Origin of the sequence: Agrobacterium leguminum, from assembly GCF_015704895.1 — a bacterium.
Lineage (GTDB): Bacteria > Pseudomonadota > Alphaproteobacteria > Rhizobiales > Rhizobiaceae > Agrobacterium > Agrobacterium leguminum.
The window spans coordinates 57,672-288,357 of record NZ_JADQWB010000003.1; the positions used below are offsets into that span (position 1 = coordinate 57,672).

Annotated in this window: 209 protein-coding genes and 2 riboswitches (2 of these 211 only partly in view); of the genes, 82 read left to right on the top strand and 127 right to left on the bottom strand. The window is 59.8% G+C overall.

Features of this window, described 5'->3' with window-relative positions; genetic code table 11:
- Together I3J13_RS06000 and I3J13_RS06005 are read right to left on the bottom strand one after the other, a co-directional pair.
- A protein-coding gene (locus tag I3J13_RS06000) for an SDR family oxidoreductase (protein ID WP_196378272.1) crosses the window boundary here: on the bottom strand, positions 1–591 show its 5' portion. The gene continues 192 nt to the left of window position 1, outside the view; 591 of the gene's 783 nt are visible here — the first part of the coding sequence; its start codon is at positions 589–591; the stop codon falls past the left edge of the window.
- Between the two features lie 82 nt (positions 592–673).
- On the bottom strand, positions 674–1,537 hold the full coding sequence (locus I3J13_RS06005) for a MurR/RpiR family transcriptional regulator (protein WP_065656977.1): 864 nt from the start codon (positions 1,535–1,537) through the stop codon (positions 674–676).
- Between the two features lie 244 nt (positions 1,538–1,781).
- Between I3J13_RS06005 and I3J13_RS06010 the strand changes: the two genes are divergently transcribed.
- On the top strand, positions 1,782–2,267 hold the full coding sequence (locus tag I3J13_RS06010) for a hypothetical protein (RefSeq protein WP_003521277.1): 486 nt from the start codon (positions 1,782–1,784) through the stop codon (positions 2,265–2,267).
- Between the two features lie 149 nt (positions 2,268–2,416).
- Here the strand turns inward: I3J13_RS06010 and I3J13_RS06015 are convergent, their stop codons facing one another.
- The 6 genes from I3J13_RS06015 to I3J13_RS06040 form a co-directional block, all read right to left on the bottom strand.
- The gene (locus I3J13_RS06015; RefSeq protein ID WP_078052401.1) at positions 2,417–3,529 is read right to left on the bottom strand and encodes an ABC transporter ATP-binding protein; all 1,113 of its coding nucleotides are present in this window, start codon (positions 3,527–3,529) and stop codon (positions 2,417–2,419) included.
- A gap of 188 nt (positions 3,530–3,717) precedes the next feature.
- The gene (locus I3J13_RS06020; protein ID WP_196378273.1) at positions 3,718–4,950 is read right to left on the bottom strand and encodes an ABC transporter substrate-binding protein; all 1,233 of its coding nucleotides are present in this window, start codon (positions 4,948–4,950) and stop codon (positions 3,718–3,720) included.
- Between the two features lie 38 nt (positions 4,951–4,988).
- Positions 4,989–5,846, bottom strand: coding sequence for a carbohydrate ABC transporter permease (locus I3J13_RS06025; protein ID WP_078052399.1), 858 nt, complete (start codon positions 5,844–5,846; stop codon positions 4,989–4,991).
- Positions 5,843–6,727, bottom strand: coding sequence for a carbohydrate ABC transporter permease (locus I3J13_RS06030; RefSeq protein WP_078052398.1), 885 nt, complete (start codon positions 6,725–6,727; stop codon positions 5,843–5,845). Before I3J13_RS06030 ends, I3J13_RS06025 begins: the two co-directional genes overlap by 4 nt.
- A gap of 12 nt (positions 6,728–6,739) precedes the next feature.
- Positions 6,740–7,921, bottom strand: coding sequence for a Gfo/Idh/MocA family protein (locus tag I3J13_RS06035; protein WP_196378274.1), 1,182 nt, complete (start codon positions 7,919–7,921; stop codon positions 6,740–6,742).
- Between the two features lie 115 nt (positions 7,922–8,036).
- Positions 8,037–8,219: a hypothetical protein gene (locus I3J13_RS06040; protein ID WP_059759935.1), complete on the bottom strand. Its 183-nt coding sequence runs from the start codon at positions 8,217–8,219 to the stop codon at positions 8,037–8,039.
- A gap of 153 nt (positions 8,220–8,372) precedes the next feature.
- Between I3J13_RS06040 and I3J13_RS06045 the strand changes: the two genes are divergently transcribed.
- Genes I3J13_RS06045 through I3J13_RS06060 form a run of 4 tightly spaced genes read left to right on the top strand, consistent with a single transcriptional unit; the run spans position 8,373 to position 12,275 of the window.
- Positions 8,373–9,125 carry a GntR family transcriptional regulator gene (locus I3J13_RS06045; protein ID WP_003521268.1) on the top strand — a complete coding sequence of 251 codons (753 nt, stop codon included), beginning with the start codon at positions 8,373–8,375 and terminating at the stop codon, positions 9,123–9,125.
- 28 nt (positions 9,126–9,153) lie between these two features.
- Positions 9,154–10,176: an SIS domain-containing protein gene (locus tag I3J13_RS06050; RefSeq protein WP_196378275.1), complete on the top strand. Its 1,023-nt coding sequence runs from the start codon at positions 9,154–9,156 to the stop codon at positions 10,174–10,176.
- Complete coding sequence (gene nagA, locus I3J13_RS06055) at positions 10,173–11,345, top strand: N-acetylglucosamine-6-phosphate deacetylase (protein WP_196378276.1); 1,173 nt, start codon at positions 10,173–10,175, stop codon at positions 11,343–11,345. The genes I3J13_RS06050 and nagA overlap by 4 nt, the downstream gene beginning before the upstream one ends.
- A gap of 3 nt (positions 11,346–11,348) precedes the next feature.
- Positions 11,349–12,275 carry an ROK family protein gene (locus I3J13_RS06060; RefSeq protein WP_020809497.1) on the top strand — a complete coding sequence of 309 codons (927 nt, stop codon included), beginning with the start codon at positions 11,349–11,351 and terminating at the stop codon, positions 12,273–12,275.
- Positions 12,276–12,281: 6 nt separating this feature from the next.
- Here the strand turns inward: I3J13_RS06060 and I3J13_RS06065 are convergent, their stop codons facing one another.
- Entirely contained in the window at positions 12,282–13,535 is a 1,254-nt protein-coding gene (locus I3J13_RS06065) for an FAD-dependent oxidoreductase (RefSeq protein WP_196378277.1), read from the bottom strand.
- 31 nt (positions 13,536–13,566) lie between these two features.
- Positions 13,567–14,268: a phosphatase PAP2 family protein gene (locus I3J13_RS06070; RefSeq protein WP_020809495.1), complete on the bottom strand. Its 702-nt coding sequence runs from the start codon at positions 14,266–14,268 to the stop codon at positions 13,567–13,569.
- A gap of 188 nt (positions 14,269–14,456) precedes the next feature.
- On the opposite strand from I3J13_RS06070, the gene dxr reads away from it, so the two are divergent.
- Positions 14,457–15,650, top strand: coding sequence for a 1-deoxy-D-xylulose-5-phosphate reductoisomerase (dxr, locus tag I3J13_RS06075; RefSeq protein WP_196378278.1), 1,194 nt, complete (start codon positions 14,457–14,459; stop codon positions 15,648–15,650).
- Between the two features lie 35 nt (positions 15,651–15,685).
- Here the strand turns inward: dxr and hemA are convergent, their stop codons facing one another.
- The gene (hemA, locus tag I3J13_RS06080) at positions 15,686–16,903 is read right to left on the bottom strand and encodes a 5-aminolevulinate synthase (protein ID WP_003521261.1); all 1,218 of its coding nucleotides are present in this window, start codon (positions 16,901–16,903) and stop codon (positions 15,686–15,688) included.
- A gap of 370 nt (positions 16,904–17,273) precedes the next feature.
- On the opposite strand from hemA, the gene I3J13_RS06085 reads away from it, so the two are divergent.
- From I3J13_RS06085 to I3J13_RS06105, 5 genes are all read left to right on the top strand, one after another.
- Entirely contained in the window at positions 17,274–17,525 is a 252-nt protein-coding gene (locus tag I3J13_RS06085; protein ID WP_003504940.1) for a YMGG-like glycine zipper-containing protein, read from the top strand.
- Positions 17,526–17,700: 175 nt separating this feature from the next.
- The gene (locus tag I3J13_RS06090) at positions 17,701–19,626 is read left to right on the top strand and encodes an autotransporter assembly complex protein TamA (RefSeq protein ID WP_196378279.1); all 1,926 of its coding nucleotides are present in this window, start codon (positions 17,701–17,703) and stop codon (positions 19,624–19,626) included.
- Between the two features lie 45 nt (positions 19,627–19,671).
- The gene (locus I3J13_RS06095) at positions 19,672–23,832 is read left to right on the top strand and encodes a translocation/assembly module TamB domain-containing protein (protein WP_196378280.1); all 4,161 of its coding nucleotides are present in this window, start codon (positions 19,672–19,674) and stop codon (positions 23,830–23,832) included.
- Positions 23,833–24,098: 266 nt separating this feature from the next.
- A complete protein-coding gene (locus tag I3J13_RS06100; RefSeq protein ID WP_003504949.1) occupies positions 24,099–24,575 on the top strand; it encodes a chemotaxis protein CheW in 477 nt (158 codons plus the stop codon).
- 330 nt (positions 24,576–24,905) lie between these two features.
- Entirely contained in the window at positions 24,906–26,681 is a 1,776-nt protein-coding gene (locus I3J13_RS06105; protein ID WP_420867939.1) for a methyl-accepting chemotaxis protein, read from the top strand.
- Between the two features lie 45 nt (positions 26,682–26,726).
- On the opposite strand, the gene fdhD is transcribed toward I3J13_RS06105, so the two are convergent.
- The 8 genes from fdhD to I3J13_RS06145 form a co-directional block, all read right to left on the bottom strand.
- Positions 26,727–27,533: a formate dehydrogenase accessory sulfurtransferase FdhD gene (fdhD, locus tag I3J13_RS06110; protein WP_196378282.1), complete on the bottom strand. Its 807-nt coding sequence runs from the start codon at positions 27,531–27,533 to the stop codon at positions 26,727–26,729.
- 354 nt (positions 27,534–27,887) lie between these two features.
- Positions 27,888–28,298 carry a F0F1 ATP synthase subunit epsilon gene (locus I3J13_RS06115; protein WP_003492358.1) on the bottom strand — a complete coding sequence of 137 codons (411 nt, stop codon included), beginning with the start codon at positions 28,296–28,298 and terminating at the stop codon, positions 27,888–27,890.
- A gap of 130 nt (positions 28,299–28,428) precedes the next feature.
- Positions 28,429–29,883, bottom strand: coding sequence for a F0F1 ATP synthase subunit beta (atpD, locus tag I3J13_RS06120; protein ID WP_003523533.1), 1,455 nt, complete (start codon positions 29,881–29,883; stop codon positions 28,429–28,431).
- A gap of 23 nt (positions 29,884–29,906) precedes the next feature.
- Positions 29,907–30,785: a F0F1 ATP synthase subunit gamma gene (locus tag I3J13_RS06125; protein WP_035263533.1), complete on the bottom strand. Its 879-nt coding sequence runs from the start codon at positions 30,783–30,785 to the stop codon at positions 29,907–29,909.
- 30 nt (positions 30,786–30,815) lie between these two features.
- Positions 30,816–32,345 carry a F0F1 ATP synthase subunit alpha gene (atpA, locus tag I3J13_RS06130; protein WP_196378283.1) on the bottom strand — a complete coding sequence of 510 codons (1,530 nt, stop codon included), beginning with the start codon at positions 32,343–32,345 and terminating at the stop codon, positions 30,816–30,818.
- Entirely contained in the window at positions 32,345–32,911 is a 567-nt protein-coding gene (locus I3J13_RS06135) for a F0F1 ATP synthase subunit delta (protein WP_170988551.1), read from the bottom strand. The genes atpA and I3J13_RS06135 overlap by 1 nt, the downstream gene beginning before the upstream one ends.
- 261 nt (positions 32,912–33,172) lie before the next feature.
- Positions 33,173–33,559, bottom strand: coding sequence for an AGROH133_08824 family phage infection protein (locus I3J13_RS06140; protein ID WP_059759919.1), 387 nt, complete (start codon positions 33,557–33,559; stop codon positions 33,173–33,175).
- Between the two features lie 79 nt (positions 33,560–33,638).
- Entirely contained in the window at positions 33,639–35,855 is a 2,217-nt protein-coding gene (locus I3J13_RS06145) for a primosomal protein N' (protein WP_196378284.1), read from the bottom strand.
- Between the two features lie 121 nt (positions 35,856–35,976).
- Between I3J13_RS06145 and I3J13_RS06150 the strand changes: the two genes are divergently transcribed.
- Positions 35,977–36,924 carry a tyrosine recombinase XerC gene (locus I3J13_RS06150; protein ID WP_196378285.1) on the top strand — a complete coding sequence of 316 codons (948 nt, stop codon included), beginning with the start codon at positions 35,977–35,979 and terminating at the stop codon, positions 36,922–36,924.
- Between the two features lie 80 nt (positions 36,925–37,004).
- Positions 37,005–38,102, top strand: coding sequence for a TraB/GumN family protein (locus I3J13_RS06155; RefSeq protein WP_059759918.1), 1,098 nt, complete (start codon positions 37,005–37,007; stop codon positions 38,100–38,102).
- Here the strand turns inward: I3J13_RS06155 and I3J13_RS06160 are convergent.
- The 17 genes from I3J13_RS06160 to sdhC form a co-directional block, all read right to left on the bottom strand.
- A complete protein-coding gene (locus I3J13_RS06160) occupies positions 38,086–38,574 on the bottom strand; it encodes a DUF2867 domain-containing protein (RefSeq protein WP_196378286.1) in 489 nt (162 codons plus the stop codon). The two genes, I3J13_RS06155 and I3J13_RS06160, sit on opposite strands and share 17 nt — an antisense overlap.
- A 79-nt stretch (positions 38,575–38,653) precedes the next feature.
- A complete protein-coding gene (locus I3J13_RS06165; protein ID WP_196378287.1) occupies positions 38,654–39,154 on the bottom strand; it encodes a cytochrome b in 501 nt (166 codons plus the stop codon).
- Between the two features lie 127 nt (positions 39,155–39,281).
- Complete coding sequence (lpdA, locus tag I3J13_RS06170) at positions 39,282–40,688, bottom strand: dihydrolipoyl dehydrogenase (protein WP_196378288.1); 1,407 nt, start codon at positions 40,686–40,688, stop codon at positions 39,282–39,284.
- Between the two features lie 67 nt (positions 40,689–40,755).
- Positions 40,756–41,397: a LysE family translocator gene (locus I3J13_RS06175; protein ID WP_196378289.1), complete on the bottom strand. Its 642-nt coding sequence runs from the start codon at positions 41,395–41,397 to the stop codon at positions 40,756–40,758.
- 10 nt (positions 41,398–41,407) lie between these two features.
- On the bottom strand, positions 41,408–41,818 hold the full coding sequence (locus I3J13_RS06180; RefSeq protein ID WP_196378290.1) for an MAPEG family protein: 411 nt from the start codon (positions 41,816–41,818) through the stop codon (positions 41,408–41,410).
- 23 nt (positions 41,819–41,841) lie between these two features.
- Complete coding sequence (odhB, locus tag I3J13_RS06185) at positions 41,842–43,074, bottom strand: 2-oxoglutarate dehydrogenase complex dihydrolipoyllysine-residue succinyltransferase (protein WP_196378291.1); 1,233 nt, start codon at positions 43,072–43,074, stop codon at positions 41,842–41,844.
- Positions 43,075–43,127: 53 nt separating this feature from the next.
- On the bottom strand, positions 43,128–46,124 hold the full coding sequence (locus tag I3J13_RS06190; protein WP_035263524.1) for a 2-oxoglutarate dehydrogenase E1 component: 2,997 nt from the start codon (positions 46,122–46,124) through the stop codon (positions 43,128–43,130).
- A 178-nt stretch (positions 46,125–46,302) separates the two neighbouring features.
- Positions 46,303–47,205 (bottom strand): succinate--CoA ligase subunit alpha, encoded by a 903-nt coding sequence (gene sucD, locus I3J13_RS06195; protein ID WP_003492390.1) that lies wholly within the window; start codon positions 47,203–47,205, stop codon positions 46,303–46,305.
- Between the two features lie 17 nt (positions 47,206–47,222).
- Positions 47,223–48,416 (bottom strand): ADP-forming succinate--CoA ligase subunit beta, encoded by a 1,194-nt coding sequence (gene sucC / locus I3J13_RS06200; protein WP_035263523.1) that lies wholly within the window; start codon positions 48,414–48,416, stop codon positions 47,223–47,225.
- Positions 48,417–48,447: 31 nt separating this feature from the next.
- Positions 48,448–49,410, bottom strand: a complete 963-nt coding sequence (mdh, locus tag I3J13_RS06205; RefSeq protein WP_003523512.1) for a malate dehydrogenase — start codon at positions 49,408–49,410, stop codon at positions 48,448–48,450.
- A 178-nt stretch (positions 49,411–49,588) separates the two neighbouring features.
- Positions 49,589–50,752 carry a cell division protein ZapE gene (gene zapE, locus I3J13_RS06210; RefSeq protein ID WP_196378292.1) on the bottom strand — a complete coding sequence of 388 codons (1,164 nt, stop codon included), beginning with the start codon at positions 50,750–50,752 and terminating at the stop codon, positions 49,589–49,591.
- Between the two features lie 92 nt (positions 50,753–50,844).
- Positions 50,845–51,387, bottom strand: coding sequence for a protease inhibitor Inh/omp19 family protein (locus tag I3J13_RS06215; protein ID WP_196378293.1), 543 nt, complete (start codon positions 51,385–51,387; stop codon positions 50,845–50,847).
- A 205-nt stretch (positions 51,388–51,592) separates the two neighbouring features.
- Positions 51,593–52,372 carry a succinate dehydrogenase iron-sulfur subunit gene (locus I3J13_RS06220; RefSeq protein ID WP_196378294.1) on the bottom strand — a complete coding sequence of 260 codons (780 nt, stop codon included), beginning with the start codon at positions 52,370–52,372 and terminating at the stop codon, positions 51,593–51,595.
- Between the two features lie 9 nt (positions 52,373–52,381).
- The gene (locus tag I3J13_RS06225; RefSeq protein WP_080853028.1) at positions 52,382–52,717 is read right to left on the bottom strand and encodes a succinate dehydrogenase; all 336 of its coding nucleotides are present in this window, start codon (positions 52,715–52,717) and stop codon (positions 52,382–52,384) included.
- A gap of 2 nt (positions 52,718–52,719) precedes the next feature.
- Positions 52,720–54,561 (bottom strand): succinate dehydrogenase flavoprotein subunit, encoded by a 1,842-nt coding sequence (sdhA, locus tag I3J13_RS06230; protein WP_003523508.1) that lies wholly within the window; start codon positions 54,559–54,561, stop codon positions 52,720–52,722.
- Between the two features lie 7 nt (positions 54,562–54,568).
- Complete coding sequence (gene sdhD, locus I3J13_RS06235) at positions 54,569–54,949, bottom strand: succinate dehydrogenase, hydrophobic membrane anchor protein (protein ID WP_020811956.1); 381 nt, start codon at positions 54,947–54,949, stop codon at positions 54,569–54,571.
- Between the two features lie 11 nt (positions 54,950–54,960).
- Entirely contained in the window at positions 54,961–55,353 is a 393-nt protein-coding gene (gene sdhC, locus I3J13_RS06240) for a succinate dehydrogenase, cytochrome b556 subunit (RefSeq protein WP_003523506.1), read from the bottom strand.
- Positions 55,354–55,659: 306 nt separating this feature from the next.
- Here sdhC and I3J13_RS06245 point away from each other — a divergent pair, with 306 nt between their 5' ends.
- Positions 55,660–56,040 carry a hypothetical protein gene (locus I3J13_RS06245; protein ID WP_196378295.1) on the top strand — a complete coding sequence of 127 codons (381 nt, stop codon included), beginning with the start codon at positions 55,660–55,662 and terminating at the stop codon, positions 56,038–56,040.
- A gap of 48 nt (positions 56,041–56,088) precedes the next feature.
- Here I3J13_RS06245 and I3J13_RS06250 read toward each other — a convergent pair whose 3' ends face one another.
- From I3J13_RS06250 to tsaD, 5 genes are all read right to left on the bottom strand, one after another.
- Entirely contained in the window at positions 56,089–56,733 is a 645-nt protein-coding gene (locus I3J13_RS06250) for a 50S ribosomal protein L11 methyltransferase (protein ID WP_196378296.1), read from the bottom strand.
- Positions 56,734–56,740: 7 nt separating this feature from the next.
- The gene (locus I3J13_RS06255; RefSeq protein ID WP_003523502.1) at positions 56,741–57,184 is read right to left on the bottom strand and encodes an EVE domain-containing protein; all 444 of its coding nucleotides are present in this window, start codon (positions 57,182–57,184) and stop codon (positions 56,741–56,743) included.
- 6 nt (positions 57,185–57,190) lie between these two features.
- A complete protein-coding gene (locus I3J13_RS06260; protein WP_196378297.1) occupies positions 57,191–57,484 on the bottom strand; it encodes a YciI-like protein in 294 nt (97 codons plus the stop codon).
- Between the two features lie 63 nt (positions 57,485–57,547).
- Entirely contained in the window at positions 57,548–58,531 is a 984-nt protein-coding gene (locus I3J13_RS06265; protein ID WP_196378298.1) for an NAD(P)H-dependent glycerol-3-phosphate dehydrogenase, read from the bottom strand.
- Entirely contained in the window at positions 58,531–59,628 is a 1,098-nt protein-coding gene (tsaD, locus tag I3J13_RS06270) for a tRNA (adenosine(37)-N6)-threonylcarbamoyltransferase complex transferase subunit TsaD (RefSeq protein WP_196378299.1), read from the bottom strand. Before tsaD ends, I3J13_RS06265 begins: the two co-directional genes overlap by 1 nt.
- A 73-nt stretch (positions 59,629–59,701) precedes the next feature.
- Between tsaD and hemC the strand changes: the two genes are divergently transcribed.
- The 6 genes from hemC (at position 59,702) to I3J13_RS06300 (ending at position 65,761) form a co-directional block, all read left to right on the top strand.
- Positions 59,702–60,631 (top strand): hydroxymethylbilane synthase, encoded by a 930-nt coding sequence (hemC, locus tag I3J13_RS06275; RefSeq protein WP_142844371.1) that lies wholly within the window; start codon positions 59,702–59,704, stop codon positions 60,629–60,631.
- Positions 60,632–60,635: 4 nt separating this feature from the next.
- Positions 60,636–61,376, top strand: a complete 741-nt coding sequence (locus I3J13_RS06280; protein WP_125145319.1) for a uroporphyrinogen-III synthase — start codon at positions 60,636–60,638, stop codon at positions 61,374–61,376.
- Positions 61,377–61,449: 73 nt separating this feature from the next.
- A complete protein-coding gene (locus I3J13_RS06285; protein ID WP_196378300.1) occupies positions 61,450–62,916 on the top strand; it encodes a COG4223 family protein in 1,467 nt (488 codons plus the stop codon).
- Positions 62,917–62,920: 4 nt separating this feature from the next.
- Positions 62,921–64,537, top strand: coding sequence for a heme biosynthesis protein HemY (locus tag I3J13_RS06290; RefSeq protein WP_196378301.1), 1,617 nt, complete (start codon positions 62,921–62,923; stop codon positions 64,535–64,537).
- A gap of 14 nt (positions 64,538–64,551) precedes the next feature.
- Positions 64,552–65,040, top strand: coding sequence for a tellurite resistance TerB family protein (locus I3J13_RS06295; protein ID WP_020813557.1), 489 nt, complete (start codon positions 64,552–64,554; stop codon positions 65,038–65,040).
- Positions 65,030–65,761 carry a glutamine amidotransferase gene (locus I3J13_RS06300; RefSeq protein ID WP_003523491.1) on the top strand — a complete coding sequence of 244 codons (732 nt, stop codon included), beginning with the start codon at positions 65,030–65,032 and terminating at the stop codon, positions 65,759–65,761. Before I3J13_RS06295 ends, I3J13_RS06300 begins: the two co-directional genes overlap by 11 nt.
- Before the next feature lie 12 nt (positions 65,762–65,773).
- Here I3J13_RS06300 and I3J13_RS06305 read toward each other — a convergent pair whose 3' ends face one another.
- Positions 65,774–67,006, bottom strand: a complete 1,233-nt coding sequence (locus I3J13_RS06305; RefSeq protein ID WP_196378302.1) for an MFS transporter — start codon at positions 67,004–67,006, stop codon at positions 65,774–65,776.
- A gap of 246 nt (positions 67,007–67,252) precedes the next feature.
- Between I3J13_RS06305 and I3J13_RS06310 the strand changes: the two genes are divergently transcribed.
- Together I3J13_RS06310 and I3J13_RS06315 are read left to right on the top strand one after the other, a co-directional pair.
- Positions 67,253–67,543: a YggT family protein gene (locus I3J13_RS06310; RefSeq protein ID WP_003523487.1), complete on the top strand. Its 291-nt coding sequence runs from the start codon at positions 67,253–67,255 to the stop codon at positions 67,541–67,543.
- Positions 67,540–67,851, top strand: coding sequence for a DUF167 domain-containing protein (locus I3J13_RS06315; RefSeq protein WP_003523486.1), 312 nt, complete (start codon positions 67,540–67,542; stop codon positions 67,849–67,851). Before I3J13_RS06310 ends, I3J13_RS06315 begins: the two co-directional genes overlap by 4 nt.
- A 105-nt stretch (positions 67,852–67,956) precedes the next feature.
- Here I3J13_RS06315 and ppa read toward each other — a convergent pair whose 3' ends face one another.
- The 4 genes from ppa to I3J13_RS06335 form a co-directional block, all read right to left on the bottom strand.
- Positions 67,957–68,490: an inorganic diphosphatase gene (gene ppa, locus I3J13_RS06320; protein WP_003523485.1), complete on the bottom strand. Its 534-nt coding sequence runs from the start codon at positions 68,488–68,490 to the stop codon at positions 67,957–67,959.
- A 168-nt stretch (positions 68,491–68,658) separates the two neighbouring features.
- Entirely contained in the window at positions 68,659–69,165 is a 507-nt protein-coding gene (locus I3J13_RS06325; RefSeq protein ID WP_080815633.1) for a GNAT family N-acetyltransferase, read from the bottom strand.
- A gap of 216 nt (positions 69,166–69,381) precedes the next feature.
- Positions 69,382–71,202 carry a translational GTPase TypA gene (typA, locus tag I3J13_RS06330; protein WP_003523483.1) on the bottom strand — a complete coding sequence of 607 codons (1,821 nt, stop codon included), beginning with the start codon at positions 71,200–71,202 and terminating at the stop codon, positions 69,382–69,384.
- A gap of 164 nt (positions 71,203–71,366) precedes the next feature.
- Positions 71,367–73,427 (bottom strand): M3 family metallopeptidase, encoded by a 2,061-nt coding sequence (locus I3J13_RS06335; RefSeq protein WP_196378303.1) that lies wholly within the window; start codon positions 73,425–73,427, stop codon positions 71,367–71,369.
- 191 nt (positions 73,428–73,618) lie between these two features.
- Between I3J13_RS06335 and I3J13_RS06340 the strand changes: the two genes are divergently transcribed.
- The 3 genes from I3J13_RS06340 to I3J13_RS06350 are packed head-to-tail and all read left to right on the top strand — an operon-like array spanning position 73,619 to position 75,464.
- On the top strand, positions 73,619–73,846 hold the full coding sequence (locus I3J13_RS06340) for a hypothetical protein (protein ID WP_196378304.1): 228 nt from the start codon (positions 73,619–73,621) through the stop codon (positions 73,844–73,846).
- Complete coding sequence (locus I3J13_RS06345) at positions 73,804–74,262, top strand: MarR family winged helix-turn-helix transcriptional regulator (RefSeq protein WP_020813564.1); 459 nt, start codon at positions 73,804–73,806, stop codon at positions 74,260–74,262. Before I3J13_RS06340 ends, I3J13_RS06345 begins: the two co-directional genes overlap by 43 nt.
- Before the next feature lie 5 nt (positions 74,263–74,267).
- Positions 74,268–75,464, top strand: a complete 1,197-nt coding sequence (locus tag I3J13_RS06350) for a multidrug effflux MFS transporter (protein ID WP_174057467.1) — start codon at positions 74,268–74,270, stop codon at positions 75,462–75,464.
- 54 nt (positions 75,465–75,518) lie between these two features.
- Here I3J13_RS06350 and I3J13_RS06355 read toward each other — a convergent pair whose 3' ends face one another.
- Positions 75,519–76,742: an argininosuccinate synthase gene (locus I3J13_RS06355; protein ID WP_003523477.1), complete on the bottom strand. Its 1,224-nt coding sequence runs from the start codon at positions 76,740–76,742 to the stop codon at positions 75,519–75,521.
- A gap of 314 nt (positions 76,743–77,056) precedes the next feature.
- Here I3J13_RS06355 and I3J13_RS06360 point away from each other — a divergent pair, with 314 nt between their 5' ends.
- Together I3J13_RS06360 and I3J13_RS06365 are read left to right on the top strand one after the other, a co-directional pair.
- On the top strand, positions 77,057–77,911 hold the full coding sequence (locus I3J13_RS06360) for an SDR family NAD(P)-dependent oxidoreductase (protein ID WP_031234585.1): 855 nt from the start codon (positions 77,057–77,059) through the stop codon (positions 77,909–77,911).
- A gap of 128 nt (positions 77,912–78,039) precedes the next feature.
- Positions 78,040–78,687: a LysE family translocator gene (locus I3J13_RS06365; protein WP_003523192.1), complete on the top strand. Its 648-nt coding sequence runs from the start codon at positions 78,040–78,042 to the stop codon at positions 78,685–78,687.
- A 39-nt stretch (positions 78,688–78,726) separates the two neighbouring features.
- Here I3J13_RS06365 and I3J13_RS06370 read toward each other — a convergent pair whose 3' ends face one another.
- The 7 genes from I3J13_RS06370 to I3J13_RS06400 form a co-directional block, all read right to left on the bottom strand.
- Positions 78,727–79,521, bottom strand: a complete 795-nt coding sequence (locus tag I3J13_RS06370) for an ABC transporter ATP-binding protein (RefSeq protein WP_065656934.1) — start codon at positions 79,519–79,521, stop codon at positions 78,727–78,729.
- On the bottom strand, positions 79,518–80,399 hold the full coding sequence (locus tag I3J13_RS06375) for an ABC transporter permease subunit (RefSeq protein WP_196378305.1): 882 nt from the start codon (positions 80,397–80,399) through the stop codon (positions 79,518–79,520). Before I3J13_RS06375 ends, I3J13_RS06370 begins: the two co-directional genes overlap by 4 nt.
- 107 nt (positions 80,400–80,506) lie before the next feature.
- Positions 80,507–81,460, bottom strand: coding sequence for an ABC transporter substrate-binding protein (locus I3J13_RS06380; RefSeq protein WP_196378306.1), 954 nt, complete (start codon positions 81,458–81,460; stop codon positions 80,507–80,509).
- Positions 81,461–81,568: 108 nt separating this feature from the next.
- Positions 81,569–82,741, bottom strand: a complete 1,173-nt coding sequence (rlmN, locus tag I3J13_RS06385; protein WP_078052458.1) for a dual-specificity RNA methyltransferase RlmN — start codon at positions 82,739–82,741, stop codon at positions 81,569–81,571.
- Between the two features lie 266 nt (positions 82,742–83,007).
- Positions 83,008–83,511 carry an invasion associated locus B family protein gene (locus I3J13_RS06390; RefSeq protein WP_003523183.1) on the bottom strand — a complete coding sequence of 168 codons (504 nt, stop codon included), beginning with the start codon at positions 83,509–83,511 and terminating at the stop codon, positions 83,008–83,010.
- A 296-nt stretch (positions 83,512–83,807) separates the two neighbouring features.
- Positions 83,808–84,188, bottom strand: a complete 381-nt coding sequence (locus I3J13_RS06395; protein ID WP_003523181.1) for a YkvA family protein — start codon at positions 84,186–84,188, stop codon at positions 83,808–83,810.
- Positions 84,189–84,239: 51 nt separating this feature from the next.
- The gene (locus I3J13_RS06400) at positions 84,240–84,545 is read right to left on the bottom strand and encodes a 4a-hydroxytetrahydrobiopterin dehydratase (RefSeq protein ID WP_196378307.1); all 306 of its coding nucleotides are present in this window, start codon (positions 84,543–84,545) and stop codon (positions 84,240–84,242) included.
- A 58-nt stretch (positions 84,546–84,603) separates the two neighbouring features.
- Between I3J13_RS06400 and I3J13_RS06405 the strand changes: the two genes are divergently transcribed.
- Positions 84,604–85,083, top strand: coding sequence for a low molecular weight protein-tyrosine-phosphatase (locus tag I3J13_RS06405; protein ID WP_196378308.1), 480 nt, complete (start codon positions 84,604–84,606; stop codon positions 85,081–85,083).
- Here I3J13_RS06405 and thpR read toward each other — a convergent pair.
- Positions 85,017–85,610 (bottom strand): RNA 2',3'-cyclic phosphodiesterase, encoded by a 594-nt coding sequence (thpR, locus tag I3J13_RS06410; protein ID WP_003523177.1) that lies wholly within the window; start codon positions 85,608–85,610, stop codon positions 85,017–85,019. The two genes, I3J13_RS06405 and thpR, sit on opposite strands and share 67 nt — an antisense overlap.
- A 68-nt stretch (positions 85,611–85,678) precedes the next feature.
- The gene (locus I3J13_RS06415; RefSeq protein WP_196378309.1) at positions 85,679–86,329 is read right to left on the bottom strand and encodes an arylesterase; all 651 of its coding nucleotides are present in this window, start codon (positions 86,327–86,329) and stop codon (positions 85,679–85,681) included.
- A gap of 91 nt (positions 86,330–86,420) precedes the next feature.
- Between I3J13_RS06415 and I3J13_RS06420 the strand changes: the two genes are divergently transcribed.
- The 3 genes from I3J13_RS06420 to I3J13_RS06430 all read left to right on the top strand — a co-directional run bounded on the left by I3J13_RS06420 (position 86,421) and on the right by I3J13_RS06430 (position 90,690).
- Positions 86,421–87,131, top strand: a complete 711-nt coding sequence (locus I3J13_RS06420; protein ID WP_035263238.1) for an ABC transporter ATP-binding protein — start codon at positions 86,421–86,423, stop codon at positions 87,129–87,131.
- Complete coding sequence (locus I3J13_RS06425) at positions 87,128–89,689, top strand: ABC transporter permease (RefSeq protein WP_196378310.1); 2,562 nt, start codon at positions 87,128–87,130, stop codon at positions 89,687–89,689. The genes I3J13_RS06420 and I3J13_RS06425 overlap by 4 nt, the downstream gene beginning before the upstream one ends.
- A gap of 218 nt (positions 89,690–89,907) precedes the next feature.
- On the top strand, positions 89,908–90,690 hold the full coding sequence (locus I3J13_RS06430) for a Bax inhibitor-1/YccA family protein (protein ID WP_059759874.1): 783 nt from the start codon (positions 89,908–89,910) through the stop codon (positions 90,688–90,690).
- 113 nt (positions 90,691–90,803) lie between these two features.
- On the opposite strand, the gene I3J13_RS06435 is transcribed toward I3J13_RS06430, so the two are convergent.
- From I3J13_RS06435 to acnA, 3 genes are all read right to left on the bottom strand, one after another.
- Positions 90,804–91,196, bottom strand: coding sequence for a DUF2794 domain-containing protein (locus I3J13_RS06435; RefSeq protein ID WP_196378311.1), 393 nt, complete (start codon positions 91,194–91,196; stop codon positions 90,804–90,806).
- Positions 91,197–91,596: 400 nt separating this feature from the next.
- Entirely contained in the window at positions 91,597–92,337 is a 741-nt protein-coding gene (locus I3J13_RS06440) for a DUF1223 domain-containing protein (protein WP_003523168.1), read from the bottom strand.
- 190 nt (positions 92,338–92,527) lie between these two features.
- Complete coding sequence (gene acnA, locus I3J13_RS06445) at positions 92,528–95,221, bottom strand: aconitate hydratase AcnA (protein ID WP_196378312.1); 2,694 nt, start codon at positions 95,219–95,221, stop codon at positions 92,528–92,530.
- Positions 95,222–95,492: 271 nt separating this feature from the next.
- Here acnA and ccmA point away from each other — a divergent pair, with 271 nt between their 5' ends.
- From ccmA to I3J13_RS06470, 5 genes are all read left to right on the top strand, one after another.
- Positions 95,493–96,134, top strand: a complete 642-nt coding sequence (gene ccmA, locus I3J13_RS06450; RefSeq protein ID WP_196378313.1) for a heme ABC exporter ATP-binding protein CcmA — start codon at positions 95,493–95,495, stop codon at positions 96,132–96,134.
- Positions 96,135–96,336: 202 nt separating this feature from the next.
- Positions 96,337–96,996: a heme exporter protein CcmB gene (ccmB, locus tag I3J13_RS06455; RefSeq protein ID WP_196378314.1), complete on the top strand. Its 660-nt coding sequence runs from the start codon at positions 96,337–96,339 to the stop codon at positions 96,994–96,996.
- Between the two features lie 74 nt (positions 96,997–97,070).
- A complete protein-coding gene (locus tag I3J13_RS06460) occupies positions 97,071–97,832 on the top strand; it encodes a heme ABC transporter permease (protein ID WP_059759868.1) in 762 nt (253 codons plus the stop codon).
- 4 nt (positions 97,833–97,836) lie between these two features.
- Entirely contained in the window at positions 97,837–98,010 is a 174-nt protein-coding gene (gene ccmD, locus I3J13_RS06465) for a heme exporter protein CcmD (protein WP_196378315.1), read from the top strand.
- A complete protein-coding gene (locus tag I3J13_RS06470; protein WP_121490288.1) occupies positions 98,007–98,606 on the top strand; it encodes a DsbE family thiol:disulfide interchange protein in 600 nt (199 codons plus the stop codon). Before ccmD ends, I3J13_RS06470 begins: the two co-directional genes overlap by 4 nt.
- 15 nt (positions 98,607–98,621) lie before the next feature.
- On the opposite strand, the gene I3J13_RS06475 is transcribed toward I3J13_RS06470, so the two are convergent.
- From I3J13_RS06475 to I3J13_RS06505, 7 genes are all read right to left on the bottom strand, one after another.
- A complete protein-coding gene (locus I3J13_RS06475; RefSeq protein ID WP_196378316.1) occupies positions 98,622–99,803 on the bottom strand; it encodes a GGDEF domain-containing protein in 1,182 nt (393 codons plus the stop codon).
- Positions 99,804–99,921: 118 nt separating this feature from the next.
- Positions 99,922–100,518 (bottom strand): DUF2585 domain-containing protein, encoded by a 597-nt coding sequence (locus tag I3J13_RS06480; protein WP_035261531.1) that lies wholly within the window; start codon positions 100,516–100,518, stop codon positions 99,922–99,924.
- Positions 100,515–101,165 (bottom strand): septation protein A, encoded by a 651-nt coding sequence (locus I3J13_RS06485; RefSeq protein ID WP_003520517.1) that lies wholly within the window; start codon positions 101,163–101,165, stop codon positions 100,515–100,517. The genes I3J13_RS06480 and I3J13_RS06485 overlap by 4 nt, the downstream gene beginning before the upstream one ends.
- A gap of 2 nt (positions 101,166–101,167) precedes the next feature.
- A complete protein-coding gene (ftsY, locus tag I3J13_RS06490; RefSeq protein ID WP_196378317.1) occupies positions 101,168–102,604 on the bottom strand; it encodes a signal recognition particle-docking protein FtsY in 1,437 nt (478 codons plus the stop codon).
- Between the two features lie 32 nt (positions 102,605–102,636).
- The gene (gene mtaB, locus I3J13_RS06495) at positions 102,637–103,911 is read right to left on the bottom strand and encodes a tRNA (N(6)-L-threonylcarbamoyladenosine(37)-C(2))-methylthiotransferase MtaB (protein ID WP_196378318.1); all 1,275 of its coding nucleotides are present in this window, start codon (positions 103,909–103,911) and stop codon (positions 102,637–102,639) included.
- The gene (dapF, locus tag I3J13_RS06500) at positions 103,908–104,807 is read right to left on the bottom strand and encodes a diaminopimelate epimerase (RefSeq protein WP_196378319.1); all 900 of its coding nucleotides are present in this window, start codon (positions 104,805–104,807) and stop codon (positions 103,908–103,910) included. The genes mtaB and dapF overlap by 4 nt, the downstream gene beginning before the upstream one ends.
- 121 nt (positions 104,808–104,928) lie before the next feature.
- The gene (locus I3J13_RS06505; RefSeq protein ID WP_236000821.1) at positions 104,929–105,999 is read right to left on the bottom strand and encodes an MBL fold metallo-hydrolase; all 1,071 of its coding nucleotides are present in this window, start codon (positions 105,997–105,999) and stop codon (positions 104,929–104,931) included.
- Positions 106,000–106,325: 326 nt separating this feature from the next.
- Here I3J13_RS06505 and ffh point away from each other — a divergent pair, with 326 nt between their 5' ends.
- The 5 genes from ffh to trmD all read left to right on the top strand — a co-directional run bounded on the left by ffh (position 106,326) and on the right by trmD (position 110,023).
- Entirely contained in the window at positions 106,326–107,894 is a 1,569-nt protein-coding gene (gene ffh / locus I3J13_RS06510) for a signal recognition particle protein (protein WP_196378321.1), read from the top strand.
- Between the two features lie 11 nt (positions 107,895–107,905).
- Positions 107,906–108,223: a chorismate mutase gene (locus I3J13_RS06515; RefSeq protein ID WP_174039728.1), complete on the top strand. Its 318-nt coding sequence runs from the start codon at positions 107,906–107,908 to the stop codon at positions 108,221–108,223.
- A gap of 33 nt (positions 108,224–108,256) precedes the next feature.
- Positions 108,257–108,634, top strand: coding sequence for a 30S ribosomal protein S16 (gene rpsP, locus I3J13_RS06520; RefSeq protein ID WP_035221728.1), 378 nt, complete (start codon positions 108,257–108,259; stop codon positions 108,632–108,634).
- A gap of 120 nt (positions 108,635–108,754) precedes the next feature.
- Positions 108,755–109,321, top strand: a complete 567-nt coding sequence (gene rimM / locus I3J13_RS06525; RefSeq protein ID WP_065114320.1) for a ribosome maturation factor RimM — start codon at positions 108,755–108,757, stop codon at positions 109,319–109,321.
- 3 nt (positions 109,322–109,324) lie between these two features.
- Complete coding sequence (trmD, locus tag I3J13_RS06530; protein WP_196378322.1) at positions 109,325–110,023, top strand: tRNA (guanosine(37)-N1)-methyltransferase TrmD; 699 nt, start codon at positions 109,325–109,327, stop codon at positions 110,021–110,023.
- Here the strand turns inward: trmD and I3J13_RS06535 are convergent.
- Complete coding sequence (locus tag I3J13_RS06535) at positions 110,005–110,751, bottom strand: sulfite exporter TauE/SafE family protein (RefSeq protein ID WP_196378323.1); 747 nt, start codon at positions 110,749–110,751, stop codon at positions 110,005–110,007. The two genes, trmD and I3J13_RS06535, sit on opposite strands and share 19 nt — an antisense overlap.
- A 265-nt stretch (positions 110,752–111,016) precedes the next feature.
- Here I3J13_RS06535 and rplS point away from each other — a divergent pair, with 265 nt between their 5' ends.
- The 4 genes from rplS (at position 111,017) to I3J13_RS06555 (ending at position 116,000) form a co-directional block, all read left to right on the top strand.
- Positions 111,017–111,556 carry a 50S ribosomal protein L19 gene (gene rplS, locus I3J13_RS06540; protein ID WP_059759847.1) on the top strand — a complete coding sequence of 180 codons (540 nt, stop codon included), beginning with the start codon at positions 111,017–111,019 and terminating at the stop codon, positions 111,554–111,556.
- Positions 111,557–111,846: 290 nt separating this feature from the next.
- Positions 111,847–113,580 (top strand): type I secretion system permease/ATPase, encoded by a 1,734-nt coding sequence (locus I3J13_RS06545; protein WP_196378324.1) that lies wholly within the window; start codon positions 111,847–111,849, stop codon positions 113,578–113,580.
- On the top strand, positions 113,573–114,886 hold the full coding sequence (locus I3J13_RS06550; RefSeq protein WP_196378325.1) for an HlyD family type I secretion periplasmic adaptor subunit: 1,314 nt from the start codon (positions 113,573–113,575) through the stop codon (positions 114,884–114,886). Before I3J13_RS06545 ends, I3J13_RS06550 begins: the two co-directional genes overlap by 8 nt.
- A 181-nt stretch (positions 114,887–115,067) precedes the next feature.
- A complete protein-coding gene (locus I3J13_RS06555) occupies positions 115,068–116,000 on the top strand; it encodes a rhizobiocin (protein WP_196378326.1) in 933 nt (310 codons plus the stop codon).
- A 120-nt stretch (positions 116,001–116,120) separates the two neighbouring features.
- Here the strand turns inward: I3J13_RS06555 and I3J13_RS06560 are convergent, their stop codons facing one another.
- Positions 116,121–117,398 carry an MFS transporter gene (locus I3J13_RS06560; protein ID WP_196378327.1) on the bottom strand — a complete coding sequence of 426 codons (1,278 nt, stop codon included), beginning with the start codon at positions 117,396–117,398 and terminating at the stop codon, positions 116,121–116,123.
- 425 nt (positions 117,399–117,823) lie between these two features.
- Here I3J13_RS06560 and leuC point away from each other — a divergent pair, with 425 nt between their 5' ends.
- On the top strand, positions 117,824–119,233 hold the full coding sequence (gene leuC, locus I3J13_RS06565) for a 3-isopropylmalate dehydratase large subunit (RefSeq protein WP_003520336.1): 1,410 nt from the start codon (positions 117,824–117,826) through the stop codon (positions 119,231–119,233).
- 61 nt (positions 119,234–119,294) lie between these two features.
- Here the strand turns inward: leuC and I3J13_RS06570 are convergent, their stop codons facing one another.
- Complete coding sequence (locus I3J13_RS06570; RefSeq protein ID WP_196378328.1) at positions 119,295–119,801, bottom strand: DinB family protein; 507 nt, start codon at positions 119,799–119,801, stop codon at positions 119,295–119,297.
- A gap of 97 nt (positions 119,802–119,898) precedes the next feature.
- Here I3J13_RS06570 and I3J13_RS06575 point away from each other — a divergent pair, with 97 nt between their 5' ends.
- On the top strand, positions 119,899–120,495 hold the full coding sequence (locus I3J13_RS06575; protein WP_196378427.1) for a TetR/AcrR family transcriptional regulator: 597 nt from the start codon (positions 119,899–119,901) through the stop codon (positions 120,493–120,495).
- Positions 120,496–120,507: 12 nt separating this feature from the next.
- On the opposite strand, the gene I3J13_RS06580 is transcribed toward I3J13_RS06575, so the two are convergent.
- The 7 genes from I3J13_RS06580 to I3J13_RS06610 all read right to left on the bottom strand — a co-directional run bounded on the left by I3J13_RS06580 (position 120,508) and on the right by I3J13_RS06610 (position 128,818).
- Positions 120,508–122,022, bottom strand: coding sequence for a M48 family metalloprotease (locus I3J13_RS06580; RefSeq protein ID WP_196248055.1), 1,515 nt, complete (start codon positions 122,020–122,022; stop codon positions 120,508–120,510).
- A gap of 253 nt (positions 122,023–122,275) precedes the next feature.
- Positions 122,276–122,992, bottom strand: coding sequence for a thiamine ABC transporter ATP-binding protein (locus I3J13_RS06585; RefSeq protein WP_196378329.1), 717 nt, complete (start codon positions 122,990–122,992; stop codon positions 122,276–122,278).
- On the bottom strand, positions 122,989–124,614 hold the full coding sequence (gene thiP / locus I3J13_RS06590; protein ID WP_196378330.1) for a thiamine/thiamine pyrophosphate ABC transporter permease ThiP: 1,626 nt from the start codon (positions 124,612–124,614) through the stop codon (positions 122,989–122,991). The genes I3J13_RS06585 and thiP overlap by 4 nt, the downstream gene beginning before the upstream one ends.
- Before the next feature lie 19 nt (positions 124,615–124,633).
- Positions 124,634–125,647 carry a thiamine ABC transporter substrate binding subunit gene (gene thiB / locus I3J13_RS06595; RefSeq protein WP_196378331.1) on the bottom strand — a complete coding sequence of 338 codons (1,014 nt, stop codon included), beginning with the start codon at positions 125,645–125,647 and terminating at the stop codon, positions 124,634–124,636.
- A 39-nt stretch (positions 125,648–125,686) separates the two neighbouring features.
- Positions 125,687–125,797: riboswitch (TPP riboswitch) on the bottom strand.
- Between the two features lie 45 nt (positions 125,798–125,842).
- A complete protein-coding gene (locus tag I3J13_RS06600; RefSeq protein WP_003520331.1) occupies positions 125,843–126,235 on the bottom strand; it encodes a VOC family protein in 393 nt (130 codons plus the stop codon).
- Positions 126,236–126,333: 98 nt separating this feature from the next.
- On the bottom strand, positions 126,334–128,160 hold the full coding sequence (locus I3J13_RS06605) for an ABC-F family ATP-binding cassette domain-containing protein (RefSeq protein ID WP_196378332.1): 1,827 nt from the start codon (positions 128,158–128,160) through the stop codon (positions 126,334–126,336).
- A 4-nt stretch (positions 128,161–128,164) separates the two neighbouring features.
- Complete coding sequence (locus I3J13_RS06610) at positions 128,165–128,818, bottom strand: thiamine diphosphokinase (protein ID WP_003520329.1); 654 nt, start codon at positions 128,816–128,818, stop codon at positions 128,165–128,167.
- An 89-nt stretch (positions 128,819–128,907) separates the two neighbouring features.
- Positions 128,908–128,984, top strand: a riboswitch (SAM riboswitch).
- 83 nt (positions 128,985–129,067) lie between these two features.
- Here I3J13_RS06610 and metA point away from each other — a divergent pair.
- Both metA and I3J13_RS06620 read left to right on the top strand, forming a co-directional pair.
- Positions 129,068–129,994, top strand: coding sequence for a homoserine O-acetyltransferase MetA (gene metA / locus I3J13_RS06615; protein ID WP_003520328.1), 927 nt, complete (start codon positions 129,068–129,070; stop codon positions 129,992–129,994).
- A gap of 75 nt (positions 129,995–130,069) precedes the next feature.
- Entirely contained in the window at positions 130,070–131,089 is a 1,020-nt protein-coding gene (locus I3J13_RS06620; RefSeq protein ID WP_035262185.1) for an aldose epimerase family protein, read from the top strand.
- 15 nt (positions 131,090–131,104) lie between these two features.
- Here the strand turns inward: I3J13_RS06620 and mtgA are convergent, their stop codons facing one another.
- On the bottom strand, positions 131,105–131,752 hold the full coding sequence (gene mtgA, locus I3J13_RS06625; protein ID WP_211393980.1) for a monofunctional biosynthetic peptidoglycan transglycosylase: 648 nt from the start codon (positions 131,750–131,752) through the stop codon (positions 131,105–131,107).
- Between the two features lie 236 nt (positions 131,753–131,988).
- On the opposite strand from mtgA, the gene I3J13_RS06630 reads away from it, so the two are divergent.
- Positions 131,989–132,903, top strand: a complete 915-nt coding sequence (locus I3J13_RS06630; RefSeq protein WP_196378333.1) for a polyprenyl synthetase family protein — start codon at positions 131,989–131,991, stop codon at positions 132,901–132,903.
- Positions 132,904–132,933: 30 nt separating this feature from the next.
- Here I3J13_RS06630 and I3J13_RS06635 read toward each other — a convergent pair whose 3' ends face one another.
- The 6 genes from I3J13_RS06635 to I3J13_RS06660 all read right to left on the bottom strand — a co-directional run bounded on the left by I3J13_RS06635 (position 132,934) and on the right by I3J13_RS06660 (position 141,469).
- The gene (locus I3J13_RS06635; RefSeq protein WP_003520323.1) at positions 132,934–133,596 is read right to left on the bottom strand and encodes a YiaD family glycine zipper/OmpA-like lipoprotein; all 663 of its coding nucleotides are present in this window, start codon (positions 133,594–133,596) and stop codon (positions 132,934–132,936) included.
- Between the two features lie 66 nt (positions 133,597–133,662).
- On the bottom strand, positions 133,663–134,913 hold the full coding sequence (gene ispG / locus I3J13_RS06640) for a flavodoxin-dependent (E)-4-hydroxy-3-methylbut-2-enyl-diphosphate synthase (RefSeq protein WP_020010805.1): 1,251 nt from the start codon (positions 134,911–134,913) through the stop codon (positions 133,663–133,665).
- A gap of 120 nt (positions 134,914–135,033) precedes the next feature.
- Positions 135,034–136,224 carry an MFS transporter gene (locus I3J13_RS06645; protein WP_020810992.1) on the bottom strand — a complete coding sequence of 397 codons (1,191 nt, stop codon included), beginning with the start codon at positions 136,222–136,224 and terminating at the stop codon, positions 135,034–135,036.
- Between the two features lie 12 nt (positions 136,225–136,236).
- Positions 136,237–137,037 carry a DeoR/GlpR family DNA-binding transcription regulator gene (locus tag I3J13_RS06650; protein ID WP_196378334.1) on the bottom strand — a complete coding sequence of 267 codons (801 nt, stop codon included), beginning with the start codon at positions 137,035–137,037 and terminating at the stop codon, positions 136,237–136,239.
- 126 nt (positions 137,038–137,163) lie between these two features.
- Positions 137,164–140,625 (bottom strand): pyruvate carboxylase, encoded by a 3,462-nt coding sequence (pyc, locus tag I3J13_RS06655; RefSeq protein ID WP_196378335.1) that lies wholly within the window; start codon positions 140,623–140,625, stop codon positions 137,164–137,166.
- A gap of 106 nt (positions 140,626–140,731) precedes the next feature.
- Positions 140,732–141,469: a helix-turn-helix transcriptional regulator gene (locus tag I3J13_RS06660; RefSeq protein WP_080815561.1), complete on the bottom strand. Its 738-nt coding sequence runs from the start codon at positions 141,467–141,469 to the stop codon at positions 140,732–140,734.
- Positions 141,470–141,808: 339 nt separating this feature from the next.
- On the opposite strand from I3J13_RS06660, the gene I3J13_RS06665 reads away from it, so the two are divergent.
- Positions 141,809–143,575: a glucan ABC transporter ATP-binding protein/ permease gene (locus I3J13_RS06665; RefSeq protein ID WP_003520317.1), complete on the top strand. Its 1,767-nt coding sequence runs from the start codon at positions 141,809–141,811 to the stop codon at positions 143,573–143,575.
- Between the two features lie 95 nt (positions 143,576–143,670).
- On the opposite strand, the gene I3J13_RS06670 is transcribed toward I3J13_RS06665, so the two are convergent.
- The gene (locus tag I3J13_RS06670) at positions 143,671–143,916 is read right to left on the bottom strand and encodes a hypothetical protein (RefSeq protein ID WP_196378336.1); all 246 of its coding nucleotides are present in this window, start codon (positions 143,914–143,916) and stop codon (positions 143,671–143,673) included.
- A 285-nt stretch (positions 143,917–144,201) separates the two neighbouring features.
- Complete coding sequence (locus tag I3J13_RS06675; protein ID WP_196378337.1) at positions 144,202–152,697, bottom strand: glycoside hydrolase family 94 protein; 8,496 nt, start codon at positions 152,695–152,697, stop codon at positions 144,202–144,204.
- A gap of 575 nt (positions 152,698–153,272) precedes the next feature.
- On the opposite strand from I3J13_RS06675, the gene I3J13_RS06680 reads away from it, so the two are divergent.
- Positions 153,273–154,451 (top strand): M20 aminoacylase family protein, encoded by a 1,179-nt coding sequence (locus tag I3J13_RS06680; protein WP_174014369.1) that lies wholly within the window; start codon positions 153,273–153,275, stop codon positions 154,449–154,451.
- Positions 154,452–154,527: 76 nt separating this feature from the next.
- Here the strand turns inward: I3J13_RS06680 and I3J13_RS06685 are convergent, their stop codons facing one another.
- Positions 154,528–154,671, bottom strand: a complete 144-nt coding sequence (locus I3J13_RS06685) for a hypothetical protein (protein ID WP_003505150.1) — start codon at positions 154,669–154,671, stop codon at positions 154,528–154,530.
- A gap of 229 nt (positions 154,672–154,900) precedes the next feature.
- Between I3J13_RS06685 and I3J13_RS06690 the strand changes: the two genes are divergently transcribed.
- Positions 154,901–156,004 carry an NAD(P)/FAD-dependent oxidoreductase gene (locus tag I3J13_RS06690; RefSeq protein ID WP_196378338.1) on the top strand — a complete coding sequence of 368 codons (1,104 nt, stop codon included), beginning with the start codon at positions 154,901–154,903 and terminating at the stop codon, positions 156,002–156,004.
- A gap of 2 nt (positions 156,005–156,006) precedes the next feature.
- Here the strand turns inward: I3J13_RS06690 and I3J13_RS06695 are convergent, their stop codons facing one another.
- The 4 genes from I3J13_RS06695 to denD form a co-directional block, all read right to left on the bottom strand.
- Positions 156,007–156,981 (bottom strand): threonine ammonia-lyase, encoded by a 975-nt coding sequence (locus I3J13_RS06695; protein WP_059759808.1) that lies wholly within the window; start codon positions 156,979–156,981, stop codon positions 156,007–156,009.
- A 112-nt stretch (positions 156,982–157,093) separates the two neighbouring features.
- On the bottom strand, positions 157,094–158,878 hold the full coding sequence (locus I3J13_RS06700) for an IlvD/Edd family dehydratase (RefSeq protein WP_196378339.1): 1,785 nt from the start codon (positions 158,876–158,878) through the stop codon (positions 157,094–157,096).
- Positions 158,879–158,887: 9 nt separating this feature from the next.
- The gene (locus I3J13_RS06705) at positions 158,888–159,790 is read right to left on the bottom strand and encodes an NAD(P)-dependent oxidoreductase (RefSeq protein ID WP_196378340.1); all 903 of its coding nucleotides are present in this window, start codon (positions 159,788–159,790) and stop codon (positions 158,888–158,890) included.
- The gene (gene denD / locus I3J13_RS06710; protein ID WP_196378341.1) at positions 159,787–160,773 is read right to left on the bottom strand and encodes a D-erythronate dehydrogenase; all 987 of its coding nucleotides are present in this window, start codon (positions 160,771–160,773) and stop codon (positions 159,787–159,789) included. Before denD ends, I3J13_RS06705 begins: the two co-directional genes overlap by 4 nt.
- Before the next feature lie 198 nt (positions 160,774–160,971).
- On the opposite strand from denD, the gene I3J13_RS06715 reads away from it, so the two are divergent.
- From I3J13_RS06715 to I3J13_RS06740, 6 genes are all read left to right on the top strand, one after another.
- Positions 160,972–162,417: an FAD-binding oxidoreductase gene (locus I3J13_RS06715; RefSeq protein WP_196378342.1), complete on the top strand. Its 1,446-nt coding sequence runs from the start codon at positions 160,972–160,974 to the stop codon at positions 162,415–162,417.
- Between the two features lie 117 nt (positions 162,418–162,534).
- Positions 162,535–163,251, top strand: coding sequence for a FadR/GntR family transcriptional regulator (locus tag I3J13_RS06720; RefSeq protein ID WP_003520305.1), 717 nt, complete (start codon positions 162,535–162,537; stop codon positions 163,249–163,251).
- Positions 163,252–163,452: 201 nt separating this feature from the next.
- The gene (locus I3J13_RS06725; RefSeq protein WP_196378343.1) at positions 163,453–164,613 is read left to right on the top strand and encodes a fumarylacetoacetate hydrolase family protein; all 1,161 of its coding nucleotides are present in this window, start codon (positions 163,453–163,455) and stop codon (positions 164,611–164,613) included.
- 21 nt (positions 164,614–164,634) lie between these two features.
- Entirely contained in the window at positions 164,635–165,165 is a 531-nt protein-coding gene (locus I3J13_RS06730; RefSeq protein WP_196378344.1) for a TRAP transporter small permease, read from the top strand.
- A 4-nt stretch (positions 165,166–165,169) separates the two neighbouring features.
- Positions 165,170–166,447, top strand: coding sequence for a TRAP transporter large permease (locus tag I3J13_RS06735; protein ID WP_035265222.1), 1,278 nt, complete (start codon positions 165,170–165,172; stop codon positions 166,445–166,447).
- A gap of 39 nt (positions 166,448–166,486) precedes the next feature.
- The gene (locus tag I3J13_RS06740) at positions 166,487–167,494 is read left to right on the top strand and encodes a TRAP transporter substrate-binding protein (RefSeq protein WP_059759801.1); all 1,008 of its coding nucleotides are present in this window, start codon (positions 166,487–166,489) and stop codon (positions 167,492–167,494) included.
- 107 nt (positions 167,495–167,601) lie between these two features.
- On the opposite strand, the gene acs is transcribed toward I3J13_RS06740, so the two are convergent.
- Positions 167,602–169,554: an acetate--CoA ligase gene (gene acs / locus I3J13_RS06745; RefSeq protein ID WP_080852976.1), complete on the bottom strand. Its 1,953-nt coding sequence runs from the start codon at positions 169,552–169,554 to the stop codon at positions 167,602–167,604.
- Between the two features lie 231 nt (positions 169,555–169,785).
- On the opposite strand from acs, the gene I3J13_RS06750 reads away from it, so the two are divergent.
- Positions 169,786–170,487 (top strand): DUF1013 domain-containing protein, encoded by a 702-nt coding sequence (locus tag I3J13_RS06750; protein ID WP_196378345.1) that lies wholly within the window; start codon positions 169,786–169,788, stop codon positions 170,485–170,487.
- A 59-nt stretch (positions 170,488–170,546) separates the two neighbouring features.
- Here the strand turns inward: I3J13_RS06750 and I3J13_RS06755 are convergent, their stop codons facing one another.
- Complete coding sequence (locus tag I3J13_RS06755; protein ID WP_196378346.1) at positions 170,547–171,206, bottom strand: YggS family pyridoxal phosphate-dependent enzyme; 660 nt, start codon at positions 171,204–171,206, stop codon at positions 170,547–170,549.
- A gap of 193 nt (positions 171,207–171,399) precedes the next feature.
- Between I3J13_RS06755 and leuS the strand changes: the two genes are divergently transcribed.
- The 3 genes from leuS to holA are packed head-to-tail and all read left to right on the top strand — an operon-like array spanning position 171,400 to position 175,617.
- On the top strand, positions 171,400–174,030 hold the full coding sequence (gene leuS / locus I3J13_RS06760; RefSeq protein ID WP_196378347.1) for a leucine--tRNA ligase: 2,631 nt from the start codon (positions 171,400–171,402) through the stop codon (positions 174,028–174,030).
- Positions 174,023–174,568: an LPS assembly lipoprotein LptE gene (locus I3J13_RS06765; protein ID WP_059759796.1), complete on the top strand. Its 546-nt coding sequence runs from the start codon at positions 174,023–174,025 to the stop codon at positions 174,566–174,568. Before leuS ends, I3J13_RS06765 begins: the two co-directional genes overlap by 8 nt.
- An 11-nt stretch (positions 174,569–174,579) precedes the next feature.
- Positions 174,580–175,617, top strand: coding sequence for a DNA polymerase III subunit delta (gene holA / locus I3J13_RS06770; RefSeq protein WP_003520295.1), 1,038 nt, complete (start codon positions 174,580–174,582; stop codon positions 175,615–175,617).
- A gap of 75 nt (positions 175,618–175,692) precedes the next feature.
- Here holA and fdxA read toward each other — a convergent pair whose 3' ends face one another.
- From fdxA to I3J13_RS06790, 4 genes are all read right to left on the bottom strand, one after another.
- On the bottom strand, positions 175,693–176,031 hold the full coding sequence (gene fdxA / locus I3J13_RS06775; protein WP_003520294.1) for a ferredoxin FdxA: 339 nt from the start codon (positions 176,029–176,031) through the stop codon (positions 175,693–175,695).
- Positions 176,032–176,189: 158 nt separating this feature from the next.
- Positions 176,190–176,606: an RNA-binding S4 domain-containing protein gene (locus I3J13_RS06780; RefSeq protein ID WP_196378348.1), complete on the bottom strand. Its 417-nt coding sequence runs from the start codon at positions 176,604–176,606 to the stop codon at positions 176,190–176,192.
- Between the two features lie 4 nt (positions 176,607–176,610).
- Entirely contained in the window at positions 176,611–179,691 is a 3,081-nt protein-coding gene (locus tag I3J13_RS06785) for a helicase-related protein (RefSeq protein WP_196378428.1), read from the bottom strand.
- A gap of 456 nt (positions 179,692–180,147) precedes the next feature.
- Positions 180,148–181,473: a ubiquinone biosynthesis hydroxylase gene (locus tag I3J13_RS06790; protein ID WP_420867940.1), complete on the bottom strand. Its 1,326-nt coding sequence runs from the start codon at positions 181,471–181,473 to the stop codon at positions 180,148–180,150.
- Here I3J13_RS06790 and tesB point away from each other — a divergent pair.
- From tesB to I3J13_RS06820, 6 genes are all read left to right on the top strand, one after another.
- Positions 181,449–182,333, top strand: a complete 885-nt coding sequence (tesB, locus tag I3J13_RS06795; protein WP_196378349.1) for an acyl-CoA thioesterase II — start codon at positions 181,449–181,451, stop codon at positions 182,331–182,333. The two genes, I3J13_RS06790 and tesB, sit on opposite strands and share 25 nt — an antisense overlap.
- A 212-nt stretch (positions 182,334–182,545) precedes the next feature.
- Positions 182,546–182,896, top strand: a complete 351-nt coding sequence (locus tag I3J13_RS06800; RefSeq protein ID WP_004444057.1) for a P-II family nitrogen regulator — start codon at positions 182,546–182,548, stop codon at positions 182,894–182,896.
- Between the two features lie 29 nt (positions 182,897–182,925).
- Entirely contained in the window at positions 182,926–184,272 is a 1,347-nt protein-coding gene (locus I3J13_RS06805; protein ID WP_020810628.1) for an ammonium transporter, read from the top strand.
- A gap of 214 nt (positions 184,273–184,486) precedes the next feature.
- Positions 184,487–187,153 (top strand): DNA translocase FtsK, encoded by a 2,667-nt coding sequence (locus tag I3J13_RS06810; RefSeq protein ID WP_168208090.1) that lies wholly within the window; start codon positions 184,487–184,489, stop codon positions 187,151–187,153.
- Between the two features lie 50 nt (positions 187,154–187,203).
- The gene (locus I3J13_RS06815) at positions 187,204–187,929 is read left to right on the top strand and encodes an outer membrane lipoprotein carrier protein LolA (protein WP_196378350.1); all 726 of its coding nucleotides are present in this window, start codon (positions 187,204–187,206) and stop codon (positions 187,927–187,929) included.
- Positions 187,930–188,091: 162 nt separating this feature from the next.
- Positions 188,092–188,895: an exodeoxyribonuclease III gene (locus I3J13_RS06820; protein WP_003520284.1), complete on the top strand. Its 804-nt coding sequence runs from the start codon at positions 188,092–188,094 to the stop codon at positions 188,893–188,895.
- A 20-nt stretch (positions 188,896–188,915) separates the two neighbouring features.
- Here the strand turns inward: I3J13_RS06820 and I3J13_RS06825 are convergent, their stop codons facing one another.
- Complete coding sequence (locus tag I3J13_RS06825) at positions 188,916–189,371, bottom strand: cyclic nucleotide-binding domain-containing protein (protein ID WP_020810625.1); 456 nt, start codon at positions 189,369–189,371, stop codon at positions 188,916–188,918.
- A 147-nt stretch (positions 189,372–189,518) separates the two neighbouring features.
- Positions 189,519–190,202 carry a response regulator transcription factor gene (locus tag I3J13_RS06830; protein ID WP_003505216.1) on the bottom strand — a complete coding sequence of 228 codons (684 nt, stop codon included), beginning with the start codon at positions 190,200–190,202 and terminating at the stop codon, positions 189,519–189,521.
- Between the two features lie 286 nt (positions 190,203–190,488).
- Between I3J13_RS06830 and I3J13_RS06835 the strand changes: the two genes are divergently transcribed.
- Positions 190,489–190,992 (top strand): L,D-transpeptidase family protein, encoded by a 504-nt coding sequence (locus I3J13_RS06835; protein ID WP_196378430.1) that lies wholly within the window; start codon positions 190,489–190,491, stop codon positions 190,990–190,992.
- A gap of 72 nt (positions 190,993–191,064) precedes the next feature.
- Here I3J13_RS06835 and I3J13_RS06840 read toward each other — a convergent pair whose 3' ends face one another.
- Positions 191,065–191,634: a CarD family transcriptional regulator gene (locus I3J13_RS06840; protein ID WP_003505223.1), complete on the bottom strand. Its 570-nt coding sequence runs from the start codon at positions 191,632–191,634 to the stop codon at positions 191,065–191,067.
- A 542-nt stretch (positions 191,635–192,176) separates the two neighbouring features.
- Here I3J13_RS06840 and I3J13_RS06845 point away from each other — a divergent pair.
- Both I3J13_RS06845 and I3J13_RS06850 read left to right on the top strand, forming a co-directional pair.
- On the top strand, positions 192,177–196,937 hold the full coding sequence (locus I3J13_RS06845; RefSeq protein WP_196378351.1) for an NAD-glutamate dehydrogenase: 4,761 nt from the start codon (positions 192,177–192,179) through the stop codon (positions 196,935–196,937).
- A 105-nt stretch (positions 196,938–197,042) separates the two neighbouring features.
- Positions 197,043–198,419 (top strand): MFS transporter, encoded by a 1,377-nt coding sequence (locus tag I3J13_RS06850; protein WP_196378352.1) that lies wholly within the window; start codon positions 197,043–197,045, stop codon positions 198,417–198,419.
- Between the two features lie 56 nt (positions 198,420–198,475).
- On the opposite strand, the gene phaR is transcribed toward I3J13_RS06850, so the two are convergent.
- Positions 198,476–199,051 carry a polyhydroxyalkanoate synthesis repressor PhaR gene (gene phaR, locus I3J13_RS06855; protein WP_003520279.1) on the bottom strand — a complete coding sequence of 192 codons (576 nt, stop codon included), beginning with the start codon at positions 199,049–199,051 and terminating at the stop codon, positions 198,476–198,478.
- A gap of 243 nt (positions 199,052–199,294) precedes the next feature.
- Between phaR and I3J13_RS06860 the strand changes: the two genes are divergently transcribed.
- The 4 genes from I3J13_RS06860 (at position 199,295) to bfr (ending at position 202,402) form a co-directional block, all read left to right on the top strand.
- Positions 199,295–200,476 carry an acetyl-CoA C-acetyltransferase gene (locus I3J13_RS06860; protein ID WP_196378353.1) on the top strand — a complete coding sequence of 394 codons (1,182 nt, stop codon included), beginning with the start codon at positions 199,295–199,297 and terminating at the stop codon, positions 200,474–200,476.
- A 171-nt stretch (positions 200,477–200,647) separates the two neighbouring features.
- Positions 200,648–201,373, top strand: coding sequence for an acetoacetyl-CoA reductase (gene phbB / locus I3J13_RS06865; RefSeq protein ID WP_003520276.1), 726 nt, complete (start codon positions 200,648–200,650; stop codon positions 201,371–201,373).
- Between the two features lie 266 nt (positions 201,374–201,639).
- On the top strand, positions 201,640–201,951 hold the full coding sequence (locus I3J13_RS06870) for a (2Fe-2S)-binding protein (protein ID WP_003505234.1): 312 nt from the start codon (positions 201,640–201,642) through the stop codon (positions 201,949–201,951).
- Positions 201,917–202,402, top strand: coding sequence for a bacterioferritin (gene bfr, locus I3J13_RS06875; protein ID WP_003520274.1), 486 nt, complete (start codon positions 201,917–201,919; stop codon positions 202,400–202,402). Before I3J13_RS06870 ends, bfr begins: the two co-directional genes overlap by 35 nt.
- Positions 202,403–202,444: 42 nt before the next feature.
- Here bfr and I3J13_RS06880 read toward each other — a convergent pair whose 3' ends face one another.
- The 14 genes from I3J13_RS06880 to rplU all read right to left on the bottom strand — a co-directional run bounded on the left by I3J13_RS06880 (position 202,445) and on the right by rplU (position 214,629).
- Positions 202,445–202,957, bottom strand: coding sequence for an RNA pyrophosphohydrolase (locus tag I3J13_RS06880; protein ID WP_196378354.1), 513 nt, complete (start codon positions 202,955–202,957; stop codon positions 202,445–202,447).
- Positions 202,958–203,003: 46 nt separating this feature from the next.
- Positions 203,004–204,203, bottom strand: a complete 1,200-nt coding sequence (locus I3J13_RS06885; protein ID WP_196378355.1) for a divergent polysaccharide deacetylase family protein — start codon at positions 204,201–204,203, stop codon at positions 203,004–203,006.
- A gap of 62 nt (positions 204,204–204,265) precedes the next feature.
- The gene (locus tag I3J13_RS06890; protein WP_196378356.1) at positions 204,266–205,594 is read right to left on the bottom strand and encodes a S41 family peptidase; all 1,329 of its coding nucleotides are present in this window, start codon (positions 205,592–205,594) and stop codon (positions 204,266–204,268) included.
- A complete protein-coding gene (locus tag I3J13_RS06895; RefSeq protein ID WP_196378357.1) occupies positions 205,584–206,981 on the bottom strand; it encodes a murein hydrolase activator EnvC family protein in 1,398 nt (465 codons plus the stop codon). The genes I3J13_RS06890 and I3J13_RS06895 overlap by 11 nt, the downstream gene beginning before the upstream one ends.
- A 159-nt stretch (positions 206,982–207,140) precedes the next feature.
- Entirely contained in the window at positions 207,141–207,623 is a 483-nt protein-coding gene (gene rlmH / locus I3J13_RS06900) for a 23S rRNA (pseudouridine(1915)-N(3))-methyltransferase RlmH (RefSeq protein WP_174039746.1), read from the bottom strand.
- Positions 207,624–207,782: 159 nt separating this feature from the next.
- Positions 207,783–208,226: a ribosome silencing factor gene (gene rsfS / locus I3J13_RS06905; protein ID WP_035236703.1), complete on the bottom strand. Its 444-nt coding sequence runs from the start codon at positions 208,224–208,226 to the stop codon at positions 207,783–207,785.
- Positions 208,227–208,339: 113 nt separating this feature from the next.
- A complete protein-coding gene (locus I3J13_RS06910; RefSeq protein ID WP_051671949.1) occupies positions 208,340–208,924 on the bottom strand; it encodes a nicotinate-nucleotide adenylyltransferase in 585 nt (194 codons plus the stop codon).
- Between the two features lie 42 nt (positions 208,925–208,966).
- Positions 208,967–210,253, bottom strand: a complete 1,287-nt coding sequence (locus I3J13_RS06915; protein WP_196378358.1) for a glutamate-5-semialdehyde dehydrogenase — start codon at positions 210,251–210,253, stop codon at positions 208,967–208,969.
- Positions 210,246–211,415, bottom strand: coding sequence for a glutamate 5-kinase (gene proB / locus I3J13_RS06920; RefSeq protein WP_196378359.1), 1,170 nt, complete (start codon positions 211,413–211,415; stop codon positions 210,246–210,248). Before proB ends, I3J13_RS06915 begins: the two co-directional genes overlap by 8 nt.
- Positions 211,412–212,482: a GTPase ObgE gene (gene obgE, locus I3J13_RS06925; protein ID WP_035265258.1), complete on the bottom strand. Its 1,071-nt coding sequence runs from the start codon at positions 212,480–212,482 to the stop codon at positions 211,412–211,414. Before obgE ends, proB begins: the two co-directional genes overlap by 4 nt.
- A gap of 168 nt (positions 212,483–212,650) precedes the next feature.
- A complete protein-coding gene (locus I3J13_RS06930) occupies positions 212,651–213,244 on the bottom strand; it encodes a GNAT family N-acetyltransferase (RefSeq protein ID WP_174057523.1) in 594 nt (197 codons plus the stop codon).
- Positions 213,241–213,873 (bottom strand): GNAT family N-acetyltransferase, encoded by a 633-nt coding sequence (locus I3J13_RS06935; protein WP_003505256.1) that lies wholly within the window; start codon positions 213,871–213,873, stop codon positions 213,241–213,243. Before I3J13_RS06935 ends, I3J13_RS06930 begins: the two co-directional genes overlap by 4 nt.
- Positions 213,874–214,004: 131 nt before the next feature.
- On the bottom strand, positions 214,005–214,274 hold the full coding sequence (gene rpmA / locus I3J13_RS06940) for a 50S ribosomal protein L27 (protein WP_003492686.1): 270 nt from the start codon (positions 214,272–214,274) through the stop codon (positions 214,005–214,007).
- Positions 214,275–214,314: 40 nt separating this feature from the next.
- Complete coding sequence (gene rplU / locus I3J13_RS06945) at positions 214,315–214,629, bottom strand: 50S ribosomal protein L21 (RefSeq protein ID WP_003492690.1); 315 nt, start codon at positions 214,627–214,629, stop codon at positions 214,315–214,317.
- 330 nt (positions 214,630–214,959) lie between these two features.
- Here rplU and I3J13_RS06950 point away from each other — a divergent pair, with 330 nt between their 5' ends.
- Positions 214,960–215,400: a metallopeptidase family protein gene (locus I3J13_RS06950; protein WP_196378360.1), complete on the top strand. Its 441-nt coding sequence runs from the start codon at positions 214,960–214,962 to the stop codon at positions 215,398–215,400.
- Between the two features lie 19 nt (positions 215,401–215,419).
- Here the strand turns inward: I3J13_RS06950 and I3J13_RS06955 are convergent, their stop codons facing one another.
- Together I3J13_RS06955 and I3J13_RS06960 are read right to left on the bottom strand one after the other, a co-directional pair.
- The gene (locus tag I3J13_RS06955) at positions 215,420–215,626 is read right to left on the bottom strand and encodes a DUF1737 domain-containing protein (protein WP_003505258.1); all 207 of its coding nucleotides are present in this window, start codon (positions 215,624–215,626) and stop codon (positions 215,420–215,422) included.
- A complete protein-coding gene (locus I3J13_RS06960; RefSeq protein WP_196378361.1) occupies positions 215,623–216,534 on the bottom strand; it encodes an HpcH/HpaI aldolase/citrate lyase family protein in 912 nt (303 codons plus the stop codon). The genes I3J13_RS06955 and I3J13_RS06960 overlap by 4 nt, the downstream gene beginning before the upstream one ends.
- A gap of 110 nt (positions 216,535–216,644) precedes the next feature.
- Between I3J13_RS06960 and I3J13_RS06965 the strand changes: the two genes are divergently transcribed.
- The 3 genes from I3J13_RS06965 to leuB all read left to right on the top strand — a co-directional run bounded on the left by I3J13_RS06965 (position 216,645) and on the right by leuB (position 218,981).
- Positions 216,645–216,875 (top strand): hypothetical protein, encoded by a 231-nt coding sequence (locus tag I3J13_RS06965; protein WP_020809819.1) that lies wholly within the window; start codon positions 216,645–216,647, stop codon positions 216,873–216,875.
- Positions 216,876–217,041: 166 nt separating this feature from the next.
- Positions 217,042–217,647 (top strand): 3-isopropylmalate dehydratase small subunit, encoded by a 606-nt coding sequence (leuD, locus tag I3J13_RS06970; protein ID WP_196378362.1) that lies wholly within the window; start codon positions 217,042–217,044, stop codon positions 217,645–217,647.
- 221 nt (positions 217,648–217,868) lie between these two features.
- Positions 217,869–218,981, top strand: a complete 1,113-nt coding sequence (leuB, locus tag I3J13_RS06975; protein WP_196378363.1) for a 3-isopropylmalate dehydrogenase — start codon at positions 217,869–217,871, stop codon at positions 218,979–218,981.
- Here leuB and I3J13_RS06980 read toward each other — a convergent pair.
- The 3 genes from I3J13_RS06980 to cobA form a co-directional block, all read right to left on the bottom strand.
- On the bottom strand, positions 218,962–220,212 hold the full coding sequence (locus tag I3J13_RS06980) for a cytochrome-c peroxidase (RefSeq protein ID WP_196378364.1): 1,251 nt from the start codon (positions 220,210–220,212) through the stop codon (positions 218,962–218,964). The genes leuB and I3J13_RS06980 overlap by 20 nt on opposite strands.
- Before the next feature lie 222 nt (positions 220,213–220,434).
- Positions 220,435–221,751: a cobyrinic acid a,c-diamide synthase CobB gene (locus I3J13_RS06985; protein WP_196378365.1), complete on the bottom strand. Its 1,317-nt coding sequence runs from the start codon at positions 221,749–221,751 to the stop codon at positions 220,435–220,437.
- Positions 221,748–222,536: a uroporphyrinogen-III C-methyltransferase gene (gene cobA / locus I3J13_RS06990; protein WP_196378366.1), complete on the bottom strand. Its 789-nt coding sequence runs from the start codon at positions 222,534–222,536 to the stop codon at positions 221,748–221,750. Before cobA ends, I3J13_RS06985 begins: the two co-directional genes overlap by 4 nt.
- Positions 222,537–222,594: 58 nt before the next feature.
- Here cobA and I3J13_RS06995 point away from each other — a divergent pair, with 58 nt between their 5' ends.
- Entirely contained in the window at positions 222,595–223,725 is a 1,131-nt protein-coding gene (locus tag I3J13_RS06995; RefSeq protein ID WP_196378367.1) for a cobalt-precorrin-5B (C(1))-methyltransferase, read from the top strand.
- Here I3J13_RS06995 and cobM read toward each other — a convergent pair.
- Genes cobM through cbiE form a run of 3 tightly spaced genes read right to left on the bottom strand, consistent with a single transcriptional unit; the run spans position 223,680 to position 226,122 of the window.
- Positions 223,680–224,453: a precorrin-4 C(11)-methyltransferase gene (cobM, locus tag I3J13_RS07000; protein WP_196378368.1), complete on the bottom strand. Its 774-nt coding sequence runs from the start codon at positions 224,451–224,453 to the stop codon at positions 223,680–223,682. The two genes, I3J13_RS06995 and cobM, sit on opposite strands and share 46 nt — an antisense overlap.
- Positions 224,450–224,869 carry a cobalamin biosynthesis protein gene (locus I3J13_RS07005; RefSeq protein ID WP_196378369.1) on the bottom strand — a complete coding sequence of 140 codons (420 nt, stop codon included), beginning with the start codon at positions 224,867–224,869 and terminating at the stop codon, positions 224,450–224,452. The genes cobM and I3J13_RS07005 overlap by 4 nt, the downstream gene beginning before the upstream one ends.
- A complete protein-coding gene (gene cbiE, locus I3J13_RS07010; protein ID WP_196378370.1) occupies positions 224,863–226,122 on the bottom strand; it encodes a precorrin-6y C5,15-methyltransferase (decarboxylating) subunit CbiE in 1,260 nt (419 codons plus the stop codon). Before cbiE ends, I3J13_RS07005 begins: the two co-directional genes overlap by 7 nt.
- Between cbiE and I3J13_RS07015 the strand changes: the two genes are divergently transcribed.
- On the top strand, positions 226,121–226,903 hold the full coding sequence (locus I3J13_RS07015; RefSeq protein ID WP_196378371.1) for a cobalt-precorrin-6A reductase: 783 nt from the start codon (positions 226,121–226,123) through the stop codon (positions 226,901–226,903). The two genes, cbiE and I3J13_RS07015, sit on opposite strands and share 2 nt — an antisense overlap.
- Here the strand turns inward: I3J13_RS07015 and I3J13_RS07020 are convergent.
- The 5 genes in view from I3J13_RS07020 to cobN are tightly spaced (each overlapping or abutting the next) and all read right to left on the bottom strand, a layout consistent with a single transcriptional unit that may run on beyond the window.
- The gene (locus I3J13_RS07020; RefSeq protein WP_196378372.1) at positions 226,870–227,631 is read right to left on the bottom strand and encodes a precorrin-3B C(17)-methyltransferase; all 762 of its coding nucleotides are present in this window, start codon (positions 227,629–227,631) and stop codon (positions 226,870–226,872) included. The two genes, I3J13_RS07015 and I3J13_RS07020, sit on opposite strands and share 34 nt — an antisense overlap.
- Complete coding sequence (locus I3J13_RS07025; RefSeq protein WP_059759752.1) at positions 227,628–228,395, bottom strand: precorrin-2 C(20)-methyltransferase; 768 nt, start codon at positions 228,393–228,395, stop codon at positions 227,628–227,630. Before I3J13_RS07025 ends, I3J13_RS07020 begins: the two co-directional genes overlap by 4 nt.
- Entirely contained in the window at positions 228,392–229,024 is a 633-nt protein-coding gene (locus tag I3J13_RS07030) for a precorrin-8X methylmutase (RefSeq protein WP_196378373.1), read from the bottom strand. The genes I3J13_RS07025 and I3J13_RS07030 overlap by 4 nt, the downstream gene beginning before the upstream one ends.
- The gene (cobG, locus tag I3J13_RS07035; RefSeq protein ID WP_196378374.1) at positions 229,021–230,376 is read right to left on the bottom strand and encodes a precorrin-3B synthase; all 1,356 of its coding nucleotides are present in this window, start codon (positions 230,374–230,376) and stop codon (positions 229,021–229,023) included. Before cobG ends, I3J13_RS07030 begins: the two co-directional genes overlap by 4 nt.
- Positions 230,376–230,686 carry the end of a cobaltochelatase subunit CobN gene (gene cobN / locus I3J13_RS07040; RefSeq protein ID WP_196378375.1) on the bottom strand. Its footprint extends 3,040 nt past the window's final position, so the window shows 311 of its 3,351 coding nt (coding positions 3,041–3,351); its start codon lies beyond the right edge, outside the window; it ends in the stop codon at positions 230,376–230,378. The genes cobG and cobN overlap by 1 nt, the downstream gene beginning before the upstream one ends.

The following is a 230,686-nucleotide window of genomic DNA, read 5'->3' on the forward strand; positions in this document are numbered from 1 at the left end:
CTGAGGATTGGCGGCGGCCCGCGCCTCCCATGCCTGGGTGCGCACGGTGCCCGGCGCAACGGCATTGGAACGGATGCCGAATTTGCCGTATTCGACGGCGATCAGCTTGGTCAGATGGATCAACCCGGCCTTCGCCGCGCTGTAGGCCGGATGGCCGAACACCGCCATGCCGTTGACGGATGTGATATTGACCACCGACCCCTGGGTCCGCTTCAACGCCTCTTCGAAAGCCCTGAAGCAGAGAAACGGCGCTTCCAGATTGAGGGCATTGTCCCTGCGCCATATATCGGCGGTCGTGTCATGCAGGCTGACGGCCCTTGCGGCGCCCGCATTGTTGACAAGGGTTACAACATCGCCCAACTCCGCAACCTCGGCGGCCAGCCTCGCAAGGTCCTGCGGATCGGTGACATCGCAGGTTTTCGCAACGAAGCGGGGACCGGAAAGCAGGGATAGCGCGCTCGAAAGGGCGTCGGGGTCAATATCGACCAACACGACCTTTGCATGGCTTTCGGCCAGCGCCGTGGCAATTGCCCGGCCAATATCACCTGCCGCGCCGGTAACGACGGCGAGCTGGTCTTTCCTGTCCTTCATCTCCTACAACTCCCTTGAAGCTTTCCGACCCGCCATAAAGCGGGTCTCAGGCAAAGCAGCCTGTATTTTTCATCAGCCCGCCTCAGTCACCGAGCAATTGCTTGTCATCCGGGTCACGATGTTCCACGAGCTGCTGCTTGATGTGACGTAACGTCACCATTGATCGTTGCCGTTGATGATAGGCAGCAAGCGTCGCCAGAACATCGACGGCGGCCAGATAGGCGTAGCGCGATGAGGTGGGGCGGAAGATATTGTTTCCCTCTGGCACATTGACGGCCACCACCATGTCGGCGGCCGCGGCAACAGGCGTGTCGCTCTGGGTGAGCGCAATGGTGGTGACCCCCATTTCCCGCGCCAGCCTGAAACATTTCACCAGTTCCATGTTGCGGCCGGAAAAGGACGAACCGATGATGACATCTTCCTTGCGCGCCGCAGCCGTCATCATCAGCTGCATGCTGTGATCGGCACTGGTCGAAACACGCAGGCCCAGGCGGAACAGCCGGTTCTGGATTTCCGAAGCGATCATCGAGGAATTGCCGCCTGCGCCGAAGGCATAGATCATGCCGCTATTGGCGATCCTGATCGCCGCTTCATCGGCAAGGGCGGGATCGAGCGTCCTGTGCAACAGGAAAAGCGCTTCCTGTGCCTTGGCGAGCACCTCTTCCGCCACATCCGAGGGACCGGTGCTGGAGGGTTCGGAGGTGAGGTATCGAATACCCACATAGGCCGTCTTGGCGAGGCTGACCTTGAAATCCGAAAAGCTCTGGCACCCCAGCCGACGGCAGAACCGCGTCACGGTCGGCGGCGACACTTCGGCGCGGGCCGCCAGCTCGATGATCGAGGCATTGACGGCGAATTCGAAGTCCGAAACCAGAATATCGGCAATCCGCCGCTCCGACTGCGAGAATTGTCCCCTGTCTTCCTGTATTTTTGCGAAAATATCCATGTTCACCGGGTCTCCGTTCCGCCAAAACTTAAGGCTTGGCCCCGTTTCCGATGCACCCTAAGAAAGCGCGCCCGTCAACCGCATAGATCCATGAATCGAGGATGTTTCGTCTTGCTGACGACACCGCGCGCACCTTTGATTTGAAAATTATTTTCTCTGTTGATTGAGAGATGAGCATATGCCAACAATCAACACCAGAGAAATCTCCAAATCTTGAAAATAATTTCAATAATGGACCGAAACCATGCGTGATCCCTTCAAAAACCCCTTTCCCGAAACAGACATCGCCCGCCATTCCATCTGGGAGATGCTGGTAACGCGGGACATCGACGCTTTCCTTGCCGCCGACTGGTCGAAGGTCGCGGACGATTTCGTCGAGGACGGCTTTCTCGGCATCAACGCCAACCGGGATGCGAACCCGGACAATTGGCGCCTGTCGTTCCCTTCGCTCAGCGCCTATCGCGACGAGTGGCTGCGGCAGGCGCAGGATTTTCAAACCCAGCAATTCGCAGATAACCCGCGCGATGCGATCTTTGCGACCACCACGCTGGAAGAAATCGAAGTGGAAGGTGAGACCGCGCTGGTGCGCAAGAAGTTCGACGGTGGGCTTCGCAAGGCCGATGGCAGCTTCGACGTCATGAAATGGCAGACGCTCTATTATTGCCGGCTGCATCAGGGACGCTGGAAGATCAGCGGTTTCACCGGCTACATGCCCAACCCCATGCCGTGATCCAGCGGACATCTGGAAAAGCTTCGCACGCCGGGCCGAAAGCCCGGCGTTGTTTTTTCGTCTGGAAGGGGCGGAAAAATGCCGGAGACGGATCGCGTCAGGAACAGCCGGGCATGGAAAAACAGATAACATGGCCCGGCTCCTGCGCCTTATTGGATCAGCTTGAGGACTGAAAGATCGACGCGCCGCTCGAGCGCAATGCCGCTTTCGTCAAACAGATGGCAATCCGATGCCTTGATACCGGTGACGATGGGCTCGTCCACGACCACAGGTGCGGAGCCGGAAAGCAGCGCGCAATAATTCTCACCCGTCGGCGCGACGCCATAGGCGATGGTATTGACCCCGAGCCGCTCGATCACGCTGGGCGCGACCGTGACATTGAGGTCGGCCGTTTCGAGGCCGGTATGTTCCGGGCGGATGCCGAGCGTCAGCTGCTTGCCTTCAAGACCGGCGCGGGGCTCCACCGGCACGGTGATCGTCTGGCCCTCATATTCCACCGTCACACCCTCGGCGCTGACGGATTTGCACGTGACCTTCAGGAAATTCATTTTCGGGTTGCCGATGAAACCTGCCACGAAGAGGTTAGCCGGCTTGTGATAAAGCTCGAGCGGCGCACCGACCTGGGCGATTTCGCCGGCATTCAACACCACGATACGGTCGGCCATGGTCATGGCTTCCACCTGATCGTGGGTGACATAGATCATCGTCGCCTTCAGCGTCCGGTGAAGATTGGTGAGTTCGATGCGCATATCGGCGCGAAGTGCTGCATCGAGGTTGGAAAGCGGCTCGTCGAACAGGAATATTTTCGGCTCGCGAACGATGGCGCGGCCGATCGCCACGCGCTGGCGCTGACCGCCGGACAACATGCCCGGGCGCTGCTGCAGACGCTGATCGAGCTGGAGAATCTTGGCGACGCCCTCGACCTTCTGCTTGATCTTGTCCCCCTCCATCTTCTCGACGCGCAGCGGAAAAGCGATGTTTTCAAAAACCGTCATGTGCGGGTAGAGCGCATAGGACTGGAAAACCATGGCGATGCCGCGTTTGACCGGCGGCAAGTCATTGACCTTCACGCCGTTAATGACGACGTCGCCAGCGGAAATATCCTCAAGGCCGGCGATCATGCGCAGCAATGTGGATTTGCCGCATCCCGAGGGGCCGACAAAAACGACGAACTCGCCATCCCTGATGTCGAGCTGAACGCCCTTGATGACTTCGAAATGTCCATAGTTCTTGCGGACGTTGTTGAGATAAAGCTGACCCAAGACTTGCCTCTCCCGTCAGCGGCCGACATCTGGCCACGTTCAGAGATGTTCCGAAACAGGGGCAAAGCCACACGGAATCGGAACCGTTGAAAACAGGGGGAAAGAGCATCCCGGAAGACGCAAGGCATTCCCACGGCGAAACTTGCCGGATGCGGACGGCCAGCGCCCGCATCCGTGCTCATGAAAGATTATTTATACTGCTCGAGAGCCGAAGCCGCTTTCTTCGCGGCATCTTCCGGTGTTGCCTTGCCAGTGACGACAGACTGCACCATTTCGATCATCGTGTCCTGGAAGCCCTTGTAGTCCGTGAAGAGCGGCTCGGGACCACCATAGGCGATACCGTCGATCAGCGGCTTCCAGAAGGGATCCTTGGCGATGAATTCATCGACCTTCGGCGACGGACGCAGCGGGGTGAGGCCCGCGCCGCCCTGCAGTTCGTATTCGCCCTGCGGGCCGGGGGAGGTGATGAATTTGGCGAATTCGGTCGCCTTTTCTTCCACGCCGGTTCCCTTGAAGATCGCAAGGCTGTCGGTGATGAGCAGCGTGCCGGGGCCCTTTGCTTCCGGGCCGAGCGGCAGCGTGGCGATGCCCCAGTTGATTTTGGTTTCCTGCAGGCGCGTGGCGGCGCCCGAACCGGCCTGGATCATGCCGACCTTGCCATCGAGGAAGATGGCGCGGATTTCGTTCTGCTCATAGGCCGTCGGGCCTTCGACGGAATAGGGCGTGATGTCCTTATAGGCCTTCAGCGCTGCAACAACCTGCGGGCTGTCGACGGTGATCTTGTCGCCGTCGATCACCTTGCCGTTGTTGGTGTAAACCCAGTGCATGAACTGGTGCATGGTATTGTCGAAGGTCTTGGCCGGCAGGCCGTAACCGGCGATGCCCGTCTTTTCCTTGATCTGCTTGGCAAACGCGATCTCTTCGGCCCAGGTCTTCGGCGGCGTTTCCGGATCGAGACCCGCCTGCTTGAAAAGGTCCTTGTTCCAGTAAAGCGCCTTGGTCGAGAAGGCGACCGGCACGCCCCACTGCGTGTCCTCGAAGGTCACGGTGTCAACGATGTTGGGGTAGTAGCTCTTCTTTTCGTCTTCAGTCATCGGCACCGGAACGATGAGATCGTTCTGCGCGAACTGCTTCAGCGTGCGCGAACCGACATAGGCCATGGCGACCGGGGTGCCGGCGGCAGCGAGCGTTGTAGCCTTGTCCTGGCACTGCTCCCAGCCGACGACCTCAGGCACGACCTTGAAGCCTGCGTTCTTGCCTTCCCATTCCTTGATGTATTTTTCATGGATGGGATCCATCTTGTCGCCGCAATAGATCCAGCTGATCTCCTTGTCGGCGGCATGCGCCGTCACCGTCGCAAGGGCGGTGGAACCGGCAAATGCGAAAGCGCATAGCGCCAATCCGTAATGTTTCAGTGCCATAGGTAGTCTCCCGTTTTGGTGGTCGTTCCGGTTATTGATTATTTCACCGCGCCTGCGGTTAGCCCGCCGACGAGATATCGTTGCATCAGGAAAATCGCGATCATCGCTGGCGCGATACCGACGAAGCTCGCTGCCATAAGTTCGTTCCAGACGACTTCTTGCCGGCCGAAATAGGCAAACAGGCCCACGGGCAGCGGCATATATTCGGTCTTGGAATTGAACGTCAGCGCGTAGATGAATTGCTGCGCATAGGCCTCGATAAACGATGAGATTGCGACGACCGCTATGCCGGGCGTTGCTATGGGCAGGACAACCCGACGCAGGGTGTAAAGCCTGCTTGCACCATCGACATAAGCCGCCTCCTCCAGCTCTCGGGGTATGCGGCGCATATAGGTCACGAGGAGCAGGATGCCAGTTGGAATTATAAAAGCGACTCCGGGAATGATCATCGCGAAATAGGTATTCAATACGCCAATGGATCGCATGAGGCGAAACAATGGAATAAGCAGCACGGCTCCCGAGAACATCTTAACAGCAAGAAATATTCCCAATAGCAAACCCGCGCCTTTGAAGTTAAAGCGGGCAAACGCGTATGAAGCGGGTATCACGAGTGCAAGAACGATGAGCGTAATGCTCCCCGCGATGAAAAAGGAGTTGAAAATATAAAGCGCAAAGCCAGGCACGCTGACCCACATCGTCCGGTAGGCCTCGAAGGAGCCGTTCTCGGGCCAAAACTTATAAGGGGACGAAAACAGCAGGCTGAGCGGTTTCAGCGAAACCAGAAAGCCTTCCACAAAGGGCGCCAGCACGAAGGTTAGGAACACGGCGACGCCGCAATAAATCCCGACAACCTCATACCACCTGTAGCGGTTGATCATCGCATTTTTGTCGGTCATCGGCTGGCCTCCTGCGAGATACGGCTGGTGATGCGGAAATAAAAGAAGGTGAAGATCGACAGGAAGATGCAGATCAGCACGGCGCGCGCGGCACCTTCACCATATTTGTAAGCTCCTATCGCCGTCTTGTAGGTATCGATGATCATTGTCGTGGTTTCGCCGTTTGGACCACCACGCGTAAGAATCCAGATGATATCGAAAGAATTGAAGGTCGAAATCAGTGACAGGACCGACATGGTGATCATGGCGGGCAGCATCAGAGGCAGGGTGATACGGCGAAAGCGGTAGGCGCGGCTGGCGCCATCGGTCCACGCCGCCTCGTAGAGGTCCTGCGGAATGGACTGGATGGCGGCCAGCAAATAGAGCGTCACCATCGGCACACCAATCCAGACATCGGTGACGACCGTCGCCCAGAAGGCCGTGTTGCCATAGGCAAGGAACGCAACCGGGCCATCCACCAGGCCGAGGTTCTGGAGCACCCCGGAAATCATGCCGAACTGGCCGTTATACATCCAGCCCCACATGAAGATGCCGATAGCCATCGGCACGATCCATGGCGGCATGGTCAGGATACGGAACAGCGCCCGGCCGGGCACGGCCGAATTCAGCAAGACCGCACCGAATGTGCCGATGATCATCTTTATCGAGACGGAAAAGAACGTCCAGATAAAGGTCCGCGTGATGACATCGGCAAACGTCGCGTTGAAAATCTTCTCGTAGTTGATGAAGCCGACCCAATTCGTCACTTTTTTAAGCGATGCATCGGTGAACGACAGGATAAACGTATCCACGAGCGGGTAGGCAACGATTAGCGTGATATATAAAAGCGCCGGCAGAAGAAGAAACCAGGCGAAGACGACTGCACTACGTTTTGCATCCATTGCCCACCCCCCTCAAGCCGATTTCACAGCGGGGGATTTCGGCTGCCCGTGCAGCGCCAGATCGTATTCCTCCCACACCAGCTTGAGATCGATCACTTTACGGCCATGGCGCGCTTCGTCCATCGCAAGCGCCAGAATACCGGCCTCGATCGCATCGAGCGCGGAAACCGGAAGGGCCGCACCCTTGACGATATGGGCGATGACGTCCTCGGCCATCTGCTCGTCCGCACCGTAATGCTGCGAGAGCGCGGTCGCCGCCGAATAGGTCTTGGCCACGGTCTTTTCATTTGTCCGGGCATTGTGCACGTTCAGGAAGCCGCGCACGAAATCACCCTCGGCCATGCCCTTGGCGCCGATGACGCAGAAACGGCGGAAATCATCGGGAACGTTGAGATTGGTATGGAAGGCGAGCGATGCGCCGTTCTCATATTCGACGATCGCCGTCTGGTAATCGATGATGTCGCCGTCGCTGTCGAAGACCTTGTCGGAGCCCATCCAGCCGCTCGGCTTGCGATGGTAAACTTCCATGTCGTTGATGCCGTCATGCTGCGGCGCGTTTGCCGGCGTGAAGCTCTTGCGCCCGCCGAAGCTCGATACGAAACGCGGCCGCGCACCGACCACGCCATTATAGAGATCGAGGTCGTGGCAGCATTTTTCCAGCATGAAAGAGCCGGAATAATTCTCGTAACGCCGCCAGTCGCGCATGAAGAATGCGCCGTGATATGGCGGGATATGCTCCGAGGCCTCGATGGAAACGACATCGCCCAGCTTGCCTTCCGCCTGCGCGGCGCGCAGATCGCGGTAGAGCGGGGAATAACGCAAAACCAGACCGACGAGCAGCCGCTCGTGACCGTGCTTGTTGAGCAGCCGGGCGAGCTCAAGGCTTTCCTCGATGCTGACGACGATGGGTTTTTCCGAGAAGATGGTGCAGCCGGCCTCAAGCCCGATACGGATATGCTCCAGATGCATGTGGTTCGGTGAGCCGATCATCAAGAGATCGAATTTTTCGTTTGCGATCAGCGCCTCGGGACTATCGTAAGCCTTGCCGGCCGAAATGCCCTTTTCCTGCAGGCCCGGCAGGCCCGCCGGCGCGGGATCGACATAACCGACGATCTCGAAATCCTTGTCGATCTCATGAAAAACGTAGCCCAGATAACCGAGACGGAATCCGAGTCCGATAATTCCCACCTTCATGAACTTTGTTCCCTGTTCATTCGTAATTCATTTTCGCAGAAGCGACCATTTCTGTGCTAGTCGTCCGGTTATCTGCGATAATTTCCTGCCACGATGAAATTAATTTTCACAACGGTCAAGCTAAATTCGATTTCGCAAACGCTGCCGCGAGTCGGAAACCGATTTTTCCGGCGCGACGGATACGAAACGGATCGCCGCCGACCACCGACGCAAAAAACAATACCAAAAAAATGCCAATCGTCCAGAGCAATTCCGTTATCGAGAAAATTTTTTTGGTTAATGCGAAAATATCAAGCATGAAGCCTTATTATTCGGCAAAATACCGAAAAAACCACCGATTAATCGTACAAATCTAGCAATGGTTCTATTTTGGTATTGCCGATTGCGCGGCATGTGATATAGCCAGAGCCGGCCATATCGCCGACCACATGGATCGTGACAGAGGTTATGGATGAACGGGGCAGCGCTTAATCTGGACGACCTGCAATCAGGCGGCGGCCCGCTTTACCTGAAACTGCGCCAGACGATTGAAGACGCCATCAATGGCGGCCGCCTGAAGCACGGCGATGCCTTGCCACCGGAGCGCGATATCGCCGAAAGCGCCTGCGTCAGCCGCGTCACGGTGCGCAAGGCGGTGGACGATCTCGTCCGCGACGGCCTTCTCGTTCGCCGGCACGGTTCGGGTACTTTCGTCGTCAAGCCCATCACCCGCATGCAGCAGCCCCTTACCAAGCTCACCTCGTTTACCGAGGACATGCGCCGGCGCGGGATGACGGCGAGCACCCGCTGGCTGGACAGAGGCCTGTTCCACCCGACCGGGGACGAGATGATGGCGCTCGGCCTTTCCCAATCCGCCATGGTGGCGCGGCTCACGCGTCTGCGTCTTGCCAATGACCAGCCAATCGCACTCGAAGTCACCAGCCTGCCGGGCGATATCCTGCCTGATCCGCAACTGGTGGAAAACTCGCTTTATCTGGAGCTTGAGAAAAACGGCATTCGCCCGGTGCGCGCCATTCAGCGCATCTCCGCCCGTAACCTCACCGATGAGGAAACATTGCTGCTTGGGGTTCCGCCGGGTTCGGCAGCGCTTTCCGTTCAGCGAATGGCCTATCTGGAAAGCGGGCGCCTCATGGAAATATCCCGCGCGCTGTACCGCAGCGACGCCTATGACCTCGTCGCCGAACTGACGATGGGGCCCGAGTGACAAATCTCTTGATCAAGGACACGAAACGATGACAACCCTGATGCGCCAGGAAATCGATGAGATTCCCGATGCAGTCGCCCGCCTGCTGGACAATGCCAATGCCGACTTCCACGAAGCCGGAGGCAGGCTGAAGGCCCGTGACCCGGCCGTTATCGTCACCATTGCACGCGGCTCCTCCGACCACGCCGCGCATTTCCTGAAATATGCGATCGAATTGCAGACCGGGCTTCCGGTCGCTTCGCTCGGCCCCTCGCTCGCCTCGATCTACCAGACGAAACTGCGGCTGGACCGGGCGGCGGCCTTCGCCGTCTCGCAATCCGGCAAAAGCCCTGACATCGTCGCTCTGGCGGAAAGCGCCCGCAAGGGCGGCGCGCTCACCTTCTCGCTGGTCAACACCCTGCCCTCCCCGCTCGGCGATGCGGCCAATCACGCCATCAATATCCAGGCAGGCCCTGAAAAAGCGGTGGCCGCCACCAAATCTTTCGTCAACTCCATCGTCGCCGGCCTCGCAATCCTTGCCGAATGGACGGAAGACAGCCTGCTCGCCAAAGCCGTCAGCGCCCTGCCGCAGAATTTCGCCAAGGCCATCGCGCTCGACTGGAGCCAGATCGGCGAAGCGGTCAAGGGCGAGGAATCGCTCTATATGCTGGGCCGCGGTCCGGCGCTGGCCATTGCCGCGGAAGCCGCGCTGAAATGCAAGGAAACCTGCGAACTCCACGCAGAGGCCTATTCGTCGGCGGAAGTGATGCACGGCCCCGTTTCGCTGGTCGCACCGAAATTTCCCGTCATCGCTTTTGCCGCGCGTGATCGCGCCGAAACCTCCGTGACGGATATCGCGGCCGGTCTCGCCGGCAAGGGCGCAAGTGTTTTCGTCACCTCCGCAAAAGGCAGCCCGGCAAAGCCCCTGCCGTTTGTGGAAACCAATCACCCGCTGACCGATGCGCTGTTGCTGATCGCGCCGTTTTACGGCTTCATCGAGCAATTGTCGCGCGCCCGCGGCTTCAACCCGGATGCGCCCGTGGCATTGAAGAAGGTGACGGAAACCCAATGAGCAGCAGCAAGGCATTTGTCGGCGCCCGTATTTTCGATGGCGCCGCGTGGCACGATGGCAAAGCGCTCGTGACCGGTGATGGCCACGTTGCCGACATCGTCGACCGCGTATCCGTGCCCGCAGACGCCGAAATCATCGATGCGGAAGGACTGTTCATTGCGCCGGGCTTCATCGACCTTCAGGTCAATGGCGGCGGCGGCGTGATGTTCAACAACGAGCCGGATGTGGAAGGCATTGCCCGCATCTGCTCGGCCCATGCGCAATTCGGCACCACGGCGCTGATGGTCACACTCATCACCGACCGGCCGGATATCACAGCCAAAGCCGCCGAAGCCGGCATCGCCGCGCACAAGGCAGGGGTGCCCGGCTTTCTCGGCCTGCATTTCGAAGGGCCGCATCTTTCCGTCGCACGCAAGGGCACCCATGATCCGGCGCTGATCCGAAAGATGGAAACGGCAGATCTCGCGGTTCTGACGGGCTGCAAGACGAAGCTTCCCTTCGTGCTGACAACCATCGCCCCGGAAAACGTAACCGAAGCGCAGGTCACGGCGCTGCACAAAGCCGGCATCGTCGTCAGCCTTGGCCATACCGATGTGGGCCTCAGCGTCGCGACGGCCTATGCCGAGGCCGGCGCATCCATGGTGACACATCTCTTCAACGCCATGAGCCCGCTCGGCCATCGCGAACCGGGACTGGTGGGCGCGGCACTTTCGAACGGCAAGCTGGATTGCGGGCTGATCGCCGACGGCTTCCATGTCGATCCTGCAGCGATCGGCATTGCGCTTCGCGCCAAGAATAATCCCGGCCGCATTTTCCTCGTCACCGACGCCATGTCCACCATCGGCACGGATGATGACGGTTTCGAACTGAACGGCAGGCGCGTCTATCGCAACGGCGGCAGGCTGACGCTGGCCGACGGCACGCTGGCGGGGGCGGATATCGATATGCTCTCCTGCATCCGCTTCATGCATGAAAAGCTGGACACACCGCTTGAAGAGGCCTTGAGAATGGCGTCCGCCTATCCCGCCGAGGCGGTCGGCGCTTCCGGAAAAGGTAAGCTCCTGCCCGGCTTCGATGCGGATTTCGTCATGCTGACACCCGACCTTCAGATGCATTCGACATGGATCGGCGCAGAAAAAATCCACGATGCCACCCGTTCCGGAGCCTGAATCATGATCGTTTGTTTCGATATAGGCGGAACGACCATCAAGGGCGCGATTGCCTACGCTCCCGACGATATTCGGCCTGTGCCGCGTATCCCGACGCCCAAGACCAGTTTCGAAGACTTCGCCGCCGGGCTGAAATCCGTCATCGACAATAGCGGCGGCACACCCGCCTGCGTGTCGCTGTCGATTGCCGGCGTCATCGATCCCGACACCGGCAAGGCCACTGTCGCCAATATTCAGAGCATCCATGGCAGGGTCTTGAAGGACGAGCTGGAAAAGGCGCTGAACCTTCCCGTCATCGTATCGAACGACGCGGATTGCTTCGTGATCGCCGAATCGGAAATCGGTTCCGGACGGGGTCATCGCGTGGTCTTCGGCGTCATCCTCGGAACGGGTGTCGGCGGCGGGCTGGTGATCGACGGCAAGCTCATCAACAGCGACGGCGGTTTCGCCGGCGAATGGGGACATGGGCCGGTGGCCGCGACATTGGCCGGAAATCCACCGGTTTCGCTGCCGCGTTTCGAATGCGGTTGCGGGCTTACCGGCTGCGTCGACGCAATCGGCAGCGCGCGTGGCATGGAAAAACTGCATTCGCATCTTCACCGGCAGGCGATGACCAGCGAAGATATTATTTCGGCCTGGCAGGCGGGCGATCCGAAGGCCGCAAGAACCATCGATGTCCTTATCGATATTCTCGCCTCGCCTCTGGCAATGGTGATCAACGTTACCGGCGCAACCATCGTGCCGGTCGGCGGTGGACTTTCGAATTCGAAGGCGCTTCTCGCCGCTTTGGACGAGGTGGTAAGGAGCCGCATTCTCAGGCGCTTCGACCGCCCCCTCGTCGTACCCGCCATCTGCCGCATCGAGCCGGGGCTGATCGGATCCGCCGTTATCGGGCTGAAATATGAGAAAGAAGCCGCCGGCACTGCCTGAGCGGCATCACATCGTCTCGATCTTTTCCCGGCGAAAACCCAGTCCCACCAACCGGCCGGTCAAATGGGAAAGAAGCGGAAACCGCATGATGGCCAACACAAAGGCTGGCGGTCCTTTCGGTTTTTCCGCATCGGCCCGGCCCTTCTTGCCGCCGATACGCATCATCCGCTGCAGAAATTGCGTGGCCTTGGTCGGGAAGGATCGCCGCTTTTCAATTGCGGCGAGATCGTCATCGGCAATGGCCCGGCCGGACACGAGCACCGGCACCAATATATTGGCCGCCGCAACCGCATCCTGAATGGCCAGGTTAATGCCGACACCGCCAACGGGGGACATGGCGTGGGCCGCATCACCGATGCAGATCAGGCCGGGTTTCCACCAGCGCTTCAGCCGGTCGATACGGACGGTGAGGAGATGCACATCGTCCCAGCTCTTGAGCTCATCCAGCCTTTCGCGTGGGAAAGGGCAGATTTCCGCAACCCTGTTCCTGAAGGCTTCAATTCCCTGCAGCTTTATGTCGGCGAAAAATCCCTTTCGCACCACATAACCGCATTGCCAGTAATCGCCCCGGTTGATCATGACGAAACCCTGCCGCGAGCCGGCATGCCCCATGGTTTCCGTCGGATCGTCGGGCTGTTTCGAAAGGCGCATCCACAGCACTTCGGTCGGAATGCCGAAACGCTGCACTTCCAGCCCCGCCGCCTCGCGGACGGTGGAGTTGCGCCCATCCGCCCCCACCACCAGATCGGCCTCGATCTCGATGATGCCTTCCGGTGTGCTGACCGTGAGACCGCCGACATGGCCGCCGCGCTCGATCAGTCCGGTCACCGGCGCATTCATCAGCAATCGGAAATTTTCATATTGCCCCGCCTTGCCGACAATGAAATTGAGAAAATCCCATTGCGGCATAAAGGCGATGAAGCGATGGCGGACCGGCAGGCGGGAAAAATCCGCTATCGTGATACGCTCGCCGCCGATAACCGCATTCAGCCTTGGCGCACGCGTGTGCGGCAGGCTCAGGAACTCATCGATGAAACCAAGTTGCTCCATCAATTCAAGCGTCGAAGGGTGGATGGTGTCGCCGCGAAAATCGCGGAGAAAATCCCCGTGTTTCTCGACGACGACGACATCGATACCGCTGCGCGCAAGCAGCAGGCCAAGCATCATGCCCGCCGGCCCGCCACCGGCCACGGCGACGGACGTGCGGATGTGCTGAACGGCCCTGCCGTCATTTTCCGGCGCGATTGTCGCTTCTTCCATCACCTTCCCCCCTACATCCCGCTTTAGGTCTTTATCGTGTATCCGCCGCCGGGAGGTTTGCATTCTTCGGCTGCGGCCAGCCCTGCGCATCGAACCGGAACAGCATTTCGGACCGGGCAAAGATAAAGGCGAAGGCCATGGCCGTCCACATGCCGAGCAAAAGCCCGGCGGCGACATCGCTTGGATAATGTGCGCCGACGATGACACGCGAAACACCGATGACAAGGGCAAGCAGGAGAAACGCCCAGCGGAAGCGCGGCATCAACATGGCGAAAGCGCCGAAAAACGCCCCGGCGGCGGTCGAATGGCCTGAGGGGAAACTTTCATAGAGATTGTCGCCGGTAAATGGGGTGAGGCTATAGGCGCCCATTTCCAGCAGAAGCTCCGGCCGTGCCCGTCCTATCAGGAATTTCAGCGTATGGACGAGAATGCTCGCCGTTCCGATCGTCAGGAAGAAATAGGTAAGAAGCCGCCATGCCGTCCTCAGCCGTCCATTATAGGTCTGCGCCTTTAAAACCCGTGCGGCGACATAGGCCAATATCGCCAGAAGGCCGGTAGAATAGAGCATCCAGCGGAAGGTTCCGAAATCGGTAATGGCGCGATTGAAGGAGACCACGCCCCCTGGCAGCGCCTGCGCGCTTTCGGAAAGCCGCGGATCAAAAGGAATGAAGACAAGGACCAGCACAAGGCTTGCCGCAAAAATCCACCCGCTGGAAACCAGAAAACGTCGCATCGATATCCTCTCATTGTTTTTCTTGCATATGGCTTTGCCTTCCGCAAAAACAATAGCCCGGGCTTTGTCCTTGTTATGGCTGGTTTTCGCGGGTAGAGGCTAAGGAATGTTGCCCGAAAGTGTATAGCGTTTTCGGGAAAACGACGTGCACCGAGAGGTGCGAACTGGAAACGACCGACGGACTGAAAATGACGAATGCCAGTGAAATGCCACGCAAGCTGACAATATTGGGTTCGACCGGTTCGATCGGCACCAATACGCTGGATGTCGTCCGCCAGCTGGGTGGCCGCGACGCATTCGAGATCACGGCTTTGACCGGCGCGGGCAACATCGCGCTTCTGGCGGAACAGGCGCGGGAATTCGGCGCGCGGCTGGCGGTTACCGCCGAGGACGACAAATACGAAGCGCTGAAATCGGCCCTTGCCGGCACCGGCATCGAGGTTGCGGCGGGCAAATCGGGCCTCGAAGAAGCCGCGTCGACGGATGCCGGCTGGGTGATGGCGGCGATTGCCGGAACCCCCGGCCTTGCGCCTACTCTTACAGCCGCGCGACGTGGCGCAGACATAGCGCTCGCCAACAAGGAATGCCTGGTTTCGGCTGGCGATGTTTTTCTGCGCACGGTCAAGCAGGGCGGCGGCAGGCTGATCCCGGTCGACAGCGAACACAGCGCAATCTTCCAATGCCTGACGGGCGAACATAAGCAGGCCGTGGAACGCATCGTGCTGACCGCATCCGGCGGCCCGTTCCGCACCTGGTCGCGCGAGGAGATGGCCAATGTCACGGCGGATATCGCCCGCGCCCATCCCAACTGGTCGATGGGACTGAAGGTCTCCATCGGCAGCGCCTCCATGTTCAACAAGGGGCTGGAAATGATCGAGGCGAAATATCTCTTCGATCTGAGGCCCGATCAGGTGGAGGTGATCGTCCACCCGCAGTCGATCATCCATTCGATGGTGGGTTACACCGACGGCTCCTATATCGCCCAGCTCGGCTCTCCCGACATGCGCACCGCTATTTCTTATGCCCTCACCTATCCGCAACGCGGCAATCTGAGTGTCGAGCGGCTGGATTTCGCAAAACTGGCGCGGCTCGATTTCGAAGCGCCGGATGAAGCCCGTTTCCCGGCGATCCGTCTGGCCCGCACCGCGCTGGAGCGCGGCGGTTTGCAGGGCGCCGCCCTGAATGCCGCCGAAGAGACCGCCTTTCACGCTTTCGTTGCGGGCAATATCGGTTTTCTCGATATGGCCGAGATCGTCGAAACGGTCATGGACCGCATGCATGACGGCCGCTCCGCCGCCACGATTGAAGATGTCTTCGCAGCGGATGAGGAGGCCCGTCGTCACGCCCGCGAATTGATCGCCACCAAAGAAAAGGCCGCGTAAACGCGGCCCGGTCTTCTCTTATCTAAACTGCGGCCTCACGCCACCGCGCGCGCCAGCGCACAATGCGACCAGAGCTGGTGCAGCGCGCCGACCAGATGCTCGATATCGGCATCGCTGTGCAGCGGTGTCGGCGTAATACGCAGGCGCTCGGTCTTGCGCGGCACGGTCGGATAGTTGATCGGTTGCACATAGACACCGTGATTGTCGAGCAGGATATCCGAAATCCATTTGCACTTGGCGGCATCGCCCACCATGACAGGCACGATGTGGCTTGGGTTGTCCATGTGCGGAATACCGCGCGCGTCCAGAAGGCCGCGCAGCTTGCGCACCCGGTCCTGATGGCGCGCGCGCTCGAAGGGACTTGCCTTCAGATGCTGGATCGAAGCAATCGCGCCTGCGGCGAGCGACGGCGGCAGGGCCGTCGTGAAGATGAAGCCGGAAGCGAAGGAGCGGATGAAGTCGCAAACCGCCGTAGAACCGGTAATATAGCCGCCCATGACGCCGAAGGCCTTGCCGAGCGTTCCCTCGATGATCGTCAGGCGATCCATCAGGCCTTCGCGCTCGGCAATGCCACCGCCGCGCGGTCCATACATGCCAACGGCATGAACTTCGTCGAGATAGGTCATGGCGCCATAACGGTCGGCCAGATCGCAGATTTCCTTGATCGGCGCGATATCGCCATCCATCGAATAGACGGATTCGAAGGCGATCAGCTTCGGCGCATTCGGATCCGCCGCCTTGAGCTTGGCTTCGAGGTCTTCGAGATCGTTGTGCTTCCAGATCACCCGCTCGCAGCGGCCGTAACGGATGCCTTCGATCATCGAAGCATGGTTGAGCGCATCCGAGAAAATGATCAGGCCCGGAATTTTCTGACCGAGCGTGCCGAGGGTGGCCCAGTTGGAGACATAACCCGAGGTGAAAATCAGCGCCGATTCCTTGCCGTGGAGATCGGCAAGTTCGCGCTCGAGCAGGACGTGATAGTGGTTGGTGCCAGAAATATTCCGGGTGCCTCCCGCACCCGCGCCACAGTGATCGATGGCGGCCTTCATGGCTTCGATGACTTTCGGGTTCTGGCCCATGCCGAGATAGTCGTTGGAGCACCAGACGGTCACATCCTTGCGCTCGCCATTAGCGTTATACCGTGTCGCACGGGGGAAATTGCCCTGCTGGCGCTCGATATCCGCAAAAACGCGATAGCGTCCCTCAGAATGCAGGCTTTGCAGTTCCGTCGTGAAAAATGCCTCGAAGTCCATGCCATGCTCCAGAATTGACCAGATCGTTTTCTGCCTCGACACCGGGACCGTCAACCCTTGCGGGCCACATTAACCGCGTCTGCGTCAATTCGCCGTTGTTTTGAACCATTCCAATAAACCGTTTATAGAACCCGATGGAAAGTACAAAATTGATTCACATCAAAAAACCCGGATTTTTGGAACCTTTTTTACGCCGCGCCGTTGTTTGGGACGCAATCGATTTACGCTCGGAGGAATGCCGAAAGAGGAGGCTTCCCTAAACGACATCGAATTGTTAGTTATCTGTGGCGGTCGGAGGTAGCAGTCGCCGCAGATAAATATGGGACGCCTACCGAGCCGAAGAGCTCATTGTAACGTTGGAGAGAGTTTCATGAAAAAGGCAATCATATTTGCGCTCGTCGGCCTGTCGCTTGCAAGCTGCACGCAGACTGAAAAGGGAGCTTCCATCGGCGCCGTTTCCGGTGCTGTTATTGGTGGAGCTATCACGGGCAACGTTCGTGGCGCGGCAGTGGGTGCGGCAATCGGCGGCGTGGGCGGTGCCCTCATCGGCAATGCTTCCGAACCGGGCTATTGCTATTATCGCGACCAGTACGGTCAGCGTTACACGGCGCGTTGCCGCTAATCGCTTCGCGAAATACCGTTGCACAGAAGCCCCGGTCAACCGGGGCTTTTTGCGTTTTGGGCGGCAAAACACAAGCGCAAGGGTCCTCAAAGCCGTTTATTTATGATTAAATTGCAATGTTAACGGACAGGAAACGGGTTAGGGCGACAATAAAGGCTCAACCATAAAGCAGCTTATGCGAAGAACACGAACTAACCCGAAGACAGGTATTGCGTATCGGAAAGCTGGCACCGCGCTTGCGATTGCTGTGACGTTCGCCCTGTATCCGGCGTTTACCCGTGATGCCTTTGCCTTCAAACTGTTCGGCATGCGCCTCTGGGGTTCGGAAGAACCGGAGGTCGAGGTTATCAACCCCGTCAAATACGCCGTCACGCTCGATGCCACGGACGCCGATAGTTCCCTGAAAGACAGCCTGGAAAACAGTTCGCTGCTTCTTGCCGACAAGGACAAACCGGCCTCCGGCGATCTTGGCCTTCTGATAAAGGCAAGAGACGACCGGGACAGGCTGATCGCGGCGCTTTATGAAAACGCCCGTTATGGCGGCATCGTCAAGGTGACCGTCGCCGGCAAGGATGTGGATAGCCTGCCGCCCAATCCGGTGTTCGATCATTCCGCTCCGGTGCCCGTGGTCATCACGGTTACGCCCGGCCCGGTCTTCAAACTCGGCAATGTCAGGCTTGAAGGCGATGTCACCGGCCGCAACCTTGAGGAATATGGCCTGACGACCGGCGGCGACGCCGGTTCTCTCGCCATCATCCGCGCCGGCAACAAGCTGATCGATGATCTGAAGGCCGAAGGCCGTCCGCTTGCGAAGCTGACAAAACGCGAGGCGGTCGCCAATCACGCGACAAACACGGTGGACATTACCATGGCGGCCGAAGGCGGTCCGGTGGCGCCCCTCGGTACGGTCACCGTCACGGGCGAAAAAACCGTCGACGGCGATTTCATCCGCCGTTACTCGCGCCTCAATGGCGGCGAGCCCTATTCGCCGGAAAAACTGCGCAAGGCCGCCGACCGGCTGCGGCAGCTCGGCGTCTTTTCCAGCCTGACCATCAAGGAAGCGGGAACGCTTTCGCGCGACGGCACCATTCCGCTTACCATCGAGGTTTCGGAAGGCAAGCACCGCTATTTCGGCGTCGGCGCGCAATATTCCACCACCGAAGGCATCGGCCTTCAGGGTTATTGGGGCCACAGAAACCTGTTCGGACAGGCCGAATCGCTGCGTATCGAAGGTTCGGTTTCGCGCATCGCAGAGGCATCGAGCGTCGAAGGCATGGATTATTCGGCGGGCATCACTTTCACCAAGCCCGGCATGTTCAACCCGCGCACCACCTTCAAGACCAGCCTGATTGCCAAGACCGAACACCCCGATACATACGACGCCAAGACCGTGACGGGCACCGCCGGTTTCGCCTACGAGCTGAACGATACCGATACAGCCGCAGCCGGCCTCGAGGTGCAATGGGCCGATACGGAAGACGCATTCGGCAAGAACGAATATCTCACCACCTCCATCCCGCTGGAATTCGTTCGTGATACACGCGACGACAAGCTCAACCCGACCGAAGGCTTTCGCGCCTCTGTGGCCGCCAAGCCGAGCTATGAAGCACTGAACGGCACCTTCTTTTCCTCTTTCGAAGGCTCCATTTCGGGCTACAAGGGACTTGGCGCCGAGGACAGGCTGATCATGGCTGGAAAGCTTTCCGGTGGCGTGCTGGTCGGTGGCAGCGATCTGCAGGACATACCCACCACCAGGCGCTTTTATGCCGGCGGCGGCGGATCGGTACGCGGCTACAGCTATCAGGAAATATCGCCCTATAATGCCGCCGGCGATGCGACGGGCGGCCGCTCCTATGTCGTCGGCTCCGTTGAGGCCCGCATCAAGGTCACCGATACGATCGGCATCGTCCCCTTCATCGATGCGGGTGTGGTTTCGGAAGACGTGACACCCGATTTTTCCGATATCCGGGCTGGCGCCGGTATCGGCCTGCGTTACGCGACGCCCTTCGGGCCTCTGCGTCTCGATGTCGCCATGCCGCTCGACAAATACGATGGCGGCAACAGTTTCGGCATTTATGCTGGCATCGGTCAGTCTTTTTAAACGCCGCAGTCGAACACCCTTGCAACAGAGTGTAGATTACCCTTTATGAAAACGTTGATTCGATTGCTGAAATGGCTGGGCTACGCTGCTTTGTGCGGCGTGGTGCTGGTGTTGCTTGCGGTTCTGTTCGTCGGTTTTACCCCGATGGGCGCAAGAATCGCCGCAAAGCAGATTTCATCGCTCGTTTCCACGCCCGATCAGGTAATCGAGATTTCGCCCCCGAGCGGCCTTTTGACCGGCCGCCTGCGGCTCGACAATGTCACCCTTTCAGACCGGCAGGGACCCTATGCCCGCGTGAACCAGATCGCCGTCGACTGGTCGCCGCTCTCGCTGCTTGCCGGCACCTTCCATGCCGACCGGGTCTCGGCCGGATCGATCGATGTCGAGCGCAAACCGCTTGCCCCGGAGCAGACATCGACCAAGAGCTCCAGCAATTCCTCGCTGCCGATCGAAATCGCCGTCGACAAGTTCAGCTTTCCCGATATCAGCCTTGGCCAATCGCTTCTCGGCCGTCCCTTCGACCTGAACGCGGAAGGCAACCTGACGGCTGCCCAGGACGATATGCGGCTATCGCTCACCGCCCATCGGCTCAATGCGCCGGATGCGGAGGTTAATGCCGACATCGCCTTCCTTCCGAATGAAAATGTCCTGAAGCTGAAAGCGGAGATGAAGGAGCCCGAAGGCGGTCTTCTCGCCACGCTGCTTTCTCTTCCGGGAACACCTGCGGTGGCGATAGACCTCAACGGCGAAGGCCCGCTTTCCAACTGGACGGGCACGCTGCGCGGCAATGTCGCCGGCAACCCTGTCGTCAACGTCACCGGCCGCCACCTTCTTGCAGATGATGGCACCCGCCGTATCGAAATTGCAGGCGGCGGCCAGCCCGATCTGCTACTGCCTCCGGCCTTCCGCCAGCTTTTTGCTGGCGAGACAAAGCTCGACGCAAACGCCACGCTTTCGCCGCAGGGCCGTATCGAAATCGGCAGCAGCACGCTGGAGACCGGCACCCTGCTGTTGACGGCGTCAGGCACGGTCGATCCGAACGGTCAGAACGATCTCGCCGCCAATCTCATCGGCACCGCCGGCCCCGTGGATTTTCGCTGGCCGCTGGAGAATGGCGAGGTTCAGGCCCTCATCAATGGCCTCGATCTTTCCCTCAAGGGCGGTGCAGACGCCGCGCATCTCAACACGACGGTATCGTTGCGCAGCCTTTCCCTGCCGCAAGGCAGGCTCGATGACGTCAAGCTGACGGCCGAGAGCGCCGATCTCAACATCGCCAGCCGCAGCGGCACGATCGCGACGGTGCTGTCCGTGGCGCAATCCTCCTTCGTCAGCCCCGATATCGACCGGCTGGTGCGGGCGCCCCTCACCATCAAGGCGCCGCTCAGCCTCACTTCGTCAGCCATCGGCTTCGACGGCGCAACGCTGGAAAGCGCCAGTGTCGGTGGAACCCTGAACGGCAGTTTCGATCTTGCCGGCAATCGCCTGACCTCCAGCGTGCAGCTCTTCGCGCTGCCCGCCACCCTTCCACCGGCTCTCGCGGAAAAGTTCGACACCACCATCGCCCTCCAGAGCGATATCGACGTGACCATTGGCGGACGCACCAGCCTTGAAAACCTCGTCGTCAAGTCGGGAACCATCGAAGCGACCGGCAATGTCGGCCTCGAAAATGATGCATTGAGCGCCAGCCTGACGGGTAAATTTCCCGCTCTTGAAAAACTGACGCCACAGGCGAAGGGCGTCGCCGATTTTGCAATCGAAGCCAGCGGCGCGCTAACAGCACCGGATTTCAACGTCACCCTGAGTTCCGAAAGCGCAATCCTTGCCGGACGAACACTCGAATCGCTGAAGGTCAATGCAACGGGCAAGGCCGATCCCGCCGCGCCTCAGGCAAAGCTCACCGCCAGCGGCAGCCTCGACCGACAGAAGATCGACGCCAATGCCGATGTGGTGCAGACCGAAAACGGCACGGCCATCCCCGAGCTGCACGTGGCCGTAGGCCGGAATATCTTGAACGGCCAGCTGCAATTCTCGCAGCAATTCCTGCCATCGGGCAATCTCTCCTTCAATTTCCCCGACCTTGCCCTGCTCGCCGCCCTCGCCGCGCAGCAGGCGGATGGCGATATTGCCGGCGACATCGCCCTGAGCAACGCCAATGGCCGGATTGCCGCGACGATCAAGGCCAATGGCGGCAGCATCCGCCAGGGCACGACAACGATCTCCAAACTCGCCGCCGATATTTCCATCGACGATCTTCAGGCTCTCGCCATCAATGGCAAGGTCAGCGCCGACAGCGTCAATGCCGGCGCCGCCGCGATATCAGGCCTGAATGCCACCATCGGCCATTCCGGCACGACGACCCAGTTCGACGTCAATGGCCGTTACGACAATGCGCCGCTGGTGGTAAAGGGCAGTGCTGAGACCGGTGGATCGCCCATGACGGTGCGCGTCGACGCCTTTTCCGCCGCCCCCAAGGGCATTGCCGTTCGCCTTGAAAAACCGAGCACCATCGCCATCCAGAGCGGCACGGCCCGCATCTCCGATCTGACCATCATCACGGGTGAAGGACGCGTCGAGGTCAACGGCAGCGCCGGGTCGACGCTCGACATCAATGCCGATATCCGTTCGCTGCCCGCCAGTCTCGCAAATGCCTTCGCCACCGGGCTGGATGCGGCAGGCAGCATCTCCGGCACAGTGAGCGCCAAGGGTGCGGCATCGAACCCCGCGGTCGATTACAATCTGAACTGGACCAATGCCGAGGTCGCGCAGACACGTGCGGCAGGCCTCGCCGCACTCGGCATCAAGGCGAACGGCCGTTTTGCCGGCGGCACCTTGCAGATCGACACCAATGTATCCGGCCAGGGCGGCATGTCGCTTTCCGGCGGCGGCTCGCTCGGCGTCGCCGGCAATCGTCCGCTTTCCATGGCGTTTTCCGGCAGGCTGCCCTTCTCCGCCGTCGCAGCGCAAACCGCAGCGCAGGGCCTCGATGTGGACGGCACCGCCGCCATCGATGTGAAGATTTCCGGCAGCGCTTCCGCACCTGTCGTTACTGGCAGCATCACCACCGATGGTACGCGCCTGACCGACGTGCGCCGGAACCTGACCATCAACGATCTGGGCGCCACCATCACCTTCGACCGTGACCGCGCCGTCATTTCGCGACTGACGGGCAAGCTGGCCGGCGGCGGAACGATCTCGGGAACCGGCAGCGTCGGCATAGCCGGTGGTTCTGGTTTCCCCGCCGATATATCGATCACGCTTAATCGCGCCGGTTATAATGACGGCACGCTGGTGACGACGGTGGTAAGCGGCACGCTGACGTTGAAGGGCCCGCTGCTGAATTCCCCCGTGCTGGGCGGCAACCTGACGCTGGACAGAAGCGCCATCACCATTCCGGAAAAGCTTCCGGCCTCGCTGACGGAAATCGATGTCAAGCACAAGAACGCGCCACCGAAGGTGCGCGCGCAGGCCAAGGCGCTCGGGGCTGATCAGGGCGGCAGCGGCAGCTCGTCCACCATCAATCTCGATCTGCAGGTGAACGCACCGAGCGGCATCTTCGTACGCGGACGCGGCATCGATGCGGAACTCACGGGCAATCTGACGATCCGTGGCACGGCGGCCGTTCCCGTCATTTCCGGCGGCTTCGAAATGCGCCGTGGCCGGCTCGAAATCCTCACTCGCCGCCTCGATTTCACCACCGGCAATATCAGTTTCGGCGGCGGCCTCGTTCCGGTCCTCGATATGAAGGCGGACTCGACGGTCGGTTCGACGACCATCACCGTGGCCGTTTCCGGCAACGCCAACGATCCGACCTTTGCCTTCTCCTCGGCGCCCGCCCTGCCGCAGGATGAGGTGATGGCGCAGCTAATCTTCGGCCAGTCCATGTCGAAACTCTCGGCTCTGCAGATCGCAAGGCTGGCCGATGCCGCCGCCCAGTTGGCCGGCGGGCGTTCCACCTCGCTGTTCGACAAGCTCAGAAGCAATCTCGGCGTCGACGATCTCGATATTTCGACAGATTCCGAAGGGCAGGCCCGTGTTTCCGCCGGTAAATATCTGAACGAAAGAACCTATCTCGAGCTGCAGCAAAGCGGCGAATCCGGCGCAAAAGCCATCATCAACCTCGATGTCGGACGGGGTGTGAAGCTACGCGGGGAAGCGGGCGGCGATGGCGAAGGCGCAGCCGGCATATTTTACGAGAAAGAATATTAGCATTCCCAGTAAAAGTGCGTGGCGGTTTTTACGTCCGGACAATGCGTAAAATCAAAGAGAGTATTTTCGTGTTTCTAAGAAAAGCGAAAACACTCCAGCGCCGCTTCGCATTTAGGTTTGCGAAACCATCTGATGATACAAATCATCCATTGAAGACGGAAATATTGTTTCCGGCTGTTCAGGCACCAGGCAGAACGCCAAATCCGCATATGCAAGTGTCGGTGCACTTGCGCCGGCCTCCACAGCGAGCATTGGGAAGAATTCTGATGGCAATGATTAACTCTACCAATTTTGGCGGTGAGACGCTCGAAATCATCGCGTTCCGCCTGCATGATCAGGAATTCTGCGTGAAGACGACGACCATACGCGAAATTCGCGGCTGGGCGCCTTCTACGCCCATTCCCCACGCGCCGAAAGACGTCATCGGCGTCATGAACCTTCGCGGCTCCGTCATTCCGATCATCGATCTGGCTCACAAGCTCGGCATGAAGAGCACCGTCGCCAATGAGAGAAGCGCCATCGTGGTGGCGGAAGTGCACAACATGGTCATCGGCATGCTCGTCGACCGCGTTTCCGACATTCTGACGATCCCGGCAAACCAGGTTCAGCCGGTTCCGGAAATCTCGGCCTCCTTCGACAAGTCCTATTCGGAAGGCATCATCGCCAACGAACACGGCATGATCTGCTTCCTGAACCTTGCGAAAATGTTCAAGGGAACCGAAGCGGAAGATCTCGCGGCCTAATCAGGCCTTTTTGTCAGGCCACGCCACACGAAGACTATCGATCAATCCAGACCGCCGGAGCACTCGCCCGGCGGTTTTGTTTTTACTCTTTACCTCGCCTTATTAAATAAGAACATTTTAATATTATGGATATCTAATATTAAAAGCCGTGGAACAGTATCGCGCCGGCACGAATATCACGCTGGCCCGATACCTGACCGAGGCGGAGAGACGGAAGTGCCTGCATTGCTGCCTTCGGCGGCAAACCTGTTCGTTGTTCAACATGATACGGCGTGGACCGCATATCCTGTGCGGCTCGCCGCGCCGTGGGCCGTTTTTGGGGGACGTATAATGCTGGGGTTAGGGAAAAGCGCAGACAACAGAAATATGCTCGATGCGATATCGAGATCGCAGGCGGTCATAGAATTCGATCTCAAGGGTAATATCCTCACCGCGAATAAAAATTTCTGCACGGCGCTGGGTTATGATCTCACCGAGATCGTCGGCAAGCACCATCGCATCTTCTGCGACAGCGAGCTTGCCGCGTCGCGGGCCTATCAGGAATTCTGGGAGTCTCTCGCCCGTGGCGAGTTCCAGGCCAAGGAATATCGCCGTATCCGCAAGGACGGCTCGGTTATCTGGATCGAGGCCTCTTACAACCCGGTTTTCCGTTCCGGCAAACCCTATAAGGTCGTGAAGATCGCCACCGACATCACCGCCAAGAAAATCAGGGCCGTGGACGATGCGGGCAAGCTGGAGGCGCTCTCCCGTTCGCAGGCCACCATCGAGTTTTTCCCGGATGGCACCATCATCACCGCCAACCCGAATTTTTGCGCCACGGTGAATTACGACCTCAAGGAAATCGAGGGCAGGCATCACCGCATGTTCTGCGATCCAGCGTATGCCGCCTCGCCCGCCTATGGCAATTTCTGGCCGCGACTGGCGGCAGGGGAATTCATCTCGGATGAATTTGTCCGCTATGGAAAGAACGGCAAGGAAATATGGATCCAGGCCGCCTATAATCCGGTGCTGGACGAGGCGGGCAAGGTGGTCAAAGTGGTGAAATTCGCCACGGATGTCACGCCGCGCATGAGCGCCATCAGTGTGCTTGCCGATGCCCTGCGGGCGCTGGCCGAAGGTGATCTTGTGCAGCGCCTCGACAACAGCTTCGTGCCCAGCATGGAAAAGCTGCGCGCGGACTTCAACGAAGTCGTCGCCAAGCTGCAGGCCACCATGCAGACCATCGCCCACAATGCCTCGACAATCGCCTCGGGCTCCGGCGAAATCCGCATCGCCGCCGATCAGCTTTCGCAGCGCACCGAACAGCAGGCCGCCTCGCTGGAAGAGACCGCAGCCGCGCTGGAGGAAATCACCACCACCGTTACCGATGCCAGCCAGCGCGCCGGCGAGGCCGGCAAGCTGGTGCTGCGGACGAGAGAACATGCCGAACATTCCGGCGACATCGTCCAGCAGGCAATTTCCGCCATGGATGCGATTTCCCGTTCCTCGGGTGAAATCACCAATATCATCGGCGTCATTGACGACATCGCCTTCCAGACCAATCTTCTGGCCCTGAATGCGGGTGTCGAAGCCGCCCGGGCCGGCGAAGCGGGCAAGGGTTTCGCCGTTGTGGCGCAGGAGGTCCGCGAACTCGCACAACGGTCCGCCGTTGCGGCCAAGGAAATCAAATCCCTCATCAACACCTCCCGCGAGCAGGTCGCCAACGGTGTGGATCTGGTTGGCAGAACCGGCGGCGCGCTCCGGGATATCCAGTCGCAGATGAGCGAGATCGACACCAATGTCTCGGCGATCGTTGAAGCCTCGCGCGAACAGGCGAATGGTCTCAGCGAAATCAATCAGGCCGTCAACGTCATGGATCAGGCCACCCAGAAAAACGCCGCCATGGTGGAGGAAACCACCGCCGCCAGCCACGGCCTCGCCACGGAGGCGGAAAATCTGCACGAATTGCTGCGGCAGTTCAGAATATCCCACGAGGCATCGGCATCGCCCGCCCGCCCGGCCGACAAAAAGCCAGCCGTCGTCACCCGGCTCTCTACGCCGCAACCGCGATATGCCGCCGCGCCAAGGTCTCACGGAAACGCAGCCGCCGAATGGGCGGAATTCTAGGCCCGCTCTGAAGCCAAGGGCCGCCGGGAAACGGCGGCCTCAATGTTATAGAATGATACGATCCGCCCGGGTGAAGATTTCAAAATCGTCACCTCTCACCAGCGCCACAAGTGTGACACCCGAACTCTCGGCCGTTTCGATGGCGAGTGCAGTGGGCGCGGAGATCGCCGCCAGAATGGGGCTGCCAAGAATGGCCGTCTTCTGGACCATTTCCACCGACAGTCGGCTGGTGACCACCACAATACCCTTATCGGGCGATAGGTCCGCATTGACGACCGCACCTGCGAGCTTGTCGAGCGCATTGTGGCGGCCGACATCTTCGCGGACAGCAAGCAGCCCTTTTTGAGGATTGTAGAAACCCGCGCCGTGAACTGCCCTCGTTTCGCGATTGAGGCTTTGCGCTTCATTCAGCGCTTTCACCGCGGCAACGATGTCATCTCCGTCAACGCAGACTTCCACGTCGCTCAACTCCGGTACCACGCGGACCGCCTGTTCTATGGATTCGATGCCACAAAGACCGCAGCCGACGGGGCCTGCCATATGCCGCCGTCTTGCCCTCAGCGCATCCGCATTGGCATCCTGCAAATCCACCTGAACATCGAAGCCCTGCCCGGCCTCGATCACCGCGATGGAACGGATTTCCGCCCTTGTGGATATGATGCCTTCCGTAAGACTGAAACCAACCGCGAAATCGACAAGATCAGCGGGGCTGGCCATCATCACGGCATGGGTGCTGCCGCCATAGGAAAAGGCAACCGGCACCTCCTCCGGCACCGCCCTCTCGCCCTCCACTATGGCCCCTTCGCGCAAAGCTGTTCTTGCGACCCTTCGGTAACTTGCCTCTGCCGACACCCGATCACTCCTCCATGACGAAAATCCGCTTCGTCTCTCTCACGATCTCAAAGCAGCATTTCTTCCCGGTATCACATCTAACCGAAAGCCCTGAAAATCGGAATCGGTTTCCCGGGTGCACCCGTTGAAGGCGCTCCTTGCCTCACCCATTTTCCGCACGTCCACTACTGATGTAATCCCGCCAACGCCATTCGGAATCTCAGATCAGGCCAAGTGACGGGTTTCTATGCGAAAGCAGCCATGCTTCGTCTGATATGGTGAGGCAACAGCCCAAAACAAAAAAGCGACCGAAGCGGCCGCTTTCTGCTTTAGGTTTTTTGTGGGCAGTCATTCTTTCGAACCCGCCCGGTGCTTTCAAGCAGCGACGAGAACCTCATGCAGGTTCGTCAGTTCGTAAAGGTGCTTTTCAAGCTTGGTCAGATGTTCGTGATGATGATTGCCCTCTTCGATTTCGGCCTTGGCCGCATCGATACGCTTCTGCAGCGTGTCGGGGGACATGTCATCGGCCGAAACGGCGGATTCGGCGAGAAGCGTGCAGCCGGTCGGCAGAATATCGGCAAAACCGCCGAAGACGACATATTTATGCGTCTCGCCGGAAGCGAACTTCACCGTTACCAGACCCGGCTTGATCGTGGTCATCGTCGGCGCATGATTGGCCAGAACGGTCATCTCACCCAGCGTAGCCGGGATGACGACTTCCGTAACCGTTTCGGAAACGAGCAGACGCTCCGGGGAAACGAGATCGAATTTGAAACTGTCAGCCATGGCTATTCACTTCTTTTCAATTACGCGGGCGTCACGGACTTGTCTTTTACAACGCAGGCGAAAGCCGTTCCGGTTCGCCACCATTGTCAGCAGGGCGCGCGGCTAGAGCCACGCGCCCGCCAATTCATGATCAGGCAGCCTCGGCAGCCAGCTTCTTTGCCTTTTCGATGGCTTCTTCCATCGAACCGACCATGTAGAAAGCGGCTTCCGGCAGGTTGTCATACTCGCCGTTGACCAGGCCCTTGAAGCCCTTGATCGTGTCTTCGAGAGCGACCAGCTTGCCTGGCGAACCGGTGAAGACTTCAGCAACGAAGAACGGCTGCGACAGGAAGCGCTCGATCTTGCGGGCGCGGGCAACCGTCAGCTTGTCTTCTTCCGACAATTCGTCCATGCCGAGGATGGCGATGATGTCCTGGAGAGCCTTGTAGCGCTGCAGGGTCGACTGAACCTTACGAGCCACTTCATAGTGCTCTTCGCCGACGATCATCGGGTCAAGCATACGCGAGGTGGAGTCGAGCGGGTCAACGGCCGGGTAGATACCCTTTTCAGCGATCGAACGCGACAGAACCGTCGTTGCGTCAAGATGCGCGAACGAAGTTGCAGGAGCCGGGTCGGTCAAGTCGTCGGCGGGAACGTAAATGGCCTGAACCGAGGTGATCGAACCCTTGGTCGTGGTGGTGATGCGTTCCTGCATCTGGCCCATGTCCGTTGCGAGCGTCGGCTGGTAGCCCACGGCCGAAGGAATACGGCCGAGCAGAGCCGATACTTCCGAACCAGCCTGCGTGAAGCGGAAGATGTTGTCCACGAAGAACAGAACGTCCTGGCCTTCATCGCGGAAGTTTTCAGCGATCGTCAGACCGGTCAGAGCGACGCGAGCGCGGGCGCCCGGCGGTTCGTTCATCTGGCCGTAAACGAGTGCTGCCTTGGAACCTTCGCCGCCGCCGAGCTTGTTGACGTTCGACTCGATCATTTCGTGATAGAGGTCGTTACCTTCGCGGGTACGCTCACCAACACCGGCGAATACCGAGTAACCGCCGTGCGCCTTGGCGACGTTGTTGATGAGTTCCATGATGAGAACCGTCTTGCCAACCCCGGCGCCGCCGAACAGGCCGATCTTACCGCCCTTGGCGTAAGGAGCCAGAAGGTCGACGACCTTGATGCCCGTGACGAGGATCTGTGCTTCCGTCGACTGCTCGACGTAAGACGGCGCGTCCTGGTGGATGGCGCGCTTCTTGGCCGTGGTGATCGGACCGGCTTCGTCAACCGGCTCACCGATGACGTTCATGATGCGGCCGAGCGTTTCGGGACCGACCGGAACTTCGATCGGCGCACCCGTGTTGACGACGCCCTGACCGCGAACCAGACCTTCGGTCGAGTCCATGGCGATCGTGCGAACGACGTTTTCGCCGAGATGCTGCGCGACTTCCAGAACGAGGCGGTTGCCATTGTTCTCGGTTTCGAGCGCGTTCAGGATCGGAGGCAGTTCGCCTTCGAACGCCACGTCGACAACAGCGCCGATAACCTGGGTAACCTTGCCCGCGCCGTTCACCGCTGCGGTTTTCTTGGGGGTAGCTGCCTTAGCCATTATCCTTACCCTCTTTCCTTACCTCAGAGCGCTTCCGCGCCCGAAATGATTTCAATGAGTTCCTTGGTGATCTGAGCCTGACGCTGACGGTTGTAGGAAAGCGTCAGCTTGTTGATCATCTCACCGGCATTGCGCGTTGCATTGTCCATCGCGCTCATCTTGGCGCCCATTTCACCGGCAACGTTTTCGAGCAGAGCCCGGAAAACCTGAACCGAAATGTTGCGCGGAATAAGGTCTTCCAGAATAGAAGCCGCATCCGGCTCATATTCGTAGACGGCGTTCTGCGTCGCGGCATCCTCTTCCACAACAGGCGTTGCGGCCGGAATGAGCTGCAGGCCGGTCGGGATCTGGCTGATGACGGACTTGAATTCCGAATAGATCAGCGTGCAGACATCGAACTCACCGGCGTTGAAGAGCGAGATCACCTTCTTGGCGATCTGGTCGGCATTTTCGAAACCGACCTTCTTCACGTCGCGCAGTTCAATGCGCTCGATGATGTTGGCTGCAAATTCGCGGCGAAGGCTGTCGTAACCCTTCTTGCCAACCGTGATGATCTTGACCGTCTTGCCTTCCGAAATCAGCTTGCGGGCGTGATCGCGGGCAAAACGGGAAATCTGCGAGTTGAAACCGCCGCAAAGGCCACGTTCAGCCGTGCAGACGACGAGCAGGTGCACGTCGTCCTTGCCGGTGCCGGTCATCAGCGCCGGAGCAACGTCCGCCTCGACCGCCTTGGCGATGTTGGCGAGAACGGCGCTCATGCGCTGAGAATAAGGCCGGGCGGCCTCCGCAGCTTCCTGGGCGCGCCGAAGCTTCGCCGCGGCGACCATTTTCATCGCCTTGGTAATCTTCTGCGTCGCCTTTACGGAGGCAATGCGGTTTTTCAGATCCTTTAGTGAAGGCATCCGTTATCCGTCCGAGTAAAAGAGCCCTGATTACGAGAAAGACTTGGCGAAGCTATCAAGAGCGCCCTTGAGCTTGCCCTTGGTATCGTCGCTGATAGCCTTTTCCATGCGGATGGTGTCGAGGATCGCCTTGCCTTCCGAGCGGAGGTAGGAAAGCAGACCCTGCTCGAACTTGCCGACCTGCGCGACCGGAACCTTGTCGAGGTAACCGTTGACACCGGCGAATATCACCGCGACCTGTTCTTCCGTCTTGAGCGGAGAGAACTGCGGCTGCTTCAGAAGCTCGGTCAGGCGGGCGCCGCGGTTGAGCAGGCGCTGCGTGGAAGCGTCGAGGTCCGAACCGAACTGGGCGAAGGCAGCCATTTCGCGATACTGGGCAAGTTCACCCTTGATCGAACCGGCAACCTGCTTCATCGCCTTGATCTGAGCGGCGGAGCCAACGCGCGAAACCGACAGACCGACGTTAACGGCCGGACGAATGCCCTGATAGAACAGGTCGGTTTCAAGGAAGATCTGGCCGTCGGTGATCGAGATCACGTTGGTCGGAATAAAGGCCGAAACGTCGTTACCCTGGGTTTCGATGACCGGCAGAGCCGTCAGCGAACCAGCGCCCATTTCGTCGGAGAGCTTTGCAGCGCGCTCGAGAAGACGGGAGTGAAGGTAGAAAACGTCGCCCGGATAAGCTTCGCGGCCCGGCGGGCGGCGCAGCAGAAGCGACATCTGACGATAGGCAACGGCCTGCTTGGAAAGGTCGTCGTAGCCGATGAGAGCGTGCTTGCCGTTGTCACGGAAGTACTCGCCCATGGCGCAACCGGCAAACGGAGCAAGGTACTGCATCGGAGCCGGGTCGGAAGCGGTAGCAGCAACGATGATCGAATACTGCAGCGCGCCGCGCTCTTCCAGAACCTTCACGAACTGGGCGACGGTCGAACGCTTCTGACCGATAGCGACGTAAACGCAATAAAGCTTGTCGCCGTCAGGGCCATTATCGTGAATGGCCTTCTGGTTCAGGATCGTGTCGAGAATGATGGCGGTCTTGCCGGTCTGGCGGTCGCCGATGACGAGCTCGCGCTGGCCGCGGCCAACCGGGATGAGCGCGTCGATGGCCTTGAGGCCGGTCGACATCGGCTCATGAACCGACTTGCGCGGAATGATGCCGGGAGCCTTGACGTCAACGCGCGAACGCTTGGCGGCATTGATCGGGCCCTTGCCGTCGATCGGGTTGCCGAGCGCGTCAACGACGCGGCCGAGCAGTTCCGGGCCGACAGGAACGTCAACGATAGCGCCAGTCCGCTTTACGGTGTCGCCTTCCTTGATGTCACGGTCCGAACCGAAGATAACCACACCGACGTTGTCGGCTTCGAGGTTGAGCGCCATGCCGCGAATGCCGCCGGGAAACTCGACCATTTCGCCGGCCTGAACATTGTCGAGGCCATAGACGCGGGCGATACCGTCACCGACGGAAAGCACCTGACCGACTTCCGAGACTTCCGCCTCGTTGCCGAAATTTTTGATTTGATCTTTCAGAATTGCGGAAATTTCCGCGGCGCGGATATCCATCAGCCAACCTCTTTCAGTGCAAGCTTAAGGGTGGAAAGTTTGGTGCGAAGAGACGTATCGATCTGGCGAGAGCCGACCTTGACGATCAGGCCGCCGAGGATCGACGGATCGACGGTAACGGAAACCGCCACATCCTTGCCGGTAACGCTCTTCAGCGCCGCCTTCAGTTCAGTTTCCTGCGCCTCGTCGAGCGCATGTGCCGAGGTGACCTCGGCGGTGATTTCGCCGCGGTGGGCGGCGGCAATGGTGCGGTAGGCGCGGATCATGCCGGGAACGGCAAAGAGACGGCGATTATTCGCAACGACCTTGAGGAAATTGAGAGCGAGACCGGCAATGCCGGCCTTTTCGCAGATCGCGGTGATTGCCTTGAACTGATCCTCGGCGGAAAACACCGGGCTCGCAACCAGACGCTTCAAATCGTCGCTTTCGTCGAGAAGTGCGCCGAACTTATCCAGATCGGCCTGAACCGCTTCGACCGCACCCGCTTCCAAAGCAAGCTCGAAAAGCGACGACGCATACCTTTCCGCTACACCGGATGTTCCATGGGAGGTGTCTGCCACGGGCACTTTTTCCCTGCTAATCGTCCAAGACCATCAGCGATGGGGCTCCACCGCATCAAATTCTTGAAATCGTTTCAATTTCCCCGAAAAAGACCGGAATTCCCCCCTGCCTTTTCCCAATTTCGCGGTCCGTCTAGCATAGGACGCCGGGACTCGCAACACGCGTAATAGCGGAAAGCGCCGTTTGGGCAAGGGGGAATGCGTTTAAATTTTCCGATTTCGCCCAGGATGCGGCATCTGTGCGTCACAAAAGGCAAAAAGCCCGCTTCAGACCAGCCCGAACACGTAGCTCAACGACAGTGCAGCGAGCAGAAAGTGTACAACCAGAAGTAAGAAATTCCGCATAGTTGCGCCACCATCGGAGAGTATGGAGAGAATGCCGCCAAAGACACTGAGGCCGAAAGCCGCACCAAAGGCGAGATAGACCATGGGCTGCGCGAGAAGCAGGGCGGCGGCGCCGAGGCCGAGATAGAACCCGGCAAGCGACGAACGCACAAGCGCATAACCATCCCTGCGCTCACCCGCCGGCTGCAGACCAAAGGCACGCAGCGTCACACCCGGCGCAAACATAAAAAAGAGACCCATCACGGCCGAAACCACCGCCGCTCCGAAGGCCAGCTGCTCGCCGAACTCGGCGGGAAAATAAAACTCCATCTCGTTCCCCAAATCATTTTGACTGCCTGCTGCGTTATGACACGGTCATGACAGCGGGAAAACGCCCCGGCGGCAAAGTTCAAAGGAAACTTTGCGGGTCGATATCGAGCTGCACATGTACGCTGCCGCGCTCTTTCGGGCCATTGGCCAGAAGCGTGCGGAGAAAAGACTGCATGTCCGAATTGCGCCGCCCGTGCACCAGCAGGCGGAAACGGTGGCGGCCACGGATGAGCGCGAGCGGCGCTTCCGCCGGGCCGAGCAGCATGATGCCGGCAACCTGCGGGGCTGCTGCCCTCAAGCCCCGCGCATGGGTTTCCGCTTCCCCGCGCGTATCGGCGGAAACGATGATCGAGGCAAGCCGTCCGAAGGGCGGCAGAACGGCTTTTTCCCGCTCCACGATTTCCCTTTCGTAGAAGGCCGATGCATCGCCCGAAACGATGGCCTGCATGACGGGGTGCTGCGGCTGATAGGTCTGCAACAGGCCATGGCTCTTCAACCCCGTGCGCCCGGCGCGCCCCGTCACCTGCGACAACAGCTGAAATGTTCGCTCCGCCGCACGCGGATCGCCATTGGCAAGGCCGAGATCGGCATCGACGATGCCCACCAGCGTCATCAGCGGAAAATTATGCCCCTTGGCGACGAGCTGCGTACCGATCACGATATCGGCCTCGCCCTTGACGATCGCCTCCAGCTCCAGCCGCAAGCGTTTGACTCCCATGAGATCGGAGGAGAGCACGATGGTGCGGGCTTCCGGGAAATGTTTCTCCACCTCCTCGGCGATGCGCTCCACACCCGGCCCGCAGGCCACCAGATGATCGAAGGTGCCGCATTCCGGGCAATGATCGGGCGTCGGCTCGCTGTGGCCGCACTGGTGGCATTGCAATTGATTGCGGAACCGGTGCTCCACCAGCCAGCTGGAACATTGCGGGCATTGGAAACGGTGGCCGCAGACCCGGCAAAGCGTCAGCGGCGCATAACCGCGACGATTGAGGAACAGCAGCGCCTGCTCGCCCTTCTCGATGGTCTTGCCGATGCCTCGCAGCAGAACCGGGGAAAGAAATCCTCCCCTCTCCGGCGGGTGACGCCGCATATCGACAAGGTGCAGATCGGGCATCGCCGCATCGCCGAACCGCGTGTGCAGATGAATGGTGTTATAACGCCCCGAACTGCCGTTAACCTGGCTTTCCACCGATGGCGTGGCCGACACCAGCACGACAGGGAATTCCGCGATCCGCGCTCTCACCACCGCCATGTCGCGGGCATTATAATAGACGCGGTCCTCCTGCTTATAGGCCGGGTCGTGCTCCTCATCGACGATGATCAGACCGAGATTGTCGAAGGGCAGGAAAAGTGCGGAGCGCGCACCGGCCACCACCTTCACTTCGCCCGTCACCGCCTGCCGCCAGACCTTTTCTCGCATGCGCGGCGACAGGTCCGAATGCCATTCCGCCGGTTTCGCACCGAAACGATCCTGAAAACGTTCAAGGAAGGCCGCGGTCAGTGCAATTTCGGGCAGCAGGATGAGAACCTGCTTGCCCTGACGGAGCGTCTCCGCCACCGCCTCGAAATAGACCTCGGTTTTGCCAGAACCTGTGACGCCGTCGATCAGCGAAACATGAAAGCCACCCTTGCGCACATCCTCGAGTATCTCCGAAGCGGCCTGTTTCTGCGGGCCTTCCAGACGCGGCTCGACATAATCAGGATCGGGTTCGGCCACGACAGGCGGCGCCGGCAGAAACACCGTCTCGAATACGCCCTGCTTGACGAGACCGTCGATAACGCTGGTCGAAACGCCGGCGGCATGGGCAAGCCCGCTCTTCGTCCAGCCATGCCCTTCAGCCGCCAGTTCCATGACCCGCTCGCGGGCGGGCGTAAGGCGCTCCGGCCGACCTTCGGTCAGCCGCAGCCCCTCGATCATCGGCTCGGGATCGAAGGCCGCGGGCGCTCTGAGCGCCATGCGGGCCACGAGGCCGGGCGGAGAAAGCGTATAGGCGGCGACCCAGTCGACGAAGCGGCGCATCTCCGCCTTCAGCGGCGGGCACTCGAAACTTTTGGTGATGGGCCGCAGCTTCTTTGGATCGACGCCCTTCTCGCCCGCATCGTCCCACACCACGCCGAAGACCTGCCGGGGGCCGAGCGGCACCTGCACGACGGAACCCGTCTCCACCACCATATCCTCGGGCACCGAATAGCTGTAGGGCCCCGGCGCCGGCATGGGCACGAGAACGGGCACCGTGCGCGTGGGCGACGGCGGGTCGAACAGAGCCCCAAACAGATCGGACGAATCTTTTGCCATGATGTGGCGACCATGCCCCGACGACAGGAAAAAGGAAACCGCCCGGATGTAGTGGGCGCGCCTTGCAAAGTCCACCTCTTAACCAAATGCTGACCATAAGCGCATAGCTTCAACGCATGGAATGGAGCGCCCCGTGACCGAAATCCTGACATTTGCCCAAGCCGATCTTCTTGACGAGCGCCAGTCCTGGCTCGCCGCCCTCGCAGGCGAACGCCGGCTTTCGGACAATACCGTCGAGGCTTATGAGCGCGATACCAGGCAATTTCTGACATTCCTGACCGGATATATCGGCAAACCGGCCTCCATCACCGATATTGCCGATCTGCGCCCGGTCGATCTTCGCGCCTTTCTGGCCAACCGGCGCAAGGAAGGTGCCGGCGCACGTTCGCTGGGCCGGCATCTGGCAGGCCTGCGCTCCCTGCTTCATCACCTGCAGAAAAAAGGCCTGGTGAATGCCGCAGGCGCCACCGCCATGCGCGCGCCAAAACAGCCGAAATCGCTACCGAAACCGCTGACCGACCGGCAGGCGTTGAAAATCACCACGAGTGAAGCGCAACTGAACGACGAACCATGGATCGCCGCCCGCAATGCCGCGGTTCTTTCATTGCTTTATGGCTGCGGCCTTCGCATTTCCGAGGCGCTTGGCCTTACCCCGGCCGATTTCCCACCCGGCGCCCGCAGCCTGCGCATTACCGGCAAAGGCAACAAGACGCGGATTGTGCCCCTGCTGGCGGTGGTGACGGAAGCTGTCGATACCTACAGGAAGCTTTGCCCCTATGCCCTGTCGGCGGATGAGCCCATGTTCCTTGGCGCACGCGGCGGCAAGCTGCAGCCCGCCATCATCCAGAGGGAAATGCAGAAGCTGCGCGGCGCTTTCGGCCTGCCGGAAAACGCCACACCGCATGCGCTGCGCCACTCCTTCGCCACGCACCTTCTTGCCGGCGGCGGCGACCTGCGCACGATTCAGGAACTGCTCGGCCATGCGAGCCTCTCCACCACACAGGTCTATACCGGGGTCGACACCGCAAGACTGCTGGAAATCTACGACAACGCCCATCCTCGCGCATGAAGCAGGAAATGGTTAACCATAATCATTAACCAGACATCCAAGCCGCCGTTCTATAAGCGAACGACAACCGGATTGGACCGATGCACAGCCTGATAAAACCGCAAAACCTCACCGCCACCTTGATGGGCAAGACCGGCGACGCCCTGCTGTGGCTGCTTGCCGCCCTGCATGTCACCGCCGTCGCAATCCTGCTCATGACCTTGCTTTCGCTGGGGCAAGCGGAAGCCGCGCAGCAGCAGATCACCTGCACCGGCAGCGACATTCTCGTGGAAATGCGCAAGACCGATCCGCAGGCCTTCGCAAAGATCGAGCAGGAAGCGGCCGCGATCCCCAACGGCAAGGGCAATTTCTGGCGCATCGAAAAGGCGGGAACGCCCACGTCCTATCTTCTCGGCACCATGCATGTCACCGATCCGCGTGTTCTGGAAATGCCTGCCGCCGCCAGCCCCGCCTTCGAAAAAGCCGCGACGGTGATCGTGGAATCGGACGAAATCGTCGATGACAAGAAGGTCGCGGCCTCGCTGCTGAGCAAGCCCGAACTCACCATGTTTCTGAATGGCAAATCGATCACCGACATCCTGTCGCCGGAAAATGTCGCGCGTCTGGAAAAGGGCCTCAAGGAGCGCGGCATCCCGCTGAACGCCGTTTCGAGAATGAAGCCGTGGATGCTTTCGAGCTTCGTCGCCCTTCCTGCCTGTGAATTCGCCCGCAAGGCCACCGGCCTCTCCTTTCTGGACAAGAAGCTGGCCGAAGATGCCATCGCGGACGGAAAACACCTTGTCGGGCTGGAGACCATGGTGGAGCAGCTGACGGCCATGTCCGAGCTGCCGATGGAATTTCATCTTCAGGCGCTGATCGAAACGCTCGAACTGGGCGACCGCATGGATGACATCATGACAACCATGACCGATCTTTACGTCGCCGGCGATATCGGCATGACCATGCCCATGCTGAAAAGCCTGGACCCCAAGAAGGCGGCAGCCGAAAGCGAACAGGGCTACGCCGCCTTCGAGCAGCGCATCATCACCGACCGCAACCACGTCATGGCGGAACGGGCAGCCCCCGAGCTTGCCAGGGGCAATGTCTTCATGGCCGTCGGCGCACTGCATTTGCCGGGCGAGGAAGGCCTTGTCGAATTGCTGCGCGCGGAAGGCTTCACCCTCACGCGGGTCGATTGACCCGCTCACTCCCGATGCTGACGGACCGGACATTCGCGCAGAACGGCCGCATCGTCGCCGGCACGATGCGGCGGTGAAACGGTCCGACGACAAGAAGATAAAGCCGCCCGAACAGGTTCTTGCGCCTGACGATGGTGGTGACACTCACCAGCTGGCGGTTTTCCTTCTCTTCGAGATCAACGACGATCCGGAAATCGAGATGGCGGTCGTCGAAGCCGAGCACAGTCCGCTGTGGCGTGGAGGACAGGACGGGAAAACCGCCTGCCGACGTCCCAGCCGCCATTTCGACCGTTCTTAAACCGAAAAGCGCCACCACGCGGTTTCGAAGCGCCATAAGGCTGCGGATCCATACCGGAGGATGATCGAGAAGGAGCTTGCTCACATCGAGTGAGGACAGTTCCGGCGTCACCATCTCTCCCTGATAGCTATCCCGCCAGTCGGCGCCCGGCAATATGTCTTCGAAATCCTGCATTCCCGAACCCCGGCCGCGCCATGCGGCAAGGATGATATTCCTCTTTTTCCAGGGAGCCGGAAACGCGACAAACCGCCGCTTAGCCGTGCGTCATGCGCTTCAGGACATTGGTGCGCCAGTAGAACTGGTGAACCAGAACGGCGACGACGTGACCGGCGATCAACACCCACATCAGCGCCTTGAAGGGACCGGAATGCAACTGCCCGGCCGGCTGAGCGCCGAAGTAATAAGCGGCAATACCGGACAGGGGCAGGACGAGGAACAGGGCATAAAAGGTGAAATGCGCCACCTTCGCCGCAATCTGAAACGGCCGCGGTTCTTCGGCGGGATGCGGCGGCACGCCCTGGAAGAATCGTAGACAGAGGCGCAGCACCGCAAGCAACAGAATGGTGAAGCCGACATAGGCGTGAATATTGGCCGAAGATACCTGTTCCTGCGTCAGTGTTTCGCCCCGCCGCATCAGCCGGTAAGCATGTTCCATGCCATCGGGAAACAACAGGTTGAAGAAGATCAGAAGCGCCATCGCCCAATGAATGATGCGCTGCGGAACGGTGAAGGAAACTTGATTTGGAAACGCCATTTTATTGCCTTTTATCAAAAGGTTAGACAGGCTGTGGCGCGAGTATGGAAAACCCCGGCCTGCATGGCAAGCCGGGGTTTGGCAGATGACTGAAATTTAATGTTGGAGCGTCTGGCTCCAACACCGATCACATGTGGATCGGCTTGAAGAAGGTCGCCAGCGCCGCTTCCTTCACGGCTTCCGACATGGTCGGATGCGCATGGCAGGTGCGGCCCAGATCTTCCGAAGAACCGCCGAATTCCATCAGTACGGTAATTTCGTGGATCATTTCGCCAGCGCCGAAGCCAACGATGTGGCCGCCGAGAACCCGGTCGGTTTCCTTGTCGGCAAGGATCTTCACGAAACCATCCGTCACCTGCATGGCGCGGGCGCGGCCATTGGCGGTGAAGGGGAACTTGCCGACCTTGTAGGCGACGCCAGCGGCCTTCAACTCTTCCTCGGTCTTGCCGACAGAAGCGATTTCCGGCTGCGTATAGACCACGGCCGGAATGACGTCGTAGTTTACGTGGCCGCGCTGGCCGGCGAGGATTTCCGCGAGAGCAACGCCCTCGTCTTCCGCCTTGTGCGCCAGCATCGGACCCTTCACCACGTCGCCGATCGCATAGATGCCATCGACATTGGTCTTGTAGTGACCGTCGATTTCAACGCGGCCGCGGCTGTCCAGCACAACGCCGGCTTCCGCAAGGCCGAGACCTTCGGTGTAGGGCTTGCGGCCGGTGGAGATCAGCACGACATTCGCTTCCAGCGTTTCGGCAGCACCGCCCTTGACCGGCTCGAACACCACCTTTGCACCGGCAGCGGTCTTTTCAACGGCCGTCACCTTGGCGCCGAGCTTGAAATCGAGACCCTGCTTGGCGAGCAGACGCTGGGCCTGCTTGGAAACTTCGCCATCCATGCCGCCGAGAATATTGTCGAGATATTCAACGACAGTGACCTTCGCGCCGAGACGCGACCAGACCGAACCGAGTTCGAGGCCGATGACGCCGCCGCCGACAACGATGAGCTTTTCCGGAACCTTGGAAAGAGCGATCGCACCGGTGGAGGACACGATGACGCTTTCATCGATATCGACCTGAACGCCCGGAATGCCGGCAACATCCGAACCGGTGGCGATGACTATGTTCTTGGTTTCGATTTCTTGGCTCTCGCCCTTGTCGTTGGTGACGGAAACCTTGCCGGCGGAAACCACCTTGCCGGTGCCCTGGAAGGCATCGATCTTGTTCTTCTTGAACAGGAAGGAAACGCCGTCGACATTGGCCTTCACCACGCCGTCCTTGTGGCCCATCATCTTTTCGAGGTTCAGCTTCGGCGCGGCGACTTCGATACCGAGCGAATCGACACCATGGGCGACATGGGCGAAGGTTTCGGACGCGTGCAGCAGCGCCTTGGACGGGATGCAGCCGACATTGAGGCAGGTGCCGCCATAGGTCGCGCGCTTTTCGATGACAGCGACCTTCAGGCCGAGCTGTGCCGCCTTGACCGCGCAAACATAACCGCCGGGGCCCGTGCCGATTACAACTACATCATATGCCATGTTCGTTTTCCTGATTGATGTCGGGCAAGATGCCGGATCATTGCCCTGCTTGCGTTTGACCTGAAACTCAGGCCGCTTTTTCCGTTGCGAGTTTTATACCGAGAGCGATGAAGACCACACCGCTGGTGCGGTCGATCCATTGGCTGGCGCGCTGAAATGCGGCCCGCATGCGCGGCGTCGTCATGAACAGGCTGACACCGACGAACCACAGGATAAGGCAGCTCGCCATGACAAGACCGTATCCGAACTTGATGGCGACCGGCGTGTGAGCGTGAACCACTGTCGAAAAGATCGACAGGAAGAAAAACACCGGCTTGGGATTGAGCGCGTTCGCCGCGAAACCGAGCGTGAAAGCCTTAAGCGCCGTCTGGCTGCTTTTCGCCTGAACGCCTTCATCTTCAGCGGCGGGCAATTCGGTCTTGCCGGCGCGCAGCGCCTTGACGCCGATATAGATCAGATAGGCGACGCCCAGCCATTTGACGATGTTGAAGAGATAGATCGACTGGGAGATGATGAGGCCAAGTCCGAGGATCGTATAGGTGACGTGGAACATCAAAGACGTCCCCACCCCGAAGCTGGTGATGATGGCCTGTCTGCGACCGTGCACCATGGCCTGACGCATCACCATCGCGAGATCGGCGCCGGGCGAGACGATCGCAAAGGAGAAGATCGCCATCAGGGATGCAAGTTCGATGAGATATTGATGCATAGGCTCGACCTCAGATCAGCGCGACAAGCATGACGACCAGACCGCCAAGGGACACGACCCACGCGATCGACCGCACATAGGGCACGCCTGCCAGATAAAGCGGGATGTAGACGATGCGCGCCATGGTCCATATCCAGCCGCCCGTCAGCCCCCAGCCGGAAGCGTCACCGGCGATCGCAAGAGCAAGAGTGAGACCGACGAAAGCCGGATAGGTCTCGCGAAAATTATCCGAGGCGCGCTGCGCACGTCCGGCAAACACCCCTTTGGGGTCCTGCCGCGTATCGCGCGCGCCCGCATTCCAGGCAAGGCCGAGTTCCCGCGTCGCGGACATGGCCTGAAGGCAGATATGCAGGAGAAGAAGAATGACGCTGAGCGCCAGCAGGAACACGAAAGGTCCATTCCCGCCGGCCAGGTTTTCCATCCCTCTTCTCCCCTGTTTCAGTCTTAGAGATCGAGAACCAGACGTTCCGGATCTTCCAGGCTTTCCTTGACGCGAACGAGGAAGGTCACGGCTTCCTTGCCGTCAACGATACGGTGATCGTAGGAGAGCGCAAGATACATCATCGGACGGATGACGACCTGACCGCCGATGGCGACCGGACGCTCCTGAATCTTGTGCATGCCGAGAATGCCCGACTGCGGTGCATTGAGGATCGGCGAAGACATCAATGAACCGTAGACACCGCCATTGGTGATGGTGAAGGTGCCACCCTGCATGTCGGCCATGCCGAGCGAACCGTCACGCGCTGCCTTGGCGAGGCGGCCAAGTTCCTTTTCGACGCCGGCGATGGAGAGCTGGTCGGCATCGCGGATGACCGGAACGACGAGACCCTTGTCGGTGCCGACAGCCATGCCGACGTGACAATAGTTCTTGTAGATGATGTCCGTGCCGTCGATTTCAGCGTTGACGGCGGGCAGTTCCTTCAGCGCGTGAGTCACGGCCTTGGTGAAGAAGCCCATGAAGCCGAGCTTGACGCCATGCTTCTTCTCGAACACGTCCTTGTAACGGTTGCGCAGGTCCATGACGGCGCTCATGTCCACCTCGTTATAGGTGGTCAGCATGGCGGCGGTGTTCTGCGCGTCCTTCAGGCGGCGGGCGATCGTCTGACGCAGGCGGGTCATCTTCACGCGCTCTTCGCGAACGGCATCCTGCTCTGCGGAAACCGGGCGGGGGGCTGCAGCCGGAGCCGGCGCGGCGGCCGGTGCCGAAACGCCCTTGGCGACAGCGGCGAGAACGTCACCCTTCAGAACCTGACCGCGCTTGCCCGAACCGTCGACCTGATCGGCGGACAGGTTGTTTTCGGCAAGCAGCTTGCCGGCGGCAGGTGCGGGCGGCATGGAGCCGGTTGCCGGTGCTGCAACGGCAGCAGGTGCCGTTGCCGCAGCCGCAGCAGGCTTTGCCGGTTCTGCGGCAGGTGCAGAGGTCGCTGCACCGGCGGCACCTTCGGCGATCTGGCCGAGAAGCGCGTCGAGACCGACAGTCTCGCCGTTCTGCGCAACGATTTCGGTGAGAACGCCGGACGCAGGCGCCGGGACTTCGACGGTAACCTTGTCGGTTTCCAGTTCAACGAGCGGTTCGTCGGCCTTGACGGTATCGCCGACCTTCTTGAACCAGGTGCCGACGGTCGCTTCGCTGACGGATTCGCCGAGGGTTGGTACGCGGATTTCAGTGGCCATGATCTAGTTCCGTTATTCAGGTGTCTTTTTTGCGGGGCGATGCGGGAGAGTTTTCACTCTCCCAGCGCGTCTTCCAGGAACGCAGCAAGCTGCGCCAGGTGCTTGGACATCAGGCCGGTCGCCGGAGAGGCGGCAGCCGGACGGCCCGTGTAACGGACCTTCTGGTACTTGGCGTCGATATGCGCCAGGACCCATTCCAGGTAGGGATCGATGAACGACCACGCACCCATGTTCTTCGGCTCTTCCTGGCACCAGACCATTTCCGCATTGCGGAAGCGCGACAGCTCGTTGATGAGCGCCTTGGCCGGGAACGGGTAAAGCTGTTCGATACGCAGCAGGTAGATATCGTCGATACCGCGCTTTTCGCGTTCCTCGAGCAGGTCGTAATAGACCTTGCCCGTGCACATGACGACGCGGCGGATCTTCGAATCCTTCTGCAGCTTGATCGGGCCGTCCTTGATGACTTCAGCATCGTCCCACAGGAGACGGTGGAAGGAGGACTCGCCTGCAAGCTCGGCCAGCGAAGAGGTGGCGCGCTTGTGACGCAGCAGCGACTTCGGCGTCATCAGGATCAGCGGCTTGCGGAAGTCGCGCTTCACCTGGCGGCGCAGGATGTGGAAGTAGTTGGCCGGCGTCGTGCAGTTAGCAACCTGCATGTTGTCTTCGGCGCACATCTGCAGCCAGCGCTCCAGACGGGCGGACGAGTGTTCCGGGCCCTGACCTTCGTAACCATGCGGCAGAAGGCAGACGAGACCGGACATGCGCAGCCACTTGCGTTCACCCGAAGAGATGAACTGGTCGAACACCACCTGCGCGCCGTTGGCGAAGTCGCCGAACTGGGCTTCCCAAAGGGTCAGCGCGTTCGGACGGGCCAGCGAGTAGCCGTATTCGAAACCGAGAACGGCTTCTTCCGAGAGCATCGAGTTGATGACTTCGTAACGGGCCTGCGTCGGCGAAAGGTTGGCGAGCGGGATGTAACGTTCTTCGGTCTCCTGATCGTAGAGGACCGAGTGACGCTGCGAGAAGGTGCCGCGTTCGCAATCCTGACCGGAAAGACGAATCTTATGGCCGTCGGCAACGAGCGAACCGAACGCAAGCGCTTCCGCCATTGCCCAGTCGATGCCTTCGCCCGTCTCGACCATCTGCGAGCGATTTTCCATGAAGCGCTGGATCGTGCGGTGCGCGCTGAAGCCTTCAGGAATGGTCGACAGCTTCTTGCCGATCTCCTTGAGCTGCTTCATCGGTACGCCGGTCTTGCCGCGACGCTGCTCATCGGCATTGTCGGCAGCGCGCAGACCCGACCACTGGCCGTCCAGCCAGTCGGCCTTGTTGGGCTTGTAGGACTGGCCTGCCTCGAATTCCTGTTCCAGATGAGCGCGCCAGTCGGCCTTCATCTTCTCAAATTCGCCTTCGTTCATCAGGCCTTCCGCGATCAGGCGGTCGGCATAGATGCGCGCGACTGTCTTGTGGCCACGGATAACCTTGTACATTTTCGGCTGCGTGAACGCCGGCTCATCGCCTTCGTTATGGCCGAAGCGGCGGTAGCAGAACATGTCGATGACGACAGGCTTGTGGAACTTCATACGGTATTCGGTGGCAACCTTGGCCGCATAGGTCACCGCTTCCGGATCGTCGCCGTTGACGTGGAAGATCGGCGCTTCGATCATCTTGGCAACGTCGGACGGATAGGGCGACGAACGCGAGAAGGCCGGGTTCGTCGTGAAGCCGATCTGGTTGTTGATGATGAAGTGCATGGTGCCGGCAACGCGGTGGCCGCGCAGACCGGAAAGGCCGAGAATTTCGGCAACAACGCCCTGACCCGCAAAGGCGGCATCGCCGTGCAGCAGGAGCGGCAGCACCTTGGCGCGTTCCGACAGCGGAATGATGTCGCCGTCCCATACCTTGGCCAGCTGATCCTGCTTGGCGCGGGCCTTGCCCATGACAACGGGGTTGACGATTTCAAGGTGCGACGGGTTGGCCGTCAGCGACAGGTGAACCTTGTTGCCGTCGAATTCGCGGTCGGAGGAGGCACCGAGGTGGTACTTCACGTCGCCCGAACCCTCGACATCGTCAGGCTTGAACGAACCGCCCTTGAACTCGTGGAACACGGCGCGATGCGGCTTGCCCATCACGTTGGTCAGAACGTTCAGGCGACCGCGGTGGGCCATGCCGAGAACGACTTCTTCCAGACCTTCCTGGCCGCCGCGCTTGATGATCTGCTCCAGCGCCGGGATCAGCGATTCACCACCGTCGAGGCCGAAACGCTTGGTGCCCTTGAAGCGCACGTCAAGGAACTGCTCATAGCCTTCGGCTTCGACCAGCTTGGACAGAATGGCCTTCTTGCCTTCAGCCGTGAAGGCGACGCCCTTGTCCGGACCTTCGATGCGCTCCTGAATCCAGCCTTTTTCTTCCGGGCTGGACATGTGCATGAATTCGACGCCGATGGTGGAGCAGTAGGTACGCTCCAGAATATCGATCATCTCACGCACGGTCGCATATTCGAGGCCGAGCACGTTATCGATGAAAATCTTGCGGTCGTAATCGCTTTCCTCGAAGCCGTAGGACTTCGGCGACAGCTCGTTGTAATCCTCAACCGCGACCGCGATGCCGAGCGGATCGAGCTTGGCATGAAGGTGGCCGCGCATGCGGTAGGCGCGGATCATCATGATGGCGCGAACGCTGTCACGGGTCGCCTGCAGAACTTCCGCCTGGCTGACCGGCTTGCCGGTGTCGGCGCTCTTGGCCTCGGCTTTCGCCTGAACCTTCTTCTCGATGGCCTTTTCGACCGTGGCCCAGTTGCCGTCGAGTGCGGATACCAGTTCGCCATTCGCCGGGATAGGCCAGTTGGCGCGCTTCCAGGAGGCGCCCTTGGCCGCCTTCTTCACGTCTTCCGGATTATCGGACAACGCCTTGAAGAAGCTCTGCCACTCCGGCGACACGGAAGAGGGATCCTCTTCGTACCGGGCATAGAGCTGCTCGATATAGGCTGCATTCGCGCCGTCCAGAAACGACGTGATCTGAAACTGCTCGTTCGCTTCTTGCCTTGCCATTGTGTTCTTGCGGACTTATCCGTCCGCCTCCTCGATGCCGTTAGGGCCGTTCGCCGGCCTGCCGCTTTGATTATTGCTGTCTGCCGCCGGGGCGGTATGCCGTTTTGTCTGTCGTTCCTTGCGGCATCGGGCAGCGTGGCATTGAAGCCGCGCCGCCCGTTACCGATGTCATGTGGTCTCAGCCCTTGAGGACTTCAACCAGCGTCTTGCCGAGGCGCGCCGGAGAGGGCGATACCTTGATGCCGGCTGCTTCCATTGCTGCGATCTTCGACTCTGCATCGCCCTTGCCGCCGGAAACGACAGCGCCGGCGTGACCCATGGTGCGGCCCTTCGGAGCCGTACGGCCCGCGATGAAGCCGGCCATCGGCTTCTTGCGGCCCTTCTTGGCTTCATCGATCAGGAACTGCGCTGCATCTTCTTCAGCCGAGCCGCCGATTTCACCGATCATGATGATCGACTGTGTGGCGTCGTCGGCGAGGAACATTTCCAGCACGTCGATGAACTCGGTGCCCTTGACCGGGTCGCCGCCGATGCCGACAGCCGTGGTCTGGCCGAGGCCTTCGTTGGAGGTCTGGAACACGGCTTCATAGGTGAGCGTGCCCGAACGGGAAACGATACCGACCGAACCCTTGCGGAAGATGGAGCCCGGCATGATGCCGATCTTGCATTCTTCCGGCGTCAGGATACCCGGGCAGTTCGGGCCGAGCAGGCGCGACTTGGAGCGGTCGAGGCGAGCCTTGACGCGAACCATGTCCATGACCGGGATACCTTCGGTGATGCAGGTGATGAACGGAATTTCCGCATCGATGGCTTCGATGATGGCGTCTGCTGCACCTGCCGGCGGAACGTAGATCACGGATGCGTCTGCACCGGTCTTTTCCTTGGCTTCGGCAACCGTTGCGAAGATCGGCAGGCTTTCGCCCTTGGAACCGGTCCAGGTTTCGCCGCCCTTCTTCGGGTGAATACCGCCAACCATCTGCGTGCCGTAATAGGCAAGCGCCTGTTCGGTGTGGAAGGTGCCGGTCTTGCCGGTCAGACCCTGAACGAGGATCTTCGTGTCTTTATTAACAAGAATAGACATTATTTCCGGTCCCTCAATTAGCCGTTGATCGCCGCGACGATCTTCTTGGCTGCGTCGTCCAGATCGTCAGCAGCCGTAATCGCAAGGCCAGATTCGTTGAGAAGCTTCTTGCCAAGTTCGACGTTGGTGCCTTCGAGGCGAACGACGAGCGGAACCTGCAAACCGACTTCCTTCACCGCGGCGATTACGCCCTCGGCGATGACGTCGCACTTCATGATGCCGCCGAAGATGTTGACGAGGATGCCCTCGACCTTCGGGTCAGCCGTGATGATCTTGAAGGCTGCCGCAACCTTCTCCTTGCCGGCGCCGCCGCCGACGTCGCAGAAGTTAGCCGGCTCTTTGCCGTAAAGCTTGATGATATCCATCGTCGCCATGGCGAGACCGGCACCGTTGACCATGCAGCCGATGTTGCCGTCGAGAGCAACGTAAGCGAGGTCCCACTTGGAGGCTTCGATTTCCTTGGCGTCTTCTTCGGTCTCGTCGCGCAGCGCCTTGACGTCGTCGTGGCGGAACAGCGCATTGCCGTCGAAGGACATCTTGGCGTCGAGAACGCGCAGATGGCCATTTTCCATGACGATCAGCGGGTTAACCTCGAGGAGAGCCATGTCCTTCTCATTGAAGGCCTTGTAGAGGATCGGGAAGAGCGCCTTGGCGTCTTCGGCTGCAACGCCGTCCAGCGCGAGAGCCTTGGAGATCGCAGCAACGTCGGCGTCGCTTACACCCTTTTCCGGGTTGATGGCGATGGTGTGGATCTTCTCGGGCGTGTCGTGGGCGACAGCTTCGATGTCCATGCCGCCTTCCGTGGAAACCACGAAAGCAACCTGGCCGACGGAACGGTCAACCAGCAGCGAGCAGTAGAGCTCGCGGGCAATGTCCGCGCCGTCTTCGATGTAGAGACGGTTGACCTGCTTGCCGGCTTCACCGGTCTGCGCCGTTACCAGCGTGTTGCCGAGCATGTCCTTCGCGTGGGAAACGACTTCGTCGATGGACTTCGCCAGACGAACGCCGCCCTTGGCGTCCGGGCCGAGTTCCTTGAACTTGCCCTTGCCGCGGCCGCCAGCGTGGATCTGGCTCTTGACGACGTAGAGCGGGCCGGGAAGCTGCTTGGCGGCAGCTTCGGCTTCTTCGACCTTGAGAATGGCGACGCCTTCAGCAACCGGCGCGCCGTAGCCCTTCAGAAGAGCCTTGGCCTGATATTCGTGAATATTCATGGAATAATCCCTGTTTGGAGCCGCTAGGCTATTACTTCAGCGACGGAGCGATGTTGACGCAGGCTTCGCAAAGACCAGCGACAGCGCCGACGGATTTCTGGAAGGCGGCTTCTTCTTCCTTGTTGAGTTCGATCTCGATGATGCGCTCGATACCGCCGGCACCGATGATGGTCGGCACGCCGACATACATGTCGTCGACGCCATACTGGCCCGAGAGGTGGGCAGCGGCGGGCAGAACGCGCTTCTTGTCCTTGAGATAGGATTCAGCCATTTCGATTGCCGAAGCGGCCGGCGCGTAATAGGCCGAACCGGTCTTCAGCAGGCCGACGATTTCCGCGCCGCCGTCACGGGTGCGCTGGATGATCTGCTCGAGGCGCTCGGCCGTCAGCCAGCCCATCTTGACGAGATCGGTCAGCGGAACGCCGGCAACCGTGGAGTAGCGTGCGAGCGGCACCATGGTGTCGCCGTGGCCGCCGAGAACGAAGGCGGTGACGTCTTCAACCGAAACGTTGAATTCTTCGGCGAGGAACAGGCGGAAACGGGCGCTGTCGAGAACGCCGGCCATGCCGACGACCTTGTTCTTGGGCAGGCCGGAGAACTTCTGCAGCGCCCAGACCATCGCGTCGAGCGGGTTGGTGATGCAGATGACGAAAGCGTTCGGGGCATATTTCTTGATGCCGGCGCCGACCTGCTCCATGACCTTGAGGTTGATGCCGAGAAGATCGTCGCGGCTCATGCCCGGCTTGCGGGCAACGCCAGCGGTGACGATGCAGACGTCAGCACCTTCGATGGCGGCGTAATCGGAAGCGCCGGTGAGCTTTGCATTGAAGCCTTCAACCGGGCCGGACTGGGCAATATCCAGACCCTTGCCCTGCGGGATGCCGTCGGCAATATCGAAGAGGACGATATCGCCCAGTTCCTTCAGGCTGGCGAGATGCGCCAGCGTGCCGCCGATCATGCCAGAACCAATAAGTGCAATTTTTTTGCGAGCCATCGAATGCTTCCTCTTGAGCTTCAATTCAATTTCACCGCGCCAAACCGGCAGCCAAATTGTCGCACTCCGATTAGCCCCATTGGCTAAAATTGGCAACAGATTCTTTTCTGGTGAATATTTTCAATCGTTTAGATCATTATTTTCTTACGTAAACGTAAGAAAATACGTCACGAAAGTGTCAAACTTTCTGGCGTTTTTCGTGGTGCAGCGCCAGATAATCCGCGCTGCGCATTTCAAACAGGCGCGAGGCGGTGCGATCGAACTCGAAACCTTCGGTCCCCTTGCGCTTGCCGAGCAGGTCTTCCGGCATGGCGGCAGCAGAGGCAAAAAGCCTGACGCTGTGGTCGTAAAGCGCATCGATGAGAATGATGAAACGCTTGGTCTCGTTGCGCTTGTCCGCATTCAAGAACGGGATATGGTCGATGAAGACCGTATCGAAACGATTGGCGATGGCAAGGAAGTCAGAAGCCCCAAGCGGCTTTTCGCAGAGATCGGAAAAGGAAAACCGGGCTACCCGGCCGCTGGCGCGCGGCACCAGAATGGAGCGGCCCTTCATCGGTATCTCGGTCGGTGCAACGAGGTGACCGGCAATCATGTGCCGCCATGCCATGTCCATCGCCTGATCCGCCGAACCGTCGAGCGGCGTGACATAGACGGGCAGGCTTTCCAGCTTCTCCATCCGGTAATCGGTGGGGCTGTCCAGCGTCACCACCTCCACATGCTTTTTCAAGAGATCGACGAACGGCAGGAACAGGCCACGATTGAGACCATCCTTGTAGAGATTGTCCGGCACGACGTTGGAGGTCGTCACCAATGTACAACCATTGGCGAACAGCTCGCTGAACAGCCGCGCAAGGATCATCGCATCGGCAATATCCGTGACCGTGAATTCGTCGAAGCACAGAAGCTCCGCTTCCGCCAGGAGCTGCGCCGCGACGGGCGGAATCGGATCTGCCTGTTTGGTTTCGCCATTCTTCAGCTTCTGCCGATGCGCATGCACGCGATTATGCACATCCGCCATGAACTCATGAAAATGGCAGCGCCGTTTGGAAGAAACGGGCGCCATCTCGTAGAACATGTCCATCAGCATCGTCTTGCCGCGGCCGACGCTGCCATAGACATATAGTCCCTTGACGGCTGCCGCAGGTCCGGACTTGCGCGCAAACATCCAGCCGAGCGCGCTCTTCTTCTTGGCGGGCTTCCGCGCCTTCAGATCGGCAAGGATACGATCCAGATGCGCCGCCACGCCAAGCTGGGCGGCATCGGCCTGCAAGCTGCCAGCTGCCGTCAATGCGTTGAGCTGTTCAACGACACTATGATTGTAGTCAGGCAAGGGCTTCATGGATAAACGCCTCGGACGCGGGCGCACAAAGGCACCCGCGACGAATGGACAGGCTTAGAGCGAAAAGAGCGTTCCGGCTGCACCGGATAGACTCATCGGCTGAGGCTGAGCGGCTGGCCGCTATTGGTGGTGCCATCAAAGCGCGCATCGGCACTCTTGTAGACGCGGCCAATCGTGTCACCCGAACGGTTCTTGAAGAGAACCATCTTGCCGGACACTTCCCAGGACCCCATCGCCGTCAGCTCGCCCGCGCAACCACGCGTGCCGCCACGAGAACCGCTGCCGAGATTGGTGAGCGTCAGGAACATGTCGCAATTGGCGCCGCCATTGGAAACGCGCCAGTTGCCGACCATGGATTCCTTGGTAACGTCAAGTGCGGCTGCCGGCGGAGCGGCAGAAGCGACATTGGTTCCGCCAGGAGCGGCCGAGGCAGGTGCCGACGGGAACTGGCCGCCCGTGGCGCCACCGGGCGGCGGCAGGGCGCCGGACTGGACGGAGGGCACCGGCTGCGCCTGCAAAGGCGGCGTATAACCGGGATTGTTGCTGGCGTTGTTGTTGTAATCGTAGGAGGTACGTTGGCAACCGGCGAGAGTCATCACAACCGCAAGGCCCGTCACCACATATCTGAATTGCATATCAAGCTCCCGATTCTCTCGCTTCCGGAAAGATCATGATCAAACAAGAAGGCTGAATTATTACCAAAGCCTTATCTTGCGCAAGCGATGGCCGGGATAATTACCATTTCGGTCGATTTTTACCGAATTTTCCCACGCCGGGTTGTAAAAAGGGCCACGGTCGAGACCGCGGCCCGCTAAATTTTCTGTCGTCAGCGAATCGCCTTCAGACGCGACGCTCGACCATCATCTTCTTGATTTCCGCGATCGCCTTGGCCGGGTTCAAGCCCTTCGGGCAAGCCTGCGCGCAGTTCATGATGGTATGGCAGCGGTAAAGGCGGAACGGGTCCTCGAGATTGTCGAGACGCTCGCCGGTTGCCTCATCGCGGCTGTCGATCAACCAGCGATAGGCCTGTAGCAGAACGGCCGGACCAAGATAACGGTCGCCATTCCACCAGTAGCTGGGACAGGAGGTGGAGCAGCAGGCGCAGAGAATGCACTCATAAAGACCGTCCAGCTTCAGGCGGTCCTCATGGCTCTGCTTCCACTCCTTGGCGGGCGTCGGCGAAACCGTCTTCAGCCAGGGTTCGATGGAACGATGCTGGGCGTAGAAGTTCGACAGATCGGGAACGAGGTCCTTCACGACGGGCATATGCGGCAGCGGATAAACCTTTACCGTGCCGTTGATCTCTTCCATGCCCTTGGTGCAGGCGAGCGTGTTGGTGCCGTCGATGTTCATGGCGCAGGAGCCGCAGATGCCTTCGCGGCAGGAGCGGCGCAGCGTCAGCGTCGGGTCGATATTGTTCTTGATGTAGAGAAGCGCATCGAGAACCATCGGCCCGCAATCGTCGACATCGATATAATAGGTGTCGATGCGCGGGTTCTGGCCGTCATCCGGGTTCCAGCGATAGATGCGGTATTCGCGCACATTCGTGGCGCCGTCCGGCTTGGGCCAGACCTTGCCTTCGCTGATCTGGGAATTCTTGGGGAGAGCGAGTTCAACCATGATAAAATCCTAGTATGCCGACAGGAATTCGGACTTCACATAACCCTTGCAACCACCGAACAGCGCGTCGCTGGCTCGCACATAAGCGACCGAGCCTTCGCGCTTTATGACCTCGGCTTTTGTGCCAGGTCTGGCGACGCATTCCAAATTCTGCGCCGTAACCGGATTACCAACCGAGATACGGGCATTCATCGCTGCTTTGGCGGTTTTCCATACGCCGACGTCGTTGAAAACCGCAGCAGTATTCCCACCGGGAGCACGCAACTTGTAGCGCTCAGCAGCCACCGCAGGTGCGGCAGCCGCTAGAACACCAATCAAAAAAACAAGACCGATGCGCTTTCCCATGATCAATATACTCGCGCCTTCGGCTCGATCTTTTTGGGATCAATGCCGTCAGCGATGAGGTCGGTGTGAACAGGGCGATAGTCGAGCTTGACGTCACCTTCCGGGCTGACCCAGGCAAGTGTGTGCTTGCGCCAGTTCACGTCGTCGCGACCGGCGAACGGACCGTCGACGAAATCCTCGCGGGCGTGCGAACCGCGGCTTTCCTTGCGCGCTTCCGCACCATAGACCGTGGTGATCGCATTGGCCATGAGGTTGTGCAGCTCGAGCGTCTCGACCAGATCGGAGTTCCACACCATCGAACGGTCGGTGACCTTGACGTCAGGCAGTTCCTTCCAGATGGCGGAAAGGCGCTGGCAACCGCTTTCCAGCGATTCCTGCGTGCGGAACACGGCCGCATCGTCCTGCATGGCGCGCTGCATCTTGTCGCGCAGCACCGCCGTCGGCGTCGAGCCGTTGGCGTAACGCAGACCGTTGAAGCGCTCCATGATCTTGTCGCAGGCAGCCGTATCGAGGGCGGGAACAGCCTCGTCACGATTGATGACCTGAGCGGCGCGGATCGCGGCTGCACGACCGAAGACCACGAGGTCGATCAGCGAGTTGGAGCCGAGGCGGTTGGCACCGTGAACCGAGGCGCAGCCGGCTTCGCCAACAGCCATCAGGCCGGGCGCGATACGTTCCGGGTTGTTGGCATCGGCATTCAGCACTTCACCCCAGTAGTTGGTCGGAATGCCGCCCATATTGTAGTGAACCGTCGGCAGGACCGGGATCGGCTCGCGGGTCACATCGACACCGGCGAAAATCTTCGCGCTTTCGGAAATGCCCGGAAGACGCTCATGCAGGATCGCCGGATCGAGGTGATCGAGGTGCAGGAAGATGTGGTCCTTGTTCTTGCCGACGCCGCGGCCTTCACGGATTTCCATCGTCATGCAGCGCGAGACAACGTCGCGCGAGGCAAGGTCCTTCGCGGAAGGCGCATAACGCTCCATGAAGCGCTCGCCTTCGGAGTTGACGAGATAACCGCCTTCGCCGCGTGCACCTTCGGTGATCAGGCAGCCTGCGCCATAAATACCGGTCGGGTGGAACTGCACGAATTCCATGTCCTGAAGCGGCAGGCCGGCGCGTGCGATCATGCCGCCGCCGTCGCCGGTGCAGGTATGGGCCGAGGTCGCCGAGAAATAGGCGCGGCCGTAACCGCCGGTCGCCAGAACCACCATCTTGGCGGCAAAGCGATGGATCGTGCCGTCATCGAGGTTCCAGGCGACGACGCCGGTGCAGCGGCCGTCGGGAGACATGATGAGGTCGAGCGCGAAATATTCGATGAAGAATTCCGCATTGTTGCGCAGCGACTGGCCATAAAGCGTGTGCAGAATGGCGTGACCGGTACGGTCGGCGGCGGCGCAGGTGCGCTGCACCGGCGGACCTTCGCCGTAATTCTGCATGTGACCGCCGAACGGGCGCTGGTAGATCTTGCCTTCTTCGTTGCGCGAGAAAGGCACGCCGTAATGTTCCAGCTCATAGACCGCCTTCGGCGCTTCCATGGCGAGATATTGCATCGCATCGACGTCGCCCAGCCAGTCGGAGCCCTTTACGGTGTCGTAAAGGTGCCACTGCCAACAGTCGGGCGTCATGTTGGTGAGCGATGCGGCAATGCCGCCCTGCGCCGCAACCGTGTGGGAGCGCGTCGGGAAAACCTTGGTGATGCAGGCCGTGCGGAAACCCTGTTCCGCCATGCCGAGCGTTGCGCGCAGACCCGCGCCGCCGGCGCCCACCACGATCACATCATAGGAGTGATCGACATAGGTGTAAGCCTTGCCATTCTGGGAAGGTGAACTGATCGATGCCATGGCGGGATTATCCTGCGAATGCGATTTTCAGAATGGCGAAGATGCAAAGACCGCCAATGAGAACCGCGAAAAACATATTGAGCATCAGAAGAACGAGCTTCGAAACCTCGGCGTGAATGTAGTCTTCAATGATGACCTGCATGCCGAGCTTCATGTGGATGAGGCCGGAAACCAAAACCAGAGCCATGATGACCGCAACGAGCGGGTTCGACAGCGCCGCAACGACTTCAGGATAGGGGGCGCCGGCATATCTGATGAGGAAGACGACAAAGAAGATGAGCAACGGAACGTTGGCGACCGCAGTCACGCGCTGACGCCAGAAATGGTCGGTGCCTTCCTTGGCGGAGCCGAGGCCGCGAACCTTTCCGAGAGGTGTACGCATATCCATGAAAAATCTCCTCAGCGCACGATCAGGGCAATGACCCAGATCAGCGCGGTCAGACAGATCGACACCACCCACGAGGCCTTTGCCAGCTTGGTGGTAAAGTGCTTTTCGAAGCCGTAGCCCAGATCCCACATGAAATGGCGAAGGCCGCCAAGCATGTGATGAACCAAAGCCCAGGTGTATCCGATCAGGATGAGCCTGCCGATGATCGTACCCATCGCCCAGTTGACCCAGTCGTAATAGGCAGGACCCGAGGCGATTGCGATCAGCCACCAGGCAACCAGAAGCGTTCCGAAATAAAGCGCGCCGCCCGTGATGCGGTGCACGATGGATGCAACCATCGTCGGAATCAGCTTGTAAACTTGAAGATGCGGCGACAGAGGCCGGTTATTAGTCGCATTCGCCATCAGAACCTCGCGGCGTTTTCCCGTGCGCCCATCAGACAGGACGCCCCCAAGCAACAGCACATGACGAAAGAATGTGCATTGCACCAACCGCGACGTTTAATCACATGGGAGCATCACGACAAGCACATTTCATGGCCGATTCCAATTTAATCGATTGGTTCACGAATTTTTTTTGGAATTTTTTTGCGTCAAAATAAAAAATCGAGCGTTTCCAAGATTTACGCCCCTAAAATATTTACCTTTACGTAATTCATGAATCGTGTAATTTACCTTTGGTTAACCAAGAAAATCCGGAGAATGAGGCTCATGTTACAGCGCCGAATCGCCGCTTTGACCATGATGGTCGCAGGCGTCATTTTCACCGTGGTGCCTCCGGCGGCGGCAGAGAATTCTTATGGCCGACGTGATTATCAGCACGACTATCAACACCGTCAATCACAGGTGAGCTTCTCCACGGACGGGCTGCCATCCACCCTCTCCGGCGGTACTTACGTGGGGGCGATATCGGCGCTACGCGTTCGCGGCAACGGCAATTATTTCGCAATCGGCGGCGGGCTTTCACGTAAAAGCGCAGCGGTTGCAACGGGCACGCAGCTTGCGCCAAAGGCGAAAATCATCAATGTCCGTGCTGAAACCGCTGGCGACACCTGCGCCTATGAACATGGCGTCTGCATTATCCGGCCATAGAGTATTTCCGGCAAGAGGCTGGTTTACTGCAAATGCGTGATGCGCTGATCAGATGAAACGCCACACTGTGGTCTTCTTCACTTCGCTGTCTTCCAGCGCCCGCGTCACCGGCACCTGATAGGTCGCCTCCGCGCGGAGCCGCTCTTTGGGCAAATAAGCGCGTCCGGGATCGCCGACGAGGATGATCACGCCTTTTTCCGTCAGTTCCAGAAACCATGGAACGAGAAGATCGGCAAAGGCACGGTCGTAAAACACGTCGCCGGCCAGCAGAACATCCGCTTCAATCGCTTTCCCAACCAGATCAAGCCCGGTGAAAGCAACGTCCACGCCATTGAGAGCCGCATTCAGCCGAATGGCCGTCTCTGTCCACGGATCGATATCGGCCGCCAGAACAGTATCCGCGCCCGCCTTTGCCGCAGCGATGGCGACCAGACCGGAGCCGCTGGCGAAATCCAGCACGCGCCTGCCGGAAACGCTGTCGGGATGATCGAGAACGTAGCGGGCAAGCCCCTGCCCGCCGGCCCAGGCGAAGGCCCAGAAGGGCGGCGGCAGACCGATCGCTTCCAGCTCCTCCTCCGTCTTCAGCCACAGCTCATGGGCTTCGGTGGCGAGATGAAGACGCAACTCCGGCACATGCGGCGGATGCATGATGGCGGTATTGTCGAGAATGAAGCGTTCGGGATCGGTCCTCACCGAAGCATCAGTCCGGTGACTTCGGTGGATTGGCGAGACCGCCCATGCGGCAGACCTCGAGATATTCCTCTTCCGTCACCGGCTGCACGGAAAGCCGCATGGAAGTGACAAGCGACATCTTCGCCAGCTTCGGATTGGCTTTCACATCCTTCAGCGAAACGGGCTGCGGCATGTCGCAGACGGCGCGGATATCCACGCAATCCCATTTCAGATCGCCTTCGGCGGTCGAGTCCGGATGCGACAATGCGCAGACTTCGACGATGCCGACGACATCCAGCCCCTCATTGGAGTGGTAGAAGAAACCCTTGTCGCCGATCTTCATGGCGCGCATGTTGTTGCGCGCCTGATAATTGCGCACGCCAGTCCATTCTTCGCCCGCCTCGCCCTTGGCCTTCTGCATTTCCCAGGACCATTTGAACGGCTCGGACTTGTAAAGCCAGTAATTCGCCATGTCCGGTCATGCTCCCGGATTGTTGAAGACCCAATTATAGGGCTTCACGTCAACGCTTTCGAACAGGCCGGCCTTGGCGTAAGGATCGGCATCGGCAAGAGCCTTCGCGGCATCGATATCGGCGGCGTCAACGATCACGAGACTGCCATTCGGCTTGCCTTCGGCATCCAGAAACGGACCGGCGATCTTCAGCGTGCCCTCGGCATTCAGCTTGTTCAGGTGCTCCAGATGCGCCGGGCGCGTTTCCATGCGCACATTCAGATGGCCGGACTTGTCCTTGCAGATAAAGGCAAACAGCATTTTCGTCTCCTCGTTAAAACATCTCTTCCAAACGCGTCAGCGGTTTGGAGCGAAGGCCCGCCCTCATTCAGTGGTGATGGGCCGTGTCATCAATTGTTGCATGGCGCTCGCCACATCCAGATTGCCGTCAATGATAGCGGCCACCGCTTCGGTAACCGGCATGTCAACAGCGTGACTTTCCCCGAGCCGGGCAGCGACGGCTGCCGCGAAAGCGCCCTCCACCAGCCCGCCGGACATATCCTTGCCCTCACCCCGGCCAAGCGCGATACCGAAACGCAGGTTTCGAGACTGGTGGCTGGTGGCGGTCAGCACCAGATCGCCGAGGCCCGAGAGGCCGCGCACCGTGTCCGCCTTGCCGCCCATCGCAACGATGAGACGCGACATTTCGGCAAGACCGCGCGAAATCAACGCCGCCCGGGCGGAATCGCCAAGACCCGCGCCTTCGACGATGCCGGCGGCAATGGCAAGAACATTCTTCAGCGCCCCGCCAAGCTGCACGCCGATGCGGTCGGTCGAGGCATAAAGCCGGAAGGTCTTGCCGGAAATCGTGGTCGCAAGCCGCTCGGCTATCGCCGCATCTTCCGCCGCAATCGCCATGGCCGTCGGCAAACCACGCGCTATGTCGGCCGCAAAGCCCGGACCGGACAGAACCGCAATCGGATGATGCGGCAGTTCCGCTTCCAGAAGTTCCGTCAGCAGCCGGCCGGAGCTGCGGTCGATACCCTTGGCGCAGGTGACAATGATGGAGTCATTAGCCAGATAAGGGCCGTAATGACGGGCCGCATCGGCATGAGCCTGCGAGGGCATGGCGAAGAGGACGATGCCGGCGCCGGCCAGCACATCGGGCTCGGCGGAAAATTCAAGCGCATCCGGCAGATCGACGCCCGGCAGGGCCGCCTCGTGCACGCCGTCGCTCCTGAGGTCGGCCATCAGCGATGGATCGCGGCCGAGCAGGGTCACGTCATGCCGGTTTTCCAGCGCGATGACGACGGCGAGCGCTGTTCCGAAGGCGCCAGCGCCGATGACGACGATTTTCTCCCGCTGCATCAGGCCTTGGCTCCCCTTTTACCGAAACCGATCAATGTCTCCGCACTGCCATCCAGCGGCCAGCGCGAGCGCGGCGGGATTTCGAGCGGATCGGGGTCCCGGCCGTCCGCCATGCGCTCCAGCCCCGCCCAGGCGATCATCGCGGCATTATCGGTGCAGAGCCGGTGCGGCGGCGCGACGAAGCGGAAGCCATGGGTATCGCAAAGCGATTGCAGCGTCTGGCGGATTTCCTGATTGGCGGCGACGCCGCCGGCGACGACCAGAGCAGGCTCGGTTTCTGTATGCGGAAATTCCTGCCTGAAACGGACAAGGCCACGGCCGATCCGATCCTTGAGCGTGCGCGACACCGCCTTCTGGAACGAGGCGCAGATATCGGCGATATCCTGCTCGGAAAGCGGCGCGATGGCGGTAGCAGCCTGCCGCACCGCCGTCTTCAGGCCGGAAAAGGAAAAATCGAGCCGTGCTTCGCCGACCATAGGGCGCGGAAGCGGGAAGCGGTTCGGATCACCCTTCGCCGCCGCCTTCTCGACCGCAGGCCCGCCCGGATAGGGCAGGCCCAGAAGTTTCGCGGTCTTGTCGAAGGCCTCCCCCAGCGCGTCATCGATGGTGGTGCCCCAACGCTCATAATCGCCCACGCCACGCACCAGCACCAGTTGGGTATGGCCGCCGGAGACGAGCAGCATCAGATAAGGAAAAGACAGACCGTCGGTGAGGCGCGCCGTCAGCGCGTGGCCTTCCAGATGGTTGATGGCGTAAAGCGGCTTGCCGGCCGCCTTGGCGATGGCCTTGCCCGTCATCAAGCCCACCAGCAGGCCGCCGATGAGGCCGGGGCCGGAGGTGGCGGCGATGGCGTCGACATCGGCAAGGGTCACGCCCGCCTGCTCCAGCGCTTCTTCCACCAGCGTATCCAGCGCCTCGACATGGGCGCGCGCGGCAATTTCCGGCACCACGCCGCCATAGGCGCTGTGTTCCTCAAGCTGCGACAAAACGACGTCGGAGACGATCTCGCCATGGCCGTCCGCATGCCGAACCACAATGGATGCAGCGGTTTCGTCACAGCTTGTCTCTATGCCGAGGATACGAAGAAAGGGGGTCATCAAATCTGTTCGTTCATTGCGATCATGCGCTGAGTTGGTCTAAGACAACTCCGGTAACAATGGATAGACGCGGATGCAAACAAAACCTTTCCGAATCGGCACGCGCGGCAGCCCGCTGGCGCTCGCGCAGGCTTACGAGACGCGCAACCGGCTGATGGCGGCGCATGGCCTGCCGGAAGAAATGTTCGAAATCGTCGTGCTGTCCACCAAGGGCGACCGGATAACCGACCGTGCTTTATCGGAGATCGGCGGCAAGGGCCTGTTTACCGAGGAGCTGGAAAGCCAGCTTCTATCCGGCGAACTCGATATGGCCGTGCATTCCTCCAAGGACATGCCGACCCTTCTGCCCGAAGGGCTCTATCTGTCCGCTTTCCTGCCGCGCGAAGACATACGCGACGCCTTCATCGGCCGCACCGCACCGAAGCTGCTGGAACTGCCGCAGGGCGCCGTGGTCGGCTCCGCATCCCTGCGCCGCCAGGCGCTGATCCGCCGCCTGCGGCCGGATCTGAGCGTTATCATCTTCCGCGGTCAGGTCGATACCCGCCTGCGCAAGCTGGAGGAAGGCCAGGCGGATGCGACGCTTCTCGCCTTTGCGGGTCTGAAGAGACTTGGTAAGGACAATGTGCCGACGGAAATTCTCGACCCGAAGGAATTCCCTCCTGCTCCCGCCCAGGGCGCAATCGGCGTGGAAAGCCGCATCGGCGATGCGCGCATGGACGAACTGCTCGCACCCATAAACGACAGGCCCACTCATGATGCCGTGACCTGCGAGCGCGCCTTTCTGGCAGCACTCGATGGTTCCTGTCGCACGCCGATTGCCGGCTACGCCACCTGCGATGGCGAGGAATTGCATTTTTCCGGCCTGATCCTCACCCCCGATGGCCAAACGAGCCACGGCATCGAAGCCTCCGGCAACCGCCGCGATGCGGCAAAGCTCGGCCGGCAGGCCGGCGAAGACGTGCGCGCCAAGGCGGGCAGCAATTTCTTCGAAGGCTGGAGCTGAGCCGATGCGGATCGTCGTCACCCGGCCGCAGCGTTCGGGCGAAAGGACGGCCGCAAAGCTTGAAGCGCTTGGCCATGCGCCGGTGCTTCTTCCGCTGTTTTATCCCGCCCATCATGGGGAACGCGCCGTCTCGGTGCTATCCGCCCCGCTGGCGGCCATCGCGGTGACCAGTGCCGAGGCGCTGCGGGCGCTGGAAACATCACGGGACGGGCTGGCTCCCTATCTGTCAAAACCGCTTTTCGCCGTCGGCGGAGCAACGGCGGAAGCGGCGGGAAAAACAGGCTTCGAACGGATTTTCACCGCCTCCGGCGACGCCGTGAGTCTGACCGCGCTGGTGACTGAGCACCGGACTCTATTTTCCGAAGAAGAGCCCCTGCTTTATCTCGCCGGCAGGCCCCGTGGCGCCGTCTTCGAGGAAGGCCTTACCGCCGCCGGCATTCCGATCAGAACGGTCGATTGTTACGAGATGCTGCCCTCCGACATTTCGGAGACGATGCTAGAGACGGCGCTTGTCGAAAGCGCTGCCGATGTGGTCCTGCTCTATTCATCGGAAGCGGCGCGGGCGTTTTTTCATCATGTATCGACGGAAAAATACGTGGCGGCGCTGGCAACGACACAATTCATCTGCATCAGCCGCAACGTGTTTTCTCTCGTTCCGGAAATCTTCCGCGCAAACGCCAAGGCCGCCGAAGAACCGAGCGAGGCCGCGATGTTCGAACTTCTACGCCACAACTCTGGAACCTAATTCGAGCTCGCCTCTTTCCTTTGCCGCCGTCACTGACTAGGTTTAGATTACTGCAGGCAGAAATGAGGTTGTCATGGTATCGGGAAAGCCGCCACGCCACTCCAAGTCCAAAGCCGAACCGGTCACCATCGACCTGGACGCCAAAGACGTGAAAGCAATTTCCGCCGACGTGGACGCTGCCAAGACGGACGAAAAGCCCGGTGACAAAACACCTGAGGCCACCGCAGAGCCGGGTGTTTCAGAGACAAAGCCCGAAGCAGCCGCAACGGGAAACCCCGCCCCCATCTGGGACCAGCCCAAGAAAACCCCTATCGAGCCCGAACCCAATGTCGGCAAAGCGGAATCCGTAGCCACGGCACCGAAGGCTGAGAGCGCCGCAGACAAGCAGCCCGCAGACAGGCAGAAAGACCCCGTCTCGCCGGCCCCCGTTTCGCCTAAAGCCGATACAAAACCGTCGACGGGCACCACCGACACGAGCGCGGCTGCGGCTGCAGCAGCTGCTGCGAAGCCGGCCTTCGGCTCCACAGCGTCCTCCAGCGCATCCAGCAGCGCCACCGCTGCAAAACCAACGACGGCGACCTCCGCCTCAGGTCCGGCAAAGCCCTCCACACCGCAGCCGGCGGAGCGCAAACAGGCCGCGACCTCCGGCCTGATCGCGGCAGGTATCGTCGGCGGCCTTGTCGCGCTCGCCGCCGCCGGCAGCATGCAATATGCCGGCATCCTGCCCTCCTTCAATGCAGGCAGGGCGGGAAGCGAAGAAATCGCCGCACTGAAAACCGATCTCGGCAGCTTGCGGCAACAGCTTGCCAATGCGCCGGTCGGCGACACCTCCGCGCTGGAACAGCGCATCGCAACCCTCGAAGGCGCAAAGGGCGAGGCACCGCAGGTGGATGGACTGTCGGAAAAAATCGCCGCGCTGGAATCCACCCTCCAGTCGGAGCGATCCGCACAGGCATCGGCGACGGCGGAACTGACACGCCGCCTTGCGGATGCGGAAGCCAAGATCAACGAGCCGCGCGACGATATCGAAGTCGCCCGCGCCATCGCTTCCGCGGCGCTGAAGGCCGCGATCGATCGCGGTGGGCCGTTCCTGACGGAACTCGACACGCTGTCCAAGGTAACGCCCGACGATCCGGCCATCGCATCGCTGCAATCCTTCGCCGCAACCGGTGTGCCGTCACGTTCGGAACTGATGCAGAAATTCCCTGACGTCGCCAATGCGATGCTTTCCGCGATCAACCAGCCTGACCCCAATCAGGGCATTATGGAACGCCTGACCGAAAGCGCCTTTTCGCTGGTGAAGGTGCGCCCGGTCGGAAATATCGAGGGCGAGACCCCAGAAGCCCAGATCGCGCGCATGGAAAACAAGCTGCGCAACGGCGATCTGCAGGGCGCGGCGCTTGAATGGAACGGGCTTCCCGATGCCGCCAAGACAACATCCGCCGATTACAAGAAATCGCTGGATGCACGCATCGAGGTCGAAAATCTGGTCGGTGGCACGTTGAACCGCGCCATCACCAGCACCGGCAGGCAGGGGTAAGGGCATGACCAGAATTCTGACTTTCGCCGTTATCGTTCTGGCTCTCGGCTTCGGTTTCTCCTGGCTGGCCGACAGGCCTGGCGTCCTTTCCATCGTCTGGCAGGGCCAGCTGATCGAAATGAGCCTGATGGTCGCCGCCTCCATCATCGCGGCGCTGGTCGCCGCCGTCATGCTGGTCTGGTGGATCGTCAATGCCATCTGGACCTCACCCAATGCCGCCCGTCGTTATTTCCGCGCCCGCAAACGCGACCGGGGTTATCAGGCGCTCTCCACCGGGCTCATCGCCGCCGGGGCCGGCAATGCCATCCTCGCCCGCAAGATGACAGCCCGCACTCAAGGGCTGCTCAGCGCCGATCAGGAGCCGCTGATCCATCTGCTCGATGCGCAGGCCGATCTCATCGAAGGCAAATATGACGAGGCGCGGCGCAAATTCGAAGCCATGGCCCGCGATCCCGAGACTCGCGAACTTGGCCTTCGCGGCCTTTATATCGAGGCCCGCCGTCAGGGCGCCTATGAAGCCGCCCAGCAATATGCCGAGGATGCAGCGGAAAAGGCTCCCTATCTGCCCTGGGCCGCGCAGGCGACGCTGGAAAACCGCTGCCGCAACGGACAGTGGGACGATGCCATCCGCCTGCTCGACCAGCAGAAGGCGGCCGGCGTTATCGAACGCGGTGAGGCGGAACGTCTGAAAGCCGTGCTTCTTACCGCCAAGGCCGGCGAAAAGTTGGAAAGCGATCCGGTTGGCGCGCGCGAGGACGCCAAACACGCTCTCAAGCTTGCCAAGAGCCTGGTTCCGGCAGCGCTGATCGCGGCGAAATCCTATCTCCGGGAAGACAATCTGCGCAAGGCAGCCACGGTTCTGGAGCCCGTCTGGAAGAACGATCCGCACCCGCAGATCGCCGAACTTTATGTCCGGGCACGCAGCGGCGATACCGCCATCGACCGGCTGAAACGGGCCGAGCGGCTGGAAAGTCTGAAGCCCAACAACATCGAATCCCTGTTCGCGGTGGCGCAGGCTGCGCTCGACGCCAAGGAATTCGCCAAGGCGCGGGCCAAGGCCGAGGCCGCCGCCCGGATCGAACCGCGCGAGAGCATCTTCCTGCTGATGGCCGATATCGAGGAGGCCGAAACCGGCGATCAGGGCCGTGTGCGCTACTGGATGGCGCAGGCGCTGCGCGCGCCGCGCGACCCCGCCTGGGTGGCCGACGGCGTCGTTTCGGAAAAATGGCTGCCGGTTTCGCCGGTCACCGGCCGTCTTGATGCTTTCGAATGGAAAGCGCCTTTCGGCCAGCTCGAAGCTCCAGTCGAAGACCTGACAATCGAAAACGCGATTGCCGCAGCGCCCGCAAGGGCCGAACCGGCCGCGAAGACGATCATTGTCGAAGCCGCGCCGGAGACACGCGCCGACCCGAAACCCGCCCCGGCCGCACCGATCGAGGTCAAGCCGGCCGTATCGGTCCCGCAGGAGAAAAAGCCGGTCACAATCGAAGCGCCAGTGGAAGCCGATGCCACGGATGAAAAGGCGGAAGCCGTGCCGTTTTTCGGCGGCGCGCCGGATGATCCGGGCGTCAAGAAACCCGGTGCGGAAGCCGAACCCAAGACCCGGCTCAAACTCTTCTGACGAACAGGATATCGATGTTCCAGCAAATACAGTCGTTTATTCAGAACCTCGTCGGCCCGCATGGGGATGATTTCAGCCCGGACGATCTGAGGGTGGCGGTGGCTGCCCTCTGTTTCCAGGTCATGGAAGCGGATGGCACCGTCTCGAAAAGCGAGCGTGACCGCCTGCGCGAAATACTGCAGGATTATTACCATCTCGATGCCGGCAAGCTGGACGCGCTTCTCGCCGCCGGCCAGGAGGCGGGCAAGGAAGCCGTCGATTATTACCGCTTCACCACCGATATACGCCGCCATCTCGATGAAGATCAGCGCGTGGAGCTTATTGGCATATTATGGGATATTGTTTACGCTGACGGCGAACGAAGCGAAATGGAAGACCATGTGATCTGGCGAGTCGCCGACCTGCTTGGTGTATCCGTGCGCGACAGGGTTCTGCAACGTCAGCAGGCCGCCACGAGGTCCGGGCCCGCTGAAGAAAGCGAAAACGAAGACGATGCTGTTTGACCCTTCCAGGCAACAGAGAAAACAACCATCGCTGCTCATCGTCCTGCATCAGGAACGTTCCACGCCCGGCCGCGTCGGCCAGATGCTGGTGGAAAAAGGGTATCGTCTGGATATAAGGCGCCCTGCACTCGGCGACGACCTGCCGCAAACGCTGGAGAAACACGCGGGCGCCATCATTTTCGGCGGCCCGATGAGCGCCAACGATTCTCATGACTACGTCAAAGCCGAAATCGACTGGCTGAAGGTGCCGTTGAAGGAAAACAAACCCTTTCTCGGCATCTGTCTCGGCGCGCAGATGCTGTCCAAACATCTCGGCGGCAAGGTGGAGGCCGACAGGGAGGGCAAGGTGGAGATCGGCTGGTATCCGCTTCATGCCACCGAACACGGGCGGCTTCTGATGCCGCATTGGCCGAAGATGGTCTATCATTTCCACAAGGAAGGGTTCGAGCTGCCACGCGGAGCCGAACTTCTGGCCTCCGGCGAAACCTATCCCAATCAGGCCTATCGCTATGGAAAAAACGCTTGGGGCCTGCAGTTTCACGCCGAACTGACCCGCGCCATGATGCATAGCTGGGTGGTGCGCGGCGCGCAGCGCTTCGGCATGCCCAATGCGCAGGTGGGCAGCCAGCATCTGGAAGGCCGCATGCTGTTCGACACGCCGCTCAGGGCATGGCTCGGCAATTTTCTCGATTTGGTTTTTGAGGGCAAGGCGCAGCGCTGAGGCCCATCGCCATCAGTTCGGCGCGTCCAGATTGTCGATTCTGCGCAGCTTTGAAAAGCTGAGCGCCCAGATAACAGCCACAGCAAGCGTGCCCGCCCCGCCGATGACAACGGCCGGCACGGCCCCGACGACATGCGCCATGGTGCCGGCGCGGAATTCGCCCAGCTCGTTCGATGCGCCGACGAACACCATGTTCACGGCATTCACACGCCCGCGCACCTCATCCGGCGTCCACAGCGCGATCAGGGTCTCGCGCACATAAACCGACACCATGTCGGATGCGCCCATGACTACCAACGCGGCAATGGACAGCCACGCAGTTTGCGAAAGCCCGAAGACCACAGTGGAGATGCCGAAGAGGCCGACGCCGGTAAACATCAACAGGCCTGCATGGTGACGAATGGGCTTGAAGGCCAGAATGACCGCAACGGTAATGGCCCCGATGCCGGGCGCTGCGCGCAAAAGCCCGAGGCCCCATGGCCCGAGCGTCAGCACTTCCTTGGCAAAAATCGGCATCAGCGCAACGGCGCCGCCCAGCAACACCGCGAAAAGATCGAGCGAGATCGCACCGAGAACGATTTTTTCCTGCGCGATGAATTTGAACCCGGCGAGCATGGTTTCGAGACTGATGGCTTTTGCCGGGCCGCGTTGTTCCGGCTTGCGGATCGTCACCGCAAGCGTGGCCGATACGATGAAGAGCACGAATGCCACACTATAGGCGACGGAAGCACCGAGGCCATAAAGCAGGCCGCCGGCGACGGGACCGAGAATGGACGCCATCTGCCACGAAGAGGAATTCCAGGCGATGGCGTTCGGCAAATCCTCCACCGGCACGAGATTGGGCGCCAGCGACTGGACCGCCGGTCCCATGAAGGCGCGCTCTATGCCGAAGACGACAAGAATGGCGAAGACCGGCCAGGGGGAAAAGCTGTGCGTCAGCGTAAGACCCAGAAGAGCGGCAGCGCACAGCGCCGCAATCAGCAGGCATATGGCCATGATGCGCCGACGATTGTGCCGGTCGGCGACCGTTCCGGTAACGAGGATCAGAAGCAGCGACGGCAGAAACTGGAAAAGACCGATCAGGCCGAGATAAAAGGCGTTGCCGGTCACCTCATACATCTGCCAGCCGACCGAGACGCTGACGATCTGGATGGCGAAAGCGGAAAAAAACCGGGCGCTGAAAAAGCGGCGATAGGAACTATGCCGGAATGCACCGAAACGGTTTTCGGCGTAAGGGAGGGACATCGGCTGGGTGCTCGCGAGACAATATGAGAGCTTTGCAATAGAGCGATATCACGGGAATCGCCAGCCCTCACCAGCGGGATGACGAAAAGTGTGAGCGGTTTTCGTCTGAAATCCCTCTACAAAGCCATGAACCAGATTGTGATGATCGCCGGCCGATCAGACCAAAGATCATTACGATCCGGCGCGACACTTGCCGGTTCACGGTTCAATGTCTAAATGTCTTGCAACCAAGATACGGAGATATTGATGCTTGCCCTGTTTCAGACCATCGATCTGGCCTTGAACCTCTATACGTGGGTGCTGATCGCCAGCGCTATTTTTTCCTGGCTTTACGCCTTCAACGTCATCAATTCCCGCAACCAGTTCGTGAACGCCATCGGCAGCTTTCTGTTCAATGTCACGGAACCGGTTCTGCGCCCCATCCGCCGCATTCTACCCAATCTCGGCGGCATCGACATTTCGCCGATCATCGTGCTCTTGATCATCTTCTTCATCCGCTCCTTCATGTGGAACACGCTTTACCCGATGGTCGCTTGAGCGGCTGCTGGCAGAAGCATAGCGACCATGTCCGCCTGACCGTCCGCCTCACACCGAATGGCGGGCGGGACGCCATCGACGGCGTGGAAAAGGATGCGGAGGGAAACGCGCATCTGAAGGCCCGCGTCAGCGCCGTGCCGGAAGGCGGCAAGGCCAACAAGGCCCTGATTGTTTTGCTGGCGAAAAAACTCGGCCTGCCGAAATCCTCCATCAGCTTCGTTTCAGGCGAAACGGCGCGTAAAAAAATCCTCCGGATCGACACCGACCCGGAGGATTTCGAAGAGCTATTCAAAAAGCTCGAAAACTAAAGCGCATCGCGTCTAATCTGATTCATGCGACGCGCTTTAGATCTTTGTTTTTAAGCATGTCTTGGTCCCAAAACCGCTGCACACTTTTGGGAGACATGCTTTAGATCAGCCCTGCGCCTTGTAGCGCTCGATGGCTTCGACGATCAGCTTCTTGGCGACGTCGACATCCTGCCAGCCGCCCATCTTAACCCACTTGCCGGGCTCCAGATCCTTGTAGTGCTCGAAGAAGTGCTCGATCTGCTTCAGCGTGATTTCCGGCAGGTCGGTGTAGTTGTGGACCTTGTCGTAACGGCGCGTCAGCTTCGGGACCGGCACGGCCAGGATCTTCTCGTCCTTGCCGCCGTCATCTTCCATGATCATTACGCCGATGGGGCGGACATTGATGACGCAGCCCGGAACCAGCGGACGGGTGTTGCAGATGAGAACGTCGATCGGGTCGCCATCGTCAGACAGGGTGTGCGGCACGAAACCATAGTTACCTGGATAGGTCATCGGCGTGTAGAGGAAGCGATCGACGATCAGCGCACCGGCATCCTTGTCCATCTCGTACTTGATCGGGTGTCCACCGACCGGCACTTCAACGATGACATTCACGTCATCCGGCGGATTCTTGCCTACGGAAATTGCATCGATACGCATTCGCTTCCCTCATTCGACGGGTTGGATTTGGTTTTCGATACTGGGAAAGTCGCCGCATTGCAACATGGCTTTGGACGGATAAGGCAGAATGCGGGATTTGAGGCTATCGCAATTGCGCATGGCCGACCGCGAGAATGAACCCAAGGCCAAATCACCCGGCATTGTTTGTCAGTTCCAGACGAAACCGACCTTGCGAAGCGACTTGCCGTCGAAATCTTCCATGCCTTCGGCGATATCGCGGCCACCGTGAGAGCGGAAAAAGCGATTGGCCACATCGCTGTCTTCAAGGCACCAGACAACGATGCCGTTGCAGCCAAGCGAGGTCAGCAGTCTGCGCGCTTCCGTAAACAGCAGCGAGCCAAGCCCGATGCCCTGATATTCCGGCCGGAGATAAAGTTCGTAAATCTCGCCGTCCTGCGGCAGCCCGCGTGCCCGGCTGAGGCCCAGCGTCGCATATCCGGCGACCACACCGGCCACCTCCACCACCAGCATCGTTGCGGAGCCTTTGGTCGCCTTTTTCCACCAGATTTCCCCACGACGCTCGAGCATCTGCGTCAACGGCCTGTGCGGAATAAGCCCGGCATAGGCCTGTTGCCACGACAGACGGTGCGCCTCGGAGATGGCGCGCGCATCATGCGGTTCAGCACGGCGAACATCGATGGATAACGTTTTCATAACGCGATTCTGGCCCCGGCCACGCAAACTTACCAGTCATAAAGGTTAACGCCGGCAAGCTTACCCACAGCCTATTCATGTGGACGACCGATAAAAATTAACGCATCCTTAACCTTTGGCACAAGCACCTTTCGACTCATGCACACATAAAAACGAACGCATAAAAAAACCCGGCTCGAGGCCGGGTTCTTTCAAATTCGTAACGACAAGCCGCAATCAGACAGCGAGCTTGGCCTTTTCAAAACGCTTGCGATCGTTGGCGTCCAGGAACATCTTGCGCAGACGGATGGACTTCGGCGTCACTTCCATCAGCTCATCGTCCTGAATCCAGGAAAGAGCGCGATCGAGCGTCATGCGGATCGGCGGCGTCAGCTTCACGGCTTCATCCTTGCCGGCAGCGCGGATGTTGGTCAGCTGCTTGCCCTTCAGCACGTTCACTTCGAGATCGTTATCGCGAGAGTGAATACCGATGATCATACCGGCATAGACCTTTTCACCCGGCTCGATGATCATCGGGCCGCGATCTTCCAGGTTGAACATGGCATAAGCGACAGCTTCGCCCGAACCGTTCGACAAGAGAACGCCGTTTACGCGGCCGGCAATCTGGCCCTTGAAGGGCTGATAGTCGTGGAACAGACGGTTCATGATCGCCGTGCCGCGGGTGTCGGTCAAAAGCTCCGACTGGTAGCCGATCAGGCCACGGGTCGGCGCATAGAACTTCAGACGAACGCGATTGCCGCCGGAAGGACGAAGCTCGGCCATTTCAGCCTTGCGCTCGGACATCTTCTGCACGACGACGCCGGAATGTTCTTCATCAACGTCGATCACGACTTCTTCGATCGGCTCCAGCAGGGTGCCGTTCTCATCCTTGTGCATGACGACGCGCGGACGCGAAACGGCAAGCTCGAAGCCTTCGCGACGCATGGTTTCGATCAGAACCGCCAGCTGCAATTCGCCACGGCCGGAAACGAAGAACGAATCCTTGCCTTCGGCTTCTTCGATCTTCAGCGCAACGTTACCTTCGGCTTCCTTGAACAGACGGTCACGAATAACGCGGCTCGTGACCTTGTCGCCTTCGGTGCCAGCCAGCGGGCTGTCGTTGACGATGAACGACATAGTAACGGTCGGCGGGTCGATCGGCTGCGCGGTCATCGCCTCGGTGACGGAGGGGTCACAGAAGGTGTCGGCAACAGTACCCTTGGAGAGGCCTGCAATGGCGACGATGTCGCCGGCATGGGCTTCTTCGATAGACGTGCGCTCGATGCCGCGGAATGCGAGGATCTTGGAGATACGGCCGTTTTCAATAACCTTGCCGTCCTGGCCGAGAACCTTCACCGCCTGGTTCGGCTTGATGGAGCCGGAAGCGATGCGGCCGGTGATGATGCGGCCGAGGAAGTTGTTGGCTTCAAGGATGGTGCCGATCAGGCGGAACGGACCTTCTTCAACCTTGGGCTCCGGAACATGTTCGAGAACCAGATCGAGCAGCGGCGCAAGACCCTGATCCTTCGGACCTTCCGGGTTGACGTTCATCCAGCCATCACGGCCGGAACCGTAGAGGATCGGGAAGTCGAGCTGCTCATCGGTGGCGTCGAGGTTTGCGAAAAGGTCGAAGACTTCGTTGATGACTTCTTCGTGGCGGCCATCCGGGCGGTCGATCTTGTTGATCGCGACGATCGGGCGAAGACCGACCTTCAGCGCCTTGCTGACCACGAACTTGGTCTGCGGCATCGGGCCTTCCGAGCTATCGACCAGAACGATTGCGCCGTCCACCATCGACAGGATACGCTCGACTTCGCCGCCGAAGTCGGCGTGGCCGGGGGTGTCGACGATGTTGATGCGGACACCCTTCCACTCCACCGAGGTCGCCTTGGCGAGAATGGTGATGCCACGTTCCTTTTCGAGATCGTTGCTATCCATCACGCGCTCGGCGACACGCTGGTTGTCGCGGAACGAGCCGGACTGCTTCAGAAGCTCGTCCACGAGCGTCGTTTTTCCATGGTCAACGTGCGCGATGATCGCGATGTTGCGAAGTGCCATTGTTCAAAATCTCTGAGGTTGGGCGCTATATTGATGAGAAACGCCAATTTAGTTTGGCGCGCTCATAACCTTTTTTTTGCAAATGCGAAAGGGGGGGCCTTGTCATAAGCCCCCTGCACTCAGGTTCTAGCTCAGAAATATGACAGTCTTTTATACCGGAACCCTTATACCAGGCCACGCTTCAAAAGCATGGCGTCCGGGCTTGGCATCTTGCCACGAAAAGCAAGATATGCCTCCTCCGGATCGATGGAACCGCCGACGGAATAGATATTGTCTTTCAACTTGCGCGCCATTTCGCCATCGAAGGGGTTGCCGGTTTCCTCGAAGGCCGAAAAGGCATCGGCATCCAGCACTTCCGACCACATGTAGGAATAATAGCCGGCCGAATATCCGTCGCCCGAAAAAACGTGCTGGAAATGCGGGGTCGCATGCCGCATGACGATAGACTTCGGCATGTTCAGGGTGGAGAGCACCTCGCCCTGCACGACCATCGGATCGCTCACGTTTTCCCGCGTGTGGAACGCCATGTCGACAATCGCCGACGAGGTGAATTCCACCGTGCTGAAACCGGCATTGAAGGTCTGCGCGGCCAGAACCTTATCCAGCAGCGCCTTCGGCATCGGCGCGCCCGTGTCATAATGCAGGGCGTATTTTTCCAGAATTTCCGGCACCGTCAGCCAATGTTCGTAAAGCTGCGACGGCAATTCGACGAAATCGCGCGAGACGCCGGTTCCGGAAACGGAAGGGTAAGTGACATTCGACAACATGCCATGCAGCGCGTGGCCGAATTCGTGAAACAGCGTGCGCGCATCGTCGAGCGAAAGCAGCGCCGGTTTGCCTTCAGCCGGTTTGGCGAAATTGCAAACATTGTAGATGATCGGGATTTCTCCGACCGTGCCGTTCTTCAAGGGCAGCTTGTGCTGCGACTGGAAGGAGCTCATCCACGCGCCGGAGCGCTTGGAGGGACGGGCGAAATAATCGCCGAGAAACATGGCTTTCAGATCGCCCTTTTCATCGCGGATTTCGAAAACCCGCACATCCGGGTGATAGGCGGCGACGCCTTTGACTTCGACCGCCCGAATCCCGAACAACCGCCCGGCCACATCGAAGCAGGCCTCGATGATCTTTTCGAGCTGCAGATAGGGCTTCAACTCCGCCTCGGAGAAGCTGAATTTCCGTGCCCGCAACTTTTCGGCATAATGCCGCCAGTCCCAGGGCAGCACTTCGTGATTCCTGCCCTCCTCGGCGATGATGGCGGCCAGTTCGGCCTCTTCCTCGCCCGCACGGCGCACGGCTTTTTCCCAGACCTGCCCCAGAAGGCCGTTCACGGCATCGGGCGTCTTCGCCATCGTGTCATCAAGCTTGTAGGCGGCGAAATTCGCGTAGCCGAGAAGCTTTGCCTTCTCCTCGCGCAGTTCGAGCGTGCGGTGGACGATATCGCGATTGTCGGTCTCGCCGCCATTCTCGCCGCGCGCCACCCAGGCCCTGAAGGCCTGCTCGCGCAGATCGCGGCGTTCGGAAAAGGTCAGGAAAGGCTCGATGATGGAGCGGGAAAGGGTGACGGCAAATTTGCCGTCCTCGCCATGCTCACGGGCCGCACCCGCCATCGCGTCGCGAAGAAAACCGGGAATGCCGGCAAGTTCCTCTTCCGTGGAAAGCAGAAGCTTCCAGTTCTTTTCATCCGCCAGCACATTCTGCCCGAATCTCGCACCGAGACCGGCAAGTTCCTCATTGATCGCCGCCAGCCGTTCCTGCCGGTCCTTCGGCAGCTTGGCGCCGGAGCGCACGAAACCCTTCCAGTGCCGCTCGAGAACGCGGCTCTCCTCACCCGTCAGCCCAAGCGTTCCGCGCTTTTCCCACAATGTATCGATGCGCTTGAACAACGCTTCGTTCATGCCGATCTTCGAATAGTGCCGTGACAGTTTCGGTGCGATCTCCCGCTCCAGCGCCTGGATCACACCATTGGTATTGGCGCCCGCCCTGTTCCAGAACAGCGCCGAAATGCGCGAAAGATCGTCTCCGGCGATTTCGAGCGCGGTCACGGTGTTTTCGAAGCTCGGGCTCTCAGCATTGCCGGCAATCGCATCGATTTCCTGTTCGTGGGACAGAAGGGCGGCATCGAAGGCCGGAGCGAAATCCTCATCCCTGACCGCATCGAATTTCGGCAGACCATTGTGGCCGTTCCAGTCAACGAGTGCGGGATAAAGCGCGGTCTTGGATGGCATTTCATCTTCCTTGTACAATTCCGGTTTAAGCTCATATGGGCACGCCTCCACCGGCAATTCAATGCCGGACTTTGGTGTAAGGAAGATTGGCTGCGACCTGATTTTTGCTTTTGCCTCAACTGCCGGCACAGACGCCGGATACCGATGGCGGGTGACCTGTGTAAGGGACTTGACCGACGATATGGACCGGCATGGCAGATGAAATAAAACGCGGGATGTCCGATCTTCTTTGCTTTGGCGTAACAATCGTCGATTATGTTGCCAACCGTAACGCAATCGAACTGACACATACTTTACTCGATTTTCAACAATATGATTTATGCGCCATTGATTATCGCCGGGATTTTAGTAAGGCTGACTTACGAAAAGGCGAAGCATGGGCACTAAACGCGAAAAAGACTCGTTGGCATTTTTACTGAACAGCGGCGCACGCCTGCTGAACAGTGCGTTTGAGCGCCGAATTTCTGAAGCCGGACTGGGCCTGACGCCCGGCGAAGCGCGCGCATTGCTGACGGTTGCCGTCGTTGATGGCAGCAAACAGTCGGATATCGCCGCCCGGCTCGGCATCGAGCCCATGACGATCTGCGCCTATCTCGACAAGCTGCAATCTCTCGATCTCATCGAACGCCAGCAGGACCCGCAGGACAGGCGCTCCAAGCGCATCGTGCTGACAAAAAACTCCACCGACATGCTGGAAGCCGTGCGCCAGGAAATCGATGAACTCGTCCGTCACGCCACGCAGGGCCTGAACGAAGAAGAAGTCGCGCTTTTCCGCAGCTTCCTGCAGACGCTTCGCAACAATCTCCAGCCGGAACAGCCGGGCCAGAGCTGCTGATCGCAATGTCGCCAGAAACGATCATGTCCAGAAAGCGCACGGCCATACTCGGTGCGTTGCTGACGGCGCTGGCGCCGATTTCCATGGCGATCTACACACCGGCCATGCCGGAACTGACGCGGGTTTTCTCCACCACGGAATCCGCCGTCAAACTCAGCCTCTCGCTTTACTTCGCCGGTTTCGCCATCGCCCAACTGCTCGCAGGCCCGGCATCCGACGCCTTCGGTCGGCGAAAGGCGAGCCTCGTTTTCCTCTCCATCTTTCTGGGCGGCGGACTGCTGGCGATCTTCGCCCCAACAATTGAAGTACTGCTTTTCGCCCGGCTTGTTCAGGGCATTGGCGCCTCCGTCGGCATGACAGTGGCGCGCGCCATCGTGCGCGATCAATTCACGGGCGCCGAAGCCTCCAGCATCATGAACCTCATTGGCATCATGCTGGCCGTTGGCCCCGCCATGGGCCCGACCATCGGCGGGCTTTCGCTTGCGGCTTTCGGATGGCAATCGGTATTTTTCCTCATGGCCGGCCTCGGGGCCATCGCCATCTTCTCCGTCGTGGTCTTCCTGCGCGAGACGACGATCCCGGACAAAAACCTGATCCGCCCGCGCCGCCTCCTGTCGGCCTATGGGACATTGCTCACCGAGCCGCGTTTTCTTCTGGCCGCACTGGTGCTCGGCGGTTCCATCGGTGCGCTTTATGCGCAGGCGACCATGCTGACCTTCATCCTCATCAATAAGGTCGGCATGACGCCCACCGCCTTCGGCATCGGCATGCTGATGCAGACCGGCGCTTATTTCTTCGGCTCCATCGCCCTGCGTTATATCGCACCGAGGCTCGGTGACCGCCGTTCGGTCGTCCTCGGCCTCTGTTTTTCGGGAACAGGCGGTCTCCTTATCCTGCTGTCGGTGTTCCTGATACCGCCATCCTTTCTTTCGATCATGGGACCCGTGGCGGTCGCAACAGTCGGCATCGCCTTATTGACGCCATCCATGGTGACGGCGGCCCTAGCCCCATTCCCACATATTGCCGGCTCGGCATCGGCGATGATGGGCTTCATTCAGATGGGGTCGGGGTTTGCAGGCGGTGCCGCAGCCTCGCTTATCGGTTCGCCTTTGACCGGCTTCGGCATCATCATCCCCGTGATGGAATTCACCGCAATCGCCAGCTACATCGGCTTCCGCATCGTCTCCAGACGAGAGACATGAAAAAACCCGCTGGCGTCGCCGCCAGCGGGTTTCATTATTTCCATTCCAGCAGAATTACTTGCTGATATTGCGCTTTGCGAGCGTGCGAAGACGCAGCGCGTTGAGCTTGATGAAGCCTGCCGCATCCTTCTGGTCATAAGCGCCGTGGTCGTCCTCGAAGGTCACCAGCGCGTCGGAATAGAGCGACTTGGCGCTCTCGCGGCCGGTTACCATGACATTGCCCTTGTAGAGCTTCAGCGTCACTTCGCCTTCCACATGTTCCTGGCTCTTGTCGATCAGCGCCTGCAGCATTTCGCGCTCTGGCGAGAACCAGAAGCCGTAATAGATGAGCTCGGCGTAACGCGGCATCAGCTCGTCCTTGAGGTGAGCTGCACCCCGGTCAAGCGTGATGGATTCGATGGCGCGATGCGCGGCAAGCAGGATGGTGCCGCCGGGCGTCTCGTAAACGCCGCGCGACTTCATGCCGACGAAGCGGTTCTCGACCAGATCGAGACGGCCGATGCCGTTTTCGCGGCCATAGTTGTTCAGCGTCGCAAGAAGCGTCGCAGGCGACATTTCAACGCCGTTGATGGAGCAGGCATCGCCCTTGCGGAAACCGACCTTGATGACGGTTGCCTTGTCGGGCGCGGCTTCCGGGGAAATGGTGCGCATATGCACATATTCCGGTGCTTCCTGTGCCGGGTCTTCCAGAACCTTGCCCTCGGAAGAGGAGTGCAGCAGGTTGGCGTCGACAGAGAAAGGCGCTTCGCCCTTCTTGTCCTTGGCAACCGGAATCTGGTGCTGTTCAGCGAAGTTCAAGAGGTCGGTACGGCTCTTGAACGTCCAGTCGCGCCAGGGGGCGATGATCTTGATATCCGGGTTCAGCGCATAGGCCGAAAGCTCGAAACGGACCTGGTCGTTGCCCTTGCCGGTGGCGCCATGCGCGATGGCGTCGGCGCCGGTCTTCTTGGCGATTTCGATCAGGTGCTTGGAAATCAGCGGACGGGCAATGGAGGTGCCGAGCAGATAGACGCCTTCATAAACGGCGTTGGCGCGGAACATCGGGAATACGAAATCACGCACGAACTCTTCGCGGACGTCCTCGATGAAGATTTCCTTGATGCCCAGCATCTCGGCCTTCTTGCGCGCCGGCTCAAGTTCTTCGCCCTGGCCGAGATCGGCGGTGAAGGTCACGACCTCCGCGCCGAGTTCCGTCTGAAGCCATTTCAGGATGATCGAGGTGTCGAGACCGCCGGAATAGGCGAGAACGACTTTCTTAACGTCTTTCGGAAGTGCCATAGTGATGTCCATCTGCATGATGACGGCATTGGGACACCGCCATTTCCTTGGGATTTCGGCACTTTTACAGTGCAACCCGAAATGTGTGAAGCGCTTTTCCGTGAGATAAGCGACAAAACAATTGATGGGCGGGTACGACAGCGGGCGATGACCGGGCGCATCGATGGGAACGAAGCAATTGTCACATGCATTATGAAAATTCGCGCTTTATCATAAGCGGCGCGATCGACTTGAAGACCGTGAATGAAGCCAGTGAGGTTCAGGCAACGTTGCAAACCGCTGGAAACAGCCGAAACGACGCGAAGGAGAAACCTATGACGACCATCCACCCCGCATTCAAGGAAGATAATGTCGCTGTCATCACCGGTGCGGCATCCGGCATCGGACTTGCCGCCGCCCGCAAATTCGCCGGTTTCGGCATGAGTGTCGTGCTCGTCGATCTCGACGGCGACAGGCTTGCCGCAGCCCATGCGGATATTCTGGCCGTCGCCAAGGACGGCGAAGCGCAGATCGTCGCCATCCCGACCGACATATCCAAACTCGATGAACTGGAGGCGCTGGAGCGCGCCGTGATCCAGCGTTTCGGACGCGTCCACGTTTTGATGAACAATGCCGGCATCCAGCCCGGCAGCGCCATTTTCGGCCCGCAGGCCAATTGGGAAAAAATCATCAACGTCAATCTGATGGGCGTCGTGAACGGCAGCCGTGTTTTCGGCCAGGGCATGATCGCCCATGGCGAGCCGGCGCTCATCATCAATACCGGCTCGAAACAGGGCATCACCACGCCTCCCGGCGATCCCGCCTATAACGTCTCGAAATCCGGCGTCAAAACCTTCACGGAAGCGCTTCAGCACGAATTGCGCAATATTCCGAACGGCTCGGTTTCCGCCCATCTGCTGATCCCCGGTTACGTTTTTACTGGTCTCACCGCCCATGGCAGAACGGAAAAGCCGGAAGGCGCATGGACCGGCGAACAGACCGTCGACTTCATGGTCGAAAGCATCGGCCGGGGTGATTTCTACATTCTCTGCCCGGATGGCGAGGTGGATCGCCCGACGGATGAAAAGCGCATTCTCTGGGCGGCCTATGACATCGTCCAGAACCGCCCTCCGCTGTCGCGCTGGCACACGGAATATTCCGCCGCCTTTACCAGCTTCCTGAAAAACTGAATGTTCCGGGCCGCCGCGATGTAACCGTTGCGGCGGCTTTTCGCGCCGATGCATTGGCGCTCAAAAACATTGGCAGAAGCGCGAAATCGCGTTAAGCACGGCAACCTCCAGATTTTACGGGTGCCGCGATGGATTTCGTTCCAGGCCTGCCAACATTGATCGCCTTCACCATCGCCATTCTGCTTCTGGCGGTGACGCCGGGGCCTGACATGACGCTTTGGATCAGCCGCTCGCTGCGCGAGGGCCGGACGGCGGGTTTCATGACGCTTCTGGGAACCAATATCGGCATTACCGTGCACACGATGCTCGTCGCCTTCGGCGTCGCCGCCCTCATCGTCGCCTCGCCGACCGCTTTCATGATCCTGAAGACCGGCGGAGCCGCCTATCTCGTCTGGCTCGCCATTCAGGCGATCCGCAAGGGCTCGGATTTCGTGATGGTGAAAAGCACCGGCGAAAAAGCGCAGTCCTCCCTGAAATCGGCGCTGTTGAACGGCATCTGGGTCAACCTGCTGAACCCGAAGATCATCATCTTTTTCATGACCTTCCTGCCGCAATTCGTCAGTGCATCCGACCCGCATGTGACCGGCAAGCTGATCTTCCTCGGCATCTGGTCGATCATCGTCGCGCTGCCGATCGGCATCGGCATCGTGATCGCCGCAGATGTTCTTTCAGCCTGGCTGCAACGCAACCGGAAAATTCTGCGCGGACTGGATTATACGATCGCCGGCGTCTTTTCGCTTTTCGCCGTCAAGATTTTCTTCACGCAGGCGCGCTGACGGCAAACAAAAAAGGCGCCTCACGGCGCCTTTTTACAATCAACCGATCAGCAACTCATCATCGTCGAGCTTCTGGCCGCGTATCTTGCGGAACATGTCGATCAGGTCCTCGACCTCGAGATCCTTGCGGCTGTCGCCGGAGACGTCGAGCACGATCTCACCGGCATGCAGCATGATCGTGCGGGTGCCATAATCCAATGCCTGACGCATGGAATGGGTGACCATCAGCGTCGTCAGCTTGCGCTCCGACACGACCTTGCGGGTCAGCTCCATCACGAATTCGGCCATGCCGGGATCGAGAGCAGCCGTATGTTCATCGAGCAGCAGCACATCCGAGCCGGACAGCGTCGCCATGACGAGCGAGACCGCCTGCCTCTGCCCGCCGGACAGAAGGTCCATGCGGTCCTTCAGACGATTTTCCAGCCCGAGATTGAGCGAGGCGATGCGCTCCTTGAAAAAATCCCGACGGCCGCGCCCAAGCGCCGGCAGAAGGCCGCGACGCTCGCCGCGCGACGCCGCCAGCGCCAGATTTTCCTCGATGGTGAGCGCGCCGCAGCTGCCCGCCAGCGGGTCCTGAAACACGCGCGCAACCCGCCCAGCCCGGCTGGCGGTCGGTTTGCGGGTAACATCGGCACCGCCGATCATCACCTTGCCCGCCGTCGGCAGGACATCGCCCGCCAGAACGCCGAGCAGCGTCGATTTACCGGCGCCATTGGAACCGATGACGGTGACGAAGGAGCCATCGTCGATGGTGAGATCGATCTTGGAGAGCGCCTGCTTCTGCAGCGGCGTGCCGCGCCCGAAGACGACCTGGATATCGGAAAGAGAAATCACGATGTTGACCCCCCGCGACGCAGTCGGGGCAGGATCAATGCGATTGCCACCAATACCGCCGTTACGAAATTGAGATCGGATGCCTTGAGACCCAGCACATCGCTCGACAAAGCAAGCTGGATGGCGAGACGATAGGCGATGGAGCCGAAGACGCAGCCGATCAGCGCGATCAGAATGCCGCGCGCACCGAAAAGTGTTTCGCCGATGATGACGGCGGCAAGGCCGACGACGATAGTGCCGACACCGGAGGTCACATCCGCAAAGCCGTTGGTCTGCGCAAACAGCGCACCGCCGAGAGCGACCAGTGCATTCGAAAGCGCCATGCCGAGGTAGATCTGGTTGCCGGTCTTCACGCCCTGCGCCCGCGCCATCCGGGCATTGGCGCCCGTCGCGCGCATGGCAAGGCCCGCATCGCTTTCAAGGAAACGCCAGACGAGGATGACCGCGATCACCACCAGCGCGCCGACGAACAGCGGCCGCACCAGATATTCCGACAGGCCGAGGCCGTAAAACGGCGATATCATCGTGTCCTGATTGAGCAGCGCGACATTCGGCTTTCCCATCACGCGCAGATTGACGGAAAACAGCGCGATCATCGTCAGGATCGAGGCAAGCAGGTTGAGGATCTTGAAACGAACGTTAAGCGTCGCGGTCACGATGCCGGCGGCGGCACCGGCCACCATCGCAATCGCCGTCGCAACCCAGGCATTCAGACCGGCGATGATCAGCACGGCAGCCACGGCGGCACCGAGCGGAAACGAACCGTCCACGGTCAGGTCAGGAAAATCAAGCACCCGGAAAGCGAGATAAACGCCGATCGCCACGAAAGCGAAGACCAGTCCCAGCTCCACGGCACCCCAGAAGGCGATTTGGCTCACGGTAATGTCCTTGTTATTGCCGCCATCAGGCGGAGACGGGCACCGTCTCGTGCCACGTAAAACGGGCGGCGAATTTGCCGCCGCCCGTTATTCAGTCTGGTTTCGGTTCAGTCGATGACCTTGGTGGCGCGCTTGGTGATGCTTTCCGGGAAGGTAACGCCAGCTTTTTCGGCGACCTTCTTGTTGATCACCAGATCAGTGCCGACAGCAACGGTTGCCGGAATATCGCCCGGCTTTTCACCCTTGAGGATGCGGACAACGACGGCGCCGGTCTGCTTGCCAACGTCGAAATAGTTGAAGCCGAGGGCAGCAACCGCACCGCGGGCGACGGAATCCGTATCGGCGGCGTAAAGCGGGATCTTGGCTTCGGATGCAACACCGGCAGCCGCTTCGAAAGCGGAAACGATGGTGTTGTCGGTCGGAACGTAGATCACATCGGCCTTGCCGACCAGCGCGCGGGTTGCGCCCTGCACTTCTGCGGACTTGGTGGCGACGGATTCAACAACCTTGAGACCCGCCTTCTCGGCTTCGGCCTTCAAGAGGGCCAGCGTCGAAACGGAGTTAGCCTCGGCCGAATTGTAGATGAAGCCGATGGACTTGGCGTTCGGGGAAATTTCCTTGATGAGCGCCAGATGTTCGCCAACCGGCAGCATGTCGGAAAGGCCGGTCACGTTGCGGCCGGGCTTTTGCATGTCCTTGACGAGCTGTGCGCCGACCGGATCGGAAACCGCCGTGAAGACGACCGGAATGTCGCGCGTGGCGGCAACGACGGCCTGAGCGGACGGCGTCGAGATCGGCACGATGACGTTCGGCGCATCGCCCACGAACTGGCGCGCGATCTGCGCCGCGGTGCCGGGATTGCCCTGCGCGGACTCATAAAGGAACTTGAGGTTCTCGCCTTCCTTGTAACCGGCTTCGGCAAGTGCGGCCTTGACACCATCACGGGCGGCATCGAGCGCCGGATGTTCGACGATAGCGGTGACAGCAACGGTGACGTTTTCAGCCTTGGCCGGCAGAACGAGGGCGCTCGCGGCAGCGAGAGCCAGAATGAATGCGCGCATGGATATCCTCCTGTTGGTTCCCTGTTTTCGTCTTCTTAGGAACAAGACAGCCCGAAATCAATCGGAGACCACTGCAAAACAAGCTTTCAGGCGGCAATTGCGGCTTATTCAGTCATCCGCGCCGTGGTTGGCGATCATCATCGCCTCGAAAGCCAGCCTTTCGGTCTTGCGCATGCGCTCCGATTCCGACTTCAGCTGGCCGCAGGCGGCGAGAATATCGCGGCCGCGCGGCGTGCGGATCGGCGAGGCATAACCGGCCTGATTGATGAAATCGGCGAACTTCTCGATCTGCGCCCAATCGGAGCACTGATAGTTCGTGCCCGGCCATGGATTGAACGGAATGAGGTTGATCTTGGCCGGAACGCCCTTCAGAAGCTGCACCAGCATCTTGGCGTCTTCCAGACTGTCATTGACGTCCTTCAGCATCACATATTCAAAGGTGATGCGGCGGGCGTTGGAGAGGCCCGGATATTTGCGGCAGGCCTCGATCAGTTCCTTCAGCGGATATTTCTTGTTGATCGGCACCAGCATGTCGCGCAGCTCGTCACGCACCGCATGCAGCGAAATCGCCAGCATGACGCCGATCTCATCGCCGGTGCGGAAGATTTCCGGCACAACACCCGAGGTGGAGAGCGTGACGCGACGCTTGGAGAGCGACAGGCCATCGCCATCGGTAGCAATCAGAAGTGCGGTCTTCACATGCTCGAAATTATAGAGCGGCTCGCCCATGCCCATCATCACGATGTTGGAAACCTTGCGGCCTTCGCTCGGCACATAAGCGCCAACCGGTGTCGAACCATCGGGAAAATCACCGAGCCGATCACGGGCCAGCAGAAGCTGGGAGAGAATTTCCTCAGCCGTCAGGTTGCGCACGAGGCGCTGGGTGCCGGTGTGACAGAAGGAACAGGTCAGCGAACAGCCCACCTGGCTCGAAATGCACAGCGTGCCGCGGCCCTCTTCGGGAATATAAACCGTCTCGATTTCGACCGGACGTCCCGCACCGCGCGGCGGGAACCGCATCAGCCATTTGCGGGTGCCGTCATTGGAAATCTGCTCCTCGACGATTTCCGGGCGGGCGATGGTGAAGGCCGCCTTCAGCTTCTCACGAAGCTCCTTGGCGACATTGGTCATATTGTCGAAATCGGAGACGCCGCGCACATAAAGCCAGTTCCACAACTGGCTGACGCGCATCTTCACCTGCTTCTGCGGCACGCCGATCTCGGCCAGCGCCTCGCCCATGTCCTCACGGGTCAGGCCGATCAGCGACGGCTTGCCGGACATCAGATCGCTATTGGCGATCAGCGGGGTTTTGACTGCCAGGCCGGCAGGGGCTTGCATTACGGACATTACGCTATCCCACCATTCCATGCATCGCACGACCGGCCTGTCGGATAGGCGGAAAATCGTCTGCATGTCGAGAAAATCAAAGGCGGAGCACTTTTCGCGCATCCGCCTGTCAATGTTGCCGCGCCTTTAGCATCAAACAAGCAAAAACGCAAATGGCCGGTCAATGACCGGCCATCGTTGAATGCGATAAAGCGTCAGCGTTACTTGCAGCTCTCGATCTGCTTGAGAGCCGCCGAAATACCCGACAGCGAATAGGAATAGGAGGTCGCGGTGCCACGGCCGGAAACTGCCTTGACGGTCATCGACTTGCCGCCCTTCATGGCGGCGACGAGTGCCGGTTCTTCAGCGGCGTTTTCAACCCAGGCGGCCTTGTCCTTGGTGAACATGACGAAGTTCTTGTTGTCGATCGTCACATTGACCTTGGAGCCCTGCTTCAGCGGGTAACCCACCATGGCCTGCGGCTCATAGGAAATGTTCTGGCCCGGACGCTGCGAGACGATGAAGAAGATATCGCCGTGATCGACGCTTGCCGGTTCCTTGGCGGTCGGAATGGAAAGAACGTAGCAGACGGTGCTGTTGCCCGATTTGTACGAATAGGCACCCCATGCATTGAACTGCTGGATGCGCGTGGGCGACTGTGCAGATGCTACGCCGACGCTGGTCAGCAAAATGGCCGCTGCGGTTGCTACACTTCTTACAAACATAGAATTTCCTGCCGGGTTATTGTCTTCCATTGGCCCGAAGCATCGGCGAGCCCAGTTTCTGGATCGGCCACGTTCAGGTGCGGATCGTCTTTTCTCATTGTGGTCGGGAAGCGGTTACCAAACCGTCAACAACACGCATAAAATGCCGGAAACGTCTTGCGGTGTTACAGATTGGCGACTCCCGACGCCCTGAGGAGAAGGGCGCGAAACACCCTTCCTCCGTGTGTATGACACATAAATTCAGGCAAGAATTTGTCGCCCGTCGGGCTCACCCGAACAGGCAGATCACAGAGGCGTTACCCGGCTTCCTGCTGCCGTTTCAGCATGGCGTCGGCCGCCTCGTAGTGCTCCATCTTGATATGGGCGCGGATCATGGCGAGCGCCGCCGTGATGACGGCAATATCGTCGGTGAATCCGATAACGGCCAGCACATCCGGCACGGCATCCATCGGCATGATGAAATAGGCGAGCGCCGCCAGGATGATACCCTTGGCGCGCAGCGGCGTATCGCGGTCGATCGCGCAATAATAGGCAGCCGCCGCATCGCGTGCGAAAGGCACCTTCGACATCACGCGCTTCAGCTTGGGCCAGAATTTCGCCCTCACCACAGTCTCGCGCTCCTGCTGCCTGTCGGTTTCACCCGGCAGAAGAATTTCACCGATTTTCACATCATCCATGATCGACGGTCCTCCGGTCACGGCTATTATATGGGATTTAAGGTCCGCCGTTCAATTGCTTCGGCCCCCAGCCGCCTTCTGCATGGCCTCGGCCAGAAGAAAATCCCGCTCCGTCACACCCTGCGAATCATGGGTGGTAAGGCAGACCTTGACCCGCGAATAGACATTGGACCACTCGGGATGGTGATTGAGCCTTTCCGCGACAAGTGCGGATTCGGCCATGAAACCGAAGGCTTCCGCAAAGCTGGAGAACTTGAAGGAACGGACGATCGCCGCTCCGTCCTCGCGCAGGGACCAGCCCTCGAGTTTCGACAGGGCCTGCCGGATGGCGTTCGGCTCGAGTCTGGGATATTTCATGAACTTGCCTCCGCTTGAGACCCATTAACGCTTCAACGACCGGATCGACGCATATTCCATGAAACATACAGCTATTCTTTTTGTCTGCATGGGCAATATCTGCCGTTCACCGCTGGCCGAAGGGGTTTTGAGACACCTTGCCGACGGCGCGGCCATGTCTGATCAGCTTACCGTCGATTCCGCCGGCACTGGCGGCTGGCACGCGGGTGACGCACCCGATCCGCGATCCATCGCCATGGCGCGACGGCATGGCGTCGATATTTCCCGGCAGCGGGCGAGACAGGTTACCCCAGCGGATTTCGAGACCTTCGACCTGATACTCGCCATGGACGAAAACAATCTGGCGAACCTGCTGCAATCGAGCCCGGAAAGGCAGCGGCACAAGATCCATCTCTTCATGGACTATGCCACTGGCCGCCGCGAGAACGTCCCCGATCCCTATTACGGGGCCGAGGACGGGTTCCTCAAGGTCTACAACATGCTCTTGGCAGGATGCAGATCGTTGCTCGAAAAGATGGAGCTGGACCGCGCCTCGTGAAGCGGAAACGCCTCTTCAACGATATACGGTCCGCCGCCCACCGATTCCTTCGACGACATCAGCACGAAACGGCCGACCGTGAAGGGCGAGGTGCGGAAGTTGCCGCGTCCGGAAAGATACTGCACCACATCGTCAACACGGGAGGAGCGCAACCGCGCCAGCGTGACATGCGGCATGAACTTGCGCGGATCGGGTGGGAGACCGATCCTCTGGCAGATCCGCTCGATTTCCGCCTGAAGCGCATGCATTTCCGGCGAGGGAGAAACCCCGGCCCAGATGGAATGCGGTTTCTTGGAACCGAAGGACCCCATACCGGTGAGGCTGAGCTGGAATTCCGGCCTTTCGATCCGGTCCAGCCTGTCCACGACCTCATCGGCGGTCCGCCCGTCGATGTCACCGATAAAACGCAGGGTTATGTGATAATTCTCCACATCGATCCACCGGGCTCCCGGCAGACCACCGCGCAACAATGAGAGGCTCATAGCCGCATTGCGCGGAATTTCGAGGGCGGTAAACAGTCTCGGCATGGCGAGCTCCCCGAATCTCTTGGCAGAACAAGCATAGCGAATCACGCAATGCAGGCGGGCGCAAGTGCTTATTTTTTTTGCGCACCGATTGTCGTGATGAAGCTTTCAACAGCCGGCAAAGATTTTTCGACCATCATCGCCACACCCTTCGTATTGGGGTGCATCTTGTCGTCCAGCTTCAGCGCATCATCCGTCACCACGCCATCCAGAAAGAAGGGATAAAGCGGCAGGTTGTATTTTTCGGCGAGCTTCGGAAAGATTGGATTGAAGCGGCTGGCATAATCATCGCCCATATTCGGCGGCGCCATAATGCCGACCAGCAACACGGCTATGTTGCGCTTCTGAAAACCGGAAATGATGGTGTCGAGGTTCTTTTCGGTCTGTTCCGGGGGAATTCCGCGCAGAGCGTCATTTGCGCCGAGTTCCAGAATGACCCCGTCTGTACCATCGGGAACCGACCATTCCGCCCGCGCCAGACCGCCGGAAGAGGTATCGCCGGACACACCGGCATTGGCGATGGCGACGTTGACGCCCTTGCCCTTTAATGCAGCCTCAAGCTGTGCGGTGTAGCTGTCGGTGGGGGGAAGCTGATAGCCGGCCATCAGGCTGTCGCCGAGTCCGACCAGCTGCAATGTCCGCTCCTGAGCCATGACAACAGTTGCGGAAAAGGCGGCGGCAAAAATGACGATGAAGTGAAACAGGGCAGCTTTAAATCTCATCACGGCTTTCCTAACTTGGTTCCCATTGTCTGAAATACCGACCGCATCGACCGCCAGACCGTTTTCATCACCCTATATAGGAACGAGAATTGTGACGAAAAGCATCATAGAGCTGAAGAAAGCCGACCTCACGCTCGGCAATGCCGCCGCCTCCGTTCACGTTCTCAAGAACATCGATCTTTCAATCGGAGAGAGCGAGGCGGTTGGTATCGTCGGCCCCTCCGGATCGGGAAAATCGACGCTTCTGATGGTGCTTGCCGGTCTCGAGAGGCTCGATAGCGGTGAAATCATCATCGCAGATACGGAACTGCACAAGCTCGGCGAGGACGCGCTGGCGGATTTTCGTGGCCGCAACATTGGCATTGTTTTCCAGTCCTTCCATCTCATCGCCAATATGACGGCGCTGGAAAATGTCGCCGTTCCGCTCGAACTGGCAAACACCCCGAACCCCTTCGAGATCGCCAGACGCGAGCTCGTCGCCGTCGGTCTCGGCGAACGCCTCAACCACTATCCCGGCCAGCTCTCCGGCGGCGAACAGCAGCGTGTCGCCATCGCCCGCGCGCTTGCCCCCTCACCGGCCGTGCTGATTGCTGACGAACCGACCGGCAATCTCGATACCGATACCGGCAGGCAGATCGCCGATCTTCTCTTTGCCAAACAGGCCGAACGCGGCATGACGATGATCCTCGTCACCCACGATCCGTCGCTTGCCGCCCGGTGCTCACGCCAGATCAAGGTGCGCTCCGGCGAGATAGAGGGCGACAGCGCCACCTCCCATATGGCGCGGGCGGTGTCGGCATGACCGGATCCATTATCCCGTCTCTTGCCAATATCAGAAACGCCGCAAGGCTCGCGCGGCGCGAAATTCGCGGCGGGTTACGCGGCTTTTACATTTTCCTCGCCTGCATCGCGCTTGGAACCGGCGCCATCGCCGCCGTCAACTCCGTCTCGCGCGCGGTCACCAGCGCCATCGCCACGGAAGGTCAGTCCATATTGGCAGGCGATGTGCGTTTCGAACTGCGCAACAGGGAAGCGACACAGGAAGAGAGGGCCTATCTAGACAGCCTCGGCACCGTCGCGGTTTCCACCGGGCTGCGCTCCATGGCGCGCCTCGCCGACGGGTCCGAACAGACCCTGACGGAAGTGAAGGCTATCGATGGCGCTTACCCGCTCTATAGCACCTTCGTTGCCGAGCCGAACCGACCGCTGAGCGAGCTTCTGGCCGGAAACGGCGACACCTATGGCGCCATTGCCGCGCCGCTTCTGCTGGAACGGCTCGGCGTCAAGGTCGGTGATGAAATCCTGCTCGGCAATGTGAAGCTGAAACTGACCGGCACCGTGGTCGACGAGCCGGATGCTCTCTCCGACGGTTTCGGTTTTGCTCCACGACTGATGGTCAGCCGCGACGCCCTTTTCGCCTCGGGCCTCGTTCAGAACGGCAGTCTGGTCGAGCATGCCTACAAGATCAGGCTGAACGATCCTTCGGCACGGTCAACGATGACCGATGTGGCCAACAAGGCCTTTCCCGATGCCGGCTGGTCCATCCGCACCAGTGACCGGGCGGCCCCATCACTCACCGAAAACGTCAATCGCTTCTCGCAATTCCTGACGCTGGTAGGCCTCACCGCCCTCATCGTCGGCGGTGTCGGCGTTGCCAATGCCGTTCGCGCGTTTCTGGATTCCAAGCGCACCACCATCGCCTCGCTGAAATGCCTGGGGGCGCCGGCCTCGGTGGTCACCATGACCTATCTCTTCCAGATCGCCTTCATTGCCGCCGTCGGCATTGTCATCGGCCTCGTGGTCGGCGCCGTCGCGCCCCTCATCGCCATGCGGTTTCTGGAGGGCGTGTTGCCCGTGCCGGAAGAGCTTGCCTTCTATCCCGGCGCTCTCGGCCTCGCCGCCCTGTTCGGCCTCCTGACGACGCTCGCCTTCGCCATCGTGCCGCTCGGCCAGGCGCGCGAAGTGCCGGCAACGGCGCTTTTCCGCGAACAGGGTTTCGAGGAGGGCAGCTGGCCGTCCTGGCCCTATCTGGCCGCAACCGGCCTGCTTCTGGCGGCGCTCGCCGCCCTTGCCATCCTCTCGGCGGAAGACCGCTTCATCGCCTCGGTCTTCCTCGCGGCCATCGCTTTTGCCTTTGTGGTGCTGCGGCTCGTTGCCTCCGGCGTGAAAGCCATCGCCAAGCGCAGTCCGCGCGTTCATTCGGCTGCGCTCAGGCTGGCGATCGGCAATATTCACCGGCCGGGTGCGCTCACCCCCTCGGTCGTCCTCTCCCTCGGCCTTGGCCTGACCCTGCTCGTGACGCTCACGCTGATTGACGGCAATCTGCGCCGCGAACTGACGGACAGCCTGCCGGACCGCGCACCGAATTTCTTCTTCGTGGATATTCAGGGCAGCGAACTTCAGGGCTTCCGCAACCTTCTGAAACGGGAAGCGCCGGAAGGCGCGCTGACCGAAGTGCCGATGCTGCGCGGCCGCATCCTGGCGCTCAACGGCGAGGACGTCACGAAGATGGAGGTGCCTCCGGCCGGGCGCTGGGTGCTGCGCGGCGACCGGGGTATCACCTATTCGCAAGATATCCCCGAAAACGCGACTCTCACAGAAGGAAGCTGGTGGGGACCGGACTATAGCGGCGAGCCGCTGGTCTCCTTCGCGGCCGAGGAAGCCGGAGAACTGGGTCTCAAGATTGGCGACACGGTGACCGTCAACGTGCTCGGCCGCAGCATAACGGCAAGGATCGCCAATCTGCGCAATGTCGAATGGGAATCCCTGTCGATCAATTTCGTCATGGTGTTTTCGCCAAACACCTTCCGCGGCGCGCCGCATGCATGGCTGGCGACACTCGCCGACCCTTCGGCAACCGCCGCCGACGAAGGCCGTATCCTGCGCGCTGTCACCAACGCCTATCCGACGATCACCAGCGTGCGCGTGAAGGATGCGCTCGACGTCGTCAACCGGCTCGTCGGCCAGCTTGCCACCGCCATTCGCGCCGCTGCCGCCGTTGCCCTCATCGCCTCCGTCCTGGTTCTCGCCGGCGCTCTTGCCGCCGGAAACCGCGCCCGTACCCATGACGCGGTTATCCTGAAAACGCTGGGCGGCACACGAAACCTGCTCATCCGCGCCTTCTCCTACGAATATATGATGCTCGGCCTCGCCACCGCCGTCTTCGCACTTTTCGCCGGCGGCGTCTCCGCATGGTTCGTGATCGCCCGCATCATGAAGCTGCCCTCCAGCTTCCTGCCGGATGTGGCGATCGGCACCCTCGTCGTCGCCCTCGTCATGACGGTGGGCATCGGCCTCATCGGCACATGGCGGATTCTCGGGCAGAAAGCGGCTCCGGTTCTCCGGCAGGCAGGTGAATGATCGTCGGTTGTGCGCCGCTTAACTTTAACGATTAATTCTTTGTAATGATCGCCAAAACGTGAGCGCTTTTCGCGCATATGGTGTCTTTTCGACGGGAAAAGGCCTTGTATAGAACACGTTCTGCCATCATATTCTTGAGCAGGCTTGCTGAAGCTCCGCAGCGGCGCCCGGGAGGTATCCCGACACCGTAGCAATCACGGAGCTCAAAAGAGGAAACAATGGCTGACTTCAATAACTACCAGAACCGCATGGCGCAGAACCGTGCTCAGACTGGTGCGATGATCGATGAAGGTCTTCGCGCCTATATGCTCAAGGTTTATAACCTGATGGCGCTGGCTCTGGTCATCACCGGCGTTGCAGCGTTCGGCTTTGCCATGCTCGCGACGACAAGTGATCCCGCAGCGGCGGTTGCCACGCTGCCGAACGGCAAGATGCTGACCTCCCTCGGCGCCCTGGTTTATGCGTCACCGCTGCGCTGGGTCGTTATGCTGGCTCCGCTCGGACTGGTTTTCTTCCTTAGCTTCCGTATTCAGAACATGAGCGTTTCCGCCGCTCAGACGACCTTCTGGGTTTACGCTGCTCTGATGGGCGTTTCGCTGTCGTCGATCTTCCTGCGATATACTGAAGGAAGCATCGTGCAGACGTTCTTCGTGACCGCTGCCTCGTTCGGCGCGCTCTCGCTTTACGGTTATACGACGAAGAAGGATCTTTCCGGTTTCGGTTCGTTCCTGATCATGGGTCTGTTCGGCCTGATCATTGCCTCCATCGTCAATATCTTCCTTGGCTCCGGCGCCCTGCAGTTCGCGATTTCCGCGATCGGCGTGCTGATCTTCGCAGGCCTGACCGCCTACGACACCCAGAAGATCAAGGAAATGTATTTCGATGCTGACGATGTTGCCGTCGCTGGCCGCAAGGCCATCATGGGCGCACTGACGCTGTATCTCGACTTCATCAACCTCTTCACCTTCCTCCTGCAGTTCCTCGGAAACCGCGACGACTAAGGTTAAGAGTTGGATTGCCAGACATACGAAAGGCGGCCCTTCGGCCGCCTTTTTATTTGGGAAGATTCTTCACCCTTGTCCCCCAGAGGCGGGCAGTCCGCTTTTGCGAAAGCTCACTCGATGAGCTTCAAAACCTTGTCGAAGACCTTCAGAACCTGCAGCAACTCATGCCCTCGCTTGAGAATGCGGCCATCCGTGTTCACCACGCAGTAGGCGCCCTGTTTCGCAGCCAGCTTGGGGTTTTTCTCGATCCTGAAAAGCGGCATTTCACCTGAACGCTTGAAGACGGAAAATACCGCCTTTTCCTTGAGGTGATCGATGGCGTAGTCACGCCACTCGCCCTCTCCCACCATGCGGCCATAGATGCGCAGGATCGCATCCAGCTCGCGGCGGTGAAAGGTGACCGGCAAAGGGTCCTTGTTCTTTTTATATTCGCGGAGATCGATAACGGTGGAATTGTCACGTGAAGCGGTCTGCACCTGCTGCACATCCGGTTGATCGGTCATCCAATACCTCCGATTCCACCCAAATCATCCGTGCAGTGTGAGCCTGAGAGGGCGAAATTGCAAGTCTTTGCACCGGCATGGCGCACGGGACAGGGAATTCCGGGAAAGGTTCGACAAGCCTTCGATGCGAAGTGGAACCGGAAGACGGCAGCGCAGAATTGCGCGCGCCGATTCCCCGACGAACGCTGCCAACGGCAAAAGCAGGGGTTAAAAATGGTAACCATTTAGGCAGCCATTTTCACATGGGCTGCCGTATTTCGGTCAAACCATGGCCCGAATTGGGTGGAATAGTCCTATTGTCAATTGATGCCTAGGCACCAAGATGACCCGGTCCGGTGCATTGACCCTTTACCCCCAGCCCCCAATGCCCGGACCGGATCTTCCATCGCCCGACAGGCGATCAGGGGTTTTCGTTTCCTAGCAGGATACTTGCGCCGACGATTGCCGCGGGATCGCCGCCGGCATTGGCCGTCTGCAACAGCACGGCGCAGCCGCCCTTTTTCACCTTGGCCACCACGCTCGCCGGAAGCTTCACCGTCATCGGCGAACCATCCCACATGCCGACTGTCTGCACATCATAGACGCTGTGCCAGTAGGACATTTTTTTCCCCTGGTTTTCGCCCTTCTGCACATCCACGGTCTGTTCGCGCGTGAAATAGGCGACGACGACATCGGCCTTGCCGCTGCCGGCGCCAATATCGATCTCCACCTCGTCACCGGCAAATTTCGACGAGACCGGCACGTTCAGTCCCTTGCCCTCGCGCTTGAACGCATCCAGCCTGTCATAGATGCCGCGAACATCGGCACCCTTGACGTGGTCGCGGCCGTTCAGAATGGCCTGCGGCGTATAGACCCCGTTGCGGCCGAGCGCGCGCATATAACCATATTGCCGGTCGGTATTTTCCTTCGAGGCGAGCGAATCCGTCCAGCCGAGATAGTTCCAGTAATCGACATGGTAGGAAAGACCGACGACATCGCCCTTCTGGATCATCTTGCGCAGGGCTTCATCGGCCGGCGGGCAGGATGAGCATCCCTGCGACGTGAACAATTCGACGACGCCCTTCACGGCCTCCTGCGCCTGCGCGGAGGTGACGAGGAACGTGCCGAGAAGACATATCGACAGGGGAAATTTCAGCGGCATTACAAAAACCTTTGTCCGGAAGAGATCCAGACGAATTGATGCGATCAATCCTGCCGGGATGCAAACCGGAAAATAACGTCTATTGCCCTTCAATAGAAAGTCACGAAGGGGTGAGCGACAATCACAAAAAAAGAGACGATGAAATGCAAAGACGCCGGGATTTCTCCCGGCGTCTTCGATTGTTGAAGCTTTATGCGGCCAGATCGCGAAGAACGGTCTGCAAAATGCCGCCGTTGTTCATGTAGATCACTTCATCCAGCGTATCGATGCGGCAAAGAAGCGGAACTTCCTTCACCGAACTGTCGCTATAGGTGATCTTGGCGATCTTCTTTTCACGCGGCCTGATTTCACCTTCGAGCCCGTCGATCTCGACGATTTCATCACCCTTGAGGTCGAGGCTTGCCCAGGTCGTGCCTTCCTCGAAGACAAAGGGAACGACGCCCATGCCGACGAGGTTCGAACGGTGGATACGTTCGAAAGACTGCGCAATGACGGCCTTGACGCCGAGCAGGTTGGTGCCCTTCGCCGCCCAGTCGCGGGACGAACCGTTACCATATTCGACACCGGCGAAGATGACGAGCGGGACGCCTTCCGCCTTGTATTTCATGGCCGCGTCATAGATCGACATCTCTTCCTTGGACGGATAATGGATGGTGTAGCCACCTTCCTTGCCGTTCGGGCCGAGCATGTGGTTGCGGATGCGGATATTGGCGAAGGTGCCGCGCATCATCACTTCATGGTTGCCGCGACGCGTGCCGTACTGGTTGAAGTCGGCAACGGCAACGCCATGTTCCGTCAGATAGGCGCCGGCAGGCGAAGCAGCTTTGATCGAACCGGCCGGAGAAATATGGTCGGTGGTGATCTTGTCGCCGAAGAGACCGAGGACGCGGGCGCCCTTGATGTTCTTGAGGCCCGAGCCCTTTTTGCCCATGCCGACGAAATAGGGCGGGTTCTGAACATAGGTCGACTGGTCGTCCCAGGCATAGGTCTGGCCCGGCGGAACCTGAACGGCCTGCCAGTTCGCATCACCCTTGAACACGTCGGCATACTTTGTTTCGTAAAGCTCACGGGTGACGTATTTCAGGATGAATTCCTGGATTTCCTTGGAGGTCGGCCAGATATCCTTGAGGTAGACCGGATTGCCGTTCTGATCGTCGCCGATCGGCTCCTTCGTCAGATCCTTCTGGACCGTGCCGGCAAGGGCATAGGCCACGACGAGCGGCGGCGAGGCCAGATAGTTCGCCTGGACATCCGGCGAAATACGACCCTCGAAGTTGCGGTTGCCGGAGAGAACACCGGCAGTGATCAGGCCCTTGTCGTTGATCGTCTTGGAAATCGCCGGCGGCAGCGGACCGGAGTTACCGATGCAGGTCGTGCAGCCGAAGCCGACGAGGTTGAAGCCGATCGCGTCGAGATCCTTCTGCAGACCGGACTTGTCGAGATATTCGGCAACGACCTGCGATCCCGGTGCCAGCGACGTCTTCACCCACGGCTTGGACTTAAGCCCCTTGGCGACGGCGTTGCGGGCGAGAAGGCCGGCAGCGATGAGAACCGAGGGGTTGGAAGTGTTGGTGCAGGAGGTGATGGCGGCAATCGCCACATCGCCATGACCGAGATCGAAAGCCTCACCTTCGACCGCATAACGGCTCGAAAGCTGGCCGGGCTTCTTATAGTCGTTTTCAAGAGCAGTCGCGAAATTCGGCGCGATGGTTTCGAGCGGCAGGCGGCCTTCCGGACGCTTGGGGCCGGCCATGGAGGGCACGACGTCGCCAAGGTCGAGTTCCAGCGTGTCGGTGAAGACGAGGTCGGAACCGTCGCCGGTGCGCCACATGTCCTGCGCCTTCGAATAGGCTTCGACGAGCGCGATGCGGTCCTTGGCACGACCGGACATGGTCAGGTAATTGATGGTCTCGCTATCGACCGGGAAGAAGCCGCAGGTCGCGCCATATTCCGGACCCATATTGCCGATGGTTGCGCGGTCGGCCAGAGACATCGAATCGAGGCCGGGGCCGAAGAATTCGACGAATTTGGAGACAACGCCCTTCTTGCGCAGCATCTGAACCACGGTCAGCACGAGGTCGGTCGCGGTCACACCTTCCTTCACCTTGCCGGTCAGCTTGAAGCCGATAACCTCGGGCAGAAGCATGGAGACCGGCTGGCCGAGCATGGCCGCTTCAGCCTCGATACCGCCAACGCCCCAGCCGAGAACGCCGAGACCATTGATCATGGTCGTGTGCGAATCGGTGCCGACGCAGGTATCCGGATAAGCAATCGTCTCGCCATCCTCTTCCTTGGTCCAGACGGTCTGGCCGAGATATTCGAGGTTGACCTGGTGACAGATGCCGGTGCCGGGCGGAACCACACGGAAATTCTCGAACGCCTGCTGGCCCCACTTCAGGAAGCGGTAACGCTCGCCGTTGCGCTCATATTCCAGCTCGACGTTGCGGGCAAAGGCGCTCGGCGTGCCGAATTCGTCGACGATGACCGAGTGGTCGATGACGAGATCGACGGGAACCAGCGGGTTGATCTTTTCCGGATCGCCGCCAAGGGCCTTGATGCCGTCACGCATGGCGGCAAGGTCGACAACGGCGGGAACGCCGGTAAAGTCCTGCATCAGAACGCGGGCGGGGCGATAGGCGATTTCGGTTTCGGTCAGGCCCTTGTTGTTCAGCCATTCGGAAACCGCCAGAATGTGTTCCTTGGTGACGGACTGGCCGTCCTCGAAACGCAGCAGGTTTTCGAGCAGAACCTTCATGGAATAGGGCAGCCTGGAAACGCCCTTCAGGCCATTGGCTTCAGCCTTGGGAAGGCTGAAATAGACGTATTCCTTACCGTCAACGGTAAGGACGGAACGACATTGGAAACTGTCGAGTGATTTGGGCATGGATAAAAACCCCGCTTACTCTGATAGCCAACACGTGCGTGCGGACACCTATGCACTCATGCACATCAGGATGCGGGTACGACCATTTCCGCTGTCCGCACGTGAAAATTGCTCCTCGCAATCGTCAAGTCCGGCGCAAGATGATGTTCACGCCGGCCGCTGGCGTGTTGACACCCATATAGATAATTTCTCTAAAACGTGCCAGACCATTCAACGAACCTAATCGATTTTTTTATGATCGAGACGACGAAATCGTAATCGGAACCGCAGCATGGATTTGACGGCGGAAAATCTTGGCGTGCGACGCGGCGAAGATTTCATATTCATGAATATTTCCTTCAAGTTAAGCGACGGTGAGGCTCTTGTGCTGACCGGTCGCAACGGTTCAGGAAAATCCACCCTGCTGCGCACGGTGGCCGGCCTGCTGCGGCCCGAACAGGGACGAATAAAGATAGCCGGCAAAGAAATCGAAGCTGACATGCGCCCGTCCGAGGCCTGCCACTATCTCGGCCATCGCAATGCGATGAAAACCGAACTGACCGTTTCGGAGAATCTTCGGTTCTGGAAAGACTTCCTCGGCGATTTTTCCGGCGGTGCGGGCGTGGCGATCGATGAGGCGGCGGAGATCGTCGGCCTCGCCGGTATTACCCACCTGCCTTTCGGTTATCTCTCAGCCGGCCAGCAGCGGCGTTTTGCCATGGCGAAACTTTTGATTGCATGGCGACCGGTGTGGATTCTCGATGAGCCGACGGCGGCGCTCGACAAGGCTGCGGACGGGATGTTTACCGATCTCGTGAAAAACCACCTCGGGAAAGGCGGCATCGTTCTGGCCGCGACGCATCAGCCTTTGGGGCTGGAGAGCGCGCGGGAATTGCAGATGACGGGGTTTGTGGGTGTGGAGGCTTGGGTATGAGGGCGATGTGCGCGGGGCATACCCCCCTCTGCCCTGCCGGGCATCTCCCCCACAAGGGTGGAGATTGGCAAGACGCCCTTCCATCACTCCATTCTCAAATTTTGAGATGGACGAGACCCAGCCGCAGGTCGATCTCCCCCCCTGAGGGGGAGATGCCCGGCAGGGCAGAGGGGGGTAACGCCGCGAACTCGAGGGCACCCCAATGACCGCCCTCCTCCTCCGCGACATCAAACTCTCCATCCGCGCCGGCGGCGGTGCGCTGATCGGCGTGCTGTTCTTCATGACAGTGGTTGCCGTCATTCCCTTCGGCGTCGGCCCCGATCTCAACCTGCTCGCGCGCATCGGCCCGGCCATCGTCTGGATCGGCGCGCTGCTCTCCGCCCTTCTCGGCCTCGACCGGCTGTTTCAAGCCGAGCGGGATGACGGCTCCCTCGATTTGATCCTGATGCAGGAAACCCCGCTGGTGCTGACCGTGTTCGTGAAATGCCTGGCACACTGGGTCACGACCGGTCTACCGCTGGTGCTTGCCTCCCCTCTGCTTGGCCTCTTCATGAACATGGACGAGGTGGCTATCGGCGCCGTGATGCTTACCCTTCTCGTCGGCTCACCCGCCATCACCTTCATCGGCGCGGTAGGGGCGGCGGTTGCCGTTGCTTTGCCGCGCGGAGGGCTTCTGGTTTCCATCCTCGTCCTGCCGCTCGCCATTCCCGTGCTGATCTTCGGCGTCAGCGCCTCCTATGCGGCGGTACAGGACCCGGCGCCCTTCATGCCGCCATTTCTCATTTTGAGCGCGATCACGTTATTTTCAGCCGTGACCGGACCTTTCTTCGCCGCTTTGGCGCTGCGCAATGTTATGGATTGATGAAACCACACCAGACGATCCCCGATTGACAGGGATCAATTGCGGGGCAGCCATTCTCGGGTTACACAAACGGCATGAACGAGCAGACCTTCACCATCACCAAATTCAGTGATCTCGCCAATCCCACCCGGTTTCTGGCGCTGGCGGCACGCATTCTGCCCTGGCTCGCTGCCTTGACGGCGCTGGTGCTGGCCGTCGGTCTTTATCTGTCCTTCACCACCGAAGGCGATTATCAGCAGGGTTATACGGTGCGCATCATGTATGTGCATGTGCCCTCAGCCTGGCTCGCCATGATGTGTTATTCGGTCATGGCGGTCTCCGCTATCGGCACCCTCGTCTGGCGTCACCCGCTGGCGGATGTCAGCCACAAGGCCGCTGCCCCCATCGGCGCGGCCTTCACGCTGATTGCGCTCGTCACCGGCTCGCTCTGGGGTAAACCCATGTGGGGGACGTGGTGGGTGTGGGATGCACGGCTGACCTCCGTCTTCGTGCTTTTCCTGATGTATCTCGGGCTGATCGCGCTCAACCGCGCCATGGACGATCCGTCGAGAGCCGCCCGCGTCAGCGCCGTGCTGATCCTCGTCGGTTTCGTGAATATCCCCATCATCAAATTTTCGGTCGAGTGGTGGAACACGCTGCACCAGCCGGCAAGCGTCATCCGCATGGGCGGTTCCGCCATCGATGCGGAATTCCTCTGGCCGCTGCTGACCATGGCCGTCGGCTTCACGCTGCTGTTCTTCACCCTACACATCGCCGCGATGCGCAACGAAATCTGGCGTCGGCGCGTGGCCGCACAGCGGCGTCTCGCCGCCCGCATGGCGAACCGGGAGGGCTAAAGTGATGACGCACGCCTTTTATATCGGCATGTCCTATGCGGCGACCGGCCTTGTCGTTCTCTGTCTCATCGCCTGGGTCGTCGTGGACGGTCAGGCACGCAAACAGGAATTGAAGGAACTAGAGGCATCCGGCGTACGCCGCAGGGCGAGAGCCGGTTCCGCAGGTGACGTGCAATGACGCAGGCTGACCGCGACACCAAGGCCAAAACGACAGGCCGTGCACGCTATGCGCTTGCGCTTCTGCCGTTGCTGCTGTTCGGTGGTTTCGCCCTTGTCGCCGGCAAGATGCTTTACGATCAGGATGTGAACGGCCTGGATATCAGCGCCATTCCCTCGGCGCTGATCGGCACCAGGGCGCCGACCCTGTCGCTACCGCCGCTGGAAGGCTCCAACCTGCCGGCGCTGACCGATGCCGCCATCAAGGGTAAGCTGACTTTGGTGAACGTCTTCGCCTCCTGGTGCATTCCCTGCCGGCAGGAGCATCCGCTGCTTCAGGAATTGGCGAAAGACAGCCGCATCACCGTCGTCGGCATCAACTACAAGGACAAGCAGGATAATGCGCTGCGCTTCCTCGGCGAACTCGGCAATCCCTTTGCTGCGATAGGCGTCGATCCGAACGGCAAGGCCGCGATAGACTGGGGCGTCTATGGCATTCCCGAAAGTTATCTGGTCGGCGCGGATGGCACGATCCTTTATAAAAAGGTCGGCCCCTTCGATGCCCGCAGCGTCGAGCGCGACCTGCTGCCAGCCATCGCGGCCGCAGCCGGGAAATAACCGCTCGGTAAGGCGTCACCCCTTGGTAACGACCCTCAGCGAAGGGCCTTCAGCCGGCAGACGTATGCCTTCCAGCACCACCTGATCGCGACCGCCGCGTTTTGCGGCATAGAGACTGTCATCGGCCCGCTTGATGGCGTCATGAATGGAATGATCTCCCCTCGCGACGGCCGAGACACCGAAGCTCGCGGTGATCTGGCTGGTTACGCCCCGGTTGCGCCAATCCAGCGACGAAAGGCCTGTCCGCATGCCATTGGCAAGCTGGCCGGCTGCGGCGGCTGTCTGGCCGGGCAGGAAGACCACGAATTCCTCACCGCCAAAGCGCGCCACCAGCGCATCCTCGGGCGCATTTCGCCTGAGCAGATCGGAAAGGCCGATGAGAACGATATCTCCGGCCGCATGACCGTAAACATCGTTGATACGCTTGAAGTGGTCTATGTCGCAGGCGATGACCGCACCCTCAGGGGTATCGTTGCGAAAATCGGGAACTCGGCGGTCGAAGCCGCGCCGATTCAGCACATCCGTCAGCGGATCATGCTCTGCCGCATGCAGATGCCGGTCGACGGTGACGGAAATCTGGCTCGCGAGCACGGAGAGCGCCAGCAGGAAGCCGAAGATGCTCGCCGCAAGCTGCATGTAGAAAGCATAGTCGGATTCGAAGAATTCGCTGAGCTCGATCATCGAGCCGCCCGGCGTCATCACCAGCAGCATGCCGATGCGCACCAGCGTCTCCAGCACCACAAGACAGGCAATTCCCACCATCAGCCTGTCGGCAAGCGCCACCGGCCGCTTTCGCACGAGCCAGACCGGAATCGCGAGCAAAAGGGCACAGACGAAGTCGCCGATGACAAGCTCGCGTTTCAGATCCGGCGTGACGAAGACATGGAAAGAGACCAGCAAAACCGCGGCCACCACAATCGACAGCCTGGCCGTGATATAAAGCGGCCGCCCGAAATGCACGAGCAGAGCGTGGCCATAGAGGAAGAAGGCGGAGAAAAACAACAGGTTCGAAACAATCGCCTGTATTTCGAAAGGCAGGCCGCCGAGCACCAGAGGTGTCGCAAAACCGAAGGCCGCCGAAAGATATCCTATACCCCAATAGCGGGCGGAAGCGTGACCGATCCTTTGCAGGAACAGGAACACCACGCCGAATGTCAGCATGATGAAGGGGAGAAGATAGGCGAAGTTGTCTTGCAATGGGTTCTGCCGGAGGGAGAGACGAGCCTTTGCCTGACACTACCGCAATGCCATTAAGAAAACCTGCATATATTGTGCGGCTTCCGTCCCTTTCGGACTGCGGCCCGGGAAAACCCGTTCACATTTGCGGGAGCGCGTTCTGCCATTCCTTGATCGCGTCCACGGGCCAGAGCAGCATCACCACGTTCAGCGTCAGGTTGTCACGGATCAGCCAGCCGGTGAAGATTTCGAAGAAGATGGCGATCGCCACCGTCAGCCACACCGGCACACGGGCGGCGAACAGGAAACCCAGCACCATGAAGACGGTATCCATCGCCGAGTTCAGGATGCTGTCGCCGGTGTAACCCAGCGCCATCGTCGCGGTCCGATAACGATCGATGATGAGAGGCGAGTTTTCAAGGATTTCCCATGCTGCTTCCACCAGAACCGCAAGCGACAGCCGCATGGAAAGCGGTCTGTTGCGGAACAGCAGCCAGGCGAACCAGTAGAACAGGAAGCCATGAATGATATGCGAGGGCGTATACCAGTCGGCCAGATGCTGGGAATTGCCCGGCGTGTTCACGCCCGGCTCGAACAGCTTCACATAACCGCATTCGCAGATCGGAATGCGGCCCATGAAATAAAGGATGACGATCTGCAGGAGAAGCAGCCCGGCGGCCACGCCGAACCATTTGAGCGAGCGCGAACGGGAAGCCGACATCTCTGCAACGGTCATTTTTCGTCCTTGTTAAGCGGTTCCAGCGAATGGCGCATGACGAGCGGCATTTGCGCCATGGTGAAGATGATGGTGATCGGCATCGTACCCCACACCTTGAAGGCCACCCAGGTGTCGGTGGTGAACATGCGCCAGACGACCTCGTTCAGCACCGCAAGAAAGAGGAAGAATACGCCCCAACGCAGCGTCAGCTTGCGCCAACCTTCATCCGTCAGCCTGAAGGCGGAATTAAAGACATAACCGAGCAGCGATTGCCCGAAGAACAGGCCGCCGAGCAGAATGACACCGAACAGCGTGTTGACGATGGTCGGCTTCATCTTGATGAAGGTGTCGTTCTGCAACCAAAGCGTTAGCGCGCCGAACACGAACACCACGATGCCCGATATCAGCGGCATGATCGGCAACTTGCGCGTCAGCACCCATGAGACGGAAAGCGCCAGCGCCGTTGCGATCATGAACAGGCCGGTGGCGATGAAGATCGGTCCGCCGAATTCCGTCAGCACGGGGAAGGTGGAGGCCAGCCATTCGCCGCGGGAATTGGCGAAGAAGAAAACCATGAGCGGGCCAAGCTCGAGCACGAATTTCAGGAGCGGGCTGATTTCCGCCACCATCTTTTCGCTTTCCTTGGAATTGCTTTCAATATCCATACTCAAACTCCCGCAATGGCCTTGGCGAAATCTTCCGCCTCGAAGGGCTCCAGATCATCAACACCTTCACCCACACCGATGAAATAAACCGGCAGCTTGTGTTTGGCAGCGATGGCGACGAGGATACCGCCCCGCGCCGTGCCATCCAATTTTGTCATAATCAGGCCCGAAACGCCCGCGACATTGCGGAATATTTCCACCTGGTTCATGGCGTTCTGGCCGGTTGTCGCATCCAGCGTCTGCAGCACGGTGTGCGGTGCGTCGGGATCGAGCTTGCCGAGCACGCGCACGATCTTTTCCAGCTCCGCCATCAGTTCCGTCTTGTTCTGCAGGCGGCCGGCCGTATCGATGATGAGAACGTCGCTCTTCTGCGCCCGCGCCTGCTCATAGGCGTCATAGGCAAGCCCGGCCGCATCTGCGCCGAGCTTGGTGCCGATGAATTGCGAGCCGGTGCGGTCCGCCCAGATCTTGAGCTGCTCGATGGCCGCCGCGCGGAACGTATCGCCGGCCGCCAGCATCACCTTGAGGCCCGAACCGGAAAGCTTGGCGGCAAGCTTGCCGATGGTCGTCGTCTTGCCCGTACCGTTCACGCCGACAACGAGAATGACATGCGGCTTGTGTGAAAGATCGAGTTCAAGCGGCTTGGCGACAGGCTTCAGGACCTTGGTGATCTCGCCCGCCATGATGCGCGCCACATCCTCGCCGCTCACATCCTTGCCGTAACGCTCGGAAGACAGGGCGCCGGTGATGCGCATGGCGGTCTCGACACCGAGATCCGACTGGATGAGAAGATCCTCAAGCTCGTCGAGTGTATCCTCATCCAGCTTGCGCTTGGTGAAAAGCGCCGAAATCTGTGTGGTCAACTGCGACGACGTGCGGGCAAGCCCTGCCCGCAGGCGCTGAAACCATGTCAGTTTTACCTGCGGTGCGGCAGGGGCAGGCTCCTGCCGCTCACTGGCGGACGAAAAACCCTTTGGTAGAGCTGGCGGTATAGCGGAGGGCTCGGCGGCAGTCGCGGCTTCGGCCTCGTCAAGCAGCGCATCCATCGCATCCGCATCCAGCACGACATCCGCTGCTTCGGGGGCAGATTCGACCTGCTCTTCGGCGGCGGCTTCCGCCTGTAGCAACGACAGCGGCACTACACCCATATCGCCGGAAAGCTCGGCACCGGGCAGAAGCGGTGCGTCCTCTTCCTCGTCATCGTCGGAAAGGACCACGTCCGTCGCCTCGTCCGGGGCTGGTCCGCCGGCCGTCTCCATCTCCAGTTCGGAAACCGGGTCCTTCTCGACAGGGCCATGCGCTTCGGCGTCGCTCAGCGCCGCTTCGAAGGAAGCGTTTTCAGTACCGCGCTCAGGCGCGGCGTCCTCTTGCGGCCGGTCGTCCGTTTCGGCCTTGTCCTTGCCGAACGAAAAGACTTTTTTGATGAAGCCGAGGGCCATGGTCGTTCCCGTGTATTTTCTCTTGTGCCGCCTCAGGCCGCATCCGCCGCCAGAAGCTTCATGTTCAGATGTTTGCCGTTGTGGCCGGTAATCGCAACCTGCGCAAGAGTGCGCGGGGCAAGATGCGGTGCCTCCACCAGCGTGAAATTGTCGGTATGGGCAAAACCGTTGTTTTCAACGAGGATCGTCTGCACCGACCCCACCATATTTTGCAGATGCGCCAGCTTCAGCGCCTCGCCGCGCTCCCGAAGCCTCGCCGCCCGCTCCTTCACCAAAGCCCGGTCAAGCTGCGGCATGCGCGCCGCCGGCGTGCCCGCACGTGGGCTATAGGGAAAGACATGCAGGCTGGAAATGCCGCATTCTTCCGCAAGGGTCGCGGCGTTTTCGAACATCTCTTCCGTCTCGGTCGGAAAACCGGCGATCATATCGGCCCCGAAGGCGATGTCCGGCCGCAATGACCGCACCTCGTGACAGAAACGAACGGCATCAGCCCGCAAATGGCGGCGTTTCATGCGTTTCAGGATCATGTCATCGCCATGCTGGAGGGACAGGTGCAGATGCGGCATGAAACGCGGCTCATCGGCAATAAGATCCATCAGATGGTGGTCGGCCTCGATACTGTCGATGGAGGAAAGCCGCAGCCGCAGGATGTCCGGCACCTGCTTGAGCAACGTCTTCGCAAGGTAACCGAGGGAAGGCTCGCCCGGGAGGTCCGCGCCATAGCTCGTCGCGTCCACCCCCGTCAGAACGATCTCGCAATAGCCGCTTTCCGTCAGCCTGCGCGCCTGATCCACCACGGCACCCATCGGCACGGAGCGGGAATTGCCGCGCCCATAAGGAATGATGCAGAAGGTGCAGCGATGATCGCAGCCGTTCTGCACCTGAATGAAGGCGCGCACATGCCCGTCTATGTGCTTCACCATCTGCGGCGCGGTCGCCTTGATGCTCATGATATCGTTGACGCGCAGCTTTTCTTCCGCCGAGACGCCGAAATCAGGCAGCGCACGATAGGAGGCGCTTTTCAGCTTCTCCTCATTGCCCAGCACCGCATCCACCTCGGGCATCTCGGCAAAGGTCTGCTTCTCGGTCTGGGCGGCGCAGCCGGTAACGATGATACGCGCGTGCGGATTGTCGCGCCTTGCCCGGCGGATGGCCTGGCGCGCCTGACGTACGGCCTCGCCCGTCACGGCGCAGGTATTGACCAGCACGGCATTGTTGAGCCCGGCCTTTTCAGCCTCCGCCCGCATCACTTCCGATTCATAGGTGTTGAGACGACAGCCGAAGGTTATGACCTCGACGCCGCTCATACAGCCCCCCGCTCGACCGCATCGCGCGCCCAGACGCCGGTGACGGGATCGACGGAACCCGACCATTCCCATTCGGCAGGGCCTGTCATGATGACATGATTGTCCTCGCGCCAGTCGATGGTCAGCGGCACACGGATGGGGCTGGAGGCGACATCGATGGTGACCTTCCGGCCGGTACGGCCCGTGCGCGCCGCAGAAACCGCTGAAGCGCAGGCGGCCGAACCGCAGGCGAGCGTCAGCCCGGCGCCGCGTTCCCAGGTGCGGGTGCGCAGCGCGCTGTCGGAAATCACCTGCGCCAGCGTGATATTGGCCTTTTCCGGGAACATGGGGTGATTTTCGAGCAGCGGCCCGAAGCGTTCGAGATCGAACTCCATCGGATCGCGATCCACCCAGAAAATCGCATGCGGATTGCCCATGGACATGGCGGCCGGCGAATGCAGGATCGGTGCGTCGATCGGCCCGATCTGCAATTCGATGCGGCTGGTATCGTGGAACTCTTCCGAAAGCGGAATGTCGCTCCAGCGGAAACGCGGCAGGCCCATATCGACGGAAATCATGCCGTCTTCATGTTCGACGGCGTTGAGGATGCCCGCTACCGTCTGGAAGGTGAAGCTCGTCTTGCCGGTTTCGGAAGACAGAGCCTGCACCACACAGCGCGTGCCGTTGCCACAGGCCTGCGCCTTGGTGCCATCGCAATTGAGGATGTCGATAAAGGCATCCGTGCCACTGACACGCGGATCGTGAATGGCCATGATCTGGTCGAACTGGGTCGAAGGATCGGCGTTCAGCGCAATCGCCGCCGCCGGCGTGACCATATCCTTGCGGCCGCGCATGTCGATAACGAGGATCTTGTTGCCAAGCCCGTTCATCTTTGCAAATTCGACCGTATCCGCCATTGCCCTAAACCTGAAAACTGTCTGAAAATCGGATTGCATAGGGAATTTCCCCGCGCTTTCGCCCTATATGGCGGAAAGGCCGGCAAATTACCAGACTGTTACGGCGCAAACGGGGCAGCGATCAGGCGGAAGGAGCGTCAAAAACCTCGCCGGGGCGCATGGGCTGAAAACGGCTCTCATCCACCCCCTGCTCTTTCAGTGCCGCCTTGAGCGCCACGAGCGGGGCGTCCACCGCCTCATCGGTCAGCTGCACGGTGCCCCAATGGTGCCCGCAGACATGCGCCGCACCGCAAAGCTTCATGCCTTCCACGGCTTCCGCCGGGTTCTGATGCTGGCCCTTCATGAACCAGCGCGGCTCGTAAGCACCGAAGGGCAGGTTGGCGAGGCGGAAATCGCCGTGCTTCTTGCGCGCGGCGTGATAGTTAAGGCCTTCGTGGAAGCCGGTATCGCCGATATGGTAGATTTTACCGCCCGGCGTTTCGATGACGAAGGCAGCCCATAGCGCCATGCGCCGATCGTTCAGACCGCGGGCCGACCAGTGATGGCACGGCTCGAAATGAATTTTAACCGAACCCGTCTCCACCACATCGCCCCAGTCGCCCACCTTGATGCGGGCTGCCTCGACCCCGGTACGGATGATGGCGTCATTGCCGAGCGGTGTGATGAAGAGCGGCTTGTGCGCCACATGCAGGCGCTTCAGCGTTTCCATATCCAGATGGTCGTAGTGATTATGCGTCACCAGCACCAGATCGATGGGCGGCAGGTCCTCGAAACGGATGCCGGGCGGATTGACCCGCTTGGGACCGGCGAAGCTGAACGGGCTGGTGCGCTGCGACCACACCGGATCGATGAGAATATTCAGCCCCGCCGTCTGGATAAGGAAGGAGGCATGGCCGACGAAAGTGACGCGCATGTCCCTGCCTTCGATCCGGGCTTCCGGTTTTGCGAAGGGAAAAGGGCTCGGATAGCTTTCCGGCCATGTGGCACGCTCGCCATTGAAGCGCCATTTCATAAGGCCCATGAAATTGCCGGGCGGCGAACCGCCGGGATTGAAGAAGCGCACCCCGTCGAAATGATCGGAGATCGGGCCGCTATAATAGGCGCTGGCGCTCGAACGACGGGCATAGAGAGCGCCGCCCGCCAGAGCGAGCAGTCCAAGCGTGGAAAAGCGAAAGAAGTTTCGACGGTTCATCCTAAAGGTATAGGGAGCGGAATGGCGCCGTTCAAGCGCCGCCAATGGCCGCCTGCGGCCAATCACGCAAAGATGAAATGCGGGCCTTTTCGGCCGCAAACCCGCGGCGCCTTGACTTTTCCTGCGCTTTCCTGTTTATCCCGCCCATCAGCTGGCAGTTTCATGACTCCAAGCCGCCGACCGGGACCCGCAAAGGTATAAAGAGATCCCGGAGGTCAACACCCGACAGCGCGATGCGCCCTCGGGTGCTTTTTGGCTTTGCGTCTTGTTTTTGGCAGCGAAAGCACCGACGTTTCGGAAACCCCGGAACGAAGAAGGAAGAAACGATGTTTGAAAACCTCCAGGACCGCCTTGGTTCCATTCTGAATGGACTGACCGGCCGTGGCGCGCTGACGGAAGCCGATGTTGCCGCCGCCCTGCGCGAGGTTCGCCGTGCGCTGCTGGAAGCGGACGTGGCGTTGGAAGTCGTGCGCTCCTTCACCGATAAGGTGCGTGAAAAGGCCGTCGGTGCCGCCGTCCTGAAGTCGATCAAACCCGGCCAGATGGTCGTCAAGATCGTGCATGACGAGCTTGTCGAGATGCTCGGCACCGAAGGCGTCTCCATCGATCTCAATGCCCCCGCCCCCGTCGTCATCATGATGGTGGGTCTGCAGGGCTCGGGCAAAACCACCACCACCGGCAAGATCGCCAAGCGCCTGACCGACCGCGATAAGAAGAAGGTGCTGATGGCATCTCTCGACACGCGTCGTCCGGCCGCCCAGGAACAGCTTCGCCAGCTCGGCGTCCAGACCGGCGTCGACACGCTGCCTATCATCGCCGGCCAGTCGCCGACGGATATTGCCGCGCGCGCCGTGCAGGCCGCCAAGCTCGGCGGGCATGACGTCGTCATTCTCGATACCGCCGGCCGCACGCACATCGACGAACCCTTGATGCTGGAAATGGCCGACATCAAGAAGAAGTCCAACCCGCATGAAATCCTGCTGGTCGCGGATTCGCTGACCGGTCAGGACGCCGTCAACCTGGCGCGCAACTTCGATGAGCGCGTCGGCATCACCGGCCTCGTGCTGACCCGTATGGATGGCGACGGACGCGGCGGTGCGGCTCTCTCCATGCGCGCCGTCACCGGCAAGCCGATCAAGCTGATCGGTATCGGCGAGCGGATGAACGAACTCGACGAGTTCCATCCGCGCCGTATCGCCGACCGTATTCTCGGCATGGGCGACATCGTCTCGCTGGTCGAAAAGGCCGCCGAAAACATCGATGCGGAAAAAGCCCGCGCCATGGCCGAGAAGATGGCCAAGGGCAAGTTCGACCTCAACGATCTCTCCGACCAGCTTGCCCAGATGAAGAAGATGGGCGGCATGGGCGGCATCATGGGGCTGATGCCCGGCATGGCCGGCATGAAGGACAAGATGGCTTCGGCCGGTCTGAACGACAAGATGTTCGACCGCCAGATCGCCATCATCTCGTCCATGACCAAGGCCGAGCGCGCCAATCCGGATATTCTGAAACACAGCCGCAAGAAGCGCATCGCCGCCGGTTCCGGCACGGATGCCGCCGAAATCAACAAGCTCTTGAAGATGCATCGCGGCATGGCCGACATGATGAAGGCCATGGGCGGCAAGGGCAAAGGCGGCATCATGAAGCAGATGATGGGCGGCCTTGCCGGCAAGATGGGCCTCGGTGGCCTTGGCGGCGGCATGCCTGACCTGTCGAACATCGATCCGAAGCAGCTCGAGGCGCTCCAGAAGCAGGCGGAAGCCGCCGGTCTCGGCAAGCCGGGCGCAATGCCCGGTCTTGGCGGTCTGCCGGGCGGATTGCCGGGTCTGGGTGGCGCCAAGCTGCCGGGTCTTGGCGGCATGCCGGGCCTGCCCGGCTTTCCGAAAAAGAAGTGAGGGGGACACCCGTGAGCAATGCAGAGGTGAAAGCCCAGCTTTCCGAATACCGCCAGTCGATCGACAATATCGATGCCGCACTGGTTCACATTCTTGCCGAACGTTTCCGCTGTACCAAGGCGGTGGGCGTGCTGAAGGCAAAGTACAATTTGCCGCCGGCCGACCCGGCGCGCGAGGAATACCAGATCGAACGCCTTCGCCGCCTGGCGAAGGATGCCAATCTGGACCCGGATTTCGCCGAGAAGTTCTTGAACTTCATCATCAAGGAAGTCATCCGGCATCATGAAGCAATCGCCGCCGAACATGGCGGCACCGAAAAGACCGCCTGAACGGCGGACAAGCCATCCTAAGGAGTAAATAACATGGCACTGAAAATTCGTCTCGCACGCGGTGGTTCCAAGAAGCGCCCGTATTACCAGATCGTCGTTGCTGACGCCCGTTCGCCCCGCGACGGCCGTTTCCTCGAGAAGGTCGGTTCCTGGAACCCGATGCTCGGCAAGGACAACCCGCAGCGCGTTGAGCTGAAGGCTGATCTCATCAAGGAATGGATCGCCAAGGGCGCACAGCCGACCGACCGCGTTCTGCGCTTCCTCGCCGAAGCCGGTCTTGCCGAGCGCGCCGCTCGCAGCAACCCGGAAAAGGCAAAGCCGGGCAAGCGCGCCCTGGAGCGCGTTGCTGAAAAGAAGCAGAAGGCTGAAGATGCAGCCGCTGCTGCTGCAGAAGCCTCTGCTGCAGAATAATCTGCACGGTAACTTTTGAAAAACGGGTGGCGTGGTTTTCCATGCCGCCCGTTTTTTGTTTATTTTGGCGTCAACAAACCTTAAAGCTGACGCAACCAACACCAGAAGACGGACGGCCCGATGGCAAAGCTGGAAAACCCGGTACTCATGGCAAAGATCGGCGGCGCGCAGGGCCTGCGCGGCGAAGTCCGTGTCAGCACCTATACGGGCGATCCCCTGGCGCTCGGCGACTATGGCAATCTTGTCACTGCCGATGGCCGGGTCTTCGAAATTCTGGAATTGCGCGAAGGCAAGAATGTCGTCGTCGTCCGTTTCCGGGGCATCAATGACCGCAATGCAGCCGAGAGCCTGAACGGGCTGGAACTCTTCATCGAACGCGACAATCTGCCGGATGACGAGCTTGATGATGACGAGTTTTATTATGCCGATCTGGAAGGGCTGGAAGCCGTTGACGCCGAGGGCAAAAGCTACGGTGCCGTCAGCGCCGTCTATGATTTCGGCGCCGGCGATCTGCTGGAACTGAAAGGTGCCGGCCGTCGTCCCGCCCTCATCCCCTTTTCGGAGGCGGCCGTGCTTGAGATCGATCTGGAAGCCGGGCGCATTCTCATCGATCCGATGGCCGCCGGCCTGATCGACAATCCCGACGACAAGGACGAAACCGGCGTATCGCCGTTCGGCAAGAAATAATCCATGACCTTCAAGGCGACCGTGCTGACGCTCTACCCGGAAATGTTTCCGGGGCATCTCCAATATTCGCTGGCCGGCAAGGCGCTGGAGCGGGGGCAATGGTCGCTGGACGCCGTACAGATCCGCGAATTTGCCACCGACAGACACAGAAGCGTCGATGACACGCCGGCAGGCGGCGGCGCCGGCATGGTGCTGAAACCCGATGTTCTGGCTGCGGCCATCGACCATGTTTCGGATGGCGATACACGGCCGCGGCTGCTGATGAGCCCGCGCGGCAAGCCGCTGTCGCAAAACCGTGTGCGTGAACTGGCGGCCGGAGAAGGCGCGATTATCGTCTGCGGCCGTTTCGAAGGCGTCGACCAGCGGGTGATCGAGGCGCGCGGGCTGGAGGAAGTGTCGATCGGCGATTACATCCTCTCCGGCGGTGAGCCGGCGGCGCTGACGCTTCTTGACGCCGTCGTCCGTATCCTGCCGGGCGTTATGGGCAACGATCTTTCCGGTGTGCATGAGAGCTTCGAAGGCGGACTGCTGGAGCATCCGCACTATACCCGCCCGCAGGTCTGGGAAGGCCACGACATCCCAGCCGTTCTCACCTCTGGCAACCACGCTGTCATCGACAGGTGGCGTCATGAACAGGCGCTGAAGCTGACGCAGGAAAGACGTCCGGACCTTCTGGTAAAGGCTCAGGCCGAAACGAAATAATAGGCCGTCAGCACCAGCCCGACGGCGATCACCAGCCAGCGGATGATCCACTGCGGCACCCGCCGTGCCGTATGCACGCCCGCATAACCGCCAAGTGCTGCCGCAGGGAACATGATGAGCGCCGCCCACCAGGAAACGACACCGCCGCTGACGAAGATCGTGATTGCGATGACAGCGATCACGACTGACAAGAGGTTCTTCAGCGCATTCAGATGATGATAGCTGCCGCCCGAGGTTATTCCGAGGATGGCCAGCATCATGATGCCCATGCCGGCACCGAAAAACCCGCCATAGACGGAAGCGAGACCCTGAAAGACGAGGCTCTGCAGATTGCCGGGCGAACGTTCGGCGCTCGCTTTCGGCCGCAGCCACGGGCCGGCAGCGAAAACGGCGGTTGCAGCGAGAAGCAGCCATGGCACGAGCTGGCGGAAGGAGGGATTGTCGAGCGACAAAAGCAGAAGCGATCCGGCCAGCCCGCCGACGATTGAAACGCCCGACAGAAGGATCGCCTCGCGCCAATGGGCGCGGATTTCCGGCCCGTAGGCGATGACGGAGGTGATGTAACCCGGAAACTGCACGATAGCCGACGTGGCATTGGCGACAATGGGTGGCAGGCCAGCCAGCGTCATCGCTCCGAAGGTCAGGAAAGTGCCGCCACCGGCAATCGCATTGACGACACCCGACAGAAAGCCGGTGACAAACAGCATGAGAACGATGAATATGGACATGGCCCCTCCCAAGGTTCCCATCCCATATCCGCCAGCGCGCCGCTTCGCAACTGCCGGAACGCGGCGCGTAATTGATAAAATATTGTCATGAAAGGGATGACAAACGGCGCATCCTCGTGTATGTGCCCGCGTGGAAATGGGAAATATCCCAACCGAAAGCAAAGAATGGCGAACCCGCTCCTGCCGAAAGGCATGGTCTGAAGGCATTGACCGACAGACGAAACGTTGAGCGCTCTGGCTGTTTCAGAAGAAATCAGAGGTTAACATGACCAATATCATTCAGCAGCTGGAAGCCGAACAGGCCGCCAAGATCGAAGCAAAGCGCACCCTGCCCGAGTTTTCTCCGGGCGACACCCTGCGCGTCAACGTTCGCGTGACGGAAGGTAACCGTACCCGCGTTCAGGCTTACGAAGGCGTTTGCATCGCCCGTTCCGGCGGCGGTCTTTCCGAAAGCTTCACCGTTCGCAAGATTTCCTACGGCGAAGGCGTCGAGCGCGTATTCCCGATCTACTCCCCGCTGGTCGAAGGCGTTGAAGTCGTTCGCCGCGGTAAGGTTCGCCGCGCGAAGCTCTACTACCTGCGCGACCGTCGCGGCAAGGCTGCCCGTATCGTTGAGAACACCGGTACGCGCGCCCGCAAGCTGAACGAGTCCGAGCGTCAGGCGCTTGCCGACGAAAAGGCACGTCTGGAAGCCGAAAAGGTAGCAGCAGCACAGGCTCTCGCCGCCGAGAAGGCAGCAGCCGAAGCCGCAGAAGCCAAGGCAGCGGAAGAAGCAGCAAAGGCTGCGGAAGCCACAGCGGAATAAGATTTCCATTTCGATGGATTGATCAAAAGGCGGTCTTCGGGCCGCCTTTTTTGTTGCGCCGATATAACGTAGCAAGACACGCATGCGGCTTGAAAGCCGCGCTTGGCGAACATTGGCGGGCCTGAGAATACCGAAGCTCTTTCAGTCATTTCCTTTGCGGAAAGATGCGGCAGATTTCGACCGGCAACAAATGCCTGCCTGATTTCCTGCTCGAGTGTTTTAGCCCATCCTCGAACAGCATTGCCTAATTCCATTTATTGTGCGATTTTCTTGCTGTTTCAGGTGTTATTATGTTTTTATTTAATTCTTTTTTAACAAAAAATAAGTCCGCTTTTTTCGCCGTTGGTCTCGCCAGCGCGTTGATGAACATTCTTAATCTTTCCGGCTCGCTTTTCATGCTGGAAGTTTACGACCGCATTCTACCAAGCAAGAGCATTCCATCCCTTGTGGCACTGGTCGTTCTCCTGATCGTTCTCTACGCGTTCCTTATGGGTTTTGACGCGCTGCGAGGCCGCATATTGGCGCGCATTTCGGACAATATGGACGACGCGCTCAATCAGAAGCTTTTCAGGGCGTCGATCAGTGCACCGCTCCTTGCCTCGGGAAAGATCGATGGGCTGCAGATCGTCGGCGATCTCGATCAGATCCGTCAGTTTCTCTCAGGACCGGGACCGGCCACCTTCTTCGACATTCCCTGGCTGCCCATCTATCTGCTGATCTGTTTTGCCCTGCATCCGTGGATCGGGTTCGCTGTGCTCGGCGGAGCCGTAGTTCTCATCGTGCTGACGCTCCTTACGAACTGGCTGACCGAAAGGGCGACAAAGCAGGCTTATACTGCGCGAGGGCAAAGAAACGTCCTCGTCGGCAGCAGCCAGCGCAACATCGAATCCATCAAGACCATGGGCATGATGGGGGCGGTGACATCCATGTGGGACGAATTGCATTCCAGATACCGTGCCGTCACCCTGTCGACATCCGATACGGCCGGCATGCTCGGCGCCATGTCGCGAACCTTCCGCCTGTTGCTGCAATCCGGCGTCATGGCCATCGGCGCCGTGCTTGTCATCGACGGCAATGCATCGGCGGGCAGCATCATCGCAGGCTCGATCCTTTCGGCAAAGGCGCTCGGCCCTGTCGAACATGCGATTGCAAACTGGCGCAGCTTCATGACCGCAAGACAGGGCTGGAAACGCGTCAACGAGTTCCTGGAACTGGTGCGCGAACCCTCGCCGCCGCTCTCCCTGCCCCGCCCGCAATATACCGTCGCGGTTGACCGTGTAACCGGTGGGCCGCCAAATGGCGCGCGCGATACGGTCGCCGATATTTCCTTCACGCTGAACGCAGGCGATGGTCTCGGCATCATCGGCCCAAGCGCCTCCGGCAAATCCACGCTGGCACGCTTGATGACAGGCATCTGGCCCTATGAACGCGGTTCCGTCCGCTTTGACGGAGCCGCGCTCAACCAGTGGGATTTCGAGTTTCTCGGCAAATCCATCGGCTACATGCCCCAGCAGGTGGAACTGATGCCGGGCACCGTGGCGCAGAATATCGCACGCTTCGACCGCGATGCGACAGCGGAAGCGGTTGTCGCCGCAGCAAAGGCCGCGCAGGTGCATGAGCTGATCCTCAACCTGCCCAACGGTTACGATACCTATATTGGCGACCGTGGCGAGGCTTTATCAGGCGGGCAGAAACAGCGTATCGGCCTTGCCCGCGCACTGTTTGGCGAACCCTTCTTCGTTCTTCTCGATGAGCCGAACTCCAATCTGGACAGCGAAGGCGAAGCGGCCCTGCGCAATGCCATTGGCGACATCAGAGCGCGCGGCGGCATTGTCGTCGTCATTGCCCATCGCCCCAGCGCCATTGAAAGCGTCAATCTGGTGATGGTGATGAACAACGGCCGGATGCTGCGCTTTGGCACCAAGGAGGAGGTGCTCGCGCAAATCCTGCGGCAGAACATCCGCCAGGTGCCTGAGGAGGAAGAAACGCGCAAGATTGAAAACCGGGTGAGCGAAAATGGTTGAGGCGGAAAAACCCGGCATGACGCATGCGTCCATTCTCAGGCACTCGACCGCAGTGGTCGTTCTCGCCTTTGGCCTTCTCGTCGGATTGGGCGGCTGGGCGGCTTTTGCAAAGCTTGCCGGCGCAGTGGTGGCCACGGGCCGGGTTGTCGTTGAAGGCAACTCCAAGAAAATCCAGCATCTTTCCGGTGGCATCGTCAGTGAGATCAATGTTGCCGAAGGTGACAGGGTCGAGGCCGGTCAGATCCTGTTGCGGCTAAGCGCCACCGTCGTGCAGGCGAACCTCTCCATCGTCGAAAATACGCTTGCGCAGCTTTATTCGCGTCGGGCTCGTCTGCGTGCGGAAATTGCCGAAGCGCCGTCTTTCACCGTGCAGGAAGATCTGGCGGCACTGACGAGTTCGAAGGCGGCCAAGACCTTTATCGACAGCGAACAGAACCTTTTCAACAGCCGTCGCAACGCCTTGATCGGCATGAAAAAGCAGCTGGGAACACGCAAGGATCAGCTCGCCGACGAGGCGCGTGGCCTCGAGGTGCAGGTGGAGGCAACGGACAATGAGCTTGCCATTGTAAAGGAAGACGTTTCCAAGACGGACGAGCTCTTCAAAAAAGGGCTTGTCACGCTTCAGCGCCTCAATCTCCTCAAACGCCAGCTTTCCAATCTCGAAGGTCAGCAGGGCCAATATATCGCCGCCCGGGCACAGACGGTGGGCAAGCTGAGCGAATTGGACCTGCAATTGCTTCAGCTCGATGAAGACCGCAAATCGGAAGTCACGAAAGATCTGACATCGATCGAAGCGACCGTCGCGGAATATGAAGAGCGGCTGGCGGCAACGCGCGACCAGCTGGATCGCCTCGACATCCGCTCGCCGATTGCCGGTCGCATCTACCAGCTCTCGGTGCACAACATAAATGGGGTCATTCAACCGGGTGAAGTCCTGATGCTGGTGGTGCCAGAGCAGGATGAGCTTGCCATCGAGGCCAATATAACCCCGCGAGACATCGATCAGATTTACGTCGGGCAGCCGGTTACCATTCGTTTCACGGCATTCAATCAAAGCACGACGCCGGATTTGAGCGCGCAAGTTGCTGTCGTCGCCCCCGATCTGCAGACGGATTCCCGAACTGGCACATCTTATTACGCGCTGCGCATCAAACCCGACAAGGCCGGAATGGGTCATCTGCCCGGCGGGAAATTATATCCCGGCATGCCCGCCGAAGTATTCATACAAACCAGCGAAAGGAGTGTTCTTTCTTATTTTGTGAAGCCGTTCCAGGACAGGCTCAAAAAGACCTTCGTGCAGGAATAAACAGTTTTCACTGCATAATTTTGCGAAAGGAATTTCCGCAACACGTTAAAGACGCACTTTATTCAAAAAAACAATTTCTTATATTGTATTATCATTTTTTACGTATTAAATATCACCCGCAATATTTATTATAAATTTAATTTCAATTCATCGATTTCTCAAAAATTTATGGGAGTGTAAAATGGCGTTAAAAGTAACTTTTGGTAATGGTGGCGCCTACACGGTCGCTTCGCTTACCAATTTGGTCGATCAGGAAACATACAAACTCCTCGATGAAGCGACTACGCAGACCAAGACCGGTTCCTCGCTCAATTCCGGCATCGTTCAGGCCGCCCCGGGTGCCAAGATCGCTGTCGGATACAATGCCGACACGAACAGCTTCAATTTCGACGTGACGACGGCGTGGAATTCCGTTAAAAACGTCCTCGCCAAATCCGACACATCCGAAAACCTCTCGTTCAAGGATTTCGTTCACGTCGATGTTCACCTCGGCGGCACGGGTTCATCCAACGTTGAAGTCCTCAACGCCAAGCGCGGCAATATTTCCACGGGCTCGGGTAACGACACGGTCACCGTCTCTCTCGTTTCGAACGAGAAATTCTGGTCAAATGCCTTCAATGTCGACACAGGTGCTGGCAACGACACCATCACGTTCAAGGCAGGAAAGTCGTTCAACGACACCTCAGCCGAAGGTACGGGCGGTATTCTCGCCCAGGCTGTGAATGGTGGCGCTGGCGTAACCGACGGCAGTTTCACCGATGTCACCATCAATGCAGGCGCCGGTGACGACAAAATCGACCTGAGCGGAGTGAAGCTGGCTTCCTCGCTGGTAACCGGCGGCACGGGTGTCGATCGCATCATTGCAAGCGGTGGCGCTGATACCTTCGTTTTCAATCTTGGCGATATGGCCAAGAGCATTGTTACCGACACCATCAACGGCTTCAATGCGTCTATGGACAAGCTGAAGCTGGTCGGGACGACAATTGGCGACTGGACGCTGTCGACTTACGAATCAGACACGATCTTAAGCTATAATGTCGATGGAGCTCACAAAGGCGAGAAGATCGTTCTGTCCGACGTCCACCTCAGCGGCAGCGATTGGTTCACTGCATAATTGTCTCAAAGAGAATTTCATTTCTCATAGCCTGAAATGATTGTGGCCCGGAAGAATCCGGGCCACAATTTTTTGCTCATGAAACGGTAGGCAATCGCGTCAGCTATCGCAATCGTCCAGTCAAGCCGCCTTGACCTGATTGCCCATTCTACGCGTTGCGACGATGACCAGCACGCCAGCAAGCGCCAGGCAGAAAGCAAGGAAGAACATCGGCGCAATGGTGCTGCCGGTCTGATCCTTGATCCAGGGCACCACGTTCTGCGCCACGAAGCCACCCAGATTACCGACGGAATTGATCGCGGCGATGCCGGCGGCCGCCCCTGCTCCCTTGAGGAAGCGGCCGGGCAGGCTCCAGAACACCGGCTGGCCGGCAAAGATGCCTGCGGCGGCGATGCAGAGGAAGGCGAACTGCAAGACCGGATCGCTCAGCAATGCCGACATCAACAGGCAAAAGGCGCCGATGAAGGCGGGACCAACGATATAAGGCGTCTTGTTCTTTGCCTTGTCGGCGGCCAGGGGCACAACGAACAGGGCGATGGCCACAATCACCCAGGGGATGATGTTGATGAAGCCATTGGCGGTGTTGGAAACGCCGAAGCTCTTTACGATGGTTGGAAGCCAGTAGCTGAGACCATAGGCCGCCAGCGGAAAGCCGACATAGCAGAGCGCCATGAACAGAACGCGCGGATTGACCAGCGCCTTGAAGCCGTCCTCGGCATGCTCTTCCATGCCCTTGTTTTCTTCGGCCAGTCGATTCTTCAACCAGTTTTTCTCATCCTGAGTCAGAAACTTCGCCTTTTCCGGGGTATCGTCGAGATAAAAGAAGGTGACGATGCCGGCGATGACGGCCGGGATACCCGTGGCGAGGAATACCCATTCCCATCCGGCATAACCGAGGAAACCATCCAGATCGAGTAGCATGCCGCCGAGCGGCGCGCCGATGGCATTGGCAAGCGCGCTGAAAATCATGAACAGGCCGATCATGCGGCCGCGATAATCGCGCGGGAACCAGAGCGTCATCAGGAAGAGCACACCGGGGAAGAATCCCGCTTCGCAAAGCCCGAGCAGGAAGCGCAGGATGTAAAACATCGTGGCGTTTTGCGTATAGGCAAGCGCGATGGTGACGGCGCCCCAGGAAACCAGAATACGGGCGAACCATTTGCTGGCGCCGAAACGGTTGAGGAACAGGTTGCTCGGCACTTCGAAGATGAAGTAACCGATGAAGAACAGCGAAGCGCCAAGACCGTAGGCATATTCGCTGAGGCTCAGCGCATCGACCATCTGCAGCTTGGCATAGCTGACATTCTGGCGGTCGATATAAGCGATGAGATAGAGAAGGCCAAGAAACGGCATCAGCCGCCAGGTGATCTTCGAGATAAGGGCTTTTTCGGATACCATATGCTTTTCCCTCCCTTCGATTTCTCGTCGAAACGCAAATGATAAGGGAACCCATCTATATGTGCATCGCAAAATACGCAAGTTGCATTGCATCATAACCATTGGAGAACCCTAGCAGGACTGGCCCGTTACGGGCCTTCAGCCGTGATGCAGTGCATATAGAAAATGCCAAGCCGTCGCGTTCCGGGCTATGCGCATTCATATTGCCGTAAAACCGGCGATCTGCTATGAAGGCTGCCATGGGATCTAAATTCGGATGTCTCGCGCAGAATGTTTATGTGCTGCAGGACCACAAGCGTCTGCCGGCACGGTTCTTTGCGCGCGTTTCCGGGGCGCTCACCAGCCGACTTAGGCTCGCCTGACAGCACCGCTGTCCACGCCTTTCTGAACCCTGATTACCCTTTTCCATGACAAGGCATAGAGCCATGAGCGCACCCCGCACCTTATATGACAAGATCTGGGACGACCACGTCGTCAATCGTGACCCGGACGGAACCTGTCTTCTCTACATCGACCGTCACCTCGTCCATGAGGTGACGAGCCCGCAGGCCTTCGAAGGCCTGCGCATGGCCGGTCGCCCCGTGCATTCGCCTGCCCGCACGCTGGCCGTTGTCGATCATAACGTTCCGACCACAGCCGACCGGCTGGAAGGCATCAAGAACGAGGAAAGCCGCATTCAGGTGGAAGCGCTCGCGCAGAACGCCAAGGATTTCGGCGTCGAATATTATTCCGAGCGCGACAAGCGCCAGGGCATCGTTCACATCGTCGGCCCCGAACAGGGCTTCACCCTGCCGGGCATGACGATCGTGTGCGGTGACAGCCACACCTCGACCCACGGCGCCTTTGGCGCACTGGCGCATGGCATCGGCACCTCGGAAGTGGAGCACGTTCTGGCGACGCAGACGCTGATCCAGAAGAAAGCCAAGAACATGCTGGTGCGTGTCGACGGCAAAATTCCCGATGGCGTTACCGCCAAGGACATCATCCTCGCCATTATCGGCGAGATCGGCACGGCTGGCGGCACCGGCCACGTGATCGAATTTGCCGGCGAGGCGATCCGTTCGCTCTCCATGGAAGGCCGCATGACGGTCTGCAACATGACCATCGAGGGCGGCGCCCGTGCGGGTCTTATCGCACCTGACGAAACCACCTTCGATTACATCAAGGACAAGCCGCGCTCGCCGAAGGGCGAAACGCTGGAACAGGCCATCGCCTATTGGAAAACGCTGAAATCCGACGAAGGCGCCCATTACGACAAGGTCGTGGTGCTGGATGCGGCCAACCTGCCGCCCATCGTCTCCTGGGGTTCGTCTCCGGAAGACGTGACCTCCGTTGAAGGCATTGTTCCCAATCCCGATGATATCGAGGAAGAAAACAAGCGCGCTTCCAAGTGGCGTGCGCTTGACTACATGGGCCTGAAGCCCGGCACGCGCATCACCGATATCGCCATCGACCGTGTCTTCATCGGCTCCTGCACCAACGGCCGCATCGAGGATTTGCGCGCGGCGGCGAAGATCGTCGACGGCCGTAAAGTCGCTCCCACCGTTTCGGCCATGATCGTGCCCGGCTCCGGTCTCGTGAAGGAACAGGCGGAAAAGGAAGGTCTGGACAAGATTTTCCTCGAAGCCGGTTTCGAATGGCGCGAGCCAGGCTGCTCCATGTGCCTTGCCATGAATGACGATCGCCTGAAACCCGGCGAACGCTGCGCCTCCACCTCGAACCGCAATTTCGAGGGCCGTCAGGGCTACAAGAGCCGCACCCACCTCGTCTCCCCCGCCATGGCGGCAGCGGCGGCGATCGCCGGTCATTTCGTCGACGTGCGTGAGTGGCAATAAGCTCCTGAGGCCATCGTTGCAGGAAAGCCACCCGTCCCCCGCAGGGGGCGGGTGGTTTTTATTATAGTCCCTGCAAACGCCGCTGCGGCTGCGTGCCGTGCAGAAACACGGCAAAAGTATCCCAGGGCGGCGTGATGGAGAGCTGGCTCAAAATACGCGCGACCTCGCCCCTGTGAATGCCCGCATGCAGAACCATATGTGAGATCATCTCAGCGCGGGACATGTAACCCTTGTCCCCATCCGTGAAGGTGAAGGCGACGAATTCGCCAAGCGATGCCGGCGATGTTTTCTCGAGATAATCGAGATACCAGCCATCGAGAGCGGCGACATCCTTCGCAAGATCATCCAGCTGCGGCGTTGCCTCGGTATTATCCGAGAGAAAGCCATGTGCCGTTCCGGTGAGGTGACCCGAAAAAATCCTCGCGACGACGTAATAGTGATTGATCAGCCGGATTGCCGTGTGCCGTTGGGATGCATTTTGGACGGGATCGAGGTGTTTCAGCTTCTCGAACAAGTCCCTGTTCGCCCATTGGTGATAGCCGAGCAGGCTCCTGAGCAGATCCCTCATCGCAATATCCTTTACATCTGAAAAATGTGAGCACTATGTTTATATTTTCGCCATGGAGGATGCCTTGTCTACTCGCATTGCAAAGCGGAAGACCGAGATGCGCAAGGAGCCGCGTCAGGAGCGTTCCCGCGCCACGGTCGATGCCGTTATTCACGCGGCGGCTCGCATTTTGAGCGATCATGGCTGGGCGGGTTTTACCACGAACAGGGTCGCCGAAACGGCTGGTGTCAGCATCGGCTCGCTCTATCAATATTTCCCGGACAAGATTTCAATCGTGGAAGCGGTGCGCCATCGTCACCTCGAGGACTGTCTCTCCGTCATGAAGAGCGTCTCGCAAAAGCGGCAATCGCTTGCGAAATTCGTGGAAGAGCTCGTGACCGGCATGATCGGGGTCCACAGCATCCATCCCGGTCTTCACAAGGTCCTTCTGGACGATGCGCCCAGCCACGAAGGGACGAACGATCCCAACAGCGTTTTCGAACAGGAATATCTCGGTCTCTACGCTGCAGCGATCGCGGCACATATGACGGCCGGCACAAAGGGCGAAAGCAGAACCGCGGCGCTGATCGTATCCGATGCCATTGACGGCATCATTCATAGTGCCGCCCGCCGCGGAGAATTGCAGTCGCCCAAAGTCAGACGGGAAATGATTGCACTCGTTCACGCCTACCTGTCTCAGGCAACCGGTGAATGAGAGGCCGTCAGCTCATTCCGAAATGATCTTCACCCGCTGGCCCGGCTGAATGGTGGCCGTGGCGCTCATGGCATTGATCATGCGGAACATGTCGAGCTTCCGGTCGGTTCCCATCATCCGCGCCGCCATCGTCGCCACGGTTTCACCGGGCTTCACCGTCACCACCCGTACCCTGAGCGGCTTCAGCGAGGCGATTTCCTGTGGCGTCATCTTGCGGAAGCTGGTGCGCAATGTATTGGCGATGGAATCGAGCTGTGTATTGCCCTTCGGCACGGCGGTCAGGAAACGGAATATCTGCTGGCCGACACGAATGACGGTCACGTCGAAGTCCCATTTATCCGCACTTGCCCGGGCTGTCGCAGCCTCCAGACCATTGATCTGGGTTTCCTTGACGGTTTCCGGCAACAGGCCGGCAACCCAGCCGCTGGTCAGGTAATTGGCAAGGGTCGTCTGTTTCGGATCGGCGACGCCGTCGAAACGGATCGCCATATCGCCCGGTCCCGTCGCCAGAACGGCCTCGACCTTGTTGTCGATGACGAAACCTTCCGGCACATCGAAACGAATGCCGAGCGTTCCGTGCAGGAACGTCTGGCCGCGGACATAACCTTCCTGCGGGCTATCGCCATAAAGCAGGCCGTCTATGCCATCCAGAAACCAGTCGCGACCACGATCCCCGACCTGGCCGTCCTGGCCGAAGGCGCGGGCATGACGGCGCGCAAGCTCGATGCGCTGCGGCGTGTTGGGGTGGCTGGAAAGGAAGTCGAGGCTCTGGTCGTTTTCGGGATCGGCAGAAGAGAACCGCGCATAGGCCGCCATGGAATCCAGAAAACGCGGCGAGGCAAAGGGGTCGTAACCGGCCTCGCCCAGCATCCGCACGCCGATCACATCCGCCTGCAATTCCTGCTGGCGCGAAAAGGCCGCGAGCCGCAGCTTGCCGCGCGCAAGCGCCTGCTTGCCGGCAAGATCGCTCGACAGCACTTCGGCAACCACGCGGCTGGCAATCACCTCCGCCTCTTCGCGGCGCTGGCGTTCGATGCCGTGATTGGCGGTGACATGGCCCATCTCATGCGAAAGCACGGCGGCCACTTCCGAAGCATCGTTGGCAAGCGCCAGAAGCCCGCGCGTTACGTAAAGATATCCGCCCGGCAGAGCAAAGGCGTTGATGGCCGGCGAGTTGAGGATAGTGATGCGATAGGATTGCTGCGGGTTTTCCGAAACGGCCGTCAGAGCGCCGGCGATACGCGCGACAAGCCGCTCCGTCTTGGCGTCACGATATTCACCGCCATAACTCGCCACGATGCGCGGATGCTCGCGCGCACCCATCTGGGCACGGGGATCATTCTTCTGCACCTCTTCCACGGTCTGCGGATTATCCGACGGGCGCAGGGTGGACTGGTAGGCCGGGCTGAAGAGAGACTGGCACGACGACAGGAACACCGCAGACGCGGTCAGCACGGAACAGGCGGCAGCCATCCTGCCCGAACGGCGAAGGCCTGAACGGGAGAAGAGCCTCCACTGTGCAGTCATGCTATTTCTCATTCTCTATGCCTGCCCCTAACGTTCCTGATCATCCGTTAATTGCAGACCAGAATAACAGATTCGCCCCAACGGGCGATGAATGCCGAAATGGTAAAAACGATCCATCAAGTCCGGATTATTCCTGAAGAACGCAATAATTCCCATCTTTTCTCGGGCAACAACTTGAAACTGGCAAGTGCAAATTAGCGCCATTGAAGTCATCTAAAGCGATTGCCAGCGGCACACGTCGAAAATAAGGCGATCACCCGTTCAGAAAACTGTCCACCGCCTTCACATTTTGTGTGGCGAAGAAATCTGCGGTCGAGCCGACATAGACAACCCGGCCGCGATCAAGAAAAACCACCTGCTGCGCCAGCTTCTTTATGTCTTCGGGATGGTGGGTGACAATAATCACCGTGTTTTTTGTTTCTCCATGCAAGTCGAGAAGCAGGGAGGCCATACCCGCCCGCAATCCCGGATCGAGTGCGGCAAAGGGCTCATCGAGCAGCATGACCGGTTTTTTTCTGACCAGCGCACGCGCCAGCGCCGCTCTCTGCCTTTCTCCGCCGGAAAGCGTGCCCGGCAAACGTTTATCGAAACCCGCCAGGCCGACACGTGCAAGCGCCATCTCAATCCTTTCCCGGTCTTCCGCCCGCAATTTCAGCCCGGGGCTGACACCGAGAGCGACATTGGTGAAGATATCGAGATGCGCAAACAGATTATTATCCTGAAAGATCGATGAGACCGGTCTTTCCGAAGGATCGAGCGCTGTCATATCCTGCCCGCAGATCATCACGCGGCCGGAATCCGGCGCCTCGAAACCGGCGACGAGGTTGAGAAGCGTCGACTTGCCCGAACCGGACGCGCCGACGACGGCGGTTATCCGGCTCTGCGGGAATGTGCAATCGAGGTCGAAATCCTGTGTTCCAAGCCGCAGCCTGACCTTGTCCAGTTCAACGGCAAAATCATCGCCTGTCATATGCTCGCCCTTGCTGATTGGGATTGCCGTGCGACACCGCCTGCGGCAAGCAGCAGGCAGACGACACCGAGAAGGAAGGCATAACCGGCGGCATCATTGGTACGATAGCTGCCCATATTGCTATAAACCAGCCATGGCAGGGTGACGAAACTTTCCGATCCGAACAGGGCAACCGCGCCTAAATCGCCGAGAGACAGGGCCATGGCGAAGGAAAACGCCATGGCCAGCGGCCGCCACAGAACCGGAAGATCGGCGAACCGCAGCCGCGTCAGGCCCTGAAGCCCGAGACTGGCGGAAAGCCGGCCGGTTCGCAAAAAATGACTGGTGCAGGCCGGCTCCAGCACCCGCATGGCAAGCGGCAAAGCCATCAGCATGTTGATCAGCGCCACGAGGACGGGCGCATAGAAGCTGACATCGCCGAAAACCCGCAATAACAGGAACCACCCGCTTCCCAATACGACTGGCGGCACCAAAAGCACCAGCGAAGACCCTGCCCCCAGCATGGCGGAGAGGAAGCGCAGGGGTTGCCCTGCCTGCCGTCTGGAGCCTATCGCCTGGCGTGCGCCGATGATCGCCATGCAGCAAAGCACGACAAGGGCTGCGGAGAGTGCGGCGATTGCAAGACTGGTCGCCGCCGCGCGCAGGAAAATCGGCGCGGACAGAAGACGCGGCAGATCGGCCCTCAAACCCGAGACAGCGATGGCGATAAGCGGCAGGCCGATCAGCAGAACAGCGAACACGATTGCCGCGCCATCCCAGAGGCGGGCACCGATGCCCTTTCCATCGAAACGGCGAAGGGAACGACCAAGCGAGGGAATTTCCGCTTCGGGCGACGGCAAAAAGGCAAGAAGGCCGAGCAGGATTGCGGTGAGGGCAATCTGCAAAACCGAAAGTGCAATCGCCCGCTGCGGATCGAAATCGAACCGCAGCGCCTGATAGATCGCCACCTCCAGCGTCGTTGCCGCTGGCCCGCCACCCAACAGAAGAACAAGCGTGAAGCTGGTGGCGCACAGCATGAAGACAAGCCCGGCAATGCCGGGAACGAGACGCGCGACCGCCGGCCATTCGATAAACCGAAAAATCGAAACCGGCCCCATGCCGAGGCTCGCGGCCATGCGCCAATATTCGCCCGGAATGCGCTCCAGCCCTGCCAGCATCAGCCGCACCGAAAGCGGCAGATTGAAAAACACATGGGCAATAAGAATGCCAGACAGGCCGTAAATGCTGAAAGGTTCATCCGCCCCGGCAAAAACGAGTGCCGAATTCAAAACGCCCTGCCTGCCCCAGATGGTGATGATACCGAAGGCGCCGACGATCACCGGCAGACCCATCGGCACCGCCATCAGTCTGATGATCCAGATCCTTCCTGGAAACTCGCGCCGACGGCAAAGCGCCAGCGCCACCGGCAGGCCGAGACCAATGGAAAGAAGGGTTGAAAGCGTTGCCTGATAAAGCGTGAAACGCAGGATGCGCAACGTATAGGCATCCATGATGCCGGCGGCGGACGCGCCGGCATCGAAGGACAGGAGAGCCGCAACCGCGAGCGCCATGAACAGGAAAACGGCGGCAAAAGCCGCCGTTCCGAAAATGATCGACCGCCGGTAATCGCGACGCAGCATCATGCGCGGGTGTGCCTCTTCCTCAATTCATGCTCATGGCGGCAAGCCATTCATCGATCCATGCCTTGCGGTTCTTCGCCACCTCTTCCGGATCCATCAGGAAAGTCTTCTGCGGCACCACGAGTTTTGAAAACGCCTCCGGCAAGGGCTTCGAGGTCGCCGCAACCGGCATCATCCAGTTGTTTTCCGGAATGGCATCCTGAAAACCGGATGTCAGCGTGAAAGCGAGGAACTGCTTTGCCAGTTCCTTATGCGGCGCGTTTTTAAGGAGACCGGAAACCTCGATCTGGATGTAATGCCCCTCGGAAAAGGCGGCGGCCTGATAACGATCCGTTTTTTCAGCGACCATGTGATAGGCGGGCGAGGTGGTGTAGGAGAGCACCATCGGCACCTCACCCTTGGTGAAGAGGCCATAGGATTCCGACCAGCCCGGCGTAACGGTGAGAATGCGCTTCCTGAGCTTTTCCCAGGCCTGCGGGGCCTTGTCGCCGTAAACCGATTTCACCCATAGCAGCAGGCCAAGCCCCGGCGTGGAGGTGCGCGGATCCTGAATGACGATTTTCTGCGAGGGGTCGCCTTCCACGAGGTCTTTCAGGCTCGTCGGCGGGTTTTTCACCGTCTGCGTGTCATAAATGACAGCGAAATGGCCGTAGTCATAGGGAACGAAAACATCGTCCGTATAGCCGCCTGGCACCTTGGCCGCCGATGCATCGATGCCGCTGACATCGAACAGACCGGTCTGTTTTGCTTCCGCGACAAGATTGGTGTCGAGACCGACGACGACATCCGCCTTGGACCCCGCCCCTTCAAGCTTCAGACGATTGAGCAGCGCCACGCCATCGGCCACGCCGACGAAATTGACCGTGCAATTGCAAACCTTCTCGAAGGCCTCCTTCACCTTGGGACCGGGACCCCATTCGGAAACGAAGCTTTCATAGGTGTAGACAGTCAGTTCCTGTCTATCCTGTGCGACGGCAAGACCGGGCAGAAACAGCGAGGCGGCAACGAGGGAATTCAGGAAAAGACGACGGCGCACGGGTATCTCCTCAAAAAAACGATAGGGAAATAGCCGCCTGCGTTAAAGCCGTCTAATCCCTCCGCCGGTATGAACCGGATCAGGTTCTTCGGGTTGGCAAGCCTCTCAGCCTTTTGCACCCAAGCGCAAAAGACACCCCGTTAGATCAAGATGATGGTGTAGTCCCGCCGTCTCCGATTGGCAAGATGGCCGATGTCAGCCCTGTTCCGTCATATGCACCAGTTCCCAGACGTGCCCGTCGGGATCCTGAAAGCTGCCGGCATACATGAAGCCATGGTCCTGAACAGGCTTCCAGCCGCTGCCGCCGGAGGCAAGCGCCGTGGCGATCATCCGGTCGATTTCCTCCCTGCTTCCGGCGGAAAGACAGGTCAGAACCTCGGTGGTTCGCGTCGCGTCGGCAATGTCGCCGTTGATGAAATCGCGGAAACGTCCCTCCTGGAGAAGCATCACGAAGATATTCTCTTCCACGATCATGCATAGCGTGCGGTCATCCGAATATTCCGGGTTGAAGCTGAAACCGAGAGCAGTGAAGAAGTTTCTTGATGTCTCGATATTCTTGACCGGCAGATTGACGAAAATCATGCGCATTTTCACAACTCCTCCAAACGAACGCCGGCATAGAACGGCAATTCAGCTTTTCTGTCAAAGGCCGAAGGAGGACCGGCCAAACGGGGAACTGATTACCTTCAGCCCTCCAGTTCCTCGCGCAGCATCTCCAGTTCCAGCCATTCTTCTTCCATGGCCTCCAGCTTGTCGCGCAGCTTCGACATTTCCTGCGCCAGCGTGTTGAAGGCCGCCGGGTCCTTTGTGAAAAGTTCCGGATCGGCCATGCGCTGCTCGCGTTTTGCGATTTCGCCCTGCGCCTTTTCCATCTCCTTGGGAAGGTTTTCGAGCGCGAATTTCTGCTTGAAGGAAAGCTTGCCCTTGGCCTTTGAAGGATCCTGCGATGCAGAGGCGGAAGGTGCGGCCTTCGCCTTTTCCTGTTTCTCAGCCTTGCGCTTTTCTTCCGCCGCGCCCTTGCGCTGCGCCATCATGTCCGAATAGCCGCCGGCATATTCGATCCATCGTCCGTCCGGCTCATCCGGATTGACGGGCGCGATGGTGGAGGTGACGGTGCGGTCGAGGAAATCGCGGTCGTGGCTGACGAGGATAACGGTGCCGGAAAAGCCCGCAACGATTTCCTGCAGCAGGTCGAGCGTTTCGATATCGAGATCGTTGGTCGGCTCGTCGAGGATCAGAAGATTGGTCGGCCGCGCCAGAATGCGTGCCAGAATAAGGCGCGCGCGCTCGCCACCAGAAAGGTTGCGGATCGGCGTACGGGCCTGTTCCGGCTGGAACAGGAAATCCTTCATATAGCCCGTCACATGCTTCAATTCGCCGTTGACCAGCAGATTTTCACCGCGGCCATCGGTCAGATAATGCGCGAGCGTATCGTTGGGATTGAGATCCTCGCGTTTCTGGTCGAGCGTCGCGATTTCCAGATTGGTGCCGAGCTTCACCGTGCCGCTATCGGGCTCCAGCTGGCCGGTGAGCATCTTCAGAAGCGTGGTTTTACCGGCGCCATTCGGGCCGACGAAACCGATGCAATCGCCGCGATGGACGCGCAGCGAAAACGGCGCGACGATCACGCGCTCGCCATAAGCCTTGGTGATGGCCTCGGCCTCGATGACCAGCTTGCCGGATTCACGCCCTTCGGTAACGGTCGCCTGCACCGTGCCCTGCGGTCCCTTATGGCCGCGATATTCCGCACGCATGGCCTGAAGCTCGCCAACGCGGCGCATGTTGCGCTTGCGCCTTGCGGTCACGCCATAACGCATCCAGTGTTCTTCACGCTCGATGGCCTTGCCGAGCTTGTGTTGTTCCAGTTCTTCCTCTTCCAGCACCTTGTCGCGCCATTCCTCGAAATGGGCAAAACCGCGATTGAGACGACGGGACTGGCCACGATCCAGCCAGACGGTCGAGGTCGAGACCTTTTCGAGAAAACGCCGGTCATGCGAAATCAGCACCAGCGCGCTGCGCGTCTGCTGCAGCTCGCTTTCAAGCCATTCGATGGTGGGCAGATCGAGATGGTTGGTCGGTTCGTCCAGCATCAGGATATCGGGTTCCGGCGCCATGACGCGGGCAAGGGCCGCACGTCGCGCTTCACCGCCGGAAAGGCTCGCCGGATGTTCCTGTCCGGTGAGGCCAAGATGCTCCAGAAGATAGGTGACGCGATAGGGATCGTCACCGGGGCCGAGCCCCGCTTCGGCATAGGCCTGAACCGTGTCGTAACCGGCAAAATCCGGAGCCTGCTCGAGATAACGGATGGTGGCGGCCGGATGCTGGAAAACCTCACCTGACTGCGCCTCGACCAGACCCGCGGCGATCTTCATCAGGGTGGACTTGCCGGAACCGTTGCGCCCGACAAGGCAGATGCGGTCGCCCGGTTCCACCTGGAGATTGGCGCCGTCGAGCAGCGGGGTCACGCCGAAAGTCAGCTTGATGTCATCGAGTTTCAAAATTGGGGGTGCCAAGGCGTCAGGCTCCGGTCAGATCATAAGGGCGGGCGAGCACGATGGCTTTTCCGCTTTTCAGCGAGAAATGCACGGGGCCGCCATTCGCGACATTGGAAATAGTGCGGGACGAACCGAAAGCAAGCGCGAAATCCTTCAACGGATAACGCACATTGCCGATATCGAGCCCCTCAAGGGCGGTAAATCCGGCAACCGAAAACAGCGAGGCGGGCGGCAAATCGATATCCAGCGAACCGGCAAGCAGCGGCCGCGCCTCTTCTTCACCGGAGGTCAGCGTAACGTCGATACCACGTTCGGCGAGCGCCACCGCGTAAAGAAGGTGCTGAAGCGCATGGTCGCTTCTCGCGCCTCCAAGCGCACCGACAAGCACCAAAGAATGCGCTCCACGGGAGAGAGCTTCCGATACCGCGATCTCGCCATCCGTCACCGCCTTTGCGGCCGGGTATGGCTGCCGCGCTACATCGGGCCAGGCCTCCAGCAACTCTTTGCTGGCGGAATCGAAATCCCCGACCCACAACTCCGGCGCAAGGCCAAGCGGCCCGGCATGGCGCATGCCGCCGTCGGCCGCAATCACACGGCTATCCGCGACCGCCTCTTGCAGACGATCGGTCACCGTAACATCGCCGCCAAGCAGAATGGTGAAGCGCTCTTTATCCATGCCCTGCCTTATCGCACCTCGGCCAAAAATGGAAAGCGGAAACCCGATGAAATCGGCCTATATTGATTTTCGCCGGCTTCGGGATTATGAAACGCCTCAGTGGTGATTTGCCGACCGGCTTGCAGCCACTTTAAAGAAGTCGCTAAAGGGTCGAGGAAAAGGGCAATTTCCTGGGACCGGTCGCGATTTCGCTGCCGGTTTTTTTGTTTTCGCAACGTTCTTTACGTGATCCGGAAAAGAGAGTTCGACATGCCGATAAAGATTCCCGATACGCTTCCCGCTTTTGAGACCCTCGTTCATGAGGGCGTGCGGGTCATGACCGAAACGGCGGCCATCCGGCAGGATATCCGCCCGCTCCAGATCGGGCTTCTCAACCTCATGCCGAACAAGATCAAGACGGAAATCCAGATGGCGCGCCTCGTCGGCGCCTCGCCGCTGCAGGTGGAGCTGTCGCTGGTGCGGATCGGCGGCCATCGCGCCAAGAACACGCCGGAAGAACATCTTCTGTCCTTTTACGAGACGTGGGAGGAAGTGCGCCACCGCAAGTTTGACGGTTTCATCATTACCGGCGCGCCCGTGGAGACGCTGGCCTATGAAGACGTGACCTACTGGAACGAAATGCGACAAATTTTCGAATGGACGCAGACCAACGTCCATTCGACTCTGAATGTCTGCTGGGGCGCGATGGCCGCCATCTATCATTTCCATGGCGTACCGAAGCACGAGCTGAAGGAAAAGGCTTTCGGGGTCTACCGTCACCGCAATCTCTGCCCCTCATCGATCTATCTGAACGGCTTTTCGGATGATTTCCAGGTCCCGGTCTCGCGCTGGACGGAAGTACGCCGCGCCGATATCGAAAAACATCCGAAACTCGAAATCCTGATGGAATCCGAGGAAATGGGCGTTTGTCTGGTGCATGAGAAAGAGGGCAACAGGCTCTATATGTTCAACCATGTCGAATATGATTCGACATCGCTTTCGGACGAGTATTTCCGTGACGCGAATGCCGGCGTGCCCATCAAGCTGCCGCATGATTATTTTCCGCACAACGATCCGGAGCTTGCCCCGCTCAACCGCTGGCGCAGCCATGCCCATCTGTTTTTCGGCAACTGGATCAACGAGATATACCAGACGACACCCTATGATCTCGAAGCCATCGGGCAACTGGCGGCGTAAATTGCGGGATTGCGAATTGCCGGAAAATGACGCAACGTCCGCCCGGCAATTCGCAACACTAGGGAGAATGACGAGATGAGCGACGCGGCGGCGCGGGAGAATTTCGGTTTCACGGCGACCGGCGAAAAAGTCGAACGCGTCACCATCTCGAAAGGCGGGCTGACGGCCAAGGTCATCACCTGGGGCGCGGTCATTCAGGATCTGCGCCTCGAGGGTCACCAGCCGCCGCTCGTTCTCGGCTTCGACAGGTTCGAGGACTACAAATATTCCTCCTATTTCGGCGCCACCCCCGGCCGCAACGCCAACCGTATCGGCGACGGCCGGTTCTCGATCGACGGGCACGAATACCAGCTGGAGCTCAACGAAAAAGGCGTAACCCACCTGCATGGCGGCAGCGACGGCATGGGAAAACGCAACTGGATGCTGATGGAACATGGCGAAAGCCACGCGGTTCTGCAGATCATCGACCCCGATGGCCGCGCCGGTTATCCCGGCAATTGCACGGTCACGGCCACCTATACGATCCTCGACGGCGGCGTGCTTTCGGTGGTCTATGAAACGGTGACCGACAAGCCGACCATCGCCAATGTCTGCCAGCATTCCTATTTCAATCTCGATGGCGCAGACACCGCACTTGGGCATGAGATCAGCATCGCGGCTGATTTTTACCTGCCCACCAATGACAAGCAGATACCGACGGGCGAAATCCGCTCCGTTGAAGGCACCGTCTTCGACCTGCGCCACCCGACACCGATGCGGCGCAAGGAGAATGGCGAGCAGGTTCTCTACGACCATAATTTCTGCCTGTCGCCCGAGCGCCGCGCAAAACGCAAGGTCGCCCGCGCCTATTCGCCGGCCTCCGATATCGCCCTTGAGGTTCACACCACCGAACCCGGTGTGCAGTTTTATTCGGCCTTCAAACTGGACGTTCCCGTTCCGGGCCTCGATGGCCGTCACTACGGCCCCTTTGCCGGTTTCTGCCTGGAAACGCAGATTTGGCCGGACGCCGTCAACCACCCGGATTTCCCGCACGCCATCCTGCGGCCAGGCGAAACCCTGCGACAGGAAACCGACTATATTTTCAAGAAAGGCTGAAGCGGCGCGCCGGGGTCAATCCAGCACGCAGCCGACATAGCCGCCGGAAGCGCGGGCGCGGCGTTCTATAAGGCCGGCAAGCCGTTGCAGCCCGCGTCCCGGCTTGCTGGCGACGCGGTCGATTGGATTGGGTAATGACACAGCCAGCAGCGCCGCCTGACGGGAGCTGAGTTTTGCGGCCGGCACCTTGAAATGATGCTGGGCGGCAGCCTCGATTCCATAAATGCCGGGTCCCCATTCGGCAACGTTGAGATAAATCTCCATCATCCGTTTTTTGGACCAGACGAAATCGGCGGCAATCGCCAGCGGCAACTCCAGCCCTTTGCGCAAAAACGAACGTCCGTTCCATAAAAACAGGTTCTTGGCCGTCTGCATCGGAATGGTGCTGGCGCCACGCGTCGCGGCCCCGTCGAGCGCATTGCTGACCACGGATTGCATCTGGTTCCAGTCCACGCCGCCATGGAAACAGAATTGCCCGTCCTCGGACATCATCACGGATTGCACAAGGCGCGGCGAAATATCCTCAAGCGGCACCCAGCGCCGGTCATATCCCTGCAGGGTCACCAGATCGGCGAGCATCAGCGTCGAGACCGGCCGGATAAACGGCAGCGCATAAACCGGAATCAGCAGATAGGGCAGGATCAGCAAAGCCAGCAAGGTCATGACGATACGCTTTGCCAACGTGCGAAAATCCACCTTCGGACTGCTCCGGTCTTCCGCCAGCACGGCGTAATCTGCGTCGCTTTCAGGCGTACTGCTCAATATTCGTCAAAGCCCCGCACCAATTGAAGCCTTTCATAGTCCATTGCCGCCTTCAAGGCGAGTCCGCTCAAATAGTTGCACCTCTGGAATCACGAAAAGGTTTGCCTGCATTCGCGCGGCATGCCAAAGAGCGCGGCATGGACGCTGCGATGACAAATTTCGAAAAGAAGCTGCGCGAAAACGCGGCTAAAACCGAAGCCCTGCTTGGCCGCCTGCTTTCCGGCGAAGCCCGCGCGGATGAGATCACGCGTCCGCAAAACCTGCTCGACGCCATGCGCCATGGCGTGCTGAACGGCGGCAAACGCCTGCGGCCCTTCCTCGTCATCGAAAGTGCCGCCCTTGCAGGCGGGAATGCCGAAGCCGCCCTTTATGTCGGCGCGGCACTTGAATGCCTCCATTGTTATTCGCTTGTTCATGACGATCTGCCGGCCATGGACGATGACGACCTGCGCCGCGGCCAGCCGACCGTGCATCGCAAATTCGATGAGGCAACCGCTATTCTCGCCGGCGACAGCCTGCTGACGCTTGCCTTCGATATCATCGCATCGGACGAAAATCCGCTCGCGGCCGAGCGCAAGGCCGCGCTCGTACTCTCGCTTGCCCGCGCAGCGGGCATCGGCGGCATGGCCGGCGGCCAGGCGCTCGATCTCGCTGCGGAAAAGAAAGCACCCGATGAAGCCGGCGTCATTACATTGCAGGCTATGAAAACCGGTGCACTGCTGCGTTTTGCCTGCGAGGCGGGCGCAATCATCGCCGGCCGCGATGTTTCCGAGAGGCAAAGGCTGCGTCTCTTCGGCGAAAAGATCGGCCTCGCCTTCCAGCTTGCCGACGACCTTCTGGATTTGACGGCCGATGCCGCCACCATGGGCAAGGCAACCGGCAAGGACGCCGCGCGCGGCAAGGGAACGCTTGTGGCGCTGCGCGGCGAGGACTGGGCACGCAACCAGCTGCGGGAGCAAGTGGCGGAAGCCAGCGAACTGCTGGCCCCTTATGGAGAAAAGGCCGCGATTCTCATCGCGGCCGCCAGATTCATCGCTGAACGAAAGAGCTGAGCGGCTTCCACTCAGCTTTTCATTATCCAATCAGCCCTTGAGCGGCGAAATCAGCACTTCGACGCGACGGTTCTGGGCGCGGCCATCCGGCGTTGCATTCGAAGCGATCGGCTGCGACGGGCCGAAGCCGAGCGTCGAAATACGGCGCTGGTCGACGCCACGCGCGCCGAGATAATTGGCGACCGATGCGGCACGACGTTCCGAAAGGCCCTGATTGTAACCGGCGCTGCCGGTCGAATCGGTATGGCCGTTGATGTCGATGAGCGTGCGGTTGAACTTGTTCAGCACGATGGCGACGGAATCGAGCGTCTGATAGAATGGCGGGATGACCTGATCCTGGTCCGTCGCGAAGGTGATGTTCGACGGCATGTTGAGAACGATGCTGTCGCCTCGGCGGGTAACCGAAACGCCGGTTCCCTGAAGCTGGGCGCGAAGCTCGGCTTCCTGGCCATCCATATAATTGCCGATGGCGCCGCCGGCGAGCGCGCCGATGCCCGCACCGATAAGCGCGGCATTACGGCGACCGGTCGGCGAACCGCCGACAGCCAAACCGCCCAGAGCACCGACCACGGCGCCGATGCCGGCGCCGCCCGCCGTGTTCGACATCTTCTGTTCACCCGTATAGGGATCGGTGGTGGTGCAGGCGGAAAGATAGGTCCCGCAAAGGGCGACGATCGCGATTTTTTTGATCATGTGTTTTGATGCTCCGAGAGGTTCAGGAGGTATGACAGTGGAATTCCGGCCTTTTCACGGTACTCTTTACTCCGCCGCATCTTTCCGGCCAAAACGCTTTTCGATGTAATCGATCACAAGCGCTTCAAAATCGGCGGCGATATTGGGACCACGCAGGGTCAGCGCCTTTTCACCGTCGATAAAGACGGGCGCTGCCGGACTTTCGCCAGTTCCGGGCAGGGAAATGCCGATATCGGCATGTTTGCTTTCACCGGGACCGTTGACGATACAGCCCATGACAGCGACATTGAGCGCCTCGACACCCGGATATTTCTCACGCCAGATCGGCATGTTCTTGCGAATATCATTCTGGATGTTCTGGGCAAGTTCCTGAAAAACGGTGGACGTGGTGCGCCCGCAGCCGGGACATGCCGCAACGACCGGAATGAACTGACGGAAACCCATGACCTGCAGCAGTTCCTGCGCCACCTGCACTTCGCGGGTGCGGTCGCCATTCGGCTCCGGCGTCAGCGAAACACGGATCGTATCGCCGATGCCGTGCTGCAAGACGTAACCCATGGCGGCGGACGAGGCGACGATGCCCTTGGAGCCCATGCCCGCTTCGGTGAGACCGAGATGCAGGGCGTGATCGGAGCGTTCCGACAGCATGGAATAAACGGCGATCAGGTCCTGCACCTGGCTAACCTTGGCCGACAGGATGATGCGGTTGCGCGGCAGGCCGATCTCTTCGGCAAGCTCGGCGGAAATCAGCGCCGACTGAACAATGGCCTCACGCGTGACCTGACGGGCAGAGAGCGGGAAGCCCTGCTCCTTGTTCTTGTCCATCAGCGTCGTCAGAAGTTCCTGATCGAGCGACCCCCAGTTGACGCCGATTCGCACCGGCTTGTCGTAGCGGATCGCCATTTCGACGATCTCGCCGAACTGCTTGTCCTTCTTGTCCTTGAAACCGACATTGCCGGGATTGATGCGGTATTTCGCCAGCGCTTCGGCACAGGCCGGATGATCAGCCAGAAGCTTGTGGCCGATATAATGGAAATCGCCGACAAGCGGCACATCAAGCCCAAGCCGCAGCAGCCGCTCACGGATTTTCGGCACGGCGGCCGCGCTCTCGTCGCGGTCAACGGTGATGCGCACGATTTCCGAACCGGCCCGGAAGAGCGCCGCCACCTGCTGCACGGTGGCGTCGATATCCGCCGTATCGGTGTTGGTCATCGACTGCACGACGACGGGCGCGCCGCCACCGACGATGACACCGCCCACGTCTACGGCGACGGATGCGCGGCGGGGCTTGGGATCGTAATCGGCATGTGACGTCATGGCGGTCTCTGGAGCTTGCGGCAAGGTCTGGCAATTGAGGTGAAACAGGCAAGCCTGCTTGTCAACACCCAACGCATGAGAGCTTCTACTTTACCGCAATCATGGCAAAATTCGAGACGCCTATTCCTTGCCCGCACCATCCGCATGGCGGGCGAGCCGCGAAAGCAGCAGAACCACCACATGCAAGAGCGGCAGGGCGATGAAGACACTGGCAAGGCCGGTATGTTCGGCAATAAAGCCGATGGCCGATGGCGCCACCAGAATACCGGAATAGCCCATGGTGGTGACCACCGAGAGACCAATGCCGGGCGCCAGTCCCGGCATGTTGCCGGCGGCGGAAAAGGCAATGGGAACCATGTTGGAAATGCCGATGCCGGCAATCGCAAAGCCGATGATCGCGATAGTGGAATTTCCCGCAAGACCGGCAATCATAAGACCGATAATCGACATGGCCGAACAGAAGCGCAGGGTCGTCACGGCGCCGAAGCGGTCACGCACCAGATCGCCGGCAAAACGCATGGCCGCCATGGTCATGGAGAAGGCCGCGAAGGCGAAACCGGACTGCGACACCGAAGCGCCGAGTTCATTGCGCAGATAAAGCGCGCCCCAGTCGAGGATAGCGCCTTCAGGAATCATCGAGAACAGCGCCATCAGGCCGATGATCCACGGCAGCGGCGTCAGCGGCAGGCCGCCTTTCGGGCGTTCCTCCTCCGGATGCGGACGATCCGCAAGGACGCGCGGCCACGCGATGACCAGCAGCACGAGCGCGATGACGGTTAGCGCAATGGCATGTCCCTGCACACCGATGGCCGTGATGAGATAACCGCCAAGACCGGCGCCGATCAGGCCGCCAAGGCTCCAGAAGGCGTGGCACGACGACATGATGGCGCGGCGCATATCCCGTTCCACCGCCACGGCATTGGCGTTCATGGCGACATCCATCGCCCCCGTCAGCCCGCCGAACAGAAACACCGCAATCACCCCGGCCCACACCGTGCCCGCCCAGGAAATGAAAAGCAGAGTCGGCAAAAAGATCGCCGCAGTGACGAGACTGACCGTACGCGAGCCGAAACGGGCGATCTGCGAACCGGCAATCGGCATGAAAACCAGCGAACCGATACCGAAGACCAGAATGATCAGGCCGAGCGCGCTCTCACTGAGGGACAGGCGCGCCGCAAATTCCGGAATCTTGGGCGCCCATGACCCCATCATGAAACCGTTCATCAAGAACAGCAGGGAAACGCCCAGCCTGTGCCGCGTCAGATAGGACGAGCGTATGCCTGTCGGCGAAAATGTCGTGGGGCCATTCATCGGCAATATCCTTCAGACTTGACCATGAGAAAACTGAGCGACGTCATCATCGCCGCAATAAATCTGTACGCCCTCTGCCGACAGCGCCTCGACGAATGCGCGGTCGGCATCCTGCTCCAGCACGAGGGAAAGAGGTGGGGAGAAATCATGCACATGGAAAGCTGCCCTGTGGCCGAGCTTTTCCGTGGTGATGGCGGCGACAATCCGCTGGCTGGCGCTGCAGGCGAGCCGCTTGAACACCGCATCCTCGAAAACATCCGCCGACAGACCCGTCTCGGCCGCAACGCCGCAGACACCGAGAATGCAGAGATCGGGCCGCATCAGTTCGAGCTGCCGAAGCGCCATGGCGTCGATCGCAGCCCCTACGGCCGGATCGACCTTGCCGCCGATCAGCACCAGATCGATATCGGCCCGCCCCGTCAGTTCAGCGGCAATGGCGGGCGTATTCGTCACCACCGTCAGGTTGAGCCCGGCAGGAAGCGCCCTTGCAATGGCGAGATTGGTGGAACCGGCATCGATGAAGACGACCATGCCCGGCTCGAGAAGCGGGACAACGGCGCGCGCCAGCAGGGCCTTGCGGTCGGCATCCTCGGCAATGCGCGTCTTCAGCGGCACCGTTTTGCTGTCGGAAAGCAACGCCCCGCCATAAACCCGCAGGCATTCTCCCCGGGCTGCCATCTCACGCAGGTCGCGGCGCACGGTGTCTTCGGAAACGCCGAAATTCTGCGCGAGATCCTGCGCCAGCACCCGGCCGCTTTGCCGTAACTGCGCAAGGATGAGCGCCTGCCGCTCGCTGACAAAATGATCGCTCATCGGAACCCATGCATAAACCGGAATAAACGTGCACTAACATGCATATTCGAGTTTTTACGGCTGCGCAACAAAAAACGCCCGCCGGAGAGGCGGGCGTCTGACACTCATCAATGATCGGATACGGCTTTATTCCCCGTAAGCGATCAACAAATCCTTCGCATCGATCTGATCGCCGGGGCGCACCAGAACTTCGGCGATCTTGCCGTCGCGTTCGGCGTGAAGCGCGGTTTCCATCTTCATCGCCTCGATGGAAAGCAGCACGTCGCCAGCCTTGACCTCCTGGCCCTGATTGACGAAGACGCGGCTGATCACGCCCGGCATCGGCGCGCCGATATGGACGGCATTGCCGGGCTCGGCCTTGCGGCGCACGGCGGAGCCGGAAGCGCCATGGGCACGATCCGGCACCTTGATGCGGCGCGGCTGGCCGTTGATCTCGAAGAACACCGTCACCATGCCCTTGTCATCCGTACCGGACGAGGCCTGATTGACGATGACCAGCGTTTTGCCGCGTTCGATATCGGCAAACAGTTCCTCGCCGTCCTCCATGCCGTAGAAATAGGCATGGGTGGGCAGCACCGAAACCGGGCCATAGGTCTCGGCTGTCAGTGCGAAATCCGTGAACACCTTCGGATACATCAGATAGGACGCGAACTCGAAATCGTCGACCTTGCGCTCCAGCTTGGTCTCGATCACCTTCCGTTCGGCATCGAGATCGGCATCTTCCAGCAGCGAACCCGGACGAACCGTATAGGGTGCTTCGCCCTTCAGCGCCTTTTTCTGCAGGGCTGCCGGCCAGCCGCCGGGCGACTGTCCAAGATCGCCCTTCAGCATCGACACCACCGATTCCGGGAAAGACACTTCACGATCGGGGTTTTCAACGTCGGCCACCGTCAGATCCTGGCTGACCATCATCAGCGCCATGTCACCGACGACCTTGGAAGACGGCGTCACCTTGACGATATCGCCGAACATGCGGTTGGCGTCGGCATAGGCCTGAGCCACCTCGTGCCAGCGGCTTTCGAGACCCAGCGAACGAGCCTGTTCCTTGAGGTTGGTAAACTGGCCTCCCGGCATTTCGTGCAGATAGACTTCCGAGGCCGGTCCCTTGAGATCGCTCTCGAAGGCGGCATACTGGTTGCGCACAGCCTCCCAGTAGAAGGAAATGCGGCGGATCCATTCGGTATCGAGACCCGTATCGCGTTCCGATCCCGCCAGCGCCTCCACGATCGAGCCGAGGCATGGCTGCGACGTATTGCCGGAGAAGGCGTCCATTGCAGCATCGACAGCGTCGACACCGGCATCCACGGCCGCAAGAACGGTCGCGGCGGAAATGCCCGAGGTATCGTGGGTATGGAAGTGGATCGGCAGACCGGTCGCCTCACGCAGCGCCTTGAACAGAACCCTGGCGGCGGCCGGTTTCAACAGGCCTGCCATGTCCTTGACAGCGATGATATGAGCCCCGGCCTTTTCAAGCTCGGCGGCAAGGTTGGTATAATATTTGAGATCGTACTTCGGACGCGCCGAATTCAACAGATCGCCGGTATAGCAGATGGTCGCCTCGCAGAGCTTGTTCTCCTCGGCAATCGCATCCATCGAGACACGCATATTCTCCACCCAGTTCAGGCAGTCGAAGACGCGGAAAAGATCGACCCCGCCCCTTGCGGCCTGACGGACGAAGTATTTCACGACGTTGTCGGGATAGTTCTTGTATCCGACGCCGTTCGCGCCGCGCAGAAGCATCTGCAGCAGCAGGTTGGGCGCGCCTTCGCGGATCAGCGCAAGACGCTCCCATGGGTCTTCCGTCAGGAAGCGCATGGAAACGTCGAACGTCGCCCCGCCCCAGCATTCCAGCGAGAGAAGCTGCGGCAGCGCCTTGGCGTAAACGCTGGCGACACGGGCAATATCATGGGTGCGAACGCGGGTGGCCAGAAGCGACTGGTGCCCGTCACGCATGGTCGTATCGGTAACCAGAACGCGTTTTTCATTGCGCATCCAGTCCGCAAAGCCCTTCGGGCCAAGCTTGTCCAGCAACTGCTTGGTGCCATCGGGCGTCGGCGCATCGATATAAGGCACGACGGGCTTTGCCGCCTTTTCGGACGGCCTGGCGCGACCCTTGGTTTCCGGGTGGCCGTTGACGGTCACGTCGGCAAGATAGGTCAGGAGCTTCGTGGCGCGGTCCTGACGCTTGACCTGCGCGAACAGCTCCGGCGTCGAATCGATGAAGCGAGTCGTATAGGTATTGTTGCGGAAACTGTCGTGACCGATGATGGCTTCGAGGAAGGTGAGGTTCGTTGCCACGCCGCGAATACGGAATTCGCGCAGCGCGCGGTCCATGCGGTTGATCGCCTCATCCGGTTGCGGCGCCCAGGCCGTTACCTTGACGAGCAGCGGATCGTAATAGCGGGTGATGACAGCGCCGGTATAGGAAGTACCGCCATCCAGACGGATACCGAAGCCAGAGGCGGAACGGTAGGCGGTGATACGGCCGTAATCCGGAATGAAGTTATGTTCGGGGTCTTCCGTCGTGATACGGCACTGCAGCGCGTGGCCGTTGAGACGGATATCCTCCTGGCGAGGCACGCCGGATTCCGCGGTGCCGATGGCGGCGCCTTCGAGAATATGGATCTGCGCCTTGACGATATCGATACCGGTCACGACTTCGGTGACGGTATGCTCCACCTGGATGCGCGGATTGACCTCGATGAAGTAGAATTTGCCGGTATCGGCATCCATCAGATATTCGACCGTGCCGGCGCCGATATAGCTGGTCGCGGCGGCGATCTTCAGGGAGTAGGCAGCAAGTTCCTGACGCTGCGCTTCGGTGAGATAGGGCGCGGGCGCACGCTCGACCACCTTTTGATTGCGGCGCTGGATCGAACAATCACGCTCGAACAGATGCACGACATTGCCATGCGTATCGCCGAGAATCTGGCTTTCGACGTGACGCGCACGCTCGACCAGCTTTTCCAGATAGACCTCGTCCTTGCCGAAAGCGGCTTTCGCCTCGCGCTTGGCTTCCGTCACCTCGCGGGCGAGATCCTCTCGTCTGCGGATGGCGCGCATGCCGCGTCCGCCGCCGCCCCAGGAGGCTTTCAGCATGACCGGATAGCCGATTTCCTCGGCCATGCGCTCCACTTCCGCCATATCGTCGGGCAGCGGATCGGTAGCAGGAACAACGGGGACGTTGACCGAGATCGCCAGATTGCGCGCAGCCACCTTGTTGCCGAGCTGGCGCATCGTATCCGCCGTCGGTCCGATGAAGGTGATGCCGGCCTTGTTGCAGGCCTCCACGAATTCGGGGCTTTCAGACAGAAGACCGTAACCGGGATGGATCGCGTCCGCTCCGGAGAGTTTGGCTACGCGAATAACCTCCTCGATCGAAAGATAGCTCTCGATCGGTCCCATATCCTTGGCGAGATGCGGACCCCTGCCGACCTGATAGGATTCGTCCGCCTTGAAGCGGTGCAAAGACAGCTTGTCCTCTTCCGCCCAAATCGCAACGGTTTTAATCCCAAGCTCGTTCGCTGCCCGGAAAACGCGGATCGCAATTTCGGATCGGTTGGCAACAAGTATTTTCGATATTTTCAAGACGGTCTCCCCACACGCCAAAACAAAATTTCTGCTGCACTGCGGAATTAAGCAGCAAAACCCGGTCTTGGAAAGGGCAATTCCGGCGAGAACTGTCCTGTTTGCGCTAGCTCAGCAAACCATGACGAAAAGCAAGCGCTACGGTATGCTGCCGGTTCTTGGCGCTGAAACGGCGCTGGATTCCATTGATATACCAATCGACCGTGTGGTTGGAGATCGATAGTTGGCGTCCAATTTCGGTGGAGGTCATGCCGTCCGCCATCAGCGTCAGCACCTCCATTTCGCGCCTCGTAAGCTCGAGGGCGGAAACGTCAGGGGCATTGCTGAAGCCATGGGCTTGCCCAGAAAGATCGAGCAGGCGCCAGAACACGGCACGTGTGGCCGCATCGAGCAGTTCCACCTGCAAAGAGGGCAATTGCCGATCCTGGCCGCCAATGAAGACCGCACCGATGAAGCCCGCACGGCCATGTACGGGAAAGGCGTAACCACCCTGCAGACCGTACCGGCCGGCATCGTGGAAAAAGACGCTCGCCCTTTTGCGATGCATAGCACGCGGCAGGCCCTCCAGCGCTTCCTTCCACTGAAATGGCTTGTGCACCATGCCGATCACCTTGCGGACGGGATCGACGAGATTGTATTTCTTGGCCCTGTAGACCTCCAGCCAGCCTTCGGGAAGATGTTGCGCAAGGATGTGTCCGGTGGAGGCGAGCTCCCCGGTCATCCGCCTGCTGACTAGAAAATATTCGAAACCGTATTCGCGAATGAGCGTTGCAAATTCGGAACGAACGCGGTCGGCGCTTCCCGCCTGGTAACACGCAGAGATGAAGTGAAGAATATCATGCATAAAGACACGTGGTCCGGAGCTTGGCTTGAAGGGAATGACACGAAGGACGTGGTCCCGCGATGACGTCATGTTACTCGGGCGCCGGTCGGTTGAGATTGAACATATCGTCGTTAGCAATCCCTGAAACGAAGATGCGAAATCTTGTGACGGCAGGTCCCGGGAAACATCGGGTTCGTTTTTTTTCGGTTCGCACGCGCGGTCAATCTGTTAAGCCGCCATTCAGACAGAAAGAGCGATAATTACACAAATTTCGCCGTCTCATGCAACCTTGCTAAAATAACTTGCCTTGAGGCCGAACAAACAACCGCTCGAAAAAGACGCTCGGACTGGATTGAAAATTTGACCTTGTTTCAGGTTTACACACGCGCTCTGCGCTATCTGACCGTACATAAATGGCGGGTGACGGTGGTCGTCATCGCCAACGTCATTCTTGCAGCGATCACCATCGCCGAACCGGTGCTGTTCGGCCGGATCATCGACGCCATCTCTTCCGGCACCAACGTCACGCCGATCCTTATCCTTTGGGCGGGTTTCGGTGTCTTCAACACCGTCGCTTATGTGGCTGTCGCCCGCGAGGCAGACCGGCTGGCCCATGGCCGGCGCGCTTCGCTCCTGACGGAAGCCTTCGGGCGCATCATCTCGATGCCGCTTTCCTGGCACCATCAGCGCGGCACATCCAATGCCCTGCACACGCTGCTGCGCGCCAGCGAAACGCTGTTCGGCCTGTGGCTCGAATTCATGCGCACGCATCTGGCCACCTTCGTCGCACTGGTGCTGCTGGTGCCGACCGCCATGTCCATGGACCTGCGCCTCAGCTTCGTGCTGATCGGCCTCGGTATCGTCTATTGGTTCATCGGTAAGTGGGTGATGGGCCGCACCAAGGACGGCCAGGCTTCGGTTGAAGAACACTATCACAGCGTTTTTGCCCATGTCAGCGATTCCATCAGCAACGTCTCGGTGCTGCACAGCTACAACCGCATCGAGGCCGAAACGAAGGCGCTGAAATCTTTCACCGAAAAGCTGCTGAGCGCGCAATATCCGGTGCTCGACTGGTGGGCCTTCGCCAGTGCTCTGAACCGCACGGCCTCCACCGTTTCGATGATGATCATCCTCGTCATCGGCACCGTGCTGGTGAAGAACGGCGAGTTGCGCGTTGGCGATGTCATCGCCTTCATCGGTTTCGCCAATCTCCTGATCGGCCGCCTGGATCAGATGCGCCAATTCGTGACGCAGATTTTCGAAGCTCGCGCCAAGCTCGAGGATTTCTTCGTGCTGGAAGATTCCGTCAAGGAACGGGAAGAACCGGGCGATGCGCGCGAATTGTCGAATGTCTCCGGCACGGTGGAGTTCCGCAACATCAATTTCGGTTTCGCCAACACCAAGCAGGGCGTTCACGACGTTTCGTTCACGGCCAAGGCCGGCGAGACAGTCGCTATCGTCGGGCCGACAGGTGCCGGCAAGACCACGCTCATCAACCTTCTGCAGCGGGTCTACGATCCCGATTCCGGCCAGATTCTGATCGATGGAACCGATATTTCGACGGTGACGAAAAATTCGCTCCGCAACTCCATCGCCACCGTGTTTCAGGATGCCGGCCTGCTGAACCGCTCCATTCGCGAAAACATCCGCCTCGGCCGTGAATCGGCCACCGATGCGGAAGTGGTGGAAGCAGCGGCAGCCGCAGCGGCGACGGATTTCATCGACAGCCGCATCAACGGCTATCTAACCCAGGTGGGTGAACGCGGCAACCGCCTGTCCGGCGGCGAGCGCCAGCGCATCGCCATTGCCCGCGCCATACTGAAGAACGCCCCCATTCTGGTTCTGGACGAAGCGACCAGTGCGCTGGACGTGGAAACGGAAGCCCGCGTGAAGGCCGCTGTGGACGCGCTGAGAAAGAACCGTACGACCTTCATCATCGCCCACCGCCTTTCCACGGTCCGCGATGCCGATCTCGTCCTCTTCCTCGATCAGGGCCGGATCATCGAAAAGGGCACCTTCGATGAGCTGAGCCAGCGCGGTGGACGCTTTACCTCGCTGCTGCGCACCAGCGGCCTGCTGACGGAAGACGAAAACCAGCAGCCCCGGCCAAAGGCCATTGCCTCCTGAGGGCCTGGCTGACGGAATGAAGACAGGGTGGACAGCATGTTGTCCGCCCTTTTTCTTTGTGCGCTTCCCAACGGCTCCGCCAGATCACAGGTCGTCTATTGGAGAATTCCGGTCAGGGAACTTGCCAGCCAGAAATCGATCTGCCCGAAGGGGAGGACATTTCCCAGAAAGGCGACAATACCTGCTGCGAGATTGGCCAGGAAAATTCCAAGCAACACACCAAGCATTATTCCGACGCTCGTTTTGCGTGGGTAGCGCGCCAACCAACACGACAACGCCAGGGAAAGAATGGCGAGCAACGCCAACAGTGCAAGTTCTGTGAAAGATGCGCTGAATTGCAAGATAACTCCCTTCCGATCGACCGACTATTCGCGACTGCTGCTTTTCTCGAAAAGATTGACGAGACAGTCCGCACCGGACGATCCGGCACCACGCCATCAAAACCTTCGCCAATATGACCCTATCTCGGTGCTGCGGGAGCTTCCAGCCGACGCTGCGAAGGAGCCCGGTTCCGTGCCATGATCCGACCCATTAACTGAGTCAGAGGCCAGGGTAGCCCACAAAAATTCAGGCCCCCGCGTTACCACGGGAGCCTGAGTTTAAAGGCGAACGGAGACCTGATCGTCTCAGTCGAAGGGGATCACCCGGTCATCTGCCGACAGGGCCTTGCCATCGACGGAAACGGAGATTTCCGCCGTATCGGCCTTGCGGCTTACGACGATGTCCCTGGCCTTACCGTCGAGCGTGATCTTCACCGAGAAACCGCTCCAGTCCTCCGGCAGCGACGGCGAAATATGCAGCTTGCCGTCGGTGCGGGTGATGCCGAGAATACCCTCGACGGCGGCGCGGTAGAGCCAGCCGGCGGAACCGGTGTACCAGCTCCAGCCGCCACGGCCCGCATAAGCGCCTTCACCGTAGACATCCGCAGTCACCACATAGGGTTCGACCCGATAGGTTTCCGACGCTGCCGCATCGAGCGCATGATTGACGGGATTGAGCAGCTTGAAGCAATTCCATGCCTCCTGTGCCCTACCCTGCTTCGCAAGGGCGAGAACCACCCAGGTCGCCGCATGGGTATATTGTCCGCCGTTTTCGCGCACACCCGGCGGATATCCCTTGATGTAACCCGGATCATGCGGCGCACGCGAGAAGGGCGGCGTGAACAGCCGGATGATACCGGTCTGCTCATCGACCAGATGCTCCATGACGGCATCCATTGCCTGCCGCGACCGAGCCTCTTCGCCTTCGCCGGAGAGAACGCTCCAGCTCTGGCCGAGCGAATCGATCCGGCATTCCTCGCTTTCGGCGGAACCGAGCGGCGTACCGTCATCGAAATAACCACGCCGATAATAGCTGCCGTCCCAACCCGCCGTTTCGAGAACATTGCGCAGCTTTTCACGATGCGCCGCCCATTTGCCGACACGATCAGTATCGCCACGCTTTTCCGCAATCTCGATGAAATCGCGCAACGCTCCAGACAGGAACCAGCCGAGCCAGACGCTCGTGCCCTTGCCGCCGACACCGACACGGTTCATGCCGTCGTTCCAGTCCCCGCCGAGGATCAGCGGCAGGCCATTTTCGCCAGTGCGATGAATGGCAAGATCGAGCGCCAGGGCCGCATGCTCGTAAAGCGTGGCGGATCTGTCACTGGTCTCAGGCTGGAAGAAGGCGTCATGCTGGCCGGGCATCAACGCTGCGCCCTTCAGGAAGGGGATGCTTTCATCGAGGATGGCGGCATCACCCGTGGCCGAGACATATTGGTTGATCGCATAAGCGAGCCAGACCACATCGTCCGAAATGGTGGTGCGAACGCCAGCGCCCGTCAGCGGCAGCCACCAGTGCTGCACATCGCCTTCCGGAAACTGGCGGCCTGCCGCACGCAGGATCTGCTTGCGGGCGAGATCCGGCTGGTAGAGCAGGAAGGCCAGCGTATCCTGCAACTGGTCGCGGAAACCGAAGGCGCCGCTCGACTGGTAAAAGGCGGTACGTGCCAGAATGCGGCATGCCAGCGCCTGATAGGGCAGCCAGTTATTGACCATGTGGTTGAAGCCGGCATCCGGCGTGGAAACCTGCAACTGCCCGGTAAAGCCCGTCCAGAACGCCTTGCTTTCATCCAGCACCGTCTGGAAGTCCGCCTTGCGAACATCCTTCACCAGCGCTTCGGCCTCTTCCGCATTGTCGGCGTCGCCGAGAATGAAGGTCATATGCCGTTCTTCGCCGGGCTTCAGGTGGATTTCCTGCATCAGTGCAGCACAGGGATCGCCGTCGACCTCGGTGCTGCCGCTGAGTGCGGCGCCGGACACGATGCCCTGCGGCGCCTGCGCCGACCCGAAGCGACCGATGAATTCCCGACGGCTGGTGGTGAAGCCGCTCGCCTCGCTGTCGAGCGTCAGGAAAGCGGTGCGGGCGCTATAATCGATGCTGTAGGGGTTCGACGCAAAGATCGCATTGTTGCCGGCATCGTGCCTGCTCAGAATGAACGGCGCGGATTTCTGGCCGTTATTGCCGAGCACCCATTCCACATAGGCATAGACCTTCAGCCGGCGGCTTTTCGAACCCTTGTTGCGAACGATGACCTGCGAGAGCTTGACCGGTTTTTCGCGGTCCACGGTCTGCGTCAGCTCCACCTCAAGCGTATCGGCCACGCCCGTCAACACGGAATAACCGAGGCCATGGCGGGTTTCGAACATGGCTTCGGGATCGCGCGACAGCGCGGCGCAGGGCGTATAGAGCTTTCCTGTCTCCACATCGGCGACATAGAAGGCCTCGCCCGGCCGGTTGATGACCGGATCGTTGCTCCAGGGTGTCAGCTGATAGTCGCGCGAATTGCGGCTCCAGCTGAAACCGGCACCTTCCGCCGAAATATGGAAGCCGAAATTCTCGTTCGAGATGACGTTGATCCACGGATGTGGCGTGGACTGCCCGCCATTGAGGCGCACGACATATTCCTGACCGCTTCTGGCAAAACCGCCGAAACCGTTCCAGAAATCGAGATCGCCCGCATCCTCCACCGGCTCCGCCACAGGGAAGACCGGAACAGGCAGGCGGGCCTGTGCTGCATCGCTCGTGCCGTCAGGACCGCGATGGGCCGCAAACAGCGATACCGCGCGGTTGATCTGGTCGACGATCTTGCCATTGCGCACATGGAGAACGACGCGGGAAGCGGCGAGAAGCGCGCTCCACGTCTCTTCATCCATCAGGTCGCGGCGCACGGAGAAGACGTGCGGACGTCCACCATCGGCGGGATTGATGCGGCGCTGCGCCTCGGAAATATGATCCAGCGCATGCTGCATGTCCTGCGCATAGGACGCAGCCCGCTCGTTGACGATGACGAGATCGAAGATCACGCCGCGTGAACGCAGATATTCATGGGCGCTCAGCGCCTCACGGGCGATATCCATATCCATATCGTCGTTGATGCGCAGGCTGAAGATCGGGAAATCGCCGGAAATCGCAAGCGGCCACAAAGCGCGCTGCGAGGCGAGACCCGTTTTCAGCGTTTCCGAATCCGCACGCAGATGCATGTCGGGATAGGTCAGATAACGGCCGAGATGCTGGAAGGCGGCCGCCTGCTGCGAGGTGACGCCGACATGGCGCATCTGCACCTGCGTACGCGTCCAGGCATGCACGAGTTCATGCGCGAAGGCATCCGGATGACGATAACGGTCGATTGCCTTGTCGACTTCCTCGCGGCTTGGCGCGGCGATCGTCCAGAAGATCACGCTCACCTTTTTGCCCGCCGGCACGCGCACGGTGCGGCGCAGCGACAGGATCGGATCAAGCGTGAAGCCGTCGGTGCTTGAAAGCGTCGCACCGGCATCGAAAGCCGCCGCTTCGCGCAGCGAACGTCCGCGACCGATGAACTTGGCGCGATCCGTCTCGAATTCCGTCGGCCGCGACGGGCCGGCATTGTCGGCGGCCAGATGCGCGATGACGGTGCCGGGCTCGTTCGGACTGCGACGGTTGCGCCATGCGCGGATAACATCGCCGCGCCGGCCAATCTCCGTCTGCACGAACATGCGCGAGAACAGCGGATGGGCGTTGTCGTCATCCTCCGACGCAATCACCGGCTCCATATAGGAGGTCACTTCGATATAGCGATCCTCGGAACCGACATTGAGCAGGGTGACGCGGCGGCCCTCGGCATCATGCTCGGTGGCGACGATGCATTCGACCACGCTCTGCAGATCGCCGGTGGTCTTGTGGAACTCGGCCTTGTCATCGGTGAAGATCGTCTTGGTCTTTTCACCTTCGATAACGCGCGGCTCCGCCGTCGCGCTCCACCATTGTCCATTGGTGGTGTCGCGCAGGAAGATGAAGGTTCCCCATCGATCCTCCGTCGGATCGGCCTTCCAGCGGGAAATCGCCTGGCCGTTCCACTTCGAATAACCGGCACCCGTGGAGGTGAGCATGGTCGAGTAGTGGCCATTCGACAGGAACACCACTTCGCGGTCACGCACAGCCGGATCGGCAATGGAGCGCACTTCCGCACGCAGCAGGTCTGCCTGTTCCTTGCCGGGGGTCTCCGGCTCGTATTTCGCGCTCATGACCGGCACTTCGCGCGGCGCCTTTTCCTGCAGCAGCAGTTCGGCCGCCTCGATCACAGGATCGGAATGGAAGAGTTCGCGCAGCACGCCATCGAAAGCGACGTTGGCGACGGCCGCAATCGACATGCCGTGATGGTGGGCATAGTAATTGTAGACCACTGCGCAGACCTTGCCGTCCGGCACACGTGTCGGCGTGAAATCCACCGCATCGTGGAAACCGTACTGGCCAAGCGCGCCAAGCTTGCGCAGTTTGTCGAGGTTTTCGAGCGCACCGTCAGGATCGTACTGGCTGGCGAGGATCGACGCATAAGGCGCGATCACCGCATTCTGGCCAAGGCCACGCTTCAGACCAAGCGTCGGCACGCCGAAGTTGGTGTACTGATAGTTCATGTTGTGATCGCGGGCGTTGAACGCCGCTTCGGAAATGCCCCATGGCGTGCCGAGACGACGACCGTGGTTCATCTGTTCCTTGACGATCAGATTATTGGTCTGGTTGAGAATACCCCCCTGACGCTCCTGCATGACAAGCGGCGGCATCAGATATTCGAACATCGAGCCGGACCAGGAAACCAGCGCGCCCTGCGCACCGATCGGCACGACCTGGCGGCCGAGACGGTACCAGTGTTCGGTCGGCAGATCGCCCTTGGCGATGGCGAAGAGGCTGGTCAGGCGGCATTCGGAAGCCAGAAGGTCGTAGCAGGCCTCGTCCAGCTCCTTGCTTTCGACACGATAGCCAATCGACAGAAGACGGCGATCCTTGCGGTAAAGGAAGGTGAAATCCATCGAGAAGGCGAGGTTGCGGCTGCGGTCGCGCAGCGATGCGAGGCGCTGGCGTAGCGGCTCCATGTTGGTGAGGTCGATGGCGCTGTCGGAAATATGCGCCTCGCAGCAATCGACGAGCAATTGCGCCCAGCGGGTCACTTCCGCGCTCTGCGCGGATTTCACCTCGTGATCGACGTTGGTTGCGAGTTTCTGGATATCGCGCGCAAGAACCGCGAGATTGATGACACGGATCGAGGCGAATTCATGCTCGCGCTTGACCGAGGCCAGAGCGTTCGAGAAGCCGATGATGCGCTCCTCAAGACGACGATGCAACGGACGCAGGTTCTTGCGGTCGTCGGGCAGCGCCTTCAGCGTTTCACGCAGAATGCCGGCAACATCGCCAATACCGTCAAGATTGCCCTGAAGATGCGCGGACGGCGCTTCCGCCCAATCACGGCAGGCGGACGAAACCGCGATCAGGTGGCCGGCGAGATTGCCGCTGTCCACCGCCGAAACATAGCGCGGCCCAAGCGTCTGCAAGGTGTCGGTATGATACCAGTTGTAGAGATGGCCACGATGCTTTTCCATCTTCTCGACGGTCTGGATCGTGTTCTCGATCCGCTCCAGCGTATCGGCAAAGCTGATCCAGCCGAACTGGCGGGCCGAAATAATGGAAAGCAGATAGACGCCGATATTGGTGGGCGAAGTACGCGAAGCGACGATGGGCTCCGGCGTTTCCTGGAAGTTATCCGGCGGCAGGTGGTTTTCCTGCGGCGTCACGAAGGCCTCGTAATAACGCCAGGTGCGGCGTGCGATCTTGCGAAGCTCGAAAGAGACGTGTTCCGAAACGAACAGCCGGTCTTCGGTTTCAGCCGACTGGCTGACATACCAGGCAACGGCGGGAGACAGAACCCAGAGCAGCGTGAAGGGAATGCCGATCAGGAAGGCGTTATCGCCCGGCAGCGCCGCAAACAGCAGGCCAAGCATCGCCACCACGGGCGCATGCCACATCTGGCGATAATAATCGATGATGCTGCCCTGCGCGCTCGACTGCATGCTGGCGGCGGTACGCCATTCCAGCATCAGCTTGTGGCTGACCAGCAGACGGTAAAGCGAACGGGCAATCGCATCCGTCATCATGCAGGCGGCATCGGCGATGAAGACGATGCGCAGCGCAACCTGTGCATTGGTGGCGCGGATTTCCGACCAGATGGTATGGAAATGCGCCTGCGGCACGATATCGGTGGAGCGCGGCACGAGACCGGACAGCAGAGACAGCGTGGGCGCGACGAACAGCGAGAAGATCAGCAGGATCTGCCAGATCAGCGCACCGAGCGGATCCATGAAATACCAGCCGAGGATCGAGGCGAAGAACCAGGCGATCGGCGTCAGCGAGCGACGCAGATTGTCGACCATCTTCCAGCGGCCGATGGCGGTAACGCCACGGGCACGGTCAAGGATGAAGGGCAGAAGCTGCCAGTCGCCACGCGCCCAGCGATGCTGGCGCGACACTTCCACCTCGTAACGGGTCGGAAAGTCCTCCACCAGTTCCACGTCGGTCACCAGCGCACAGCGCGCAAAGGAGCCTTCGAGCAGATCGTGACTGAGGATGGAGTTTTCCTCGATGCGGCCCTTCAGCGCCGCCTCGAAGGCATCCACATCGTAAAGACCCTTGCCGGTAAAGGTACCTTCGGAGGTCAGGTCCTGATAAACGTCGGAAACGGTAAAGACGTAAGGATCGATACCGCGGTTGATCGAGAAGACGCGCTGGAAGACGGAAGCGTCCTTGCCGGTCGTCAGTGAGGGCGTTACGCGCGGCTGCAGCAGGCCGTAGCCTTCGACAACCCGTCCGGATACCGGATCGATCACCGGGCGATTGATCGGGTGGTGCATCTTGCCGACGAGCTTGGTCACCGCATCGCGCATCAGGCGCGTATCGGCATCCAGTGTCATGACGTATTTCACGCCCTCCGGCACGACGTTCGCGCCGCCGAGGAAGGTCGTATCCTTGTCGCCGCGCAGCAGCATGTTCAGTTCATGCAGCTTGCCGCGCTTGCGCTCCCAGCCCATCCAGCAGCCTTCGGCCGGATTGTAGAGGCGGCGGCGGTGCAGCAGGTAAAAGCGCGTCTTGCCATCAAAGGCATAACGGCTGTTCAGCGCCGCAAGCTCGCGCTTGGCATAATCGAGAATCTCGAGGTCATCGTCGGACTGCTCGTATTGCGCGTCGCGCCAGTCGCTCACCAGCGAGAAGTAGATCTCGCCATGCGGATTGGCGAGATAATGCACTTCGATATTGCGCATCATCTCGTCGACACTGTCGCGGCTGGTCAGCATGCAGGGCACGGCGACCAATGTGCGGGCGTCCTGCGGAATGCCGTTCTTGAACTCGTATCCGACCAGCCGGAACGGTTTCACGAAGAAGGTGACGAGGGTGTTGAAGAGGCCGGTCGCGCCTTCGGATGCCGGCAATGCGAACATCAGCAGGAACGCGGTCACGACATACCAGGGCATGCCCGCCTGCGCCAGGAACCAGCCGACAGCAAGCATGGCGAGCGCAGTGATCAGAAGCACCGGCGCGGCGATTGCCAGCCAGTTGAACTTGCGCATCGAGCGCACGATGCGCTGCGATACCAGCGGCCGGTAACCCAAAGCCTTTTCAAGCTCGAAGCGGCGCTGGCCGACAAGCACGGAGCCGACATTGACGCGATGGGTTTCATCCGCACCCGCCGGCGTCTCCGAACGCGCCATTTCGACGGCGGCGCGCGCCACCTCGACTTCGGTCTTGGGAGAACGGCGCGCCAGAAGTTCGATCGTGTTGCGGTAGGTGTTGCGCGAACCGAAATCGAGAACCTCGTAGTCGGTCTCTTCGCGCAGAACCTTGTCGATATGGCTGACTTCCTCGAACCACACCGACCATTCGGTATCGTCGATTTCGCGCAGGCTCTTGACGATGTTGCCCATCGTCACATTGCCGGATGCCAGGCGATTATGTTCCGACATCATGACGTTTTCGGCATCGGTGCCGGCAGCATGAAGACGCTCTTCAAGCCACGCAACCGCCAAACCGGAGGTCTGTGAGCCATTGCGAAGACGATAGAGGAACTGCGTCGCGAAAGTCGGATCGTCAACCAGCGAATCGACCTGCTTGAGAAGCGCGGCCGACGCCTCGGCATCGTTCAGACGGATGATTTCATCAACGACCTCATTCGCCTTCTGGCGCATGCGGCGCGAACGCTCCACACGAATGGAGATGCGGCGGAGATTTTCGATGAGGACGAAACGGATGATCGACGGCAAAGCCCACAATTCGCCGATCTGCAGCGTCTTCGAGGTCTGATAGCCATCCACCAGCGCCGTCATGTTTTCGCGCGAAACCGTGCTGTGGGTATGGGCGACATAAAGCCAGCCGAGCGCCATGACCCGCGGGATCGTCACGCCGCCCACCGTCATCGTCGGCAGCTGGCGATAGAACTTGCGCGGAAAATCGCGGCGGACTTCCTGGATCGCCTCTTCGATGACGTAGTGATTGTCGAGCAGCCATTCCGCCGCCGGCGTTATCGTCGCGCCATTTTCCGCATCGACGGCCGTGGTACGATAGACCCTGAGGATTTCCTTCTCGTTCTCGCGATGACGCTCGAAGAAATCGAATTCCATGAAGCCGGGAAGACTGTCGGCGCCATCGCGCGAAAGCGCGGCGCCCGCATCATGCAGTTCCTCCACCGTCATATAGGACGCGCGGATCGAATCGTTGTGATCGATCTGCTTCGTCTCGGAATCACGGGCGGCGGCGGTCGGGGTAATATGAAATGACATCGGGCTCGTATTCTGAACTTTATGGAAACTTGTTCGACTTGACCGGCATTTCGTCCGTGGCGGGAACACACACGAAAATCGGGCAACGCTATATTTATGACTTATCCTGAACCTTCGGTGAACCGGACCGGACGCTGTGCGGAACGGATCGTCAAGTGCGGAACATCCGCAGGCGCGTCATGCTGCAGCATCATTATTCCGGAATATCTGCGAAGCTGGAGATCGGCGCGGACAGGGCTTTTTTGGTGAAGGAAAGAAAATCGCGTCGTTCGGCCCGGCAATGCCGTTCCGACCGGATTTCGCACCCTCCCCGATGGCGAAAACTGTTCGCGCAACGTCCGATAATCCCCCGTTGACAACCTGAAGGGCAACACGAACCGAAAGGCCCGCGCTACATCCGAAAGAAGCTAATGCCCCAGGACGTCAATAGTTCCATGCCACCTGTGGCGGCACGATGCAAGCGCTGAATTTCGGGGCATTTCCGGGCAGGCTACGCCCCTTACGCATGGCTGCATATGCTGCTATGTCATTTGCAAAAGGCGCCGGAAAAAACGGCCGAACCCGGGACTTTAAAAATGACCAGACAGACCGCAAATCTCGCATCCTTTGCCAACCATATGCCGGATGTGGTGGCCATTCGCCGCCACCTGCACCGCAACCCCGAAATCGGCCTTTCGGAGTTCAAAACGTCGGATTTTATTGCCGAACAGTTGGCGGCAATGGGTTATGAGGTTACGCGGGGACTGGCCGGAACCGGTGTCGTCGCCACACTCCGCAATGGCGACAGCACCCGCACGCTCGGCATCCGCGCCGATATCGACGCCCTGCCGATCCATGAAGAAACCGGTGCGGATTATGCGAGCGCCAATCAGGGCGTGATGCATGCTTGCGGCCATGACGGCCACACCGCCATGCTGCTTGGCGCGGCGAAGATCATTGCCGAGCGCAAAAATTTCGACGGAACCCTGCATCTGATCTTCCAGCCGGCGGAAGAGAATTTCGGCGGCGCCCGCATCATGATCGAAGACGGGCTGTTCGAACGTTTTCCCTGCGATGCGGTTTTTGCCCTTCACAACGATCCCGGCGTGCCCTTCGGGCAATTCGTGCTGCGCGACGGGCCTATCCTCGCCGCCGTCGACGAGTGCAAGATCACAGTCAACGGATATGGCGGCCACGGCGCCGAACCGCAGGATGCGGCCGATCCCATCGTGGCCGGCGCAAGCATCGTCATGGCGCTGCAAACCGTGGTGTCCCGCAACATCCATCCGCAACTATCGGCAGTCGTCACCGTTGGCGCGTTCCATGCCGGTGCTGCCAGCAATGTCATTCCCGAAACGGCGGAAATGCTGCTGACCATCCGCTCCTTCGATCCGGGCGTGCGCGACGAGCTGGAAAAGCGCATCCGGGCGATAGCCGAAGGCCAGGCGGCCAGCTACGGCATGAGCGTCACCATCGATTACGAGCGCGGTTACAATGCAACCGTCAACCACAAGGCGGAAACGGACTATGTCGCCGATCTCGCCCGGCGTTTTGCCGGGCCTGAAAAGGTAGCCGAGATGCAGCGCCCATCGATGGGTGCGGAAGACTTCGCCTATATGCTGGAGAAACGGCCAGGCTGTTATTTCTTCCTCGGCACCGCGCGCACCGATAACGACCCGCCGCTGCACCATCCGAAATTCGATTTCAACGACGATATCCTGCCGATCGGAACCGCTTTCTGGGTTGACTTGGCGGAAGATTACCTGAAGGCGTGAGCGGTCATGAAAAAGGCCGGTCGGAGGAGCGACCGGCCTTTTATTCTCAAATTACCTGATGAGAAAATCGGGAGGATCAGGGAACGAGACCGAAGATGACGGCGGCGACAAAAGCCACGCAGACGCCGACAAGAGCCGCATGAACCGAATCTTTCCAGTTGCGCGGCGACTGGGGCTGCGAGACAAAGTCTTTTACTTTTCCTGCCTTGGAATAAGACATTGTACACTCCCTTCCTGCTCGGCCCTTCAAAGCGGGCATTGCTTATTTCACTCATAGAATAGCTTTATTCCCCACTGTTTCAGTAGAGATAAAATTCCATAAGATTGGCGCATCGGGAAAAATACCGATTGCGACTTGCCCACCGGCAAGCATCAATCTACCCATTGCGCAGGATCAACGCGGTGGAGGGCATTTCCGTTCAAAACCGGTGGCGGGCACGGACAAGACCATGACGGATATCGACGCCATCATCATCGGAGCCGGGGTGATAGGGCTCGCGACAGCGCGTGAACTGGCGATGCGCGGCCTCACCGTCATCATCCTCGAAAGCGGGAAGGAATTCGGCTCTGCCACCTCCTCCCGCAACAGCGAAGTCATCCACGCCGGGCTCTATTATCCGGCCGGAAGCCTCAAGGCCCGACTTTGCGTGGAGGGCAAGGAGCGGCTCTATGCCTTCTGTCAAAGCCACGGCGTTTCACATCGTCGTTGCGGCAAGCTCATCGTCGCTACGAGCAATGAAGAGACGGCCATGCTCACCACCCTGCGCGAAAAAGGCAAAGCTAACGGCTGCAACGACCTTGAGCTGATCGATGCGCAACAGGCGCTATTGCTCGAACCCGCGCTCGCCTGCGTCGCAGCCCTGATATCGCCCTCGACCGGTATCATCGATAGCCACGGCTATATGCTGGCGCTGCTTGGAGACGCGCAGGATCATGGCGCTGCCCTTGCCCTGAACGCACCCTTCGAAAAGGCAGAGGCGATGGGCAATGGTTTCCGCGTTCATGTCGGCGGAACGGAGCCCACCAGCCTGACATGCCGGCTGCTCGTCAATTCCGCCGGGCTTGTTGCACCCATGGTGGCAAGAAAGATTGAAGGATTGCCGGAGGATGTTATTCCGCAGGCGCGTTTCGCCAAGGGCAGCTATTTTTCGCTGGCCGGCAAGTCCCCGTTTTCACGGCTGATCTACCCAGCACCGCACACCCATGGCCTCGGCGTGCATCTCACGCTCGATCTCGCCGGCCAGGCCCGTTTCGGGCCGGATGTGGAGTGGGTGGACACCATCGACTATGCGGTCGATCCCCGCCGCATGGAGGGTTTTGGAGACGCTATAAGGCGCTATTGGCCGAGCCTTCCTCATGACGCACTGATCCCGGCCTATTCCGGTATCCGGCCGAAGATTTCCGGCCCGGACGAACCGGCCATGGACTTCCGCATCGACGGACCGGAAACCCACGGCCTTGCCGGCCTTGTCAATCTTTTCGGCATAGAAAGCCCCGGCTTAACCGCCTCGCTGGCGATTGCCGGCGAGGTCGCGGCACGGCTCGAGGCCTGACCTCAACCGAAACGAGAGAGCGCGCCGGCCATGATCTCCAGATCGACATTGCCGCCGGAAGCGACCGCGATCACCGTTTCGCTTTCCAGTTCATCGCCGTGGAAGAGGGCCGCCGCCAGCGCCACCGCGCCACCGGGTTCGACAACGATCTTCAGCCGGTTAAACGCGAGAACCATAGCACGCAGCGCTTCCTCCTCGGTCACGGCAATGCCTTTTCCGCAGAGCCCGGCCATGATGGGGAAAGTAATGTTGCCGGGCTGCGGCGTGACGATCGCGTCGCAAATCGAGCCCGAGGTCGTGGCGTTACGCTCGATCTTACCCGCAGCGAGGGAGCGCGCCACATCGTCGAACCGCTCCGGTTCCGACGTCCTGACCTTGTAGTTCGGCGCTTTTGCTGCGAGTGCCAGGGAGATGCCGGAGGTGAGGCCGCCGCCACCGCAGGGCACCAGAACCTCGGCCGCACCGATGCCCAACTCCGCGCCCTGTTCGGCAATCTCCAGCCCCACTGTCCCCTGCCCGGCAATGACCAGCGGTTCGTCATAGGGCCTGATCAGCGTCAGCCCACGCTCGCGAGAAATGCGATCTCCGATGGCGTCGCGATCTTCGTTAGCACGGTCATAGAGCACCACCTCCGCGCCAAAGGCCCGGGTATTGTCAATTTTGATCTTCGGCGCATCCGACGGCATGATGATGACGGCGGGAACATTGTGCAGCCGGGCGGCAAGCGCCACGCCCTGCGCATGGTTGCCGGAGGAAAAGGCGATCACGCCCTTGGCGCGCACCTCCGCCGGAAGGCCGGAGACAGCCGACCAGCCGCCGCGAAACTTGAAGGAACCCGTTCTCTGCAGGCATTCGGCCTTTACGAACAGCTTCCGCCCGGCAATCTCATCCAGAAAAGGTGATGAGAGAAGCGGTGTGCGAACCGCATGGTTGCCGATGCGCCCACGCGCGGCCTCTATCATCGAAATATCTGTCATGTCCTGCCCCTGTGATGCGGATTTGCGGGTACATTAAGAGGTCGCAATCAATTGCGAAACCGCCCGGAAAAGAAAAATCCCCGGACGTGGCCGGGGATTTTGTCCTATGCGATCAATGATTGTGCCGGGGCATCTTCTCGGCAATCCGGCGGAAATCCGCGGCCCCTTCCAGAACCGCGCCATCCGAAAGCTGGGTCACCGACTGGCGGTAGATGCGTTGCCATGGCGTCGCATCCGCGGGAACAGCTGGAATGCCATCGGCCTTGCGGGCGGCAAGCTCCTCATCCGGCACCAGCGCATTGCACTCGCCCTCATTGAAATCGATGCGGATCACATCCCCCGTACGGAGCCATGCCAGCCCACCGCCGGCCGCACTTTCCGGCGAGGCGTTGAGGATGGAGGGGCTGTCTGCCGTTCCCGACTGCCGGCCGTCGCCGATCGTCGGCAGGCTGGTGATACCCTTTTTCAACAGCGCATCCGGTGGCTGCATGTTGACGACCTCTGCCGAACCCGGCCAGCCGAGCGGCCCAGCACCGCGAATAACGAGAATGGTGCGCTCATCAATATCGAGGGACGGGTCGTTGATGCGGGCGTGATAGTCTTCCGAACCATCGAACACCACGCATTTGCCCTCGAAAATGCCCTCGCGGCCCGGCTCGCTCAGATAACGCTGGCGGAATTCCGCCGAGATCACGCTCGTCTTCATGATGGCGAAATCGAACAGATTGCCCTTGAGAACGAGGAAACCGGCCCGTTCCTTCAGCGGCCTGTCATAAGGCAGGATCACGTCGCGGTCGGTCGATTCCCGCCCTTCCAGATTTTCCGCCATGGTTTTGCCAGTCACGGTCGGACAGCTTCCGTCGAGCTTGCCCGCCTTCAGAAGCTCCCACATGATGGCGGGCGTGCCGCCGGCGCGGTGATATTTCTCACCCAGCCATTTGCCGGCTGGCTGGACATTGGCGATAAGCGGAATGTCGTAACCGTGGACCTGCCAGTCCTCCTCGCGAAGCTCCACACCCGCATGTTTGGCCATCGCTGCCAGATGCGGCTGGGCGTTGGTGGAACCGCCGATTGCCGAATTGACGCGGATCGCGTTCAGAAATGCCTCGCGCGTCATGATGTCCGAAGGCTTGATGTTCTCGACAACCAGCTCGACGGCACGGCGACCGGTGCGATAGGCCATCTGGCCGCGTTCACGGTAAGCGGCAGGGATCGCGCCGCAGCCGGTGAGCGACATGCCGAGCGCCTCCGCCATGGCATTCATGGTGGACGCGGTGCCCATGGTGTTGCAATGGCCAACGGAGGGCGCAGATTCCAGCGCCGCCTGCAAGAATTCCTCACGGGTGATTTCGCCAGCGCCGTATTTGCGGCGCATGCGCCAGATGACCGTGCCGGAACCAACCAGATCGCCATCATGGTAGCCGTCGAGCATTGGCCCGCCGGACAAGACGATGGCCGGAATATCCACCGTGCTTGCCGCCATCAGTGCCGAAGGCGTGGTCTTGTCGCAGCCCGTGGTCAGAACGACACCGTCGAGCGGATAACCGTAAAGCACTTCCACAAGGCTGAGATAGGCGAGATTACGGTCCAGCGCCGCCGTCGGGCGCTTGCAGTTTTCGAACATTGGATGGGTCGGAAACTCGATGGGAATGCCGCCCGCATCGCGGATGCCGTCCCGCACCCGCTTGACCAGTTCCACATGGACGCGGTTACAGGGCGTCAGGTCGCTGCCGCTCTGGGCGATGCCGATGACCGGCTTGCCGGAACGCAGCTCTTCCGGCGTCACGCCGTAATTCATGAAGCGCTCCAGATAGAGCGCCGTCATGTCGAGATGGTCGGGATTGTCGAACCAGTCCTGCGACCGCAGGCGGCGCATCGGTGTCTTCTCGTCGCTCATGAACCTGCCTCAGCCCTGTTCCCGGTTGTTCAGTTTTTCGAGGTAAAGCAGGATGCCGCTATGGTCGATATCGGCACCGCCATCACCAACGAAATCGTCAAATTCCCGCGTCACCTGCTGGGTAAGCGGCAGGTTGAGAGACAGATCCTTCGCTGTCGCCAGTACGCCGTTCAGATCCTTGAGCTGGAACTTGGAGGGACCGCCAGGTACGAAATTGCGCTTCACCATGCGGTCGCCATGCAGTTCCAGTATCCGGCTTTCGGCAAAACCGCCGCGAATGGCGTTGCGGAACCCTTCACGCGATGCGCCGCCCGCTTCCACCAGCATCATCGCCTCGGCAACCGCGCCGATGGTGATGGCGACGATCTGCTGGTTGGCGAGCTTGCAGAGCTGGCCAGCACCCGAGGGACCGACATAGGTGAGCCGGCCCATCGGCGCGAAAACATCCGCAAGGCCCGCAATCAGCGCCTCATCGCCACCCGCCATGATCGCAAGCGTACCTGCGGTCGCGCCCGGCACACCGCCGGAAACCGGCGCATCGACATGCTGAATGCCCATCGCCGCTAGCCGGGAGGAATGTTCGCGCGCAATTGGCGGCGCAATCGAACTGCTGTCGATGACAACAGCACCCTTTTTCAGCGCTTCGGCCACACCCGCCTCGAACAGTACTTCGCCAACAGCCTTGCCGTCGCTCAGCATGGTGATGACGATATCGGCGCCTTTGGCGGCCTCCGCCGGCGATGCCGCGACGACCGCGCCATCGGCAACCAGTGCCTCGGCCTTATCGACGCTGCGGTTCCAGACGGTGACCGAAAAGCCGGCGCCCAGCAGGCGCCGGGCCATCGGCCCGCCCATCAGGCCCGTGCCGATAAAGGCAACGGACCGCTTCTTCTCCTCCCCGTCGACACTCATTTCAGTGAACCTCCCAGTTCGTCCTCGATATGAACCTGAATGATCTCTTCGAACGAGCTTTCAGCCGTAAAGCCGAGTTCGCGGGCACGCTTGGCTTCGAAACCGGGGGCCCAGCCTTCGCACATGCGCATGATCATCTCGTTCGGCTCGCGGCGAATAAGGGCAACGGCCTTTTCGCCAGCGACCTTGCGCAGCGCTTCGATCTGCTCGCCGACGGTGGCGCTGAGGCCTGGCATCGACAGGTTGCGGCGCGGGCCGACCTTATCGACGTCAATCGTTGCGCCATGGATAAGGAAGCCGACGGCGGAACGTGGCGAAGCGTGCCAGTGGCGAATGCTTTCCGGCACCGGCAGAACCGCTTCCTGGCCGACCAGCGGCTCGCGTAGGATATTGGAGAAGAAGCCGGAGGCGGCCGCATTCGGCTTGCCGGGACGAATGCAGATGGTCGGCAGGCGAATGCCGATGCCGTCAAAGAAACCGCGACGGCTGTAGTCGGACAGCAGCAATTCGCAGATCGCCTTCTGCGTACCATAGCTGGTCAGCGGCGTGGTGTGGAACTCGTCCGGGATCGGATAGGGAAGCGGCGCACCGAAAACGGCGATGGACGAGGTGAAGACCACGCGCGGCTTGTAACCATCCTTGCCATTGGCAATGCGGATGGCATCGAAGAGATAACGCGTACCGTCGAGATTGATGCGGTAGCCCTTGTCGAAATCGAGTTCGGCTTCACCGGAGACGATGGCAGCGAGGTGAAAAATGGCATCGGGACGGGCTTCAACCAGCTTTTCGGCCTCACCCGGCGCGGAGAGATCGGCGGCACGCGCATCGACTGTACCGGAAAAACCGGAGGGCGCTTCGGGCTGGAACACGTCGATAAGCGTGAACTTGTCGATCGGCTTGCCGCCCAGCGATCCATCCTTGACGAGACGCTGCGTCAGCTTGCGGCCAACCATGCCTGCGGCGCCGATGATTGCGATATGCATGTCTTCCTCCTCTTTGTCCCGGCCATTCTCCCGGGACCGAAAAAACATCATCGGCCAGTCGCCGATAAATTAGCTTGTAAGGTTGTCTGATAACCTTATATGATCGGATTGAAAATAGTATTTTTTCACAAACCGGCAAAAGCAAGGGCGAAAGAGCCCTGTCCGGAAATTTAGGGCGGATTGGACGGAGAGGGTGGAATGACGATCGTGAGCGAAACCGATATCGAGGAATTGCGGTTCTCGTTGAAGAACAGGCTCGGCGAGGCTTTGCTGCTGACATCGCAGGAAGACATGCTGCGCTATTGCCGCGACTGGCACGGCGACGTCACCAGCTCGGCCGTGGCCGTCATCCGCCCCCGGTCGACCAAGGAAGTCTCCGACACGGTTCGCGCCTGCGCGGAACTCGGCCTCGCCATCATCCCCCAGGGCGGCAACACCGGACTGGTGCTCGGTGGCATTCCCGATGCCCCCAAGCATCAGGTCGTATTGAGCCTCGAGCGCATGAACGCCATCCGCACCATCGATAGCGACGATTTTTCCGCCGTCGTGGAAGCCGGCTGCATTCTCTCGGAATTCAAGGATGCGGTTCAGGACAAGGGCATGTTTTTCCCTCTGTCGCTCGGCGCACAGGGCAGCTGCCGCATCGGCGGCAACGTCTCCACCAATGCCGGCGGCATCAATGTCCTGCGCTACGGCATGACCCGCGAACTGGTGCTGGGTCTGGAAGTGGTCCTGCCTGATGGCACCATCTGGAACGGGCTGTCGACGCTGCGCAAGGATAATCGCGGCATCGATCTGAAGCAGCTCTTCATCGGCGCGGAAGGAACGCTCGGCATCATAACCGCCGTTGCCGTCAAGCTTTACCCCAATCCCGAACATGTCGAGACGGCGCTGCTCGGCCTCAATTCGCTTGATGACGCCATCAAGCTTTACCGCCGCGCACGCCGCGAATGCTGCGACCTGATGTCCGCCTTCGAATTCATGCCGCCTGTCGCCTTCACACTGGCGATTGAAGCTATCCCCGATCTCAAGATGCCGATCGCCGGCGATTATCCGGCCTATGTGCTGATGGAAATTTCCGGCTCGGGCCTGGTGGATACCGCCGACCTGATGGGACGCTTCCTCGAGGGCGTCATGGAAGACGGTCTGGTGCTGGATGGCGTCATCGCCTCCTCGCGCGCGCAGGCGCAATCGCTATGGCTCTTCCGTGAGGGCATGAACGAAGGCCAGGCGCTGCGCGGCGCGCATATGCGTACCGACATTTCCGTACCTTTGTCGAAACTCGCGGCCTTCGTGGCCGAAGCCGAGGCGGAACTGGCAGAAAAACTGCCGGAGTGCCTCGCGGTTTCCTATGGCCACGTTGGAGACGGCAACGTCCACCTCAACGTGCTGCCGCCGAACGGTTCGACGCCGGAAGAGCGCGAGGCCCTCATCTACAAGTCCAAGACACTCGTTAATGAGGTCCTCGACCGCTACGTCGGCAGCATCAGCGCCGAGCACGGCATCGGTCGTCTGAAACGCTCCGATTTCGAGAGCCGGCTATCCGACGTGCAGCGCCGGATGATCACCGGCCTGAAAAACACCTTCGACCCTGATTTGCGGATGAATCCCGGTTGCCAGATAACCCTGCAACCGGATAGCTAATCGAGGAACGGCAAAGGCGGCTGAAAACGCCGCCTTTGAAAACCCCGCTGATGGCGAAGGAGGAAGTCGCCTGCCGCGGGAAAACGAACCAATCGTTTCTGTGGAACGGGAGCAACCATGACGCTGGAGTTCAATCAGATACATCGCAACGACCATCTGCCCGGCCGTATCGCCGCGGAGATTGCGCGCGAAATCAATGATTCGAAGCTCGGACCGGGTGACAGGCTGCCGACCGAACATGTTCTGGCAAAAACCTTCGGCGTCAGCCGTTCGGTCATCCGCGAAGCGATCGCACAATTGCGCAACGAGGGTTTTGTCGAAACCCGACAGGGTGTCGGCGCATTCGTCACCGATCCCCGGCAACGACTATCCATCCGCATCGAGCGGTCGCGGCTGAACGACCCGGAAAATTTCCGCGATCTTTTTCAGCTTCGCATGCCGCTGGAAATAGAGGCGGCGGGGCTGGCCGCATTGCACCGCAGCCCGCAGCAGCTGACGCGGCTGGCGGCAGCTTTGGAAAAGATGAAAACCGCCGATGACTGGTCGACGGAAGGCGTTGCCGCCGATCTCGACTTCCACCGCATTCTGGCGGAAGCGACTGAGAACGAATATTTCCTGATGTTCCTCGGCTTCATCGCAGAACGCATCAGCTCCGCCATCAACATCGCTTTCTCCCGCGCGGTTTTTGGTGAAATTCTCGAGGTGACGATCGCCGAACATGTGGCAATCTACGAAGCCGTCGAGAAGGCCGATGCCACTGCCGCCAAGAACGCCATGCGCAAGCATCTGATCGGCGCAGCCAGCCGGGTCAATCTCGAACTGGATATCTTCTGAGCAGCAAATGAGCACGCCGGCAAAGCTATAGGACAGGTTTACGGCTTTCCGGGAATTGAGACGCGAAACACGATAATTTTGTCGGCAAGGCCGCTAGACTCGTAACAAAAGTCATACTAAGAAGAATGGGATTAGGTTGTCAGACATCCAGACAATAAGACCGCAGGAGGCGGCCTGTCGGGTGCTGAAGGGGAGGACTACATGACCGGTACAAGGTCCATCGACGCTACCGCAATTTTGCCTGAAGATTTCGAAAACGCGCTGCTCGTCGGCCGCGTCTGGTCGAAAAGCGAAGGCGGCCCCTGCCCCGTCCTGCTGAAGGGCGGCGTACTTTATGACCTCACTTCGATTTCCCCTACCATGTCCGAACTTCTGGAGAAGACCGATCTGCTGGAGCGGCTCGCCGACACTGGCACTTTCGTCGCACTCGGCGCACTGGAAGCTTTTCTGGACGGTTCCGCCGGCGAGCTCCTTGCCCCCAACGACATTCAGGCCGTCAAGGCCGCCGGCGTCACCTTCGCCGACAGCATGCTGGAACGCGTGATCGAAGAGCAGGCCAAGGGCGACCCGCTGCGTGCGCAAGAAATTCGCGGACGGCTGGCGCCGGTTCTCGGCGACAATCTCAAGGGACTTGAGGCCGGCTCCGAAAAAGCGGCCGAAGTGAAGAAACTGCTCCAGGAAATGGGCCTCTGGTCACAATATCTGGAAGTGGGCATCGGCCCGGATGCGGAGATATTCTCCAAGGCGCAGGCCATGGCTTCCGTCGGCTGCGGCGCGCTGATCGGCGTTCACCCGAAATCGCAATGGAACAACCCGGAACCGGAAGTGGTGCTTGCCATCGCTTCCGACGGCCGCATCGTTGGCGCAACACTCGGCAACGACGTCAACCTGCGCGACTTTGAAGGCCGCTCTGCCCTGCTGCTCAGCAAGGCGAAGGACAACAACGCTTCCTGCGCCATCGGCCCTTTCATCCGCCTGTTTGACGGCAATTTCACCATTGAAGATGTGAAGAAGTCGCAGATATCGCTTCTGGTCGAAGGCGAAGACGGTTTCACCATGACGGGCGTCAGCCCCATGGAAGCGATCAGCCGCACGCCGGAAAACCTCGCTTCGCAGCTCTTGAACCGTAACCACCAATATCCTGATGGCGCCGTCTTTTTCCTTGGCACGATGTTCGCGCCGGTGAAGGATCGCCATGGCCCAGGCCTCGGTTTCACCCATTCAAAGGGTGACCGTGTCGAAATCTCCACGCCCAAGCTCGGTAAGCTGATCAACTGGGTCACCACGACCGACGAATGCCCGGAATGGACATTCGGCACCGCGGCCCTCATGCGCAACCTGGCGAAACGAGGGCTGCTCTAGATATTTCTTCGGGAGGGGAAAATGCAAAAGACCATCAATCTCTTTTACCGGATTCTCGAAATCATTCTCGTCCTGCTGCTCGCCGGCATGTCGATCATGGTCTTCGTCAACGTCGTCATGCGTTATACGATGAACTCCGGCATCAACATCTCGGAAGAACTGTCGCGTTATTTCTTCGTGTGGCTGACCTTCATCGGCGCCGTGTTGACCTTCCGTGAGAACAGCCACATGGGCATCGAAACGCTCGTGATGTTTCTGTCCCGTCGCGCCCGCATCGTCTGCATGATCGTGTCGAACATCATCATTCTGGCCTGTTCCGCCATCTTCTTCTGGGGCACCTGGAAGCAGTCCGGCATCAACGCCAGCATGCATGCGCCCGTCACCAAGCTTTCGATGATCTGGGTCTATGGCGTCGGCATGTTCACCGGCGGCCTGATGTTCATCATCGCACTGGAACGCCTGTACCGTTACTTGACGGGCGGCGTGACAGAAGACGAAATCGCCCAGTTCGCGGGCGAGAATCTGACGATCGAACAGCTTTCGGAGCGCTGATACCATGACACTTCTCGTTTTTGTCGGCTCTCTGCTGGGGGCCATGGCGATTGGCGTTCCCGTCGCGTTCTCGCTGATGTTCTGCGGCGTCGTGCTCATGTGGTACATGGGCATGTTCAACACCGCGATTATCGCCCAGAACATGATTTCGGGCGCGGACACCTTCACGCTGCTTGCCATCCCCTTCTTCATTCTGGCCGGCGAACTGATGAATTCCGGTGGTCTGTCCCGCCGCATCATCGACTTTGCAATCGCACTCGTCGGTCATATCCGTGGCGGTCTCGGCATCGTGGCCATCGTTGCAGCCATCATCATGGCCAGCATTTCCGGTTCGGCCGCAGCCGATACCGCAGCCCTTGCCGCAATCCTCATCCCGATGATGGCGAAGGCCGGCTACAATATTCCGCGCTCCGGCGGCCTCATCGCCGCAGGCGGCATCATCGCCCCGGTCATCCCGCCATCCATGGCCTTCATCGTTTTCGGTGTTGCCGCCAACGTCTCGATCACCCAGCTTTTCCTTGCGGGTATCGTTCCCGGCATTCTGATGGGTGCATCGCTCATCATCGCCTGGCTGATCGTGGTCCGTAAGGATAACGTCAAGCCGCTGCCGAAAACCTCCGCCAAGGAACGCCTGACAGCAACCGCACGCGCCGGCTGGGCGCTCGGCATGCCGGTCATCATTCTCGGCGGCATCAAGGCAGGCATCATGACGCCGACAGAAGCTGCCGTGGTTGCGGCTGTTTACGCGCTTTTCGTCGGTATGGTGATCTACCGCGAACTGAAACCGGCCGATCTGTTCCACGTGCTTCTGCGCGCCGCCAAGAGCACGTCCATCATCATGTTCCTGGTTTGCGCAGCACTCGTCTCCGCATGGCTCATCACGGCAGCGAACATTCCGAATGAAGTCGCAGGTTATATCGAGCCGCTGATCGACCGCCCGATGCTTCTGATGGCCGCAATGATGGTGCTGGTCTTCATTGTCGGAACCGCACTCGACCTGACGCCGACCATCCTGATCCTGACGCCTGTTCTGATGCCTATCGTCAAACAGGCGGGCATCGACCCGGTCTACTTCGGCGTTCTCTTCATCATCAACAACGCCATCGGCCTGATTACTCCTCCGGTTGGCGTGGTGCTGAACGTCGTCAGCGGCGTCGGCCGCATCCCGCTCGGCAAGGTCACGGTCGGCGTCTGGCCGTTCCTCGTTGCTGAAACCATCGTACTGGCGCTGCTGGTGATTTTCCCAGACATCGTCCTCGTACCGCTGCAGTATCTTCGTTAATTCAACCTGCTTCTCGCAAACAATCCAAGGGAGGATATTATGAGAAAGCTTCTTCTGACCACCACGGCCATCGCTTTCGCCGTTGGCGCCGCCGCTCCGGCAATGGCCGAATTCAACAGCCGCAATATCCGCGTTTCGAACGGCATCAACCAGGATCATCCGGTCGGCAACGGCATCAAGGCCATGCAGGCCTGCCTTGACGACAAGTCCGGCGGCAAGCTGAAGCTGACGGCATTCTGGGGCGGCGCTCTCGGCGGTGACCTTCAGGCGACACAGGCCCTGCGCTCCGGCGTTCAGGAAGCGGTCGTGACGTCCTCGTCGCCGCTCGTCGGTCTCATCCCGTCGCTCGGCGTCTTCGACCTGCCGTTCCTCTTCGCCAACGCCAAGGAAGCCGATGCCGTCATGGACGGCGCCTTCGGCGACATGATGAACAAGAAGCTGGAAGAACAGGGCCTCGTAAACCTGGCCTACTGGGAAAACGGCTTCCGCAACCTGTCGAACTCCAAGCATGCCGTGAACAAGTGGGAAGACTTCTCGGGCCTTAAGGTCCGCGTGATGCAGAACAACATCTTCCTCGACACCTTCCAGAACCTCGGCGCCAATGCAACGCCGATGGCCTTCGGCGAAGTCTTCTCGGCGCTGGAAACCAACGCGATCGACGCGCAGGAAAACCCCTATGTTACGATCGACACCTCGAAGTTCTACGAGGTGCAGAAATACATCACCGAGACGAACCACGCCTATACGCCGTTCCTCTTCCTCTTCTCCAAGCCGATCTTCGACAGCTACACGCCCGAAGAGCAGACCGCCCTGCGTGAATGCGCAGTCGTCGGCCGCGACGAAGAGCGCAAGGTCATCCGCGAACTGAACCAGAAGTCGCTGGAGAAGATCAAGGCTGCCGGCCTCGAAGTGAACACGCTGTCTGCAGAAGAGCAGACCCGTATCCGCGAAAAGTCGATGGTCGTCTACGAAAAGCACAAGGCTGAAATCGGCGCAGACGTCGTCGACGCCGTTCTGGCGGACCTGAAGAAGATCCGCGGCCAGTAATCCTTACCGGATACAATTAAAAACACCCGGAGGTTCCGCCTCCGGGTGTTTTTGTTTGTGAAAATAGCCGACAGAAAAAAGGCTGCCGAAGCGGCCTTTCCAAAAGATCACGCCGTGCGGTTCTGCCGGTTGGCGATGAGATCTTCGACCACCGCCGGATCGGCGAGCGTCGACGTATCCCCCAGCGCACCAAAGTCGTCCTCGGCGATCTTGCGCAGGATGCGCCGCATGATCTTGCCGGAGCGGGTCTTGGGCAGGCCCGGCGCGAACTGGATCTTGTCAGGTGTCGCAACCGGTCCGATCTCGTTGCGCACGTGCTTCACCAGCTCCTCACGCAGCGCATAGTCACCATTCTGGCCCGCCATTAGCGTGACATAACAATAAATGCCCTGTCCCTTGATGGCATGCGGGTAACCCACCACGGCCGCTTCCGAAACGAGGTGGTGCGACACCAGCGCCGACTCCACCTCGGCCGTGCCAAGGCGGTGACCGGAAACGTTCAGTACGTCATCGACGCGGCCGGTGATCCAGTAATAGCCGTCCTCGTCACGCCGGCAACCGTCGCCGGTGAAGTACTTGCCCTTGTAGGTCGAGAAATACGTATCGACGAAGCGCTGATGATCGCCATAGACGGAGCGCGACTGGCCCGGCCAGCTATCGATGATGCAGAGATTGCCGTCAGCGGGTCCTTCCAGCACATTGCCTTCGGCATCGACGAGCTGCGGCTGCACGCCGAAGAACGGCCTTGTGGCCGAACCGGGTTTCAGATCGGTCGCGCCCGGCAGCGGCGAAATGAGAATGCCGCCGGTTTCCGTCTGCCACCAGGTGTCGACGATCGGGCTCTTGTCCTCGCCGACCACATGGTAATACCACTCCCAGGCTTCCGGATTGATCGGCTCGCCGACCGTCCCGAGAAGCCGCAGGCTCTCGCGCGAGGAGCGCTGGACGAACTGGTCGCCCGCCCCCATCAGCGATCTGAGCGCCGTCGGCGCGGTGTAGAAGATATTGACCTTGTGCTTGTCGATGACTTCCCAGAAGCGGCCCTGATCCGGGAAATTGGGAACACCTTCGAACATCAGCGTCGTCGCGCAGTTCGCAAGCGGCCCGTAGACGATATAGGAATGGCCGGTGACCCAGCCGACATCGGCCGTACACCAGAAAACCTCACCATCCTTGTAGTCGAAGACATATTCATGCGTCATCGACGTATAGACGAGGTAGCCGCCCGTCGTGTGCAACACGCCCTTCGGCTTGCCGGTGGAGCCGGACGTATAGAGGATGAATAGCGGGTCTTCCGCACGCATCTTCACCGGCGGGCAATCCGGCTTCACGGTGGCGATTTCCTGATGGTACCAGATATCGCGGCCGGGCGCCCAGCCGGTCTTGCCGCCGGTGCGGCGCACCACCAGAACCTTGTTGACGATGACATATTGTTTGGCGGCGATATCGATCGCCTTGTCGGTATTTTCCTTGAGCGGGATCGGCTTGCCGCCGCGCACGCCCTCATCGCAGGTGATGACGAAGGTGGACTGGCAATCGACGATGCGGCCCGCCAGCGCTTCCGGCGAGAACCCGCCAAACACGACGGAATGGATGGCGCCGATGCGGGCGCAGGCGAGCATCGCGTAAGCCGCTTCGGGTATCATCGGCATATAGATGGTGACGCGGTCGCCCTTCTTGACACCGTGCTTCTTCAGCACATTCGCCAGACGGCAGACATAGTCATAGAGCTGGTTATAGGTGATCTTCTTGTCGATATAGGGATTGTCGCCTTCCCAGATGATCGCCGTGCGCTCGCCATGCGTCTTCAGGTGCCGGTCGATACAGTTATAGGAAACGTTCGTCAGGCCGTCCTCGAACCACTTGATCGGCACCCTGCCCTTGAAGGACGTGTTCTTGACCTTGGTATAGGGCTTGAACCAGTCGATCCGCCGGCCGTGCTTGTCCCAGAACTTTTCCGGATCCTCGACGCTCTCCTGATACCATTTCTGGTAACGCTCATTGTCGATGAGCGTGCGGGCCTTCGCCGATTTGAGAACCGGGTAGATTTTGGCAGACATGAACTCCTCCTGGAACCGATATGGCTTTTAACGTGGCCCGAGACTCCCACCTCAGGCATGTGTTGAATTCATAGCAGTTCAAATCCGCACGGCAATTAGACAAAGGTCATTTGTTTCGCAAAGAATTGCAATTCTGATGCAATGCGGCTATAGAGCCCCCATATCCCGGAAATTAGTGGTTGATACCCACGGCCCGCGACACCGGCGCGGACGGACAGAAGGACTGTATCTATGGCTCAACAATTGCTCATGCCAAAGGCTACGGCTGTATGGCTAGTTGACAACACCGCGCTGTCGTTCGATCAGATCGCCACGTTCTGCAAATTGCATCCGCTCGAAGTCAAAGCGATTGCCGACGGTGAAGCCGCACAGGGCATCAAGGGTCTCGATCCGATTGCAACCGGACAGCTCTCCCGCGACGAGATCGCCCGCGCCGAAGGCAATCCGAACCACAAGCTCAAGCTTTCCGAGCCGAAGGTCCGCGTGCCGGAATCCAAGCGCCGCGGCCCGCGCTACACCCCGGTTTCCAAGCGTCAGGACCGTCCGAACGCCATTCTCTGGCTTGTTCGCAACCACCCGGAACTGAAGGATGCGCAGATCTCGCGTCTCGTCGGCACCACGAAGTCGACGATCGAGCAGATTCGCGACCGTACCCACTGGAACTCGGCCAACCTGACGCCGATGGACCCGGTGACGCTCGGCCTCTGCAGCCAGATCGATCTCGACCTCGAAGTCGAACGCGCCTCGCGCGGCCGTCCGCTTCCGACCGCGGAAGAACTCGACAATACGCTGCAGCCGGCAACGGTGACGGAAGGTCTGGACTACAGCTTCCAGCGCGAGGAAGACGAGCAGATCGACGCCGATGCGGTCTTCAAGAAGCTCAGCTCGCTGAAGTCTACGCAGAAGGACGAAGACGAAGACGATCACTACTGATCGAACGTCTTTTAGAGTTTGAAAACCCGGCCTCAGCGCCGGGTTTTTTATTTGCAGCCTTATCGCGTACCGAAGATCGCCGAGCCCACACGGACACTCGTTGCGCCGAATTCCACGGCGGTTTCGAAATCGCCCGACATGCCCATGGAAAGCTTCTCAAGCCCACATTGTTTGGCAAGTTTCGCCAGAAGCGCAAAATGCGGACCCGGATTTTCATCCGCCGGCGGAATACACATCAGTCCTTCGACCCGCAATTTCAGCTCATCCCGACAAAAGGCGACGAAAGCCACGGTCTCACGCGGATCGATACCCGCCTTTTGCGGCTCAAGCCCTGTATTGACCTGCACATAAAAACGAAGGCTGCGCCCCTGTTTACCGCATTCCTCGGCAAGTGCGCGGGCGATCTTTTCGCGGTCGACGCTCTCGACGACATCAAACAGTGCCACGGCATCCGCTGCCTTGTTGGACTGTAGCGGGCCAATCAGATGCAACTCGATATCAGGCGCCTTCTCTTTAAGCGCTGGCCACTTGCCCTGCGCCTCCTGCACGCGGTTCTCGCCGAACACGCGCTGGCCCGCATCGATGACCGGCTGAATCGCCTCCGCCTCGAAGGTCTTCGAGACCGCGACGAGGGCAACATCCGCCGCCTTGCGTCCGGATTTTTCCGCAACATCGGCAATGCGCTGCCTGACATCCTCAAGACGTGCTTCGATTTCCATCACAAGACCTTCATTTGAACCATTCGCAACGCTAACTAGACGCCGATTGCCTTGATGCCAAGCGGGTTTAGCACCATTTGAGGCACGCTGGCCAAGATTGAACGCCCGAATGCCCCGCCAAACTTGACGCCCCGGTCGTTTCATGGTGAAGGTCAGCGCAAATTTTTCCCCTCGATACCCGGAATTCTAAACAATGGCCATCGAACGTTACAATCCTCGCGACGCCGAGCCGCGCTGGCAGCAGAAATGGAACGAAGACAAGGTTTTCGTTACCGACAACAGCGATCCGCGCGAGAAATATTACGTTCTGGAGATGTTTCCCTATCCGTCGGGACGCATCCACATGGGCCACGTCCGCAATTATGCCATGGGCGACGTAGTCGCCCGCTACAAGCGCGCCCGCGGTTTCAACGTCCTGCACCCGATGGGCTGGGACGCCTTCGGCATGCCTGCCGAAAACGCCGCCATGCAGAACAAGGTTCACCCGAAAGACTGGACCTACCAGAACATCGCCACCATGCGCGGCCAGCTGAAATCCATGGGTCTGTCGCTGGACTGGACACGTGAATTCGCCACCTGTGACGTGGAATATTACCACCGCCAGCAGGCGCTTTTCGTCGATTTCATGGAAAAGGGTCTGGTCTACCGCAAGCAATCCAAAGTGAACTGGGACCCGGTCGACCATACCGTTCTGGCCAACGAGCAGGTGATCGACGGCCGCGGCTGGCGCTCCGGTGCGCTGGTCGAACAGCGCGAGCTGACGCAATGGTTCTTCCGCATCACCGATTTCAGCCAGGACCTGCTGGACGAGCTGGATACGCTCGACCAATGGCCGGAAAAAGTGCGCCTTATGCAGAAGAACTGGATCGGCCGCTCCGAAGGCCTGTCACTGCGCTGGCAGACCGTTGCCGACACGGCACCGGAAGGTTTCTCCGACATCACCGTCTATACGACGCGCCCGGACACCCTGTTCGGCGCATCCTTCCTGGCAATCGCCGCCGACCACCCGCTGGCGAGAGAACTGTCCGCTAACAACCCGGCAATTGCCGAGTTCTGCGACGAATGCCGCCGCCATGGCACCTCGCTCGCAGCACTCGAAACGGCTGAAAAGAAGGGTATCGATACCGGCGTCAAGGTCGTGCATCCGCTCGATCCCAGCTGGGAGCTGCCGGTCTATGTCGCCAATTTCGTGCTGATGGACTATGGCACCGGCGCGATCTTCGGCTGCCCGTCGGGTGACCAGCGCGATCTGGATTTCGCCCGCAAATACGGCCTGCCGGTCGTGGCTGTCGTTGCCCCTGAAGGCCCCGATGCTGCAAACTTCACCATCGATGATACCGCCTTTACCGATGACGGCGTGATGATCAATTCCAGCTTCCTGAACGGCATGAAGACGGCTGACGCCTTTGAGGCGATGGCGCAGAAGCTTTCTGCGCAGACGTTGGGCAACACGCCGCAGGCCGAGCGCAAGGTCAATTTCCGCCTGCGCGACTGGGGCATTTCCCGCCAGCGTTATTGGGGTTGCCCGATCCCGGTCATCCATTGCGAAGTCTGCGGCGTCGTACCGGTCCCGAAAAAAGACCTGCCGGTCAAGCTGCCCGACGACGTGACTTTCGATGTGCCCGGCAACCCGCTGGACCGGCACCCCACCTGGCGTCATGTCTCCTGCCCGCAATGCGGCCATGACGCGCGTCGCGAAACCGACACGATGGATACCTTCGTCGATTCCAGCTGGTATTACACGCGCTTCACCGCGCCGTGGGAAGACGCACCGACCGATCCGAAGGTCGCCAACCACTGGCTGCCGGTCGATCAGTATATTGGCGGCATCGAGCACGCGATCCTGCATCTGCTCTATTCGCGCTTCTTCACCCGCGCCATGCGCGAGACAGGCCATGTCGGCGTCAAGGAACCCTTCAAGGGCCTGTTCACGCAGGGCATGGTGGTGCACGAGACCTATAGCCGCGGCGAAGGCACCGCACGCGAATGGGTGCCGCCGGCCGAACTCAGGATCGAGGAAAACGACGGCACGCGCCGCGCCTTCCTGCTCTCTTCCGGCGAAGAGGTGAAGATCGGCTCCATCGAGAAGATGTCGAAGTCGAAGAAGAACGTGGTCGACCCCGACGATATCATCGCATCCTACGGCGCCGATACCGCACGCTTCTTCGTGCTGTCGGACTCTCCGCCCGATCGCGACGTCATCTGGTCCGAAGCCGGGGTGGAAGGCGCAAACCGATTCGTCCAGCGCGTCTGGCGCATCATCGGCGAAGCGGCGGAAGAGCTGAGAACCGTCCAGCCGAAGCCTGCGATCGAAGGCGAAGGGCTGGCGGCCTCCAAGGCGGCCCACAAGACGCTGAAGGCTGTTCAGGAAGATCTGGACAAGCTCGCCTTCAACAAGGCCATCGCCCGCATCTACGAACTGGTCAATGCGCTGGCCGGCCCGCTCGCCGATGTTGCTTCTGGCGGCAAACCTGAGGACGTCAAGGCGGCCGCGCGCGACGCCGTCGAAATCCTCATCCGCATCATTGCCCCCATGACGCCGCATCTGGCGGAAGAATGCTGGTCCGCACTGGGCAATACGGGCCTCGTGGCCCAGACGCCGTGGCCGGCCTTCGTCGCTTCGCTGGTCGAGGAAAACGATGTGGTCATGCCCGTGCAGGTCAACGGCAAGAAGCGTGGCGAATTGACAATCGCGCGCGATGCGGATCAAGATGCGGTCCGAACGGCCGCCCTTGCGCTGGATGCCGTCAAATCCATTCTTGCCGGTGGCGAGCCCAAGAAAGTCATCGTGGTTCCGCAGAGGATTGTGAACATTGTTGTCTGACGTTTTTTCAAGATGGGGCCGCGTCGCGGCAGCAATTTCCGTCGTGACGATGGCTGGTCTTCTGGCAGGCTGCCAGGTGCGCCCGCTTTATGGGGAAGCTTCCGGAACCAAGGAAAGACTGGCGGCCGTCAGCGTCTCCGACGTCGGTGGCAGAGTCGGGCAGGAAGTCCGCAACCAGTTGATCTTTCTGATGTCCGGCGGCGCTGGCGAACCCGCCACGGCGCAATATAACGTCAAGATTTCCGTAAGCTCGAGCGCCACGTCAACGGAAGTGCAGAATTACGACCTGACGACCCGCGCGAACAACAATTACGATGGTCCCTACCCTGGTCGTGTCGTGATGAGCGGTCAATATGTGCTGACACGCGTTTCCGACGGTCAAATCCTGCGCTCCGCACGCCGCAGCGTAACAGCGCAGGTGGACCTGCCGCAGCAGGAATTCGCCAAGATCCGGGCAACCCGCGACGCCGAGAACCGTGCGGCCCGGGAACTGGCTGAAATCATCCGCACCGATATCGCCGCCACGCTCGGCCGCTGAGAGCGGCGGCCGTGACGGAGATAAAGTCCCATGAATTTGAGCGCTTCGCCGAAAATCCGGCGGAGCGCTTTCGCGTTTTCGTCCTTTACGGCCCGGATCGCGGTCTCGTGTCGGAGCGCGCAGGCGTCATCGCCAAAAAGACCGGTATCGATCCCGATGACGCTTTCGCATCGCTGAAACTGACCGCATCCGATCTGCAGGGCGACCCCGGCCGCCTGCTCGACGAGGTGAATGCCATCGGCCTTTTCGGCGGCGAAAAACTCGTCTGGGTAAAAGGTGCTGCGGCCGAAAAGGCGCTGGTGGATGCGCTGCAGATTCTTGCCGAGACACCGCCGGAAGCGAGCTTCCTCATCATCGAAGCAGGCGACATCAAGAAGGGTACGGGACTACGCAAGATCGCAGAACCGGCACGCTCCATCGCTGCGATTCCCTGCTATGCCGACGATGCGCGCTCATTGAACGCATTGATCGATCAGGAACTCTCCGCCGATAATCTGCGCATTGCACCAGCCGCACGACAGAGGCTAATCGAATCCCTGGGTGGTGACCGTATTGCCTCGCGCAACGAAATCCGCAAGCTGGCGCTCTATTGTCGCGGAGCCGACGTGGTCGAGGAAGACGATGTGCTGGCGATCATCGGAGACGCCAGCACAGTTTCCGCAGACGATGCCGTCGACGCCATTCTGAAAGGCGACAGAAACGCCTTTTTCCACGCGACGCAGAAGATCGTCTCTTCGAAGACCCCGATCTTCCTTGTGCTCCAGGGGTGCCTCAAGCAATTCCAGTTGCTCGACCAGATGCGGGCCGAAATGGATGAGAAAAAACTGCAGGCCGGTCAGGTCATGCAGACACTTGGACGCCACATCCATTTCCGCAGAAAACCCATCATCGAAAGAGCACTGCGAACCTGGCAGCCAGCGGCGATCGCCCGCGAGATGAACCGTCTGCAGGCCGCCATCCTGCAAAGCCGTCAGCGGCAAAGCCTGGAGGAAAGCGTGGCCCTTCTGACATTGCTGTCGACCACGCTGCAATCCGGCCGCGGCGGATGAGGCCCAGCAAAAAGCCCTCGCGCTGCTGCTGCGAGGGCTTTTTAAATCATGGTTTCGCGGTCAGGCCGTAAAAACTCAGTCGCCCTGTCCGGGCTCGGCGGAGAAATAAAGCTCGAGCTTGCCTTCGACACCGTCCATTTCCTTGGCTTCCGGCATCGGGTCGCGCTTGATCGTGATATTAGGCCAGATTGCCGCATATTCGGCATTGAGCTTCAGCCATTTATCGAGACCCGGCTCCGTATCGGGCTTGATGGCTTCGGCGGGACATTCCGGTTCGCAGACACCGCAATCGATGCACTCGTCGGGATTGATCGCGAGGAAATTTTCACCCTCGTAAAAGCAGTCGACGGGGCAGACCTCAACGCAATCGGTATATTTGCAGCGGATGCAATTGTCGGTCACGACATATGTCATGATGAACTCCAGAATATGCAGGCCGGGTCTGTGGGCTTCGGAACACAAGCCGTCGCCCGGAATTCAGACAGGGCAATTTCGCAAGTGACGTAATGCCTTTGCTTGCAGATAGCAAGGATAAACAATTCTGAAAAACGGGTGCGACCCGGAGGTTTATTCTAATCTTTGCTTCCGTCGCTGTCAGACAGAAATCTGTCGAGCGCCCTGCGCTCTTTTTTGGTGGGACGCCCGCTGCCTGGCTGGCGCAACGCCTGCTCGAGAGGTGTCAGCCTGTCGGAAGGTTCCCGCGGCGGCGTCTCGTCTTCATAGAGAAGTCTGGCTTCGTCATAGGGTCCACGCCGTGTTCCGCCGGACTTGACGACAAGCACCTTGTCCATCCGCTCGAAGCCGATCTCCAGCCTGTCGCCCGCCTTCACCACATGGCTGGACTGGCGAATGGCAATGCCGTTGACCTTGACGTGGCCCGACTGAATGTAGCTCTGGGCAAGCGAACGGGATTTGGCCATGCGGGCAAAGAACAGCCACTTGTCCAGACGCTGACGCGTGCTTTCCAGTGGCTGTTCGCTGCGTCCCATGGGCTTACTTCTTCAGCTGCTCCTTGAGGGCAGCGAGCTTTGCGAAGGGCGAATCCGGATCGAGCGGCTTTTCCTTGCGCGGCGGCTTGGCTTCGAAGCGCTGCTGACCCTGCGGCTTTCCGCCACGGTCATTGCGTTCCGGCCGGTCCTTGCGCTCCCCGCGATCGTGACGATCGTTGTTGCGGTTGTTGCTACGGTCGGGACGTCCGCCATCGCGCTTGCGCTCGCCGTCGCCACTGCGATTGGCAGCTTCGCGGTTTGCACCGTCACGATTGTCGCGACGACCTTCACCGCGACGCTCGCCCTGTTCGCGCGCTCCTTCACCACGGCCCTGACCGCGATTGCCGGGACGACGGTTTTCACCACGCTGATTTTCGTTGCGACCACCCGGACGCCACAGAAGAACGGGCTTGGGCTCGGCGGCCTCAGCGCTTTCCGGCACGGCCTCGGCTACGACAGCCTCTTCGCTGGCAGCTTCCGCAACCGGCGCCTCGACAGCTTCGCCTTCGACAGCAGCCGCCGTCTCGGACACCTGTTCTTCGGAAGCCGGCTCGTGTTCCTCGGTCTCGACGCTTTCCTCTTCAGCCGTCGCCGCTTCCGCGGCAGCCGGAGCAGAGGCACCGGCGTGGCTGGCGAGGAAGGCCTGCGCCTCTTCCGCCGTCACCTGATCGGCGCGGTAACCGAGGCCCTTCAGAATTTCTTCCATGTCGTCAAGCGTCGCGCCGAGAATGGAAAGCATGGCGGTCGTGGTCGTGAAACGGCGACCGTCATAGGCGCCTTCCGGACGCGGCTGCTGACCGGGTTTCCACTGCAGCAGCGGGCGGATGAGATCGGCCAGGCGCTCTAGAATGTCGATACGCACGGCGCGCTTTCCGAGGAAGCGGAAACCGGCGAGCTTGTAGAACATACGCTCGAAGCTGGCATCCGTGACGACCGAGGTACGACCTGCGGCCAGCACCGGAATGAGATCGCCGTAACCCGGCTTGCCGAGACCGTCATTCTTCAAAGCCCAGAGTAGCGTCACAAGCTCCGCCGGGGCGGGCTTGAGAAGCGCAGGCAGGAAAACGTGGTAGGCGCCGAAACGCACGCCGTAACGGCGCATGGAGGCGCGCGCATCCTGATCCAGAGACTTCACGTCTTCGGCAACGTCGCGGCGGAACAGCACGCCAAGATTTTCCACGAGCTGGAACGCCAGACCCTTCGCCAGACCCTGAAGGTCTTCGGCGCGGGAAATATCGTCCAGCGGCTTCAGCACGGTCGCAATCTGATGATTGACGAAACGCTCGACGCGCGCCAGCGCGTGATCACGGGCATTGCCGTTCAACTGCTCGTCGGCAAGCAGGATCACCCGTGGCTTCATGATGTTGTCGCCGGCCGAAAGGCGGGCAACCGGTTCGCCCAACCAGCGAACCAGACCATCGGAGCTCAAAGCGAGATCGCCATTTCCACTGGCATGCAGACGCGCGGCACGCGCCTCGAATTCGAGCGCGAGCGCCTTCTGCGCCGCAGCCTGCACGGCCTTCTGATCCGGCCCTTCCATTCCCGGCACCGGCGTGAACCGGAACCCGGCCAACTGGCCGACGTGATGACCTTCTACGAAGACATCACCATTTACACTGATTTCAGCTTCAAGCATCGCATTCTCTCTCAGGCGCCTCATGAGCACAGATGTCCTGCGATCAACAAAGCGTTTCGTCAACCTTTCATGTAGCGCATCGGACAATCGATCCTCGATTTCCCGAGTCTTTTCTTGCCAGTGTGTCGGATCGGCAAGCCATCCTGGGCGGTTCGATACATAAGTCCATGTTCTGATCTGCGCAATCCTCGCAGACAAGGTATCGATCTCTCCATCCGTCCGGTCGGCGCGACGTACCTGCTCGGCCATGAAATCCTCGTTCACCGCCCCGCGTTTGACGAGGTCGAAATAGAGCGTGGAGATCAGGTCGGCATGCTGGGCAGGAGCAATACGGCGATAGTCGGGAAGCGCACACGCCTCCCAGAGTTTTTCCACCCGCGAATCGGTCGTCGTCACATCGATGATCTCGGGATAACGCGACAGATATTCCAGCGCCTGCTGGTCGATTGCCGGCAGGGCGCGCGAAAGTCCCTGGATCGCCGGCGCGGCATCGAGGCTCAGGCGCAGATTGGCGATGGAGGAAAAATCGAAATTTTTCGTCCGCCACTGCAGAACCTTCACCGCATCGAACTGATGGGTTTCGATCCGTTCCACCAGCTCGTCATCGAACGGATCGACACGCCCCGTCACGCCGAATGTGCCATCGCGAAGATGGCGGCCGGCGCGGCCGGCGATCTGGCCGATCTCGCCGGGATTGAGATTGCGGAACTGATAGCCGTCGAATTTGCGATCCTGCGCGAAGGCGACATGGTCGACATCGAGGTTGAGACCCATGCCGATGGCGTCAGTCGCGACAAGATATTCGACATCGCCGGATTGGTAGAGCCCCACCTGCGCATTGCGCGTGCGCGGCGAAAGCGCGCCCAGCACCACGGCAGCACCACCGCGCTGGCGGCGCACCAGCTCGGCGATGGCATAGACCTCATCGGCGGAAAAGGCGACAATCGCCGTGCGTTGCGGCAGGCGGGTTATCTTCTTTTGACCCGCATAAAAGAGCTGCGACAGGCGCGGGCGTTCCACAACGGTAATTCCCGGCAGCAGTTTTTCGAGGATAGGGCGCATCGTGCCGGCGCCAAGCAGCAGCGTTTCCTCCCGCCCGCGCAGATGCAGCACCCGGTCGGTGAAGATGTGCCCGCGCTCGAGATCGCCCGCCAGCTGCACCTCGTCGATCGCGACGAAGGCGGCCGTCGTCTCGCGCGGCATGGCTTCCACCGTGCAGACGGAATATTTGGCTTTGGGCGGTGCGATTTTTTCTTCGCCGGTAATCAGCGCCACATTCGGCGCCCCCACCTTTTCAACGAGGCGGGTATAGACCTCCCGCGCCAGAAGACGCAGCGGCAGGCCGATGACACCGCTGCCATGCGCGACCATCCGCTCAATCGCGTAATGGGTCTTGCCAGTATTGGTGGGGCCGAGAACGGCCGTGACACCGCGGCCGCTCAGGATCATGGGGCGAAAATTCAACGTACTATCCGCGAATCGACTTCATCTGCTTGCCGTGCGCCCGGCATCACCGATACGGGCCTCACGCACCACACATGGCAACGCCCGCTGACAAAGGCAATAGGCCTCACCCGCAAAGTGGCGCAGGGCGACCTGTCGACGGAATTTTCCGTTCAGATTCAACCAGTTGAATAAACAAAAAGAATCCGGCGAAAATGAAATCGATTCGGCAGCGGAACAGTCTGCGAACGAATCGAATACGAATCGCTGACTCGATGGGATTCAGCTTTTGTTCTCCGCAATATCTGGTTGGCGATGGCGCAGACCATACCAGATTATGAATCCGGATAAGTCCTTGGCCGGATTCGGCTTTACGGTAAAGCCGACGGGCGGAAAATCCCGGAATCGGCTGTCAAGCGGCAATCCCGGAAAAGCCGATCCGAAAGATGACGAAGGGTCGGGTCAGAGCGCCTCGCCGGCAAGCAGACGCGGCGCATTAGCATCCGTCGTTCCGGCGGCCTGACCGATGAAATAGGATTTGAGACCCGGCAAACGATCCACCACGCCGAGACCGAAATCACGCATGATACGGATAGGGCCAATATCGTTGGAGAAAAGCCGGTTCAGCACATCCGTCGTCACGCCCATCCGCAACGTGTCGAAACGCCGCCAGGACTGGTAACGCTCCAGAACGTTGAGTGAGCCGATATCGAGGCCGAGCCGGTCGGCCTCGACCACGGTTTCGGCGAGAGCCGCCACGTCCTTGAAGCCAAGATTGAGGCCCTGCCCGGAAATCGGGTGAATGCCGTGCGCCGCATCGCCCGCAAGCGCGAAACGCGGTGCAACGAAAGAGCGCGCCAGCGTCAGACCCAATGGGAAGGCGCGGCGGGGACCGACCGGACGAAGAGGACCGAGCTTGTGACCGAACCGGCGCTCCAGTTCTTCCTCGAACACCAGATCGTCGGAAGCTACCAGCCTGTCGGCATCGGCCGTGCGTTCGGTCCAGACGAGTGAAGAACGGTTTCCCTTCAGCGGCAGGATGGCGAAGGGGCCGGATGGCAGGAAATGCTCCTCGGCGCAGCCCTCATGCGGCCGCTCATGCTCAACCGTCGTCACGATACCGGACTGATCGTAAGCCCAGTGCACGGTCTTGATACCGGCCATGTCCCTGAGTGCGGAGCGAACGCCGTCACAGGCAATCAGCAATCGCGCTTCGAGCGTCGACCCGTCGGAAAGGCGAATGGCCGTCGACTGGGGACCCGCGGTAAAATCGGAAACACTGAGACCGTGACGGATTTTTATGCCAAGGCGCTCGCACAGGCCTCGCAATGCGCCCACCAGAGCGACGTTCGGAACCATATGGGCAAACGGCCTGCCTTCTTCCACGGCGCCGTCGAAAGTCAGGAACACGGGACGCACCGGATCGGCGGTCTTCGAATCGGTGACGATCATCTTGTGTATCGGCTGGGCTTCCGGCTCGATTTCGTTCCATATGCCGAAAACATCGAGCATCCGGGTGGCTGCCGCAATAATGGCGGAAGCGCGAACGTCCTTCGACCAGACATCCTCGGGAGAGGCCTCAACCACCTGTACATCAAGATGCGGGGCCGCCTGCTTGATTGCGACAGCAACGGAAAGACCGACATATCCGCCGCCTGCCACCACTACGTCCAGCATCGCGCTTCTCCTCAAATCTTGTGCACGCATCATCGGCGCACTATAGACCATGTGACGTCTTCCTACAGCCGGAGCAGGCCGAAAAAATGTCGCATCCCTCGCAAACGTCAGACCCGATGGCCAATCTCATCGCCACACTCGATCTTGAGAAGCTGGAAGAGAACCTGTTCCGGGGCGAAAGCCCGCAGATCGGCTGGCAGCGGGTTTTCGGCGGCCAGGTCATCGCGCAGGCCCTGATCGCCGCGCAGCGGACCGTGGATAACGACCGTTTCGTGCATTCGCTGCATGCCTATTTCATGCGCCCCGGCGATCCGCTGGTGCCAATCGTCTACCAGGTGGAACGCATCCGCGACGGCGCGAGCTTCTGCACACGCCGGGTGGTCGCCATCCAGCATGGCAAGGCCATTTTTTCCATGTCGGCCTCGTTTCAGATATTCGAGGATGGTTTCGACCATCAGATCAAAATGCCTGACGTGACGCCGCCTGAAAAACTGATGAGCGAGGAGCAGATGCAGGCAGCCTTTCTTGCCAAGGCGCCTGCCTCTATCCGCAAATACTGGAGCAACAAGCGGCCGATAGAGATACGGCCGGTATCGCTGACCCACTATATCTCCAAGGAAAAACTCGAACCGCAGCAGGATATCTGGGTCCGCGCCGTCGGCTATGTGCCTGATGATCCGCGCCTGCAATCGGCCATTCTCGCCTATCTGTCGGATATGACCCTGCTCGACACCTCGCTCTACGCCCATGGCACGACCATCTTCGATCCGTCCATTCAGGTGGCGAGCCTCGACCACGCCATGTGGTTCCACCGCCCCTGCCGGCTGGACGACTGGCTGCTCTACACACAGGACAGCCCCAGCGCTTCCGGCGCACGCGGTTTGACCCGTGGCAATATTTTCACCAGACAGGGTGAACTGGTCGCCTCCGTGGCGCAGGAGGGTTTGATCCGCAAAAGGGCAAATGATTAAATAATGTGCTTTTTTTGAAAATCGCACATTTAATAGACGCAAATTTTGGCGACAAATGCCCCTTTTTCAGACGCCCTTCATATAAGTTTTATATTTCAATACGTTAGATACACACTCAAAACTGGCACGCCCTTTGAATGTATGTCCGCAGTCGCTGTTACTGATCTGCCAGCGGCAGGAGAGTCGGCTCCGTGCCGAGGACAAAACAAAGGATGGGAAACCAGATGAAAATTGTGATGGCCATTATCAAGCCGTTCAAGCTGGATGAAGTGCGCGAAGCGCTCACCGGCGTCGGCATCCAGGGCCTGACCGTGACCGAGGTAAAGGGTTACGGACGCCAGAAGGGGCATACCGAGATTTATCGCGGCACGGAATATGCGGTGAGCTTCCTTCCCAAGCTGAAGATCGAGATCGCAGTTCCATCCGACGTCGTCGACAAGGCTGTCGAAGCGATCGCGTCTGCGGCAAAGACCGGGCAGATCGGTGACGGCAAGATCTTCGTTTACTCTATCGAACAGGCCGTGCGCATCCGTACCGGCGAAACCAACACAGAAGCGCTTTGAAGCACGGCTGACAGGGGAGTTTTCTAGCTATGCAACTCAACAAGTTTTCAACGCTCGGCAAGCTGGGCGCCGCAGCGGCGGCCCTGATGGCTCCGGCCATCGCCTTTGCCCAGGATGCCGCGCCGGCAGCAGCCGCAGCGCCCGTTCCGGAAAAAGCCGACACCGCATTCATGTATGTCGCGACGATCCTCGTGCTTTTCATGATCATTCCGGGCCTGGCCCTGTTTTACGGCGGTCTCGTCCGCACAAAGAACATGCTCTCCGTTCTCATGCAGTGCACGGTCGTCGGCGCAGTCATGATGCTCGTCTGGGTAATCTACGGTTACTCCTTCGCCTTTGGCGGCGGCACCGGCCCTTATTTCGGCGGTTTCGGCAAGCTGTTCCTGTCGGGCGTTTCGCTTGACAGCACCTCGGCAACCTTCTCTGAGGGCGTCGTGATCTACGAATACACCTTCATCGCCTTCCAGATGACATTCGCGGCCATCACGCCGGCGCTGATCATCGGCGCCTTCGCAGAACGCGTCAAATTCTCCGCCGTCATCCTCTTCACCATCCTGTGGGCCACCTTCGTCTATTTCCCGATCGCTCACATGGTCTGGGATGCAAACGGCCTGATCTTCGGCATGGGCGCTCTCGACTTCGCCGGCGGCACCGTCGTTCACATCAATGCCGGTATCGCAGGCCTGATCGGCGCGATCATGGTCGGCAAGCGTACCGGCTTCGGCAAGGACATGATGGCCCCCCACTCGATGACGCTGACCCTCGTCGGTGCAGCCATGCTGTGGTTCGGCTGGTTCGGCTTCAACGCCGGCTCCAACCTCGAAGCTTCGGGCGGTGCGGTTCTCGCAACCATGAACACCTTCCTCGCAACCGCAGCCGCCATCGTTTCCTGGTCGCTAGTTGAAAGCTTCACCCGCGGCAAGGCCTCCATGCTGGGCGCCGCTTCGGGCATGATCGCCGGTCTCGTCGCCGTCACCCCCGCCGCCGGCTCCGTCGGCCCGATGGGCGCCATCGTTCTCGGCCTCATCGTCTCGCCGATCTGCTACTTCTTCGTCTCCGTGGTGAAGAACAAGTTCGGTTATGACGACACCGCCGACGTCTTCGGCGTCCACGGCATTGGCGGCATCATCGGCGCTCTCGGCACCGGCATCTTCACCTCGCCGCTGCTTGGCGGCACGGGCAAGGAAGACTTCTCCATCGCCTCGCAGCTCTGGACGCAGTTCGTCGCCGTCGCCATCACCATCGTCTGGTGCGCCATCGTCTCCGCGATCCTCTACAAGATCGTCGACGTGATCGTCGGTCTGCGGGTTCCGGTCGAAGCCGAACGCGAAGGTCTCGACCTAGCAACCCATGGCGAAGCCGCCTACCACTCCTGATATCCGGGAAAAGGGGTTCTCCATCCCCTCTCCCAAAAGAAGGCCCGCTCCGGCGGGCCTTTTTCTTTGCCGTAAATCCGAAGCGCTTCAAAAAACCGCATGGTTAACACGACATTAACCAGCAAGCGGTTAGTTTTCCCTGTCAATCCGGGATCAGGTCTCCTGCCGGATCTTGCCGAAACCATAAAACGACGGGTTCAGGGACATGGGCAGAATGCATTCTCCGACATTCGATGGTCGTCACACGCGCTTCGTGTTGACGGCGTTTTTCGTGCGTCAGATCATGGCTCTCGCCGGTTTCGCTCTGCTGGCCACGATTGCACTGGGCATCGCCGCGCTAGCGACATGGAATGTCGCGGATCCGAGCCTCTCCTACGCGACAGGAAACCAGCCCACCAATCTTCTGGGCTACGGCGGTGCGATTTTCGCCGATATCGTGATGCAGTTCCTCGGGCTTTCCGCAATCATCTCGCTCCTGCCCGTCATCGCCTGGGCGATCGCGCTGATCGCCGGCCGCAAATTCCACCGCATACCCGTTCGCCTCGTGGCCTGGGTCGCAGGCGCCATCGTCTGCGCCGCCTCGCTCGGCTGTTTTCCGGCCCCCGTGACATGGCCGCTGCCGAACGGCATCGGCGGCGTCATCGGTGACATGATCCTGCGTTTTCCCGCCCTTTTTATCGGCGCTTACCCCACCGGCACGATTGCCACGGTACTGGGTGTCATATTTGCGGCGCCTGCCGCATGGCTGATGCTGTTTGCCGCCGGTGTCGTTGGCGGTCTGGATGACGAATTGGAACGCGAAGAAGCCGCTCCCGTCGCCACCAGCAAGGCCCGCGCCGCCCGTGAGGCCGAAGAGGATGATGAAGACGACGGCGAGGGTTTCTTCGCCAATATGCTCGCCTTCGGCGCACTGGCGCATTACTGGTACATCACCCAGGCGCGCCTGCGCCGCCTGTTCGGTCTGAAGTCTAAATCCCTGCACGATGAATTCGAACATCCTTACGACTTCAACGAATATGAATTCGGCACGCTGAACGAACCGTCGCGCCTCAAGACCGCGATCAACCGCCTCGACCAGCGCGCAGAGCCGTCTTTCGAAGAACGCGCCGCATCGCGTCGCCAGATGTCGCCTCCCTCCATCGCGCTCGATCATGACGAGGACATGGATGACGAACAACCCTTCGACGCGGATGGACGCCGGCTGCCGAACGGCATTCTCTCCGACGACGAGTCCGACCAGAAATTCACCGCCCGACAGGCGCCGGGACGCGGGCAGCCCAGAATAACCGCCCCTTCCGCACGCCCGAAGCCCAGCGAGCGCGTGGCAAGGGAAGCGCAGGCCTCTTTCATCGCCGCAGACGGTTTCCAGCTGCCCACGGTCCATCTTCTGGCGGAGCCGAAGAATGTCGTTCGCGACAATATGCTGAGCGAGGAAGTGCTGGAACAGAACGCCCGCCTTCTGGAAGGCGTTCTCGAGGATTTCGGCGTCAAGGGCGAAATCATTCATGTCCGCCCCGGCCCGGTCGTCACGCTCTACGAACTGGAACCGGCACCCGGCATCAAATCCTCGCGTGTCATCGGCCTTGCCGATGACATCGCCCGCTCCATGAGCGCGATTGCCGCCCGCGTCGCCGTCGTTCCCGGCCGCAATGCCATCGGCATCGAACTGCCGAACCAGACGCGCGAAACCGTATTCCTGCGGGAACTGATCGGCAGCCGCGATTTCGAAAACAGCAAGGCCAAACTCGCGATGGCGCTCGGCAAGACCATCGGCGGCGAACCCGTCATCGCCGATCTCGCCAAGATGCCGCATCTTCTCGTTGCCGGCACCACCGGTTCGGGTAAGTCGGTCGCCATCAACACCATGATCCTGTCGCTGCTTTACCGCATGTCGCCGGAACAGTGCCGCCTGATCATGATCGACCCGAAAATGCTCGAACTGTCGATCTATGACGGCATTCCGCATCTGCTCTCTCCCGTCGTTACCGATCCGAAAAAGGCCGTCGTGGCGCTGAAATGGACGGTGCGCGAGATGGAAGAGCGCTACAAGAAGATGTCGAAGATCGGCGTGCGCAATATCGACGGTTTCAACAGCCGCGTGCAGCAGGCGCTCGATAAGGGCGAGATACTCACCCGCACGGTGCAGACCGGCTTCGACCGCCAGACCGGCGAGGCGATCTACGAGACGGAAGAATTCGATCTGAAGCCCCTGCCCTATATCGTCGTAATCATCGATGAGATGGCCGACCTGATGATGGTCGCCGGCAAGGACATCGAAGGCGCGGTGCAGCGCCTGGCGCAGATGGCGCGCGCCGCCGGCATCCATGTCATCATGGCCACCCAGCGCCCCTCCGTCGACGTCATCACCGGCACGATCAAGGCAAACTTCCCGACCCGCATCTCCTTCCAGGTAACGTCGAAGATCGACAGCCGCACCATCCTTGGAGAGCAGGGCGCGGAACAGCTGCTCGGCATGGGCGACATGCTCTATATGGCAGGCGGCGGGCGCATCCAGCGCGTGCACGGTCCTTTCGTCTCCGACAACGAGGTGGAAGAGATCGTCGCCTATCTGAAGACACAGGGCGCACCGGAATATCTGGAAGCGATTACCGAGGAAGACGACGAGGAAGGCAATGGCGGCGGCCCGGCCGGCGCCGGCAGTTTCTCCGATTCCGAAGACCCTTACGATCAGGCCGTGGCCGTCGTGCTTCGCGATGGCAAAGCCTCCACCTCCTATGTGCAGCGGCGTCTCGGCATCGGCTATAACCGCGCCGCCTCGCTGATCGAGCGCATGGAGCAGGAGGGCATTATCGGCCCCGCCAACCACGCCGGAAAACGCGAAATACTCGTACCGACGGAAGCAGACATCATCGAGCGGTAACGTCCGCAACCAAGCGGGGCGAAGAAGCGTTATTCCACGCTTTCAACGTCATGAAGCCGCCGCCTTTTGTGCGGACAATCGCTGCGATGAAGGAGAATAGAATGAACGACCTCACCACCGGCGAAACGGCCAACGCAAACACACCGCAAAACGGCGTGACGCGTCGTGGCGTGCTGACGGCATTTTCCATGGCCGCAATCATGGCCGGCCTGTCGCCGCTTGACGCCTTTGCCCAGGCGGCCGGCAACACGGCGACAGCGCAGAAAATCGCCAATCACTTCTCGTCGGTCAAAACCATGATGGGGGAATTCGTCCAGTTCGGCCCGCGCGGTGAACAGACCGGCGGCAAGTTCTACATCGAACGCCCCGGCAAACTCCGCTTCAATTACGAAGACCCCTCGCCCATGCGGGTCATCGCCGACGGCAAGAACGTCGTCATCGGCAATATGAAGCTCAAGACCTGGGATCTTTATCCGCTCTCCAAGACGCCGCTCAGCTTGCTTCTGTCCGACAAGATCGATCTCGGCAACCAAAAGGTTCGCAACGTCAAGGAAGAATCGGACCTGACCACCATCGTGCTGGGCGACAAGAGCGTCTTCGGCGATTCCACCATTACCCTGATGTTCGATCCGAAGACCTTCGATCTGAGGCAATGGACCACGACCGACGCCCAGAACAAGGACACGACCGTCATGATCTTCAACGTCCAGACCGGCGTGAACCTCGATGAACGCGTCTTCAACATCAATTACGAGGAAGTTCGCAAAGGCGGCTGAGGCTTTAAGCCCCAAAAGAGCTCTTCAAAAGGCGGCCCTGCGGTCGCCTTTTTCATTTTACCGCTAAAATACATTCCCGTTTTCGTCGCGATGTTATAAGCCTGCGCCCCGGAAACATGTCACGAACCAAGCGGTTCGCGGCAGTAAAAGCGGAGCACATGCATGTCGTTTTCGATAACCACCTGGAACATCAACTCGGTCAGGCTCAGAATGCCGATCGTTGAGCAGTTTCTGGTACGTTACAAACCCGACATTCTTTGCCTGCAGGAAACGAAATGCCCGAATGGCGAGTTTCCGATGAAGCCGCTGAAGGCGCTCGGTTATGAGCATGTCATCATCCATGGCCAGAAGGGCTATCACGGCGTCGCCATCGCCTCGAAGATTCCGCTGACCGAAGATCATCGACAGGACTATTGCGGTATCGGCGACGCACGCCACATTTCCGCGATTTTTGAGGTCGGATCGCGCCGCGTGCGGCTGCATAATTTTTATGTGCCGGCAGGCGGTGACGAGCCGGATCGCTCGATCAATCCGAAATTCGGCCACAAGCTGGATTTCATCGAGGAAATGAAGGCGCTGCGCGCCGACGGCGTGCCTGGCACCTCGTCCATTCTCGTCGGCGATCTTAACATCGCACCGCTCGAAAATGACGTCTGGTCGCACAAGCAGCTTCTGAAGATCGTCAGCCACACGCCTGTCGAAACCGAAGGCATGCTTGACATCATGAAGAAGGGCAACTGGCTCGATCTGATGCGCCTGAATGTGCCGGAGACGGAAAAAATCTATACCTGGTGGAGCTACCGCGCCAAGGACTGGGAAGCGGCTGATCGCGGCCGCCGCCTCGACCACATCTGGTCTTCGCAGGATCTCGGTTCCTCGCTCGAAAAAATCGACATATTGCGCGAGGCCCGCGGCTGGAACCGGCCATCCGACCATGTTCCCGTCACCGCCCATTTCCGGTTCTGAACAGGCGGAATTATCTGGCGTCAGACGAAGCGGTTCTGCAAACGGGCCGCACCCGCCGCCAGCGACGCGATATTGTCGCGAATACGCGCCGATACGATATCGGCAACCTCCGGAAACTCCTCCACCAGCCGGTGGAAGAGGATGCGCGTTATGCGGATGACTTCGGAATCCTCCGCTGCCACGGCAGTAAACTTCCGTTCGCAGAGCGTGAAAAGCGCAAGCTCCGAAAGCAGCGCCCCCTTGCCCGGCGTCGCCTGCAGCACGGGCTTGCCATCCCGCCCTGCCGTAAAAAGCTCGAAATGGCCAGCCGTCACCGCAAAAGCGCATTCGGCCGGTGAGTGTTCCCGAAACAATGTCTGTCCGGCCGATACACGGCGGCGCTCCGCACCGAAGGCGATAAGCCGCAGCTGGTCATCGCTGAACCCAGCAAATAACGGCACTTGCCCCAGCAGCATGATATCGTCCGTCAAGGCCATGTCGATCGTTACTCCGGAAAAACGCCTGCACCACTATAGCGGTTTTCCAATATCGGCCCTCAAAATACAAGCTGTTAGAACGCCGCGCGCCTTTTCGGACGCGCAGCGTGAGCTTTGGACACATGACAGGTGCAAAGAGCCCCCTGCTCAGGGAACGATCTTGTATCCGCCGTTCTCGGTCACCAGAATTTCGGCGTTGGAGGGGTCGCGTTCGATCTTCTGGCGCAGACGATAGACATGCGTTTCCAGCGTGTGCGTTGTCACGCCGGAATTGTAACCCCAGACCTCTTCCAGCAGGACGTCGCGGGTAACGACGGTGCTGCCGGCGCGGTAGAGATAACGGATGATCGCCGCTTCCTTTTCCGTCAGGCGGATTTTCTTGCCGTCCTCCGTCGTCAACAGCTTCTGGCTGGGCTTGAACTGATAGGGACCGACGGTGAAAACCGCATCCTCACTCTGCTCATATTGACGCAGCTGCGCCCGGATACGCGCCAGAAGCACGGCGAAACGGAAGGGTTTCGTCACATAGTCGTTCGCCCCGGCTTCCAGCCCAAGAATAGTATCGGAATCGGTATCATGCCCGGTCAGCATGATGATCGGCGCCTTGAAGCCGCCCTTGCGCAACAGCTTTACCGCCTCACGGCCGTCCATGTCCGGAAGGCCTACATCCATGATCAGAAGATCGACCTGGGCGGTCTTGGCGGTCTGCATCGCCTGCGCGGCATTGGCGCCGCTGAGCAGCGAGAATTCCTCATAGGGAGACAATTGCTCGGTCAGCGTCTCCCGAAGATCGTCGTCATCGTCCACCAGAAGGATAGTGCGAGCCGTCATTCGGATTCTCAGCCTTTCTTACTTTAGCGCATCGGCCCAAAAATCAGGCTCGATTTTCGAGAGACACGACGCGTAGTTTAAAAGAGTTAGAGCGTGCCTTGTGCATCCCCAAAGACGCCCGGCGCTCTAATTATCAGCCAATTCAGCGGTTTGCCGATAAAAGGTCAACCCATTGCCATGATATAACGAAGTGCTATGACTTCACGTTAAATAACCTGCAAAGCAAAATCTCGTGAAAAACATGAGCACCCAGCCCGTAAGACAACGTAAACGCGCATCGACGCTCATGGTTCGGCCGGCCCCCTCGAAAATCAACCGCGCCATCGTCCAACTCGGACATCTCACCTTTCCAGCCGCGATCGGACGCAATGGCCGCACTGCATTGAAACGTGAAGGAGACGGAAAATCTCCCATCTCCACCATCGGCCTGCTGCACGGGTTTTATCGCGGTGACCGCCTTCCCGGCATCGCCACGGCACTGCCGATGCAGCGAACACGCAAGTCCATGCTGTGGTGCGACGAGCCCCGTAGTCCCAATTACAACAGGCTGGTCAAGGCGCCCTTCGCCCCGAGCCATGAAGAGATGATGCGGAAGGACAGCCTCTACGACGTCTGCCTGGTGCTCGACTGGAATATCACCTCGAGAAGCCGCAATCGCGGCTCGGCGATCTTCATGCATCTGATCAGACCGGGATATGAGCCGACCGCGGGCTGCGTCGCTCTCCATCCCCGTGACATGCGGCGCATCCTGCCGCATCTGCGCAAAGGCACGAAAATCCGCATCCTGTGAATTTCAGCCTGCAATCGGGCAACAAAAAACCCGCCATCAAGGCGGGTTTTTTTAGAGGGAAAAAGCCGGTTATTAAGCGGCTTCGTCCTGAGAATCGTCCTCTTCGACGGTCTTGCCGCGCTTGGGGCCCTTGGCAAGGTTCACTTCCACCAGGCGAACAGCCTCGGTTTCAGACATCTTGTTGACAGCGGCGATTTCGCGCGCCATGCGGTCGAGAGCAGCTTCATAAAGCTGACGCTCGGAATAGGACTGCTCCGGCTGATTTTCCGCACGGTAGAGATCGCGCACGACTTCCGCAATCGCGATGAGATCGCCGGAATTGATCTTCGCATCATATTCCTGTGCGCGGCGCGACCACATGGTACGCTTCACACGCGCCTTGCCCTGCACCACTTTCAGCGCCCGCTCGACAAAATCGCCTTCGGAAAGCTTGCGCATGCCGATGCTGACGGCTTTGGCGACGGGAACTTTAAGACGCATCTTGTCTTTTTCGAAATCGATGACAAAAAGCTCAAGCTTCATGCCGGCGACTTCTTGTTCCTCGATTGCAGAAATGGTACCGACACCATGAGCGGGATACACAATCGCTTCACCGGTCTTGAAACCGTGATGTGCTGGAGATTTCTTCTGCTGGGTCGTCATTCGTTCTAAAAACTCCCTGTTACATACCCGGGGATGCCGGGGTTGGGTCGGTCAGGCCCTGATGAGACGGGGGAACCGTCAGGTGACTCCGCACTGGTCCAGCCGTGCACGCAAAAACACACCTTCCCGTCTTGCGGGGTTCGATAACGTAAACGCTCGATATGTCACGGAAACCGCGTGCAAAAGAGGTGTTGCTTTCGTGGTGTTTTTGGGCACACAAATGCCACGCTGTGGATCAGTGTCGTTGGTGTACCACAAAAATAGGCGCAAATCAATAATTTGCTTCGACCGTGGCCGCAACATCACATGGCAGCCAAAGAACCGCCTAAAAATTAGCCGCAGAAATACTGTCAAAATGCTTCGTGACAGGCCCTCATGGCAAAAGGAGCAAAAAAATTTCACTTACCGACTGAAGAAACACGAAAGCCTCTTAAACTCTTCGTAATTCCACGCCAATATCCGATTCGACTGAAAAGGCAAAATCCGCAAATTGGCGATGCTTTTTTATATTAAAGTGTGATTTTTGGAGGAATCCACGTCAAATGGGCTACAGAAATAATCCAAAACGCGAAAAACAGATCGAAAAAGCGCGCCAGCAGGCAATTGCCGAAAATGTCCAATTTCTTGATCCGGGTATTCTTTATGGAAGGGCAAGCGCCGACGATATAGAATATTATTCCGCGGAGATGCTCGCTGCGAGCGCCGCTCACAGTTTCGAGACGCTTTCGCACTGGACCGGAGACGCTCCGTACATCGGCATCTCCCAGGTGGAGGGCGTTTCGCCACGGGATATTCCGGTAACGGTCCTGACCATTATCGGCCGCAATATGCCCTTCCTTTACGATTCCGTCATGGGCGAGGTCACCAGCAGCTATCGCGGTCTTTACCTCGCGGTGCACCCGATCCTGGTGCGCGACGAAAGCGCGCAGGCGGGCTATCGTCTTGCGGAACCCGAGGATGATCCCGCTGAAAATATCAGCCTCATCCAGCTGCATATCGCGCCGCTCACGCCGCAAGCCGCCGCAGCGCTGGAAGAAAGACTGCGCTTCGTGCTGACGCAGGTCCAGTTCGCCTATCGCGACTGGCGGCCCATGCTGGCGAAACTCGACGAGGCTCTGGATGAATTGTCCAAGCGCGGTTCGTCACGGCGCAAGACCGAGCGTGCGGAAGCCGTCGAATTCCTCAACTGGCTTCGCAACGACAATTTCACCTTCCTCGGCATGCGTGACTACACCTATTCCGGCAAGGGAAAGAACGCGAAGATCGAGCGCGGTGATGGCGTCGGTCTCGGCAGCCTCAGCGATCCGGATGTGCGCGTGCTGCGTCTCGGCAAGAATGCCGTGACGACGACGCCGGAAATCCTTGCCTTCCTTGACGGCCCGGATTTCCTCATCGTCACCAAGGCCAATGTGAAATCCATCGTGCACCGCCGCGCCTATATGGATTATATCGGCATCAAGCGCTTCGACGAGGACGGCAATGTCATCGGCGAACTGCGCATCGTCGGTCTCTTCACCGCCACCGCCTATACGCGCTCGGTCAAGCAGATACCGCTGCTGCGCGCCAAGGTGGCGGAAGTCGAGCGGCATTTCGGCTTCGATCCGAACAGCCACTCAGGGCGTATCCTGCAGAACACGCTGGAAGCCTATCCGCGTGACGATCTTTTCCAGATCGAAACCGATCTTCTGATCCGCTTCGTCGAGCAGATCATGGAACTGAGCGACCGTCCGCGCGTGCGCGTGCTTGCACGTATCGACCGTTTCGACCGTTTCGTTTCGGCCATCATCTTCGTTCCGCGCGAGGAGTATAATTCTTATGTACGCGAGAAGATCGGCGACTATCTGAGCAGGGTCTATGACGGGCATATTTCCGCCTATTACCCCGCCTTCCCCGAAGGCGCCGTCGCCCGCGTCCACTTCATTGTCGGCCGAACGGAAGGCAAGACGCCGCGCATCGCCCAGGACAAGCTCGAAGACGCCGTCAGCGACATTGCGGCGCGCTGGATAGACCATTTCGTCGCCCTCTCCGAGCCGGGAGCGCCGGTACTGGAAGTCGATCAGGCCTATCAGGAAGCCTTCACGCCGGAAGAAGCGATCGGCGACATGCCGGATATTCTCGGCGCCGCGAAGGGTGAGCCGGTCCGCATCGAATTTTACCAGCAGGAAGGTCAATCGGCGGAAACGCTGTCGCTGAAGATTTTCCACCGCGACGGCCACCTGCCGCTTTCACGCCGCGTGCCGCTGCTCGAAAATCTCGGTTTCAACGTCATCAGCGAACGCACCTTCGATATCGGCGTCGTTTCAGACGGCGAAAAGCGCGACATCGTGCTGCACGACATGGAATTGTCCGTCGCCAAGGGAACGACGCTCGATCTGCCGCACTATGGACAGAAACTCGAAGAGGCGTTCCTCGCCGCCTTCTCCGGCAAGGTCGACAATGACAACTTCAACCGCCTGATCCTCGCCTGCGGCCTCACCGTGCGCGAAGTCTCCGTGCTACGCGCCTATGCGCGTTATCTCCGCCAGACCGGCATCGTCTATTCGCAGGAGCATATTTCCGAAACGCTCTATAAGTATCCGGCGATTTCCCGCAATATTTTCGCGCTGTTCAAAGCCGGCTTCGATCCGTCCGTCGACGAAAAGAAGCGGCTGAAGAAACTCGCCGAAATACACAAGGCAATCGAAGCGGCGTTGAGCGGCGTTCCCAATCTCGATGAGGACCGCACGCTCAGGCGTTACGTCAACGCCATCGACGCGACGCTGCGCACCAACTACTTCCAGAAAAATGCCGATGGTACGCCGCGTGACCTGTTGGCCTTCAAGTTCGATCCGAAACATCTGGACGGCCTGCCCGACCCACGTCCCTTCCGCGAAATCTTCGTCTACGGAACAGAGGTCGAAGGCGTGCATCTGCGCTTCGGCAAGGTCGCGCGCGGCGGTCTGCGCTGGTCGGATCGCGGCCAGGATTACCGCACGGAAGTGCTCGGCCTCGTCAAGGCGCAACAGGTCAAGAATGCGGTGATCGTTCCGGTCGGCGCCAAGGGCGGCTTCTTCCCGAAGAACCTGCCGGCCGGCGGCTCCCGCGACGAGGTGTTCAACGCCGGCCGCGAGGCCTACAAGACCTATATCCGCACCCTGCTGTCCATCACCGACAATATCATCGACGATGCCATCGTGCCGCCAGCCGATACGCTGCGGCTCGACGGTGACGACCCCTATTTCGTCGTCGCCGCCGACAAGGGAACGGCAACCTTCTCCGATACGGCGAACGGTCTTGCCCATGAGGCTGGTTTCTGGCTGGACGACGCCTTCGCGTCGGGCGGTTCGGCCGGTTACGACCACAAGAAGATGGGCATTACTGCCCGTGGCGCCTGGGAAACGGTGAAACGCCATTTCCGTGAAATGGACACCGACATCCAGACCACCCCCTTCACGGTGGCGGGCGTGGGCGATATGTCCGGCGACGTTTTCGGCAACGGCATGCTGCTGTCGGAAAAGATCAGGCTGATTGCCGCCTTCGACCACCGCGACATCTTCATCGATCCGGATCCCGACACCGACAAGTCCTTTGCCGAACGCAAGCGGCTTTTCGAACTGCCGCGTTCCAGCTGGCAGGATTACGATCGTTCGACCCTCTCCGCCGGCGCGATGATCATCTCGCGCTCCGAAAAATCGGTGACGCTGACACCGGAAGCCGTGGCCGCCATCGGCATCGACAAATCCGTCGCTACGCCCTTCGAGATCATGACGGCCATCCTGAAGGCGCCAACCGATCTTCTGTGGTTCGGCGGCATCGGCACCTACATCAAGGCGGCGGTGGAAACCAATGCCGAGGTGGGTGACAGGGCGAACGACCCGATCCGCGTCAACGCAACCGAGCTGCGCGCCAAGGTCATCGGCGAAGGCGCCAATCTCGGCATCACCCAGAAGGGGCGCATCGCCTATGCGCTTTCGGGTGGACGTTGCAATTCCGACGCCATCGACAACTCGGCCGGCGTGAACTCCTCAGACGTCGAGGTCAACATCAAGATCGCGCTTGCCTCCGCCGTGAACAGCGGTCGCCTGACGATGCCGAAACGCAACCAGCTTCTCGCTTCCATGACGCCGGAAGTGGCGCAGCTGGTATTGCGCAACAACTACCTGCAATCGCTGGCGATCTCGCTGACGGAGCGGCTGGGCCTTTCGAACCGCGAAGAGCTCGGCCGCCTGATGAGCGCGCTGGAGGCGACCGGGCAACTGAACCGCAAGGTCGAAACCCTGCCTAACAATGCCGAATTCAGCGAAAGATACGCCACCGGCAAACCGCTGACCCGGCCGGAAATCGGCGTGCTCCTCTCCTATGCCAAGCTCACTTTGTTCGACGCACTGGTGGCAAGCACGCTTCCCGACGAACCCTATCTCCAGCATCTTCTGGTCGATTATTTCCCGGCCAAGATGCAGAAGAACTATGCGGACGATATCAAATCGCATCGTCTGCATCGCGAAATCGTCGCCACCGCACTCGCCAATGCCGTCGTCAATCGCGGCGGCCCGGGCTTTGTGCAGAAACTTGCCGATGCGAGCGGCCTTCTGGCGGCCGACGTCGTCAAGGCGGCAGTGATCGTCGAGGATGGTTTCGGTCTCAAACGCCTGTGGAGCGAAGTCGACGCGCTTGACGGCAAGGTCGGCGGTGAAGTCCAGAACGGGCTTTATGCCACGATCACGCGTATCTTCTCGGATGCGAGCAGGCTTTACCTGCAAACCGGGAGCGCGGGTGCGGCCGCAGGTGACATGGCGACCGAAATCGAGCGCCTGAAAACTGCGATCAAGACCCTATCGCCGGCAGCGGCGAAGTATCGCCGCGAACTCGGCGTCACGGAAATCGACGGCGTTCCTTCCGGTCTTCTGGAGGAACTCGATACGCTTTCCCTGCTCGTCTATGTGCCGGAGATCATGCGCATCGCCGAAAGCGCCGGCACCACGCTTGCCCGCGCCGCCGAAAGCTACGCCACCGTCTCATCGACCTTCCGCGTCGCGCGTCTGCTGGATGCAAGCCAGCGCATCACACCGGCGGATCATTACGAGAGTCTGGCTCTCCTGCGCAGCCAGGACCAGATCTCCTCGTCGCGACGCCGAATCGTCATCTCCGCACTGACCGAATATGCCAAAGAAAAGGATCCGGTTCAGGCCTGGTATGCGGCGGACCGCGTGCGGGTCAACCGCATCGTCTCCGAACTCGGCGCGCTCAGCGACAGCGGCGATACCAACCTTGCCCGTCTGACGGTCGCGGCCGGGCTGCTTGGCGATATCGTTCAGGCACGCTGATCGGCAGCCTCAAAAACGCCATCCGGGTCCACCCGGATGGCGCCAGACAAAATGGATGCACCCGCATCACGCATTTTATTTCCCGATTTTCCGATAGGACGATGAATGACTGTCCCTTCCCCAAATGCGGAAACAGTGGTTGCCAAACGCGGCATCTGGGGCTGGGTGATGTTCGACTGGGCGGCGCAGCCGTTCTTTACGGTCGTCACGACCTTCGTTTTCGGGCCTTATTTCGTCGCACGGCTCACCGACGATCCGATTTCGGCGCAGGCGACATGGAGCAACATGGCGACGGTGTCGTCGATCATCATCGCCCTCTTCTCCCCCATTCTCGGCTCCATCGCCGACCAGTCCGGCGCACGCAAACCGTGGATCGCCTTCTTTGCCGTTATCAAGATTGTCAGTCTCTTTTTCCTGTGGTTCGCAACACCGGGATCGCCGCTCATCCTGCCGATTATCTGTATTATCCTCGCTTCCATCGCGGCCGAATTCTCGATTGTCTTCAACGATTCCATGATGCCGAGGCTGACCAATCCGCAAAATGTCGGGCGCATTTCCAATCTCGCTTGGGGGCTTGGTTATCTCGGCGGGATGGTGGTGCTGATCGCCGTGGTGACGCTTCTGGCCGCAAGCCCTAAAACCGGGCTGACATTGGCCGGAATTACTCCGCTCTTAGGACTGGACCCCGCCAGCGGTGCGGATGCGCGGGTAACCGGGCCAATTGCCGCAATCTGGTATCTCGTCTTCATTCTACCAATGTTCCTGTTCACCCCCGATGCGAGAAGGGGCCTGCCCTTCGGCGCGGCGATCCGCTCAGGGCTTTCTGAACTTAACAACACGTTGCGTGAGCTGCGCAGCCGCCCGCTTCTGCTACGATTTTTCATCGCCCGGATGCTGTATCAGGATGGCGTGAATGGGCTCATCATCCTCGGAGGAACGTTTGCTGCCGGAATGTTCGGCTGGGAGACTATGGAAATAGGCCTTTTTGGCATTTTGCTTAATATAGTTGCCATCGCAGGCTGTTTCACGGCCGGGCGCGTCGATCAGACACTCGGTTCTCGTATCACCATTCTGATTAGCCTGTCGCTCCTGCTGCTCGCGACGCTCGGACTCGTCTCGACAGACAAAGACTCCACCCTGTTCGGCCTGCTACAATTGTCGACCGCAGATAATGGCGGCATCTTCGCCACCGGCGCGGAAAAAGCCTATCTGCTTTATGGTGTGTTGATCGGCCTTGCCTTCGGTCCCGTTCAGGCCTCGTCACGATCTTATCTCGCCCGCAACATCACCGTTGCGGAGGCGGGCCGTTATTTCGGCATCTATGCGCTCTCCGGACGCGCCACCAGCTTCATGGCGACGCTGTCGTTTTCCATAGCAACCACCATAAGCGGCTCCGCCCATATCGGCATGGCGACGCTCATCGTATTTCTGGGATCCGGGTTCCTGCTGTTGCTGCGCGTGCCGGAAAGAACGACAGGCTGATAGTCTGAAGCAAAAGCCGATGCGGTTTGCTGAAACCGAGCATCGGCCCGACAGGATCAAAGCTGATCGAGCTTTTGCTGCAATGCGCGCAACTGCGCCTTCAGCTCATCGATTTCGGATGCATTCGGCTTGCGGGTTTCCTTGGGCGCCTGCGGCATTGCGAAAGGTGTAAAACCCTGCATCGCCTGCCGGAACAGTTCCGTATTGCGGCGAATCTGCTCTTCCATCATTTGCAACGGCGCCTGAAAATTGCGGGCAAGCGAGCCATCGCCGAAAGCCTTCGCCATATGCTCCTGCATCTGGCTCTGCTGGTCGGAGAAGGTCTTCATCGAATGTTCGAGAAATGTCGGCACGACCATCTGCATCTGGTCGCCGTAATAGGAGATCAATTGCCGCAGAAACGCCGTCGGCAGCAACGTATTGCCGGTTTTGGCCTCCTGTTCGACGATGATCTGCGTCAGCACCGCATGTGTGATGTCTTCGGACGACTTGGCGTCCTGAACCTTGAAGTCCTCGCCGCGCTTGACCATCTGCGCCAGATCATCGAGCGTCACATAGGTGCTGGTGCCGGTATTGTAGAGCCGCCGGTTGGCGTATTTTTTAATGATTGTTTCGCCGTCGTGTTTCGCCATGCCCGCCTCCTCGCGATGATGGTATTTTCTTGTTTTTTGGTGTTATTGCTCTTCCCGGTGCAAAGTGTATGCGCAAAACGAGCCCTCTGACAAATGTTTTGTGCATCGCAACAGTTTGTTTTTTGCGCAGCAATTTTCCGCAAGATTCCAGCGTGATTTAGCAACATCTTTTAAAGCAACTTTCGCCATTTGACTTGTATTGAAAGCTTTGCCAGTCTCCGCCCGCAAGTGAGGAGAAAACTGATGACCCTGCCTTCAATCGTGATTGCCAGCGCCGCGCGCACAGCCGTCGGCTCTTTCAATGGCCACTTCGCCAATACGCCAGCCCATGAACTCGGGGCGACCGTCATCAGCGCCGTGCTGGAGCGCGCCGGTGTCGCGGCGAACGAAATCGATGAAGTCATTCTCGGTCAGGTCCTGACGGCGGGCGAGGGGCAGAACCCGGCGCGGCAGGCTGCCATGAAGGCCGGCATTCCACAGGAAGCGACCGCCTTCGGCCTCAATCAGCTTTGCGGCTCCGGCCTGCGCGCCGTGGCCCTCGGCATGCAGCAGATCGCGACCGGCGACGCGAACATTGTCATTGCCGGCGGGCAGGAATCCATGTCCATGGCGCCTCACTGCGCCCATTTGCGCGGCGGTGTGAAGATGGGCGATTTCAAGATGATCGACACCATGCTGAAAGATGGCCTCACCGACGCCTTTTACGGCTACCACATGGGCATCACTGCTGAAAACATTGCCCGCCAATGGCAGCTTTCCCGCGACGAGCAGGACCAATTCGCCGTCGCATCGCAAAACAAGGCCGAAGCCGCGCAAAGCGCCGGCCGTTTTGCAGACGAGATCGTGGCTTTCACGGTGAAGGGCCGTAAGGCCGATATCGTCATTGATACAGATGAGCATATCCGCGCCGGGGCTTCGCTGGAAACCATGGCCAAGCTGCGCCCCGCCTTCGACAAGGAAGGGACGGTCACGGCCGGTAACGCCTCCGGTCTGAACGATGGCGCCGCCGCCACGCTTTTGATGTCGGAACAGGAAGCAGGAAAGCGCGGCATCAGGCCGCTCGCCCGTATCGCCTCCTGGGCGACGGCAGGCGTCGATCCGCAGATCATGGGCACCGGCCCCATCCCCGCCTCCCGCAAGGCGCTGGCCAAGGCCGGCTGGTCGATCAGCGATATTGGTCTTGTGGAAGCCAACGAAGCCTTTGCGGCCCAATCCTGCGCCGTGGTGCGCGAACTTGGCCTTGATCCTGCTATCGTCAACGTCAATGGGGGAGCGATTGCGATCGGCCATCCGATCGGCGCATCCGGCGCGCGCGTCCTCAACACCCTGATTTTCGAAATGCGCCGCCGTAACGTGTCGAAGGGTCTCGCAACGCTCTGCATCGGCGGCGGCATGGGTGTCGCCATGTGCATCGAAGCGCCCTGAAACCGCCGCACGACTTGCCAAAAAGCAATTCCGGTTCAGCGCGCAATAGGGTAGAAGCGGCCTCCCATTGGCCGCATTTCTGTGGCCGGTGAGCACAACGAACAAGTTCTGCAAGATATGGAAGCATCCTCGCATATGCAGGCGCTTCAATGACAGGTCATGGAGGCCGATATGAGCCGGGTTGCTTTGATTTCCGGCGGGACGAGCGGCATAGGCGCCGCAATCGCCCGCGCCCTGCAGGCGGCCGGCTACCGGGTGGCCGTCAATTACGCCTTTACGACGGACAGGGCGGAAGCATTCCAGAAAGAAACCGGCATCCCCGCTTTTCAGTGGGACGTGCGCGACTATGACGCCTGCGTCAATGGCATAGCCAGGGTGGAAGAGACCTTCGGTCCCGTCGAGGTGCTCGTCAACAATGCCGGCATCACCCGCGATGCGATGTTCCATAAAATGTCGCCGCAGCAATGGCGCGAGGTGATCGACACCAACCTCACCGGCGTGTTCAACATGACCCATCCCGTATGGCCGGGCATGCGCGACCGCGGCTTCGGCCGCATCGTCAACATCTCCTCCATCAATGGTCAGAAAGGTCAGGCGGGACAGGCCAATTATTCCGCCTCGAAAGCGGGCGACATCGGCTTCACAAAGGCGCTCGCCCAGGAAGGCGCCAGCCGCAATATCACCGTCAACGCCATCTGCCCCGGCTATATCGGCACGGAGATGGTGAGAGCTATACCGGAGAAGGTTTTGGCGGAACGGATCGTGCCGCAAATTCCCGTTGGACGGCTGGGTGAGCCGGAAGAAATCGCACGCTGCGTTCTGTTTCTGGTTTCCGACGAGGCGGGTTTCATCACCGGTTCGACCATGACGGCCAACGGCGGACAATATTTCGCCTGAGGCCGTCGATCCTGCCTTCCCGGCCGCCTGAACCTAGTAAACTTTCCGTGATCTCAGCTTTGATAATTTTGCTGCGCACAAAAACTTGAAGATGAAACACTGGAATGACACGCAGCCTAAACTAATGAAAATACGATAGTTTTTGTATAGTTTAGAATGAGTCTAGAAAATCCTCAGCGACTCATTAAGAGGTTTTTCTTGACATTTGCTGTCCTGTTTTGGTTTAAGAACGAAAACAACGTGTTGCGTCATACAGGCAGTCCATCATGCTGGTTTGCAGCTGCAATTACATAACCGATCACGATATCCGGGACGTCATCAACGAGCTCCTCGACGAGGACTGTTGGCAGCTCATCGTTCCTGCAAAAGTGTATCACGCCATGGAAAAACGCGGCCGCTGCTGCGGCTGTTTCCCCACCGTTGTCGACCTGATCATCAAAACCACCGAAGAATATCATGCCCGTCGCCACTCGACTGAGGCCGATGTTTTTGATTTTATGTCCCGCCTGAAACAATTCCATGAAGAGAACAGGAGAGCGGACATTGAAAGGCGACAAAAAAGTCATCGAGCGGCTTAACGAGGCCCTTTTTCTCGAACTCGGTGCGGTAAACCAGTACTGGCTTCACTATCGTTTGCTGGAAGACTGGGGCTACACGAAGCTCGCCAAAAAGGAACGTGCTGAATCCATCGAGGAAATGCAGCACGCCGACAAGCTGGTCGCACGCATCATCTTCCTTGAAGGCCATCCCAACCTTCAGACCGTCGCGCCCCTGCGCATCGGCCAGAACGTCAAGGAAGTTCTGGAATCCGACCTTGCCGGCGAATATGACGCCCGCACCTCCTACAAGAAATCGCGTGATATCTGTTATGAGGCCGGAGACTACGTCTCCATGAAGCTTTTCGAAGAACTGCTGATCGACGAGGAAGGCCATATCGACTTTCTCGAAACCCAGCTCGAATTGCTCGGCAAGATCGGCGAGGAAAAATACGGCCAGCTCAACGCTGATTCCGCCAACGAAGCGGAATAAGCACTGGCGACAGGACAGAAAAGGCGGCCTTGGCCGCCTTTTTTATTTGCCGGAAAGGTGCCGGAACTCCGCCACGACCTGCTCGTATACCGCGCGCTTGAACGGCACGATGAGCTCCGGCAGGCTTTCCATCGGCTTCCAGTCCCACGCGTCGAATTCGGCCGTGTGCCCGGTCGGCGGCGGATCGATCTGGATCTCGCTTTCGTCGCCTTCGAAACGAAAAGCAAACCAGCGCTGCGCCTGCCCGCGATATTTGCCCCTGAGGCCGATACCGATCAGTTCAGGTGGCAGGTCATAGTGAATCCAGTCGCTCGCCTCCGCAAGCAGGCTCACCGTTTTCATGCCTGTTTCTTCGTAGAGTTCGCGAATGGCGGCCGTCAAAGGCCGCTCACCGTCATCGATGCCACCCTGCGGCATCTGCCACAAATGCGGTGAGCCATCATATTCGGAATTGCCTTCCTTGATGCGCCTGCCGGCCCAGACAAGGCCCTCGGCGTTCAGCACCATAATTCCCGCACAGGGACGATAAGGCAAATCTTCTGCTTTGATTGTCATTGGAAACCCGCACTGTCTGAGCGCCAGAAATGGCCGCACGCAAGGTTTACTGCCCTGCCTGCCCGGAAACAAGCGCAGAAACACCGACAATCTCGATGCCGCGCCCGCCAGCCTCGCGCGACCATTTGGAGATCGCGGCAACGCTTTCATCGAAAGCCGAAGCAACGCCGATCGCCTGGCCGTTACGCCGTGCAATTCGTTCCAGTTCGTCCAGCTTGCGCAGAATGGCAGCTTCGGTGACTTCGCCGTCGAGCAGAATATCGGCAAAACCCTGCGGGGCGGAAATCGCCTTGGCAATACCGCCGCTCAGCGACTGCGCCGAAGAACCGTCATCCAGAAACAGCAGGCCACGCTTGCCGATGTCGCGCATTACCGGCTCCAGCGCCGCCTGCTCGGCAAGGAAACGCCCGCCGAGATAATTCATGATGCCGGTGTAATTGGTGATCTTCGCCATGGAGCGATGCAGCCGGTCGATGTTGACCTTGGCGGGATCACCCGCCAGCAGGGTGTCCGGGCCGGGATTGGTGCCGGGGTAACCGAAAGGCTCAAGCGGTATCTGCAGAAGGATTTCATGCCCCTGTCGGCGCGCTTCCTGCATCCAGCGCTGCAGGCTGTTGCCGCTGGCGGCAAAACCGAGCGTCACCTCCGGCGGCAGCTCCCGGATCGCTTTTTGCGACCCCGTCTGGCTGAGACCCAGCCCGCCGACCACGATCGCCACACGGGTGCCGCGTGCACCAGACCAGGGCCGCGCATATTGCTCCATCGGCCGCAAACCGTCCGCACCGACAACCGGCAATCTGCCGAATGCGGTTTCTTCCAGCAGTTCCTCATTGGGTCGCGTCGCCATGCGCGGATCCTGACCATAGGTCTGGCCGCTCATCAGCACCGGCCCATCACCCTCGCGAGGGCGGGGAGAGTAAACCGATACGACATTGCCATCAGGCATTGTCTCACGATTAATGTTGGCGCCGGAGCGCCCGCTTTGCGGCTGCAGAGCGGCAGCGTCAGCGGGCGCCGTTGCCTCGGCCGCTGGGGTTTCAGGTGTCTTTTCGGCAAGCTGAGGCTGTGCATCCGGCCCGCTCGCCGTCTTCTGCAAATTGCCGGGCGAAAGCGCCGTATAGACGGACAGGCCGCCGATTGAGAAAACCGCAAGCACCGACAGAGCCATAATGACGGAAAAGCGCCGGTTGATACCGGCGCTTTTTTTCTGACGACCCAGAAGCGGTTTTCGCAGGTCCGAAGGCAATGAACGATCCGTCCAAACGGTTGGGCAATAAATGGAATGCGCCGGCTGCCCGGCGCACTATCTTACTGCTTGTTGACCACAGCCTTTTCCGGGTTCGGCGGGAAAGACGGATCCGTCTTGGTGCCGCGCAACAGGTCCAGAGCATAGTTGAGCTGGATGTCGTCCTTGGCTTCCGGCGGAACATAAGCGGAGGAACCCGAACCTTCGTCGGTTTCGCTCTGGCCCTTGATGTGGCCGGAAAGACCGGATTCACCTTCGGTGGTCACCTTGCCCTGCAACTCGGGCGGCAATGGCTGCTCCACCTTGATATCAGGTTCAATGCCCGTACCCTGGATCGATTTACCCGACGGCGTGTAATAGAGCGCCGTGGTCAGGCGCAGCGCGCCCGCCTCGCCGAGCGGAATGATCGTCTGGACCGAACCCTTGCCGAAGGAGCGAGTGCCGACCACGTTGGCACGGCGCAGATCCTGCAGGGCGCCGGCAACGATTTCCGAAGCCGAAGCCGAACCCCCGTTGACGAGCACGATTACCGGCTTGCCATCGGTCAGATCGCCTGCCGTCGCGTTGAAGCGGCGGGTCTCGTCGGGGTTACGGCCACGGGTCGAAACGACCTCACCACGCTCGAGGAAGGCGTCGGAGACATTGATCGCCTGATCGAGCAAACCGCCCGGGTTGAGGCGAAGGTCGAGCACATAACCCTTCAGCTTGTCGGCCGGCACGTCCGCCTTGATCTTCTTGATCGCCTTTTCGAGATCGTCATAGGTCTTCTCGGTAAAGGAGATGACGCGCAGATAACCGACATTGTCGCCCTCGACGCGGGACTTCACCGCGCGAACGGCAATGACATCGCGCATGACGGTGAATTCGAGCGGCTTGTCGGCGCCCTGGCGGATGATCGTCAGCTTGATCGGCGTCTTGACCGCGCCGCGCATCTTTTCGACCGCCTGTTCCAGCTTCAGGCCACGAACCGGCGTACCGTCGATTTCCGAAATGAAGTCGCCGGCGAGAATGCCTGCGCGGGAAGCCGGTGTATCGTCGATCGGCGTAATGACCTTGACGAGCTCGTTCTCCATGGTCACTTCGATGCCGAGACCGCCGAATTCACCCTTGGTCTGGGTGCGCATGTCGTTGGCATCCTTGGCATTCATGAAGCTCGAATGCGGATCGAGCGAGCTCAGCATGCCGTTTATGGCGTTTTCCACCAGCTTCTCGTCATCCGGCGGCGTCACATATTGTGCGCGCACGCGCTCGAACACATCGCCAAAGATCGACAGTTCCTTATAGGTCGAAGGCCCGGCCGCCTGTGCCGGCATGCTCGCCGAATAAATCACGCTCATCGCCGTGGCGCCCATAAGCCCACCGATAAGGAGAAGCGAAACCTTACGAATCATTGTGCGCCCTTCCGGTATTTTTTGCGGTCCACCACGGTTGAGAATCAACCGGTACACCATCTTTCCTGAACTCAATGTAGAGCGTTGGCCTGTCGGTTTCCAGCGCCAATGCTGCTGCACTCGCTACTCTTTTTGCACCCATGGAGGCGATGGGCTCTCCGGAGAACACGAACATTCCCTGCCGCGTCCTCACATTGTCCATGCCCGTCATCACCACATGATATCCATCGCCCGTATTGAGGATGATCATCCGGCCATAACTGCGAAAATCTCCGGCAAACACCACGAAGCCGTCTGCAGGCGCCGTCACGATGGCTTCCGGTCCGCTCGCGACGACAATTCCCTTGGAAAAGTGGCCCGTTCCGTCCGCATCGCCGAAGCGCCGCAGCACCTCGCCGGTAACCGGCAGCTCCAGCTTTCCCTTCAAACTCGCGAAGGGATATGCGGGCGCAATACGGTTTTTATCGGGCATTCCAGCCTCGGCCGCGGCCCGCTCCTTTTCGCGTTCCGCCTCCGAAAGACGGGCCAGGCGCTGCTCTTCCGCCCGCGCCTTTTCCATCGCCTCCCGCACCGAGGTAATCTCGCCTTCGAGCGAACTGACCAGCCCCTCGAGGCTCGTCGCCTTGCTCGCAAGCTCTTCAGATCGCTTGCGTTCCGCGTCCAGCTCCGCCGCCGTCTGGGTATTCTTGCGATCGTTTTCGGCAATCAGCAGGTCGAGACGTTTTTCCTCTTCCAGACTTGCCGTCATCATACCCGTAAGATCGTCCTTTTCGCGAGCGATTGCCTGTCTCAGATCGGTCAATTCTTTGAGAGCGGAAACCAGCTTGTCGGTTTCACCGCGAATGCCGGGCACGACGGCGCCGAGAAGAATGGCGCTTCGCACGGACGCAAGCGCATCCTCCGGCGAGACGAGAAGGGCGGGGGGCGGGTTTCGGCCCATGCGCTGCAACGCCGCCAGAACCTCCGCCAGCACGCCGCGTCTTTCCCGCAGCGACGCCTTGACGCCATCCTCGCGCACCGAAAGCTTGGCCAGGCGATCCTCACCGTCGCTGATCTTGGTTTCCAGCGCCTTGCGCCGGGCAGCCGATGCGATCAGCTCTTCCCGGATGCGGGCGCTGTCCTGATTGAGGGAGGCGATGCTTTCCTCAAGCTTCCTTGTCTTGTCTTCCGAAAGACCGATGCTGTCGACCAGCTCCTCCAGATCCTGCCGGTTCTGGTCGCGACGCTTCTCCAGCGTCTGCAGCGCATCCGGCGACGAATCATCGCCAGCGGCCGGAACGGCGCCCGCATCGTCCCGCGAATAGGTCGGACCGATGCCCATGACGAAAGCAGCAATAACCGCGCCCGCAAGGGCAGCGTGCCGTTTTCGTTGAGGCCTGTTGTCCATGTGAACTTTCTTTGATGCCGAAGCAGAAGCGCCGATATTAGGGATTTTGCCGCGATCTTCCAAGAGGCCCTGGAAAGGCCGCCGCCAAAGCCGTGCGCTGTCAGCGGTGTCGCGGAGCTTCATGTTGAAATTGAGACAATTATCTGAATCGAAACCCGATCAAACGCGATGATAGGGATGACCGGAGAGGATCGTGACGGCGCGGTAAAGCTGCTCGGCGATCAGGATACGAACGATCTGATGCGGCCATGTCAGCTTTCCGAGATTGAGAACGGCGGTCGCCTTGTCGTAAAGCGCGGGATCGAGCCCATCGGCTCCGCCTATGGCGATCACGAGGTCGCGCTTGCCGCTATCGCGCAAATCGCCAAAGAATGAAGCAAAGGCAGGACTGTCCAGCGCCTTACCGCGCTCGTCCAGCAGGACGAGGGCTGCTCCGTCAACCAGATGTTTTTCCAGCATCGCGGCTTCTTCGCGCTTGCGGGTCTCCGCATTGGAAGCGCGGCTTTCGGCAACCTCGATCACCCGCGAAAACTCCAGCCCGATCGCCGGGCCGGTCTTTGCCAGACGCTCGATATAACGGGCCGCAAGATCCTTTTCGGGGCCGGATTTCAGCCGTCCCACCGCAAAAATTGAAATCCGCATCGCAAACCTGCATTCGTCGTGACCCAACAGGGTCACGCTCTTAACAGCATAGCCTGCGGATTCCTATGCGGCCGGTCTGATTTCCGGCCAGAGGCACCGTTTCCGAAGTCAGATATGATCTTCGGCAAAAGCGATGCACTCGCTCAAAGGCTCACCGCATCAATGCAGCGTCTCTTCCGGCATGTCCGGCGTCGCCCACATTTTTTCAATGTTGTAGAAGGCGCGGATTTCCGGGCGGAACACGTGAACGATGATGTCGCCGGTATCGATCAGCACCCAGTCTCCGGTCTCGAGACCTTCGACGCGGGCGTTTCCGAACCCTTCATCCTTCATGTCCTTGAGAAGATGCTCGCAAATCGCCGAAACATGCCTGTTCGACCGCCCGGAGACCACGACCATGTAGTCCGCAAGCGCCGATTTTCCGGCAATGTTGAGAGAGACGATATCTTCAGCCTTGGAGTCCTCGAGGCTCGCGAGGACGGTTTCGAGGGCATGGCCGGCGGCATCGGCGCCACTGTCCTGGCCCTTCGGGATAGCAACAAATGCTCTTCCCTTGGCGTGTACTGTTGTCAGAGGTTTTCCTTTCCAAGAATGACAAAACAGGTACTGGCGACGCGATTCTCTGCGTCACACAATGAAGGTGGCATCAAAGCATTAACTTTTCAAGATATGGACCCTTCGACACCCGGCACATACATCATTTGTGATCGAAGGCGTCATTTACGACCGTTGCGCAGCGCCGTGGAGCTGAGCGTGGAGCGCGGACCGTGAATGAAAACCCAGGCAGGGGCCGCTTTTTTCCACAAAACGCCGGCATCGTCCTCATCCACCCGTGCATGGCTGAAGGCCTGCGCCATGGTGGAGGAGAGATAAGAGAGCGTGGAACCTGGCCGATCGATCACGGCAATCGGGAATGTCTCGGCGATCCGCCGCCATTTCTGCCAGCGATGGAAGCTTTTCAGATTGTCCGCCCCCATGATCCAGACGAAACGGACATGCGGATTTTTCGCCTTCACCTTGGCAAGCGTATTGGCCGTATAGCTCATCCCCAGTGATTTTTCGAAGGCCGTCACCTTGATGCGCGGATCGTGGACCAGCTTTTCGCAGGCGGCGATGCGATCTTCCAGAGACGCTAGCTCCGAACGGCTTTTCAGCGGGTTGCCCGGGGTGACGATCCACCAGAGCTGGTCGAGACCGAGCCTGCGCAGCGCAATCTCGGCCACAAGCGCGTGACCCGCATGCGGCGGATTGAAAGAACCACCGAACAGGCCGACGACCATGCCGCGCTCCACATGCGGCATGGTGAGATAACGTCTGTCGAGGCGCTTGTCAGCCGGCAAATATCAGGTCCGTGTCTGGCCGGTGCCATGCACCCGGTATTTGAACGAGGTGAGCTGCTCGACGCCAACCGGGCCCCGCGCATGCATCTTGCCCGTGGCAATGCCGATTTCAGCACCCATGCCGAATTCGCCGCCGTCCGCGAACTGCGTCGAAGCATTGTGCAACAGGATGGCCGAATCGAGTTCGTTGAAGAAGCGCGCGACCACATCGGGATCTTCGGCAATCACCGCCTCGGTGTGGTTGGACGAATAGGTGCCGATATGCTCGATCGCGCCCGAAATACCGTCCACCACGGCGACCGAAATGATCGCATCGAGATATTCGGTGCGCCAGTCCTCTTCCGTTGCCGGCGTGAGACCCGCCACCACGTCGCGAACGGCCTGCGAACCGCGTACTTCGCAGCCGGCTTCGATCAAGGCTTTGACGAGCGGCGTAAGATGCGTGGAAACGGCAGCGGCATCCACCAGCAACGTTTCGGCCGCCCCACAAATACCGGTGCGGCGCATCTTGGCATTGACGACGATGCGTTTCGCCATGTCGAGATCGGCGGATTTGTCGATATAGACGTGACAAATGCCTTCCAGATGCGCGAAGACCGGCACACGGGCTTCCGACTGCACGCGCGCCACGAGGCTTTTGCCGCCGCGCGGCACGATGACATCAACCGTACCGTTCAGGCCGCTGAGAAGCGCGCCGACAGCGGCGCGGTCGGTCACCGGCACCAGCTGAATGGCATGCTCCGGAAGACCGGCAATCTTCAGGCCTTCCACGAGGCCGGCATGGATAGCACGCGATGAATGTTGCGAATCGGAGCCGCCGCGCAGGATGACGGCATTGCCCGCCTTGAGGCACAAAGCGCCGGCATCCGCCGTCACATTCGGGCGGCTTTCGTAAATCACGCCGATGACGCCGAGCGGCGTGCGCACGCGCTCGATCTTCAGCCCATTCGGACGATCCCAGGCGGCGATGACTTCGCCGACCGGATCGGGCAGCGCCGCAACCGAACGGATGCCTTCAGCAATGCCGGCGATCCTTGCATCGTTGAGGGTCAGCCTGTCCACGAAGGAAACGGCAAGGCCTGCGCTTTCCGCCGCAGCCAGATCTTTCCTGTTGGCGGCAAGGATCGTATCCTTGGATGCCTCAATGGCGGAGGCCATGGCAAGCAGCGCGCGATTCTTCTGGTCTGTACCGGCGATGGACAACGGTCGCGAAGCAGCTTTCGCCTGAGCGCCGATGGTGATCATCAGCGCGTCAATATCATGGCTCTGCTTCACGGCCTGTTCAGGCATGGACCTCATCCTTTTTTGCATTTTTAACTTTGACGGCAGCGCCCGTCATCACCAGATCGTCACGATGAATCATGGCCGCCCGCCCGACATAACCGAGGATCGCCTCGATCTCGTTGGACTTGTGACCGATGATAAGACGCGCCTCTTCAGCATCGTAACCCGCAAGACCACGAGCGACTTCACGGCCTTCTGCACCGATAATGGCGATTGCATCACCACGGCCGAAATTGCCCTTAACCAGTCGCACTCCCGCCGGAAGCAGACTTTTTCCGGCATAGAGAGCTTTTTCCGCACCGGCATCCACATGGATTTCGCCGGCCGGCTGCAATTGCCCGGCAATCCACGTCTTGCGCGCCGTCACCGGTGTTCCCGAAGGCGCGAACCATGAGGAGCGCGCGCCGTTTTCAATAGCCTTCAAAGGATTAAGCGTCTTGCCGGAGGCGATGATCATGCCGCAGCCGGCAGCGGTTGCGATCTTGCCCGCATCGATCTTGGTACGCATGCCGCCGCGTGAAAGCTCGGATGCCGCACCGCCTGCCATGGCCTCGATTTCGGGCGTAATATCGGCGATCGTCTCAAGGAATTTCGCGTCGGGATCGAGATGCGGGGGAGCCGTGTAAAGCCCGTCAATATCCGAAAGCAGCACCAGAAGATCGGCGCCCGTCATGGTCGCCACACGCGCCGCCAGACGATCATTGTCGCCATAACGAATTTCGGTGGTCGCCACGGTATCGTTTTCATTGATGATCGGGATAGCGCCGATCTTCAGCAACTGGTTGATGGTGGCGCGCGCATTGAGATAACGACGACGCTCTTCGGTATCGGAGAGCGTCAGAAGAATCTGGCCGGCGACGATCTCATGCCGCGACAGGCTTTCCGACCATGCCCGCGCCAGCACGATCTGGCCGACAGCCGCCGCCGCCTGGCTTTCTTCCAGCTTCAATGCACCGGAAGGCAGGCCAAGCACGGTGCGGCCAAGCGCGATGGCGCCCGAAGAAACAACCTGCACATCCGCACCGTTTTTCTTCAGCGCGGCGATATCCTCGCAGATGGCGTCGAGCCAGTCTTTCTTGAGACCGGTCTTACGGTCCACCAGAAGCGCCGATCCGATCTTGATGACGATCCGGTGATGGCTCGCCAGCGGCTTGCGCGTCAGGCTCATAGGCGGTCGTCCTCTTCCTCGGCCTCGCTGTCCTCATGCGGCATCGACCGGTCGGGCAGGGCGGTTTCGCCACCATTGCTCGCCGAGACGATGACATCGCGAAGGGCGCGCAGCGCTTCCGTCATGCCGATATGGGCGGCAGCGGAGAGAAGTAGAGGGGGACGGCCGCAGGCCTTCTCCAGTTCCTTGGCCTTCTTTTTCAGCTCTTTTTCATCGAGCACGTCGATCTGCGACAGCGCCACGATTTCCGGCTTGTCGGTCAGCCCGCCGCCATAGGCGTCCAGCTCGGCCTTGACCGTCTTATAGGCCTTGCCGACTTTCTCCTCCTGCGCGGAAACGAGATGCAGAAGCACGCGGGTACGCTCCACATGGCCGAGGAAACGGTCACCGATGCCCACACCCTCATGCGCGCCTTCGATCAGGCCCGGAATATCGGCCAGCACGAATTCACGGCCATCGATGGTCGCGACGCCCAGGTTCGGATGAAGTGTGGTGAAGGGATAGTTGGCGATCTTCGGCCGCGCACGGGTGACCGTCGCAAGGAACGTGGATTTACCCGCATTGGGCAGACCGACGAGACCGGCATCGGCGATCAGTTTCAGGCGAAGCCAGACCGTCTTTTCCTCGCCTGCGAGGCCCGGATTGGCATGGGTGGGAGCCTGATTGGTGGACGACTTGAAATAGGCATTGCCGAAACCGCCATTGCCGCCGGCGGCAAGACGAAAGCGCTGGCCTTCTTTTGTCAGATCGACGATCAGCGTCTCATTGTCTTCCTCGAAGATCTGCGTACCGACGGGCACCTTCAGCACCACATCCGAACCCTTGGCGCCGGTGCGGGTCTTGCCCATGCCGTGCTGTCCAATCGAGGCCTTGAAATGCTGCTGGAAGCGGAAATCGATCAGCGTGTTGAGGCCGTTGACCACCTCAACCCAGACATCGCCGCCGCGTCCGCCATCGCCACCGTCAGGACCGCCGAATTCGATGAATTTTTCGCGCCGGAAGGAAACGGCGCCTGCGCCGCCGTCGCCGGACTTGATATAGACTTTTGCTTCATCGAGAAATTTCATCGGACTGCCGTTCTGTCGGTTTGCGGACGCAACAATCTTGCCGTTGCGTCGAACAAAAATATCGTCGTTTCGAATACAAGCGCTTCTTCACGAGGTCAAAGACTATCGTGCGGGAAGCCCATGCGCGAGACAAGGCCGGTTTGGATCAAACCGGCCTTGCAATGCTCCTCAAGTACGATGCGGCTGAATGAAATCCTCAGCCTTAATCATCGTACCGATATGCGCCACCATGGCGGCGCGCGCCGTGGCGTAGACCTGGTGGCAACCGGTCACCCGGAAGCCGAGTTTTTCCTGCACGCGCAGCGAAGCGGGATTATCCGCAAACACGCCGGAGTGAAGGGTCACTCCCGGCATACGGCGGAAGAACCGCTCGACCACGGCGGCCACCGCCTCGGTCATGTAACCCTTGCCCCAGTAGAAGCGGTTCAGCCAGTAGCCGAGATGCCACTCGCCGTGCCGCAATTCCACCGAGACGACGCCGATCAGGGTATCGTCGCCGCTGGTAATGGCGAAATCCCAGTCGGGCAGGGTGCCGGAGGTGCGTAAGACCAGCCATTCCAGCGCATCCTGCTTGTGGTAGGGCGCGGGAACGCGGGCCAGCATTCTGGTCACGGCGAAATCGCCAAGCGATTCCGCAATGCTGCCGGCATCGGAAAGCCGCTGCGGCCGCAGCACCAGGCGCTTTGTCTCGATGACAGGGCAGGGGCCGGGCGGCGCCACGGCAGTGGCGGCGCGGCGACGGGTAAGCTCTATCGTGCTCATCCCATATCCCCCCAGCTCTTCAGCGAAACCCAGGTCTTGCGGTCCAGCCTGTACCATTCGACCGGCACCATGCCGCCCAGCGCCAGCGAACCGACCATGCCGGAGCCCTGGAACTGGAAACCGCATTTCTGGATGACGCGGCGCGACGCGATGTTGGTGACCCGGCAACGGGCATCGATCTGGTCGATTTCACGCGTGCGGAAGGCCATGTCGATCAGCGCATGCGCGGCTTCCGTCATGTAACCCCGGTTCCAGTAGGGTTCCCCCAGCCAGTAACCGATTTCCAGCGTCTTTTCGTCTTCCTGGGGTTCGAGCGCGCAGCAGCCCAGAAACTCGCCATTGTCCATGCGGGTAATCGCATAGACGCACTTGCCAATCTCGCCAGCTTTGGAGCGTCGCACAAAATCCGCGGCGTCTTTGGCCGTGTAAGGGTGCGGCATACGCGACACCATGGTCGCGATATTGGCATTGTTGGCAAGATGGGCAAGGGCGTCGATGTCTTCTTCGTGAGGCTTGCGCAAAACCAGCCTCTGCGACAGTAAAACGGGGCAATCGCTCCTCGACCGATCGGGCCTCGGCCGTTCCTCGGGTGACCGTGATTGGTCAACCCTCAACAATTCAGCTTGCATGGTTCAGTCCCTCCTTGGGGTTAAAGAAAAAGGGGAGTTGGGTGGTGCCCCATCTCCCCTGTTTTCTTGACTGAACCTGATACGTCTCAGCCGGGTCGATGGGACACCGGCTGCATATGACGCTTACCGGCTTATTCTGCGGCTTCCGCTTTCGGGGCCACGGATACGAATACGCGGCCGTTGGCCTTCGTACGGAAGTTCACGTTACCTGCGGTCAGTGCGAAAATCGTGTGGTCCTTGCCGATGCCAACATTGGCGCCCGGATGCCACTGCGTGCCGCGCTGACGCAGAATAATGTTGCCTGGAATGACAGCTTCGCCGCCGAACTTCTTTACGCCAAGGCGCTTGGATTCGGAATCGCGACCGTTACGCGAGGAACCGCCAGCTTTTTTGTGTGCCATTGGAGTTCTCCTTTAAACCTTGTTTCCCGTGTCGCGCCGATCAGGCAGCAACGATGTCCGTGATGCGGACGACAGTGTGATGCTGACGATGGCCGCGCGAACGCTTGGAGTTCTGACGACGACGCTTCTTGAAGGCGATGACCTTCTTGCCGCGATTGTGCTCGACAACTTCAGCCTTGACGATGGCGCCCTTGACAAAGGGAGCACCGAACTTGGCGTCGGCGCCTTCGCCAACAACGAGAACTTCGGTGAATTCTACAGTTGCGCCTGCCTCTGCTTCCAGCTTTTCGATGGTCAGCACGGCGTCGGCCGCTACGCGGTACTGCTTACCGCCGGTCTTGATGACTGCGAACATTTTTTATCCTTTCATGTTCGTTCCGGCTCTGCCCGCAAATGCAAGCTGGCCGTCTTTTTATCAGTCGGAGTAGCGGAAATCCGTCAGGACTGAATGCCCCTTTGAATGTCTGCCGGTGAAGCCGCCTTTTGAGGGGCGGAATAAACAGAAGGCGCACTACGCCATCAATTTGGGTGCCGATTACGCGAGACGCCCGTTTATGTCAAGATGACGACGGCTTGAAAAGTAACTGTAACGCCAAGAATTTCATGCTTTTTCGGCAGGTGAAGCAGTCGGGTCTCGAAATTTGTCCAGCAAGTGTTTATATGGGCCTTCCAACAAGGAGCAGAAATGGCCCGCATAGACCAGACCGACGATTGGCGGGACCGCCATGCGCCGACACTTTCCGCCTTCGAGTCGCTTGCGATCGAGGCATATGGCCACCTGCCGGAAGAATTTCGCGCACTGACGAAAGATCTCGTCATCGAGATCGCCGATTTTCCGACCGATGACGTGTTCGAGGACATGGCGCTCGAAACACCCTTCGATCTTCTCGGACTGTTCGAAGGACGCGGCATCTCCGAACGTTTCACCATGGAAACGGGTGAGATGGTGAACCGCATCACGCTTTATCGCCGTCCCATTCTCGACTACTGGGCCGAGAACGAGGAGACGCTGGGCGATATCATCACCCATGTCCTCATCCACGAAATCGGCCACCATTTCGGCCTGTCGGACGACGACATGGAGCGGATCGAAGAAAGCGCCGACGAGGCCGCCGCCGATCGCTGATCGGGGCGGCTACCGCCGCTCACTGCTCGCCGAGCTTCATATCCGGATGGTATTCCTTGCCCTCGACCACCTTGGTCACGGCCTGGCCGCAATGCATGACGCCGCTTGCGGCGTTAAAGGCATAGCTCGGCGAACCCGCGAGTTCCCATCCCTTGTTCAGCGCCTCGGTGACCCGGTGACAGAATTTCGCGTCGTCGGGACCGGTTATGAAACGATAGACCTTCACGTCTTATTTGCCTCTCTTTGTGCGATGATATCGGCCATGGCGACCAGCCTTTCGGCCTGCCCCACATGCAGCCGTTCGATCATCCGCCCGTTCATGTTAATGACGTTCAATTCCACAGATTCGGGTTTTGCGAAAGCGGCAATGATCTCGCGGGCTTCCGCAACAGCGGCGTCGTCTGGGGCAAAGCGCCGGTTGGCCGGCTCGATCTGTGCCGGGTGGATCAGCATCTTGCCATCGAACCCCATGGCGCGACCCTGCTCACATTCGGCTTCGAAAGCGGCGATATCGCGGAAATCGTTCGAGACGCTGTCGATGACATCCAGACCATAGGCACGGGCGGCAAGCACCACCTGCATCATCCAGGGCACGAGATAAGTGCGTCCAGGAAGGGCCGGCACCCGCGTTGCCTTACGCAGATCGTTGAGCCCGATGACAAAAGCCGAAAGCCGCGCATCCGGCGTATGGGCCGCGTCAGCAATTGAGGCGGCATTCAGGACACCAAGCGGCGTTTCGATCATCGCCCAGATTTTCAGGTGCTCCGGCACATCCGCCTCGGCCAGAAGATCGGCCACCTCGTGAATATCGGCCGGCTGCTCCACCTTCGGCAAAAGAATTGCATCCGGCCGGCAGGAAAGCACAAGCTGCAAATCCGCCTTCCCATCCGGCGTGGAAAGCGGGTTGATGCGGACAATGGTCTCGCCTGCTGCAAAAGGCGCTTCCGAAAACAGCTTTTGCAGATTGTCCCGCGCCTCGTCCTTCATCCCGGCTGCGACCGAATCCTCCAGATCGAGGATCACTCCGTCACAATCGAGATCGCGGATTTTTTCCAGTGCCCGGACATTGATGGCCGGCACGGAGAGCAACGAACGACGTGGTCTCACAAGAATATTTTCGGAAAAGTTGACCATGCCGCACTTGTGTCAAGCTTTTGTGACATCTGCAAGCTGACAATCCACTGAATCCTCTTGCAAGCCGGAAGAAGAAGGCCCACATTCGTCTGGATAGAAAGGTTTGGATCATGCAAGGCATACGTTCGTTTTTCATCGCCGCATCCGGCATTGCAATTCTGGCGATAGTCGCCCTGTTCACCGCGTCGCTTACGGTCGCTTTCATCGGCGTGCTCGCGGTTCTCAGTGCTGCCCGCCTGCTTTCCGCGCGTCTGAAGCCGGCCCCCATTCCGGTCAAGCCCCGTAACCAGCGCGATATGCGCGTCTGGAACGACGGTAAGGGCACGATTATCGATCTCTGAGATCGTCTCAAGTCGGCAAAAATGCCAGAGCGCCGAGCGCGGCGTACCGAAGAACGCGGGTTTGCGCTTCTAAAGTGATGAGTTTTGCAGTATTTCCCGGCAGAACACGTCCGGTGGGCCTTAACCAGCCCCGGATTTGGTTGAAGGGAAACACGGGAAGCGACAGATGGAAAAATTCACCAAGCTGACGGGCGTTGCCGCGCCCATGCCGGTGGTCAATATCGACACCGATATGATCATTCCGAAAGACTATCTGAAGACCATCAAGCGCACCGGCCTCGGCAAGGGCCTCTTCGCCGAGTCGCGTTATCTCGAGGATAGTTCGCCCAATCCGGATTTCGTACTGAACAAGCCCGCCTACCAGAACGCCCAGATTCTTGTCGCGGGTGACAATTTCGGTTGCGGCTCCTCGCGCGAACATGCGCCATGGGCCCTTCTCGATTTCGGCATCCGCTGCGTGATCTCCACCAGCTTCGCCGACATCTTCTACAATAACTGTTTCAAGAACGGCATCCTGCCGATCGTCGTCAGCCCCGAGAACCTCGAAAAGCTGCTGGACGATGCGTCGCGCGGATCGAATGCCGTTCTGTCCATCGATCTGGAAAGTCAGGAAATCAGCGGTCCCGATGGCGGTACGATCACCTTCGAGATCGATGAATTCAAGCGCCATTGCATGCTGAACGGTCTGGACGATATCGGCCTGACGCTCGAACATTCGGGCGCTATCGACACCTTCGAAAAGGCAAACGCCTCGGTCCGCCCCTGGGCCTGAGCACATTTCTGCTCTTCAAAAAAGCCGATCCCGTACCAAACCGTACCGGATCGGCTTTTGCTTTGCTTGAAAAGCCCTTGAGGCGGAGATAAGAGACCTCCCATCCCGTCCGGCTGCGACACGATTTGCCATGTTTAGGACGGAATGAGTTTGACGCCGCGCTCGCCGCAATCGAAAACCCTTCAGGATGTTTTTCGGCGCGCCGCCCAAGGAGGGTTCTCATGACAGTTCGTTCGCTTTTCCTTCTGCCCGGTGACGGTATCGGCCCCGAAGCCATGGCCGAAGTCCGCAAGCTGATCGATTATATGAACAGCGCGCACAATGCCGGTTTCACCGTCTCGGAAGGTCTGGTCGGCGGCTCTGCCTATGACGCCCATGGCGTGGCGATTTCCGATGCGGATATGGAAAAGGCGCTTGCCGCCGATGCGATCCTGTTCGGCGCCGTCGGCGGCCCGAAATGGGATGGCGTGCCCTACGAGCACCGCCCGGAAGCCGGCCTGCTGCGTCTGCGCAAGGATCTCGAACTTTTCGCCAATTTGCGCCCCGCCATCTGCTACCCGGCACTTGCCGCCGCCTCTTCGCTGAAGCCGGAACTGGTCGAAGGCCTCGATATCCTCATCGTCCGAGAGCTGACGGGCGGCGTTTATTTCGGTGAACCGAAACAGATCATCGATCTCGGCAACGGCCAGAAGCGCGGCATCGACACGCAGATCTACGACACTTTCGAAATCGAGCGCATCGCCAGCGTCGCTTTCGAACTGGCCCGCACCCGCGACAACCGCGTCTGCTCGATGGAAAAGCGCAACGTGATGAAATCCGGCGTGCTGTGGAACCAGGTGGTCACCGAAACCCACGCCGCCAAGTTCAAGGATGTTCAACTGGAACATATGCTGGCGGATGCCGGCGGCATGCAGCTGGTGCGCAAGCCCAAGCAGTTCGACGTGATTGTCACCGACAACCTCTTTGGCGACATGCTCTCCGACGTCGCCGCCATGCTCACCGGCTCGCTCGGCATGTTGCCCTCCGCTTCGCTTGGCGCGCCTGACGCCAAGACCGGCAAGCGCAAGGCCATGTACGAGCCGGTCCACGGTTCGGCCCCGGATATTGCCGGCAAGGGCATCGCCAACCCCATCGCCATGATCGCGTCCTTCGCCATGTGCCTGCGTTACTCGTTCAACATGGTGGATGAGGCAACAAAGCTCGAAACAGCGATCGCAAACGTGCTCGACAAGGGCATCCGCACCGCCGACATCATGGCCGAGGGCAGCCGCCAGGTCGGCACCTCCGAAATGGGCGACGCGGTTCTCGCCGAATTCAAGGCGCTTTCGGCGTAACGCTCGACGAAACCGGTTGGGCAGGCGGCGCGTTCGCCTGCCCATCCTCCTTCGGCAGAAGATGCTCATATCTTTTGTCAGTCAGCGTCTTCAGAAAGGCGACGATGGCGTCCACGCGCTTGTCGTCCAGCGCCGGCGCGGATGTCAGTTCCGCCATGGCGATGTTTTCAGGCACTTCCGGCGCATCCCACGTCTTGCCTGTTTCCGGATTGATCTGGCGGCTCGGCTTCTTGCTTTTATATTTCACGTAAAACAGCACCACCGTGCGCAAATCCTTGAACACGCCATTGTGCATGTAAGGACCGGTGACGGCGACATTGCGCAGCGTTGGCACCTTGAACTTGCCACGCTGGGTGGCATCATCGGCAACTTCAGGATTTTGCGCCAGACCCAGATCGACCGTACCCGGCTTGGAGCCGTTCACGGCCCGAACCGATATATTGGCGGGAACGCCGATGTTGAAATATTTGTGGTTGGTGAAGAGGCCGTCTTCCAGGCCCTTGGCGCCACGGATTTCATGGCAGGTATTGCAATTAGTGAATTGCGTCGAGGAGATCAGGACCCGACCCAGCTCTTCCTGATCGGTCAGCTTCTCCTCGCCGCGCAGGAAGCGGTCATATTTGGAATCGAAGGTGGAGAACTCATCCGACCGCTCAAAGCTCGCCAGCGCCTTCGTCATCGCGGCATAGGCGGTGTCGTCGCTTTCAAAAACATCCTTGCCGAACTGCGTACCGAAAGCCGCGACATAATCCGGGTTTTCCCTGAGCCGTTTGACGACCGAGGCCTTGTCTGGCATGCCCATTTCGAGGGGATTGAGCGGCGGACCGCCCGCCTGATCTTCAAGCAGGGAGGCGCGGCCATCCCAGAACTGCCCGCCGACATACTCTCCCGCCGCATTCCTGCTGAAAGGCGGCGTGAAGCGGGCATAAGCTGCAGTCGGCGCGTTGCGGTCGCCCAGTGAAATACCGTCATCGCCAAGCGATACATCCCGCCCGACCTTATCGCTCTCCCGCGCATCGGAAAAACCGGCGGCCTGCATATGGCAGGTGGAACAGGCCATGGTGCGGTTCATCGAAAGACTGGGATCGTCGAACAGTGCCGCACCGAGCTTTTCCAGCGTCGCATAGTCTTCACCGCCGTGGGCAGCCATACCATCGACACCGGTGCCCAAGGGGGCCAGCAGAATGGATGCGGCAAGAGCAGCGGAGACAAAAAATCCGGGTTTCATCATCGGTAGGCACGCTCGATATAAATGCGCGAGAGCAGGTTCGGACCGAAAAATATGAAGCGGCTTTCGGTCCCGCCACGCTTCACCGAGCATGGATCACGGGAGATAACTCCGCTCTTCCATACCCTATAAAGAAATCTATAGCACTTTCCCGTGATCCAGGCCTACAAACTTTCGCAGCTTGGTCCACTTTGCCGCAGGTCCACGGGCACCCCCCGGAAACGATCAACCGCCTCTGGCGATGGCATGGAAAAAGGTGCCCGAGACAAGACCTCTCCTGCCGCCCGATGGCCCGAGCGGACGACCCTGCCCATCCGCAATCTGGGCGAAGGGCTCATCGCGGCCAGGATCGGTAACCCGCGCATAATGGAATTCATGGCCGCGCAGAACATCACCCGCCGCGCCGAGCGGTCCGCTTGCCGCGATCGTCGCCTGCCGGTACCCGAGATTCATCTTGCGCGTCGCAAAGCTGGTGGCATGGGACAGAAGCCCGGTCATGGCATGGGTCACCCCATCCGCATCTTCCAGCGCCTCTCCGAGCACCATGTAACCGCCGCACTCGCCATGAACAGGCTTTGTCGCAGCAAAGCGGGCAATACCCGCCTTGAAACCAGCCGCATCCGCAAGCTTTCCGGCAAAAAGCTCGGGGTACCCGCCCGGCAGCCAGCAGATATCGCAGCTCCCGTCAGGCGCCTCATCCGCGAGCGGGGAAAACGGCACGATCTCGGCCCCGGCCGCCTGCCAATGCTTCCTGAGATGCGGATAAAGGAAAGTGAACGCCGCGTCCTCCGCCAGCGCAATGCGCTGGCCGGGCGGTGCAATCGCCGTGTCCACCGAGCCGGAAGGCACATTCACCGGCGCGGCGAGAGAAAGCAGGGCATCGAGATCGATGGATTTTTCCATCGCATCCGCCAACCGTTCTATATGCGCATCGATTTCCGGATGCTCGCTGGCCTGCACCAGCCCCAGATGCCGTTCGGGCAGGATGAGCGACGGATCACGCAGCACGCAGCCGACAACGGGAAGGCCGATTTTTTCGATGGCTTCCGTGCACAGCGTCCGGTGTCTTTCGCTGCCCGCCCGGTTCAGCACAACGGCCGCCATGGTAACCGCCGGATCGTAGTGAGCAAAACCATGGGCGATGGCAGCGGCCGTCTGCGACTGGCCGGATACGTCGAGCACCAGCAGCACGGGAATGCCGAACAGCCGCGCCAGATCCGCCGCCGAACCCGTGCGATTTTCCGCAACCGGAATACCGTCGAACAGGCCCATGGCGCTTTCGATCAGAACAAGTTCCTCATCCCCGGTCTGCTGCAAAAACAGATACCGCAGCAATTCCGGCCGCATGGCCCAGCTATCCAGATTAAGACCTGATGTACCAGTGGCGAAGGCATGGAAACCGGGATCGATGTAGTCAGGCCCCGTCTTGATGCCGCGCACCTTGATACCGCGTCGGGCAAAGGCCCGGAGCAGGCCGATGGTCACGCTGGTCTTGCCGGAACCCGAACGTGGCGCGCCAATGATGATCGCCCGCGCCGTCATGAGCCGGAAACTCCAAGACGCGCCCGCATCGAAACAATCTCGCCGATGACGATCAAAGCCGGCGCTTCGAAATTTTCCCGCTTTGCATCGTCAGCTATGCTTTCCAGCGAACCGATGAAAATCCGCTCCTGCGCCGTCGTTGCCGACATGATGACGGCGACCGGCGTTTCGCCGGAACGCCCACCCTGCATCAAGAGGCTGGCGATCGTGCCGATATTCTTCAGCCCCATATAAACGACGATGGGTTCGCGTGTTTTCGCCAGCGCCAGCCAGTCCAGATCCTCTTCCGTGCCCGCTGCGTGGCCTGTGGCCAGCGTCACGGCGCGGCTGATGCCGCGCATGGTGGCGGGGATGTGAGCGGAAGCAAGCGCCGTGAACGACGAGGTCATGCCCGGCAATATGCGAAACGGAATGCCGGCATGGACAAGCGCCTCCGCCTCTTCGCCGCCGCGCCCGAAAATAAACGGATCGCCGCCCTTCAGCCGCAGCACCTTTTTGCCTTGGCCGGCGAAATCGATCAGCGAAGCGGTAATATCGTCCTGTGTCGCGGAGGGCTTGCCACCCCTTTTGCCCGCAAAAACAATCTCCGCCTGCGGGCCAAGCGCTATGACATCGTCACTCACCAGCGCATCGCGCACGATAATATCGGCCTGAGACAGCGCGAGCGCCACTTCCAGCGTCAGATAACGCACATCGCCCGGCCCTGCGCCCGCGAGCCAGACGTGGCCGGCTTCGAAGACCGGACCTTTTGCGGCAATGCTGTTCAAAATCTGCGCTATCGACATTCTTCTTGGCTGCTTTTTAACGATGACGGAAAAAGCCGTCCCGGCTATAGAAATTCATATGGATACGGATGGAAAGACCCTTCGCCGCGGCTGGACCACGGGCACCTGCGCGGCAGCCGCCACGAAGGCGGCCTGCGCCGCCCTTCTGACCGGCGAGTTTCCTTACCCTGTCGAGGTCGAACTTCCAAGCGGCGCGAGGCCGGCATTTTCCCTCGCCACCGAGGAAAAGGGCGAAAACTTCGCCCGCGCCGGCGTCGTCAAGGATGCCGGAGACGATCCGGACGTTACCCACGGTGCGCTGATCGAAAGCACGGTCAGACGAGGTCAACCGGGAAGCGGCATCATCTTCAAGGCCGGAAAGGGCGTCGGCACCATCACCCGGCCGGGCCTGCCCTTGCCGCCGGGAGAACCCGCCATCAACCCCGTGCCGCGCAAGATGATCGAAACCGCCATTCGCGAAGTGGCCGGAGAAAGCGCCGATTTCGAGGTCGAGATTTCCGTCCGCGACGGCGAGAAACTGGCGGAGAAAACCCTGAACGGCAGGCTCGGCATCGTCGGCGGCATTTCCATCCTCGGCACCACCGGCATCGTTATTCCCTTTTCCTGCTCGGCGTGGATTCACTCCATCTGGCGCGGTATTGATGTGGCGCGTGCCACCGGCTGCACCCATGTGCTTGGCGCCACCGGCAACACCTCCGAAAAAGCCGGGCAGACGCTTTACGATCTGCCGGAAACCGCGCTGATCGACATGGGCGATTTCATCGGCGGTATGCTGAAATATCTGCGCAGCCACCCCGTCGAGCGGGTGACGATTGCCGGCGGCGTCGCGAAGATGACCAAGCTTGCCCAGGGCATGCTCGACGTGCACTCCAAGAAGGGGCTGGCCGATCTCGATGCGCTGGCGGCACTGGCGACGGAAGCCGGAGGAGATGAAAATCTCGCCATTGCGATCCGTCAGGCCAATATGGTCGCGCACGCCTTTGAGTTGGCCGAACACGCGGGGATAGACCTCGGCGCGATCGTGGCGGAAAAAGCCTGGGTAACCGCAGCGGCGGCGCTGAAGACGCCGGCCATTGCGCTCGATATTCTGGTGTTCGATCGTCAGGGCGCGCTCAAGGGTCGCACCGCCTCCACGCCGTCGCATCAGCCTTTCGCATCTTCCTTCGGAGACCGGAACCGCCGGACATAGTCGGTGCTATAAAGCGCGCTTTCGCGAAAATCCGTCGAGGCAAGTCCACGCCCGACGAAGATCAGGGCCGTCCGCTCCACCGGTTCGGCGGCGAGCTTGTCCTCAATGTCGAACAGCGTGCCGCGAATGACCCGCTCATCCGGCCAGGAGGCGCGAACGACAATGGCGACCGGGCAGTCGGAGCCGTAAAGCGGCGTCAGCTCTTCCACCACCTTGCCGATGGCATGAATGGCGAGATGGATGGCAAGCGTCGCGCCCGTCGCACCGAAAGCCTTCAGCGTCTCACCTTCAGGCATCTTGGATGCGCGCCCGGAAATGCGGGTCAGCACAAGGCTCTGCGCCACTTCCGGCACCGTCAGTTCCCGCTGCAAAGTGGCGGCCGCAGCGGCAAAGGAGGGTACGCCGGGCGTGACGGTGTAATCGAGGCCCAGCCGCTCCAGCCGGCGAATCTGTTCGCCCATGGCGCTCCAGACGGAAAGGTCGCCGGAATGCAGCCGCGCCACATCCTTGCCGGCCTTTGCTGCGGCCACAAATTCCGCCTCGATCTCGTCCAGCGAAAGCGCAGCCGTATCGACGATGCGGGCGCCCGGCGGGCAATATTCGATAAGCGCCTTCGGAACCAGCGAGCCGGCATAAAGGCACACCGGGCAGGCGGCGATAAGATCGCGCCCGCGCACCGTAATGAGATCGGTGGCGCCCGGACCGGCGCCGATGAAATGAACCGTCATTGTTGTTCTCCATGTTCTATGGCGCAGCCGCTATCATGTGGGGCATCTTCAGTGGTTGCGATGGCCACAGTGACATTGCCAACCACAAGACGCGGCGCGACCAGCCTTGCATTCTCGCCGGCGGCGGCAAGCGCCGCCGCTTCGCTCACACTTGGCGAGCCGGCATGATCAAGGCTTGCCTGTGAAAATGTCATTGTTTTCGAAGCAACCGCCTCAAGCCGTTCCTGCGATACGATTTCCAGAGACAGCGACAGGCTTTTCGCCGCCTCCACAAGACCGGCTTCATCGGCTTTGAGCGGCGCAGTCGCCAGGCATTCCGCCATCATGCCCAAAGCATGCTCCGCAGCGCGCACGGCGGCAATAATAGCATCTGAACCCGTGCCTCTGCGGCAGCCTATGCCAGCCACTGTCACCATGGCTTGGTCCAGCTCCACTGCGTCACCGGCATTGCCGGACGCCAGCCCGACATGGAACCGACAGCCGTCACCCGCGACACATCCAGACGGATCATCGAGCCGCCGAGCCGCGCATGGGCGGCAAGCAGCACCGCCTCCATTTCCAGCGTCACCGCATTGGCGACCAGCCGCCCACCGGGTTTCAGGGCCTCCATAGCCCCTTCAAGCACGCCCGCTTCACTGCCGCCGCCGCCGATGAAAATAGCATCCGGCTGAGGCAAGCCTTCAAAAGCCGCAGGGGCCGCGCCGATCATGACCTCAAGCCCCGGCACACCGAAAGCTTCGGCATTACGAGCTATACGCTCCGCCCTTTCCGGGTGTTGTTCTATGGCGATTGCTCGGACCGAGTGGTGCGACAGCATCCATTCTATGCCGATCGAACCCGAACCGGCACCGATATCCCACAGCAACTCGCCCCGCCGTGGGGCAAGAGAGGAAAGTGTCACGGCGCGGATTTCACGTTTGGTGATCTGCCCGTCATGTTCGAACAGGCCGTCATCAAGCCCACATGTGAAAGGCAGAACACGGGCCCCCTCGGCCGCGACGACGTCAATCCCCACCACATTCAGCGGCTCGATGTCTTCAAACGAGAAATCAGCCGCCCTGACCTGCCGCCGCCTCTCCCGCTCTCCGCCCAGGGCTTCAAGCAAAACGAACTCCGACCGGCCGAAACCCAAATCGGACAACAATTCCGCGATCAAGGCCGGGGCGTGGGCGTCCGAGGTAAGCGCGATGATGCGTGCACCGGCATGGAGATACGGCCGCAGGAGATCGATGGAACGTCCGTGCAGCGAAATGCAGTCGACCGATTGCAGCGCCCATCCAAGCCGTGCGGCGGCCAATGAGAAAGCGGAAGGCGAGGGATAACAAACTGTCTCACCCGCATCGATACGCCGCAAAAGCGTAACACCGACGCCATAAAAGAACGGATCGCCGGAAGCGAGCACACAAACCCTTTTGCCGCGCAGCGCCACGACATCGCCCATATCCGTATCGAACGGCACCGGCCAGCGCCGTGCTTCACCATGAATGGCTACGGCCGCCAGTTCCAGATGGCGTTTGCCGCCGAAAACCACCTCGGCCGCCTCTATCGCCTCAATCGCGTTCCGGCCCAACCCCTGAAGCCCATCCTCGCCAATGCCCACAATGGAAAGCCACGGCTTCTCTTTCTTTTCTGTGGAAGCATCGCCCGTTCCGGAATATTCAGACGTCATGACACGCTCCATACTCATCCTTGGCGGCACGGCGGATGCCCGTATTCTGGCCGGCAGGCTGGCCGAAGAACCCGGCTATCGAATTCTGCTCTCCATGGCCGGCCGCACGCTCTCGCCGGTCGAACAGCCGGTGCCGATGCGCAGCGGCGGTTTTGGCGGCGCGGGCGGTCTCGCGGATTTCATTCGTACCGAGAATTTCGATATTCTGGTGGACGCCACCCATCCCTATGCGGCGAAGATTTCCGCCAATGCTGTTGAGGCGGCAGGGCTTGCCAAAGTTCCGCTGGTCGTCCTCTCGCGTCCCGCCTGGCAGCATCAGCCGGGTGACAGGTGGCATGATGTCGATAGCGTCGAACAGGCTGTCACCGCGCTCGGCGACGAAAGCAAACATGTATTTCTGGCGCTCGGCCGACAGGAGCTTCTTCCTTTCGAAACCGCGCCCCAGCACAACTATCTCATCCGCAGCGTCGACCCGGTGGAGCCGCCACTGAAACTGCCGCATGCGCGCTACATTACCGCGCGCGGCCCCTTTGCGTTGGACGACGAAATCCGCATGCTGGAAGAAAACCGCATCGAGACGGTGATCTCGAAAAACTCCGGCGGCAGCGCGAGCTATGGCAAGATCGAAGCAGCGCGACGGCTCGGCCTGCCGGTCATCATGATCGACCGGCCGCAACAGCGGAACGACGCGTCGCTGGATGGCGCGACCGTGACGGATATTGCAGCTGCGCTCACCGCCATCCACCATCAGCTCTCTCTTCTCGAAAAACGTGGCGAATAAACCAGCGGGTCTTTGCCAGAGCGCTCGATCAGACGGGTTTCAATCGAACCGACGATGATGCAGGTAGCCATATCCGCCATGTCGCTCGAGGCTTCCGACAGGGGCACGACACGAATACGCTCGTCCGCCCGCCCGGCAGCTCGTCCGAAGATTACCGGCACCGAGGCTGGTAAATGTGCTCGCAACAGATCGAAGGCTGTACCGAGCTGGTGCGGACGCGCTTTGCTGACGGGATTATAGAAAGCCATCACAAAACCTGCTTCCGCCGCCGCGATCAGCCGTTTTTCAATGATGCCCCAGGGTTTCAGATTATCCGACAGCGAAATAACGCAGAAATCATGGCCAAGCGGCGCGCCGGCTCTCGCAGCGACCGCCAGCATGGCAGTCACACCCGGCACGACGGAGAAATCGATATCGCGCCATTCGGAGGGGCCGCTTTCGATCGCCTCGCAAACCGCGGCGGCCATCGCGAAAACGCCGGGATCGCCGCCAGAAACCACACAGACCTTGCCGCCGGAAGCTGCAAGTCGCAGCGCCTGTTCAGCGCGGGAGATTTCCTCACGATTGTCCGAAGCATGGCGGCGTTGATCGGGCCTCAGCGATAGACGGTCGAGATAGGGAATATAGCCGAAGAAATCCTCCGAGGCCTCGACAGCGGCAAGCGCCTCCGGCGTTATCTGCACCGCACTGCCCGGGCCGAGGCCGACAACGACCAGTCTGCCCGTCATGGCTTTTCACCAGCAGAGGGTCTGGTTTTCCAGCCCGGCACCAGAACCAGCGAAAAATAGGGTGCAGGCGATGCATCGCGTTCGATGAGCCGCACCGCTTGGCTGTTGACCATGGTGCCGCGCTCGACATAAAGCGCCTCTTCAAGCTTACCAGCCTTTTCCAGCGCCCGGCGAATCTTCGGCAGGTTGCGTCCTACCTTCATGATCACCGCGCCATCCGTGCCGGACAGACGTTCCGTTAGAACATCTTCGCCGAGCGTACCGGGAAGCACGCTCAAAATATCGTCGCCCTGCACCAGCGGCAGGCCGGCCATGGACCAGCAGCCGGACATGGCCGTGATGCCAGCAACGACTTCCGCCGGGTAAGATGGCGCAAGCCGCAAATGAAGGTGCATATAAGAACCGTAAAACAGCGGATCGCCTTCCGACAGCACGGCGACATTGCGCCCGGCTTCGAGATGCACAGCGATGTCCTTCGCCGACTGATCGAAAAAGGCGGCGATGGCATCACGGTAATCGTTACCGTTTTTGTCGCTTTCGACGGTTACCGGATAGACCAGCGGCATTTCCAGCGTGCCGGGCCGGATGAAGGCTTCGACAATACCGCGACCGTTGCCGCTGCCGCCTTTCTTGCAGAAGAAGGCAAGCACATCGGCGTTTTCAATGGCGCGGACAGCCTTCAGCGTCAGAAGCTCGGGATCTCCGGGGCCAGTGCCGACGCCCACGAGTTTACCCTTCGGATGTTCGAAAAGCGCCGCACTCACAGGCCAGCCCTCGCAACCGCGTTGATGGCGGCAGCCGTCATGGCCGAACCACCCATGCGTCCCTTGACGATGGCATAGGGAATGCCGAGCGAACTTGCCTCCAGCGCGTCTTTCGATTCCGCCGCACCGACAAAGCCAACCGGCATGCCGATGATGGCAGCCGGGCGCGCGGCGCCTTTTTCCAGCATCTCAAGCAAGTAGAACAGTGCAGTCGGCGCATTGCCAATGGCAACGAGCGCGCCGTCCAGCTTCTCTGCCCAAAGATCGAGCGCGGCAGCGGAGCGGGTGTTGCCAATCTTTTTCGCCAGCTCCGGCGTGCGGGGATCGCGAAGGGTGCAGACCACGTCATTGTCAGCCGGAAGGCGCGCGCGCGTCACGCCATGGGCAACCATTTCCGCATCGCAGAGAACAGGCTTGCCGGCTCGTAGAGCACCGCGTGCAGCGGCAACAAAATCCGGCGAAAAGCGGAAATGGCTGGCTGCCTCCACCTGCCCGCAGGCGTGGATCATGCGAATGGCGATATCCGCCTGCTCTTCGGTAAAGGCGGACAAATCCGCCTCCTCGCGAATGACGGCGAAGGAGCGCTCATAGATCGCATTGCCATCGCGAATATAGTCATAGTCGGTCATCGGTCATCCTGTCGAAGCGCCGCACCGATCGCCTGTTTGCCCAGCCGGGCAAACAGGGTGGCGGCGTTTTCCCCGGGCTTATGTTCTTTTTCGTAAAGACGGGCAAGCCGCGAAAGCGCCGTCCTCTGATGCTGGAAAGGTAAAATGCCATCCGGCGCGTCGCCGGCGCGTCCCGAAATCGAAAAGGCCAGACCATCGGCGGCGCCGGAAAAAGTGAGAAGCGACGGCGCGGGGTTTGCGCAACCTTTGCCGCAGCCGGAAATATGCAGCGTGAAGGAGCCATCCAGCAACGAGGCGCATTCCTCAGACGCAAAGGCGGCCAACTCATGGGTGGGAAGAAAAGCCGAAGCGCAGCCCGGCGCGCCGGGACAGGCGGCAATAGAAGAGCGCGCGTCACCTGCCGTCGTGATGAAACCGGACGCCCTTGCAATCTGAAGCAATGCGCCGCAGGCAGATGACGATCCAAAGAATAGCAGGCTATGGTTTGGTGCCGGCCGCAGGGCCGTGATGCCGAGAGCACCGGCCCGTTCGCAGAGATGCGACAAATCGCAGGCCCGGATTTGCCCGAAAGCAGGCGCTACAGCAATGGCGAAGCGATCCTTTCCCGTCATCATCAGTCCCAGAGACGCAGAAGCCGTCCTGGTGTCATCAACAATCACACGATCCAGCAGGCGATCACCGCAGATTGCTTTTATCGTCGAATGGTCCAGATCGCGGCCACGGGCAAGCGGCCCTTCGCCGGCCAGATAGGTGAGCAGCGACAGGACTACACCCGCCGCCGCGTCCGCCTCGACCAATCCCGCACTCAGCGCCCTGCTTTCCGGCCCACCCACGAGTAGCCGCCAGAGGACCCGATCATCCAGAGAGACCGCTTTCAGGCGAATATCGGCCAGCAAATCTTCCATGGAGAGGCGCCCGCCGCCATCAATGACGACAGACATTTTAGCGGCAAGCTTTTCATGGAGAACAAGCCTATCGGCCTCTTTTCGAATCTCCTCGGCGAGAGGGCCACCATCAGCAATCTCCGCGTCATCCCGACCGGCGAGAGGCGAAGTCTCGATCGCGAGCCCCGCACGCAACGGCAAATCCAGCGCCAGAACGTCTTTTTCCAGAGCGCGGGCACTTTCCGGCGTCAGGCCACGAAATTGCAGGCTGCCGCGGGCGGTAATGTCGATCAATCCGTTGCCATGCCGCTCGGCAAGATGGCAAAGCACCACCATGTCGCGCGGGTCGATGTCCGCCTCGAAAGCGATCCGCGACAAAAAACCGTCGCCGGTGCGCATGGGAGCGGACAGGGCCGGGCAGAGGCCACGGCGGCCAAATGGCTGAACGGGATCGGCAACGGCCATCATCACGCCTCCACCCTTTGGGAGCGCGGCAGGACCAGCATTTCAAGTTCCGCATCCACCGCGTTGCGGCGGCTGTGCCACAGCCCGCGACGGCGGGCGGATAAAAAGCGTTCGGCCATCACCTGCGCCGCTTTCGGGTTTTCCCGCAGGATGAAATCGCGCACATCCTCATTGCCGAAATAGGCATCGTAAAGCGCCTCGATCAACGAGGAGGACACCGCATGGGTGGTTTCGGCAAAGCCGATCAACCGGTCCACCGTCTCGAGGAATTCCGCCGCCCCGCGCGGACCGTGCCGCATCTGGCCGGCAATGA

What these genes read in the sequence shown, in the direction of transcription:
- leuB (WP_196378363.1), top strand. Translation starts at nt 217,869, where the DNA reads ATGACAGTTCGTTCGCTTTTCCTTCTGCCCGGTGACGGTATCGGCCCC.
- I3J13_RS07015 (WP_196378371.1), top strand. Translation starts at nt 226,121, where the DNA reads ATGACACGCTCCATACTCATCCTTGGCGGCACGGCGGATGCCCGTATT.
- I3J13_RS06280 (WP_125145319.1), top strand. Translation starts at nt 60,636, where the DNA reads ATGCGGATCGTCGTCACCCGGCCGCAGCGTTCGGGCGAAAGGACGGCC.
- sucC (WP_035263523.1), bottom strand. Translation starts at nt 48,416, where the DNA reads ATGAATATTCACGAATATCAGGCCAAGGCTCTTCTGAAGGGCTACGGC.
- I3J13_RS06310 (WP_003523487.1), top strand. Translation starts at nt 67,253, where the DNA reads ATGCTTGCCCTGTTTCAGACCATCGATCTGGCCTTGAACCTCTATACG.
- thpR (WP_003523177.1), bottom strand. Translation starts at nt 85,610, where the DNA reads ATGCCGAGACTGTTTACCGCCCTCGAAATTCCGCGCAATGCGGCTATG.
- I3J13_RS06780 (WP_196378348.1), bottom strand. Translation starts at nt 176,606, where the DNA reads ATGGGACGCAGCGAACAGCCACTGGAAAGCACGCGTCAGCGTCTGGAC.
- I3J13_RS06105 (WP_420867939.1), top strand. Translation starts at nt 24,906, where the DNA reads ATGCTGGGGTTAGGGAAAAGCGCAGACAACAGAAATATGCTCGATGCG.
- I3J13_RS06085 (WP_003504940.1), top strand. Translation starts at nt 17,274, where the DNA reads ATGAAAAAGGCAATCATATTTGCGCTCGTCGGCCTGTCGCTTGCAAGC.
- I3J13_RS06610 (WP_003520329.1), bottom strand. Translation starts at nt 128,818, where the DNA reads ATGGATAAAGAGCGCTTCACCATTCTGCTTGGCGGCGATGTTACGGTG.
- sdhC (WP_003523506.1), bottom strand. Translation starts at nt 55,353, where the DNA reads ATGGCGAATGCGACTAATAACCGGCCTCTGTCGCCGCATCTTCAAGTT.
- rplS (WP_059759847.1), top strand. Translation starts at nt 111,017, where the DNA reads ATGACCAATATCATTCAGCAGCTGGAAGCCGAACAGGCCGCCAAGATC.
- I3J13_RS06295 (WP_020813557.1), top strand. Translation starts at nt 64,552, where the DNA reads ATGTTCCAGCAAATACAGTCGTTTATTCAGAACCTCGTCGGCCCGCAT.
- I3J13_RS06095 (WP_196378280.1), top strand. Translation starts at nt 19,672, where the DNA reads ATGAAAACGTTGATTCGATTGCTGAAATGGCTGGGCTACGCTGCTTTG.
- rpmA (WP_003492686.1), bottom strand. Translation starts at nt 214,274, where the DNA reads ATGGCACACAAAAAAGCTGGCGGTTCCTCGCGTAACGGTCGCGATTCC.
- tsaD (WP_196378299.1), bottom strand. Translation starts at nt 59,628, where the DNA reads ATGACCCCCTTTCTTCGTATCCTCGGCATAGAGACAAGCTGTGACGAA.
- I3J13_RS06480 (WP_035261531.1), bottom strand. Translation starts at nt 100,518, where the DNA reads ATGACCGTTGCAGAGATGTCGGCTTCCCGTTCGCGCTCGCTCAAATGG.
- I3J13_RS07005 (WP_196378369.1), bottom strand. Translation starts at nt 224,869, where the DNA reads ATGGTGACAGTGGCTGGCATAGGCTGCCGCAGAGGCACGGGTTCAGAT.
- I3J13_RS06705 (WP_196378340.1), bottom strand. Translation starts at nt 159,790, where the DNA reads ATGAGTGTCGACGGGGAGGAGAAGAAGCGGTCCGTTGCCTTTATCGGC.
- I3J13_RS06025 (WP_078052399.1), bottom strand. Translation starts at nt 5,846, where the DNA reads ATGACCGACAAAAATGCGATGATCAACCGCTACAGGTGGTATGAGGTT.
- I3J13_RS06285 (WP_196378300.1), top strand. Translation starts at nt 61,450, where the DNA reads ATGGTATCGGGAAAGCCGCCACGCCACTCCAAGTCCAAAGCCGAACCG.
- ccmB (WP_196378314.1), top strand. Translation starts at nt 96,337, where the DNA reads ATGACCGCCCTCCTCCTCCGCGACATCAAACTCTCCATCCGCGCCGGC.
- phaR (WP_003520279.1), bottom strand. Translation starts at nt 199,051, where the DNA reads ATGGCGAAACACGACGGCGAAACAATCATTAAAAAATACGCCAACCGG.
- I3J13_RS06305 (WP_196378302.1), bottom strand. Translation starts at nt 67,006, where the DNA reads ATGTCCCTCCCTTACGCCGAAAACCGTTTCGGTGCATTCCGGCATAGT.
- I3J13_RS06820 (WP_003520284.1), top strand. Translation starts at nt 188,092, where the DNA reads ATGTCGTTTTCGATAACCACCTGGAACATCAACTCGGTCAGGCTCAGA.
- I3J13_RS06845 (WP_196378351.1), top strand. Translation starts at nt 192,177, where the DNA reads ATGGGCTACAGAAATAATCCAAAACGCGAAAAACAGATCGAAAAAGCG.
- I3J13_RS06680 (WP_174014369.1), top strand. Translation starts at nt 153,273, where the DNA reads ATGACCAGACAGACCGCAAATCTCGCATCCTTTGCCAACCATATGCCG.
- I3J13_RS06050 (WP_196378275.1), top strand. Translation starts at nt 9,154, where the DNA reads ATGACAACCCTGATGCGCCAGGAAATCGATGAGATTCCCGATGCAGTC.
- I3J13_RS06995 (WP_196378367.1), top strand. Translation starts at nt 222,595, where the DNA reads ATGGATACGGATGGAAAGACCCTTCGCCGCGGCTGGACCACGGGCACC.
- I3J13_RS06005 (WP_065656977.1), bottom strand. Translation starts at nt 1,537, where the DNA reads ATGGATATTTTCGCAAAAATACAGGAAGACAGGGGACAATTCTCGCAG.
- I3J13_RS06695 (WP_059759808.1), bottom strand. Translation starts at nt 156,981, where the DNA reads ATGACAGATATTTCGATGATAGAGGCCGCGCGTGGGCGCATCGGCAAC.
- sdhD (WP_020811956.1), bottom strand. Translation starts at nt 54,949, where the DNA reads ATGGATATGCGTACACCTCTCGGAAAGGTTCGCGGCCTCGGCTCCGCC.
- I3J13_RS06910 (WP_051671949.1), bottom strand. Translation starts at nt 208,924, where the DNA reads ATGCCGCATGTGGAGCGCGGCATGGTCGTCGGCCTGTTCGGTGGTTCT.
- I3J13_RS06870 (WP_003505234.1), top strand. Translation starts at nt 201,640, where the DNA reads ATGCTGGTTTGCAGCTGCAATTACATAACCGATCACGATATCCGGGAC.
- I3J13_RS06485 (WP_003520517.1), bottom strand. Translation starts at nt 101,165, where the DNA reads ATGGATATTGAAAGCAATTCCAAGGAAAGCGAAAAGATGGTGGCGGAA.
- I3J13_RS06630 (WP_196378333.1), top strand. Translation starts at nt 131,989, where the DNA reads ATGGACGCTGCGATGACAAATTTCGAAAAGAAGCTGCGCGAAAACGCG.
- metA (WP_003520328.1), top strand. Translation starts at nt 129,068, where the DNA reads ATGCCGATAAAGATTCCCGATACGCTTCCCGCTTTTGAGACCCTCGTT.
- I3J13_RS06805 (WP_020810628.1), top strand. Translation starts at nt 182,926, where the DNA reads ATGCAACTCAACAAGTTTTCAACGCTCGGCAAGCTGGGCGCCGCAGCG.
- I3J13_RS06700 (WP_196378339.1), bottom strand. Translation starts at nt 158,878, where the DNA reads ATGAGCGACGAGAAGACACCGATGCGCCGCCTGCGGTCGCAGGACTGG.
- I3J13_RS06145 (WP_196378284.1), bottom strand. Translation starts at nt 35,855, where the DNA reads ATGGCAAAAGATTCGTCCGATCTGTTTGGGGCTCTGTTCGACCCGCCG.
- I3J13_RS06140 (WP_059759919.1), bottom strand. Translation starts at nt 33,559, where the DNA reads ATGGAGTTTTATTTTCCCGCCGAGTTCGGCGAGCAGCTGGCCTTCGGA.
- acs (WP_080852976.1), bottom strand. Translation starts at nt 169,554, where the DNA reads ATGTCTGCCAAAATCTACCCGGTTCTCAAATCGGCGAAGGCCCGCACG.
- I3J13_RS06190 (WP_035263524.1), bottom strand. Translation starts at nt 46,124, where the DNA reads ATGGCAAGGCAAGAAGCGAACGAGCAGTTTCAGATCACGTCGTTTCTG.
- I3J13_RS07020 (WP_196378372.1), bottom strand. Translation starts at nt 227,631, where the DNA reads ATGACGGGCAGACTGGTCGTTGTCGGCCTCGGCCCGGGCAGTGCGGTG.
- I3J13_RS06935 (WP_003505256.1), bottom strand. Translation starts at nt 213,873, where the DNA reads ATGCAAGCTGAATTGTTGAGGGTTGACCAATCACGGTCACCCGAGGAA.
- I3J13_RS06160 (WP_196378286.1), bottom strand. Translation starts at nt 38,574, where the DNA reads ATGCAGGATTTCGAAGACATATTGCCGGGCGCCGACTGGCGGGATAGC.
- I3J13_RS06840 (WP_003505223.1), bottom strand. Translation starts at nt 191,634, where the DNA reads ATGACGACCCAGCAGAAGAAATCTCCAGCACATCACGGTTTCAAGACC.
- I3J13_RS06985 (WP_196378365.1), bottom strand. Translation starts at nt 221,751, where the DNA reads ATGACGGCGCGGGCGATCATCATTGGCGCGCCACGTTCGGGTTCCGGC.
- I3J13_RS06440 (WP_003523168.1), bottom strand. Translation starts at nt 92,337, where the DNA reads ATGCCGCTGAAATTTCCCCTGTCGATATGTCTTCTCGGCACGTTCCTC.
- I3J13_RS06600 (WP_003520331.1), bottom strand. Translation starts at nt 126,235, where the DNA reads ATGCGCATGATTTTCGTCAATCTGCCGGTCAAGAATATCGAGACATCA.
- I3J13_RS06355 (WP_003523477.1), bottom strand. Translation starts at nt 76,742, where the DNA reads ATGGCACTTCCGAAAGACGTTAAGAAAGTCGTTCTCGCCTATTCCGGC.
- atpD (WP_003523533.1), bottom strand. Translation starts at nt 29,883, where the DNA reads ATGGCTAAGGCAGCTACCCCCAAGAAAACCGCAGCGGTGAACGGCGCG.
- I3J13_RS06965 (WP_020809819.1), top strand. Translation starts at nt 216,645, where the DNA reads ATGCAAGGCATACGTTCGTTTTTCATCGCCGCATCCGGCATTGCAATT.
- I3J13_RS06380 (WP_196378306.1), bottom strand. Translation starts at nt 81,460, where the DNA reads ATGCGCGCATTCATTCTGGCTCTCGCTGCCGCGAGCGCCCTCGTTCTG.
- dapF (WP_196378319.1), bottom strand. Translation starts at nt 104,807, where the DNA reads ATGGCGGATACGGTCGAATTTGCAAAGATGAACGGGCTTGGCAACAAG.
- I3J13_RS06750 (WP_196378345.1), top strand. Translation starts at nt 169,786, where the DNA reads ATGGCTCAACAATTGCTCATGCCAAAGGCTACGGCTGTATGGCTAGTT.
- I3J13_RS06345 (WP_020813564.1), top strand. Translation starts at nt 73,804, where the DNA reads ATGGGCACTAAACGCGAAAAAGACTCGTTGGCATTTTTACTGAACAGC.
- I3J13_RS06950 (WP_196378360.1), top strand. Translation starts at nt 214,960, where the DNA reads ATGGCCCGCATAGACCAGACCGACGATTGGCGGGACCGCCATGCGCCG.
- I3J13_RS06430 (WP_059759874.1), top strand. Translation starts at nt 89,908, where the DNA reads ATGGCTGACTTCAATAACTACCAGAACCGCATGGCGCAGAACCGTGCT.
- ispG (WP_020010805.1), bottom strand. Translation starts at nt 134,913, where the DNA reads ATGACGTCACATGCCGATTACGATCCCAAGCCCCGCCGCGCATCCGTC.
- I3J13_RS06260 (WP_196378297.1), bottom strand. Translation starts at nt 57,484, where the DNA reads ATGCTGTTTGCCTTTATCTGCAAGGACAAGTCCGGCCATCTGAATGTG.
- I3J13_RS06980 (WP_196378364.1), bottom strand. Translation starts at nt 220,212, where the DNA reads ATGATGAAACCCGGATTTTTTGTCTCCGCTGCTCTTGCCGCATCCATT.
- odhB (WP_196378291.1), bottom strand. Translation starts at nt 43,074, where the DNA reads ATGGCCACTGAAATCCGCGTACCAACCCTCGGCGAATCCGTCAGCGAA.
- I3J13_RS06155 (WP_059759918.1), top strand. Translation starts at nt 37,005, where the DNA reads ATGCACAGCCTGATAAAACCGCAAAACCTCACCGCCACCTTGATGGGC.
- cobA (WP_196378366.1), bottom strand. Translation starts at nt 222,536, where the DNA reads ATGTCGATAGCGCAGATTTTGAACAGCATTGCCGCAAAAGGTCCGGTC.
- I3J13_RS06535 (WP_196378323.1), bottom strand. Translation starts at nt 110,751, where the DNA reads ATGTCCATATTCATCGTTCTCATGCTGTTTGTCACCGGCTTTCTGTCG.
- I3J13_RS06915 (WP_196378358.1), bottom strand. Translation starts at nt 210,253, where the DNA reads ATGCCTGAACAGGCCGTGAAGCAGAGCCATGATATTGACGCGCTGATG.
- sdhA (WP_003523508.1), bottom strand. Translation starts at nt 54,561, where the DNA reads ATGGCATCGATCAGTTCACCTTCCCAGAATGGCAAGGCTTACACCTAT.
- I3J13_RS06550 (WP_196378325.1), top strand. Translation starts at nt 113,573, where the DNA reads ATGGTTGAGGCGGAAAAACCCGGCATGACGCATGCGTCCATTCTCAGG.
- ccmD (WP_196378315.1), top strand. Translation starts at nt 97,837, where the DNA reads ATGACGCACGCCTTTTATATCGGCATGTCCTATGCGGCGACCGGCCTT.
- I3J13_RS06215 (WP_196378293.1), bottom strand. Translation starts at nt 51,387, where the DNA reads ATGCAATTCAGATATGTGGTGACGGGCCTTGCGGTTGTGATGACTCTC.
- I3J13_RS06340 (WP_196378304.1), top strand. Translation starts at nt 73,619, where the DNA reads ATGGCAGATGAAATAAAACGCGGGATGTCCGATCTTCTTTGCTTTGGC.
- hemC (WP_142844371.1), top strand. Translation starts at nt 59,702, where the DNA reads ATGCAAACAAAACCTTTCCGAATCGGCACGCGCGGCAGCCCGCTGGCG.
- I3J13_RS06090 (WP_196378279.1), top strand. Translation starts at nt 17,701, where the DNA reads ATGCGAAGAACACGAACTAACCCGAAGACAGGTATTGCGTATCGGAAA.
- sucD (WP_003492390.1), bottom strand. Translation starts at nt 47,205, where the DNA reads ATGTCTATTCTTGTTAATAAAGACACGAAGATCCTCGTTCAGGGTCTG.
- phbB (WP_003520276.1), top strand. Translation starts at nt 200,648, where the DNA reads ATGAGCCGGGTTGCTTTGATTTCCGGCGGGACGAGCGGCATAGGCGCC.
- I3J13_RS06635 (WP_003520323.1), bottom strand. Translation starts at nt 133,596, where the DNA reads ATGATCAAAAAAATCGCGATCGTCGCCCTTTGCGGGACCTATCTTTCC.
- leuC (WP_003520336.1), top strand. Translation starts at nt 117,824, where the DNA reads ATGAGCGCACCCCGCACCTTATATGACAAGATCTGGGACGACCACGTC.
- ppa (WP_003523485.1), bottom strand. Translation starts at nt 68,490, where the DNA reads ATGCGTATCGATGCAATTTCCGTAGGCAAGAATCCGCCGGATGACGTG.
- I3J13_RS06815 (WP_196378350.1), top strand. Translation starts at nt 187,204, where the DNA reads ATGAAGCCGCCGCCTTTTGTGCGGACAATCGCTGCGATGAAGGAGAAT.
- cobM (WP_196378368.1), bottom strand. Translation starts at nt 224,453, where the DNA reads ATGACGGTTCATTTCATCGGCGCCGGTCCGGGCGCCACCGATCTCATT.
- I3J13_RS06360 (WP_031234585.1), top strand. Translation starts at nt 77,057, where the DNA reads ATGACGACCATCCACCCCGCATTCAAGGAAGATAATGTCGCTGTCATC.
- I3J13_RS06225 (WP_080853028.1), bottom strand. Translation starts at nt 52,717, where the DNA reads ATGGGAAAGCGCATCGGTCTTGTTTTTTTGATTGGTGTTCTAGCGGCT.
- I3J13_RS06690 (WP_196378338.1), top strand. Translation starts at nt 154,901, where the DNA reads ATGACGGATATCGACGCCATCATCATCGGAGCCGGGGTGATAGGGCTC.
- I3J13_RS06660 (WP_080815561.1), bottom strand. Translation starts at nt 141,469, where the DNA reads ATGCATGATATTCTTCACTTCATCTCTGCGTGTTACCAGGCGGGAAGC.
- ccmA (WP_196378313.1), top strand. Translation starts at nt 95,493, where the DNA reads ATGGATTTGACGGCGGAAAATCTTGGCGTGCGACGCGGCGAAGATTTC.
- I3J13_RS06325 (WP_080815633.1), bottom strand. Translation starts at nt 69,165, where the DNA reads ATGAAAACGTTATCCATCGATGTTCGCCGTGCTGAACCGCATGATGCG.
- I3J13_RS06740 (WP_059759801.1), top strand. Translation starts at nt 166,487, where the DNA reads ATGAGAAAGCTTCTTCTGACCACCACGGCCATCGCTTTCGCCGTTGGC.
- I3J13_RS06545 (WP_196378324.1), top strand. Translation starts at nt 111,847, where the DNA reads ATGTTTTTATTTAATTCTTTTTTAACAAAAAATAAGTCCGCTTTTTTC.
- I3J13_RS06880 (WP_196378354.1), bottom strand. Translation starts at nt 202,957, where the DNA reads ATGACAATCAAAGCAGAAGATTTGCCTTATCGTCCCTGTGCGGGAATT.
- I3J13_RS06830 (WP_003505216.1), bottom strand. Translation starts at nt 190,202, where the DNA reads ATGACGGCTCGCACTATCCTTCTGGTGGACGATGACGACGATCTTCGG.
- I3J13_RS06290 (WP_196378301.1), top strand. Translation starts at nt 62,921, where the DNA reads ATGACCAGAATTCTGACTTTCGCCGTTATCGTTCTGGCTCTCGGCTTC.
- I3J13_RS06065 (WP_196378277.1), bottom strand. Translation starts at nt 13,535, where the DNA reads ATGGAAGAAGCGACAATCGCGCCGGAAAATGACGGCAGGGCCGTTCAG.
- mtaB (WP_196378318.1), bottom strand. Translation starts at nt 103,911, where the DNA reads ATGAGCGGCGTCGAGGTCATAACCTTCGGCTGTCGTCTCAACACCTAT.
- I3J13_RS06930 (WP_174057523.1), bottom strand. Translation starts at nt 213,244, where the DNA reads ATGAGCACGATAGAGCTTACCCGTCGCCGCGCCGCCACTGCCGTGGCG.
- I3J13_RS06150 (WP_196378285.1), top strand. Translation starts at nt 35,977, where the DNA reads ATGGAGCGCCCCGTGACCGAAATCCTGACATTTGCCCAAGCCGATCTT.
- leuS (WP_196378347.1), top strand. Translation starts at nt 171,400, where the DNA reads ATGGCCATCGAACGTTACAATCCTCGCGACGCCGAGCCGCGCTGGCAG.
- I3J13_RS06890 (WP_196378356.1), bottom strand. Translation starts at nt 205,594, where the DNA reads ATGATTCGTAAGGTTTCGCTTCTCCTTATCGGTGGGCTTATGGGCGCC.
- mdh (WP_003523512.1), bottom strand. Translation starts at nt 49,410, where the DNA reads ATGGCTCGCAAAAAAATTGCACTTATTGGTTCTGGCATGATCGGCGGC.
- I3J13_RS06735 (WP_035265222.1), top strand. Translation starts at nt 165,170, where the DNA reads ATGACACTTCTCGTTTTTGTCGGCTCTCTGCTGGGGGCCATGGCGATT.
- rimM (WP_065114320.1), top strand. Translation starts at nt 108,755, where the DNA reads ATGGCAAAGCTGGAAAACCCGGTACTCATGGCAAAGATCGGCGGCGCG.
- I3J13_RS06960 (WP_196378361.1), bottom strand. Translation starts at nt 216,534, where the DNA reads ATGGTCAACTTTTCCGAAAATATTCTTGTGAGACCACGTCGTTCGTTG.
- I3J13_RS06265 (WP_196378298.1), bottom strand. Translation starts at nt 58,531, where the DNA reads ATGCAGCGGGAGAAAATCGTCGTCATCGGCGCTGGCGCCTTCGGAACA.
- hemA (WP_003521261.1), bottom strand. Translation starts at nt 16,903, where the DNA reads ATGGACTTCGAGGCATTTTTCACGACGGAACTGCAAAGCCTGCATTCT.
- I3J13_RS06560 (WP_196378327.1), bottom strand. Translation starts at nt 117,398, where the DNA reads ATGGTATCCGAAAAAGCCCTTATCTCGAAGATCACCTGGCGGCTGATG.
- I3J13_RS06435 (WP_196378311.1), bottom strand. Translation starts at nt 91,196, where the DNA reads ATGACCGATCAACCGGATGTGCAGCAGGTGCAGACCGCTTCACGTGAC.
- atpA (WP_196378283.1), bottom strand. Translation starts at nt 32,345, where the DNA reads ATGGATATCCGCGCCGCGGAAATTTCCGCAATTCTGAAAGATCAAATC.
- obgE (WP_035265258.1), bottom strand. Translation starts at nt 212,482, where the DNA reads ATGAAATTTCTCGATGAAGCAAAAGTCTATATCAAGTCCGGCGACGGC.
- denD (WP_196378341.1), bottom strand. Translation starts at nt 160,773, where the DNA reads ATGCATATCGCAATCATCGGCGCCGCAGGCATGGTTGGCCGCAAGCTG.
- I3J13_RS06785 (WP_196378428.1), bottom strand. Translation starts at nt 179,691, where the DNA reads ATGATCCTGAGCGGCCGCGGTGTCACGGCCGTTCTCGGCCCCACCAAT.
- I3J13_RS06255 (WP_003523502.1), bottom strand. Translation starts at nt 57,184, where the DNA reads ATGGCGAATTACTGGCTTTACAAGTCCGAGCCGTTCAAATGGTCCTGG.
- I3J13_RS06835 (WP_196378430.1), top strand. Translation starts at nt 190,489, where the DNA reads ATGGTTCGGCCGGCCCCCTCGAAAATCAACCGCGCCATCGTCCAACTC.
- I3J13_RS06825 (WP_020810625.1), bottom strand. Translation starts at nt 189,371, where the DNA reads ATGGCCTTGACGGACGATATCATGCTGCTGGGGCAAGTGCCGTTATTT.
- I3J13_RS06115 (WP_003492358.1), bottom strand. Translation starts at nt 28,298, where the DNA reads ATGGCTGACAGTTTCAAATTCGATCTCGTTTCCCCGGAGCGTCTGCTC.
- I3J13_RS06040 (WP_059759935.1), bottom strand. Translation starts at nt 8,219, where the DNA reads ATGCTTGATATTTTCGCATTAACCAAAAAAATTTTCTCGATAACGGAA.
- trmD (WP_196378322.1), top strand. Translation starts at nt 109,325, where the DNA reads ATGACCTTCAAGGCGACCGTGCTGACGCTCTACCCGGAAATGTTTCCG.
- I3J13_RS06335 (WP_196378303.1), bottom strand. Translation starts at nt 73,427, where the DNA reads ATGCCATCCAAGACCGCGCTTTATCCCGCACTCGTTGACTGGAACGGC.
- I3J13_RS06175 (WP_196378289.1), bottom strand. Translation starts at nt 41,397, where the DNA reads ATGCATCAATATCTCATCGAACTTGCATCCCTGATGGCGATCTTCTCC.
- I3J13_RS06045 (WP_003521268.1), top strand. Translation starts at nt 8,373, where the DNA reads ATGAACGGGGCAGCGCTTAATCTGGACGACCTGCAATCAGGCGGCGGC.
- typA (WP_003523483.1), bottom strand. Translation starts at nt 71,202, where the DNA reads ATGGCACTTCGCAACATCGCGATCATCGCGCACGTTGACCATGGAAAA.
- tesB (WP_196378349.1), top strand. Translation starts at nt 181,449, where the DNA reads ATGTCGCATCCCTCGCAAACGTCAGACCCGATGGCCAATCTCATCGCC.
- I3J13_RS06405 (WP_196378308.1), top strand. Translation starts at nt 84,604, where the DNA reads ATGAAACATACAGCTATTCTTTTTGTCTGCATGGGCAATATCTGCCGT.
- proB (WP_196378359.1), bottom strand. Translation starts at nt 211,415, where the DNA reads ATGAGCCTGACGCGCAAGCCGCTGGCGAGCCATCACCGGATCGTCATC.
- I3J13_RS06030 (WP_078052398.1), bottom strand. Translation starts at nt 6,727, where the DNA reads ATGGATGCAAAACGTAGTGCAGTCGTCTTCGCCTGGTTTCTTCTTCTG.
- I3J13_RS06860 (WP_196378353.1), top strand. Translation starts at nt 199,295, where the DNA reads ATGACCCTGCCTTCAATCGTGATTGCCAGCGCCGCGCGCACAGCCGTC.
- I3J13_RS06100 (WP_003504949.1), top strand. Translation starts at nt 24,099, where the DNA reads ATGGCAATGATTAACTCTACCAATTTTGGCGGTGAGACGCTCGAAATC.
- I3J13_RS06650 (WP_196378334.1), bottom strand. Translation starts at nt 137,037, where the DNA reads ATGAGCGATCATTTTGTCAGCGAGCGGCAGGCGCTCATCCTTGCGCAG.
- I3J13_RS06245 (WP_196378295.1), top strand. Translation starts at nt 55,660, where the DNA reads ATGTTACAGCGCCGAATCGCCGCTTTGACCATGATGGTCGCAGGCGTC.
- I3J13_RS06415 (WP_196378309.1), bottom strand. Translation starts at nt 86,329, where the DNA reads ATGAGATTTAAAGCTGCCCTGTTTCACTTCATCGTCATTTTTGCCGCC.
- I3J13_RS06715 (WP_196378342.1), top strand. Translation starts at nt 160,972, where the DNA reads ATGACGATCGTGAGCGAAACCGATATCGAGGAATTGCGGTTCTCGTTG.
- I3J13_RS06620 (WP_035262185.1), top strand. Translation starts at nt 130,070, where the DNA reads ATGAGCGACGCGGCGGCGCGGGAGAATTTCGGTTTCACGGCGACCGGC.
- I3J13_RS06730 (WP_196378344.1), top strand. Translation starts at nt 164,635, where the DNA reads ATGCAAAAGACCATCAATCTCTTTTACCGGATTCTCGAAATCATTCTC.
- I3J13_RS06850 (WP_196378352.1), top strand. Translation starts at nt 197,043, where the DNA reads ATGACTGTCCCTTCCCCAAATGCGGAAACAGTGGTTGCCAAACGCGGC.
- I3J13_RS06390 (WP_003523183.1), bottom strand. Translation starts at nt 83,511, where the DNA reads ATGTTTGTAAGAAGTGTAGCAACCGCAGCGGCCATTTTGCTGACCAGC.
- I3J13_RS06165 (WP_196378287.1), bottom strand. Translation starts at nt 39,154, where the DNA reads ATGGCGTTTCCAAATCAAGTTTCCTTCACCGTTCCGCAGCGCATCATT.
- I3J13_RS06020 (WP_196378273.1), bottom strand. Translation starts at nt 4,950, where the DNA reads ATGGCACTGAAACATTACGGATTGGCGCTATGCGCTTTCGCATTTGCC.
- I3J13_RS06070 (WP_020809495.1), bottom strand. Translation starts at nt 14,268, where the DNA reads ATGCGACGTTTTCTGGTTTCCAGCGGGTGGATTTTTGCGGCAAGCCTT.
- I3J13_RS06800 (WP_004444057.1), top strand. Translation starts at nt 182,546, where the DNA reads ATGGGAAACCAGATGAAAATTGTGATGGCCATTATCAAGCCGTTCAAG.
- I3J13_RS06645 (WP_020810992.1), bottom strand. Translation starts at nt 136,224, where the DNA reads ATGAATGGCCCCACGACATTTTCGCCGACAGGCATACGCTCGTCCTAT.
- I3J13_RS06010 (WP_003521277.1), top strand. Translation starts at nt 1,782, where the DNA reads ATGCGTGATCCCTTCAAAAACCCCTTTCCCGAAACAGACATCGCCCGC.
- I3J13_RS06895 (WP_196378357.1), bottom strand. Translation starts at nt 206,981, where the DNA reads ATGGACAACAGGCCTCAACGAAAACGGCACGCTGCCCTTGCGGGCGCG.
- I3J13_RS06505 (WP_236000821.1), bottom strand. Translation starts at nt 105,999, where the DNA reads ATGAACCGTCGAAACTTCTTTCGCTTTTCCACGCTTGGACTGCTCGCT.
- I3J13_RS06300 (WP_003523491.1), top strand. Translation starts at nt 65,030, where the DNA reads ATGCTGTTTGACCCTTCCAGGCAACAGAGAAAACAACCATCGCTGCTC.
- I3J13_RS06035 (WP_196378274.1), bottom strand. Translation starts at nt 7,921, where the DNA reads ATGAAGGTGGGAATTATCGGACTCGGATTCCGTCTCGGTTATCTGGGC.
- fdxA (WP_003520294.1), bottom strand. Translation starts at nt 176,031, where the DNA reads ATGACATATGTCGTGACCGACAATTGCATCCGCTGCAAATATACCGAT.
- I3J13_RS06460 (WP_059759868.1), top strand. Translation starts at nt 97,071, where the DNA reads ATGAACGAGCAGACCTTCACCATCACCAAATTCAGTGATCTCGCCAAT.
- I3J13_RS06470 (WP_121490288.1), top strand. Translation starts at nt 98,007, where the DNA reads ATGACGCAGGCTGACCGCGACACCAAGGCCAAAACGACAGGCCGTGCA.
- dxr (WP_196378278.1), top strand. Translation starts at nt 14,457, where the DNA reads ATGACGAATGCCAGTGAAATGCCACGCAAGCTGACAATATTGGGTTCG.
- I3J13_RS06400 (WP_196378307.1), bottom strand. Translation starts at nt 84,545, where the DNA reads ATGAAATATCCCAGACTCGAGCCGAACGCCATCCGGCAGGCCCTGTCG.
- rplU (WP_003492690.1), bottom strand. Translation starts at nt 214,629, where the DNA reads ATGTTCGCAGTCATCAAGACCGGCGGTAAGCAGTACCGCGTAGCGGCC.
- I3J13_RS06220 (WP_196378294.1), bottom strand. Translation starts at nt 52,372, where the DNA reads ATGGTTGAACTCGCTCTCCCCAAGAATTCCCAGATCAGCGAAGGCAAG.
- I3J13_RS06810 (WP_168208090.1), top strand. Translation starts at nt 184,487, where the DNA reads ATGCATTCTCCGACATTCGATGGTCGTCACACGCGCTTCGTGTTGACG.
- zapE (WP_196378292.1), bottom strand. Translation starts at nt 50,752, where the DNA reads ATGAAGCCCTTGCCTGACTACAATCATAGTGTCGTTGAACAGCTCAAC.
- I3J13_RS06395 (WP_003523181.1), bottom strand. Translation starts at nt 84,188, where the DNA reads ATGGATGATGTGAAAATCGGTGAAATTCTTCTGCCGGGTGAAACCGAC.
- I3J13_RS06755 (WP_196378346.1), bottom strand. Translation starts at nt 171,206, where the DNA reads ATGGAAATCGAAGCACGTCTTGAGGATGTCAGGCAGCGCATTGCCGAT.
- I3J13_RS06575 (WP_196378427.1), top strand. Translation starts at nt 119,899, where the DNA reads ATGCGCAAGGAGCCGCGTCAGGAGCGTTCCCGCGCCACGGTCGATGCC.
- I3J13_RS06725 (WP_196378343.1), top strand. Translation starts at nt 163,453, where the DNA reads ATGACCGGTACAAGGTCCATCGACGCTACCGCAATTTTGCCTGAAGAT.
- I3J13_RS06585 (WP_196378329.1), bottom strand. Translation starts at nt 122,992, where the DNA reads ATGACAGGCGATGATTTTGCCGTTGAACTGGACAAGGTCAGGCTGCGG.
- I3J13_RS06580 (WP_196248055.1), bottom strand. Translation starts at nt 122,022, where the DNA reads ATGACTGCACAGTGGAGGCTCTTCTCCCGTTCAGGCCTTCGCCGTTCG.
- lpdA (WP_196378288.1), bottom strand. Translation starts at nt 40,688, where the DNA reads ATGGCATATGATGTAGTTGTAATCGGCACGGGCCCCGGCGGTTATGTT.
- mtgA (WP_211393980.1), bottom strand. Translation starts at nt 131,752, where the DNA reads ATGACCTTGCTGGCTTTGCTGATCCTGCCCTATCTGCTGATTCCGGTT.
- I3J13_RS06425 (WP_196378310.1), top strand. Translation starts at nt 87,128, where the DNA reads ATGACCGGATCCATTATCCCGTCTCTTGCCAATATCAGAAACGCCGCA.
- ftsY (WP_196378317.1), bottom strand. Translation starts at nt 102,604, where the DNA reads ATGGCCCTCGGCTTCATCAAAAAAGTCTTTTCGTTCGGCAAGGACAAG.
- nagA (WP_196378276.1), top strand. Translation starts at nt 10,173, where the DNA reads ATGAGCAGCAGCAAGGCATTTGTCGGCGCCCGTATTTTCGATGGCGCC.
- rpsP (WP_035221728.1), top strand. Translation starts at nt 108,257, where the DNA reads ATGGCACTGAAAATTCGTCTCGCACGCGGTGGTTCCAAGAAGCGCCCG.
- ffh (WP_196378321.1), top strand. Translation starts at nt 106,326, where the DNA reads ATGTTTGAAAACCTCCAGGACCGCCTTGGTTCCATTCTGAATGGACTG.
- acnA (WP_196378312.1), bottom strand. Translation starts at nt 95,221, where the DNA reads ATGCCCAAATCACTCGACAGTTTCCAATGTCGTTCCGTCCTTACCGTT.
- cobG (WP_196378374.1), bottom strand. Translation starts at nt 230,376, where the DNA reads ATGATGGCCGTTGCCGATCCCGTTCAGCCATTTGGCCGCCGTGGCCTC.
- I3J13_RS06555 (WP_196378326.1), top strand. Translation starts at nt 115,068, where the DNA reads ATGGCGTTAAAAGTAACTTTTGGTAATGGTGGCGCCTACACGGTCGCT.
- I3J13_RS06350 (WP_174057467.1), top strand. Translation starts at nt 74,268, where the DNA reads ATGTCGCCAGAAACGATCATGTCCAGAAAGCGCACGGCCATACTCGGT.
- I3J13_RS07030 (WP_196378373.1), bottom strand. Translation starts at nt 229,024, where the DNA reads ATGACCGACTATGACTATATTCGCGATGGCAATGCGATCTATGAGCGC.
- I3J13_RS06180 (WP_196378290.1), bottom strand. Translation starts at nt 41,818, where the DNA reads ATGGAAAACCTGGCCGGCGGGAATGGACCTTTCGTGTTCCTGCTGGCG.
- rlmH (WP_174039746.1), bottom strand. Translation starts at nt 207,623, where the DNA reads ATGCGGATTTCAATTTTTGCGGTGGGACGGCTGAAATCCGGCCCCGAA.
- I3J13_RS06570 (WP_196378328.1), bottom strand. Translation starts at nt 119,801, where the DNA reads ATGAGGGATCTGCTCAGGAGCCTGCTCGGCTATCACCAATGGGCGAAC.
- I3J13_RS06060 (WP_020809497.1), top strand. Translation starts at nt 11,349, where the DNA reads ATGATCGTTTGTTTCGATATAGGCGGAACGACCATCAAGGGCGCGATT.
- I3J13_RS06675 (WP_196378337.1), bottom strand. Translation starts at nt 152,697, where the DNA reads ATGTCATTTCATATTACCCCGACCGCCGCCGCCCGTGATTCCGAGACG.
- leuD (WP_196378362.1), top strand. Translation starts at nt 217,042, where the DNA reads ATGGAAAAATTCACCAAGCTGACGGGCGTTGCCGCGCCCATGCCGGTG.
- I3J13_RS06125 (WP_035263533.1), bottom strand. Translation starts at nt 30,785, where the DNA reads ATGCCTTCACTAAAGGATCTGAAAAACCGCATTGCCTCCGTAAAGGCG.
- rlmN (WP_078052458.1), bottom strand. Translation starts at nt 82,741, where the DNA reads ATGTCCGGCAAGCCGTCGCTGATCGGCCTGACCCGTGAGGACATGGGC.
- I3J13_RS06685 (WP_003505150.1), bottom strand. Translation starts at nt 154,671, where the DNA reads ATGTCTTATTCCAAGGCAGGAAAAGTAAAAGACTTTGTCTCGCAGCCC.
- cbiE (WP_196378370.1), bottom strand. Translation starts at nt 226,122, where the DNA reads ATGACGTCTGAATATTCCGGAACGGGCGATGCTTCCACAGAAAAGAAA.
- thiP (WP_196378330.1), bottom strand. Translation starts at nt 124,614, where the DNA reads ATGATGCTGCGTCGCGATTACCGGCGGTCGATCATTTTCGGAACGGCG.
- I3J13_RS06720 (WP_003520305.1), top strand. Translation starts at nt 162,535, where the DNA reads ATGACGCTGGAGTTCAATCAGATACATCGCAACGACCATCTGCCCGGC.
- I3J13_RS06365 (WP_003523192.1), top strand. Translation starts at nt 78,040, where the DNA reads ATGGATTTCGTTCCAGGCCTGCCAACATTGATCGCCTTCACCATCGCC.